We start from the raw sequence: 227,418 nt of genomic DNA, 5'->3' as shown, positions 1-227,418 counted from the left end.
ATCTGCCCTGGGCGAGCGCTACCTCAATTGCGGCTCGGATCGGACAATCCATCGCGTTAGCCATGGGTGTCTTTGGCGTCTTCTTCAACCCGTTGCTTATCCTCATTGCAATCTTCGTCTATTTCGCAGCGGAGACTGAAGCGCAAGGCAGCGACCTTCAAGCCATTTCCGACGACACAAGCATCCGTGATGTAATGATCACCGAATTCGCGACACTGGGCCTTCAGGCTCGTGTCGGTGAGGCAGTAGAGCTCCTTCTTGCCACCAGCCAAAGCGAGTTTCCTGTTGTTGACGAGGCTGGTCGGTTCGAAGGATTGATGACGCGAGAAGGCATTGTCCGTGCGATGAAGGAAAGGGGGGCGGGGGCGTCCGTAAGCGACGTTATGCGCCGCGACATCCCCGCATTGGATGAGAAGTCCCCGATCGACATGAGTTTGAAGCTCATGCAGAAAGCGCAAGCATCTGCCATTCCCATCGTGGATAGCAGCGAGCGCGTTGTGGGCCTGATTAATTACGAAACCATTGGAGAATTGATGATGCTCCACTACGCCGATGAAAGCTTTAAACCCCGCGGCCGCCATCACCATGCGCACTGATCCACCAAGTCGCGTTCTATCGCTCGACCACGGAGTCCCCGTCGGCGATGCAATCACTTGGATAAAGAGTGACCTTCTCTCCAGGCACCAGCCCCTTGCGCCTCGACCTTGCAATGACTTCAACACTGTCCCCGGGCGTCAACCCATGCACCTCTGCAAAGGGCGCTGACGACGAATTCGTCGGGTCGGGCGGGGTCAACCAAACGTCCCAGACAGATCACAAGCGCATTCAAGAGCTGCGGGCCATGGGTCGGGCAGGGAAATTATCTGCGCAACGACTGGCTCGACATACCCGTCGACATTGACGCTAGTGCGCTCATCGATCCGTGTTTCGATCGACCCTGACGCCGGACGTTCCGTGCACGCCTTATTGCGCAAAATAGCTTTCGATATCCGCTACATCGAATTTGACCAAGTCCTTTGCCAGTTCTGCGCTGACCACAGACCGGGTGTGGGTGTCGAGTTGCCGACGCAGTTGGCCAAGGACGCGTGGAGGTGCAACGAGGACGAGGATCTTCATTTTCTTTTCGTGTGCCAGGGATGACATTCTGCCGGCAAGGCTGGAGACGAATCGATCCTCGGCCTGTTGATGCAAATCAGTCTGTTCAACCTTGCTGCGAGCGCCGCCCACCGATTGGTAGACCCTTCCTTCGCGATCGCTCCCCAGCATGCGCGTCGGCGCCTCCAAGTTTACGATTGAATCCATAACAACGAGATTGAGACGTTCAACATCTCCATCATTGCGCAAAACAAGCGCACGGCCCCCGTCGCATGCCAAAATCCAGCAATCGTGTGGAATTCTCGGCTTCATCGGTTTGTCCTTTCCATTCGAGGCTCTGGCGTCTCTTCAATGGGACATCAGAATTGGCAAATTGGCCTGCTTGAGCATCGATTTCGTAACCCCCCCAAGGATAAGCTCAAGCAGTTTGGAGTGCCCATACGCGCCCATGACAATCATGTCGGCGTTGATGTCCAACGCGTGTCTCAGCAAGGTATCAGTCACGAAGCGGCCTGAACTTGGCAGGGTCTCGACCGAGACGTTAATGCCGTGGCGTGCGAGATACGTCGCGATATCGGCCCCTGGCTCATCACCGCTGACCCTGGATGCCGCAATGGGGTCCACCATCGTGACGTGAACAGACTGCGCCATCTTCATTATTTCGAGGGCGTCCCTGGCCGCATGGGCCGCGCTTGGACGCGAGTCCCACGCAAGAAGGATCACTCTCGGCCGCAATGTCACGTTCGCGCCGGGTGGAACGAACAGGACTGGGCGACCCGCTTGGAAAAGCCCGCCGCTGACAATTTGTGACCTCAGCTCTTCGCTCGCAAATACGCTAGGCCCGGCCAGAAGCAAATCCGCGTAGAGGGCTCTTTCGCCGATATCATAAGCGGGGCCTGCGACTTCCGCGTACAAGCTATCGACATCAAATGACAGTCCGGCCGATGCAAGGCGCTCGCGGATACCGACAAGGTGTTCGGAAATCCGCTGAAGGTTGCGCTCGCGTATTTCCAGCCAACTCGGCGATAGCGTCTGATAGCGTCCGGTGGGCATGGGGGCAATGGTGACGACCAGAGTGCTGAGGTGTGCGTTTACCTCACCGCTCAGGTTCATCGCGATTTTGAGATCCTCGGCGGCTCCTCCGTCCGCAACCACGTTCAAAATTGTTTTAAATGACATGATAATCCTCCCTTTGGCGACCAGCGCTCCGCGAAGCTCTTGAGCCCTTGCGGAGCGGAGCGCCGAGCTCGTTAGGCGGCCTTCACCTGGATCTTGCGATCGCTCTGTTGAGCTTCTTTGGTTTTTGGCAACGTGACCGTCAGCACGCCCTTCGAAAACGTCGCCGCAATGTCTTCGGCTTTTACGCCTTGGGGCATCTTGAAAGTGCGCTGGAATGAGCCGTAGCGCCGCTCGGACAGTACGTACTCCCTGTCCTTTTCTTCCTTGGCTTCCAGTTTTTCTCCGCGGATCGTCAGATTTCCGTTCGCGACCTTAACCTCGATGTCCTTTTCCTCGATCCCTGGCAATTCAGCGGTGATTTCGTAGCTCGCCTCCTTTTCGACGAGATCAATCGCCGGCGCGAGGGCCCAGGTCGGTAGGACGGTTGAGCCGTGAATATGCACAGGATCGAACGAACGGCGCCAGAAGCTCGGAGTGAAGTCGTCGAAGAGGCGGTCAATTTCAGCCCGCAAACCTTCAAAGGGCATCCACGATTGCGCGCGGGGGCGGAGCGCTTTTTCTTCTTGCTTGACGGGGAGTTTCGTCGGTGTCTCAGTCATGACTGGTTCTCCTTTTGAGTAGACGTGGGGCCTAGCCGGCGGCCGACAATGAACATGAGAAGGAGCCGGATCGTCCCTCCAACTCCTTTGGCCCATCGACCAGTAGACCGGACAATTAGACCGCTATCTGCAAGCTGTCGCATTGACGCCCGTCAAAGCTGCCTCCGTCGCCGCTTTGACGCAGAGCAATGCAAAGCATTGCCGTCCGTGTTTCTTGTTCACCAAGGCGCGACGTTCAGGGATTTCCACATGGCCCGGCGTGACACATGGCACAGGATACAGGTGGTCCTGTCGAATTGGCTTCTACTGATCCTGATCGTTCTCATGATCGCTTCGGTCTACAGTGTTGTCGTGATAAGGGAGGGCCTTCTCAAAGAAAGACAGATGCGTATCGGGCCGTCTCAAGGGTTGGTCGCCTCTTGTTGCACCGACGCGGCTTCCTGATAGCGGAGACTACCTACACCGCCGAGCCCGTTGCCTCGTTGTCGAACAAGCGGCTCAGTCTAGGCGCCCAGACAGTGCCAAAGCCGCGCCCTTCAAAATCGCGTCGTCGCTACGAATGATGAAAATTGGTATCTCCGCAAGCCAGGCGGACCGCCGGCCCTTCGCTTCGAAAGCTGCTCGAAACAGATCGGCCTTCAACCGTCGTTCCATTCTTCGCGGAATGGCCCCCCAGAGATAAATGCCGCCCCTGGCATCATAGAGAAGAGCTATGTCACCAGCGAACCTGGCCAGCCAGGTGGCGAAATTGTCCACAGCCTTCGCGGCCACCGCGTCGCTCCCGCTTAGTGCCGCATCGATGATGCTGGAGGCCAGCGCGCCGCGCACGGCCTGACCCGCACTTTCAAGCAGCAACTCATGAAGATGGCAAAGACCGGCCTCCGACAGCAGGTTCTCGACCGACACGTAGTCGGTCGCGCAACGGATGCGCTCGAAAATGTCAAATTCGCCACGCGTCTGGGGGGCAAAGGAGATACTTCCCGCATGGGTTCGGTGCGGGGTCCATGCGCCATCGCCCGGCGTCAGCGAAGTAACGCCGAGCGCCTGCCCGACGCTGATGATCGCCTTCGGCGTGTCAGGTTCAACCTTTTGTCCGCTGATCAGTTTTGTGTCGTGCAAAGTCAGATGTGGGAGAACCAATGCCAGCGCGTCGAGCGCCTCGACCTTGAAAACTCGCGAGGGTTTAGTGCCCCAATCGAGTTGTTCTGCCAGATCATGATGAAGGCGATCTTCGTCGGTAGTCGGGCCGCCGTTGATGACCGCAATGCCGATTGCTGAGGTCGCGACGGGAGTAGACCGGATATAGGCGGCCAGCGCGTCGGTCACGCAGGAGAAAGCGTCGTTTTCAAACTGTACGTAGTGGTCGATCGACAGTCGGTCGTAATCCGTGACCGCAAGGCGTGTATGTGTTTCGCCGATCTCCGCCACGATTGCCTGACGCGCCAACTTGCCCACAGCAGTGCCCTCCCATCTCGCTTATGACATTGTGCGGCAAGCTTACCGAACGCGCTTTGACGGCCGTCAAGGTCAGACCGCGGCTTGACGTTTAAGATTTGCCGGCTTTGAACGCTGGAGGCTTGGGATGAGATCCGTTATTTGGCTCGAAGACGTCAGGCGAGGTGACATCGGCGACGTTGGCGGCAAGAACGCGTCGCTCGGCGAAATGATCAACGTGCTCTCCGGGAGCGGTATCAAGGTTCCGGGCGGGTTTGCGACGACGGCGCAAGCCTATTGGCGCTTCATCGATTTCAACGGTTTGCGCGAACCAATCCGCGCGCTTGTGGATGCATGGGAATCGGGGCGCGACACCCTTTCTCAAGCTGGAACAGCGATCCGCTCCCTCATCCTGCAAGGTGCCTGGCCCCCCGACATCGAGGACGACCTGATATCGGCCTATCGCAGTTTTTCGGAAAGGCTTGGCGTCGAGGCTGCGTCCGTCGCGGTGCGTTCGAGCGCCACCGCCGAGGATCTGCCGGCGGCGAGTTTTGCAGGTCAACAGGAAAGCTACCTCAACATCGCTGGCGAACGGGCCCTGATGGATACCTGCCGCCGCTGCTACGCCTCCCTTTTCACGGATCGTGCCATGGCATATCGCCAGGCTAACGGCTTCGAGCAGATGAAGGTGGCACTGTCGATAGGTATCCAGCAGATGGTACGCTCAGACCTTGGCGCAGCCGGCGTCATGTTCTCGATCGAAACTGAGACCGGGTTTGCCAGGGTTGCCGTTATCAACGCGAGCTGGGGGCTTGGCGAATATGTCGTCAAGGGCACCGTCGATCCGGATGAATATCACGTCTTTAAGCCGTTGCTCGGCATTCCTGACGTCGTGCCGATAATAGGAAAAAGGCGCGGCTCCAAGGAACGAAAGCTCGTCTACGGCGATGGCTCGTCCCCGACGCAAGACGTCTTGACGAGCGGCGAGGAGAGATCATTGATCGTCTTGAGCGACGAAGAGATTGTCCAGCTCGCCAGTTGGGCCGTTGCAGTTGAGACTCACTATGAATGTCCGATGGACATCGAATGGGCGAAGGATGGTCATAGCCAGGAGATCTGGCTTGTTCAGGCACGCCCGGAGACGGTGCAGTCGCGTGCGGCGACCAACCTGCTGTCGAGCTACCGCATCAACTCCAAGGGAAGACCGATTGCTCGAGGACTTGCGATCGGCAACGCCGTAGCCGCCGCGCCTGTTTGCCTTGTCGTGGACACTGACGACCTTGATGGCTTTGTCGACGGCGCCGTTCTGGTTGCGGCGACAACGGATCCGGACTGGGTTCCGCTGATGAAGCGGGCCTGCGCCATTGTCACCGACCATGGGGGCCGGACGTCACATGCCGCAATTGTCAGCAGGGAGCTCGGTATTCCAGCGATCGTCGGCGTTGGAAACGCAACGCAGTTGCTCCACCCGCGGCAGGTGGTCACGGTATGCTGTGCGGAAGGGGATGAGGGCACGATCTACGAGGGGCGGGCGGACTTTGTCGCTGAGGAAACAATCCTCTCCGATATACCTGAAACGCGAACAAAGGTGATGCTTAATCTAGCCGATCCGCAGGCTGCATTCAGGTGGTGGCGATTACCGGCCGACGGCATCGGACTTGCGCGCATGGAGTTCGTGATAACGAATACCATCCAGATTCATCCGATGGCGCTTGTCCACTTCGACGGTTTGCGAGATCAGGCCGCCAGGGAAAGAATCGACAGCCTCACGAGGGAATATAGCGACAAGACCGAATACTTCGTGGACAAGCTCTCAGCCGGGCTGGCGCGACTTGCCGCAGTCGCATTTCCCAAACCGATCATCGTTCGCATGAGCGATTTCAAGACGAATGAATATGCGGGTCTTTGCGGCGGGCCGCAGTTTGAGCCGCTGGAGGAAAACCCGATGATCGGCTTTCGTGGAGCGTCCCGCTATCATTCACCCCGTTACAGAGATGGGTTCGTGCTGGAGTGCCGTGCCGTGAAGCGCCTTCGAGAGCGGATGGGTTTTGTGAATGTCGCGCTCATGATCCCTTTCTGCCGCTCTCCACAGGAAGCGGAAAAGGTGTTGGATACGATGGCTGAGAACGGATTGAAGCGGGGCAGCGGGCTTGAGATCTACATCATGTGCGAAATACCTTCCAATGTCATTCTGGCAGCGGAATTCGCGCGGCACTTTGACGGGTTCTCCATCGGCTCGAACGATTTGACACAATTGACGCTTGGCATCGACCGGGACTGCGAGGACCTCGCAGCCGTCTTTGATGAACAAGATCCAGCGGTAAAGTGGATGATCCGCAAGGTCATCGGCGACGCAAAGGCGGCTGGCGTCAAGATCGGGCTTTGCGGACAGGCACCGAGCGATCACCCCGAGTTCGCTGCCTTCCTTGTCGACTGCGGAATTGATTCGATCTCCGTCACCCCCGACAGCTTCGTGGTGGTCAAACGAATGGTCGCGTCTGCGGAAGCGCAACAGGAGAAGGGGTAGGGATCAAGGCAAACGGAACGGAAAACGTCATTCCTCGGCTTCGAGCTGCTCGGCGGCTACATAGAGGAGCGCGCGCATTTTCTCCTGCAGCATGGCCCTGTCGGCTGCCACGTTAGCAGCATGCAGATCATCGAGAACCTTCAGCAAGACATCATCGTCCCCCGGATCGGCTTGACCAGCAGTGATCACCTCTTCCACATAGCACGATACGTCTGCGCGACCGACAACCTGGGCCGCCCACTTCGCCAGAATGCGATTGCGTCGATCGCGAACCCGGATTGCTCTTGCGAAGTCCAGGAAATACTTCTCTTCAAGAGCCTTTTGACGCTCGTTCAATGCAGTCATTGCGATGCTCCGACATCTTCTGGGACTAAGCTTGCATGCCAGTCTCGACAAGACCGTCCCTTGTCGGTTCCGGTATTTCTGTCATGGTGGCTTCGGTGAGCAACAGAATGCTTGCGACCGACACCGCATTTTCAAGCGCTACGCGAATGACTTTTGTGGGATCGATGATGCCGGCAGAGACCAGATCGACATATTCCTTCCGCCCGGCGTCAAAACCGTAATTACCATGCCCCTCAATCATCTTCGCCACGACGACGCCGCCGTCGGTGGACGAGTTCTCCGCGATCTGGCGCGCCGGGAGCTCGAGCGCGCGCTTCAGGATCTGCACGCCGGTGCGCTCGTCGCCTTCACAAGCCTTTTCCTCATCGGTTACGGCATCTAGGCATCGCAAGAGGGCGAGGCCACCTCCGGGAAGAATACCTTCCGCAACCGCCGCCTTGGTTGCGCTGATTGCGTCATCGAGCGCTTCCTTCTTCGACTTGAGTTCCGCTTCCGTAGCAGCACCCACCTTTATGACGGCAACCCCACCTGAGAGTTTTGCCAGTCGCTCCTCGAGTTTCTCTCGGTCATAGTCACTCGTCGTCGTGGAGATTTCGCGCCTTATCTGGTCGGCGCGGCTGGCAATTGCCTTTTTATCTCCCGCCCCGCCGATGATCGTCGTCGTGTCTTTCGTGATGACCACCCGTTCAGCGTGGCCCAGTTGTTCTGCTGTCACGGTTTCCAGTTTGATGCCCAATTCTTCGGAAATGAGCTGGCCTCCGGTTAGTATCGCTATGTCTTGAAGCAGCGCCTTTCGCCGGTCGCCGAAAGCGGGTGTCTTCACGGCACAGTTACGGAGCGTTCCCCGCATCTGGTTAACGATCAGCGTGGCCAGCGCTTCCGTTTCAACGTCTTCGGCGATGATCAGCAATGGGGTTCCGGATTTGGCGACGGCCTCAAGCAGGCCGACGCAGTCCTTCAGCGACGTGATCTTCCGGTCAAGAAGCAGAATGACAGGATCTTCAAGCGACACTTCCATCCGCTCCGTGTCAGTGACGAAGTAGGGCGAAAGATAACCGCGATCGAACTGCATGCCTTCGAGTACCTCAAGGACCGTTTCGGTAGATTTAGACTCTTCGACACTGATGACCCCTTCGTCGCCGACGCGCTCCATTGCTTCCCCGATGAGGGTGCCAATATGCGTGTCGTTGTGCGCGGAGATCGTTGCCACTTGTTCTTTTTCGCGCTTTGAGGAAACAGGGCGCGAATTTCGTTTGAGTTCAAAAACTGCCCGCTTAAGCGCCCGATCCAGGCCCCGTTTGATATCGATCGCGCTTGCGCCGGCCACGACGTTGCGCAGGCCGTCGGCGAAGATTGCATGGGCAAGAATGGTCGATGTGGTCGTTCCGTCGCCGACGATTTCGCCGGTCTTTTCTGCCGCCTGCCGCAGCATCCGCGCACCGAGATTTTCCTCCGGGTCCTTGAGATCGAACTCCTTGGCGATCGTCACGCCGTCATTGCAAACGATCGGCGATCCCCACTTTTTCTCTATCAGCACGGCCTTGGATCGAGGTCCGAGTGTAACGCGAACCGCATCGGCAAGCTGCGCTGTTCCCTTCAGGATCTTTTCACGCGCCGCTGAGTGGAAAAGAACTTGCTTGTGCGCCATCGTCTCAATCCTCCGTCAACTACCGTCTAGCACGGGAGGAGGGATGCGGCCTTGATGGGCGTCAAAGACTTCTTCATTCATGCCATCGCACCTTTGACGGTGGTCAAGGCGAAACCGATGCATCGGTGCTTTGATAGAGCGATGGAAGTCCCAAAGTGGGGTCGTAGCGATGATCTACAATACAATATTGGTAAGCTTGAGCCTGCACGAAAGTGTTGCACGGCAGCTGAAATTTGCGCGTGACGTGGCGTCGCGCTTCGAAGCAACACTCATCGGTTTCGCAGCCGGCGATGTTCGCATCATAACAGCGGCGCCCCCCGGCGTGGTCATGGACGATGAATTCATGCGCCTTGAAGCCATCGATATCGAACGCCGTCTGGAGATGCTCAGGAGAGAGTTCGAGGCTGAAGGCGGAGCCGCAGACCTGCTGCGCACAAGCGTCGGTGATCCGACGAAAGATCTCGCGACCGCTGCGCGATTGGCCGACCTTGTTATCGCAGGTGTATCGCATGTTGGGAGCGAGCAGGTGGACATCAGTGAACTGATCCATTCGGCTGGCCGCCCCGTCCTTATCCCCAGAACCGATCTTGAGCCGCTCGCAGCCCACAAGGTCGTTGTTGCCTGGAAGGATACGCGCGAGGCTCGCCGCGCCGTGGTAGATGCGTTGCCCTTCCTCATCCATGCCCGTGAGGTACTTGTCGCATCGGTCGAAGATCAAGCAAAACATCGCGGCACGGAAACAGTGAATGATGTTGTGCGCCACCTGATCCATCATGGTGCAAGGGCCCGCGGGGAAGTCTTCAGCGCCGATGCTCCTTCAGATGGCGACACCCTGATCAATATCACCAAGCAGTTTGGGGCGGATCTGATCGTTTCAGGAGCTTATGGCCACAGTCGCCTGCGCGAGTGGCTGGTGGGAGGTGTTACCCGATCGCTGCTGCGCGAAACCTCTCTCCATCGCTTGATGTCGTCCTGAGAGACACTCCAAACTGTTCGCGTCAACTGGGTCGGAAAGGCGAAAAACGGTGTGCCCCATGTCCCCTCCGGATGAAAAGGCCCGCTCTCTGAGCGACCCGGCGTCCTATCCCGATCGGCCAACGAGGATTGAAGGCCGAGAGACCCATATGTCGTGGGTCTTCGAGAGATCGGCCGATCGAGCCTGGTGACAACGTCGGAGGCACGCCGATAGGCGCGCGATCCGAAGGTCTCCTCTGCCTGCTCCTCAAGCAGATCTGCGTAGTCACGCAACTGCTCAGCGATCACCATGTTGTCGCATCGCATCTTTTCCGAAACGACCGGACCGGTCACTCTTGCCACGCTATGCTCCTACTCGCCTCGAGCTCTACAAGTGTCCTTTCTCGTACTCCTGGCAAGATTCTCCGAAAGCAGCCATTGCCTCTTCCAGGTAGTCCGCAAGAAGTGGCGTTCCGATCAAATAGGCGGCCGTGTGTTCATTGTGGGCGTCGGCGGCCTCGACGCGAATTCGTTCCCAGTCATCTACCGTATCGTCTCCGCGGCCGAGCCAGCAAAGGGCGACGAGGTCGATCTGCTCGTCCTCGTTCATGTCCGAGATCGTGCTCTCCAGTTCGGATTCGACAGGATCGTCCGGTTGATCTTCGAGCACGGAAATCATATCGTCGTCCGTGGCGTTGGAGGCAGGGTCAACTTCGGAAGCAACATCCTTGGCGTCGAATTCGCGCGCCTTGATGATGAGATAGCAAACTGTATCGGGCGAGATCGACAGGTCCCAGGTTCTATTCATCTGAATTCTCCAAGTTCGCAGATTTGCCCGCCCCATTGTGACAATGAAGGGCGCAACTCCGCGTGCCAACACAGCTACGTTGTGTTGATATTCGTACGCCTGCACCGGAGCGCCTTGACGACCGTCAAAGTCGCCGAGACGTTGGGCGGATTATTCCTGTTGGCTCCGAAGTTTTCGCAGGAAGGATTGATCAGCGTCAACGCAACGACGGTAGATGGCGCGCATGATTGTAATGTTCTGACGGTGCAGTACACCGCCATTCAAGCGAGGCAACATGCTCGTCGAGGACCAGACCCGTGCAATCGCATTCCTGAGCGACCGACATTCCCACGGAGGCGACGAGGTCGAACATATCCAAACGCATATTTCCCATGTTTTTCTCATTCGCGATCGCGCTTTCAAGATGAAGCGCGCCGTCAAGCTTCCGTACGTTGATTTTTCTACGCCGGAATTGCGGCTCGAAGCCTGCAAACGGGAGGTTCGCCTGAATTCGGTCACGGCTCCCGGTCTATACCTTGGCATCCGGACGATCTCGCGCGCGCCGGCGGGCAAGCTTCACTTTGGCGACGGCGTGCTGGTCGAACCGGTTATCGAGATGGTTCGCTTCGAACAGGAAGCACTGTTCGATCAAATGGCCACGCTGGGACGGCTGAACGCGAAGCTGCTGACCCAAGCGGCACGCATGATCGCTCGCCACCACCGCAGCGCACCTATCGTTCATCGCAGTTCAGGATCTGCAAACATTGGCGCCGTGCTGGCCATTAACAGAGCTGGCTTTGCTACCAGCCGCGTCTTTGAGGAAGCTGAAGTGGCAACGATCTGCCACCTGTTCGAAGAAATCCTGAAAGAAAATGCGCCGCTTCTTGATAACCGAGAGGCGGCCGGAAAAGTCAGGCTTTGCCATGGGGACCTGCACCTGCGCAACATATGTCTCATTAAGGGAAAACCTTGTCTATTCGATTGCATCGAGTTCAATGATCAGATTGCGACCATCGACACGCTCTACGATCTGGCGTTCCTTTTGATGGACTTGTGGCACAGAGGATTTGCGCAATTCGCCAACCTGGTCATGAACCGCTACCTCGATGATACGGACGATGATGACGGTTTCGTGCTTTTGCCCTTCTTCATGGCCCTGCGAGCGGCCGTCAGGGCCCACGTGATCGCCACGCAGGTTGCCGAGGGCGGAGATGCGGCCGCCCTGAAGTCCGAGGCACGTTCCTACTTTGAGTTGGCTCGCAGGCTCCTTACAAAAGTTCAACCGCGTCTTATCGTGATCGGCGGCTTCAGCGGCTCGGGGAAGACGACCGTCGCCGATGCGCTAGCCGCCCAGCTTGGCGCCCCTCCCGGCGCTCGCATTATCGAGAGTGATCGTATTCGCAAGGCGTTGCACGGCGTTGCCGCCGAGGTACATCTCGATGCGGATGCTTATCGACCGGACGTTTCTGACAGGGTTTATTCCGAGATGGTTCGCCGCAGTCTGGCGATAACGAAGGCCGGAGGGTCTGTTGTCGCCGATGCCGTGTTTGACCGTCCGGAAAACCGTAGGCTTATTGAAATTTCATCCAGGGCCGCAGGTACCTCATGCGAGGCCGTCTGGCTACAGGCTGACGCCCAGGTCTTGCAGCAGCGAATTTCGGGCAGGCACGACGGCCCGTCCGATGCGGATCTGCGCGTCTTGGCCCGGCAGTTATCGGGTAGGCAAAAGCCACCAACCTGGCGCTTAATCAATGCGCAAAGGCCGGTTGGCGAGATTGTTTCCGAGATCCTGGAGCCCGGGAACGGGTAGCGATATCGCAAGCAGGATTGGTCTTGCCGAACAGAAGAGACCAACTTCGATAGCATGAACCCGCCGCTCGTCGGATCCAGTGTTCGGCCCCTCCAGCGTGACATCGGAATTCGCGCACGTTCGCCGATCTTCGCCCCCACGCCGGCTCGGCGCAGTTGCCTCAACGTGGAACGAAATACTGCGGCTGTTGATATGTGCCTCGCTTTTTCGACCGACTCGGTTGCGTATTCGCCCATTGGCGGCGGCGCGGCATGTTTCACGATCAGAACCGCACTGCGATATCTACGGCACAAAAATCTGCCGCGACCCTGACATTGCGTTCGACCTGACCACCACCAGTTACGAGGAGAGAATTTTGCAGGTCATCGCCCTGAGCTTCTCAAGCCGCGGGAAGCCTCTACACATCCTAAAGCGGCCGGCCGACGCCTGATCACGTTCAAGGACGGTGGCGGCGTGTGCTATGTTGCCAGCCTCGGGCGCTGATCGTCAGAACAAGCCGGGCCAAGACAAGGCCCAGGAGGCAGGTTAAAGAAGACGTTCTCAGCTGGCCTCGTTGAGGAAGCGTAAGATCACACGTTAGGAAGCGAATGACTGACCAACCCGCGACAGGAACTGCCGCTTCACCTGCTCGGCCAGAATCAGGTAAATGGTGGTCAGTGCCGCAAGCGTCAGTACCACGTGAGCTGGGAGCGGCACGAAGCCGAACCAGGCTGCGAACGGCGAGAACGGTAAAGCCAGCGCCAGTATCACGATTCCGAGCGAGCTTGCGGCAAGGGCCGGATGTGGCCAACTCTGCCACGGTCGCGCTTGCGTGCGGATGACGAATATCACCAACACCTGGGTCATAAGCGATTCCACGAACCATCCTGTCTGGAACAAGGCTTCGCTCGCCTGGAAGACCCACAGCAGCAGTCCGAAAGTCAGAAAGTCGAACAAGGAGCTCACAGGCCCCAGAACAAGCATGAAATTGCGCACGAAATTCATGTCCCAGTGGCGCGGTTGCGCGATCATCGCTTCGTCCACGCTATCGAGCGGGATGGCGATTTCGGAGGCATCGTAGAGCAGATTGTTGAGAAGGATCTGCACCGGCAGCATGGGCAGGAAGGGCAGGACGATTACCGCTCCCGCCATCGAGAACATGTTCCCAAAGTTCGAACTCGTCCCCATCATCACGTATTTCATGATATTGGCGAAGGTTCGCCGTCCCTCGCGTACGCCCTCGACCAATACGTTGAGGTCGTGCTTGAGGAGGATCATGGCGGCCGCGTCCTTGGCGACGTCGACCGCTCCGTCGACAGACAGACCGACGTCTGCCGCCTGCAGCGACGGCGCGTCGTTGATGCCGTCGCCGAGGTAGCCGACGACATGTCCCCTGCGGTGCAGAGCCCGAATGATGCGTGCTTTCTGCGGTGGGGTGACGCGGCAGAATAAAGTGGTGCCGGGGAGACGCGCCGAGAGTGCCTCATCAGTCAGGTTGGCGAGCTCGGGCCCGTTGATAACGGCTGCAACTGAAATGTCCAGCGCGGCACACACATGCCGTGTCACCCGTTCGTTATCGCCGGTGACGATCTTGATCGTTACGCCGAGGCCTGAGAGTGCCTGCAACGCCTGGCGCGCGCTCTCCTTCGGCGGATCGAGGAAGGCTGCGAACCCCGCGAAGGTTAGTTCGCTCTCGTCAGCAATGCCGGCATGATCGCGCTCTGGCTCGACCTCGCGCCACCCGACGCCCAAGAGGCGGAAACCCTCATCTCCGAGCCGCTCGAGGGTAGCGCGTGCCGTTTCGCGGGCGCCGTCATCGAGCGGCCTGACAACGTCGCTTCCGGCGACCCGATAGGTCGATGCATGTCCGATCACGTCTTCTGGAGCGCCCTTGACCACTAGGAATCGACGTCCGTCGTGCTCGGCGAGGATCGAAACACGTCGCCTTTCGAAATCGAAGGGCACCTCGTCGATCTTGCGCCAGCCGGCAGGGTCAATCAGCGCTGAATCGAGGATGGCATCATCAAGGGGGCTCTTTAGGCCGGTCTCGAAGACGGCATTAACGTAGGCCCATTGCAGGACATCGTTGCTTTCGCCGCCCTCGATGTCAACCTCACGGACGAGCTTGATACGAGCTTCTGTTAGTGTCCCGGTCTTGTCGCTGCACAGGGTGTCCATGCTGCCGAGATCGTGGATCGCCGATAGGCGCTTGACGATCACCTGCTCGCGCGACATGCGGACGGCGCCGCGCGCAAGGGTCACCGAAATGACCATCGGTAAGAGTTCCGGTGTGAGACCGACGGCCAGCGCCAGGGCAAAAAGGAAGGACTCGATCAGTGCCCGTTGGAAGAGCAGGTTGACCAGGAGAACAAATAGTACCAGGAGCACGGTGAGCCGGACGACCAGCATGCCGAAGCTCCGAGTGCCGAGCGTGAAGGCGGTCGCCGGCGGCTCTTTGCTCAGCGCGCCGGCGATGGCGCCGAGGCGCGTGGCTCGCCCAGTTGCGACAACCAGACCACGTGCCGAACCGCTGATGACAGAACTACCCATGAACACGCCGTCGTCCCGTGTGTCCGTGTTCACTTCACCTGTCGACGAGCCGTTCGCGTTCTTCTCGACCGGGTAGGGTTCCCCGGTCAGCAGCGCCTCGTTGACGAACAAATCTTGTTCTTCGGTCAGTCGGCAGTCAGCTGGCACCAGATTGCCGGCGGAAAGCAGGACGACATCGCCGGTCACCAGATCGGCAGCGGGCAAGTCCTGGGCGCGTCCATCCCTTACAACGCGGACGCTGAGCGCCACGCGCTGGCGCAACGCCGCGGCCGCGGCCTCGGCGCGATGTTCCTGGACAAAGTCGATAAGCACCGACAGGATGACGATCGTCGATATAATGAAGAAGCTGGCCCCCTCATGCGTCAGCGCCGCAATCGATGCGGCCAACAGCAGAATAAGCACGAGTGGATCGGCGAAACGACGCAGCAGGCCGAGGATCAAACGTTGGCGTCGCGGCTCGTCGATGAGGTTCGGCCCTTGCTGTGACATTCGAGCGGTGGCTTCAGCGGTGCTCAGGCCGTCGGCAGAGGTCTGCAAGGCAATATAGAGATCCCCTAGTGGCTGGCTCCAGAGGTCACAACCAAAAAGTGCGCGCACGGGCGCGTCACTCGCTCGCTTAGTGTTGTCGCTATCTGTGGCTGAAATGACCAAGCTTCGCATCGCACCGATGTCGTAGTTGCAACCAGGCGGGGAAATTATGCTCGCCCACCGAACAAGCGTCAATGGCAGTCACCACCGCCATCGGCCCCACACCCGGCCGTGATCGAAATCAAAGTTATCATCAAGATCTTGGCGTATCGCTTCAAACCTGAAGGAAGACCGGCATCAGTCGAAGCAGACCGCTTCCGCAGGAAAGCGTCAAGCCAATCGAGGACTGTTGGCTAGCCCCACCTTCGGTCACCGGTTTACGCCAGAGTGGCGTGCGCAGAGCACGCGCCACTCGCTTGGTTTTCGGCCCTAGTGTCCCTGCGACTTGATATAGGCGGCCAGGTCAGAAATTTCGGCGCGTGTTAGCGAGAGATCGGGCATCCGTGAATGCTGAGGCGCCGACAGGAATGCCGACAAGCGGGCAGCATCCAGTTTGCCCGATTTTTTCATTTCGGAGAATGTGGGAACATTGTCTGATCCGCGTTGCTGTCCGGGGCCTGTCACGTGACATTCACTGCACCATCGATTGGCGATGGCGCGACCGTGCGCAAGATCGGCCGCGCTGCTTTGATCTCCGAGCAGCAACAAAAAGACGGCGGCAACCTGCAAGGCTTTGGTTCGCTCCGATGGTAAGGTCGTCAGCATCTAGAGTACCACCTGTGCAGCCGTGTTTTCGACCAGACGTTTCTCGTCATCGTGAAGTCGCCTTGCCGCCTTGCGTATGATGGCCGAGCCTATATCTGCAAAGCGCGCGCCTGCGCTGTTGTAGTCCAACAATGCGTCTTGCCAGTAGGTGCACCATATATCGAACAGATCGTTTTGGTGATCGGGCGATTGACAATCTTCCAACAGGCACAAGTCGCTGTGGAGACGGCTTTGCAAGAACTTCAACGCCTCAATCTGATAACGAAGGGTGGCCTCGATGGACCCCGCCTGCATATGCCAGAGCGACCACACGGAGCCCATCATTTCGATCGAGGGTAATGGGGAGAGAACGAACCAAAAAGGCGCGCTCGATTGATGCAGATTTGCTCGTTGCATGGGCATCGCTCCAGTTGCTGACCCAGTCCCGGTGGCTGAGCATGACGCCCAAACGGCCGGGAAACTCCGTTTCAACCCTATCGGAGCCTGCCATCCTCGTCTTTGATGGCGATCAAAGCTAGCTGCTGCATTTGCTGAAGATCAAAAGGGTTCGGCGTTCCTTGATCGGCGTCAATCTCCGATGCCAGCCGTTGAGATATATTGCGCAGATCGAGATTTTCTTACGGGGTCGCAGATGCATGCTTCGGACATCATGACCAGAAGGGTCATAACCCTGAGCCCCGAACATAGTGTGCGACATGCCGCACGACTGATGCTCGACAATCGGGTTAGCGGCTTGCCCGTCTGCAACGACGAAGGAAACATCGTCGGTATCCTGTCCGAGGGGGATTTGCTACGCCGCTCGGAGTTGGGATCGTCAACGCTTAAAGAGACGGGCAACCGTCTTCGACAGGGTCCCGAAACTTATATCAAGACGCACAGTTGGCGCGTCGGAGACGTCATGACCAAAAACCCGGTTACGGTAGAAGCGGACGCATCCGTGGACCAGATCGCAGCGCTGATGGCCACGCACGCAATCAAGCGTGTTCCCGTTGTCCAACGGGGCCGCCTGCTTGGGATCGTGAGCCGTCGCGACATTCTCGAGGTTGTCCTTTCTTCCAAGCCCGAGCGGTTTGCCACCGGTGACGAAGCCATCAGGCGTGCAGTAATGGCGCGCCTCCTATCCGATCTCAATCTTGATGCAGGCACTGTCGACGTCAGGGTGGAGGGCGGTGTCGTTGCACTGTGCGGCAGTGTCGAAAGCGGCGTCAAACGCCTGGCTGCTCGTGTTGCCGCAGAAACCGTATGCGGGATCGGGGGCGTGAGAAATGAACTGCGCGTCATCAACGAGGCCGATTGCAAAATTTCACGCCCTCACCGGTGAAACGATGGCCGTTCTCGCGATCGCACTCAACCCCACCGTCGATGTTTCGAGCCATGCAACGCGCATTCACCCGACCATCAAGGTGCGCACACGCAATGTGCAACAGCGTCCAGGCGGCGGTGGTGTCAATGTCGCAGCGGTCATCGCAACGCTGGGCGGTAGCGCAGAACTGGTGGTTCTGCAAGGTGGCGCGACGGGTGCGATACTCAATGATGCTCTCGCTGCAACGGCCATCCGCATCCACTCTGTAAAAATAACGGGATCCACCCGCATCGCCTTTATGGTGCATGAAGAAGAAACCGGGCTTGAGTATCGTTTTGTGCCGGAAGGTCCCGAAATTGCTGCAGGCGACGTTCGTGCAGTCTTGCAGGTCGTTGACGAATTCCAGGGAAACTATCTGGTTGCAAGCGGCAGCCTCCCGCGTAACGCGCCCGCCGACGTCTACGCCGAGATTGCCAGATGTGCAGGCAAAAAGGGGACCAAGGTCATCCTTGATTGCCCTGGAAAGACGTTGTGTGACACACTGGGCAAGGCTCCAGTCTTCCTCATCAAGCCGAGCCTTGAGGAGCTTGAGGTTCTTGCGGGCTGCCGACTGGACGAGGGTGGCGTCGCAAAGACGGCGTCCGCATTGGTAAGGGACGGTGCCTCGCAATTCGTCGCAGTCACCCTCGGCCGCGAGGGTGCATTACTCGCAGGCGATTTCGGCACCTTGCGCGTGCCAACGAAGCATGTCGTCGCCAAATCCACGGTGGGCGCCGGAGACAGCTTCATTGGTGGACTTGTATGGTTCCTTGAGGCAGGTGGGTCAATGGAAGATGCATTTCGCTTCGGCGTTGCCGCCGGTGCGGCAGCGGTAATGGCGCCGGCAGGGGAGCTCTGCAGGCGCGAGGATGTGTTTGCGAACTACGGTGAAGGCTGGTTGCCAGGCGGACCGGTTTAGGTCAGGCGATTTGATCGCCGACAAAGCCGAGGTACCTGAGATGGTTTAGGATTGCATCAATCCTTGGGACGCCGAGCAGTTGTCGACCCGAGCGTGTGAGTCCGTCTGAGAATCGTGAAACGGCATTTTTGCTGCAAACCGTTGGTGGAGTGATGCTAATGCCCTGAGGCACCTTTTGCCGGGCCATGCCACAGGACATTTGTCGCGAGCCATTCAATCACGCATCTGATTCTCGCCAGGATACCCGCGCCAGGAACAGACCACGCATGGCATAGCCTGGCGCCGTGAAGCAGCGATTTGACCGGCTGGGGTGCCTAGCTTGCCCATACCCCGGCCATTGATGAAAAGGGAGTGATGAACATGACCAGTCGCATCTTGGATCGGTCCGAGTGGAGGTTTTTTTTTGATAGCATGGCAAAGGCCCTTCGCGGGAAGCGGGCGCAGGTCGAGATTACCGGCCTTCGACTGGGTGACCAGATACAGACGAAATCTGTCCCGTTACTCGGCATCACCTTCGATCCCAAGGGCGATCTGCTGGAGATTGCTATGGAGGGATTGGATCATCTCATTCACAAACCCTCCAGCATTGCAATCCGCGAAGAGATCGATGGGCTCAGTGGTATTGAAATCGTGGATTCAGAAGAGCACCGCCAGATTGTAACCCTGACGAGCCCGCTTATGCTTTCTGCGCCACGGGAATGAGCAGGAATATACGACCTTGCCCGGAATGTCGCCAGGAGGTCTTGGCCTGACTTGAATTCAGTTGAGGTGCGTGATGAAGGCGATGGTACTTGAAAAGCCTGGGACGCCTCTCGTTCTCAAGACCCTTGCCGACCCGCGCCCGGGCCCTGGCGAAATCCGAATACGCGTGGAAGCCTGTGCCGTCTGTCGCACCGACCTCCACGTCGTCGACGGAGAACTCGATCATCCGAAACTCCCCCTGATCCCTGGCCATGAAATCGTCGGGATGGTCGATGCCGTCGGCGACAACGTTGATCGAAGTATTATTGGAAGCCGTGTTGGCGTGCCGTGGCTGGGCTTTACTTGCGGTCATTGCCCCTATTGCCGTGCCGGCCGAGAAAACCTTTGCGACATGCCGCTGTTCACGGGGTTTACCCGCGATGGCGGGTTTGCCAGCCACGTCGTCGCCGACCAGCGATTTTCCTTCAGGCTTGAGTTTGCGGACGATCCCGTGGCTGTCGCGCCGCTTTTATGCGCTGGCCTTATTGGCTGGCGGTCGCTTAAGAAGACAGGCGATGCAAAGCGCATCGGCCTTTTTGGGTTTGGGGCTGCGGCCCACATCATTACCCAGATCGCGATATGGCAGGGTCGCGAAATCTATGCGTTCACCCGAACTGGTGACATTTCGGCCCAGCGCTTCGCAATCAGTCTCGGCGCAAACTGGGCCGGTGGATCGGAGGCGACCTTGGAAACGGTACTTGACGCCGCCATCATCTTTGCGCCAGCGGGCGAGCTCGTTCCGACGGCACTGCGCGCAGTGCGCAAGGGAGGGCGCGTGGTGTGTGGCGGCATACATATGAGCGATATTCCTCGAATGTCCTATTCTGTTCTCTGGGGTGAACGCGAGATCGTTTCGGTCGCGAACTTGACGCGGGCGGATGCCTGTGAGTTCTTTCCCGTGGCTCAAAAAGCCCAAGTGACGACCCACACCGTCGTCTATCCCCTCGAAAGAGCGAACGAAGCCCTCGATGATCTGCGCCGCGGCAGATTGAACGGGGCCGCCGTCATTGTGCCGTAAACCCGAATGAGGAGCGGGGAGGGCTCTCCGCCGCTTGCCGCCGTTGGAGTGTAACCACACGCTCATCCGATCGATCCGAGGCAGGCAGCCAGCTCGCTGAACGTTGCGCAGGATCAATGCCAAACCTCCAAAAGCTGGCAGTATGACTTGGATGGCGCTTCGCATAATCCATTTTGCGAAAGGAAGGCGTGCGCCACTGAGAGACGCCGATGGGAAAGGGAAGGGGCCCGATAAGAAATTCCGCTTTCTCAAGGCCAGGATTCATCAAATGATTATCAGACGGCTGAAACGAAGGCAGATTCTCGCGATGGCGATCGCAACAGGCTTTTGGGCGGCTGAATCAACCGTGAGCAACGCAACGAGTGTGACCATCCGCATCGGTCATTTCCCGAACATAACGCACGTTCAGGCGCTGGTGGCCAGAAGCTTTGAACATCGCGGACGAAGCTGGTTCGCCGATCGCTTAGGACCGGGCGTCGTTATCGAATGGTATGCTTACAATGCCGGCCCGAGCGCCATGGAGGCAATCTTTGCCGGCAGTCTGGATCTAGCCTACGTCGGACCGAACCCGGCAATCAATGCCTATGCGCGTTCTGGTGGAGCTGAGATCCGTATCGTGGCAGGCGCCGTGAACGGTGGCTCTGCGCTTGTCGTGCAACCGGAAGAAAGGCTCGCCGCTCCGAAAGATTTCCGCGGGAGACGGATCGGGACACCTCAGTTCGGGAATACTCAGGACGTCGCAGCCCGAGCTTGGCTGCGAGATGGAGGCTTGCGAATTACACAGGCAGGTGGGGACGCCTATGTGGTGCCGACTTCAAACCCGGAGCAGTTGTCTCTTTTCAAAACCCGACAACTCGATGCTGTTTGGACAGTCGAGCCGTGGGTTTCACGTCTCGAGCTGGAAGCGGCTGGCAAGGTGCTGATTGAGGAAAGGCAGGCGATCACGACGGTGCTCATCTCAAGGGTTGGGTTTCTTGAGCAACATCGCGATCTCGTGCATCGATTTGTTCAGGCCCATCGCGAACTCGGAGAATGGATCAGCCGTCATCCCGAGGAAGCCCAGGCTATGGTCCGCGAAGAGCTGAAAGCGGATTTTCGGGTAACGATGTCCCCGGAGCTTACATCTCGGGCATGGCCGCGCATATCGGTTACCAGCGATATCGCGCTTTCCGCTTTGCAGGAATATGTGGCCAAAGCACAACGTGTCGGCTTCCTGGATGCGGTCCCGGATCTTTCTCAGCTGGTCGAACTGCCATGATCATCCGCGCGCCTTTTGTTGCAGCAGACACGCAGCATTGCAGTCTTGCGACGAGCAAGCTCGATGTTCAAACCGTCTCGAAATGGTTTCGAACGTCTCGTGCCAGCGTGCACGCGCTAGCCGACGTATCGATGCAGGTTGCAGCCGGTCAGATCGTTTGCGTCGTTGGCCCGAGCGGCTGCGGCAAGTCGACGCTTCTCGACATCATCGCTGGGCTGACGCGACCAGATGCCGGTCACGTGTTTGCGGACGGTCAGGAGGTCGCAGGTCCCGGCCGAGAGCGGTTGGTCGTGTTTCAGGAACCGTCCCTTTTCCCTTGGCTGAACGTGTTTGGCAACGTGATGTTCGGCTTGAGACTTTGCCCAGAGCTTCGTGGGGACGAGCGCCGGGACATCGCGCATCACTACCTATCGCTGGTAGGACTGGAAAAGTTTGCAAAGGCGCACGTCCACGAACTGTCGGGTGGCATGAAGCAGCGCGTCGCGCTTGCGCGTGCATTGGCGCCTGATCCGCAAGTGCTCTTGATGGACGAGCCATTTGGCGCGCTCGACGCAATGACGCGGGAGCACCTTTACGACGACGTCCAGAAGATCTGGGCTGACAGTCGCAAGACGGTGGTGTTCGTGACGCACAACATGCGCGAAGCAACGTGCCTAGGCGATCGCATCTTGCTGATGTCGAGTGCCCCCGGAACAATCGTGCGAAGTTTTGACATCCCGCTGTCGCGCCCTCGCAGCATTTACAATGCCGAGTTGGTGGCACACGCGGCAGCGGTTGCCGATGCGCTCCGCGGCACAATGGGAGGCGGAGAACCGGAATGAGGCGAGCGGCGTTCGTGACGGCATTCTTTGCCGGGCTGCTCCTGATTTGGGAGCTGGCGGCCGATACTGGCTGGTGGTCACCAGTTCTATTCCCTTCCGCCGTAAACGTTGCCCGATATCTCTGGGGCGCAATGAGCGATGGTACGCTCCTTGAAGCAATCCGCGTTACGCTCCGACGGCTGCTGCTTGGGTATGTGATCGGAGCGGCAATTGGTCTCCCGCTCGGCGTTCTTACAAGTTCGTCGAAGGCTATGGAGGACACGGTTGGTTCACTGGCACTTGGCCTACAGACCTTGCCGAGCGTGTGCTGGGTGCCCTTCGCCGTGCTCTGGTTCGGACAGACCGAGAGTGCGATGCTGTTCGTCGTCGTAATGGGCACGGTCTGGTCGGTGATAATCGCGACCAACCACGGAGCTCGAACCATCCCGCCGATCTATGCAAAGGCTGCGCGGACCATGGGCTCAAAGGGATTGCATTTGTGGATGACGGTCCTGCTGCCAGCATCCCTGCCTTTTCTTGTCAGCGGCATGAAGCAGGGGTGGGCCTTTGCGTGGCGCTCATTGATGGCCGCCGAGATCTTCGTGACAATACTGACCGGTTTCGGTCTTGGCCAGTTGCTTCACTATGGACGTGAGCTGAATGCAATGGATCAGGTGATCGGAGCCATGATGGTGATCGTCTTGATCGGCCTGCTTGCAGATCGAATTCTGTTTGCGCCCTGGGAGCGTTTCCTGCATCGCAGGTGGGGAACGGGCCTCGACTAAAATATGGGCTTGAGATTGCGCGATCTCGATCGCCTGGTAGTTCTTGCCGATTGACGGACAGTTGAAGGCGGGACGCATGGTGAATTGCTTGACGCTGGCGGCGTTTACGCCCGTCTGTGGCAAAACGATTGCGAACCGTAGTGTCTTAACGGCAGCTATTAACGCAGGCCGGAGCAAAAATTGCCATCATCCGAGCATTCGGCGTGACGGCGGATCAGGGCGATGGACCGCGATCATCGCTTTCCGCAACACTATCGATCGGGGTATTTGTTTCCTTACGGATTAACAAAATCCCGGGCAACATCGGCAACCAAAGCGTAAAGCCACGAAAAATAAGCGTCGCGGCAAGACTGCCTTCGATACTGCTGCCCATGATATGGAGCAATGCCGTGCATGTTCCTTCGAAGGTGCCAAGTCCAAGCGGGACTGGCGAAAGAGTCGCCACGACTGAGGCCAGTACGAAGGCTGAGAATGCTGCAACGAAATCGACGTCTATCCCGACCGAACGGGCCGCGATCCAAAGAGAGGCCGCATCGAGCAGGAAAATTCCGGTCTGCAAGCAAATGCCTTCACTTACAAGCTCCACGTCTCGAAGCAGATCCGTGCGGGCACTTCGAAGGATTGCCGACAGCTTTGCGGCAGGAGCCCAACTGAGGGCGGCGTTTGGGATGATGCGGCTTTGCCGCCTGATCAATAGAAAGGCAGCGCCTAAGAATATCAAAAGAGCAGCTATGAACGCTGCTGTGAGACGTAGCCAGGCCGCAGCAAGCTCCCCGCTGCTCGACACGATTGCAAAGGCGACTAGGGCGACGAGCAAGTAGCTGGAGTAGTAGGTAAAGCTATCGACAAGGATAGCTGTCGTGACAAGGGATGGGGAAACACGCCGACGGAGCAGACCACGCGCCACGATCGCTGCGCCACTTAGCCCGCCAGAAGGAAGGGCCTGATTGGCGAAGAGTTGAACGACTGCAAGTCTGAAGAGACCTAAGAAGGGCTGCTTTACGTCTGCCCGGCATAGCACTCTGAACCAAACCGCTGCGGCAAAAGCATACGTGCCGCACTGACAGACAGCCGCTGCTCCCAGCCAGATCGGGGCGGCGCCTTTAACGATTGAAAGGAAGATGGCCACGTCGGCGAAATGAAGGGCGAATGTGATGAATACGCCAAGAACAAGTACCCCGGAAAGCCAGCCAACTGCTATGGTAAGGCCACTCTGCCCATCTTCTACGAAACGAAATGCCGCTTCCGGAAGCGGCATTTCCTGCCGTCCGTTTGCCTCCTGGCCGTTTCGATCACCCCCGTTGCTCAAGGCAGCGCCTCAACAGCAGGATATACCGAACACGCTGCCGGAGACTTGCCGCGCTGTATTCGGTCGTTTCGCCGGCATGCTACCCATTATTCTCCTCCAAGCAGTGTTTCACCGATTGACGGCCCTAAATTAATGGTCGTAGCCACAGACGCGCGACAATCGCTATCGACATCGCAAGAGCGTCGCGAGAACAACAATATCGATGACGAGGCCAAGCGAGCCGGGCCTCTGGGTCAAGGTGTAGCTGGCGCCAAAATCGTGTCCCGGGTCATGAAGGTCTCGCGGTCGCAAAAGCTCCTCAATTTCATCGATGAAGCGGCAGGACAACATGGGCGGCGTTGCAGGCATGTGATCCCATAAGGTTTTCGGCGCCTGGGGATCGAGATCCACCGTGGGTCGGTCCATGAACGGCACGAACGAACGGTGCATCATGCCCGGACGGTTTGGGAGACGACGAACCATTCTACCGGAGTGAGGTTCGACGAATTGGTCGGTCGAACCTACTGGTTCCATCGTCGAAAGCGCCGCCTTTTGTTCGCCTGGCGGCAGCAAATAGAGCCCTGCAGCCAACAGCATATTCTCCCAACCGGCCAGCCCCATGCCGATCTATGCAACGACGCACTGAATGGGGCAGACGCCTTCAACCTCTGCCTTGGAAGTGATGATCGACGATCGCTCTTGCTTTGGTCAATGCATCCTCCACAGTGTCGGCCAGGACATGGTCTGGGTTCGTTGAAGGAAGGCGCGGGCCTGGCATTATATGCAGGCGCCAACCCGCGCCGTAGTGAATCAGTTCGAAGCTGTAGCCTCGATGTTCAACGTGGCTGCTTTTGAGATGTGCCATCGAATCCTCCCGTCTGCTTTCAGTCTGCCACGGTGGGCAATTTCTGCATTGACGGGTATCAAGGATAACACCATTCCTGCCGCCGAATTTGCTCCGCGCTGGCGGACGGAAAGTGGCACCCGAAAGCTACGAGTAGCGATAGATTATGACGTGGCTCATTGCTCGACGTAGCCGAGCATCTTCCGTCGAATTGAACGAGACGCTCGCACGCAAGATTGATGGCCGTCAATGCCGGGCGAGACAAGACTGCGCAAGATAGGGCGATGGTCCCGATGGAATCGAAAGGTTTGCGCCATGATTAGCGACACAGTGTTGCGGCAGGAAATCATTGACGAGCTTGACTTTGAATCCGCTATCGACGGCTCGCATATCGGTGTTGCCGTGGAGGACGGGATTGTGACATTGACCGGATGCGTTTTCTCATCCGAGCAGAAGGCACTGCTGGAAAGTCTCGTTTGCAAGGTCAGGGGCGTTAGGGGGATTGCAGAGGAAGTTGAAGTCCGCCCCTTAGGCGTTACTCGCACCACAGACGAGGAGATTGCCAGACGGATGGTCAATGCACTGGCATGCAACGCAATTGTCCCAAGCGACACTGTGCAGATAAAGGTGGAGGGGGGCTGGGTGACGCTTGTGGGTACGGTCGACAACCTCGATCAGAGCGTCGCTGCAGAGAATGTCGCGCACGCGCTCGCTGGCGTCGGTGGAGTGACAAACAAGATCGAGGTTACAGGACCAACGATTGCCGTCGGTGCCGCAAATACGTTAAGACAACCCTGAGGTTGTTGCTGAGCGACGTTGTCGAAAGAGGTATCCAGGCTGGCTGGTTTTGACTGAGTCTCGGCTGATCCATTTCCGAAAGAACAATGCCGCGACCGTTGAGCGCCGTATTCAGCGCTACGCCCGGCAGGGCGAGTGACCAGGCAGGTCGGTGATCGCCGCCCTAGCCGTGCCGATGCGGACATGTCCGAGCGATCATGGCATTATTGGACCACGAGAAGAGTGCCCGGGTACAAATACGCAGGCTTCGCTCAGCGCGCGATACGCTAAGAGTGGTCGTCAAGGCGATTGTTCATCGGGAGAAAGAACTGGCCATGGTTCAATTCCACTCAGCCGGTTGGCGTGTCAGGAGGATTTACACAGGTGAACCATGGCAAGCCCAGCAAGCCGGCAGCAGAACCCGTGAGCCAAGGGAGAAAAGTATTGCCACCAAGGAGCGCCGGTCTGTTGTTACATCATGGAAAAGGGAAAGATCTGGAAGTTTTATTGGCCCACCCCGGAGGGCCATTTTGGGTAAAAAGAGACGGCGGCACATGGTCCATACCCAAAGGACTGATCGAGCAGAACGAGGAGCCTTTGGCGGCGGCGATCCGCGAAACTGAGGAAGAACTCGGCGTACGAATAGAAGGCGACTTCGTATGGCTCGGAGAGTATCGGCAGCCAAGCGGCAAGGTCGTGTTCGCCTGGTCGGTCAGCATGGCGGAGAAGATAGACACGACGGCGATTACGGGCGGGAAATTTGAGATGGAGTGGCCGCCGAAATCTGGCCGTATCGCCTCATTTCCAGAAGTGGACAAAGCTGAATGGTTTGGGATCGACGTTGCCAAGGCGAAAATACTGAACGGGCAACTGGCGATGCTCCTCGATCTGCAAAGAAGTTTGTCTTGAGACTTAGACAACCATTCAGGAACGGGCGAGGGAAGCTGTCGTGACTTACGGGCCGTTGCCGCCGCAGCGAGCAAACGCGCATTCTTCAGTTACAGCGCCTCCAATTCGCTTAACTGCATGAGCCTGCGCAGGCACCCTCAACGCTCCTCGGTGGGCGGAGAGCCGCTAAGTTAGGGCAGTTCGCGAGGAAATCCTCGTCCAGGTTCAGGAGATCAACGCCAACGTCTCGGCGATCGTCGAAGCCGCTCGCGAACAGTCGACCGGTCTCAAGGAGATCAACCAGGCGGTCAACTCAATGGACCAGGCGACCCAACAGAACGCCGCCATGGTCGAGGAAAGCACGGCGGCCAGCCACGCCATGGCCCGCGAGGCGGAAGCGCTGCACGAACTGCTCCGCCAGTTCCGCTACGGCGAGCAGGCCCAGGTCGTCGACGCAAACCGCCACATCGAAGATCGCGCGCAGCCGTCACGCCTGAACGCCATCGCCCGCGCCTTACGCGGCGGCCAACGAACGAGCCTCGCTGCGGCACCGGCCGCGGATGGCTGGCAGAATTTCTGACCGCACATCCCCGCAAATTCGCCCGATGATCAGCCATCGCCTCGGGTTCCCACAGCTAACCTCATCGTGGCTTAAGCAAGGGCGATTCAAGTCTCGCTCCGCCGATATGCCGAAGTTCCATAATACTTGTTACGCGATTTTACATCGTCCACAGGACCGAAAGCGGGGCAGCATGCAATTTTTCACCAAATGGCGTCACGCGGTCGTGATCGTGCAAAATGATGCCGTGTAGGAAGCGGTCGCCCACCGCCTCCTGCAACTGCCGCAGTCCTTTGAAGTCCTCAGCCCTGACCGTCGACGATGCCTTGACTTCGATGCCCACGACCCGACCGCGCCGGTCCTCGAGAATAACATCGACCTCGGTCTGATCCTTCGTTCGATAGTGAGAGAACGAAAGTCGGCGGTCGGACCAAGATGCAAGCTTCATGAGCTCGGATACCACGAAGCTCTCGAGCAATGGACCGAAACGCGTCCTGTCTTCGCGGATGCGGTTTACATCGTCTTCGCGCAGGGCTGCGAGCAAGCCTGTGTCAAGAAAATGCAACTTCGGTGTTTTCACCAGGCGACTAAGCCGATTGTTGGACCATGGCGCGAGCGTTCGGACAAGAAAGAGCCGTTCGAGGATCGCGACATACTTTTGAGCGGTGACACTCGATAGTCCGAGAGCCGAGCCGAATCCACTGTGATTGACCAATTGCCCCGCATGCTCTGCCAAGACATCAAGTAGGCGCGGCAACCTACCCAACTGATCGATGTTGGCAATGTCGCGCACGTCTCTGTCAAGGATAAGTGTCACATAGTCTTCAAGCCATGCGGTGCGTCGGGCGGGCTGTGTCCTTCGTACGACCTCGGGATACCCCCCACGTACAACGACCTCAAGAAGGTCGTCGCCCAGAGCAAGTTCGTCCGCTATCGCCGGGACCTCTCCCGCAAAGATGCGATCGAGAAAGTGGCCCGGTGTAGATCGGATTTCTGCCTGCGCAAACGGGAGCAATGAGACCAGGGCCATGCGCCCAGCAAGAGAATCTGCAACCGCGGGCACGGTGGCGAGGTTCGCTGAGCCCGTGAGCAGGAAGCGGCCGGGTTCACCGTTGCGATCGACGCTTTCCTTTATCGCCAACATCAATTCGGGCGCGCGTTGAACTTCATCGATAACCGCGCGGTCGAGGCCGCGGACAAAGCCTATCGGGTCGGACTTGGCGGCGCTAAGCGTCCCGGCGTCATCGAGCGTGTAGTACGGCCGCTCCGGCCCTGAGAACTGTCGCGCAAGCGTCGTCTTGCCTGCTTGCCTTGGTCCTGCAACCAGAACGACGCGCGTATCCGACAGCGCCGTCTCCACCATCGAGACGGCCTTGCGTTTGATGAATGTCTGCGTACGATTTAAATTGGTCATGCGTCTAAATTTAAATCAATCGACGGCCAATTTAAAGTGGGTATCCGTCTATATCAAAATACGATCACTGTACCGCCGGGAAGCTCCTCGTCCGAAAGGGGAGTTCGGCGTGAGTTCGTTTGGCGTTAAAACGACTGCCGCCAAAGACGAAGATCCGACGCCTCCCTGCCCTGCTCCAGCCGTTGCACGCGGCATGCCCCGCTGAGATAAGTGTCAACCCCGGGCAGTTCCGTACGCGTGCTTTTGGCGGATACGGCTTCGTACGCAACGAAAAGCAGCGCCGGACCGTCTGCTTTGATGCAATCCAGTTGACGGGCACCACAATACACATAACCGACCAAGCACTGAATTCGATGCCTTTTCGGCTTTCTGCCCAGCCAAGATGCCTCAATGATTGGCTGAGCGGCTCCCTGCTATTCTGGGGAAAAGGTCAGAAGTTAAGAGACGAATTTCAAAGCCAAGGTTCAGACTTCTCCAGAGACCTCGCGCCGTCGCTTCTCGAGCTCTTCGCTGTATCGGCGAAGCGTGTGGCTTTCGGTCAAAAGACCGACCACCCTTCGCTCGATGTTGTTGTTGAGCACCGCAAGCTCTTCACTCTCGGCGTCGTCGAAAATCGCTGCGGCCTGCTTGGCGTTCATGTTAGGTGACAGGAACGCATTCTTGTGCCGGATGAAGTCGGCGATATGCTGCTCCGGCTCAATTTCCGGATCGGAGAATAGATCGGGCACAATGATGAGACCAGCGTATTTGCCCTGATCGTCGAGGATGATGACCCGCTGTGTTGATCCAAGCGGAAACGCCAACTTGAACGCACCCGCTGTCATTCCAGCGTTTGCCGTCCTCATGTCCAAACGCATCATTTTGTCGACGGTCAGGTTTCGGATCCAGCCCACATCATGGGCACTGCGGATACTTTCCCCACGCAGATGGAAGCGCCATGTGGCAAACGAATACCCGAAGGTGGACCTCACCGTTACTGACGCGGTGATCACGGCAGCAAGGGTCAAGGCCGTGATCGGGAAGTCTCCGGTAACCTCGAGCGCGAGAAACGTCATGGTCAACGGCCCACCGATGACTGCCGCCGCAAGGCAGCTCATTCCCATGACGGCATAGGTGGTTTCGGAAAGCGCGCTGCTTGCTAACAACAGGTTGGCGCCGATTGCATAGATTTTCCCAAGGAGAGCACCCAGAAACAGTGACGCGAAGAAGAGGCCGCCGCGGAAGCCTGCACCAATGGAAACGGCAGAGGCGACGGCCTTTAACAAGAACAATGAGACAAGTGCCGAGACTCCGACCTTTTGATCAAGGGTCAGATGAAGTGCCCCATGCCCACCCGACAAGATCTGCGGAGAAACCAACGCTAAAATACCGACGACAATGCCACCCAGCGCAGGGCGGACAACGGGAGGAACAGCGCTTTTGCGGGCGGTTTCTTCCACAAGTGAAACTCCTCTCATCAGCAGGATGCCACTCGCCGCACAGAAAAAGCCCAGGAGCAGGGCTGGTAGGTAATCCGTGGTGGCGACAGAGCGGAACGCTTCGGCATCGATAATGAAGCCACTCGGAATGAAGACGCGAGCAACCATTGTCGCAACAAGTGCGGAGACAACGACAGGTGCGAGGCTCGCAATATTGTAGGAACCTGTGATCAACTCGAACGCGTAGAAGGCCCCTGTCAGGGGTGCGTTGAACGCAGCCGCGATCGCCCCTGCGGATCCGCACCCGACGAGCAACCGGAGATCCCCCCTACGCAATTTCATGATGATGCCGACCTTCGATGAGAAGGCGGACGATAGCTGTGTATAACCAGCCTCAAGTCCAACCGAAGCCCCGAAACCGTTAGAAATCAGGTTCTGAACGACGACGATGACGCTGTCAGTAACGGACATTCGCCCACCATGAAGCGCGTTCGCTTCGATAGGATCGACGATCGGGCGCTTACGCCACCGTGCCACGACGAGCATGACAATCCCTAGGATTACTCCGCCTGCCAAGGGCGCCGAGACAGCAATGCGGGGATCAAGATCCGTCCAGCCGCTTAGACGCTCGCCGAGTGGAACTTCGAAAATGAGCGCGTGCATAGTCTGCGCCGTGAGGCTGACGACGACCACGACCAAACCGGCGCAGATACCGCTGGCGACCCCAAGTAAGAGAAGGCCAAGCTCGGATTGTCGCACGAACGCCCGTATTCGACCGGTCGAGAGCAACTTAAATGCACCACCTGTCCGTGACGTCCACTTTTCAGCGAACCACATTCAACGCCTCACTTTAACTCTCTCAGTCGTCGACAGGCGTTTCCCAAAACCTTCGACCATTGCTATCGCCGGGAGGTAACAAAAGCAGGTCACGGTCGGATGATCAAGGGCGCGACCAGCTCCTCACGGATCTGGTCGAGTTGTCGCGGACGGTACAACGAGCGATTTTATCTGGAGGCTTGGCGAGCTTCCCTAACTGACGGCAGCTTAGGCGTTTGTGAGCAATTTGAATGCCGGTCACATCATCAGCGTCTACCGGATCGGATCCAGCCGTGCGAATTGTGCAGCCTCGCCGAACTCCATCTCGTGAGAGGCGGGCGTTGCATCGGCAGGGAATTGTCCGCGGCGATGATCTTGCATATCGTCGTCCGCGCAAAAGAGCGTCAGGAGCAGGTCCATAACCGCTTCAATTCGTCCATCGGCGATGGAATAGTAGATTGCCCTCGATTCTCGGCGCGTCTTAACCAGTCCTGCCTGGCGTAGTTCCGCAAGCTGTTGCGAAAGTGCTGGCTGTTTAAGTCCGAGTTCATTCTGGATTTCACCAACCGAACGTTCCTGTTGGGCAATGTGGCAAAGCAGCATCAGCCGGCTTGGCGTGCTGAACGCGCGCATAAATTCAGCTGCCTCGGCGGCCTTGCTCTGAAGCGTTTCAATGGGAATGTTCTTCCTGCTCACGTGATTCGCTCCCTATAGTACCAGGCCCCCGTTACCTCACCAGTTGCTGCCGCTTCCTTCATGGTCGTTGCCGGCAGTTCCAAGAGCACGCCTCCGGATCGCCAACCTTCAGGCGTGGAAGCACCTTCGGACTGAGAGACTTGCAAGGCTTCAACAAGGCGCAGCAGTTCGTCTACGGACCGACCAATATTGGTCGGATACCAGACAATGGCGCGGATGACGCCTTTGGGGTCGATTACATATGCGGCCCTCACGGTAGCACTGCTTGGCGAAGCGCTATCGAGCATGCCGTAGGCTTGCGCGATGGCCATCGACGGATCTTCGATTAACGGGAACTCCACTTGAATACCAAAGGTCCGCTCGACATCGCGCAACCAGGCAAGGTGCGAGTAAAGGCCATCCACTGAGACGCCCAGGAGATCGCAATCGAATGCAGCAAAACGCTCTTTTGCACGCGCAAAGGCGATGATTTCACTCGTGCAGACCGGAGTGAAATCGGCCGGATGGGAAAAGAACAACACCCAACGTCCCCGATAGTCGGCAAGCGACACCTCTCCTGCCGTCGACCGGGCCGAAAAGCCTGGTGCTTCATCATTGATCCTTAAAGAGCGTGCCTCGGGTCGAAGAGCGTTGTCTATCATTTCGAACGTCCTGAACGATGTGTGCTTGGCTGGCTATAGCCCATAAACTCTAACAATTCCATCTACACATACTTGTATATTTACTGTAACTAGATATCTATCGACGTATCTAGGAGATCAGTCCATGACGGATGTTGCGCTTTCCCACGCACGCGGAATTATCCTCGCCGCCCAAGGCGAACCAACGAAGAGGCCAGCGATAAAGTCGTTCTTCGACCCCGTAACGTTCACCGTCAGCCATGTGGTTCGCGATCCGGTATCGAGCGCCTGTGCCATTATCGACAGCGTACTGGATTACGATCCCGCCTCCGGGCGAACAATGAATGACTCTGCACGGGCGCTCATTAATTACGTAAAATCAGAAAGTCTCGAAGTGCAATGGCTTCTGGAGACGCATGCCCATGCAGATCACCTATCTGCAGCCCCGCTGCTGCAGACCGAACTGGGCGGCGCACTCGCAATCGGCCGAGAAATCACTCAGGTGCAGGAGGCCTTCGGGAAGATCTTCAATGCCGGCTCGGAGTTCCAACGAGACGGGAGCCAATTCGACCGGCTCTTTCAGGACGGTGATCGGTTCAAGGTTGGCGGCCTCGCGGCAACGGTCTTGCATGTTCCAGGACACACTCCCGCCTGTCTCGCCTACGTCATAGGCGACGCCGTGTTCCCAGGCGATACGCTTTTCATGCCCGACTATGGTACGGCACGCTGTGACTTCCCGGGCGGCGATGCGCGCCAGCTTTATCGATCGATCCAAAGACTGATGCATCTCCCGGACGAGGCTCGCATGCTCTTGTGTCACGACTACAAGGCACCGGGCCGCGAGCAATTTGCTTGGGAAACCACCGTTGGCGCGGAACGAACCGGTAATGTTCACGTTCGCGAGGGCGTTGATGAGGACGCATTTGTCAAAATGCGGACTGCGCGAGACGCGACACTTTCGATGCCCAACCTGATCCTGCCTTCAGTGCAGGTCAACATGCGCGCAGGCCGGCTGCCACCCGCAGAAGACAACGGCGTGCACTATCTTAAAATCCCCGTCAACAGGTTGTGACAGCGATGAGTGAGCTCAACTATCTTTGGCCATTAACCGGTGGCCTTCTAATCGGCCTGTCGGCGGGCCTTTACCTCCTGCTAAACGGCCGGATAGCCGGAGTTTCCGGTCTTACGGCCGCGGCAGCGGGCCTGACAAGTGGCGGGATCAACAAGTTGGGACTGGGCTTTCTCGCAGGCATCATCGCCGGCGCCTGGTTCACGTCCTTCCTTGTTCGAGAACCCCACGTCGCCATCACCTCCTCGCCTGCGTTGTTGATCGCCGCAGGACTGATCGTCGGTTATGGCACACGGCTCGGTTCCGGCTGCACGAGCGGTCACGGCGTTTGCGGCATCGCGCGTCTTTCGCGGCGTTCGCTCGCTGCAACAGCAATCTTCATGGCCGCTGCAGGCATTACCGTCTTCGTGACCCGCCATCTTCTAGGAGGTCAATTATGAGCGCTCGTATCCTGGCATCCATTCTTTGTGGCCTCCTCTTTGGGGCGGGGTTGGTGGTCTCCGACATGATCAACCCCGCACGTGTGCTGGCGTTCCTCGATGTCGCCGGCAACTGGGATCCGTCGCTGGCGTTTGTCATGGGAGGCGCCCTCATCCCCTCCGGCGCCGCCTACATCATCCGCGCTCGCCGCGCGGCGCCACTGCTCGACAGCCGCTTCCATGTGCCAGAAAATGCCTCTATCGACTGGAAGCTGGTGACTGGCGCGGCCCTTTTCGGGCTCGGCTGGGGGTTGGTGGGGCTCTGCCCCGGTCCGGCGATCGCCGCATTGTCGACCGGCCGATGGGAGACTGCAGTGTTCGTTGCAGCCATGATGGTCGGGATGTCGGCCTATCGCTTTTCGCTCGGCGGCGCATTGAAAACCAACTCTCCAGCGAGCACTAAAGCCTAGCCCACGAAGCATCCATGTATCTCGATCCTCTACAATATTTTCTTGGCGGGCTATCCGGCGTTTTGGTTGGCTTCGCCCTCGGCCTGTTTGGCGGCGGCGGTTCGATACTCGCCGTCCCGCTGATGGTCTATCTGGTCGGCGTGCCAAGCGCGCATCTGGCGATCGGTACCAGCGCGCTCGCGGTTGCCGCCAACGCCTTCGCGAACCTTATCGCTCACGCGCGCCTTGGCAATGTCAAATGGCGCTGTGCCGTCGTCTACAGTGCCGCCGGAGTCGCAGGGGCGTTCCTCGGTTCAACGCTCGGCAAGATGGTCAACGGCCAGCACTTGCTGATCCTGTTCGCCCTCGTGATGCTGGTGATCAGCGCGCTTATGCTGAAGCGGGGGGATGCCGAAGGCAATCCCCAAGCCCAATGCAATCCCGAGAATGCCGCTAAAGTCCTGGGTTTTGGCGGGATGACGGGCATTCTGTCAGGTTTCTTTGGAATTGGCGGCGGGTTCCTCATCGTCCCAGGGCTCATTGCGGCAACAGGCATGCCGATCATCAATGCTATCGGCTCCTCCCTCGTCGCCGTCACCGCACTTGGGCTGACGACGGCCCTGAACTACGCTTTTTCCGGCTATGTCGATTGGGCGCTGGCAGCGGCCTTTGTCCTCGGCGGCGTCGCAGGCGGTGCGCTTGGCGCATTCGTCGCAGCCCACCTTTCGGCGCGGAAAGGCGTGCTCAACAAATTGTTCGCTTCACTGATCCTCATAGTCGCAGGCTACATGATCTACAGGGGCGTGGGCCAATTCATCTCCGGGTGACGGCCTCTCGATGCGGTATCTACGAGCAGGCTCAAGCCTCGCGCAGCCCGCAGTAACGACCGCCCTTACGCTGACCTTCTGGTTGAGTCGGGCTCCAAACAGCCCTCGTTCCCATGACCGTCTACGGCCTGCTTGGTTCGTCCTGCGTTGTTGGCGCCAATTCCACTGCGACGCTAAACATTCTGACGGGCACCGCAAACAGCGGGGTTGTTACCGATGGAAACCCGGCGCGGCTGCTGACAGCAACTGCCACCCTGGCAACCCTCGTGGCTGCGCTGTTGTCGCTAGCGAAGCTTTCGGTTCCGTTTCTATCGCCAAATTCATCTCAAGCCCGGTTCTGACGGGTTTCAATGCCGGCATCGGACTGGTCATAATTCTCAGCCAGGCGCCGCAAGCTGTTTGGGCTTGGGTGATGCGCACACTTACGGCCAGTGACTGGCGCTAATTACGTTGGAACATTCAGAGGAGAGGTCTCGAATTCGCCTATTTATGCTGACAAATTCGCATAGTCCCGAGCGGGTGATTAACTTGTTTGGATCTGTGCCCCGCGATTTGTCAACTGCGCTTACTCACAGATCTATGTAGGATTGATGGAGGTATAAATGGTTCAAAGATATAGAGTGTTATTGGCGGCATTTGTTGTCTTTGTAGTTTCCGCTCCACCCCATTCGTCTTTTGCACAGGAGTGCGACGGAGACTATTACACGGGCATCGGTGCGAGCCAAAACCATAATAATTACAAGCGCCAATCCGGCAGCGCCTCTCTGCTCAAGCATCGGGTCAATCAGCAACAACCGAAACGAGCTATAGATGCGGCCGCGATTGAAAGCCGGGCGTCAAGTTAGTAAGCAATCGAGTTCGGCCGCTGAGGCTCTAGTAGGGGTCGCGATTGTCGCGACGGGCGGCTTTCAGTTGACCATAGCTACGCCCGATAAGGGCAAGACCGAATTTTCAGGCGGCGCTGGGCAGTAACCGGGTGCAGCAACTGCCCTCTCGGCTGGAGTGCGCCCCTGATGCCGCCCTTCTTGTCTCTGAGGTTGTGTTCTGCATGCCGGGCAGCAATACGTGTGGGACCGTGTCGGACGGGAGCCACTTGACGGGCGCGGAGAGCACGTGGCTCGCTTAGCCCCAAGGGATTCCCGCCCGCCGATAAGGAAAGGGTTTAAGTTGGCGGCTTGCGAACGCGCTATTCCGTCACCGTTAGCTTCGCATGCATGCCAGCTTCAAAGTGCCCCTTAATGTTGCAGAGCAGAACATATGACCCTGGCGTGAGCTTAGCCTTCAATTGACCATCGGCACCCGGCTTCAATTCCGACACTTCGCCAAGGCTCTCCAACTGTTTTTCGTCGACCCGATGCTTGCTCGTGACGACATCGATCTTCTGGTCGGCAGATTTCAGCTTGACCAGGACCATCTCGTGCTCTTCGGTTGCGGCGTCATTGTGAACCAGAAACGTTGTTTCACCGGCCTTTACGGTTGACTGGTCGAGCGTGAGCGTCATCGGACCGCCGCCCTCTCCGCCCTGAACGACTTTAACGGTCGTCGCCGCGAACACGGGCGACGCCATGCAAACAAAAGTAAGTACGGCCAATTTGCTTCGCGTAAACTGCATTCTTGGTTTCCTTTTACATATTTTGACGATTGAGCCACGCAGACGAGGACGCAATGACATCGAGCCTTTTCTGGGGCACAACCTGTCGATTGGCTGTCATAGTCCAGTAATGGCCCCCGTGGCCGGAAGTTGGCAAAACCGAACATTCATTCGAACCCGAGCGCTATCCGCAAACGGCCTCGCGAATTTACCGTCGGGCCAACCACTGAGCGTTGCGCGTACGCCAGGCGATGCGTTGGGTGTTCGACTCGCTCCCGTTTCCGCGCAACTCGCGGGCTACATGCAAATCGGCATACTGTTTGAATGTGTCGTCAAAAAATCGAACAACCATCAGCAGATGGAAACTCGCGCCAAATTGTGTGGTCGTCAGGCAATTGTCGGTGAAATCCTCAGCGCACGAAGTGCGTTCAAAATTACAGCGACGTCTATGGCCTCCTGGAGCAACGCGCCCTCAACAGGAAGTAGATAGCCAAACGCCGCCGCCACCATCGCGACGACCGAGAGACCGATACCAACCACGACGCTTTCAATCGCAATACGCCGTGATCGCCTGGCAATCTCGATACCGGTGAGAAGCCTGTCTATCCTGTCGACGAGAAGGACAACATCGGCCGCTTCCGCGGACGCTGCGGCTCCTCGAGCACCCATGGCAACCCCGACGTCGGCAGCGGCAAGCGCTGGCGCGTCGTTGACGCCATCGCCGACCATCATCACGGGGCCGTTCTTGCGCTCGCTCAAGACGGTCAGAACTTTCTGGTCCGGTGTCAAACCGGAGCGAACCGCATCGAGAGCCAACCCCTCACAAATTCGTTCGGCGACGGCAGCACGGTCGCCCGTTGCCAGGACTATGCGTTTCACGCCTTCCTGGCGCAAACCACTAAGGGTCGCCCCGACCTCGGTCCGCACGGGGTCAGCCATGACGATATATCCTGCTATCCTCTGGTCCACTGCCATGGCGACGAAAGCTGAACCGGCTTCCGTGTCCGGAATTTCCATCTGCACGGCTTCGGACTGCTTCCGAACAAAATCGTGCCCACCGACTGCCACCGCCCGGCCGTCGACATACCCTGTCACTCCGTCGCCAGCAAATTCTGTGACGTCTGCGGGCAAGACAAGGTCCAGTCCTCGTTTCAGAGCTGCCGTGACCAGAGCCTGTGCCATCGGATGTTTCGATACCTGGTCGATGGAGGCTGCAAGCCGCAGTATATCTTCTTCGCTGAACCCCGGCTGTGCGTGGATCAAGGCGATCTGGGGCCGTCCGTCGGTCAAGGTGCCCGTCTTATCCAGTACCAGCGTATGGATGCGGGCCATGCTCTCGAGCGGACGAGCACCCTTCACCAGCACGCCGAAATGCGCCGCACGCGATAATCCGGCCACAAGGGCAACCGGTACGGCAAGGATGAGCGGGCATGGCGTTGCCACCACCAGAACCGCAACCACCCTCACTGGATCTCCACTGTACCACCAGGCGGCGAAAGCAATCAGCAAGGTCACGACCAGAAAGCCAACTGACCACCGATCCGCCAGTCTCGACATCGGAGCCTTCGAACGTTGGGCGTCTTCTACCAGACGAACGATGCCGGCATAAGTACTGTCCTTCGCCTCGTGCTGTGCGATCATATCGAACGCATCGCCGGCATTCACCGATCCACTGAGGACCGTGGCGCCTTTGGTCAACGAAACAGGAAGCGATTCCCCCGTCAGCGCCGACATGTTGACGAAGGCGCTCCCCGACGAGATAGTACCATCGACAGGAACGACATCACCCTGGCGGATCAGCAACCGGTCGCCGCGCCGCACGGCATCCACGGAAAGCTCCTGGAGGCTTTCGCCGACGTAGCGCGTCGCGGTTCGAGGAACCCGCGAGAGCAGATCGTGCATCTCGCGGCGTGCCTTTCCCTCGGCGAAACTTTCGAGGAAGGCGCCGCCTGTGTACATAAGCGCGACAATGGTGGCCGCCAAAGTTTCGCCGAACGCGAGCGCGGCCGACATCGACAGCGCCGCAACGATGTCGAGGCCGAGTTCTCCTTGCCACAAGCTTCGCACTATCTCGACGAACAGGGCCGCCAGAACCGGAAGAGTGGCGATGGTCCACGCGAGCTGCGCGCCCTCCGTTCGACCCGTGAAATAGAACCCAAGTCCGACAACCAGGCCGCCGAATGCGAACAATAGCAGACTGGCTTTGAACCAATCTTCAGCCGAACGTATCATGCGTCAGGTCTCCACAGAGGAGGTTGCGTCCGGACAGATGATTTCCGCGTGGAATCCGCCTTCGAGACGATTCTCCAAAATCAGGCTCAGGCCATAGAGATTCGCGATTTCCGACACGATTGCCAGTCCCAGGCCCGAGCCGGGCTTTAGACGGTCAAGTCGAACTCTTCGACCAGGGAGTTCCGGCAGATGCTCGCTCGAAACACCCGGCCCATCGTCCTCGATCACCAGGCGACACTGGCCGCCACCGTATGCGGCAGTGACCAATACACAGCTATTGGCCCACTTGGACGCGTTCTCAAGAAGGTTGCCTGCGATTTCCCGGAAATCATGCGGGTCGATCGGTACCATGATGTCTTTTTCCAGCTCGGTCTCCCAACTCAGCCGCTCTCCCGCCTCGGTGTGTTGCAGCATCCGGATGATCTCGCCGACGATTTTCTGGACGTCGGCGTCACCGCTTCGTTGGTCCGGCGTGGGGCTGATCCGGGCGCGAGCAAGTTCGTGCTCGACATGAGAAAGCATGGTTTCCGCCAGATGGTCGAGTTCATCGGCGATTTCAATTTCACCCTTCTCCCGAAGCGTGAGAGCATTGTTCGCAAGCACGGTCAGAGGTGTCTTCAGCCCGTGTGCAAGGTCACTTGCCCTGCCCCTTGCCTTCTCGATCGCCCCGGCCTGGCTTTCCAGCAGCGCGTTCACCCGATCGACGAGCGGTTTGACTTCGCGCGGGTACGATCCTGTCAGACCGGTGGCCTTGCGATTACGGACGGCTTCCAGGTCCCGCCCGAGGCGGTCGAGAGGTCGCAATCCCACCCAAAGCTGACCTACGGACATAAGTACCAGCAGGATAGCAAGAATGCCGAGGTAGGGCAGGATATCGAGAGCGAACGCTGTGCGAGCGCGATCAACCTCGTCCGCATTGATCGCAACCGCAATACGGAGCGGTCTTTTGCCTTCAGGCGCGGCTAACAGCAAAGCACGCTCCTGGACGAGGACATCCTTTTCTTCAGGCCCCGGAAGGCGATACTGGTGCATGACGCCAACGGGATGCGGTTCGACCGGCAGTGGCAAGGCATAGTCGAAAAGCGAGGGTGAACGTAGCACATCCATCTTGGAGGGATCGTCGATTTGCCAGTAGAGCCCACCATAGGGGAGCAGGAAACGGTCGCTTTCGAGATTTGCGGAAACCTGTATTCGTCCATCGGCGGAGAAGCGGATAACAGCCGCAAGCCGGTTGATATGTCCCGTTAATTCATTCTGAATGCGGCTGCTGTAGCTATCGGCAAATATTTGGACCAGCGCCATCGATGCCGCCGCGAGACAGATCGACACCGCGATCAAAGACGCCAAGATGAAACGCCCGTGCAGCGACATCATGTCGTCTCGTCCGTCGCAATCTGATAACCGAAGCCTCGACGCGTCAAGATGGCGTCCCGCCCCAATTTCCTTCGCAGGCGTCCGATCAAAACCTCGACGGAATTGCTTTCCCGCTCGAAGTCCTGGGAATAAAGCTGTTCTGTTAGTTCGATCTGTGAAACCGCTCGGTGTCGATTCTGCATGAGGACCGAAAGGCACTTGTATTCAAGTGGGGTGACGTCGACAGGCAGGCCATCGACCAAAACTGTCCTTCGGCGCGTGTCGATGGAAATGGCGCCTGACGAGAGAACAGCGCTGGCCTGACCAGAGTATCGCCGAAGGACAGCGTTTAGCCTGGCCAAAAGCTCCGCGATGCGGAACGGCTTGCCAAGATAATCATCCGCACCCGCATTGATGCCTTCAACGCGCTCCTCCCAGTTACCGCGCGCGGTTAGGATGATAACGGGCATATCGCGGCCATTCGATCGCCATTTCTTGAGGATCGTAAGTCCGTCGACCTTGGGTAGGCCAAGATCCAGGATGACGGCCGCGAAATCGTCATGCTCGCCCGCAAACAGCACAGCTTCACCATCGGATTCGTGCACGACATTGAACCCGGCCCTCGTGAGATGGGTGACCACATCTCGGGCGATAAGCGCATCATCTTCGGCAAGCAACACGCGCATTATTCGTTCTCGATTTCGACGATCTTGCCCGCGGCAGCATCCACCTCGACTTCCGTGACCTGGCCGCCGCTTCTTAAGACCCGGAATTCGTAAACTAAGCGCTCGTCCTCACGGTCGACACTGACATTGATCAACTCGCCGGGTATTCGGCGCAGAACCAGCGCCTTTAGGACGCTGAGGGGCAGGATTTTTCCCTCACGCACCTGGCGCGCCAGTTCGTCGTTGGACGGCACCCCCGATTTTACGCCGGAAGGGCGATCGTCGTCGGCGCGCAGGGCCGGCGCCTGAAGTGACAGGCCCGCCACGAGCAACGCCAGGCTAAGATTGCGAAAAAGACACATCGTCGATCAATAGCATTACCGAGATGACAAGAAGCTGACAAATTCGCTCAGGTGATCGTCAGGTGGCCCCTCCTAGCTTGCGAACCGACCAGAAGAGCAGCACCGCTCCTGGCATGTAACGGAGACCCCCATGAAAAAGATCATTCTCGCCACTATCCTTGTAACGACGGGCCTGGTCGGCGCCGCCCGTGCCGAGGAAGGGCAAAACTGCACGCAAGCCGCTAAGGATAAATGGCTGAGCGAGGACGCAATCAAGGAGACGGCAAAAGCCTCTGGTATTGACGTGCGCCGGGTCAAGACCGAGGGCAGCTGCTACGAAGTCTATGGGATTGATACCAAGGGCAACAAGGTCGAGACACTATTCAACCCTGAAACTGGCGCACCGGTCGGCAACGAGAGCGAATGACCATGGACAGAACAGAACGCAAAACGGCGAGCATGGCCTCGCCGTCGCAGATTAAGGTCTGGGATCATTTGATCCGGGTGTTTCACTGGAGCCTAGTTGCGCTTTTCGCATTTTCTTATCTCACTGGCGACGAATGGAAGCAGGCCCATTTGCTGTCCGGGTACGCCATCATCGGGCTCCTGATCGTCCGGATCATCTGGGGCGTCATCGGCAGCCATCACGCACGCTTTTCAAGCTTCATCTACAGCCCGGCCACCACGCTGGGCTTCATCCGGGACAGCATCCGGATGCGCGCCAAGCGATACATTGGGCACAATCCTGCCGGCGGCGCGATGGTGATAGCCATGCTGGCCGCCATCTCCGGGATTGCGGCAACCGGATACATGATGACAACCAACACCTACTGGGGCGTGGGATGGGTGGAAGAGGTTCACGAGGTGCTCGTGAACATTACGCTTGCTCTCGTTGCCCTTCATATCGCAGGCGTCCTCTTCGCTAGCGTCGAGCATAAGGAGAACCTTGTCCTGGCGATGATCACGGGCCGCAAACGCGCTGACTGAAAAGAGCGTGGAGCCCACTACCGCCAAACGAGAAAGCGGCTCCACACCAAGCCTCCTGCTTTGGGAACGGGCTGGATACAGGATGAAGCCAGATGGAACTGTTCGGCGTTCTCCAGAGCCCAGATGGCGGAAATAAACGCAGATAACCCACTGATAGTCCCAACGGCAGGCAGCGCGACGCCGACCTCGTCGTGCGAGTTGATCTCGAGCTGGAGGCCGAACTCCACACACGTGTCGTTGCAGCCGTAACTGCGCAGCTTATCGCGTTCGCCGTCTTCGACAAGCGTTAGGAAAGTGATGTCCTGACCGGTGGCTTCTGCGAGAAGCCGGGCCGCCAGTTGGTGCTAAATCGGCGATGAAGAAGTATCCGCTGGCAGCGAAAACCCACTAGCTCGCGATCAATCTGTTAGGGGTCGATGGCCGCGAGGGGTAGATCAAGGAATCCCCAGGCGATTTTCTGCTAGCAGCAGGTGACCCGCTATCTACGATTAGGACGTTAGCCCTGCGGGCGGCCGCAAGGAACGCCAATCGGGCTTTTGACGGAGGGCATTTGCCTTCGATCGCCTCGGCGCAAAACGCGAGCGCCCGCTGAAATTCGCGTCCATGGGTCACCGGCCACTTTTCAGCCAGTAAGAACATGGCGCTCCGCGGGTCCTCGATCTCCATCGCACGGGACATACCGGGAAGTAGAACGACGAGGGCCTGGTCCCAAATCATATCGAGCATCTCATAACGTTTAGCCTAACCGGCCGATAAATGCTGGTCCGCAAAAATGGTTCCCTGTTCCGCGTTTAAATGTGCACATTATGGAGGCTGACGTGCTCGCCCCTGTTCCTAGACACCTCGTCGCGTGAGCTGGGCAAAGCGCCGAACCAAGTCAAGCCGCTGGACGGTAGAACTGGACTCGGCCGGTTGGCATCAATTGCAGCAGGTAGTCGAAGCCGCTGACGTTGGATTGACATCCTCTGGCAGGTTGGCCTATCGGGGCATCCCGTCGGTTCATGGCCGACAACACGATCGGGGCCTCGTCGCCCTTGACGACCACGACGCCCCGGTCCTCACCAGATGCATACCGGATCCTGTCGAGGTTCGAATTTACCGCCCCAGAATTCCCTCAAAGACGGCCGCGAACTGAGGGCGGTATGCTGAGATCAACAAACACTCGACTGACGAAAGCGCATGTGGATTGCGGTAGTGAAGTGAATAGACGCCAATACCCTTGCCGGCGGGGGACATGATCGGAATAGACGTGATCGAGCGAATGTCCCTGTCGCGTGCCCAGCCATGTAGATTAGGATAGTCATTGTCGTGCTCGAGATCCTCGATACAAACGGCTTTAAGGCCCTTTATCGCTGCTTCGCATGAGGTCCCATCGCCATCCCTGATATGCGCAAACTTGGTTGCGTACTGCCTGTCGAAGTTGCATTGAGCAAACAGGGCGAGCGAGCCATCCACGTCGTTCCAGATCTGGCAACTGCCAAAGTCCGCGCCATGGGCTGCCACGGCTCGATCAAGTATATCCTCTATTTGAGATACGAAGGATGGTCGGGCATCGAGCTCGGGCCATAATAGGCGCCAAAGCTGTTCGAGAAAGACGAGTTCTTCGCGTGACGCTGCCAGCATCGCTTCCAAAATTGTGCGCTCGCCTTCCGTTGGAACGGTACTTAGCTTTGCTTCGTACAGATGGATGTTTTGCCGAAGGATAAACCGTTGCATCGACAATTCCCCATAACCCTGTTGGTGAGCGATGCATCTGTGAGGAAGGCAGAGATTGCAACTCTTATTTACATCATCAAATGCTAAAGCGCGGAAATTGTGACGTCAACCAAGATAGGGTGAACAATTACTTCAACGAAGAAGAGTGAGTGGCATTGCGCACCGCCGTAGCCTGACCACTCAGGAGACAAGAGATTGCCGCCACCGTGACTGAAGGCGCGCCAAGAGAGGAACGATGATTCAGCGAGGAGGAGGAGTGGTGAACCTACTCTCTATTTGAACGTCTTCAGGGGCCACGCTGTTGAGGATCACGTCTCCTTTGCCTGATGTGAGATGCCTGGACAACCAAGAATTGGCCGTGATCGCCGTGGATGATCAGCGAAGGGCGGTCGATCTTTGAGCATTGCATTACGCAACTCTGCGAATATGAGGAATTGCTCCTATCCTCGAAACTGGACGCTCGTGTGGCGGACCCTATCTAACCCGTGGTCACAACGTCACCGTCAATAACAAGCGATTGGCCGGTCATCATCCGGCTGGCGGAAGAAGCAAGGAAAAGGCAGCCACCGACGATGTCCTGCGGTGCCAGTGTGTCCTTCAGACATTACCGGCCAAGATGCGTAGACAGCGCCTCGGGCGTCACCCATTGCTGTTTCTGCTTGTCATTCAGCACCCAACCCGGTGCCAGTGCGTTGACACGGATGCGGTCGGCCCCAAATTCCCGGGCAAGCGCGCGTGTCATGCCGTTGATACCCGCGTTCGCCGTCACATAGACGGGATAACCTGGGTTTCCCGACATATAGCTGATGGACGTGAAGTTGATGATGGATCCGCCGCCGATCGCCTGCATGCCCGGAATTACCGCCTGGCACGCGAAGAAATAGGCCTTCAGGTTGATGGCTATCGATCGTTCCCAGAAGGCTTCGTCGACTGCAAGCGTGTCATGCCGCTGATCATTGGCGGCATTGTTGATGAGAACCGCGATGGGGCCGTGGACGTCGGCGGCAGCCTGCAGCGCTCGCTGGCATTGACCGAAGCGCATGCAGATACAACCAAGAGGCAAGTCCGTAGTAGAGCAGCCCGGAAAGAACAATCATCGCAATGTCATGGATCGGAACGGTCGCAATGCCAGGCGCGGCGACCGCGTCCAGTGCAAGAGTGCAAATTATGACCATCCAACCAAGTGCGACGCTCTGTTGTATGGCGACCGTGACCAGCGGATTGGCTTTCAGATTGCGTGCTAAGACGGTGTAGATCGCACAGCACAACACTCCGGCCAAAATCAGAGCTGCCCCCAGACCCGTGGTCGAGGACGGTTCGCCCGTGAGGAGGCCGCTGACCAGAAAAACCCCGCTGGCGGCAAGAGCCACGAGACCGGCCAGTTGGCGATCAATTCGTTCCTTGAGAAATGCCCAGGCGAGGCCGAGAATGAGGATCGGTTCGAATGCCCAGAGCAATGTCGCGATGCTCGCACTGGTATTCGAGAGGCCGAACATGCTGAACGTATAGGCCCATCCCGGATTGAGAAGGCCGAGTAGCCCGATGGGTACGAACAAGCGTGCGGCAGGAATGTCCGGCCTTGCAAAAACCGCGGCCAGCCAAAGCGCGATTACGCTCGGTGTCAGTTGGAAGACGAGAATTGTGACAGGTGGAAACGACGAGAGGAGTGCCTTGCTGAGGATCGTACCAAGAGCCCAGCACAGGCACGCCCCGATCGCCACACGCGGCGACAGCGAGAGCATGGTTGTCTCCAAAAAAGGTCTAAACGAGGGTTGCGGAACGCCTCTGGCTAGGCGTCTTCGTCACACCGATCGTATGAAGGCCGTTTTTGGGGACGTTTGCTCATCTCACCTTGAATACCAGTGGTCGCTTAACTGAGTTGCACCTTGGCTTATACCACGCCAGGCTGCCTTCGAACAAATCGCTCTCGCGGAACACGTCGATGCCAGTATGCGGGCAAGGGACTGGCGTTCACCCGTCAAGAGCGAAGCCTGACGCCTTGCAGTTCAAATCAAATCGACCTCAACGACACCCGCTTTTCGAGTTCGGTCGCATGTTCCTTCCGCTCGCTGTAGCGATCCGTCAGATGAGCCGAGGCGCCTCGTGTCAGTAGCGTGAACTTCACCAGTTCCTCGCAGACGTCCACAACGCGGTCGTAGTAGGACGACGGTTTCATCCTGCCGTCGGCGTCGAACTCCTGGTAGGCCTTGGCGACCGACGACTGGTTCGGGATCGTGACCATCCGCATCCAGCGGCCAAGCACGCGCATCTGGTTCAGCGCGTTGAAGGACTGGCTGCCACCGGAAACTTCCATGATCGCCAGTGTCTTTCCCTGCGTCGGGCGGATCGATCCGAGCGACAGGGGAATCCAGTCGATCTGGGATTTCATGATCCCTGTCATTGCACCGTGGCGCTCGGGGCTAACCCACACCTGGCCCTCCGACCACTGGGAGAGGTCACGCAGCTCCTGCACTTTCGGATGGCTGGCCGGAGCCTCGTCGGGAAGCGGCAGCCCCCTCGGATCGAACATCCGCACCTCGCATCCCATGCGCTCGAGAAGACGTCTGGCTTCGTGCGCAAGAAAGCGGCTGTAGGACACCTCCCGGAGCGAGCCGTAGAGGATCAGGATGCGCGGCTTGTGCGTCGAGAACGCTGGACGCAACGCGTCGAGGTCCGGTTGGCGAAGATGCCGTTCCTGCAAGGCGGGGAAGGTCTCAGACAATGCGCTTGCCCTCCTGATCGAGGACCTGCTCGCCGTCTTCCTTGAAAAACGCGCCCTTGAAAGCATCCGGCAGGATGTCGAGCACGGCCTCGGAGGGTCGTGCAAGCCTGGTGCCGAGCGGCGTGACGACGAACGGACGGTTGATGAGGATCGGGTCCTTCAGCATGGCGTCGAGCAATTGGACGTCCGTCAACTTCGGATCATCGAGACCCAGCTCCGCGTAAGGCGTGCCCTTCTCGCGGATCGCCTGCCTCACGGTCAATCCTGAGTCAGAGATCATCTTTGCAAGCGCGTCGCGCGACGGCGGCGTCTTGAGATATTCGATGACACCAGGTTCGATCCCGGCGGCGCGGATCATCTCCAGCGTGTTGCGGGACGTGCCGCAGGCGGGGTTGTGATAGATGGTTACGTCCATTGTCATGTCCTTTCAGGAATGGTGTTCCGGGAGACGGCGGGCGCGGCCTCGTACCAGCCCTTGCTGCGGTTCACGATCCAGACGACCGACAGCATCACCGGGACTTCGATGAGCACGCCGACGACGGTCGCCAGTGCTGCGCCGGACTGGAAGCCGAACAGGCTGATGGCGGCGGCGACCGCGAGTTCGAAGAAGTTGCTAGCCCCGATCAGCGCGGAAGGTCCGGCGACGCAATGGCGCTCGCCTGACATCCGGTTCAGGAGATAGGCCAGGCCTGAGTTGAAATAGACCTGGATCAGGATGGGGACGGCCAGCAGCGCGATGATCGTCGGTTGCGCGATGATCTGTTCGCCTTGGAAGCCGAAGAGGAGGACGAGTGTCGCCAGCAACGCGACAAGCGAAAGCGGCTGCAGCTTCGCCAGCATGGCGTCCAGCGCCTTCGTCGTGCCGTCGGCGGTCAGCCGCCCTCTCAGGACCTGGGCGATGATGACAGGGACGACGATATAGAGGACGACCGACAGGACGAGCGTGTCCCACGGTACGGTGATCGCCGACAGGCCGAGCAGCAATCCGACGATCGGTGCAAAGGCGACGACCATGATCGCATCGTTGAGTGCCACCTGGGACAGCGTGAACAGCGGCTCGCCGCGCGTCAGATTGCTCCAGACGAAGACCATCGCGGTACATGGCGCAGCCGCGAGGATGATCAGGCCTGCGATGTAGGAGTCTATCTGGTCAGCCGGCAGATAGGGGCGGAACAGCCAGCCGACGAACAGCCACCCGAGCAGCGCCATGGAGAACGGCTTGATGGCCCAATTGATGAAAAGGGTAACGCCGATGCCGCGCCAGTACGTGCTGACTTGCGCCAGCGAGCGGAAATCGATCTTGATGAGCATCGGGATGATCATCAGCCAGATCAGGATGGCAACAGGCAGGTTCACCTTGGCGATCTCCGCCGCGCCGATGACCTGGAAAACGGTAGGCATCAGATGGCCGAGGGCGACGCCGACGACGATGCAGAGGAAGACCCAGATGGTGAGATAGCGTTCAAACGTGGACATCAGGCCGTCTTCCGCTGATTTCCGGTCGAGCCTTCCATCGCACCGATCTGGCTGAGCTTCGCTTCGAGCGCCAGACGGTCGATCGACGCCAAAGGAAGACTGATGAAGGCCATGATGCGGTTTTTCAGGAAACGGGCCGCCGTCGCGAAGGCGCGTTGAATTTCGACCTCGGAACCGACAGCGGCCGCGGGGTCTTCGACACCCCAATGCGCTATCATCGGATGCCCGGTCCATACCGGGCAGGCCTCGCCATGCGCGCTATCACAGACGGTGAAGATGAAATCCATTTCGGGCGCGCCTGGTGCGGCAAAGACATCCCAGCTCTTCGACGAGAAGCCAGTCGCCGCATAGCCGAGTGCTTCGAGTTCTTTCAGGGCATGTGGATTGACTTCGCCCTTAGGCTGGCTGCCCGCGGAGAAGGCCCGGAAGCGCCCGCCGCCTTCCTTGTTGAGGATGGATTCGGCCAGAATAGAACGTGCGGAGTTGCCCGTGCACAAGAAGAGCACGTTGTAAGTCTTGTCGGTCATGGTTGTCTTCCGTTGGTTAGGTCGGAGGCCTATTGCGTTTCATGATCGTGGCCGATGCCGGACAGATGCCCGAAAGCTGACGGGTTGCGAGAACGGCAGGCGGCACATCGCCACGCTCGACGACGATGAAACCGAGCTTCTCGAAGAACGGAGCGGCGGTCGTCGTAGCCAGGAAGACTGCCGAACTTACATTGACAGCCTTCAGCGTTTCCCTGGTCAGCGTTTTTCCAAGCGCCTTGCCGCGGTGCTCGGGCAAGATGACTAGCGACCGCAGCACGTTGTCGCCGCATGCCTCCATACCAGCATAGCCAACCGTGCCGCCATCGGCGGAAACCGCTCTGAAAAACGAGCGCCCGGCGTCTTCGAGGTCTTCGGTTGGAAGACCTGAAGCCGACAGCGCCAGCTTGAGTTCCGGATCGCTTCCCGGGACTGGCTCCAACCTGATGCCGGTCATGGTGGCTTCACCTCTGGTGAACAGCAAGGCGTAAGTTCGGCGATCAGCGGCGCGCAGAGTTCAGTCGAGCCGCCGCAGCAGTCCTTCAACAGGAAGAGCGTTAGGTCGCGCAGTCCCTGAAGGTCAGCCCGATAAATGATCGAACGGCTCTGCCGTTCACTCGACACCAGGCCCGCACGCGACAGTGCCGCAAGGTGTGCCGACATGGTGTTCTGCGGAACCTCAAGAAGGCGCGCGAGTTCGCCGGCCGGTACGCCATCGGGTTCGTGCCGGACGAGAAGCCGGAATGTCTCGAGCCTGGTGGTCTGGGCAAGTGCGGCAAGGGCGGCGATTGCGGTTGAATTATCCATATATCCAGACTAATAGATATATTGAGATTGTCAATGGCTCGGCTGTTGGGTCTTAAATCAGTTATACTTGGTCGCCCACTCCATCTGGCTCCGAGCAGCGCACGTTGCTCCGCCAGATGTGGAGCGGCGTGCGCGAAACCCTCAGCCCGACGATCGCCGCTGTCGCCACCTTGCTGATCATTTTCTCCACCCTCTTCCTTGCCACCATCCAGTGGCTGCAGAAACGGGCCGATCAGCAGAAAATGCGCCAGGAGACTTAGACGCGAGATCTCTGGGCGAGCCTCCTGTCAACGGCCGTGTGATTTCGCTTTTCGACGGCGCTGCAAAAATGACGGCGAGCGACGATAGGCACTTTCTTTTCCCTTTCCGGATCGTGTCCTGCGCCTACTCAACCGGCACAGATGCCGATCTGTGCTCTGCACACCAGTTCGTAGGCAACGGCAGCAAGTATGGTCAAACCGATCAGCGTCAGACCGAGGGCGTTCACTGCCGGAGTGAGGCCGGTGCGCACCTTCGTGGCGATGTAGACTGTTGATTGCCACTGCGACGTACGAGAACCTGCACCAGTTCCCCCTGGCCGCATGGATACGGGATGCAAACAGCCATGCCTCATGGCGCCTCGGCGAGAACGTATTCGAGCCGCAAGCAATGCTGACGACGAACGACTACCTGCATTTGAGGGCGCTGGCTCTCGCGGCCGAGTTTGTTACCGGGTTGCCACCTTTTTTGGCGGCCGAACCGATCAGGGATGGCCGCCTGGCGGAGGTGTTTGTCGACGACCCCATGCCCGAGCAACACGTCAGCCTGCTCTATCCGGCGCACAGGAATCCGTCGAGCATCGCGCGCGCCTATCTCGACTTCTGCCAGAAACAGATGACGCGGTTTCTTGGTACGGCCTCACGGCCAGTCTAGACCAGCGCACCTCAGTATGGCACTGGCGATGCCCTATCCAGCATTCCTGGAAGGTCTGGCCGCGGACAGGAGGGCGGTGGTATCCCTCACCACCAGCGGTCCGTCGACCTTGATCGTCATCGGCCGCATGTGCTTTCCGTGGATCGCCATGTCGATCAGGAGTTCAGCCGCCTTCTGGCCCATTTCATAGTTTGGCAGTACCAGGGTCGAGAGCGGCGGGTGGGTGTAGCGCGCCAGTTCCTGGTCGTCATAGCCCATGACTGAGAGATCGGAGGGCACCCGCAGACCCTTCTCCTGGGCTGCCTCCATCACACCGATCGCCATCAGGTCGTTGCCGCAGAAAATGGCGGTCGGTGGGTTGGGCATGGAGAGCAGGTCTAGCCCGGCCTCGTAGCCGCGCAGCGGCAGCCAGTCGCCGTCGCGCACCAGCGTCGCGTCGAAGGCGATGTCGGCGGAGGCAAGCGCCTGCTTGTAGCCTTTGAGACGGTCGGCGGCGGCATCCATCCAGCTTTCGCCGTTGATGAAACCGATGCGCTTGTGGCCGAGCGCCGTCAGATGCGCCGTGGCAGAAAAACCGCCTGCGACCTCGCCCGGCACGATCGCCACATGCTGGCGCGGCTCGCCGTAGCAGTTGAGAAGCACGGTCGGCAGCGGCGCCAGCGCCTCGGGAACCGCAACCTTGCGGGTAAAGATCGTCGCGTAGATGACGCCGGCGATGGAGGGGTCGCGCAAGACCGACCGCAGCACTGCGGCTTCAAGTTCCGGATTGGAGCGGGTGACGTGCGCCGAGACCAGCATGCCCTGCTCGAAGGCATAGTCGCGGATGCCGTCGAGGCTGACCACGGGGTGCGGGCTGGTCGAGATCTCGTCGACAATGAAGGCGATCGTGTCCTTCTCGACCGCCGGGGCGGCTGCAACCGGGCCTCGGGTCGCCGGCAGTCTATAACCGATTTTATGAGCAGCCTCGCGCACTTTCTGCTGCGTTTCGGGCGAGATGCGCGAGCCGGACATCTCGTTCAGCACCAGGGAGACGCTCGACTGGGACACGCCAGCGATCCTGGCGACATCCGTCATTGTCGGGCGCCCTTCGCCCTTTTTCTCCAGATTCCGCCCGTTTCCCTTGGCCATGCGTGCCCCCTACCCTCCCGCGTGCATTGCACTGCACGCAGGCTTTTGCAAGTGCTCATAATTTTTGGCCTTGACTGCTAATATTATTAGCGCAAGATTTGGAGATGTGAAGCGCAAAAACGCTCACGTCCGGTAGAGGAGCACCGGCCAATCTGGGAGGAGAACCCGATTATGACCATGATTTCCCGTCGCACCTTCATGCTTGCGGCAACGGCCGTCGGCGCGCTCGCCCTTGCGGGTGTCGCGATCGCCGAAGTGCCGAAGCTTGAGCAGAAGGACAAATACAAGGTCGGCTTCGCGCAGACCGAATCAAACAATCCCTGGCGCATCGCCCAGACGAACAGCATGAAGGCCGAAGCCGAAAAGCTCGGCTTTCAACTCGTCTATACGGATGCTGCCGGCTCCGCCGCCAAGCAGGTTGCCGACGTCAATTCGATGATCGCTCAAGGCGTCGACGTGATCTTTCTCGCACCGCGCGAAGAAAAGCCGCTGATCCCCGCAGTCATGGCCGCGAAGAAGGCCGGCATTCCGGTGATCCTGCTTGACCGTTCGGTCGATCCGTCGCTGGCCAAGGCCGGCGAAGACTATCTGACCTTCATCGGCTCGAATTTCGTCGAAGAGGGCAAGCGCGTTGCCGAGTGGCTGGCAAAGAACGCCAACGGCAAGTCGAAGATCATCGAGCTTGAAGGCACGACCGGGTCGTCGCCGGCCAACGATCGCAAGAAGGGTTTTGACGAGGCGATCAAGGCGGCCGGCGGTTTCGAGATCGTCGCTTCGCAGACCGGCGATTTCGCTCGTGACAAGGGCCGTCAGGTGGCAGAAGCCCTGCTCCAGGCCCATCCGGATGCCGACGTGATCTACGCCCACAACGACGAGATGGCGATCGGCGCGATCGCCGCACTCGAAGCGGCCGGCAAGGTGCCGGGCAAGGACGTGCTGGTGCTGTCGATCGATGGTGGCAAGGAAGCCGTGCAGGCGGTCGTCGACGGCAAGATCGCAGCAGTCGTCGAGTGCAATCCACGCTTCGGGCCGAAGGCCTTCGAGACGATGATGCGCTACGCCAAGGGCGAGAAAATCGATGCGATGATCATCAACGACGACAAGTTCTACGACGCCTCCAACGCGGCTGCAGAACTCGCCAACGCCTATTGATCCAATCTCCCGAGCCTCCGCGGCCGGGACGGCGCAACCGTCTCGGCCGTCTTTTTGACGGTAGCATGACCTTCGGCCCGTTCAAGTGTAGGCTGATGACGCCCACCCCCATATGGGGCGGCGGATGGCGAAGATAGGGAGGAGACCCATGCTTCTGTCCATGCAGGGCATTTCCAAAGCGTTTGCCGGCGTGCCGGCCCTGAAATCCGCCTCGCTCGAGGTCGAGCCGGCGGAGGTCATGGCGCTTGTCGGCCAGAACGGCGCCGGCAAATCGACGCTCATCAAGATCCTGACCGGCGTCTACAGGCGAGACGAAGGCAGCATCGCCTTCGACGATCGGGACGTCGATTTCTCAATGCCGGCCGAGGCGCAGGCCGCCGGGATCGCGACGATCTACCAGGAAATCAATCTCGCCCCGCAGCGCTCGGTGGCGGAGAACATCTATCTCTCCCGCGAGCCGAAACGTTTCGGCATGATCGACCATTCCGCCATGCGGCGCGGTGCCGAAGCGGTGCTCAAAACCTTTAACCTGACGATCGACGTCGACCGTCCCGTTGCGCATTTCGATGCGGCGACGCGGCAGATGGTGGCGATCGCCCGCGCGGTGACGCAGAGCGCCCGCCTCGTCATCATGGACGAACCGACCTCCTCGCTCGACGAGCGCGAGGTTGCGATCCTGTTCGAAACAATCCGAACGCTGAAACGCTCCGGCGTCGCCGTCATCTTCATCGGCCACCGGCTCGACGAACTCTACGAGATCTGCGACCGCGTGACGATCATGCGCGACGGCCAGACGGTTGCCAAAAGCCCGATGGCGGATATGCCAAAAATGGCGCTGGTGCGCCATATGCTCGGCAAGGAACTTGCCGCCTTTCAGGCCATGGCACCGGAGAAGGACGCGCCCGTACAGCCCGTTCGCCTCGAACTGGACAGGGCCGGCGCGGGCGTGCGGGTGCGCGACGTCAGCCTTGCCGTGCGGGAGGGCGAAATCTCCGGCCTTGCCGGCCTGCTCGGCTCCGGCCGCACCGAGACGGCGCGTCTGATCTTCGGCGCCGACAGGATGGAACGCGGCACGATCCGCATGCAGGGACAGGACCGCAGCTACCGCGAGCCGGCCGACGCGATCGCGGACGGCATCGGCCTCGTCTCCGAGGACCGAAAGATCGACGGCATCGTGCCCGACATGAGCATCCGCGAGAACATGACGCTCGCCTTGCTGCCGAAGCTGAAGAAGGCCGGCATCGTCGACCGCGCACGCCAGGATGAGATCGTCAGCCGCTACATCCGCGCGCTTGGCGTCAAATGCGCCTCCCCGGATCAGCCGATCAAGGAGCTTTCCGGCGGCAACCAGCAGAAGGTTCTGCTCGCCCGATGGCTTGCCACAGACCCGCGGGTGCTGATCGTCGACGAGCCGACGCGCGGCATCGACATCGGCGCCAAATCGGAAATCCTCAAACTCCTTCGCAGTCTCGCCGACGAGGGCTTGAGCGTGCTGATGATCTCGTCGGAACTCGAAGAACTGCTTGCCGCGGCCGACCGCGTGACGGTCTTGAGCGACGGCACTTCCGTCGCGACGCTGTCGCGCAAGGATGTGAGCGAGACTGCGCTGCTTGCCGCCATGGCCCACCAGGAAGCCCAGCAGGAAGAATGACATGACGACGATCGAGACCCCCGCCCCGCAGCCGTCGGGAACGCTTTCGTCCGGCAACAGGCTTTTGACGCTCGCCAGCCGTTACGGCACCTTCGTCGCCTTCCTCGCGCTGATCCTGTTCAACGTAGCTGTCACGCCGAATTTCCTGTCCTTGCAGACGCTGAACGTGAACCTCACCCAGGTTGCGACAATCGTCATCGTCGCGACCGGCATGACGCTCGTGATTGCCACCGGCGGCATCGATCTTTCGGTGGGGTCGCTAATGGCAATCGCCGGTGCGCTGGCGCCGATGATCTTCATGGGGCAGTTCTGGCCGGTGGACAACATGGCGCTCGCGGTCACGCTGGCCTTTCTCCTGCCGGTCGCCGTCGCGGCCCTGTTCGGTCTCTTCAACGGGTTCCTCGTCACCCGCTTTTCGATCCAGCCGATCATCGCGACACTGGTGCTTTTCATCGCCGGGCGCGGCATCGCCCAGGTGATGACCAACGGCAATCTGCAGGTCTTCAAGAACGAGGGTTTCCAGTTCATCGCACTCGGCCGCATCGCGGGCATTCCGGCCCAGGTGGTGCTGATGATGATCATCGTCGCCGCGGCGTTCGCGATGATCCGCTACACCGTCATCGGCCGGCAGATCATCGCCGTCGGCGGCAACGAAAAGGCAGCCCGCCTGACCGGCATCCCGGTGAAACGGGTCAAGCTCTTCGTCTACATGATAAGCGGCGCGCTTGCCGGGGTCGCCGGTCTCATCGTCGTTGCCCGAAACTCCGCAAGCGACGCAAACCTCGTCGGCCTCGGCATGGAGCTCGATGCGATCGCCGCGGTTGCCGTCGGCGGGACGCTCCTGTCAGGCGGCCGGGCCAACATCGTCGGCACGGTACTCGGCGCCCTCGTGATCCAGCTGGTGCGTTACACGCTGCTTGCCAATGGCGTGCCGGATGCGGCGGCGCTCATCGTCAAGGCCGGGCTGATCGTCACCGCGGTCTTCATCCAGCAGCGCGCCAGCAAACATTAGAGGCAACCCCGATGCAACCGATCCTCCGCCTCTTCCTGGTCAAGAACTCCGGCGACCTTGCCCGTCTCGGCGTCATCCTGGCGCTGGCCGGCCTCATCCTTTTCGGGGCACTGCGCTACGACAACTTCCTGTCGCCCTACAACATCCTGAGCTTCCTGCGTTACAACTCGATGTTCGCGCTGATCGCGCTCGGCATGGCCTTCGTCATCATAACCGGCGGCATCGACCTGTCCGTCGGCGGCACGGCGGCGATGGCAAGTGTCGTGGCGGCTCTGTTCTCCCCCTATCATTGGGCGGCCGGGCTCTTTGGCGGCATGGCGGCCGGCCTTGCCGTCGGCGCGCTCAACGGCTTCATCATCACGAAGATGCGCATCCAGCCCTTCATCGCCACGCTCGCGACGATGCTCGCAGCCTACGGCACCGGCCTTTTGCTGGCCGACAACCAGTCTGTCTCCGTCTCCTATGACACCGGTTTCACGGTGATTGGGCAGGACGATTTCCTGGGCTTCCCGATTCCCGCCTGGATCGCGTTTGCGGCCTATGTGCTCGGCTGGCTCGTGCTGCAAAAACTCCCCGTCGGACGGCATATCCTGGCGATCGGTGACGGCGAGGCGACGGCCGGACTGATGGGCCTGAAGGTCGAGCGGGCGCTTGCCGGCGTCTATCTCGCCTCGGGCACGCTTGCCGGGCTTGCCGGCGTCATCCTCGCCTCGCAGTTCGGCGCCGGCCAGCCGACCGAGGGCGTCGGCTGGGAACTTTTCGCCATCGCCTCCGTCGTCGTCGGCGGTACGCTATTGACCGGCGGCTCCGGCTCGGTCGGCGCGACGCTTGCCGGCGCGCTGCTGCTTGCCATGGTCTTCAACATCCTGAACTTCGAAAACGGCCTCGGCTGGATCTCGCTTTCGGCCTATTGGCAGTCCGTCAGCCGCGGCGCCTTCCTGCTTGTCGTCGTCGTGCTTCAGGCAAAGCTGATGGCACGGCATCGCAGCACTTAAACTGAACGTCGCGAACGGGGCGCGAACATCCACAGGACGAAACGGGGAAACCTACCCCTGGATTAGCCCTCGTGGAGCAGGAACAATGCGTGACCGTAACGGCCGCATACGCGCACCAATCGGCCTGCGTATCGCAGCGATTGGCAAACAGTAAAAAAGGCCGGAGCGCACTGGCCCCGGCCTTCTTTTCTTTTTCGCTCTCAAGGCTTCTGCCAGTACATCCATGGTCAAAAGGCGAAAGCGATACGTCATTGCCAGCATCAAGTTGAAATGCGCTCGACAATTACGTTTATGAAATATTTATACTTCTCCGCGATCGCCGAAACAAGCTGTCCATTCGGGCTAATCTCAACGAGGCGTACGCCTTCTTGCGGTGAAACACGTGTTTCGCAACCGCAGAAGAGATCCCTTATCTGCCACTGCCGCCGTGAATTCCGCCGTCCATCGTTGAAAGGCGGCAGCGCATGTCGGCATCCCTGTTGGCCAATCGTCTTCAAGACAGGCAAATTGTGGAGGACAAGATGACGATCACCATTACCGCCTTTGAAAAATCACCGGATCGCGGCCGAGGTCTCGCGCGCGACATGCGCGTTCGCTGGGCGCTCGAAGAAGCGGGGCAGCCCTATGAGGTTCGCCTTGTTACCTTCAAGACCATGAAGGAGCCGGCCCACATCGCGCTTCAGCCTTTCGGGCAAATCCCCACCTATCAGGAAGGCGACCTTTCCCTGTTCGAGACCGGTGCCATCGTGTTCCATGTCGCAGAGCGCCATATCGGCCTGCTTCCGAATGACGCCGATGCCCGCGCGCGCGCAATCACCTGGATGTTCGCCGCGCTCAACACCGTGGAGCCGCCGATCCTGGAGCGCGAAGCGACCACCTACGTGGAGCGCGACAAGGACTGGTATCAGGAGCGCCTGCTGATGCTCGAAGATCGCATCCGCGTCCGACTGGCCCAATTGTCGCGGCGGCTTGCCGAGACCGACTGGCTCGACGGCGCCTTCAGTGCCGGCGACCTGCTGATGGTGACGGTGCTCCGCAGGTTGGAAAGTTCAGGCTTGCTCGACGAGTATCCCAACCTTTCCGCCTACGTCGCGCGCGGCAAGGCGCGGCCGGCCTACAAGAGCGCCTTCGATGCGCAGCTTGCGGTCTTCACATCCGCCTCATCCGCCTGACAGGCGCATCACCGCAGAAAGGGTAGCCCTAGCTTTGCCTCGGCTGATCGTCGACCGCAGTCCGCCGTTCGCCCCTGGCGATCTGCAGCCCGTGGCGAAACAGGCGGGAAACGACCCGCATGAAATCGTCCATGTAGAGATAGATGACCGGCGTCACGAAGAGGGTCACCAGCTGTGACACCAACAGGCCGCCGACGACGGCGACGCCGAGCGGCTGGCGCAGTTCCGCGCTGGCGCCGCTGCCGATCGCAATCGGCAGCGTGCTCATGATGGCGGCAAAAGACGTCATCATGATCGGGCGAAAGCGCATCACGCAGGCTTTGTGGATGGCGTCAGCTGCCGGCGAACCGGCGCGCTGCAGCGTCAGCGCGACGTCGATCATCATGATGGCGTTCTTCTTGACGATGCCGATCAGCATCAGCACACCGACGATGGCGATGATCGAAAGGTCGAAGCCGCCAAAATAGATCGCAAGCAGCGCCCCGGATATGGCTGACGGCAAACCCGAAAGCACGGTCAGCGGATGGATGAGGCTTTCATAGAGAATGCCGAGCACGAGGTAAATGGTGACGATCGCCGCCAACACCAGAAGACCCTGGTTGGCGGCAGCATCTTTAAACAGCTGGGTGGTGCCGTAATTCCGGGTCGTCACCTCGGACGGCATGCCGATTTCTGCCTTGAGCCGATCGACCTCCGCAAGGGCGTCACCGAGGGCGACCTTGGCCGGCAGGTTGAAGGAAAGAGTGACCGCTGGCAGCTGGCCCAGCTGGTTGATGGTGAGTGGCCCGGACACGGTCTCGACGCGGGCGAAGGCCCCGAGCGGAACAAGGCCGCCATTGGCACTACCGACACGCAGTTCGTCGAACTTGTCGGCCGACCATTGCATCGAGGGATCGAGCTCGAGGATCACCTCGTAGCTGTCGCCCGCCGTATAGATCGTCGAGATCTGCTCGGTACCGAAACTGCCATAGAGCGTGGTGCGCAGCTCGCTCGCGTCGACCCCCAGCGTTGCCGCCTTGTCGAGGTCGACCACCAGGCGCGTTTGTGGCGCGTTGATCTGGAGGTCGCTGTTGACGTCGGTGAAGAAGGCCCGATCCGCGCTCATGGCGTCATGGAGCTTCTGTGCCCATTCGTTCATCAGCGGCTGATCAAGGCTCTGGAGCACCAGCTGGTACTGGCTGGCCGACGCGCGCGATCCGACCGAGAGGTTCTGGACCGGCGACATGAAGGCCTGGATGCCGGGGATCGCCGCCAGCTTGCGGCGCAGATCCGCAAGCACGGTTTCAAGTGGCGGACGCTCGCTCTTCGGCTTCAGCTCGACGAAAAGCCGGCCTGAGTTGAGCGCGCTCGACGCTCCACCCGAGCCGATCGTGCTTGCGACATGGGCCACGTAGGGCGAACTGGCAAAGACCGCCTCCACATTGGACTGGAGCTTCGACATGGCGGCGAAGGAAATGTCCTGGCGCGCCTGGGTCGTGACCTGCAACTGGCCGATGTCTTCCTGCGGGAAGAACCCCTTCGGGATCGTCGCGATCTGGTAGCCCGTGATCACGACGGTCAACAGGAAGAGCAGAAGCACCAGCGGGCGCGCGTTGATGCAAAGCGACAGCAGCCGCTCATAGGCGCGCAACAGCCGCTCGAAGCCTCGCTCGAAGGCGAGATCCAGCCGCCGCAGCCAGCGCGCCTTCTCTTCTCCGTCTCTCCTGGCCGGAAGCCGGGCCGCCAGCATCGGCGTGAGCGTGAGCGAAACGAAGGCGGAGGCGAGGATGGCAACGGTGACGACGATCGCAAATTCGTTGAGAATACGGCCGATCACCCCGCCCATCAGTAGCACGGGAATGAACACTGCGACGAGCGACAAAGAGATCGCGATGATCGTAAAGCCGATCTCGCGCGAACCGATGAGCGCCGCCGAGAAGGCATCGATGCCGTCCTCCTCCATGTGCCGCACGATGTTTTCCAGCATGACGATGGCGTCGTCCACCACCAGCCCAACGGAGAGCGTGAGCGCCATCAGCGAGATGTTGTCGATCGAAAAGCCAAGCGGATACATCGCCGCGAAGGTGGCGATGATCGAGATCGGCACGGCAAGCGCCGGAATAAGCGTCGCCCAGAGGCGGCGAACGAAAGCGAAGATGACGAGGATCACCAGGCCGACGGTGAGGATCAGCGTGAACTGGACGTCGTGCACCGCCCCGCGGATCGACATGGACCGGTCGCTAAGCGTTTCGATCGCGGCAGCAGCCGGAAGCGACTGGCGGAGCGACGGCAGCAGGGCCTGCACCCGGTCGACGACCTCAACGGTATTTGCATCCGGCTGCCGCTGGATGGCCAGGATGATCGCCCGCGAACCGTCGTGCCAGCTTGCCGTCTGGTTGTTGGCAACGGAATCGATCACCGTCGCGACATCGCCGAGCCGCACGGGCTTGCCGTCGACGCTCTTGACGATGACATCCGCGAAACTGGCGGCATTCATGCGCTGCGTGTCCGCAACGATCGCCGCCTGACGGTCGCTGGTCTGCGCGGTGCCGAGAGGCGAATTGTCGTTCGCCGCCGCAACCGCCGTCTTCAACTGGTCGACGGAAATGCCGCGCGCGGCAAGCGCATCAGGATGCATCTGAATGCGTACGGCATATTGCTGGCTGCCGAAGATGGACACTTCCGCCACCCCGTCGAGGACCGAAAGGGTCGGCGAAATCACCTGTTGTGCAATGGCGTCGAGGTCGGTGAGCGGCACGGTGCTGCTCTTCAGCGCCAGGAGCAGAACCGGCGCGTCCGCCGGGTTGACCTTCCGGTAGCTTGGCGGCGCCGGCATGTCCTGGGGCAGCAGCCTGAGCGTCCGGGTGATGGCGGCCTGCACGTCGGCGGCGGCGGCATCGATGTTGCGCCCGAGCACGAACTCGATCGAAATCGAGGTCGAGCCGAGTGCATTCGTCGTCGAGATCGTGTCGATCCCGGCGATGGTGGCGAACTGCTTGATCAGCGGGATGGCGACCGACGTCGACATGGTCTCAGGCGAGGCGCCGGGCAACGAGGCAGAAACGTTGATAACAGGGAAATCCGTTCGCGGGAGCGCGGCGATCGGTAGGACCAGATAACTGAAAACGCCGGCTAGGATGAGCGCGACCGACAGCAAGACCGTGGCGATCGGCCGACGGATACTGAACTCGGACAGCGGCATTTCACGCACTCCCGAATGATGGACAATACTTAATCCGTCGCGGCCTGACCGGCCGCGTTGGCAGCGACAACGACATCTCCCGGCTTCAGCCGCGCCTGCCCTTCGACGACGACCCGGTCACCGGCGGCAAGGCCCGTGCCGATCGCAGCCTCCTTGCCATCGTCAGCCAGAACGGACACGCCGCGGGTTTCGACCGTGTTGTCGTCCTTCACCTGAAAGACGAACGGGCCATCCTGTCCCGGCTGGACCGCAACGCTCGGGACAACAGGCGCCTGATGCAGTTGTGCCTGGTCGATGTCGACATCCACGAACTGGCCCGGCCAGAGCTTCTGCGCGGCATTGGGGAAGGTCGCGCGCATGGCGATGGTGCCGGAGGAGGTATCGACGGCGGAATCGATGAAATCGAGCATGCCTTGGCCGATGACCGTTTGCGTGCCGCTTGACCGCGCGCGAACAGGCGGGGGCGTGCCGCGATCAATCAGATCCTTGAACGCCTGCAGACGCTCTTCCGGCAGGCGGAACGTAACGTCGATCGGGTCGATCGCCGTAATCGTCACGAGATTGTTCGATGTCGCGCCCGATTGGCCGACAAGATCGCCAAGCGCGACCTGCACGGCACCCAGGCGTCCACCGATCGGCGCGGTGATCTCTGTCAGGCTCTGCGCGACCTGATCGGCATCGACGGTCGCGCGGTCAGCATCCAGGTTCCCCTGCGCCGCCTGCTGCAGCGAGAGAGCGGTGTCATAGCTTTGCTGTGTGCCGGTCTTGTCGTCAAGCAAGGTCTTGGCGCGCTCGAGTTCCGTGTTGGCGTCCGCAAGCTGTGCGGCATCCTTGGCGACGATCGCCTGGTCGCGGGCGAGCCCGGCCTTTATCGTACGGTCGTCGAGCGTGAACAGCAGATCGCCCGCCTTGACCATCTGCCCGTCCTTGACGTGGATGGCCGTGATCTGGCTCGCAATGCGCGCGCCTACTTCGACGGTGTCGGGCGCCTGCACATTGCCCAGGGCATGGACGACAACGGGGACGTCTTTGAGCGTCACCGTCGCCGTCTGCACGGATACGGCGCCGCCGCGCCTGGCGCTGGCGGCCGCATTGGCCGGCAGTTTCGCCTCGGTCGGCACGGGCTTGCGCGCCACCATGAACCCGATCGCGGCGATCGAGAGAAGAACGACGGCAATACGACACGTGAGACTTGATCGGCTGACCATCAGCGCGCCTCCGCAGACCTTGCTGTCGGCACGCGGCAACAGCTGGTGCCGACCATCGGAAGCTGGGCCCAAATGTGGCCGCTTCAATGGCGCAACACCCTGAAAAACAATTAAAAATTGTTCATCTTTGGATGCCTTTCACCTCGTCTGGCGACCAAGGCTTCAGCGGTGACGCTTGCTTCGTCCCTCAAGCGTCGAGCGGCGCGCGTTCGACCGCGGCGGCAAGCGCCTGAAACAATTCGCGAAACCCGACTTCGCGTTCGCCCGGCTCGTCGAGACGATCGAGGAAGGCGGCCTGCTCGGTGTAGTTGAGGCGTGTTCCCTCGCCTTCAGCGGCAAATTCGAGAGTGCCGAGAGACGCCGAAATCCGCCGTGCCGCAACGGTCATCGTGTAGGAAAAGACGATGCGCTCATTCGCAACGATCTCGAGATAGATCGTGTCGTTGCGCAAGACCGGGCCGTTTCCGAATCGGAAGCGGCTGTGCTCGCGGCCGCCGACCTCGAAAGACGCGGTGAATTCTTCGACCGTCCACCCCTCGCCTTCAACGAACCAGCGTCGTTTTGTGGCAGCATCGGCAAAGGCATGGAAAACGGTCGCCGGGGTCGCGGCGTAGCTGCGGCGAATGACGAAGGTGGCGTGGCGGACGGATCTTTCATTCATGCGCTTGGGTCTCGCTGCTGGTTGCTTCATCTCCCGCCCGCTGCTGGGCGGCGATCTTTTCGCCCTGATGCGTGGTGTTCTGCGCGACGATGATCCTCCAGACGCCATCCTGGCGTCGAAGAATGTAGAGCGGCCGTCCCTCGTCCTCGCCCGCCCGGCGGTTGCCGTCGGCATTAACCGGAATTTGCCGCACGTTCACCGCGGCGACATCCGCATGCAGGAGGGTGATGCGCTCGACGTCGTAGAGCGACTGAAAATCGCGAAACAGGCTAGGGAGTACGGCGGCGGTGAAGGCGTGGATTGCCGGCGCACCGACGATCCTGCGTCCGAACGCGGTCGTCCATACGGCTTCCGGCGCCAGCAATGAGACGAAGCCGTCGACGTCCCGGAGCCATTGGGTCTCTTCGACCCGGGCAACAAGTGCGAGAACGGCACTGACATCGCGGGCATCGGGAGGCGACACGCCGCCGGCTTGCTCGATCGCAGGAATGGGTCGCATGCGCGGCATCACGGCGTACTCCCGAAGGTGCGGTTTCCGATCGCTAGGGCCTGGGCGACAGATCCGGAAACGTGGGTGCGAAATACCGGATCCGCGCCAGGCCCTAGCAGCAGGAAAGCCTCGTCCGGCGGCCGGCCGGCGATAGAGGCTTCATCGACGTTGCACGGGACGGAAGGAGTGTCGGAGCGGACGGTGATGCAATCACAGTCGTGCGCCTCCTGCGTGCCGGAGGTGTGATTGACGATCGGCCGTTTCATTCCCTGCTCCCTTGCCCCGTGGGTGGAGCATTGCCCGATTTAGATGATCGATGTAATTGCTCGAATATCGCTCACCTTGATCAGGATTGGCGATCATGCTGGATGCCCTGACACTCGACCAGTTGCGCGTCTTCGTGGCGGTCGTCGACCACGGCTCGTTCCGGGCGGCGGCGCGCGCGCTCGGGCGTGCCCAGTCCGGCCTCAGCAGCGCCATCCTCAACCTCGAAACAGAACTGCGCCTGCCGCTGTTCGACTGTTCCCAGCATCGTCCGGAATTGACGAAGGCCGGAGCGACGCTGCTTGCAGAGGCCCGGACCTTGCTGATCAAGGCCGACGCGCTGCGGGCCAAGGCGAATGGTTTCCACCAGGGCATGGAGTCGGCCCTGCGCGTAGCGCTCGACCCGCTGCTTCCACTGCCCGATATCGCCCGGGTGATCAGCGATTTTACCCGCGCCCATCCCGGCGTGCGGGTGGAACTCGTGACAGCGCCAATGACCATGGCGTTGAGCCTGGTGCTTGACGCCGACTGCGACCTTGGCCTGACGGCTGCGCAGGAAACGGACGCACATATCGCCAGCGAGGCGGTCGCCGCCTTTCCCGGCATGGTGCCGGTCTGCGCCGGCGGTCATCCCCTCGCAGCCCGCTGCGATGGATCCGCCGGACTGACGACGGTCGACCTTGCCGACCATCTGCAGATCGTCGTTGCCGATCCCGCAGCCGATACGCAGGCGGTGAGCTACGCGGTGTTTTCGCAGCAATCGTTGAGGGTCAGCGACCTTGCGACAAAATACGCGCTCATTCTTGCCGGGGCCGGGTGGGGTCATCTGCCCCTGTGGCTTATCGCGGCAGATCTTGGCGAAGGGCGGCTCTGCGAGGTGCCGCTGGCGGCCCGTAACGGTCTTCCCGGTCCGCTCCTCCCCTTCTACACGATCCGCCGGATCGATCGGGTCTGCGGCCCCGCAATGGAAAGCCTGTGCGGGCTCATGCTTGCGCACTTTCGCGGTCAGCGGCAAGCCACATCGGCGCTCCCCTGATCGGGACAGCAATACTCCGGCGAGAGCGAGAAGGCATCCAGGGGGTTGACGTCTGCGAGCGGAGCGTCTTCAGTTCGCCCCGAACAGGCTGCCGCCTTGCAACGGGGCAGCCGCGTCCCCATCTGCAGACCTCATGGCCGCCTGGCCGGGCGGCTTGTTCCCCATCGACCTGATCTTATCGCGTCGCGATCAAAGCGACGAACTTCATTCAGTAAAGGGTTCCCATGGCTCATTATCCAGACATTCTGCTTCATATCGACGGCGCATGGCGGCCGGCCCGATCCGGCAAGACCATCCCCGTCATCGACCCGGCCAGCGAGGAAGCGATCGGCCAGGTGGCCTGGGCCGAAGTGGAAGACCTGGATGAGGCGCTTGCGGCCGCCGAGAAGGGCTTCAAGACATGGCGGGCTACGTCCGCCTTCGACCGCGCCCAGGTGATGCGGTCGGCAGCCGCCCTGCTGCGCGAACGGGCCGGTGACATCGCCTGGCTGATGACCCGCGAGCAAGGCAAGCCGCTTGCCCAGTCGAAGGGCGAGATCCTTGGCGCCGCCGACATCATCGAGTGGTTCGCCGAGGAAGGAAAGCGCGCCTACGGCCAGATCATTCCGCCGCGCGCGCCGGACGTCACTCAGATGACGGTCAAGCTGCCGGTCGGTCCGGTTGCCGCCTTCACGCCTTGGAACTTCCCGATCAACCAGGTGGTGCGCAAGCTTTCGGCGGCGCTGACCACCGGCTGCTCGATCATCGTCAAGGCGCCTGAGGAAACACCGGCGTCGCCTGCCGAACTCATCCGCTGCTTCGTCGATGCCGGGCTTCCCGCAGGTGTCGTCAACCTCGTCTACGGCGTGCCGGCCGTCATCTCGGAATACCTGATCTCCCATCCGGTGATCCGCAAGATGTCGTTTACCGGCTCGACCCCGGTCGGCAAGATGCTGGCGGCCCTTGCAGGCCAGCACATGAAGCGTGCGACGATGGAACTTGGCGGGCATGCGCCCGTCATCGTCACCGATGACGCCGATGTCGAGCGCGCCGTCGCCATCATGTCCGCCAGCAAGTACCGCAATGCCGGCCAGGTCTGCGTGTCGCCGACCCGCTTCCTCGTGCAGGAACGCGTTGCCGATCAGTTCCTCGACGGCTTCGTCGCCGCCTCGAAAAAGATCAAGGTTGGCAACGGTCTCGAAGACGGTATCGACATGGGACCGCTTGCCAACGAGCGGCGCATCCCGGCGATCGAAAGCCTGGTCGCCGACGCCGTCGAACATGGCGCTCGTCTGGCAACCGGCGGTCATCGCATCGGCAACCGCGGCTACTTCTTCGAGCCGACGGTTCTCGCCGACGTGCCGCTTTCCGCCCGGATCATGAACGACGAGCCGTTCGGCCCGGTCTCGATCATCAATCGCTTCCATGATCTCGATGAGGCGATCAACGAGGCCAATCGCCTACCCTTCGGTCTTGCCGCCTATGCCTTCACCGGATCGGAGCGCAGCGCCCACCGTCTGGCAAGCGAGGTCGAAAGCGGAATGATCTCGATCAACCATCTGGGCCTGGCGCTCCCCGAAGTCCCCTTCGGCGGCATCAAGGATTCCGGCTACGGCACAGAGGGCGGCTCGGAGGCGATCGAGGCCTATCTCGAAACACGCTTCGTCACGCGAAAGAGCTTCTGACGCCGCGGTCGGCGAAAGATCCACTCGCTCGAGAAAGCAACAAGGGACGGCGCCGATGCGCCGTCCCTTGTCCTATCATGCGTAGGCTACAACGCGTTGCTCATCCAGTCTTCGTGCCCGTGACGGACGCGAACGACGAGGATGTCACCGTCCGCATCGATCCTGTAGACGACCAGATGCGCCTTGAACGGGTGGATGCGCATCGGCGGCGACAGTTCCGTGCGCTCGCGCGCCATGCGCGGGTTGGCCGCGATGAGGGCGAAGAGGTCGAAAAGCTCATCGTGGTACCGCCTCGCCTGGGGCGAGCCAAAAAGGCGCACGCCATCCGCGGCGATTGCGATGATGTCTTCTTCTGCCGCGACGGAAAGCCGAAATGCCATTACTTGCGGTCGCGCGGCGCTTCAGCGCGCGCCAGCGCCGCAGAAAAGAGCGCGTCCTTGGAGCGCGATCCGACGCCGCTGTTAAGGCCGTCGTCGACAAAGCGCTGCATTGCCGCAACCTTGTCGTTGCGCTCCTGGTCCCTGCGGATGAGGTCGCGCACATAGTCGCTGGCATTGGCATAACGGCCCGTGCGTGCCTGCGCTTCCACCCACTCCTTCATCGGATCAGGCAAGGATACGTTCATCGTCGCCATGTCGGCCTCCATTGCTGCTGGAAGGATGACATAATTTGGCAAAGTTTGTCAAATGTGGAGCCTGCCCTTCGTGACGCCGCGCGGAACTCCTGCGACACCGCGATACCGCCGGCCGTACGCGGTTCTCAGGGCCCACTCCGATCGTCACTGCGGTTGACTATCGAGGTGCCAACCTCTCTGAATACCGTCACGACACATTAAACGACTGATTGCATCGGACTTGCGTGAATGACAGAGACGTCTCAACGAAATGGAATGGCCGCGACGGCCCCCGCCCTTTCCGAACCGGAAAAGAACATCATCATCGGCGGCGTTCTTCTCTCCATGCTTCTGGCGGCACTCGACCAGACGATCGTGGCGCCGGCGATGCCGACCATCGGCAAGGCGCTGGGACACGCCGACTACCTGCCATGGGTGGTGACCGGCTACCTGCTGACCGCGACGGCCATGGCCCCGCTCTACGGCAAGATCTCCGATATCTACGGACGGCGGCCGACGATCTTTGCGGCCATCATCATTTTCCTTGCGGGATCGCTGATAAGCGCGCTGGCGCCCAACATGCTGACGCTGATCGTCGGCCGCGCGGTTCAGGGCCTGGGTGGTGGCGGCCTGTTCGCACTGGCGCAGACCGTCATCGGCGACCTCGTACCGCCCCGCGAACGGGCGCGTTACGCCGCTTGGATATCGGGAACCTGGGCGGTCGCGAGCATCGCCGGCCCACTCCTGGGCGGCACTTTCGCCGAGCATCTGCATTGGTCGCTGATCTTCTGGGTCAACATCCCGCTGGGGCTGGTGGCGATGGCGATCATCAACAAGCCGCTGAGGAAGCTGCCGACCGTCGCCCGCGCACACCGGATCGACGGGGCCGGAGCCCTACTGCTCGTCGCTGCGACGTCGCTTTTGCTGCTTGCGCTCAACTGGGGCGGCAGCCGCTATCCATGGCTCTCCGCCGTCATACTCGGCCTGCTCGGCGCTTCCGTCGTCCTCTGGATCACGTTTGCGCTGCGGCTGCTCAGGGCAAGCGAACCGCTGATCTCGCTGGAAGTCCTTGCCAATCCCATCGTCCGCTACGGAACGCTCGCCATGTTCCTGGCGCAGGGCGCCAATGTCGGGCTCTCGGTCTATATCCCCGTCTATGCGCAGACGTTCCACGGCCTGTCAGCCAGCAGTTCGGGTGTGGTGATGCTCGGCCTGCTGCTTGGAACGGTTTGTGGAGCGACAACCAGCGGGCGGACGATACCGCGCATCGTCCACTACAAGAGGATGGCGCTGATCGGCGGCGCGCTTGCCTTCCTTTGCCTGGCGGCCGTTGCTGCTCTCGCCGGCCGGACCTCACTCGTCGTCCTCGAACTTCTGACATTCGCTGCCGGTTTCGGCTCGGGCATGACCTTCCCGGTGGCGACGATTTCGGTCCAGAATTCGGTCGACCAGACGCATCTTGGCGTCGCGACCGGGGTCCTGACCTTTCTGCGATCCCTCGGCGGCGCCCTTGGCGTTGCGGCCTTCGGCGCGATCGCCCTTGGCAACGGCCTGCCGCTCGCTGGCGAAGGGGTGGAATCGCTCGGCGCGACGGTTACGTCGGCCGTGCCCTTCACCTATATCTTCATCGCGAGCGCTGCAGCGATGGCGGCAGCGCTCGCGCTTTTTCATCTCATGCCGGAAAAGCCGTTGCGCGGTCGCGACGAGACCGCGATGGCCGCTGCGGTCGATTAACAGCACCGCTGATGGCCGCGCCTGTCCCGGCGCGACCATCAATCGGATTGCGGACTTAGAACGCCGCCTTCAGCGACGCGTAGAAGGTACGTCCCGGGCCGGGCTGCTGCACCAGGCTCAAGGGATCGACATAATAGGCGTCGGTCAGGTTCTCGATGCGGAAGCTCGCCGTTAGGCTCTCGTTGATCCGGTATTCGGCGAATGCGTCCACAAGCGTATAGGGCTTCCAGTTGATCAGCGAGATGAACTGCGAAGCGCCCTGGGCGGTTACGTCGCCATGGCCGATCGCGCGCGATCCGGTGCGCGAAATCCGCCCGCCGACTGTCAGGGCATCGTCGAGTAACGTCTGCGACAGCGTCAACGCGACCGTGTATTCCGGCGGCACCTGGTTGGTGGCGTAGTCGGCATAGAGCGACTTGTTTCCGCAGGTGGTCGCCGTCCGGCAAAACTCGACATCGGTGTAGTAGTTGGCGGCAAGCTCGGCGGTAAAGCCGCCGCGTTCATAGCGACCGGACAGCTCTATGCCCTGGAAATGCGCGCCGGCAATGTTGTGGATGCGCATGCCGGAGATACCGCGCGGATCGGTATACCATTCGCGCGAGATGTAGTTGTCGACATTCCAGTCGAAGAAGCCGAGCTTCATCATCGCCTGGTCGTCGGCTGAAAACACGCCGTCACGCCTGAGATTGGTGCCCACCTCCCAGTTGCTCGACCGTTCCGGGCGCAGGTTGGAATTGACGTTCATGGTGAAGGCCGAAACGCCCTCGAAGATGCTCGGCGAGCGCAGCGCGTTCGAGTAGTTCACATAAAACTGCGTGCCGTCGAAGGGCTCCAACATCACGCCCACCGACGGGCTGAAGCCGCCGTCGCTGAGCGCCGTGTCGTAGGTGTAGCCGGGGCGGACCTGTTCCGGAGCGTTTCGATCCTCTGTCCAGTAGTGCTGGTAGCGCAGGCCACCATTGATCGTCAGCCAATCGGTGGCTTTCCAGGCGGCCTTGGCGAAGGCGGCCGCCTCCTGCCGCGTGCCGTCGCGAAGGTCGAGCCATGTCTCGAGTTCCGGCGTGAACTTGCTCGGTCGCGTATCCTCGCTCAGGAACGACAGGCCGTAGGTCAGGTCGAGCGGGCCGTAGTCGGTCGTCAAGGCCGACGTGTTTGCGACATCGGCGCCCCACATGAAGGTATCGGAGCCGGTGCGGAAATCCGCGGGCAGGCCGAAATCTCCGGGCTGCGGATAGAGCACGCCGCTCCGCCGGGGATTGCGCAGTTCCAGCCGCGTGGCCCAGAGATTGGCCTTGAGATCGATCAGGTCATTGTCGTCAGGCTTCCAGCCGTAGCGAAGCGTGCCGGCATCGACCTTCGTTCCGGCGGTCTGGCCCTGCTGTATGGCCTGGCCCCGGTCCGAGGTCAGGCGCGACGCCAGGAGGTCGCCGGCCTCGCTGCGAAACCCGTTGTAGCCGAACTGCAGGCTGTGACCGTCCTCGAAACGGACAGTGCCCTTGGCGAGATACGACTTTGTCTGGAGCTGGGTGTTGAACACCTCCTCGCCGGCGCGGTAGTTGGCGATGCCGATGTTCTCGATGTAGTCCTTCCAGCCCCGGGCGGGCGGCAGGCATACGCCGCTTTCATAGCAGAATGGCCGCGGCCCCATGCTCACTGGCACTGCCGAAGGTCCGTTGCTGCCGGCATGATAGTTGCCCTGGCGGCGATAGGCGTAGCCGGCAAGGAGGTCGACGTTTTCCTCCTGCATCGCGCCGACGATGCTGCCCGAGCCGCTGGTTGGATCGAAGAACGAGGGGCGGTCCATTCCGTCGCTCTTTGCCGTAGCGACCGGAGGCGCCCAGGTGCCACCCGGCCAGGCATAGCCGGCGGTGGTGCCGGCCGGCGGCGGCGTGGAGGTATTCGTGCCGAAGCCGCCCTTGACCCGGAGACCGAATGTCCGCCCCTCCTTCACGATGTCGCCGGCGTCCAGCGTGCGCATCGCCACCGTGCCGGCGATGCCGCTCGATGCAACGTCCGAGCCCTTGGTGATATCGACGCCGCCCAGGAAATCCGGATCGACGAAGGTCCGGTTGGAGATGCCCTGATAGCCCTGGTAGACCGTGGCCGAATTGCTGGCGCCGTCGACAGTGACAGCGACACGCCCCATGCCCTGCATGCCGCGGATGTTGACATCGACGGCGCCCGCGCCGTTGCGCGCTTCGCCGGAGAGCACGCCCGGCGTGCCGCGGAAAATGTCTGCCGGGCTCGAGCCGCGGAAGCGGTCGATGTTTTCTTCCGAGATGTAAGCGGTCGGCGCAGCCGTTTCGTAGGGCGCATTGACCGGATTGATGATGCCGCCGCCGGCGACGATCGGCGCAAGCATCGTCGCACCGTCGGCAGCACCGGCCGCGTGCGCACCGGAAACGCGCTCGGTAATCGTGACGGTCCCGCCGCTCAGGCTATAGGAGAGGCCGGTGCCGGACAAAAGCTGCGACAGCGCCTCGGCCGGCGCGATCGGCCCGTTGACGGCAGGCGCGGATTTTCCCTGGGTCAGCGATGCCGAATAGGCGAGTTTCAGCCCCGACTGCCGCGCAAATGCCGTAAGCGCCGCGGTCAGGGATTGCGCCGGAATGTCGAAAGTGATGGCACCGGAGCGAGCCGACCGCTCCTGTTGTGCCAGAGCCGGCACTGCCGTTTGAAGTGAACCGACCGCCGTGGTTGCGACCACGACCGCGCCGAGAAGTTTGTTTCGCCCCGTTTGTCTGGACATCTGATCCCTATTCCCATGCTTTGAGCCAGGGACCGGTATTCCTGCTGGCAGGACACATCCCTCAAAAGCCGAGACGAGGCGGCACCCAAAAATCCGCAACCGCGTTCGAAAAAAAAATGAAACCGGCTAGACCGCCGAGATCAGTGTCACGAAGCGGGTCATGCGTGTGACCCGGATCGGCAGGCCGGACGCAAGCGCTGCAAGCGAGGCGTCCGGCGTTCTCAAATCCAAAACGGCGCTGACCAGCGTCGATTTCAAGCGGTCGTGACTGAAGACGATCCAGCCGCCATGATAGCGGTTGAGGGCCGCGACGACGTCGCCGAGCCGGCGGTTTTCGGCGACATACATGCCGGACTGCCAAGCGAGCGCGATTGCCGGATCCTGCACGGCAGGGCTGCCGATGGCGCCGTCACCACCGACCGACACACGCTCCCCTTCGGCGAGCGTAACGCCCATGAGGTCGCCGCCAGCCATTGGCGATACGCGAACGGAATGACGGGTCACGGCAATGCCGAGCGAACCATCGGCGGCATTGGCGTCCACATCGAAAGCGGTTCCAAGGGCCGTGACAATGGTTTCACCTGAGGCAACCTGAAACGGCCGCGCGTCCGCCGCCACGTCGAAAAATGCCTGGCCTTCCTTCAAAACCACCCGGCGGGCCCGCTCGTCGAAATCCACATCCATCGCCGTGCGCGCGTTGAGGATCACCCTCGACCCGTCGGGCAGGTCGATAGAACGGGTCTCTGCCGTGGCTGTCGCGTAATCGGAGCCGAGGATGCGCAGCCAGGGGCGCGAAGCGGCAAGCCCGCCGCCCAGGACAGCGATGCCGACCGCGCCGGTCAGAAGGCGGCGTCGTGAAAGGAGCGCGGTGTCGCGGCCGGGATAGATGAGGCCGGTGCGGCGATCGCGGCGCAGATGTGCCGCATCGTCCCACAAGGCTTCCGCTTCCACCGCTGCCGCCTCGTGCTCTGCGCTTTGTCCGCGCCACGCCTCATAGGCGCGTTGGTCGTCTACGGTCGCCTCACCGGAATGGAGCCGGACGACCCAGCCGAGCGCCGCGTCGGAGATGTCTTTCGCAGGACAGTGCGTTGCCGTCGATGCGGGTTTCATCGCCCTTTCAGACATGGTCCATCTCGCGCCGCACGTCGCGGCAATGGCACAGCGCACGCAGCATGTGCTTTTCAACCATGCTGACCGAGATGCCAAGTGTTTCGGCTATTTCCCGGTGCGAATGGCCCTCGACCTTGTTCATGATAAAAGCCGTCCGGCAGGCGATCGGCAGTTCGTTCAAGAGTACGGATAGGGCTGCTACCTTGTCGCGAAATTCCAGCCGCAGCGCAAAGTCGTCCGACGACGACAGGCGGTCTGCCTGGTTCAGTTCGACCCGGCGCGACCACTCCCGCTCCAGCTTGATACGAAAGTCGATCGCCGCATTTCGGGCTGCCTTGAACAGGTAGGAACGCGGATGCTCGACATTGCGGCGGTCGACCCTCACCATGCGCAGATAGGCGTTCTGAACCACTTCCTCACCGTCGTCCCGGTTACCGATCAGGCGCGAGGCGTACCGCACCACCTCCTTGTGGTGGCGCCTGAAGAGCAGGCCGAGCCAGTGATTGAGAGAATTTGCCACCATGCTGCCCTTCCTAGCGAAGCGCGACGCGGCGGTCTTGGGAGTGGATTTCGACGGGCATGGCGCAAACTTCGCGGGGGATCCTGCGGCTTGATTGATGCCGCAGGCTAATACTTGTCTTTTATACTCATGTTTAATCGCCCAGCAAGCGCCTTGGGTAAAATGGCTGCAGATTTTGCAGATCAAACCGGCTCAAGGCACGGCACGAACCCGGACCGTCCGCGAATAACAAGCACGGTCGCCTTCTGCCGCGCCGTTTTCCTCAAACGGTGCGGCGGCTGGCCTGGCGGTAGTGGTCGTCTTGGTCGAGGCATTTCCGGCATGCCCGGGGAGCTCGACCTCGGATGGTAAGCCCGGAACTGCGCCCGGGTGTCCCGATTGCGGACATCGACATTGCGAAGGAGCTCGGTGTCCGCTCTTCGTTCAAACCGCCAGTTCGAAATCCGTCGAAACGGAAACCGTGCGCCACCCGCAGCGTCGCACTGACCGAAGCGGGGGAACTTCTGCTCGCCCGTGTCGCGCCCGCCTTCCGCGACATCGAGGACGCGCTTGACGACCTCAACAATTTTCGGGGGGCGCCGATCGGCCGGCTGAGGCTCAACACGGCACGCGCTTCGGCAAAAATGGTGCTTCTGCCCCTCGTCGCGCGATTTCTCGAAAGTCATCCGAAGCTCAACATCGAGATCGTCGTCGACAACGACCTGGTCGGCGGTTTCTATCTCTATTATCCGAGCCGACGGCAGATGCCGGCAGCACTCAGGGCATTCGTCGATTTCGCCAGGGCCAGGGACAAGTCAACGTCTTGAGATGGAACGGCGTGAGCGATCGTCAAACCCGCTCGCACCTCCCCCGCCTGTCCGCGTAATGTCCGTGCAACCTCCTGTTTACAATCGTCTCCGCACGGTTTTACTGGCATCGGTTTTTGCCGCGTCAAAACAAGCGTCAGCCGAACGGCGTAGCCGGTCCAACAAACATGGTGCGGATGGTGTGGAAGCTCTGGCCACGGTCTCTCAAGCAGCTTCTCATCGCGCCTCTGCTGGTCCTGCAGCTGGCGGTGCTTCTCGCGTTCGGCCTGTCCTTCGTTACGCTGCTGGTGGTCGCTGACGAAGGCGGCGCGCTCGTCAGTCCTACCCCGGTCGAGACGGCGTTCCGCGCGACAAAGCGGGGCGCTGGCGGCAAGCTCGAACTTGCTGACACCGCGGACCTGGCGCGCGTTCACCGCGAACAACTGCATTTCTGGTTCATCGCGCAGCGACAGCGGCGAAATCGTCCAGTCCGGCGACGTGCCGGAGATTTACCGCGGCATGACGGTGGCGCTCGACCGGATGACCTATTCGGACATCCGCGACGACGGCCCGCCATCGGATTATCTCGCTGTCATCCGGCGCATGACAAACGAGGAAGGCAGCTTCACCGTATTCGGACAGGGAACGCTTCTGAGCCAACCTTCGCTCATCTTTTCGTTCTCTCGCCTGTTCGTCGCGCCGATGCTGGTGCTGCTCGCGCTCGTCACGATCTTTTCGGTGCCGCGCATCGTCAACCGGGCGATCCGGGGCATCTGCGATCTCGCGCGCGAAACGGACGAGATCGACAGGACGCACCGAAGCCACCGGCTGGCCGAAACGGCGGTGCCGAGCGAGGTCCGTCCGCTCGTGCGCAGCATCAACAGCGCGCTCCAGTCCTGGCCAACACCAGCGCTTCATCCTCGACGCCGCCCATGAGTTGCGAACGCCTGTGGCCATTCTTCAGGCGCGCCTCGACCTGCTCGCCTCCGGGCCGGAGCGCGACCGGCTGATCTCAGACTGCGAGAGGATATCGGCGCTCGCCGAACAGCTGCTCGACCTGCAGCGGCTGGAAGCCAATGCCAGGCCGTTCACGTCCGCCACCTCGTCGCGCTCTGCCGCAACGTCGCCGCGGACCTCGCTCCGCTTGCCATCGACGAGGGCTACGATCTGTCGTTCGAGCAAAACACGGAGCAGTCGATGATACAGGGAGACGCAGTCTCGCTCGAACGCGCGGTTACCAATCTCGTCCAGAACGCGATCGAGCATGCGGGAAACCAGGGCATGATCGTCGTGCGGGTCGAGCCAGGCGGCGTGATCAAAGTCAGCGACGACGGCCCTGGCATTCCGGAGGCGGAACGCGAGCGCGTCTTTGAGGCTTTCTACCGCCTCAATCCACGGGAACGCGGCGCTGGTCTTGGCCTCAATCTCGTTCTGCAGATCACGGAGCGACACAATGGCCGTGTGAGCATCCTGACCACCCCGAGCGGGGGCGCCTGCTTCCGGCTGGCCTTCCAAGGCGCGCGCATCTGAGCTGCAATCCACGGTATTGTAACAGGCAGGCTTAAACCTCGCGCGCGTGAAAACGGTCCGGAAAGCGGCCAAAATGGGCCTTTTCGGCGAAAGAAAATCGATCTGGGGTCTATTTCGGCGGTTGGAAAGCAAAATTTAACCATACTTCTCCATCTTTTGTCCATCAGTCGTCAAGAAGGGGACAATCCAGAAATCGCGCAGCGGCGTTCGATCGCCGGGGTGAGAGCCTTTGTGAGATTTTCTGGCTTGATTTGCGTTGTTGAGTAAGATCATTCGCCCACAGTCTTTGCACCGTCTGTTGCGCCCATTGCTGATCACTTGCTGCGGCACCGCCCTCGTCGGCGCGGCTGCGTGGTCGCTTGTCGGCATGGCCGCGATCGGCAATTCCTACGCGCATGGTTCCGGCCGCCTGCTGCCGAAGCCGCAGCTGCATTTGGCTGAGAAGACCAAAGAGCGCGTCTGGGACAAACACGCCAGAACCAACCAGGCGACGCGGCTCGTGGCCGCCGCCGCGGCGCAGCCAGTCATGGTCGCAAGCCTCGCTCCCAGCGAGGCGAGGTTCGCGTCCGATCCCCTGTTCCCGATGGACGCGGAAACGATCGGCAAAAGTGCCCGGATCGCAGCCGCGGTGAAAAAGGCCGTACTGGCGTCCGAGAAAGTCGCAAGCAACTCCACTCCCTCGACCGAGGCCCGCCGCCAGGCCGCAACGATTGGCCTGCCGGCGCCGGAACGCTTCGCGCCGATCGCCAGCGTTGCCGCGGCCCAATATCCGGTCCAACTCGCCTACGCCACCCCATCCCAGAGCCACGTGGAAGGCAGCGCCTTTTCCGCTTTGTTGACGGCACCGTCCGAGGACGATCTCGCCGAACAGCCGGACCAGGACCAGGACGAGACTGAAGACACGTCCGCCCTGCCGAGCCATGAGGACACGCCCTCGGTCGGTCCCATGCCGCAATTCCGCCCCCGCACCGCGCAGGCGGAAAAGCCGCCCGCCGAAGACGAAAAACCTGCGACCAAACAGGCGGAAGCCGCGGCGGTGAAAAAGGAAGAAGAGACCGCCAAGGCAGACGAGGATGAAGCGCCGAAGAAGCAGAAGCTTGCCTATGCGCGACCGGAAGATCCGACCGAAAACAGTGCCGGCACCGGCTTCGGCCAGGCGCTGCGCAACATGTTTGGCGGCGGAGCGAAAGCCGGCAACGGCGTCGCCGTCTACGACATCACCGCCGCCAAGGTCTATATGCCTGACGGCAGCGTACTCGAGGCCCATTCCGGTATCGGCAAGATGGCCGACAACCCACGCTACGTCGACGTCAAGATGACCGGGCCGACGCCGCCGCACACCTATAATCTCAGGATGCGCGAAACCCGTTTCCACGGGGTCGAAGCGATCCGCATGCTGCCGGTCGACGGACGGAACAAGCACGGCCGCGACGGCTTCCTGACGCATAGCTACCTGCTGCGCGGCAAGCGCGCGGAATCCCATGGCTGCGTCGCCTTCGCCGACTATCCGCGGTTCCTGACCGCCTTCAAGCAGGGCAAGGTCAAGCAGATCGTCGTGGTGCCGAGCGGTGGACGCGCGGCCGGCATGCGCCTGGCACAGAACGGCCGGAACTCTTGAGCGGAGCCGGCCAACGGTCGGATTGCGGGCAGCCGACGGTAAAGGTCTTTCGCTGATGAGGAACGGGCACTAAGATCCGGGCTTCGACAGGAGCGAGAACGAAGAGGACCGGGAGACCGTCATGTGCCGAAACATCAAACCCCTGTTCAATTTCGAGCCGCCGGCGACGAACGCCGAGGTCCATGACGCTGCACTGCAGTTCGTGCGCAAGCTGAGCGGAACCAACAAGCCATCCAAGCGGAACGAAGCGGCGTTCGAGCATGCCGTCAATTCGATTGCCGCATGCGCGCAGGAACTGCTCGACGCACTCGAGACGTCACAGCCCCCACGCAACCGCGAGGAAGAAGCCGCCAAGGCGCGCGCACGGAACGCCGTCCGCTTCGCCTGACGGCGGCAAGAGGCTGGACGCGGCCTTCGTGCCTGTGAATCCTGGCCGCCGCCCGCGCCATCTCAACCTATATCGCAAACACCGTCGCGCGGCGCAGCGTCACGTAGCCGGTGTCGCCGGCCTTCACGACCCGCTCCGGCTCCAAGTCCAGTTCCAACGGCACGCCGCGCTCGGTCGTCGCGACCACCCGGCGGCCGGCCGGGCGATCCATCACCCGGCTGATATTGGCAGCGATGCCGGGACCTCCGATCGCCCAATCGAGATCGACCGGCCGGGCGTAAAGCTCGGCCTTGCCGTCGGCGATCCCTGCAGCGTCGATGACCACGCCATCGGCATAGGCCCGACCGTCACGCACCTCGGCGGGCAGCATGTTGGCATCGCCGAGGAACTTCATGACGAAGGCCGATTTCGGCTCGCGGCAGACCTCCTCCGGCGTTCCCTGCTGGACGATGTGGCCATCCTTCAGGATCACCACGCGGTCGGCAAGATCGAGCGCCTCTTCCTGGTCGTGAGTGACGAAGAGCGTGGTGATGCCGAGCTGGGTATGGATTTCGCGCAGCCAGCGCCGCAGCTCGCGCCGGACATTAGCATCAAGCGCGCCGAATGGCTCGTCGAGCAAGAGCACCTTGGGATCGACGGCAAGCGCACGGGCCAGGGCGACGCGCTGGCGCTGGCCGCCGGAGATCTGCGCAGGAAACCGTTCGCCGAGCCCTTCGAGGCGAACCAGGCGCAAAAGTTCAGCGACCCGCACCTGGATCGCCGCCTTGTCGCGCTTGACCTTCGAGACCTCCATGCCGAAGGCGATGTTCTGGGCCACCGTCATGTGCGGGAAAAGCGCGTAGTGCTGGAACACGAAGCCGACGCCGCGATCGCGCACGGGGATGTCGGTCGCATCCTGGTCGCCGAAATAGATGTGGCCGCCATCGGCGAATTCGAGCCCGGCGACCATGCGCAATATCGTCGTCTTGCCGGAACCGGAGGGCCCGAGCAGCGCGACGAGCTCGCCACTTTCGATCTCGAGCGACACGTCCTTGACGGCACGGAAGGTTTGGAAAGTCTTGACGACGTGGTCAAGGCGGATCTTCATGATGCATTCTCCGCGGAATTGGCAACTGGGCGGACGCGGCCCGCCCCTTGGCGCTCCAGAGCGACCTTGGCGATGATGGTGAAGACGGCAATGAGCGCCAGAATGGACGCCGACGCAAAAGCGCCCGCCGCCTGGTAATCGTGATAGAGCAGCTCGATATGGAGCGGCAGGGTGTTGGTCTGGCCACGGATGTTGCCCGACACGACCGAAACCGCGCCGAACTCGCCCATCACGCGCGCATTGCAAAGGACGACGCCGTAGAGCAGCGCCCATTTGATGTTGGGCAACGTCACCGAGAAGAAGGTGCGAAAGCCGGAAGCGCCGAGGGAAACGGCCGCCTCTTCGAGGTCCCTCCCCTGCGCCTGCATCAGCGGAATGAGCTCGCGGGCGACAAACGGCGCGGTGACGAACATCGAGGCGAGCACGATGCCGGGAATGGCAAACAGGATCTTGATGCCATAGGCATCGAGCGTCGGGCCAAACAGACCCTGCAGCCCGTAGACGAAGAGATAGGCAACGCCCGCGACGATCGGCGAAACCGAGAACGGGATCTCGATCACCACCAGCAGGAAACCCTTGCCGCGGAAATCGAACTTGGTGATCGCCCAGGCAGCGGCCACGCCGAAGGCGGTGTTGACTGGGACGGCGATCAGCGCGGCAAGCACCGTGAGCATGATCGCGTGGCGCGTGTCGGGATGCAGGATCGTGTCGCGATAGACCTGCCAGCCCTTGGCAAAGGCCTCGACGCCGATGATCAGCAGCGGCGCGAGGATCAGGAACGCGCCGATGATCAGTACGGCGCCGATCAGGGCACGGCGGAAGACAGGTCCGTCACCCACCCGCGGCAGCGTGCGTGCGGTCTTTTTGAAACGCATGGTCAGGACCTCCGCGTATAGCGCAGCGCCCGCGCCTGCAACCAGTTGGTCACGGCGAGCATGAGGAAGGCCGTCAGCAGCAGCACGGACGCGATCGCTGCCGCCGCCTGATAATCGTATTCTTCGAGCCGGATGAAGATCAGCAGCGCGGTGATCTCGGTCGACATCGGCTGATTGCCGGCGATGAAGATGATCGCACCGAACTCGCCGAGCGAGCGGGCGAAGGACAGGGAGACGCCGGCGAGAAGTGCTGGTGTCAAGAGCGGCAGGATGACCTTGCGGAAGATCGCGATATCCGAGCCGCCAAGCGACTGTGCCGCCTCCTCCAGCGCCGGATCGAGATCCTCCAGCACCGGCTGCACCGTGCGCACGATGAAGGGCAGCGACGTGAAGCACATGGCGATCATGATGCCGATAGGGGTATAGGCGACCTTGATGCCGTAGTCCTCGAGGATCGAGCCGAACACGCCGTTGGTCGTGAACAGTGCGGTCAGCGAAATACCGGCAACGGCCGTCGGCAAGGCGAACGGCAGGTCGACCATGGCATCGACGATGCGGCGCCCGGGGAAGCGGTAACGCACCAGCACCCAGGCGAGCGCCAGGCCGAAGAAGAGATTGAAGAGCGTTGCGCCAAGCGCGGCCGTCACGGTGACGCGATAGCTTGCGAGCGCCCGCGGCGACGAGACGATCTGCCAGTAATCGAGAGGGCCGAGGCTCGCCGCCTTGAACACGAGGGCTGCCAGCGGCAGAACGACGATCAGGCTCACATAGAGCAGCGTCACCCCCAGCGACAGGCGTAACCCGGCAGGACATTGCGTCTCAAGCGTTCATTTCCTTGTCATGTCATGGTGAAACCCGGCAGACGGTTCGTCTGCCGGGCTGATTGATTGCGAGGTCAAAGAGCGATCAGCGGCTGCCGTAGAGCTTGTCCAGGATGCCGTCGGACGCGAAGTGCTCGGACTGGATCTTGCTCCATCCGCCAAAGACGTCGTCGACATTGACGAGGCGAATATCCGGGAACTGCGCCTTGAATTCGCCGGCAACCTTCTCGTTGCGGACGCGATGGCCGAATTCGGCGGCGATGCGCTGGCCTTCCTCGGTATAGAGGAAGTCGAGATAGGTCTTGGCGAGCGCCTGCGTGCCGTGTTTCTCGGCAACCTTGTCGACGACCGCGACCGGGAATTCCGCGAGCAGGCTGACCGACGGGATGACGGCTTCGACCTTGTCGGCGCCATACTGCTTGGCGATGCTGCGGGTCTCGGCCTCGAAGGTGATCAGGACGTCGCCGGTTTCGCGCTCGACGAAGGTCGTGGTCGAGGCGCGGCCGCCGGTGTCGAACACCGGAACGTTGTCGAAGATCTTGGTGATGTAGGCCTCGATCTTCGCCTCGTCGCCCTCATAGGCCTCCTTGGCCCAGGCATAGGCCGCCAGATAGGTGTAGCGCGCATTGCCCGAGGTCTTCGGATTGGGGAAGACCGCGTGAACGTCGTCACGGGCCAGGTCGGACCAGTCCTTGATGTTCTTCGGGTTGCCCTTGCGCACCAGGAAAGACGGGAAGGAATAGAACGGCGAGGCATTATTCGGGAACGCCTTCGCCCAGTCCTTGGAGACAAAGCCGTTCTTGGCCAGGAATTCGATATCGGTGGTCTGGTTGAAGGTGACGACGTCGGCTTCCAGGCCTTCGAGGATCGAGCGGGCCTGCTTCGACGTGCCGGCATGCGACTGGTCGATCGTCACGCCCGGATGCTGCTTGATGAAGGCCTCGTTCTCGGCCACGAAGAGTTCGCGCGAAACGTCGTAGGAGGCGTTGAGAAGCTTCGTCGGCTCCTGTGCCAGCGCAGGGGTCACAAAATGCGCGACAAGGGTGGCGCCGAGAATGAGGAGGCGTTTCATGCGGTTCTCCGGTGTTGATGCTGCCCCAGAACCTATCGGCAGGCGTGTGGGAGCGCGAGGGAACGCGGACCCTGGTTGTGCCAAGCCTTAGAAATTTCGTCTCGTTTCCGCTCAGTTTCGCGGAGTTTTTGCCTCAGCTTTCCCAAAGCAACCAATAGCTTACAGTCGGTGGGCTGTCAGGAACCGTCCGGCCCTTGCACCCATTGCGGGATGTCCCGCTTGGCATGCAGCACGCGCCACACGTCGATATGGTCGGCCTGTTGACGATAGAAGACGAGGTAGGGGTATTTCTTCAGACCGACACTTCGCAAATCAGGAAGCGCCAGTTCGTAGGCAAAGCGCAACGAACCGGATTCCGGACGCGCACCTCACGGGCGGCGGAATAACGCCCATGGCAAAAATTGGCAAGAATGGCGATCTTGAACACCAGCGCCGATCGCCTTACGCAGAGGACATCTCGGCACAGCAATATGACAATCGGGGACTAGATACATCCTTAGCGCTTTGACTAGATAGGCGTTCAAGGCAGGGTTGGCGATTCGATGACGATATTCTTCAAGGCAGCAGTTTCCGACGAAGTGGCGCTCGGTATGATCGAGCGGTGTTTTGCCGATGCGAACGACTATGACGGCTATCTCGACATTTTTGCCGACTACACCGAAAAGACCGTCTCCTGGAGCAAGGGCAGATCCGTCGAAGAGTTCAAGGACCAGATCACCGAGGCGCTGCGCGCAGCCTGGGAGGCCTCGCCCTTCTGGCAGGTCTATGAGCGCCGCGAAGAGCGGGACGACGCCGGGACCAACGAAATTCGACGGGCAGCGATCGCGCTGACCCGCACCTATGGCGGCGTGGTCGTGATCACCCTCAGCCTGCTTGGAAGGCGCAGCAGCGCGAATGACCTCGAACTGGTGTTCGTCTGTTTCCAGGAAGATGCGCAACGCCGGAATTTCCGGGTGCGTTATGACGGGAAGTTCATTCCGTCCCTGAATGCCTGACGCCACCCCCGGGTCATGGAGACGAAGGGCGATGACAACCGACTATGATGCCGATGACGCCTTCGCCCTGATCGTTGCAAGCTTCCGCCAGGTGACCGGCAAGGCGCTGGTCGACCATCCGTTCGACGGCCGTTGGCTTTACGAGAGCGCACCCTTTGCGCTTTTGGCGCACGACCGATCGGAGGACCCGCGTTTCTTCTACGCCAACAAAACCGCGCAGGCCTGCTTCGGCTACACCTGGCAGGAGTTCATCGGCATGCCGTCGCGCCTCTCGGCCGAGGCGCCGAACCGCGAGGAACGGCAGCGTCTTTTAGACAGCGTCTCCACCAAGGGCTTCATCGACAACTATCGCGGCCTTCGGATCGCGAAATCCGGACGCCGCTTCTGGATCGAGAACGCCATCGTCTGGCAGTTGGTGCGCGCCAACGGCGAACATGCCGGCCAGGCCGCCATGTTCCACAGCTGGAAGGATCTGTAAGCGCGCCGCCCCGAGGCGGAGGGTGCGCCTCGTCTGCTTCTTCTCAATTCAACAGCCGGACCAGTGCCAAAGCAACACCGGGCGACAGCGTGATGATCGCCAATCGGATGAGGTCGGCAATGACGAAGGGCATGACGCCTCGGTAGGTCTGCACGATCGGGACATCCGTCGCCAGCTTGTTGATGATGAAGACGTTGAGGCCGATCGGCGGGGCGGAAAGACCGATGCCGACGACGATGAGGACGAGAATGCCGAACCAGATGGCGACATCCTCGGTCGGCATGCCCAGATCCAGTGTCAGGATGATCGGAATGAAGACCGGCAGCGTCAGCAGGATCATCGCCAATTCGTCCATGACGGCGCCAAGCACGAGATAGGTGACGAGCATTCCGCAGATGACGACATAGGGCGGCAGGCCCGACTGTCCGACCATTGCGGCAAGCGTCGCCGGCATCTGCGTCAGCGCCAGAAACGCGCCGAAGACTTCCGCGCCGAGCAGGATCAGGAAGATCATTCCGCTGGTTTCGGCCGTCTGCAGCAGAGCGTTTTTCAGGGCGCCGAGGCTCAAGGTCCTTTGCAGCAGGCCGACCAGCAGCGTTACGGCAGCCCCCACCGCGGCACCTTCCGTCGGCGTGAACACCTCGCCATAGATGCCGCCGACCACCGTGACGGCGACGACCGCCGCCGGCACGATCGCAAAGTCCGCAGCCAGCAGCAGCAGGCCGAATATCGCCAACAGGATCCCGCCGACCGTCCCGAGCGAGCCGAGCAACCAACCGATGACACCACCGGCCAGGATGATCAGACCCAGCGGCCTCGCCCAGAACGGACGAGGCGTTCGAACCGTCTCGGTCGCCGTCACCGGCGGCGCGAGATCGGGCCTGCGCCGCACGACGATCGCAATCGCGATCAGGTAGAAGGCGGCCGCCAATAGCCCCGGCACCAGGGCTGCCTGAAACAGCTTGGCGATGTTCTGCTCGGCGGTGATCGCATAAACCACCAGGATCACGGATGGCGGAATGAGGATGCCGAGGGTGCCGCCGGCGGCAATCGTCCCGGTGCCAAGCCCGACGTCGACCCGGGCTCGGCGCAGTTCCGGCAGCGCCGCGCGTCCGAAGGTCGCCGTGGTTGCGACCGACAAGCCGCAGATCGCGCCGAACCCGGTGCAGGCGGCGATGACGGCCATCGGCATTCCGCCCTTGAAGCGTCCGAAGCCCCGCTCGGCGACGCGAAACAGCGTTGCGGCAATGCCCGACTGCTCGGCGAGCGCGCCCATCAGGATGAAGAGCGGGATGACCGAAAGCGTGTAGCTGGCAAACTGGCTATAGGTGTTGGTCTGCAGATAGTAGACCAGCGCATGCGGGCCGGAGAGATAGGCATAGCCGGCAGCACCGACCGCAAGCATGGCAAGAGAGATCGGCATCCGGATGGCGATCAAGAGCAGCATGGCCGCAAAGCCGACGAAGGCAATGGCAAAACCGCTCATCGGCCGCCTCCAATTTTCAAGAGGGAAACGGAAAGTCCGATGACGGCCGCGAGCGCCGCGAGCGCGGCACAGGTCAGATAGACCGGCCAGATCGGCCAGGGCAGCTGGATGAGGGTCGTCCCGTATCCCCTCGCCTCCAGGCCACCGGTAAACAGCCCCCAGGCAAAAAACGCCAGGCAGACGGCCAAAAGCAGGTCCCACAGGCCGTCGATGACCCGGGTGACGCGTGCAGGAAGAGCCATCGTGAAGGTATCGACAGCAATATGGCCATTGCGGGCCTGCGTGTATGCGAGAAAGGAGAAGGCGGCGACACCGACCGCCACCTCCACCAGTTCGTAATCGGCCGGCACCGGCCGATTGAACAGCCAGCGGCCCAGCACGCTGACGGTGACCAGTCCCGCCGCAAGGCAAAGAAGCGTGCCGCCGATGAGTGCCAAACCGGCCGCGAGGCGTTCGACTTCCCTGCGTCGCGGCACCCTCACCGCATCCTCGTATCCTACGTCTTCCATTGTTGAGGCCCCGAGCTGTTGGTTCATGCAGCGGCGCGTTCAGGCGCCACGTTCACGGCAGTGCGCTCAGGCGCCCGAATATTTCTGGACGAGCGCTTGCGCTGCGGCGATCAGCGCCTTGCCGTCGAGGTCCTTGGCCTTCATGTCCTCGATCCACTTGTCGTGGACGGGCCTGGTCGCCTCCACCCACTTCGCTTTTTCGTCCTCGCTGATCGTGCTGATTGTGCCTTCTCCGGATGCCTCGATCGCGGCGCGCACTTCTGCGCCGACACTGTCCCACATCTCGCCGGCCTTCTTGGCGAAGGCCATGCCGCTGTTGGCGTCCAGCACGGCCTTGAGGTCGGCCGGCAATGCCTCGTACTTGCTCTTGTTCATCGCCAGGAAGAAGGTCGCGGTATAGAGCGTCGGCGAGCCCGGGATCTCGGTGTGGAACTTGGTAAGCTCGTTCACCTTGATCGAAGGCACCACTTCCCACGGGAGTACGCAACCGTCGATAGCCCGCTGCGCCAGTGCTTCCGGCACCTGCGGAATGGGCATTCCGACCGGCGTCGCACCCAGTGCCGCCAGTGCCTCACCGGCAAGGCGTGTGGGATTGCGAAGCTTGAGCCCGGCGAGGTCCGCACTGGACGTCACTTCCTTGTTGGTGTGGATCAGGCCTTGGTCGTGCGCCCAAAAGCACAGGAGCTGGGTGTCGCCGGTTTCCTTCAGCACATGCGTCTGGCCATATTCCTGGCAGGCCTGTGCGTTGACGGTCGCCTCCTTGGCGGCGACGAACGGTAGTTCGAACACTTCGGTGGATGGGAAGCGTCCAGGCGTGTTGCCGGGCAAGGTCCAGACGATGTCGACGACGCCGTTCGACGCCTGATCGTAGAGCTGCGGCGGCTTTCCGCCGAGCTGCATGGCCGGGAAGATGTCGACCTTCAGCGCGCCACCGCTTTGGTCTGCCAGCGATTTCGCCCACGGCGTCAACAGCCGCTGATGAACGTTGGATGCCGGCGGCAGGAAATGGTGCAGTTTCAGCGTGATAGTTTCCTGGGCGCGCGCCACACCCATTTTCAGAACGAAGGGCGCGGCAAGCAAGGCACCGCCGGTCTTCATCATATTCCGTCTGCTCAGTTTCATAGGTTCCTCCCTGTCGACCCCATATTCACGCGCGGCGAACATCGCATGCCCGCGCCTGATCCTTCACGTCACATGAAGGTTATCCGGCGGGCAGATCTCCCCGGTCGCTTGAAACTTCCCTTTGCTCCTCATCGGAAAGCCTCAATCCATTAACATGTTAAGTTTATTTTGAACCGACTGTCAAGCGACGGCATCGGGCGACAAGGCCGCATGAAGTGACCGCACGGACACGTCCTCGTGAACGTGCCGGGTCGAGCTTTCGTTTAAGGATTCAAGCCTGAAGCACGCAAGCACACGGCGCCCGCGAAAAGGCGCTCTGAAGGTGCCGATCGCACACCTTTGCACCTGGAGATGCGATCAGAGCGTGAGCGTCTGCACAGTCCCCGCATATTCGCAGTCGAGCTTCCAATCGGCGCCCTCCTGCCGGACGCGCAGGAACGTCGCCCCATCGCCGGGATCGGGCCTCGTCGCATTGACGATGCAACGATAGCGCGTGGCGTTGTAGTCGAACTCGAAGGTCTCCTGTTCGACGATGTCCTCGTCGATGCCGTTTGCAAAGGGATAGGGCGCATACATCGCCGCCGTATGGATCGAATGAACGGTCGTGATCGGTGTCCCGTCCATTTCCGTCAGCTTCGCGGTTGCGATGCAGCCCCGATGCTCATCACCGGAGAGCAACACGACATGCTTGATCTTTCCGGCGGCGATAACCCCAAGCACGTCGCGCAGGCTGTTTGGATACCCGTCCCAGCCGTCGGAGCGCAGCGCGCTCAGATTGTCCGGACTGAGACTTGTGTCCCGTTGAACCGCACGGCGATGACGCGGCAGGAACATCGATGGCGACGCGATGAATTTCGGGCCTGCGGCCGCAAGCCACGCCACAAGCTTGCCCATCGTCTGGCCGACGGCCAGCCCCGGGTCGAACAGGGTCGCGTTGGCAAGCCCGGCGCCGACCTTGCGGTGCGTTCTTTCTGTCCGGGTGTCGAGCAGGAAAAAGTGAAAGCCGTCGTAGTCGAAGGTGTTGTGCTGAACGTTCAGCTTGGTGTCCAGTCCACGCTGGTACTTCTCGAAAGCCGCAAAACCATCCTTCTTCAGCGTTGCATTCGAATCGATATCTTTCGGAGACGCGAGCGGCTCCCAATTGTCGTCAATCTCGTGGTCGTCCAGAAGCATGAACGACGGAATGCGGCGCAACACCTCGCGCACGTTGCGTTCGCGCAGCCACGCCTCGTAAGGCAGCCGATATCGGTCGTCGTTTGTCGCCGGATCATAGAGCCCGGCGGTCGGATCGACATAGACCTGATCGCCGACGAAGAGAGCAAACTTCGGCTGGATCCCCGCCCCTGCCCCGATCCTGTCGGCAACGCGCCCGTAGGAGCGATAGGCAACCTTGCCGTCGATGAAACCGGCCGGGTACTGGCACGAGCCCAGAATGAAGCTGGTACCGGCGGGCGAAGGGAGCGCCGCAGGAACGAGCGGAGAATCATAAGGGATCACGCCGTCCATCAGCCCCCGATCCTGCTCGATCAGGTTTTCCAGCGCCGCATCGCCCATCAGGAAGTTGAGCGTCATCGACGTACTGGCAGACGCCGTTGACTGCGGAACCGCGTCAACCGTCAAATTCGTCGTCGGTGTCATGCCCTTGTAGACAAGGCGGTTCGGCGAGAATTTTGTCACCTTGCCCGGATTGATGTCGGGCAACGGCGCCTTCATCGCATCCGATATTGCGCTCGATATCTGTTCGAAGCGCTCGTAGCGCAAATCTTGCAGCTTCTCTTCCGGGTTCGCGTTCGAATGCCGAAGGGCTGCTCGGTAGACGATACCGTCCTTGGCTAGTGCATAGTATTGGGCTTTTACCGCCCCGGGAGGCGCCAGAGTATCTTCCTCCGCGTAGGCGAGCAGGACGAGCAACGCGTTTCCCGGATAGTTCGGATCATACCCCGGCATTGACGTCGGGAGGGGAGCCTGGAACGCGTCCCAGCGATTGTCGCGCAACTCGGGCGACCAATAGACCATCATGTGGCTGAGGACATAAGGCAGATCCCAGGGCAGGCCATCGGGACGAAGAATATCGTCGCCACTTACCTGAACACGCAGCATGATCACGCCCTCGGTCTGGCGGAGCGCCGGCAGCGAGCCGACGCGAATGACAAGATCTCCGAATTCCTCAGTGATGATCGGCCCGATCCAGGGCGGGTAGGCCGTCATCGTGGTGGCCGCGGCGACCGGCTGCTGCGTTATGTTCTTGTCGAGAAATGCTTCGATCTTCTGCAAGGTCGCGTATCGCGTCGTTCCGATAAGCGCGTCCTGGTGGCCGGCACCCGGGTTGAGATAGGGTTCCAGGTAGACACGCCCCGCATCGTCGAAGACGCGGCGCATGCGGTCGACGGTCGCGGGATCCGTCAGACCGTTGCCCGATCCGTGGACGCTGAAGGTGGGGAATTTCCAATTATCCCGCAGGAGTTCCCGCGACACCAGCCGGTTTTGCCCCCTGTAGTCGGTGAGCATGGCGTTGCGCACGAAATGCACTGTCGTGGAAACCGTATTGAGGCTGAGCGCGCCGAAATGCTCGTTGATGAAGCGCAGCATCTCCGGCTCCATGTTGGCGACGTTGAAGTCGCGTCCATAGAGCGCGTCCATCCGGTGCCGGGTCCTTGTCCACGGCGTCCGCTTCCAGGGCCAGACCGGGTTTTCCACGTCGAATTCCTCGACCGGGTAAGGAAGCGTTGACAGCACGCGGTCCCAAAGGTCGTCGGCGAGCGTCGGTTTATCCGGATTGAAGCTATAGCTGTCAGGCAGGAAGCCGAGAAGGTAGCGCACCGCATAGGCGCGGAAGATGTTGGCGGGCGTAAAGACCACCAGCGGACCGACCTGTGTGAAGGCCACCCGATCGACGAGATCGGTAATCTTGCCCTCCAGCGTGGCGATGCTGAAAACCATCGTGCCCATGCAATGGGCGATGACGTCGAGCTTCGGCGCGCCGGTCTGTGTGGCGATCGTCCGCAGGACCAAGGGCACGTCTTCCTTGCCAATTTCGTCGAAGCTCCAGGCAGCACTTGCGGTCGGGTGCGCCGGGCTGGTCCTGAGGTCGGCGATCCAGACCTCGCGCCCCGTCTTCCAGAAATGGCTCGCGAAGTTGGGATTGACGGCGTGGTGGGCAAAGGTTGTCCCGCCGGCGCTGTATCCGTGGATCATCACCAGCGGCCGCTTCGTCGTGCCGGGATGGGGATAGCGGGTCAGCAGGACTTTCCCGAGAACCGGCGGGCCGCCGAGTTGAGGCTTGGTCGTTCCGACGACGAGCGTCTGTCGCTGCGCTGCGACCGTGCCGCCTCCCTTGATCTTCAACTGCGCCGGCGGGCGGAAATCCACCACGTCGTTCGCCGGGTCCTTGTCCTTGTCGGGCGCACGGAAACTCCAGATATGCATGCCCAAAAGCAGCCGGAGAAAATACCCGAGGAAAGTCAGAAGCGCTCCGATCGCGGCGACGCCGTCGCGCTGTTCCGTGATGCGCACGAGCGGCACGCCGATGCGGGCGAGATAGTCGAGGTCGAGCGTCAGCACGCGGCCGCCGGACGCGGCCTCCAACCCCGGAAATTGCTCCAGCGCGACCTCCATGAGCTGACGCCAGGGATTGGAGCGCCGATCATAGGTGAAGCGCTTGGTGCCGACGATCCGGTCGCCCACAAGGGAGATGCCGCCGGTGATCGGGTCCGGCGTGCCGATCTTCAGATCATAGACAAAGGCGCGGACTTCGCCGGACCGGCTGGCGATGGCAAGACCCGAGCGGACGCGCTCAAGGAAGCCGGGCCCACCATCGCCATCGACGATCGCCTGATAGCTGTCGCGCAGGCCGCGATTGAGGACCCAGGCCTTGCCGGCACGCCAGATCCTGCCGCCGACCCACGTCGACTGGCGTTCGAGGACCCGCAGGCTGCCGGTCAGGGGCGCGGTAAAGGTGGCGATCGCCTCGAGCTTCTGCTCCTTCAGGCCGGCAGGCGCCCATGTCTGATGGAGATTGTCCCACTGATCCGCAGGAAAGATGCGGACCATGCTCCGGGCCAGCGGCGCTGTGGCATCGGTCGCGACCTCAAGCGTTCCATCGCCACCATTGCTTGGCGCGAGATCGGCCAGCGCCTTCGGTTTGAAACGCAGCGTGAGCTCGACAACTCGAGTTTCAACGGCTGTCCCGGCCGCCGAAAACCTGACCCGGCCGGCAAGGCGCTCGATGATCTCGGCATCGGCATCAGGGGCAGATGCGGCGGCATCGGTTTCACGAAACACCGGGCGAACCAAAGCAAGGCCGGGCGCAGCAGGAGCCGGGGCGACATAACCCCAGGCTGCTGCGAGCGTCTCCGAGGCGCGCAGGGCCACTGCCGCAATGGTGAGCGCCGGATTGGTGCCAAGCGCCGTCGGAATGATCGAGCCGTCGAGAATCACAAGACCATTGTGGAAGTCGTTCGGGAACTCCGATTTGAAGACGCGCCCCAGATGGTCGACGACGCCCGTCGCACCGGTGTTGCCCATTACGCAGCCGCCGAGCGGGTGCACGGTCGTAAGCGGACCGCGCTTGTTCTGTAGCAGCCAGTTCAGGCTGGCTGGAAGTAGCTTCCAGACGGGATTGGCGATAATGCGACCGCCCGTATTCTTCGCCAGCCGCGCCAGCGCCTCGACCTCGGTGTCGAAGACCGGCAGGGACGGCAGGTCGTCCCAGCGCATCCGCGCGGTGCCGTCGTTGTCGTCGGAAGCCGAACCATCCAGTTCCATACGCCCGGCGGCACCGTCATCGGCCATGACGGCATAGACAGCGGAATGTTCTATCCTGCCGGTCGGCGCCACATAGGCGTCATCGTCCGGGAAGCCCCGCGTATGCGTCGACCAGTCGATCCGGTCGAGGCCGTGAAGCGTGTTGAGCGTCGCAAAGATCTCGGTAAAGGCAAGGCGCAGGCCGGCTGGAACAGAGAGTTCCTCGATCAGGACGCCGGCCGTCTTTCGAAGATCGAGCACGCCGGTGATGGTGGGACCGATCGCGCGCCTGGAGGGCTGCACGGCCTCGTCCGAGACGGTATTGACTGGATTTGATGTGGCATAATCGGTCACCAGCATGTCGCCATTGGTCGAGCAGTGATTGCCGAAATGCACGGAGAGGCTAAGGCCCTTGGCCTGTGAGCGCTTCAGAATTTCGAACGAGCCGAGCGTGCCCGCCGCCAGCACGACCTTGCCTGCGCGCACCTGCAGCACCTCGCGGTCGCGTCCGCGAAGGGCCGCGTCGGTATAGACGCAATCGACGATCCAGTTGCCGCCGTCCGGCTTGACGCTGAGCACGGTCGCGCCGCTGAAGATTTCCGCCTCGTTGCGCAGCGCCGTCACGAGCAGGTTGACGTCGAGCGAGTTCTTTGCGCCGAAATTGCAGCCTGTCGCACAGTCGCCGCAGCGCACGCATTTGTTAAGCTGGACATTTCCCGAGCTTACCGTGTCGGTCATGGCGACCGTAATCGCCGCCTCGCGGAAACCCGTCGATGCGATGTTGCGGAAGGATTTGTGTTTCTGGGGTATGCCGTCGGGATGCTTCGAGATGGAGTTCGGGACACCGTTTGCGGTGCCACCCAGAAGCTCGCTTGCACGATCATAATACTGCCGCCAGGTCGTCAGGTCCTTGAGGTCATCGGGCCAGCGCGTGTGAAACACGTTCTCGTCGGGAACTTCCATGACGCCGGCATTGATCAGCGAACCGCCACCGACGCCGTTTGCGACCACCGTGACGACCTCCGGGCCGATCCGTACGTCGACCAGCCCCTCCTTGTTGCGATCGCGACGGATATGGCGGGGCAGCTCGGCAAGGCCCGTCGGAAACGAGCCCGGCAGATACTCCTTGCCACGTTCGAGCACCCCGACCTTGACCGGGGCGCCGCCCTTCGTGCGGCCGGCCATAGTGGCGGCAGCAATCGCGCCGCCATAGCCACTGCCGACGATGAGGACGTCGAAGTGGAGTGCGGCCGGCGCCTTTCGAACCCGGTCGACCAGCCTTTCGAACCCCTGGGAAATCCAGGCTGTGTGCGAGGTGTTGTCGAAATCAGCGCCGGCCATGGTCGCCTCCGGGACGTTGGTCTCGGGCACAAGGCGGGTATCCGTAGTTCCAATCGGACATAACGCTCTCCATAAGATGCGTCTGACGCCTGAACTCGGTGTGCGAGCCGCGATGGCTCATGTCTTTCGGTGCCCCCAATAGGAGGCGTCGAGATCCGGGAAGAATGCAAAAATCCGAAGCGTGTGCGGTTTCCGCCAATGCCGATCTATCGAAGTCGGCTAGCCCTCTTAGCGATTGCTAAATAATATGCGAGAGTCAGCAAATCGGCGAGGGATAAATGCACTTCTGCGCGAAAAGAGCCCCTGTTTCGCGCATTTCGTGATCAATCACCGCGCGAAGGAAACATGGAGAAGGTCGCAAAATCGCTCGAAGGGTTTTTGCCGCTGAACCTGCTTGGCCGACTTTACGGCTCTGACGGAGAGCGGCCGGCGGCGGTCGAGTTTCCGGCTGCCGTGATCTTTGTCGACGTGTCGCGCTATACGGCCCTCGTCGAGCAACTGGCGCGACGCGGCAAGGAAGGGCTGGTGCAGATCCCGAAGCTGCTCGGCCTTTCCTATGCGCGCTGTGCCGACCATATCTGCGACCGCGGCGGTGAAGTCCTCCTCTTTGCGGGCGACTCGCTGCTGGGCTATTGGCCCGCCGACGAAACGGGTCTGGCGCGCGCGGTCAAAAATGCGGCCGAGTGCGCCGAGGCTATCTGCAAGGAGAGCCGCGAGCGGCGAGATCCGGGCGCAGGCGAAATCGGACCGACGCTGCATATCGGCATCGGCGCCGGGCAACTCTGGGCGGCTGCCATCGGCGGCCAGCCGGTATGGAACCTTGTCGCCGGGGGCGATGCCGTCGTCCAGGCGGCAAGCGCACAGACACTCGCCCACCGCTGGGAGATCGTTCTGTCGCCAGAGGCGGCAAAGGCGCTGACCGACGGTGACGAAACGCGTGCGCCCGTCGTCGCACCAGCGCACGCGCAGATCGCGCACGAATGGCTCGTCGCGTTCCTTCCGATGCAGCTTCAGGAATTGCTTGGCCCCTCGCCGACGAAGCCGGCAAGAGAACCCCCATCCCCCAAAACCTCGGTCGAAGGCAATCTCCATCGCGATGCGCGGCTCGACACGCTTGCGGAGATCAGGCCGGTGTCCGTCGTTTTCGTGCGGATCATCGGTCTCCAGCACCAGGATGCCCAGGCGCTCGTCCGGCACCAGAACCTCTGCGTCACGCTTCAGGCGATTTCGCACCGCTGCGGCGGCCCGCCGGGCGAGCTGCTCTTCGACGACAAGGGGCTCGTCTATCTCTGTGTTTTCGGGACACGCGGGACGTTTCACCGCGACGACCCGGCCCGCGCCGTGGATGCCGCCCGCGCCATCGGTCGCCACATCGCCGAGATGGGGCTTGCCGTCTCGGTCGGCGTGGCGACGGGCGAGGCCCTGTTTCGCGTGGTCGGCAGCGCGCGCCGTCGGCAGCTGATGGTTCTCGGCACGCCGGTCAATCGCGCCGCGCGCCTCGTCACAACCGTCTCCAATGATGTGCTGTGCGATGCGCCGACCGAAAGGGCAAGCCGGACATCCTTCGATTTCGAGCAACGCGGAACCGTCCAATTGGCGGGCCTGGGCGACGTGGCGCCCGTCTTTCGTCCCCTCGAACCGCGGTCGCGGTCCCCGCCCGCAACAACGCTGATCGGCCGCGAGCGGGAACTCGCCTTCCTGCAGCATGCTTTCGAGGAGACGCGCGGCGGTTCGAGCCGCCTTGTCGTCATCCTGGGCGAACCGGGCATCGGCAAGAGCAGGCTAGCGGCCACCTTTACCGACAATCTTCACGCAGCCGGCGTTGCGATCGCCGTGACGCTGGCCGAACGGGACGACCGGCGAAGCTCGCTTCTGGCCTGGCGGCGCGTCCTTGAAACGCTGTTGGGACTGCCTGCCGAAAGCGATGGCATCGTCCTGCTCGAAAGCATCACCGCGCGCATCCGCACGGCGTCATGGATCGCCGACCGCCTGCCCCTCCTCAACGACCTGCTCGCGATCGAGATCGAGCAGAACGAGGGAACGCGCCACCTGGAGGGCGCCCACCGCGCCGATGCGACCATGCGCCTCCTCGGCGATATCCTCGGCGTCCTGGCGCCTCGCCCGTTCGCCCTCGTGCTCGAAGACAGCCAGTGGCTGGATTCTGCCTCCTGGCGACTGGTCGAATGGGTGCTCGGCTCCGTGCCGTCGCTGCTGCTGGTGCTTTGCGTGCGCTCCGAAGAGGTGCCCGAGGATCTGAAGCAATTGCGCCGACGGGTCGAGGTGGCAGGCGAGACCGGGACCGAGGCGGAGGAGCCGGCCCGACGCTACCGCATCCTCGAACTTGAAGAACTCGACGATGGTACCGTTTGCGAACTCGTATCGCGCACACTTGGCGAGGTGCCGCCGCAACAGGAACTCGCGCGCAGGGTCGCCGCCCTCGCCGGAGGCAACCCCTTCTTTGCCGAGGAGATCGCGCTGACGCTGAAGAGCGAAGGCTTGATCGCCGTGCGCGACGGCCTCTGGCGCTCGATCCGCCCGCTCGAGGACCTGCAGTATTTCGAGGGCGTCGAGCGCGTCATCCGGGAGCGGGTCGATCGCCTCGACTCGATATCGCAGGACGTGATCAAGGCGGCGGCCGTCATTGGGCGCTCGTTCACCTTTGCCGAGTTGGAGGCGTTGCTGAAGGACGAGCTGAACGCAGAAGGGCTCGGCTCCGCCGTCGAAAAGCTGGTCGATGCCCATCTGGTGCGCCGGCTCGGTCAAGCCGGAAGCTACGAGTTCCGCCACGACCAGACGCGCGACGTCGTCTACGGATCGATGCCGGGCGACCTGCGCGGCCGTCTTCACGCATCGCTCGCCCACTGGCTGGAGCGCAGCCGCATCGAGGCGATGGGTGGGGATCTGGCCGTTCTCGTCCAGCATTTCGAGGCGGCGGACAACAAGGAGAAGGTCGTAAAATACGCGGATCTGGCGGCGGACAGAGCGCTGCAGGTCGGCGCCTTCCGGGAGGTCGAGTCCTTTCTCGGCATTTGCATGGCGCACGAGCCGAAGCCGCAGGACTGGACGCCGGAACAGCGGCTGCAGGCGGTTCGCTGGCGGCGCAAGCTGGCCGAGGCGCACTACAGCCGCGGCGACATTCACGCACAGGGCGTTGCCGTGAGGAACGCGCTGAAGGCGGCCGGCCAACCGGTCCCTGTCTCTTCGTCCGCGACCCTGATGCGGCTTGCCGCCCGCAGCCTGCGGCTTGCGGTGCAGCAGATGCTGCCCGAAACGGCGAAGCTTGCCCACCGCGAGGACCGGTTGTCCTGGGAGAGGGAAATGGCGCGTTGCCTGAACCAGGCAGCGCTGGTGGATTACTTCGAGCTGCGCTTCACCCGCGGAATGTGCAATCTCGTCGGCGCGGTCGCGCGCGCGGAACGGACCGGACGGACGATCGAAATGGCGGTTGCCGCCTCGCAGCTCGGCTGCGGCTTCGGGATGATGGGCTGGCGCTCGGGGTGCCGCTATTTCATGGAAAGGGCCGAGCGGATCGCCACTGAACTGGCAGACACCGCGATCCATGCGCATGTCTGCAATCTCGACGCGCTCTGGCAACTCGGGCGCGGCGAATGGGCGGGGGTGGACGCAAGGCTGGAGCAGGGCCAGCAGTTCTGCCTTCGGGCCGGCGATCAATTGCGGTGGTGCAATGCCCAGGGCATGCGCTTCTGGTCCCTCTATTATCGCGGCGAGCAGGCCGCGCTCGAACCGACGACGACCGCCCTGCTCTCTCGCGCCCAGAATGCCGGCAACATCCAGCAGGAAATCTGGGCGTTGCGCTGCAAGGCGTTGTGCGTGCTGCACACGGATCAGCCGCGAGAAGCCGTCGACATTCTCCGACTAATCACCTCGGCAATGCTCGGGTCGGTCGATCTGGCGGCACAAATATCGGCGAAAGGCGCCCTTGCACTGGCGCTCGCGCGCACCGGACGGCATGCGGAGAGCGTCCAGGCGGCCGCTGAAACCTTGCAACTGGTAAAATTGATGCGCCGGCCCTCGTCCCACAGCACGTTGGTCGGCATCTCCGGCGCCGCCGAGGTTTTCCTGCGCGGCCGGGAAGCCGGGCTCGCCCATGCTTACGAGGAATGGCCACGATGGGAGGGCCAGGTGCTGCGCGAACTCAAACGTTATGCCCGAGCTTTCCCGATCGGCGTGCCGCAGCTTGCGCTTTGGTCGGGCGTATCACTCTGGCTGGAGGGCAAGGAGGCGGGCGCGATGTCCGTGTGGAAGGACGGCATGACGGCCGCGCAGCACCTCAGTCTTCGGCGCGACGAGGCCATGATCGCCGCCGAACTGCGCCGCAGGCGGGACCGCACGTGACTAACCGGCGCAACGCGCGAGGTTGTCGTCTCCAAGCTCGCCCAGTCGTTCGGTGAGGAGGGTTCTAAGGCCAGGCTGTCCGACAAGCGACGCCGCAAGGGATGCCGGCACCCACCGCATCGTGCGCGCACCTCTTTCCGGAAAGTCGGGCGCCATCGACGCAACGGCGATCAGGTGAACCTGGACGTGATAAACGGCGGTCTTGCCGACCTTGCTGTAGGTGTAGCCGCCGATTTCGCCGGTCAACGCCGTTCCGATGACGCCAGCCTCTTCGAACGCCTCCCGGACGGCAGCGCCAAGGGTGTCTTCGCCATATTCCAGGTGCCCTTTGGGAATGCCCCAGAGCCCGGTGGTGCGGCCGCAAATGAGCAGCACTTCAAACCGGTCCCCATCCGCTTCCTTGCGAAAGCAGATCGCACCGGCCTGGTCGACGACGACCGGCTCAGCGTCGGAAACGGCAATCACGTCAGATGACAGACGTGACACAGCGGATGTTTGCATCATCGTTCACATATTGAACTGAATGGAGGCCAAGTGAGGGTTAGGCGGCTATGTGACAGTTTTATGACGAGTGAGGGTGAAATTCAACAGGACGCTAATGCAATTAAACGGCCGGAAAGACAGCATTCCGCGAGGCAACATTTTCAGAGTTTGTGAAGCTGATGACGGCCCGCAAATCGCGGGCCGCCTTCGCATGAAGCTTAATCAGAACGGCGAATCCGGGAAGTAGAAGTCCTTCGCATTGTCCTTGGTCACGAGCGTTGCATCGATCGTGTAGACGCCGCGAACCGGAACCTGGCCGTAGAAGTTGGCGACGGTCATTTCGAGTGCCGTGCCGACCATTGCCGGCGGATAGAGCACGTCGACCGGGATCATCTTGTCGCCGTCCATGACCTTCTTGATCATTTCCTTCGAGCCGGCGCCGGCAACGACATACTGGATGTCGGTGCGCTTGGCCTGCTCGATCGCCTGCAGCACGCCGACGGCCATGTCGTCGTCCTGGCACCAGACAACATCGATCTTCGGGTACTTGGTCAGGTAATCCTGCATGACCTTGAAGGCGTCGTCGCGGTTCCAGTTGCCGTACTGGCGGTCGAGAACCTTGACCTTGGAGCCTTCGATGCCCTTGTCGAAGCCGTCCTGGCGCTGCTGGTCGATCGGGATCGGCAGGCCGCGGATGACGACGACTTCCGCTTCCGGCGTCGTAGCCTTGATGTATTCGCCGGCAACCTGGCCAAGCGCCGGGTTGTTGCCGGCAACGTAGAGGTCACGCACCGAGTTGTCGTTGACGCTCGGCGCACGGTCGACGAGAGCGACGAAGGTCCCCTTGCCCTTCACTTCCTTGATGGCGTTGACCAGCGGATCCGGATCGGTCGGCAGGATGACGAGCGCGTCGATCCCCTGCGTCTCCAGATCCTGCACGGCATTGGCTTGGCTTGCCGGATCCGGCGAGGTCTTGACGATCACATTCAGGCCGGGATTGCGCTCCATCAGGATCTTGGCGACCCGTTCGGCATGGAACACCACACCGGCCGTCCAGCCATGGTCGGCAGCCGGGATCGACACGCCGATGGTTACCTTCTTTTCCTCCTGCGCGTGCGACACGCCGGCAAAGGCGGTCATCGCCGCAAGGGTCAGGCCGAATAGCTTCTTGTTCATTAAGTTCCTCCCAAATTTCAGGTCAGCCTGTTCAAGGCCGGGAGACCTGTAGGCCCGGCCGTCTCACGACTTCCGCACCAGCGAGCGCTGGACGAGCATCGCAATGATGATGATCGCGCCCTGGATGGCACCGATCAGGTATTCGCTGATGAAGTTGGAGAGCAGCATGATGTTGCCGACCAACTCGAGGATGAACGCGCCGCAGATCGTACCCCAGACGCGGCCCGCACCGCCTTTGAGCGCCGTGCCGCCGACGACGACGGCGGTGATCGCCTGCAGCTCCCACAGAATGCCTGTCGTCGCCGAAGTCGAGCCGAGGCGCGGCACGTAGAGGAGAACGGCGACCGCCACACAGAGCCCTTGAATGACGAAGGCGATGGTGCGCACGCGATTGACGGAGATGCCCGAGTAGCGGGCAACGTCGCGATTGGAGCCAACGGCAACGACGTGGCGGCCGTAGCGCGTACGGTAGAGGATAAAGGCAGCAACAGCAGTCACCGCAAGGATGACGACGATCGGAACCGGCACGCCGGCGATCGTGCCGAAATAGGCCGGCCGATACATTTCCTGAAGCTCAGGTTCCTTGAGCGTGATGGCGCCGCCCTGCGAGAGCCAGGTCGTCAGCCCGCGATAGATGCCCATGGTGCCGAGTGTGGCGATGAAGGGCTCGATTTTGCCGACGGTCGTGATGAGGCCGTTGGTGAGGCCACAGAGTGCACCAGCGACGATGGCGAAGAGAATTGCCGCCAGGAGCATGAGCACCGGATCGGCGATGACGCCGGAGTTCATGAACAGGATCATCAGGCTGGCGATGAAGGCGACCATGGCGCCAACGGAGAGGTCGAGATCCCCGGATGAAATCACGAAGGTCGCGCCAACCGCGATAATGGCAATGAAGGCGCTTCGGGTCGCGACATTGGCGAGGTTGGTGATGCTGATGAAGTTGGGATTGACCAGCGCGCCGACCAGGAGAAGCAACGCCAGCGCAACGAACGGCGCCACGGCCCTCAGATCGATGTCACGCCAGCTGCGGCGGCGGATGGCTTCCTGGCTGCCTTCCTGGTTCACGCTCATGTCCAATCGAACCTCCCCCATCTGTCGGGATTCTTGTTGTTGTCGTTGCCGGCGGCCGCGCCGCTGACGCGGCTCAAGCCGCCGTCTTTTTCTTCAAACCTGCGGCGTAGCGCATGATCTCCTGTTCGGAGATCTCGTCGCCTTCGAGAATGCCGGCTATATGGCCTTCCCGCATGACCGCGACGCGACTGCAAAGACCGATGATCTCCGGCATCTCGGAGGAGACGACGATGATCGAGCGGCCGTCCCGGGCGAGCGCCGAGATGAAATGATAGATCTGCTGTTTCGTGCCGACGTCGATGCCCCGCGTCGGCTCATCGATGATGATGATGCTGGGGTCGGTTTCCATGACCTTGGCGAGAAGCAGCTTCTGCTGATTGCCGCCGGACATGCGCCCCGCGACGATCCTGTCGTCCCGCACGCGAATGTCGAAACGACGGCGCGCCTTGACCAGGGCTGCCTCTTCGCTGCCGGGGTCGAGATAGCCAAGACGGCTATGACGGCCGAGCGATTGCAGCGTCAGGTTCGCCATCATGCCGGCATTGAGCAGCAGACCCTTGGCCTTGCGGTCCTTGGTCATATAGGCAAGACCGGCCTTATTGGCCGCATGCACGTCGCCGAATGGCACAGGTTCACCGCGAACCAGCACCTCGCCGGCCGTGCGCGCACGCAACCCGACAATCGCCTCCATCAGCTCCGTCCGGCCCGAGCCGATCATGCCGGAAAAGCCAAGGACTTCGCCGCGACGGACATCGAAGCTTGCGTCACGAACATAGCCGGTCGAAATGGCATCGACCCGCAGAACCACCTCTTCGTCGACATCGGGCTCGTTCTTGGCGGGATAGAGGCTCGACAGTTCGCGCCCGACCATCAGCTGGGCAATCGCCTCACCATCGAGAATGGATGTCGGCGACGTCTTGATCCACTGGCCGTCGCGCAGCACCGTCACGCGATCGGTCAGTTCCATCACCTCGTCGAGCTTGTGAGACACGAAGACGAAGCTCGTTCCCTTGTCGCGCAGCTTGCGCACCAATCGGAACAGGAAGTTCGTCTCCTCGCGCGACAGCACAGCCGTCGGCTCGTCCATGAACACGACGCGCGCATCGCGGCTGATGGCCTTGGCGATCTCGACCATCTGCTTCTCAGCGATCGACAGCGACCCGATCATCGCGCTCTCATCGACATGCGAACCAAGGAGATCGAGCACACGACGGGTCTCGGCGCGCATGAACTTGCGGTCGAGCACCCCGAAACGGGTTACCTCGCGGCCGAGAAACAGGCTCTCGGTGACGGTCAGATGTTCGGCCAGATTGAATTCCTGGTGGATGATGACGATGCCGAGCGCTTCGGCCGCGCCATTGGCCGGCAGCTTCGTCGACTTGCCGTCGAGAAGGATCTCTCCCGATGTCGGCTGCTCGAAGCCCGACAGGATCTTCACCAGCGTGGATTTGCCAGCGCCGTTCTCGCCCATGAGCGCATGAATCTCGCCCCGGCGAAGCTCGAAATCGACGCTGAACAGCACCTGCACGCCGCTGAACGACTTGCTGATGCGGCGCGCCGACAGCACGACGGGAGCCCCGTCGACATGCTCCGTGCTCATTATCCCCTCCCTGCGGCCTCCACCGCTATTTCAATGATGTAAACCTTTACACTCGCCGATGTAAAGGTTTACATCATGCTTGCTCGACAATTTTTTTGGCTTCTTCGTTTGACCGTCGGGCGAACCTGTGTAACGTCCACGCAGCAAATCCCGAGGCCAAGCGTGTCCAATTCCCAGCCCGCAACCATTGAAGACGTCGCACGCATCGCCGAGGTGTCGATCGCGACCGTGTCGCGGGCCATCCACATGCCGGAAAAGGTTGCCAAATCGACCCGGCTGAAGGTCAACCAGGCGATCGCGATCACCGGCTACACGCCCAATGCGATGGCGCGCAGCCTGCGGCTCGGCCGCTCGAACATGATCCTCGTGGTCGCGCCCGATATCGGCGATCCGAACTTCTCGAGTATTCTGGTGGGTCTCGAAAACGAAGCGCGCGCCCATGGTTACGGCGTGCTGATCGGCCACACGCAGAACGACGCCCAGCGTGGCCTCGAATATCTGAAATTCTTCAATTCCAACCAGGCCGCGGGCATGATCCTGTTTACGGGTATCCTTCCCTTTGGCCATCAGACGCTGACGGCCCGCCTGCCGCCGACGGTCGGCGTCTTCGAGCCGGTCTTCAACGGCGGCATCCCCTATGTCGGGGTCGATGACGTCGAGGGTGCGCGCAAGGTCGTCGACCTGCTGATTTCCGAAGGGCACCGGCGCATCGCTTTCATCGGCGACTCCAACACCCGCCTCGCCTATGGTCGGCGGCGGCAAGGATATGAAGCCGGGCTTGCGGCAGCCGATATCGCCATCAATCGGCGCCTGATCATGGAAGGCGACGGCACCGTGGAAAGTGGCAGGCTGGCGCTCGAGCAGCTGTTCATGCGCGACGACCTGCCGACCGCCTTCATGTGCGTCAACGACCAGACCGCGCTTGGCGTGACGCTTGGCCTGCGCGCCCGCGGCTACGATATCCCCGACGATTTTTCCGTCACCGGCTTCGATGATGTCCCGCAAGCAAGTTTCATGACGCCTTCGCTGACAACCATACGCCAGCCCCGCACCGCCATCGGCAAGCACGCAATGGCGCTGCTTCTGGAGCTGCTCTCGGACCGCGCAGCCTCCGAAACGGAAATCCTGCTGCGACCCGACCTGGTGATCCGCAACTCCGTCGGCCCGCCGCCGGCACGGCGATGACGCGACATTCCCATCCGCTCTGAAAACGGCTGCCCGCGCTTTCGACGATGATCCACTGCCCCCGCGCCTGTGACGTCGCGATGGAACCGTTTGCGCTCAAATCGGTTCTCCCCGTGTGAAGTCAAAGGAGCAACGAAGATGGATCACACTGGTCACGTACGCCTCGCAGCCACCGAACTGACGCCGGCGATTTTGGAAGGGGCGACCGTTTACGGAGCGGACGACGATAAGGTCGGCACGGTCGACCACATCCACGGCGTCGGTACGGCGAGCACCGTCATCATCGACGTCGGCGGCTTCCTGGGCATCGGCGCAAAACCCGTGGCCGTGCCGCTTGCCGATCTCGATTTCATGCGTGACGAAGACGGCGACGTCCACGCCGTGACGACGTGGACCAAGGATCAACTCAAGGAAATGCCCGAGCATTACGACTCGTAGCTTGGCTCATACACACAGGCCTGGCAGGGAGACCTGAGCTTTCCAGCCTGTGGAGTTGTACAAGGAGTGCGGCGGCGGTCAAATGCATCCCTGGCCGCCGCATACGGCAGGACACTCCATCCCGCAGCGCGGTCTCCGCTGGAACCGACCCACCTCATCACGCAACGATAACAGTCTCATCGTCGGCGGGGATCCGTGAACCGACGTCGCCGCGTCCTTCGCCCTTTGCGGCAAGCCTTGCCTCATGTTCCCTGCCCCACGTCGACAAGAGCGTGACCGCGTCGTTGAGGGTCTTGCCAAACTCCGTCACCGAATACTCGACCCTTTGGACGGCGCCCGGGAAAACCTCGCGGCGAACCAGGCAATCGGCTTCCATTTCGCGAAGTTGCTGCGTCAGCACCTTTTCACTGATCCCCGGGAGGAGCCGTCGCAATTCGCCGAACCGGCGCGGCTCGATGTTGACCTCCCACAATATGAGCGTCTTCCATTTGCCGCCGATGGCATTCAGCGCCGATGCAAAGCCACATTCATCCTGGTGCAACCGTTTCACGCGCCATGCTCCACTTCCGGCTTGCCGCTTACTTTAAAGTGCGTAATTTACAGGCTCCGAAAACCGCTCCTATTAGACGGCAGCTTTCAATCGGAGTTGTCGTTCATGATCAATATAGGTGTTGCAGGCGGTGGGCGCACTGGCCCCGCGCGCGCCCGGATATTTGCAGCAAGTTATCCGCTGGATGAACTCGTGGTCTTGGCGAGGTATGCGCCATGACCACAAGCGAGCGCCGGCAAGACAATGGACGGCCGCAGGACACGGAACGCGCCGGCAAGAGAACGGCAAGCTGTGCCTGCGGCGGTCTGAAGGTGACCGTTAGCGGCGCCCCTGCCCGCGTCTACGCCTGCGCGTGCCTGGAATGCCAGCGCGCGACGGGATCGGGCTTCGGCTACCGCGCCCGATATTCCAGGGCGTCCATCGCCATCGAAGGGGAACGCCGGGTATGGCGACGCGGCAGCGACGCCGGCCGCTGGGTGGACCAGACCTTCTGCCCGACATGCGGAACGCTCGTCTACATGGAAGCGGAGGCACTGGCGGACGCGGTGGTGATCTCCGCGGGCTGCTTTGCCGATCCGGACTTCCCGCCGCCGGCCGCCATCTTCTGGGCCTCGCGCCGGCACAGCTGGTATGATCTGACAGAGGGTATCGAGACATTTGGATAGGCGGTCGATCACGAAACACGCGTCCAGCCCGTCCGCCGCGGCCAAGGCCACGGCGTAACATCGGCGAGCCGTTCAGCGCGCCTCGGTATCCGCCCGTCGGGCCACAAGCCCTAAGTCCTTGGCGCCGAGCTTGCCGATGGCGGAGAGGATTCGGTAACCTCCGACCACCGTGTCGCGCTCGGCATTGGCGAGTCTTACCTGGGCCTTGATCAATTCAGCTTGGGCTTGGAGTACGTCGAGGAAGGTGCGCTGGCCGATTGCTTGTTCTGCCATCATGCCGTCCTTGGCCATTGTTGCCGCTTTGACGGATGCACGGTTGGCGGACGCGGTCGCAAGGGCTCCCTGGTATTGCGCCCAGGCCGAGGCCGCCTTCGCCTGTACTTCGGCGTGCTGAACGTCGACGGTGAAGTTCGATTTGCCAAGGTCTTCCTTCGAGCGCCGTATCTCGGCCTCCACCTTCCCTCTCTGATAAATGGGTACCTTGAGCTCGATGCCCGCCTTTTGCTCGGTCGCGGATCCATCGAACGCCATTGCGTCGAGCGCGCTGTTGCGTTCACCTCTGCCGATCCCGATCGAACCCTTCACGGTCGGCAGGAGCTTTCCCTCGCTGACGGCGACATTGAACACGGCGCCTTCGGCGAGGTGCCGTTTCGCCAAAAGAGCGGGATGTTGCTTGGCGGCGATCGCCAGCGCCTTATCGAGATTGGCGGGCAGCATTTTCACGGGAACTTTTCCGCCCGTGAGCTTGCCCGGTTCGTCGCCGATGATCTGCCTGTAGGTCGCCTGGACGCGCTTGGATTCGGCATAAGCGAGGCTCAGTTCCGCCTCGGCCGCGGCGCGGCGTGCCTCGGCCTGCGCGATGTTCGTTCGGGTGCGTTCGCCGGCCTGCTGGCGGGCGATCTCGGATCGCGTGAGTTCCTTGAGGAAATCGAGATCCTGCTTGCGCAGCACAACGATGCGGCGCGCCAGCACCACGTCCATATAGGCCTCGGTCGCCTCGAACAGGATGTTTTGCTCGGTGTTGCGCGTGTTCTCCTCGCCGGCGCGCTGCCGCGCCTTGTTGACCTCGACATTATTGGTCGTCTGCAGTCCGTCGAAGAGCGTCTGGTCGAGCACGATGCCAAACGTGCTGCGATTGGTGGCCGCGCTCGAATCGTAGCCGATCCCACTGCGCCAGGCGATTCTTGGATGCATCGCCGACCGGGCGATGTCGACGTCGTACGCGCTCGCCCGTGCTCCGGCGCGCGCTGCATTGAGCGTCGGATTGTTGCGGTAAGCCTTCGCCAAGGCACTTGAAAGCGGCTCGGCATGAGCCTCAGCCATGGCAATCGGCGCAATCATTGCAACCAGGGCCACCAGTATTCGTTTGATCGAACAGAAATCTCCGTTGGGAAGCCGGATCGCCCGCCAGCAGGCGAGACAATCCGGATCGAGGGCACGCAGACGCTCGTCGGGCGGCGTCAAGGGACGGCCAGCAACCGAGCGGCGTTTGGCCGACGGGATCGGCAAGGACGGCGCCGCTAGAATTTGTCGCCGCCGGACCCCTCGCGAAAAAAATATCGTGCCGCCGCGAATCCTTTTTCGGGTTCGGCGCCTCTTATGACTGAGACGACGGGTCTCGGTTTTGCACCGGAGGTGTTGCATGGCATTTTTTCGCAAGAATATCGGTAGAGCGCAGCAGACAGTGCGGATTGGCCTTGGGATCGGTGCCGCTGTGCTGGCATACAGTTTCCTGAGTGGTTGGATCGCCCTGCTGGTGGGCGTATCGGCCCTCACCTTCGTCCTCACCGGCCTCATCGGCTACTGCCCGGCCTGCGCCGTTGCCGGGCTCCACGATCGGAGCAAGCCATGAACACCAAGGCGGTGACGACCGAAACGTTCGAAGCCGCCCGCCACGGCGATCGCAATGCGATCGTCCGGCTGCTCGAGCGGACCCAGCCTGACATTCGCGGCTACGCCCGGGCAACTTGCCGCACCGCCGATGTCGACGATGCGACGCAGGAGACGCTCTGGCTTCTGTCGCGCCATGTCGGCGCAATCCGGGCACTCGCGACCCTGTCGAACTGGTTGTTCAGCGTGGTCCGGCGGGAGTGCCTGAGGCTCGCCCGACGCAGCGGTTTGGTCGCCGCCATCGATGAAGACGCGCTTGAAACAAGCCTGGTGCAGCGGCCGGAACACGTGCTGCGTCTCGATCTTGCAGCGGCGTTCGAGGCACTGCCGCCGCAGTATCGAGACGTCGCTCTGATGCGCGACCTCCAGGAGATGACGATCGACGAGATCGCCACGACGCTTCATCTTTCGCGACAGGCGGTGAAGGCGCGACTGCACCGCGCACGCCTGCTACTACGAGAATATTTGGCGGGCTGACCACTCAGGAAGACTGCTGCGTGGTCAGCTCCGGAAAGCCAGGCACGTCACGCTGCCGCGGTCTCCTTCGCGATTTTCGGAAACGCCAGATCTACCACCAGGCCGCCGGCCGCTGCTTCTGCGAGTTCGACGGAGCCACCGTGCGCCATCATGATCTGGGTAACGATGGCCAGCCCCATGCCTGTTCCCTCGCTGGCGTTGGTGTTCCCGCGCACAAACGGCTTCAGCATTTTCTCGCGCTCCGCGGCCGGGATCCCCGGCCCTTCGTCGGTGACGCGCACGATGCGGGCTTGGAGAACCTCGACCATGAGCACCTCCGTCCCGCGTGCGTGTCGCATTGCATTGATGATCAAATTATCGAGGGCCACGCGGATAGCCGGCTCGGAACCGGAGACCATGACCCGCCCTTCCGCCTTGAGCTCTATCTCCATGCCTTGCTTCATCGCCAAGGGCACATGTTCGGCAATGACCACACGCGCAATGGCTGCGAGATCTATCATGGTGAAAGTCAATGCCTGGCCGGACAGACGCGCCAGCTGCAACGATGTCGTGACGATCGACCCAAGGCGCGCCGTGTCGCGAACGAGGACCTCCCTCACCTCCGGGTCCTGCACCAGGTCGAGCTTCAATCGCAGCTTGGTCAGCGGCGTCCGCAGCTCGTGGGATGCATTGGCAAGAAAGTGTCGCTGCGCTTCGAACGCGTTGTCGATGCAACTGAGCGCGTTGTTGAACGCGGCCACCATCGGCTTCAGTTCTACGGGCGTGTCGCGGTCCGATATCCGGCGACCACCGGGGAGACCATCGATCTGCTCGGCTGAATCGACAACCCTTTTTACCGGGATTGCGATGGTGCGCTTGACGGCGAAGACAGCAATCGTGGCCGTGGCGACGAGAACAATACCCAGAAGGTGGTAGAGCCCCTGCGGCCAAATTTCGCGCAGGATCACGAGCAGCGTTTCAGCGTTCGAAAATGTCACTCCGCCGATAACAGCCAGTTTGGGGGGATCTTCTGCGTTCAGTTTTCGCAGACCCAGAAACTGCTCACCGCCCTTCTTATAATAAAACTGAGAGGAAAAGACCTGAGGAGAGGTCGTTTCGATGATGTTTCGCGCCGTCTCCGGCACGGTGCCATGTACGATCGATTGCTTTCCGTCACTGAGAAAATACCAGAACTCGGGTTGCTCTTTGGAGAGCCTGAGGATCTTCTCGACGATGACCCCATCCACCTCAAGAACAAATTTCCCCGTATGGTCGTAACTCACTCCGTCCTGGAGAAGTTTGACGACGCTGTCGAGTGCGACCTGTTTCCTGCTCTGCGCATCCATCAGCAGGAACACCGCGATGGTAAGGACAGTGCTGATCACCATCACCAGCACCATGCCCAAAACGAGCACGGTCGCCACCGGAAAGGCGATCGAATTTTGGCGTTTCATCATTCCTGCACCAGCATGTAGCCGATCCCGCGAATGGTCCGGATCGTTGCGTTGCAGTTGCCCTCACGCAGCCGCTTGCGGAGCCGCGAGACATGGGAATCGAGCACGTTGGACTCGATCTCCTCATCGATGTTGTAGACGGCCGCTTCCAGGTTATCGCGCTGTACGACGCGGCCCGCTCGCCGGATCAGTGCTTCCAGAACGGCGAGTTCACGCCTTGGCACACACAGTGCATTCTCACCGATCATGGCGGAGCGGTTGACGAGATCAAACGACAGATTGCCGAACTGCGTGGAGCCGGTCTCATCCAGGCTATAGCGGCGAAGCACGGCGCGCGCCCGCGCAATCAACTCCATCGGCTCGAAGGGTTTGCCGACATATTCGTCTGCGCCCTTGTCGAGCGCAGACACGATATCGGTCGGGTCGTCCAATGCCGTCAGAACGAGCGTTGCCGGCCTCGGACGGAGCTGTCGCAGCGTCGGCAGCAGCGACAGGCCGTCCCCATCAGGAAGGTTGCGGTCGATGACGACGAGATCGAACTTGAAGGCAAGCAATGCCGCCTCGGCATCCGCAAGCGTCTCGAACACATCCGCAACGCCGATCGCGGCTTCCAGCATGGCCTTGAGCGAAGACGCCAGTTCACGATCATCTTCTACGATCAGAATTCGCATGTTGCCTACCAATATCGACTAGAATTGAGTACTGAAGGCGCAAAGCTTTTTTAAAGGAAACAAAAGAGAGCTCTAAACAACGTGCCATAGGCCATGTCGCAGTCGCCCAATTGAAACAGTTTTCTCTAAAACAGCTGGCATCCCTGCGGATTAATCGTAAGCATACACCGGAGGATCGTAATCGCGTCCCCTGCGGCGTTCATCGGACATATCAAGACGTTGCACGCAATTGGCGTAAGCATCGGTTCCCGGCACGAATCCGTACTCCGCACAGCGGTTTTTGTATTCTACGGTTTCGCATCCCGCCAGCACGATCAGCAGGCCTGCTGCAATAAAAAGACGCATGAAGTGACCTCGGTTATTTCTCATTTTGCGGGTGCCTAGATCCCACTGCCACCTTGTGACAATGTTACGAGACGCAAGTGCAGTCCGCCTCAACGGCTGCCAATGGAAGGCTTTGTTCTTTCGGCAGAAACGGCTGCATCTGTCGCAGTCACGGGGAGCTTGCCTCCCTTGTCCGTCCAGGACGGAGGCGCGCCGATCGAGGCGCCGATCATGCCGACGACACCCGGCGCACGGCCGAAGTTCTCGCAGATCGCAGAACCGGGTTTCCCGCCAAACGACGTGCGAATGTCGTAGCCGGACGGCAGGTGCAGATCGAAATTTCCGGGTTCTTTGCCGGCGACGACCATTCTTGAGAAATCTTTGCCGAACGCGCCGGCCAGGTCGTAGGCGTCGCCAACCGGCGAAACGCGCGCTTCGCTTGTAAACGAGTTGGCGCCCTTCGACCAAACGATCGCCGCCCTTTGCTTGCCGTCTCGATCCACCGCTTCCGCTTCGACCGCGAGCCCGCCAAGCCCGAGGGGCAGTCGCGGTATACCGACCGGCAGAGCCAGCGAACTGCCGATGGAAATCGCCTTGGCGGCACCGGCGACCGACGGCTCGGTCGGGACGATGTCCGTAACGGCCGTTCGAACCGTCAGATCCGCGGGCGTGCCGAACGGGACGATCTCATACTTCTCGCTCATGGTGATGCAAATCGCGCGGTCGATCGCGTTCGTTAAAAGGAGGCGGTCCGTCTGCTTCTCGACACGCTTTTGCGCAGCCGGGGCCAAAGCCGTCGGTGCGATGCTCACGGTCTTGACGTCCTTCAGGCCGTCCTTGCTGAAGTAGACCCTTTTCTTCTCGAACTTCCCCTTGGGCGCGCTGAGGTTGCTGTAGGAAGTCAGCGTCCCCGCTTCCGTCAAAGGAACGGTCGTACATCCCCCAAGCACGAGCATGATCGGCACCCATATTGCGATCCCCCGACCGCCCGCCGCATGTGCCCTTTTTCTAGCAAGCTTACCGCTGTTCTTCGTCTCACCACACGTCATTTGCCCGAAACCCTCGTTGTCGAAAACGAGCGCCGATTGGGGCCCTGCACCTTGTGAAAACATTACGAATTCAGATCGAGCAAACTGACGTCCACCTGAATTCGATATCCAGAATTCAGAAAATCAGCCCTCGGACAGCGTAATGTTCCTGCAAGAGAACAATAAGACAAAGATGAACAATGATTTTTACCCGGAGTATATTCATGTACCTCTTCATGTTTTTTAGCGCGCTGATCGTATTCAGCATATTATTTCTGAGTGCATGCTCTATTTACTTGGAACTCAGCGACACCAACGCGCAACGACAAGCATACCCCATCTGGCAGGACTGATGAACGTCTCGCCATCCTGGGCATCGGATGTCTCGGACGGCGAGAATCCATGTCGGCGGCAGGAAACCACCGACGGCACTTCTTACAGAAACCCGGCCTTCGACCGATGATAGGTCAGGGCTGCGCGCAAGCAGAGCATCAGCGGCTCGCGCGATAGTGCGCCCGTGGCGGGCACGATGAGGGCGCGATTGCCCTCGAATGCGAAGTCATCGGCAAAATGGGCCCGGAACGTCTCAACAAGCGTTGTCTTGCAGTTGAAAAGCACCGCGCATTTGTCCGGCGCCGATTTGGTGGTGCCCAGCCTGATGGTGCTCCCGCTCTTTCTTGCCTCGGTCAGATAGGCCGGCTCGCCCCATTTGAGCGTTTCGGTGAGCGCCCCGATATCTTGTGTTTCTGCGGCTACCGAAAATACAATCTCACGGATCTCCAACAGACGCGCTCGCACCGGTTCGGGGTAGCGCGATAACGCTTCGGCAACGGGTCGGGGGACAGGTGGCGCCTTCATGACACGGCCTTGAGGGGCAGGTGAATATCGGTGCGCAGTTCGTTTTGCGGCACTTCGCGCGGGTCGTTGAGATAGGCTTCGAAGATCGGCGCGTCGTCCGGCTCATGACCAGATGCAGGCAGCCACACGCCCAGAAGCCACCGATAGGCGCCTCGCATATCGGTATAGGGTCCCTTGTAACGCAGCTTCGCATATGGTCCGCCGCGCAGAACCGTCTCCACCAGTGGCGCATCGATCGTGACGGACGTTGCCACCGGCAGGCAGGCGCGCGAATGCAACTCCGCCTCGGGTCCAAGATCGGGATCGTCGAAGAACACCCCGAGCATGGCGGGCTCTGCCGGCAGGGAATAGCGGTCGACAAGCGCGGCAAAGAGCCGACCCATGGCGTGGTCGATCTCCATGTAGGAACCGATGTGATCGATTCCGGCGCAGCGGCGCTCCGGCAAGCTCTCCACCACGACGGCAAAGGCGGCTGCTTCGCTGGCAGCATTCGCCGCCCTAAAGCCGGAGTGCGAGCCCGCCTCACGGTAGGCGGCCGGGCTCACGCCGAAGGCGCCCTTGAAAGCCCGCCCGAATGTGTCGGTCGAGCTATACCCGGCACGCGCACTGACCGCTTCGATTTCGAGATCAGAATTGGCCAGCCGATCGGCAGCGCGCTGGAGCCTCAACCTGCGGATCGTCGCGACAATGGTTTCTCCGCGCATGGCCGAATAGATGCGGCTCCAGTGATAGGGCGAAAGGCAAGCGACTTCCGCCAGCCGATCGAAGGAAAGATCATCCTCAAGGTGGGCATAGACGTAATCGATGACCCGGTTGAGGCGTTTGTTGTAACTTTCCTGGTTGCGCATAAGGGCCCCTTGTCATGCTTGAAATCATAGAAAGTCTTGCACGGCACGGGCAGGCAAATCCTGCGGAAATGAAACACGGCTAACGATACTGAGAGTTGAGCGGCTATGTCCTCAATTAGAGGCAGGAAGGTCGTACAAATCAATAGAGGTGAAGCCTGGCTCGCCCAGACACTCGAACGCGCCCCAGGTCGAGGCCCATCCAGCAGAGATACTGACGCGCTCATGCCAGGGAACCACGCCGCCTGAACGCCAAAAAAGAAACAAAAAGGCCGACAAAACGAATGTTTTGTCGGCCTTTGCTTTTGTGCCTGCGCATCGCCGCGGCCATCGGCCGGGCAGATTATTTTCCGGTCGCGCTTGCAGGTGGCTGCGTGACCGCCTTCAGCTCGCCTTCCTGAAGATCCGCCTCATCGGCAAGAATGGCTGTCGCCTCCGTCAGCAGGACATCCTTTACGTTCTTGCGGGCTTTCTCCATGGCGATATCGGCACTCAGGCTGCGCTCGTCGGCGTTCAGACCATCGTCGTCACCGGCATCGTCCGCGTCGCTTCCCTGCCGAGACTTGAGCCGCGCTTCGCGATCCTTCATCTCCTTGCGACGTTCGGCTTCGTTGAGGGAGACAGTGCCCTTTTCGCGCTGCGCCTTGATGTCGGCGATGTCTTCCAGCAGGCGCTGGAATTCCGGGTCGCTTGCGACACGGGCATCATGACGACCTTGCAGCGTGGGCAGCAGCGCCGTGACGGTGTTGGCGGGCGCATAGTCTGCCGGCTCGATCTCCGACCACGGCAGGGCATTGTCGTAGCTCGTCTCGCCGAAGCGCGTCGGGTCGGAAAGCCCCGGCAGGCTGATATCGGGCGTTACGCCGTGCAGCTGCGTGGTGCCGCCATTGACCCGGAAGAACTGGGCGATCGTCACCTTGAGCTCGCCGAATGCGGGTTTGCTGTTGCGAACCATCTGGTCGAGATCGACGACGGTCTGAACCGTGCCCTTGCCGAAGCTGGGTTCGCCGATGACGACACCGCGACCGTAATCCTGGATCGCCGCGGCAAAGATTTCGGAGGCAGACGCCGAGCCGCGGTTGATCAGGACCCCGACAGGCCCCGTCCAGATCGGCTCGGGAAACTCCGAGCTTGAGACCACGACCTTGCCGTCGCTGCTGCGCTGCTGAACGACCGGACCAGAGCCAATGAACAGGCCGGTCAGGGCAATCGCCTCATCCAGCGAACCGCCGCCATTGTTGCGCACGTCGATCAGCACGCTGTCGACCTGTTCCTGCTTCAACTCTTCGAGAAGCTTTGCGACGTCGCGGCTTGCGCTGCGATAGTCTTTCTCTCTTTTGCGTCGGGCCTCGAAATCCTCGTAGAAGGCCGGCAGGGTGATCACCCCGATCTTGCGCGTGGCATCGCCCGCCTTCACGGACAAGACGGTCTTCTGCGCCGCCTGCTTTTCGAGGCTGATCTTGTCGCGCACCAGGGTGATGATGCGATGGGCGGCATCTGCTCCGGCATCCGCCGGCAGCACGTCCAGACGCACGACCGATCCCTTTTTACCCCGGATCAGTTGCACGACTTCATCGATGCGCGTGCCGACCACTTCCTTTATCGGGCCGTCGTGGCCCTGCCCGACGCCGGTGATGCGGTCTCCGACCGCAAGCTTGCCGGACAGCTGCGCCGGCCCGCCGGGCACGAGTTCGCGGATCGTCGTGTAGTCGTCGCGCTCCTGCAGCACCGCGCCGATGCCGACCAGCGAAAGCTTCATCGCGATATCGAAATCGGCCGAGGCGCTGGCGCCGAAATAGTCCGTATGCGGATCGACCGCGGTCGTGTAGGCGTTCATGAACGACTGGAAGACGTCGTCGCTCTTATACTTGTAAGCGCGCTCGAGCGCATTGGCATAGCGCTTGTCGAGCGTTTCGCGGATGGCGGCATCGGTCTTGCCGCTGAGCTTCAACCGCAGCCAGTCGCTCTTCACGCGCTTGCGCCATAGTTCGTTGCTCTCGGCTTCCGATTGCGGCCAGGGCGCCTTGTCCCGCAGCACGGAGTAATCCTCCTGCTTCGTGAAATCGAAGTCCTGCTTCAGCAGCTCGCGTGCGTAATTCATGCGGTCGACAACACGCTTGCCGTAGACGTTGAAGATCGCAAACGGGATCTTCAGGTCCTTGTGCTTGATGGCATCGTCGATCTCGTTGCGGTCAGGCTTGAAACTGTCGATGTCGGCCTGCAGGAAGAGCCCGCGATCCGGATCGAGAGAATCGATGAAGCTGTCCATGATCTTGGCCGACAGGGCGTCGTCGAGCGGAACGGGCTTGTAGCTGTAACGCGTCAGAAATTTTGCGCTCAACTGCGCGGCTTGTGCCTGCTGCTTCAGCGGCTCCAGAACAGGAGGCGAGGCAACGTCGGCATAGGCGGCCGGCGCGATTGCAAGAAATGCAGCAAGGAAGACGTGTGAAATGCGCATTCAGCGTTGACCCAATTCTTAATGCCGAGTGTCGAAGAGGGATCTAGGTGAAGCAATTATGGTTTTTTGGCAACCGGGCACGATCTCCCGGCCATCAAAAGAACGTTAAACGATCCACGACGACGAAATGCCTTGGCGCCTAAAGCCGGTCTAGTGGAAAGAATCCGTGGCGCGAGATTCTCCCGGCGCCATCCCGTAGATGCCTGCGAAAAGGCGGTAAAATGTGGCGAGGCTGTCGAATCCGCAGGCATAGGCGACCTCGGTGACCGACATGGCAGGGGCAGCGACGAGAAGCCGCCGGGCCTCGGCAATGCGCATCGTTGCCAGCGTGCGGGCAAAGGTCAGTTCGGCGTGTTCGAAAATCACATGCAGCTGGCGCACCGAAATGCCCAGTTCAAGCGCGACCTTTGCCGGCGTCAGTTTCTGCTGGTGCTTATCGCGCGCCATGATCTCTTCGGCCGCATAACGCAGGCCGGAGCGAAGTGCGGCCCGCACCTCGGGCATGCCCGGCGCCAGCCGTTTGCGGGCGGCAAGCGCCAGCCGGGTGATATGCGCCACCTCGCGCTGAGGGTCCGAGAGCTCGCCATGTCTGGCGCTGACCGCGTTGAACAGCGCACGAAAGGCGCGCGCGAATGCGGCGTCGTCCTGATAACGGGTGGTAAACAGGTCGTGCGTCGGCCGGCCGAGCATTACGTCGTGGTCGAAGGGCACGGTGAGCACCCGAAAGTGGAAGCTGTCATGACCGCCGGGCGTCGCATGATAGGGCAGGTCCGAGTGGCTGATCGCCATGTCTCCGTCCTTGAAGACCTGCGCGCGGTCTCCCCCCGTATCGAGAAGCCCGCCGCCCTTCACCTGAAAGGCGATGCAAAGGCTGTTGCCGGCGACACGGGCAATGTCAGCCTCGGTGCGGCTGACGCGATAGGCCGAGGCCCGCATCTCGGAGGCGACAGCGCTACCGACCCGGCACGACTGGAACGAGCCCCGGAAGGTGCTGCGCTTTGCCGCCGGCAGTTCGATCGTCACACCGAACAGGCTCTTGCCGCGCACCTCGCGCCACTGGTCGAAACGGTCTTGCGGAGCGATATCGTCGGTTGAGAAGCGGATCATGGTGTTCCGGCGTGTTCCCCTGCGCCGGTTCGCGCCGGCTGCCCCGTTGGTATCGCGCCGCCAACGCGCGAATCAAGCGCGGCAAACTCCCGCTAGGCGTGCAATTCGGGCGCTCTTCGCGCACGCAGGACGAGGTCGCACATGCCTGCCGCGTCCGACGAGCCTTGGCAAATCCGTTCATTCCGAGCACGCATACGTCGATCTGCAGCGCGGGTTCGGGGCGGCCAGAACCAATCCTCCATTTTTGGGCTGAAGGCGAATTGTCCGGGAGCTTGGTTTGTCAGGCTTTTCCCCAGGCGGTACAAGGGCTTCCGCCGCCTGACCGCATGAGTGCCTTCCGGCGCCGGGCCTGCGATCGTTGCGCCTCTGCGCTGAATGAGAAGCGCCGAACCACGGCACGCGGTATGGCGGTGATGACATCGTGGATTCGATCTTCGATGAACGGATGAAAGAGGCGATCTGGGACGCGTCCTCTTGCTCCGGCCCGGACCGTGGTCCGGCAGGAAATTGGTGACTTATTTTTTTGCAACGCGGCGGCGGCTCGAAACGCGGATGCGCGGCAGCGATGACTATTGAGGGGGCTCTCCGCAGGGGAGCGAGTGGGGTCGGCATGCATTTCATTGCAAGCGGTGCATCTTGCGCCGCAGTTTTTTTGCGCGTGGCAGTTTCCATCATTTTCGCAGCGCTCCTCGTGCGCGGTGAAAAGGCGTCTGTGCGCATCGAAACGGCCTGCGGGCATGTCTTTCGGGTCGCGGCGACCATACTTCTGTTGGTGTCGTCGGTTCTGACACTGCCCGACAGCGCCCGCGCGGCGTCCCCTCCCTTGATTACGGCGAATCCCTCCAATTCGACGATCTGCGCCGGAGCCAACACCAGCTTTAGTGTTACCGCATCCAACGCCACGAGCTATCAGTGGCAGGTGGATCAAGGATCCGGGTTCACGAACATCAACAATAGCGCGCCCTATGCCGGCGCAACCACAGCAACGTTGTTCATCACCGGCGCGACGGCGGGGCTGAATGGTTATGCCTATCGCGCCATGGCGATAGGTGCGGCCACGCCCGACGCCGAATCAAATCCCGCGACGCTGACCGTCAACAGTTCCCCCCAGGTTACGGGGCACCCGTCTGCTTCGACAATCCATGCCGGCGGCAACACTACGTTCGGCGCCACGGTTGCCAACGCCACCGGTTACCAGTGGCAGGTGGATCAGGGAGCCGGTTACACCAGCATCACGAACAACGCCCTTTATTCCGGCGCGACATCGGCAACGCTGTCCATCACCGGCGCGACCACGGGCATGAACGGTTACGTCTACCGCGTCATTGCCGTCGGCGTATGCACGCCGGTTACGGCCTCGTACGGTGCGGCCCTCACCGTCACACCGCCGCCGACGGTGACGGGCGTCAGTCCCTCAAGCGGTCCGACCGGAGGGGGAACGAGCGTCATCCTCACTGGCACCGATTTTACCGGCGTGACGGCTGTCACCTTCGGGGCGACGCCGGCAGCGGGTTTCACGGTTATCAGCGGAACCCAGATCACCGCAACGGCGCCTGCCAACGCTGCGGGCACGTTCGACATCCGGGTTACCACTGTCGGCGGAACGAGCGCGACCTCAGCGGCGGATCAATACACCTATGTTGCGCCCCCGACGGTGACGAGTGTCACTCCTACGAGCGGACCCATGGCGGGCGGGACAACCGTCATCCTGACCGGCACCAACTTCGTCGGCGCCACCTCGGTCACCTTTGGAGCAACGGTGGCATCGGGCTTCACGGTCAACAGCGCAACTCAGATTACCGTCACCTCTCCCGCGCACTTCGCGGGCACGGTCGATATCCGGGTGACGACCGCTGGCGGAACGAGTGCGACCTCGGCGGCGGACCAGTTTACTTATGTCCCGTCGCCGACGGTGACCAGTGTCACTCCCACGAACGGGTCAACGGCGGGTGGCACGAGTGTTGTCGTGACCGGCACCAACTTCAGCGGCGCAACCGCGGTTACCTTCGGAGGAGCGGCGGCAACGGGCTTCTCGGTGGACAGTGGAAGCCAGATTACCGCCACCGCTCCCGCGGGCTCCGCAGGCACTGTCGATGTCCGGGTGATCACCGTCGGCGGGACCAGCGCGACCTCGGCGGCAGACCAGTTCACCTATGTGGAACCGCCGGTCGCCAATGCTGCCTCCGCCACCGTCGCTGCCAACTCGACGGCCAATGCGATCGCGTTGAACATCACAGGGGGAACGGCCGACAGCGTTGCAATCGATGCCGTCGCTACCCACGGGACGGCCAGCGCTTCGGGCACGACGATCACCTACACCCCGACGGCAGGCTATTCGGGAACGGACAGCTTCACCTACACGGCCACCAACGTTGCCGGCACGTCCACAGCGGCGACGGTGACGGTCACCGTAACGCCGCCGGTGCTTGACCTGACGCCGGCCTCGACGCCAAACGGCGTCGCAGGAACGCTCTACAGTCAAACCGTCTCGGCTTCCGGCGGAACCGCGCCCAATACCTTCGCGTTAATCGCCGGCGCGCCCCCTCCGGGCGTGAGCCTGGATCAGAGCACCGGCGAACTTGCCGGCACGCCGACGGCGACAGGCACGTTCAATTTCAGGATCAAGGCGACCGATCACTACGGCGCCACCGGAGAAAAAGGCTACACCATCACCACCGTCTGCCCGGCCGTTTCCTTCACGCCGCAGAGCGGAACTGCTTTCAGCGGCACCACCGGCGTGCCCTATAGTCAGGTGTTTTCGGCCTCCGGAACGACGGGGGGATCCTTCAGCTTCAGCAGTAACGTGCCGCTTCCTTCCGGGCTGACCTTCGACAGCGCAACCAGCACGCTCTCGGGCACGCCGACACAGCCTGGATCGCTCAATTTCGCGCTTGATTTCACCGATGTGTACGGTTGCCCCTTCGCTGCATACTATTCGATCAACGTGGCGTTTCCAGCGATCACTCTGGCCCCGGCGGCCAACGGATTGCCCGGCGGAGAGACCGGCGTGGCCTACAGCGAGACGATCTCCGCTTCCGGCGGATCGGCCCCATATACGTATGCTCTCGTGGGAGGCCTTCTGCCGGCAGGCGTGACCTTCGATGCGGCAACGGCCACACTCAGCGGCATGCCGACGGCGACGGGCAGCTCCAGCTTCACGATCATCGCGACGGATACCTATGGCGCAGCTGTAGGCGTGACATACACACTTCCCGTCACGCACCCGGCGATCGACCTGACGCCGGCGGCAGGCGCCCTGCCCGGCGGCACGACCGGCATCGCCTACAGCCAGAGCATTTCCGCGTCCGGCGGAACCGCACCCTATAGCTATGCCGCAACCGGAACCTTGCCGACAGGCGTGACGCTTGACGGGGCAACAGGCACACTCCGCGGCACGCCGACGGCAACCGGGACCTCCAATTTCACCGTTACCGCAACGGATGCCTACGGTGCATCGAGCAATGCAGCTTATTCGTTGAGCGTTGCCTTTCCTTCACTTGCGATGACGCCCGTAGTCGGCGCCCTGCCCGGTGCCACGACCGGTCTTGCCTACAGCCAGACCTTCTCGGCGTCCGGTGGATCCGCACCCTACAGCTATGCAATTTCTGTCGGAATCTTGCCTTCGGGACTGGCGCTCGACGGCGCGACAGGCACCCTCAGCGGTACCCCGACGGCGACCGGCAGCGCCAGCTTCACGGTCACCGCAACAGACGCCTACGGCGCATCCAGCAATGCAGCCTACTCGCTGACCGTCGCCTATCCGACCATAGCCGTGACGCCGGCGGCCGGCGCGTTGCCCGGTGGCACCACCGGGACGGCCTACAGCCAGGCGATCTCCGCTTCGGGTGGAACCTCACCCTACAGCTACGCGATCTCGGGCGGATCTCTTCCGGCCGGACTGACGCTCGATGGCGCAAACGGCGCAATCAGTGGGACACCGACAACGGCTGGCAATGCCAGCTTTACGATCACGGCAACCGACGCTTATGGCGCAACCGGCGCCGCTGCCTATGCCTTGACGATCGTCCCCGGCCTGCAGGCGCCGATCGCCAACGCGGTCTCGACAACGGTCGCCGCCAACTCCTCGGCCAATGCGATCCCGTTGCAGCTCAGTGGTGATACCCCCGACAGCGTTGCGGTCGCCAGTGCGCCATCACACGGCACGGCGAATGCCTCGGGCACGACGATCAACTACACGCCGACGGCAGGCTATTCCGGCCCGGACAGCTTCACCTACACCGCCACCAATGCGGCGGGCACGTCCACGGCCGCGACCGTCAGCATCACGGTCACTGCACCCGCCTTCACGTTCTCGCCGGCGGCTGGAACCCTTGCCAGCGCGATGGCGGGCGAGGATTACCGGCAGCAGATCACGGCGCTCGGCGGTCGCGCACCGATGCTCTACAGCATCGCCTCCGGCACCCTGCCGCGGGGCATGGTGCTCAACGTCTCGACCGGCGAGCTCACCGGCCCGCTCGATGCGGCGAGCGAAGGTGACTACACATTCACGATCCGCGCGGAAGACAGCAACGCCGCGACCGGAAGCGCGACCTACGGATTGAAGGTGACGCCACGCCAGACCACCGTCACCGATCAGGTCGTCGACGTGCCCGCGGGCTCGACCCCGGCCGACGTTTACCTCAACCGCGGGGCAACCGGCGGGCCGTTCACGGACGCCGAACTGACCTTCGTTGAGCCGGCAAATGCCGGCACGGCGACGATCATTCGCGGTCAGCTCGCCCAGGCCGGGCCGGTCGGCACACCCATCGGCTGGTACCTGCAGTTTACGCCGAACCCCGGCTTTTCCGGCAGGGCAAAGGTGGGCTTCCGCCTGACGAGCGCGCTCGGCGCCTCCAACACTGGCACCGTCACCTACAATCTCGGCTTTGCCGCAGCGCAGGTCGCAGAAGACATCGACGGACTTGTTCGGGGCTTCGTCTCGACCAGGCAGAACCTGATCAGCGAAAGCATCTTCGTGCCGGGGCTCCTCGAGCGCCGGCGGATGGGTGGGGCGACGGACCCGGTGACGGCGCGCATGACGCCGTCCGAGGACGGCATGACGGCAAACCTCAGCACCAGCCTCGCACAGCTCGACGCGGCCCGCGACAGCGCCGACGGGGTAACCGGCGCGCAACTTCGCGCCTTCAATGCCTGGATCGATCTCGCCTTCCTCGCCCATAACCGGGACGAGAACGACAGCCAATGGGGCAGCTTCGCCATGCTCAACGTCGGTGCCGACTATCTGGTCTCGGAAAAGGCGCTTATCGGCCTGTCCTTCCATTTTGACCGGATGACCGACCCGACCGATGCCGATGCGGAACTGACCGGTAACGGCTGGCTCTTCGGCCCCAATGCGTCGCTGGAACTCGGCAAGGGTGTATTCTGGGATACAAGCCTGCTCTATGGCGGCTCCTCCAACGACATCGACACCACCTTCTGGAACGGAACGTTCGACACCACACGATGGATGGTCGACACGGCGATCAAGGGCCAGTGGAGCCTCGACGAGGCGACGGTGCTGACACCGAAGCTCCGCGCCGTCTACTTCTCCGAAACGGTCGACGACTACACGGTGCACAACAGTGCGGGCGACAAGATCACCATCGATGGCTTCGACGAGGAGCAGTTCCGCGTCAGCCTCGGCGCCGAGGTCGAGCGATCCTTCACGCTCGACAACGGCTCGACGGTGACCCCGAAGCTCGGAGCAACGGCCGGCTATTCGGGGCTCGACGGATCTGGTGTCTTCGCCAACCTGACGGCCGGGGTCTCGCTTTCGACTGCAGACCTATGGCTGCTCGATCTCGGGCTGCTCTTCGACATCGAGGAGGGCGGGCAAAAATCCGTCGGCGGACGCGCCCGCGCGAGCCGTCAGTTCTGACTTCTGGGGAGACCGCCGAGGCATCGCCTCGGCGGTCGGCTGGCAAGCCGATGACATGCTCGGGCCGCGCTATGGATTTCAGATTGCATTCCGCTAGAGTCTTTAGGAAAACATGGCGGAAGAGGTTGCGACGAGCGTGGGCAACAGGGACTGGATTGCGGGTCTGTCCGTCGCCGGATTGATGCTGCCCGAAGCTGTTGCCTATGCCGGTATCGCCGGCCTGCCACCGCAGCACGCCGTCGTCGCGGCTATCGTCGGTTGCCTGACCTATTCCATCCTCGGCCGCAGCCGTTTTGCCATCGTGTCCCCGACATCGTCGTCGGCCGCCATTCTTGCGGCGACAATCGCGGCGCTGCCCGGTTCGACGGCGGACAAGATGGCGCTGGCAACGGTGATGGTGGCGCTGACGGGTCTGCTCTTCGTCGCGGCCTCCCTGCTGCGGCTTGGAAACCTCGCAAGCTTCATCTCCCGCCCCGTCCTTCGTGGCTTCGCCTTCGGGCTGGCGGTCACCATCATCGTCAGGCAATTGCCCACCGTTACCGGCGTCGAGGTGCCGGCAACCGACATCATCCATCAGATCGCCGGGCTTTTTGCGGCGCTGCCCCGGTGGAACATGGTGAGCATTGCCGTCGGCGTCGCGGCCCTTGCCGCCCTCCTGTTGCTGCGGCGCGCTCCGTTTCTTCCCGGCGCTTTTCTGGTCCTTTGCGCCGGCATCCTGGCTTCCAGGCTGCTGGACCTTGCGGGCCACGGCGTGGCGGTGGTCGGGCCGTTGTCGATCTCGATGACCTTGCCGTCGCTCTCGCTCGTCGAATGGAGCCAGATCCGGCAGCTTGTGCCCTATACTTTGCCGCTCGTTCTCATCCTCTTTGCCGAATCCTGGGGCACGATCCGGTCGCTTTCATTGCGTCACGGCGAAAGCGTCACCGCCAATCGAGAACTGCTGGCGCTCGGCGCTGCCAATGTCGCCTGTGCTATCGCGCAGGGCATGCCCGTCGGCGCCGGTTTCTCGGCGGGCTCCGCGGCCGAAGCTGCTGGTGCACAAACCCGAATGACGGCGCTCGTCGCCGCGGTCGGCCTTGCGCTGCTCGTCGTCCTTGGCGCCGATCTGCTTCAGAGCCTTCCCGAGCCGGTCCTTTCTGCTGTCGTCATTGCCGCCCTGGCGCATGCGCTCGATCCTCGGCCGCTTTTGCGGCTGTGGAAACTGAAACACGACGTTGTCATCGCCTTGGCGGCGGCAGTCGGGGTTATAGCCTTCGGCGTCGTCAACGGTATCACCATAGCTGTCGCACTTTCGCTCGCCGTCTTGCTGCACAGGCTGGCCACGCCCTATGTCGCCTCCCTTGGTCGCCTGGGACAGGGCCATGACTTCGTCGACGTCGCCCGCCACGCGGACGCGCAAACGATGCCGGGCATCGCCATCTGGCGTCCGGCGCAACCGCTGTTCTTTGCCAATGCGGATGCCATCTTGACCGAGACGGCCGCACGGATCGGCCACGACCAGACAGCACGCGCCGTCATCCTCAGCCTTGAGGAAAGCTTCGACCTCGACAGCACCGCGCTCGATGCGCTGATCGAATTCGACACGCTTGTGCGCGCCCAGGGCAAGCACCTCTATTATGCACGGGTGCATGACCGGGTCCGCGACATGATCGCCCTGGCCGCTCCCCCGCTTCTCACCTATCTCAGCTACAGCGTCGATGATGCCGTAGCTGCCGCCTCCCAACCCGAAACGACCGCGTCCCTGCCCGGAGCCGTTCGATGACCCCAAACTATGAGCCGCAACTGCAACCGATCGACATCGCCGAACTTCGCCCGACCCAGATCACCGTCGGCTTCCTCGAAGTCACCGAAAAACGACGCGAATGGCGCAAGACTGCCAAGCGGCATGGCGCGGAATTCCTGGGACATCATATGGTGCCGGTCGTGCTCGGCCCGAAGGAGCGACCGTATCTGGTCGACCATCATCATCTCGTGCGCGCCCTGCACGAGGAAGGCGTCGCGCATGTGCTGACCAGCATCGTGTTCGATCTCAGCCACCTGTCAAAGGACGAGTTCTGGTCGGTCATGGACCACCGCCACTGGATGTATCCGTTCGACGCACAGGGCCTGCGGCGATCGCACCAGGACCTGCCGCGCACGATCGCCGGCCTCGCCGACGATCCCTACCGGTCGCTTGCGGGCGCGCTCCGCCGCGCCGGCGGTTACGCCAAGGACGCAACGCCCTACAGCGAGTTCATGTGGGCAAACTTCCTGCGCTCGCGCATCGATGCAAAACGCATCGCCAATGATATCGACAAGGCCGTGCACGACGCGCTCGATCTTGCCCACGGCAAGTCCGCCAGCTTCCTGCCGGGTTGGTGCGGCGTCACCGATTAAACCGGCGCCTCGCGGTTCGGGGCGCTGGGGTCTAGCGCGCGGCTGACGAATGTGCGGTCAGGATGAAGCGCCTGTAGACGAAGGTGCGGAGGCAGTTTCGCAGGTTGGCCGACTTGCGCTGGGCACGAGCGACCGGCGCATGGGACATTTTCTCGATTCCTTTGAAGCCCGCCTCCTCCAACAGACCGGAAAGCTGCTCGAACCGCAGTCCGCGACCGAAAGGCAGGGCACGCATAATCTCCGCATGGCGTTGGCTCAACGACCCGTCGTAATAGGGATCAGGCCCGGAAAACCTGTCGATCAAGGCCACCAGGCGTTCGGCGAGACGCCCGATCGGAGAAGGCTGCGCCCAGTTCCCGTCATAGATCACCAGCTTCCCACCCGGTCGCAGCAGCCGATGCCACTCGCGAAAGGTCGCCTCGGGCTCGGTAAGCGTCCAGACGAGGTGGCGACAAACGATCGCGTCATAGGCGGCGTCCGGCTCCATGGTGTTTTCGGCATCGGCAAGGATGAAGCGCAGCCGCGGTTTGCCGGCGTGTTTCGCCTTGGCGACGGAAAGCATCGCTTCGGAGAAGTCCAGCGCCGTGACGTCGTGACCGAGATCGTGGATGAGCCTTGTGACCTCGCCCGTGCCGCAGGCGAGTTCGAGCACGCGCAGCGGCTTCACGCCAAGGGTGGTGCGGATCGGTTCCTGCCAGGCGGAAAACTCGGCTGCGGACAGGATACCGTGGCCGAAAGCGAGATCGAAGGTTCTCGCGCGCTCCGACCAGTAGCTGCGGATCGCTTCCTTCAGATGAAAATTCGCGCGCCCTGCCCTTTCTTCGGTGTCGTTCGTCACTTTCCGAAACCGTTCCTGGCAAGGATCTCGTCAAACCGCTTGCGCGCCCGCGCCGGAACCTTGGCCGCCGCAAATCCTGCGTCGACCTTCGCATCGCCGACGCGGATCACCATAACCATTCCCATCGCAAAATGGGGCGAACACTTGATCCCGTAAAACCCTTCCGCGTCGAGCGTGACCTCGATCTCCTCGTTGATCCCGCCCTTGAAACCAGCGGTACCTTCGGGAACCATGCCGTCGACCGTCGCCGCGTTGTGGCCGCTGGTGGCTGCGATGAATTTCACCGTGTCGCCGGGGGCGACCTGGAGGAAGTCCGGCTCATAGACCATCGGTCCCGAAGCGTTACGGTTGAGCATCTTCACCTCGTGCATTTCGGCTTGGGCGAACTGGAAAGCGGTGAGAAACAGGGACAATCCGAGGAAAAGCGCGCGCATGTAAATCCTTGCTAGGCTGAATGAAAGCGGAAGATGGAGGTTCCGTCCTCGGGGTCGAGGACGATGCTCGCACGAACACCGAAGACGGCGGCGATCCGTTCGACGGTCAGGACTTCACGCGGCCGCCCCAGCGCCACCAGCCGGCCGGCGGACATCATGCCGACGCGGTCGCAGCCGAAGGCCTGGTTGAGATCGTGCAAGGCGACCACGGAGGCTATCGGCAGGTCAGCCACCAGCTTCAGGATCGAAAGCTGGTGCTGGATATCCAGGTGATTTGTCGGCTCGTCGAGCAACAGGACCTGCGGCTGTTGCGCCAAGGCACGCGCCAGGTGAACCCGCTGGCGTTCCCCGCCGGAAAGTGTTGCCCACGAACGGTTTTCGAATCCCGCCATATCGGTATCGTCGAGCGCTTGCCTGACGATCCGGTCGTCTTCGGTCGACCAGGGCTGCAGCGGCGTGAGCCAGGGCGTGCGGCCAAGTTCAACCGCATCGCGAACCGAGATCGCTTCCGTCGTCTCGGCTTGCTGCTCGAGGAAGGCGATCAATTGGGCAGCCTGGCGGCGCGGCATGGCGTGCAGCATCTGCCCGTTGATCCGCACCCCGCCCGAGGTCGACCGGACGATGCCGGCCAGCAGCCGCATCAAGGTCGATTTGCCGGAGCCGTTGGGGCCGACAAGGCCGAGTGTCTCTCCCTGCCGCACGGCCAGATCGACATGGGAAACGATCGCCTTGCCGCGGACGGACCAGCCGAGATCGCGTGCTTCCAGGATCATGATCGGCGCCTCCCGCGGATAAGGATCAGGGCAAAGGCCGGTGCCCCAACCAGGGCGGTGATCACGCCGATCGGCAGCACCTGGCCAGGAACGATCGTCCGCGACAGGATATCCGCCGCGATCAGAAAGACCGCCCCGATGAGGGCGGTTGCCGGGCCGAGCCGCCCGTGGCGCACGCCAACCAGGAAGCGGGCCGCATGCGGTATGACGAGCCCGACGAAGCCGATGGAGCCGACGATGCTGACCATCACGGCCGTCACCAGCGCGGTAAGGCCGATCAGCACCACCTGGACGACGCGCACGGGTACGCCGAGCGACGCGGCGGATTCCGCCCCGAAGGAAAAGGCGTCGAGCGCACGGGCGTACCAGATGCAGGCCCCGAGCCCGACAAGGGCCACGGGCACGGCCAGCCAGACGTCCGGCCACCGCGCTCCGCTGAGGTTGCCGAGCAGCCAGAACATGATGCCGCGCGCCTGCTCCGCATTGGCCGACTTGGTGATGATGAAAGAGGTCAGTGCGTTGAACAGTTGCGATCCGGCGATGCCGGCAAGCACGATCTGCCCTGTTCCGCGCAGGGTGACCCCGCCACCGGCGGCACGAGCGAGGATCGCCACCATGAGGAAAGCGGTCACGGCGCCGACAAACGCGCCGAGCGACATGGAGACCGCGCCGGCGCCGAGGCCGGCGACGGTGACGGCCACTGCGCCGGTCGAAGCGCCGGCGGAAATGCCGAGAAGGTAGGGATCCGCCAGGGCGTTGCGCAGGAGGGACTGGAGCACCATGCCCGAAACCGCGAGGCCCGCCCCGCAGCAGGCGGCAACGATCACTCGCGGCAGGCGGTAGTTCCAGATGATCCCGACATCGATGGGATCGAGCCCATAGGTCGCGCCGAAAATCTTGTTCGCCAAGGTCTGGAGAACGGTCAAGACGGGTATCGGCGTTTCGCCGATGCAGGTTCCGGCAAGAACGGCGGCAAACAGAGCCAATGTCGCCTTGGCTGCCCGGCCAAGCCGGGAAGCAGGGGCGCGCCGCGAGAGGCTGGTCTTCACTTCGCCAACCCGAAATCCTTAAGCGCAGCTGAGAGAACTTCGATGCCGGCAACCGTTCTGATCGTGGCGTCCATCGCGTGCGCATCCATGACGACGATGCGGTTGTTCTTCACCGCATCCATCTGGCTGGCAACCGGATCGGTCTTCAGGAACTCGATCTTCTTCAGGTAGTCGTCGGCCGGAAAGCGCCGGCGATCCATCTTGGCGATGACGATCATGGTGGGGTTGGCCTTGGCGATCGTTTCCCAACCGACGACCGGCCATTCTTCGTCCGAGCCGACCACGTTGCGGATGCCGAGCTTATCCATCATGTAGGCAGGCGCTCCCTTCCGACCGGCCACATAGGGATCGATGTCCATCTCCGCGCTGGAGAACCAGAATGCCGCAGACACATCCTTCAAATTGAGCGCCTTGGCCTGCTCGATGGCGTCGGCCTCACGCTTGGCGAGTTCTGCGACGAATGCCTCGCCCTTGTCCTGAACATCGAAGATCTGCGCGAGTTCACGCACGCCCTGATGGATGCTGTCAGTCGAGAAGAGCGCGCTTCGCGTGCCGTCCACACCCACCGAGTTGTCCTTGGCGACGCAGTCGGCCGGAAGGACATAGGTCGGAATTCCCACTTCGTGGAACTGGGTTCGGGTCGCAACGATCCCTTCGGGGCCGACGTGCCAGACGAACTGCACGGCGACGAGCCCCGGCTTCTTGGCGACGACGCTTTCAAAGCTCGGGTCGTTGTCCGCCAGGCGCGGAACCTTGGCATTGACCTCGGCAAATTCCGGCAGCACGTCATTGAACCAGACCGACGTGCCCGTAACCTTGTCGCCGAGGCCGAGCGAATAGAGAACCTCGGTTGCCGCCTGCCCGACGGTCGCCGAGGTCGCCGGTGCCTTGTCGAAGGTGATCGTCTCGCCGCAATTGTCCAGGGTCAGCGGATAGGCGGTGGGTTCGGCAGCAGCGGCGGTGGCGAAGAAGGCGAAGCCAGAGGCGGCAAGCAGGAAACGCGAAGCGGTCATGGCACATTGTCTCCGATCTGTTGATCGCGCGGATCGGAGGGGACGAGCCAGGACGCAATGATCGAACCGATGTTCAAGAGAACATCGACAGCCGGCACTTGTGGCGCGACCAACGACATCGACAACCTCCCCGGACACCCCGCCCGGCTTGTTCAGTTACAGGTGTCGGTAGGTCTCCTGACTGACGGGTCTTGGCTCCCTCTCGGCCTTCCCGGACCATCGCCCAGTGGCATTTTTCGAGAGAGGACTGGCCGCCTACAGTTGCGGGGGCAGTTTCGTTTCGCGGCGAGCCGCGGCGAATTCCCTGTTATTTCCTTTCGGAAACCGACGAGAATTCCCTACTCAACGAACGAGTGGAGCGCAAGCATGAAAGCGGCGCTTTCAAAACCACCTGCCAAGAAAGGTAGAAATTCTTTCGCGTCTCGTAATTTCACTAAATATCACTCCCCTCAAATAGCGAGAACATTGGCGATTGTCGAAAACTATACGCAAATGAATACTGTTTAAGTGATCCTTAATTCACACCATCTTCAGACTTACCCTTCGAGGCCAGTCTTCAGCCGGTCGAGAATGGTCACGACATGGGCGGCATAGTCGCTGATCCAGCGCTCGTGAATGTGCTTGATCGGCAGCGCATTGAGATAGTTCCAGCGCTCGCGTCCTGCCCGCCTGACGATGATCAAGTCGGCGTCCGCCAGCACCTTCAGATGCTGCATCACGGTGCAGCGATCCATGTCGGAAAAGGTCGCGCAGAGCATGCCCGTGGTCTGCGCCTCGCCCTTGAGACGATCGAGCATCGACCGCCTGCGCGGGTGAGCCAATGCCTTGAAAACCAGATCTTCGTCCTGCTCGCTTGACATGTTATGTTTTCACAACATATTGAAACCGGACGCAACGGAGACGGCGCCGATGAGACCGGTTTGCGAGCTTTCGCGAGCACTCCAACCGAGCCTGATGGCTGGATGCCGTCGATCGGAGTTCAGCCTTGCACCGACACCTCAAGCAAACCGCCCAAAAGGGAGATGATTGAGAATGCTGCCTAAGATCGTTTCAATGGATGAGTGGCAAGCCGCACTCGAACAACAGATTGCCAGAGAGAAGGCACTCACCCGCGCACGCGATGAAGTGAGTGCCGAGCGCCGGCGCTTGCCGATGGTCAGGATCGACAAGGACTATTCGTTCGAGGGGCCCGAAGGCACGGTAAGCCTCGCCGACCTCTTCGACGGACGGCGGCAACTGATCGTCTATCACTTCATGTTCGCGCCCGGATGGAAGGCGGGCTGCGACGGCTGCTCCTGGGTCGTGGACGCGATGACCCATCCGGCGCATCTCAACGCACGCGATACGTCCATCGTGCTGATTTCGCGCGCGCCGCTGGAGACGCTGCAGAAATACCAGGCCCGGATGCAGTGGCAGCACCCGGTTTGGTACTCGTCCTTGGCGAGCGACTTCAACCACGACATGGGAGCCACGGTCGCCGATCCGGATGACCCGACAAGAACCAGCGAGCGCCATGGCGTCAGCGTCTTCCTCAGGGACGGCAATCATATCTACCGCACCTATTTCAACGGTGCGCGTGGCGTCGAGTATCTCGGCAGCATGTGGACCTATCTGGATCTGACGCCCTACGGTCGCCAGGAAACATGGGAAGCCTCTCCCGTGGGATGGCCGCAGACAGAACCCTACGTCTGGAACCGGCGGCACGACGAATACGGGACCGAACCGGCCTTCTGATTGTCCGCGGCGGCGAGCATGGAATTGTCGAGCCGCCGTTCCTACGTCTTGTCTGGCCGATCGCCAGACCTGCGTCATTGCCGCGCGCCCCGAACAGGGATCGCGGCAATGGTGAAGTGATGCCGCCGGCCCGGCAGGGAGCGCCGAATGTGGGGATGGATCGCGCTTCTAAGAGGCGCGCCGATGGGGGCGGCAATCGATGGGAAACGAGACGCAAAACCGCAAGGACGGTCCGGCACCGAGCGGCAAGAGGTTTTGGCGGCGACGCGGCGTTCGGATTGCATCGATCACGTTGGCCGCCGTGCTTCTCCTGGTGGTCGCGCCGCTTGCCGTCATTCTCTACCCAACGCTGAAGAGCTATCCCCGGAGCGACTTTCCGGCCGCAGCTTCGCGACTGGAACGCAACAGGCAGGACCTTGCCCATCTGCGGCGCCTGATCGAGGTTGACCGAAGCTTCTCGCCAGCCGCCCAGGCGGCGTTTACGGGCTCCCTTGATGCGATCGAACAACGGGCCGGCGATCTCGACCGCGCCGGTCTGGCGATGGCGGCTGCAAAGGCGGTCGCGCTCGCCGACAATGGGCACACCAGTGTCGTCGGGCTTGTCGGCGGCCACAGTTTCAATGCGGTTCCGATCCGCCTCGGCTGGTTTGCCGAAGGCCTGTTCGTGATCGCAGCGACAGGCGACCAATCGCACCTTCTGGGCGGAGAGATCCTTGAGGTGAATGGACGGACGACGGAGGCCTTTGTCGATGCGCTGCGGCCCCATTTCGGCGGACCCGCCAATCTCGCCAGGGAATTCGTCCCCAATATCGCAATTTCGCCGGAACTCCTCCATGCCGCCGGCCTTGCCGACAGCTCGCAGGAAAGCGCCTATCTCATCCGTCTTAAGGATGGGAACGTCGCGCAGATCCCTCTTCTTGCCACGCCCGGCGCGCCGGAACCGTTAAACGCCCATGTCTGGCCGCGACGCGATTTCAGTCCCCTTTCGCAGACCGGTCGCGACGCCGGGTGGCGGCACGTGCTCGACGACGTCACGCTGCCGGCCTATCTCACGCGCCCCGACGCCAATTTTTGGCACCACTACCCCTTGCCCGATCTGCTCTATGTCCAGATCAACCGCATCAGGGATGCCACGCCGGAGGGCCTGTCGCAGGGGCTCGCCAAGATGCTGGATGAAGCGGAGAAAAAGCCCATACGCAATGCAGTCGTCGATCTGCGGTTCAACAATGGCGGCAACTACGAATTGACCGCCGATTTCTCGCAAAGGCTCCCGGCCATCCTGCCGCCTGACGGACGGCTGTTCGTGCTGACCAGCGCAAACACGTTTTCGGCCGCGATCAGCACGGCGGCGCGCCTGAGGCATTTCGGCGGCACGCGCACAGTTCTTGTCGGCGAGCCGATGGGAGACCGGCTGCAGTTCTGGGGTGAAGGCGGCCGCACGGTTTTGCCGAACTCGAAGATCACTATCCGCTATTCGACGGCCTATCACGACTGGGAGCACGGATGCAGCCTGTCGGGGATCAGGACCTGTTTCCTCTTGAATTACGCCTATGACGTTCCGGCAGGCCCGCTTCAGCCGGACATCCCGCGCTCGACGAGCTTTGCCGACTATGCCGCCGGCACCGACCCTGCAATGACCGCAGTCATGCAGGTCCTCATGGTGGGCCCCGCCGATTGAGGTGCCGCCTGTGGGGAGGCAAGCCACGCCTGGCCATTCCGGGCGGCGGCGGCTTCGCGCTGCGGCGACGCTTTACATTTTTTCGCCCGGTAGCTCGCTGGCTTGTTTGACCCAGTCCAGGAACTGCGCCTCGTCGAGTTCGTCGGCCTCATAGATGTCGAGATAGCGCACATCCGGCTGTTTCGACGTGCCGGGCGGCATGGGGCTGAACTGCGCGCCGCGGAAGAAAGCGACCTTCACGTATTTCGTCATGCAGTGAAAGCCGAGGAACCAGACATCCTTTTCCATGCCATAAAAGGGAGAGTTCCATTTGACCGCCTTTTCGACACCGGGAACGGCCTCAACGATCAGCCGGTCAAGACGCTTGCCCAGATCGCTTTTCCACCCCGGCATCGCAGCGATGTATTGCTGTATTGGCGCGTCTCCATAGCCCTTGGCGATCTGCGGGTTGCCGCCGGTCAGAAGGACGACGCCATCGGCCGACTTTGTCGGCGGCGTCTTGCGTCCGCTCGTTGCCCTTGGCGCACCGGAAGCAGCTTTCGATGCGTTCGTTCCGACTTTCTTCTCAGACATGCGCGGACCTCGACTGTTCCGTCAGTTCATCGCGGGTCGGATCCTCCGACACGGTCACGGAGCCCATACCCGAATGGCTATGCACGACACATAGTCATCCAGCTATGCATCGGTCAAGGATGAACCTTCAGCTTCAGCTGCGTTGCGGACTGCAACTCGATCCGCAAGCCGCTTCGCCAAGTATTGGCAATCGGCACGGCATCTCTCCATCGCCGTAGGGTCATGGCATGCAGAAGGTCGGGATCCCTGCGATCCCGGACATGTGCAGCAGCGGCTCGTAAAGAGCCACCATTCGGGATCTCGAGCGTGCTCTCCATCAACACCTTGACCGCCGGACACCACCTTGATGCCGTCATCCTCAGAGTGCTGAAAGAACGGATTACCGTTGCAACGGCGAACGCGCGCCGACCGGTCGAAGCGCCGGACAAGCTCGTCGACCACCTCCTCGACCAGCACCGCCTCAGCCTGCACTTCCTGAGCCTGCACGTGTTGACGGCCGCATCGCCTCGCCGCGAAGCCCTGCTTCTCGCCATCGATCGACCGGTCTCCCGCAAACATCTCCGACGGCTTCAGGGCATCGTCGGAGGTATCATCGAGAACGGCGTCCGCGACGGCCACTTCAAGGCACAGGATCATCGTCTGTCTGCCGATCTTTTTACGGCGCAAACTAGGCCGATATGGGATCCCATAGCCATCGTCGCGCGCCTGCAGGGATCCGAATGCTACAGCCCCTATGAGCACGCCCGAATGGCCGTAGACCGCCTGGGCTGAAAAGACGGCTTCCGCCCACACGGCTGCGGTTGCAGTCGTGTCCGGGCGTTCGCGCTCCACCAGCACAACGCCTGCCCGATCCCGAAGCTTTCCAATTAGAACCGGCACAACCGTTGCGGAAACCGGACGCCATCTTTCGGGCAGCTCTTGCTGCCTGCCCTCGTCGATCTGCAGCGTCGGGCGATGACCAGAGCCGTCTGCCGCCCGCATGCGCCGCTCCAGCAACGTGCCAAGGCGAGGCGATTCGCGTTGCCGCGGAGCCAAAAGCGAACGCCGCCAGTCGCAGGGATGGACTGGCGGCGTTGACCACTTGGAGATCGCCTTCTTCTCAAGGCAGCGTCCTTCTAACACCGCACGATTTAAAGTCAATACATAAACATAAGAATCTCAATTGCGATTGGAGCCACGGTGAAAGCAAAAGCCCCACCAGCAGAATTCAGTGTCGCGAAACGCTAATATGTAGCAATTTTGCAATATGGATCGATCATGCTGCATATTTGAATTGAGATTATGAATTTTATGAATTCACTTTTGGAAAAATCGTGATACCCGATTGCATGCGCTGGCCAGCCGAAAATCGGGTGGCGCCAACAACCACAGCGCGAAGCAAGCAGGTCGCGGATCCACATCGATGGGGTAATGCGGCCGTCTTGCCTGATCGAACAATGAGAGGGATTTTCCCATGACGATGAAAAGCATACTTTTGGGATCGGCTGCCGCGATCGCGGCGACGTCCAGCGTCCAGGCGGCAGACGCAATCATAGCGGCCGAGCCGGAACCGACGGAATATGTCCGTGTCTGCGACGCATTCGGCACCGGCTTCTTCTACATTCCCGGAACCGAAACCTGCCTGCGCATCGGCGGCTATGTACGCTTCCAGACGAACTTCGGTCCGCGCGAAAGCGCTGGTCGCTGGGAAGGCAAGCAGTCGACTTCCGACTGGGATGCTTTTGCCCGCGCGCAGCTGATCCTCGAGGCGAAGAACGATACGGAATACGGCGCGCTCACCAGCTACATCGCCATTCAGGCCGATACCGACAACGACGCCCACAACAACTTCAAGCTCGACGAAGCCTACATCCAGCTCGCGGGCTTGCGTGCTGGCCACTTCGCCAGCTGGTGGGACAAGGGTCTGAACGGCGAAACCGACATCAGCGGCAACGACACGACCGTCTTCAACTCCATCTCCTACACCTATGACGCCGGCGCGTTCCAGGCAGGTATCGCCATCGACGAGCTCGAAGGCCTAACCTCGAAGAACAACGGGGTTGGCGTCGAAGGCATCGTTTCGGTCTCGCTCGGCAGCGCATCCTTCGACCTGCTCGGCGGTTACGACACCGAGGTGAAGCAGGGCGCCATCCGCGGCCTGGTGTCGGCAGATCTCGGCCCGGGCGTGCTCCAGGGCTTTGCCGTCTGGTCGTCGGACCCGAACTCCTACTGGTCCACGTCCAAGTGGAGCGTTGCGGCCTCCTATCGCCTCAACGTCACTGACAGACTGGCGATCACGCCCGGCGCTCAGTATTTCGGCGATCTGCGCCGGAACGTTCTCTTCAACGCGGCCTGGAGAGGCGCTGCATCGCCCAACGAAAGCTTTGGCAACGGCAATGCGTGGAAGGTCGGCGTCACGGCAGACTACAAGATCACCGAAGGCCTTGATGTCCGTACAACCGTAAATTACGTCAAGGTCGACTACAATAACACCTTCAAGGACAGCAAGTCCAAGAACGACGACTACGTTTCGGGCTTCGTCCGCCTGCAGCGTAGCTTCTAACGGAAGAGAGTAACTAAAGACAATATGCCCGCAATCTGCATCGGTTGCGGGCGTATTTTCGTTGACCTTTCAGCAAAGCTTCCCGTGTTTCGCCCATTCACTCGATCCGAAACCACGCCACCTGGATAGTCTTCCTCCCATCTCGCAATCGGAATCCATCGATACAGTTTGGCGCAATACATCCGACAGCGATTGATTTGCTGCTGCTGAACCATGTAAAGCTTATCGAACGCCTTACGGAAATCGGGTCCCGGATGCCAAAGTTCAACTACCTCTCTCCCGCCTTGCAGAGCGAAGATGCCGCATTGATGCAAAGTACATCCTTGAGTGGCATCGAGGCGAAGATCCACGTTGACCTTTGGAACGCCATCATCGACCGCAAGCTGAAGCCAGGTGTCAAGCTGGAAGAGCTCGTGATGTGTGACATCTACGGGATCAGCCGCACGGTCATGCGCAAGGTTCTGATGATCATGGAACAGGACGGGCTGGTTTTCCTGCCGCCCAACAAGGGCGCCTACGTCGCATCCCCATCGCTGCAATCGGCTTTTGAAATGCTTGAAATGAGCGAGGCGCTGCAGACATTCGTCGTCGAGAAAATCGCGAAGAACCACGCATCCATCGCCGCCTCCCAGTTCGACCGGATCGCGCAACACGCCAAGGCGGAAGAAAAGGCCGAGGCGGCCCATGATTTCCGACTTCTGCGCCGGTTCGACATCGAGTTTGGAAGCCTGCTTTGCCTGGTTCATGGCAACGGGACGCTTGCCAGAGAATGGGAACGAAACGCCTCCTGCCTCGCGCTCGCACTTTCGCTTCACCAGAGCGTGCAACCGGCAGGCAGGCAATCGGATTACTCCAGGCAGATCCTCGCGCGCCTGACAGATGGAGATGCGGCACGCGCACTTGCCCTTGTCCGCGAGCGGATAGGCCAACTGAAAGCGTCGCTGGACACCCAGTCCGATGGAGAGAATGTGAACCTGCGCGAGATCCTGGGCCTGAATTGAGCCCCATGGGGCGAACGCGGCGCCCCCCGCTCGCATCCGCGGCCCCTTCTTGCCATTTGCTCCGATCCTGAATTCTATAATCCTGACTACATAAAATCCGCGCGTCCGCTTGTTTCCCGCGCAGGGCTATTTATATAAATATCACTACATAAATCACTCACGACGGACGAACATCATGGCGATCCGCGGACGACCGCGAAGTTTTGACCGCGATCACGCGCTTCGCCTGATCATGGAAGTGTTTTGGTCGAAGGGCTATGAGGCGACCCAGCTCAACGACCTGACTGCCGCGCTCGGGATCACGCCTCCGAGCTTTTATGCCGCGTTCGGCTCCAAGGACGCAGCCTTTCGCGAGGCGGTCGATCTTTATCTCGAAACCGTCGGTTCGGGCACCCGGCGCGCACTCGATGCCGGTAAGACGGCCCGCGAGGCGATCGCTGCGATGCTATCGGCCAGCATCGACTCGGCTCTCGGCGCTCCGCAATCGGGTGGCTGCCTGCTGATCCTCGGCGTGGTCAATTGCCAGACCGACTCCCTGCCGCTGCGCGACCTTCTCAGACAGATTCGCAAGGAGACCGGACACCAAGTTCTTGTCCGGCTGCGGCGCGGCGTCGCCGAGGGTGATCTGCCGCCATCGGCCGACGTCCAGGGTTTGGCCAGGTACTACGCCACGATCATGCAGGGCCTCTCGATGCAGGCGCGCGACGGCGCCACAAGGGACGAATTGCAGGCCCTCATCGCCCCATCGATGGTCGCGCTCTCATAGCGGACGCCCCTAAGACGCGCACCCCACAAACAATCCTGAAAGAGAAAACCATGAAGGATCAAAACATCGTCACCATTCACACACATGCGACAACAACAGGCCAGGTCGTCGTGCCTGCCGTGCTCAAGGACGATGTCGATCAATTCCACTACGCTCCGGCGCGGCGCGCCGGAGACTTTGTTTTTCTGTCGGGCATTGTCGCCTGCAACCGGCAGCCGACGCCGATGGATGCCGAGCAGTTCCGCGCCGAACTGCGCCATGTGTTCACGCTCATGGCGCAACTGTTGGGAGCGTCTCAGGCGGGTCTTGGCGATGTTGTGGAATTGCAGATGTTCCATGTGTTCGGCAGCGATCGGCTGGCGCTCGACAAGGGCGGTCAGCTCGCCACGATCGCCGAGGTCCGGGACGAATTTTTCCCGGCGCCCTACCCGGCATGTGTCGAACTGGCCGTCGCGGAACTGAACCCGGAGGGCGGCTTGGTGGAAATCAAGGCGACCGCCTTTGCCCCGCTTTCACGCGGAACCGAATAGCGGAAGAGCCCGCGACATAGGCACCCCAAGGTGCGTACTTGTAAGGCGGCCCCTGCGCCCGATACGCCTGCAGCAAAGCCCTGGAGTTTCACTTTCCAGCTTACCCGTTGTTTGAGGATGATATCGATGAAGGCAATGGTTCTCTGCTCCAGCCCGCGACGCGACGGAAACTCGGCGACAATGGCGAATGCCGTGGCCGAAGGCCTACTGGAAGCTGGCCACGAGGTCGAGACGGTGCACGCCGACGACATCCTGTCAGCGCTGCTTCGAGACTGTCGCCAGTGTCGCATGCCCGATGGCGAGTGCGGGATCGACGACGGTTTCCGGCGGGCGTTCTTCGGTTCCTACCTACCCGCTGACGGCTTCATCGCCGCAAGCCCGATCTACTGGTATGGCGTCTCTGCGCAGTTGAAGGCTTTCTTCGATCGAATGTTCTGCTACGTCGCTGCGTCGCATCCGCAATCGGCGTCCGTGGTCGCGCAGATGACCGGAAAACGGATCGGTCTCGTCCTCAGCTCGGAAGAGACCTACCCCACCGTTTCGTCCGGTCCGCAGCATCAGTTCCAGGAATTCAGCCGCTACACGCGCTCGACCTTCGTTGGCGTGGTGCACGGCCATGGCAACGCACGCAGCGACATACACCGCGATCCAAGCGACCCGATCGCGCGGGCGCGCCTCTTCGGCCGGACCTTCTTCAGCGCTCACACCTCCGACTACCAGATCGACACGCCGCGATCGGGCCGCGTGTGGGCATGAGCCGCCTTCGCGGCGCGCAATATCCTTCCGCTACGGCAAGCGAATCTTGCGCCGTCTGGCTGCCTTTGCCTCGCTCGCGGCCGTATCGTATTTTTCCCTGAAGCGGTCCAGCTCCGGAAAGTTCCGCTCCGCCCATCGGTCGAGGTTGATCAGCGTTTCGCTGAGAGACAGGCCAACCGCGCTCAGGCTGTATTCCACATGCGGCGGGTTCGTCTGCTGATCGTGACGCTGCACCAACCCGTTGCGCTCGAGGTCCTTCAGCGTCTGGGTCAGCATCTTCTGCGAAATGCCCTCGACCTTGCGCAGCAACGCGCCATTGCGCATCGGACCCGCCGCAAGCGCAGACATGATGAGGATCGCCCATTTCGTCGATATCAGTTCGAGCGCGTGCCTGGCCGAGCAGGAAGCGTCGAACACGTCGGGATGGCTTGCAGACGAAGCGCCGGCTTGCGGGGGCAGTTTCATCATCACCTCAAGGACATGCCGCTGCGGCGGCCGCTTTTCACGCCTCACAGGTAGTGTGCGCGATTGCAGCTCACAAGTTGCGAGCCGCAAAGCCGAAGGCAGGACGGCGTCCGGGGTTATGCCCAGGGCGCACCGGCCGCCCATTCCGCCCGAATGGCCTCGATGAAAAGGCGGACTTTTGGAGAAACATGTTTTCGCGTCGGATAGACGACGCAAACCGGCGGCTCGTCGCGCTCGAATTCTTCGAGTAAGGGCACAAGCCTGCCTTCCCTGATGTCGCGGCCCACCAGGAATGCACCCAGTTGCGCAACACCCATTCCGGCGAGGCAAGCATCGCGAATGGCTTCGGTGTTTCCGAGGCGCAAGTTTCCCTGAACACCGACGTCCCGGTCTTCGCCGCCCACCTTGTAGTGCCACGGCACTGGTCCGCTTGCGTGCTTGAAGCCGATCCTGTCGTGGCGCGTCAGCTCGTCGATCGTGCGCGGCGTTCCGCGTTGCCGCAAATAGTCAGGCGCGGCGCAGGTTATGAGCCGATGCGAGGCCAGGACCCGCCGCACGAGGCGACTGTCGGTCGGCCCGCCGATACGAACGGCAACGTCGATGCCGTCGCCGACGATGTCGCGATACTCATCCGAAAACGAGACCTCCGCGTCCACCTCGGGCCAGCGGTTCAGGAAGCGCTGGAGAACGGGCAGGATATGCAGCCTGCCGAGGGCGATCGGCACGTCGATGCGAAGGCGCCCTGTTGGCGCCTGGTGCCGTTGTGCCAAGGCGGACTCCGCGTCGTCCACTTCCGACAGGATCCTGATCGCATGCTCGTAGAACAGCCGGCCCTCCTCGGTGAGGCTGACGCTGCGCGTTGTCCTATGAATGAGCCGCGTCACCATATTGTCTTCAAGACGCGCGACGCATTTGCCGACCGCCGAACGAGAAAGACCGAGCCGCTCGGCCGCCAAGGTGAAGCTCTGGTCGTCGGCGACACGAACAAAGGCGCGCACATCGCCGAGATGGTCCAGCATCGCAAGATCCTATTGGGGACAAATCGTCCCTTTTGTTTCCACAGTACGACAGTTTATCCAACTTTCGGAAACAGTAAACAATGCCTCGCAACGTCCCCGCAACGGGACACAGGATGGGCGCGGCGCCACATCGCGGCCCGCCCCCCGAATGAAAGAGGCAAGCGAATGAAACTCCAGGAAGAAACCGACGGTCTGCAATCAAAGGGAGGCACAAAGAGGGAAAGTTGGCTGCCGGTCTATGCCTCCGGCCTGGCAACCTTCTGCGTCGTGACGACCGAGATGCTGCCCGTCGGATTGATGACGCCGATCGCACACGATCTTCGAACGTCGATGGGGACCGCCGGCCTGACGCTCTCGCTGCCGGCACTGCTTGCCGCACTCTTTGCGCCGACCGTGGTGCTCGTGGCCGGCAGGATCGACAGAAGGCGCATCCTGACCACGCTTCTGCTGCTGCTCGTTGTTGCGAACATCGTTTCAGCGCTCGCCAACACCATCGGCCTGCTTCTGGCGGCGCGCATCCTTGTCGGCTTTTGCATGGGCGGCATCTGGGCCGTTGCCGGCGGCCTTGCGCCACGGCTGGTGCCGAGCCGGTCCGTTGGCGTCGCGACGGCAATCATTTTTGGTGGCGTTGCAGCAGCTTCGGTTCTTGGCGTTCCGGTCGGAGCCATGATCGGTGATGCGGCGGGCTGGCGCTTCGCGTTTGCCGCGATGGCGGTCTTTTGTGGGATCGTGCTCGTGGTCAATCTCTGTGCATTGCCTGCTCTGCCTGTCCATCAGTCCGTCCGGCTCGGCCAGTTCAGCAATCAGCTCTCGAACTGCCGGATCCAACTTGGCCTGGCCATCACGTTCCTGTTCGTTGCAGGGCATTTCATGGCCTACACCTTCATACGTCCGCTTCTGGAAGTTGTTTCAGGCATCGGCACAGAATGGGTCGGGCTCATGCTGTTTGCCTATGGAGCAGCCGGGATCGGCGGAAACTTTGTTGCCGGCCCTGTCGCCGCCAGGCGCACCGGCGCGACCTTGCTGTGCATTGCCACAGCTCTTGCCGCCGTCCTCTTCGGTTTTGCCCTCTTCGGACACTCGCCTCTTGGCGGTATCATCGTCCTCATCTTGTGGGGCATCGCCTATGGTGGCGTCTCGGTCTCCTTGCAAACCTGGATGATGAAGTCGGCACCCTCCGACGTCGAAGTCGCAACGGCGCTGTTCGTCGCGATCTTCAACATCGCCATTGCCGTCGGATCCTTTGCCGGTGGGCGCATTGTCGATCAGTTCGATCTCGGCACCAACCTGCTCCTGGCGGGCATCCTGCCGTCCCTCGGGATTCTGCTCGTGTTCAAAGCGTGTCCTGCCGCGGGCCAAGGCTGATTGACCATCGGAGGCTTGGCGAGCGGATCGCATTCTTTCCACTGGGTGGACCGGGGCGGCTGTCGTCCCGGCTCCAGCGGGCCGGACAATCTCTCGAAGAAATTCCTACTCCCGCGACAGGGAGAGAGCAGCAAAATCATTCCGTATTAATACATAAAAAACATAGACTATATGTGTAATGGTCGAGATTTCTCGCGCATGATGCTGGCAACACGTGAGCCGGACCCGCTCCGCCCGCGACGGATGACAACGCTGGCCAAGACCAGATTTCGACGGAGGATCCCATGTCCAGTTCCATTTTCAGCCAGGCGTATCGCCGCCGCAGTGTGCTGAAAACGCTAGCCGCTGCCGGCGCCCTGCCCTTCGTCGCGCCGCTTGCCTCCTCTACGGCGCTTGCATCTGGCACCAAATATGCCGGCCGCACGGTCAATCTCCTGATCATCCAGCCGCACGTCGTGACGGGCAAGAAAATTGCCGAGGATCTCGAAAGGCTGACCGGAGCCAAGGTCAACGTCACGGCGGTGCCCTACGACCAGGTCAGCGTCAAGGCAACGCTGGACGTGCAGTCGGGCGCCAACCAGTTCGACGTCATCGACTATTTTTATACCTACAAGGGGCAGCTGGCCGACGATGGCGTGATCGAGGACGTCACCGATCTCATCGAGCGCGACAAGGCCGAGATCCAGCCGGAAGACTTCATCCAGACCATCTACGACCAGTACACGCTGCATGACGGCCGCCGTTATGGCTTGCCCTATGACGGCGACAGTCATCTGCTTTTCTATAACCGCGAACTGTTTGATCGTTACGGCCTGAAAGCGCCGGCAACCTGGGACGAATACAACGAGAACGCCAGGGTGATTACCGAGGCGGAAAAGAAGAACGGGATCTATGGTGCGGCGGTTCTGGGTGCGAAGATCCCGGTCATCATCCTGTCCACCTATGCCAACCGGCTCACCGGCTTTGGCGGCAACTTCCTGAAGGCGGACGGCACCTCGGCGCTCGACAGCACGGAGGCGGTCGAGGCCCTGAAGTCGCTGCTGGCGTCGGCACCCCACGCGCTGCCGACCCCACTCGAAACCCGCTTCGAAGAGGGGCTGCCCGCCTTTCTCAACGGCAAGGCGGCGCAGATCGACTTCTGGACCGATCTCGGCGGCTATGCGCAGGATCCCAAGGGCTCGAAGATCGTGGACAAGTGGGGCGTGGCGCGCATTCCCGTCGGCGGCAGCAACAAGACACCCCGCCTCGCCTTCAATGCCGGCTTTGGCTTTGCGATCACCAGCGGATCGAAGAACAAGGATGTCGCCTGGGACCTGATCAAGCTTGCGACCGGCAAGGACTACCACCAGGAGCTTCTGGCGCTCACCGGCTCGGGCATCGACCCGGACCGCCAATCGGGGCTGAAATCGCAGAAGTTCAAGGACTTCCAGCCGCTGGTGCAACCGCTACTCGATGATGGCGCATTGGAAAACAGCCTGGCCTGGCCAACCGCCGTCTACGCGCCGAAACTCGAAAATGCATTGACCGACGAACTGGCCCTGGCGCTCGCCGGCACCAAAAGCGCGGAACAGGCGATCGCCGACGCCCACCAGGCCTGGACCGAAATCATCGAGACCAACGGCTGATTGCTTGCGGGGTGGCGCTTCCTCCCGGCGCCGCCCGCCACTTTTCTTGAAACGAGGCAAAAGACCATGAGCGCAAGATCCTTGCCGAAGCGCAGGCTCGGCCGAACCGATTTCGACATCACGACCGTTGGCTTCGGTGCCTGGGCCATCGGTGGCCCCGATTGGGGATGGGGATGGGGAAGCCAGGACGATACCCGGTCGATCGCGGCCATTCGCCATGCGGTCGAGCGCGGCATCAACTGGATCGACACGGCACCCGTCTATGGCCTCGGCCATTCCGAACAGATCGTGCGCGAGGCTCTCTCGACCATCCCGCGATCCGAACGTCCGTTGATCTTCACCAAGGCGGGGCTGATCTGGGACCCGGACAACCGCAACGCCCTTCCGGCTCGCATCGGCAATGCCCAGTCCATTCGCCGCGAGTTGGAGGCTTCCCTGAAGCGGCTCGGCGTCGACGTCATCGACCTCTACCAGGTGCACTGGCCTGCCAATGACGGCACACCGGTCGAGGACTACTGGGCGACGTTTGCCGAATTGAAGAAAGAGGGCAAGGTTAGGGCCATCGGGCTTTCGAACCACGATCGGGCGCTTCTCGAGCGCGCGGCAACGGTCGCGCCCGTCGATGTCGTGCAACCGCCCTTTTCGGCGATCAAGCGCCAGTTCGCCAGAGCAGAGCTGCCCTGGGTGCAGGCGCATGGCAGCGGCGTCATCGCCTACAGCCCGCTGCAATCGGGCCTGCTCACCGGCGCCTTTACGCCGGCGCGCGCCCGAGCCCTTCCGCAGGACGACTGGCGATCGCGCGACGAGGAATTTTCAGGCGAAGCGCTTCACCGGAACCTCGCCTTTACCGAAGGCTTGAGGCCGATTGCTGCACGACACGAAACGTCCGTCGCTGCGGTAGCTGCCGCCTGGGCGATTTCCTGGCCCGGCGTTACCGGAGCCATCATCGGTGCGCGCGAGCCGCTGCAGATCGATGGCTGGATCGATGCGGCAACCCTGGGGCTTACCCCTCGTGATCTCGATGATGTCGAAGACATGTTGCTCGCCACCCGGGCCGGCAGCGGGCCGACGCGCCCGGATCTGGCCGAGGCCGCATGACCGCCTTCGCCGTCGAGGTGCTGGAACCCGCCGGTGCGGCAGGTGTCGCCGCGCGCAACCACGCCCTTCGGGCGCGTCTCGGTCGGCTCGCATGGATCGCGCCCGTCCTCGTCGCGCTGGTCGTCACGACGCTCTACCCGACCGTCTTTCTGCTGGCGCTTGCCTTCAGCAAGAGCACGCTCGGAAAGCCGTTCCGCGGCTTCGTCGGCATCAAGCACTTTGCAACGGCGCTTCAGGATCCGATCTTCCTTGCGGCCATCGGCAGAAGCGTCGCCTATGCACTTGCCAGCTCGATGGTGCAGCTTGCGCTCGGCTTCCTGATCGCGCTGCTTTTTACGTCCCTGTTGAAGGCCGGCCGCTTCCTGATGAGCCTCGTGCTGTTGCCGCTGATGACCCCGCCGGTCATGGTCGGCATCGCCTGGAAGCTGATCTTCGCGCCGGCAGGCGGGCTCTTGAACGGCACCCTGATCACCTATGGCGTGATCTCCGAGCCGATTTCCTTTCTCGGCCACCCGACGCTCGCCTGGCTGGCAATCGGCGTAGCGGATCTCTGGCAATGGACGCCCTTCATCGTCATTCTCTGCTTTGCGGCCCTTTCCACGGTGCCTGAGAGCGTTCACGAGGCGGCCATGGTGGACGGGGCCAATGGCTGGCAGCGTTTCTGGCACATCACCCTGCCGCTGGTCGCCGCACCGCTTTCGTCGATCTATCTGCTGAAGCTTATCTTGTCGTTCAAGCTCTTCGACCTCGTCTATATCCTAACCTTCGGCGGGCCGGGCTTTGCGACGACATCGGCCGGCTTTGGCATCTATCGGCGGGCAATCGAACAGTTCGACGTCGGCCGCGCCGCAGCCGAGACGATGATCTACGCGCTGGTCATCGGACTTGTGACCTTGCCCGTCGTGCGACTGCACCAGCACTTCGAAAGACGAGAACTATGAAACCCGCAGCGCGACATCTGTGGCTCGGACTTGCGGCAGCGCCCGTCGTCAGCTTCTTTGCCCTGCCCTTCCTCTATCTCATCGCGGTTTCCTTGAAGACGAAGGACGACGTGCTCAACGGCCGCTTCTGGCCGACGGCGCCGACGCTCACGAACTGGCCGGCAGCCTTCGACGCGGCCAACATCCTCGGCTTCATCCTGAATTCCGTGATCGTGTCGCTGGTCTCAGGCCTGGTCACCATCGCGCTGGCGCTGCCGTCGGCCTATGCCGTCCTGCGGCTGAAGGTCGGTGGCAAGTGGCTGTCGGACGTTACGCTCTCGAGCTACATGGCCCCGCCGATCGTGGCGCTGATCCCGCTGTTTTTCCTATTGAAGACAACCGGCCTGCTCGATACGCGCGCCGGGCTTGTTCTCATCTACGGCTTCGCCAACGTACCCGTCGCCTTCTGGCTACTGATGCCGTTCCTGCGCCGCATGCCGATCGAAATCGAGCAGGCAGCGGCGATGGACGGCGCCGGTCCGTTTCGCACGCTGCTGCAGATCGTCGTGCCGATCATCGCGCCGGGGATCGTCGCAACCTTCATCATCGTGACGGTCTTGTCCTACAACGAGTTCCTGTTTGCTTCCGCCTTCACCTTCTCCGACGCCACGCGGACCTTGCCGGTCGGCATCTCGCTCTTCCAGGGCGACCGGCTGGTGAATTTCGGCCAGATGGCAGCCGCTTCCCTGGCGGGCATCGCACCGGTTTATCTGGTCGCGCTGTTCATGCAACGCTACCTCGTGAGCGGGCTTGCCCATGGCGGGGTGAAGTAGGGAGCGCCGGCGGCAAGCTATCGCGCGATGGAAGGCTTGAGTGCCTGTTCCGCCGCCGCTTTCGGCTTCTTGTCGGTCCATTGAGGCGGCGCGCCGTATTTGGCTGCGATCGCGCCGACAAGGCCCGGTGCCCGGCCGAAGGTGTCGCATACGGCATATTTGGGTTTGCCACCCAACCAGGACTGCACGCGCTGCCGGGTCGGCAGCGAGATATCCAATGCCTTCGGTTCCTTGCCGGAAATCAGCACCTGCGAAAATTCGTTGGCGAATTTCGTCGCAAAGCTATAGGCGTCGCCGACTTCGGAAACACGGGGCTTGTCGAGGATCGAATTCGCGCCCCGCGCCCAAAGCATCGCAGCGCTTTGTGCGCCACCGGCATCGACGGCTTCGGCCTCGACGGCCAGGCCTCCGAGGCCCACGGGCAATCGCGGCACGCTGACGGGGAGCACGAACCCGGTGCCAACGGTCACGGCCGTCGAGACCCCTGCGAGCGCCTTGTCTGTCGGGACAATATCGGCGACCACGGAGCGAACCGTCAGATCAGCAGGCTGATCGGCGGAAACCAGCTGGTATCTGTCGCTGAGCGCGACGCAGAGCGCCCGGTCGAGAGCGTTCGAGACCAGGTCGCGATCGGCACCGGATTTGATCTTGGAGGCGGCGGCAAAGGAAAACATCGTCGGCGCGATGCGGATGGTTCTTACGCCGGCCAGGCGTTGTCCGTCGACGTAGAGGCGTTTCTTCGCCACCATGCCTTTCGACGGGCCGAGCTTGCTATAGGAGGTCAGCGTCCCCGCCTCCTTCAGCGGAACCGATTGGCATCCGGCCAGGGCCACCGAGAGTAGTCCCGCCAGGCCCACCGCGCGGGCCGGGACGAGCGATGAGGAAAGCCCATTAAGCGATTGAATAAAATATTCTTTTAGCACGTTCCATGATCTCCGTTGGCATGCAACGGCGACCTTGGGGATGGACAATTGCTACAGAATTACAAGCAGGCTCGGGATGTCAGCGGGGGAAGCTGTGGGGCCGCTCGCCGATCAGAGGTGGACGGCAACCTTGGTTCCGTTCGCTGAACTCGTGAGGCTGACGCGGCCCCCGTGGTTGGAAACCACCTGTTTCACAAGGCTCAAACCAAGACCCGCGCCCGTTTCTTTGGGAGAAACCCTGTAAAACGGCTCGAAAACGAGTTCCTGATGCTCGGCAGGTATGCCGGGTCCTTCGTCGGAAACCTCGACGCGCCCATCGCTTGAGACGGAGACGGCAATCAGGCCGGCATTGCCGCCGTGATCGATGGCGTTTCGGACGAGGTTGGTGACCGCGCGCAAGACGGCAGGTGGGTTGCCCTTTCGCGCAAGCGTCTCCACGTCACTGTGGAATGACACCTGATAACCTCCCGCGATCGCCAGCGGGGCGAGATCGGCGACAGCCGATCGCGCGATATCGACCAGATCCATCGGCTCGTCCAGAACGAGCGCCTGGTCGTTGCGCTCGAAATCCAGAAGCTGCTCCGCCGTTTCTGCGAGCCGGGCAACGTCGTCCATCAGACGCGTTCGCTCCCGGCCCTCCGCCATGCCGTCGATGCGCGTCTGCATGATGGCAATGGGGGTTCGCAGTTCGTGAGCCGCATCGACCAGAAAGCGCCGCCGTTTCCTGGCCTCGTCTTCGAGGCGCTCGAGTGCGCCGTTAAAGGCGACCAGAACCGGGGCGACCTCGTTCGGGATCCCCGCGAGCGGCAGGCGCGTCCCGTGGCGGCGCGGATCGATCCGCGATGCTTCGTCGGCAACCTCGCTCACCGTCGCCAGCGCGCGACCGACGATATGGGGAACAGCAAGAAATATCGCCGGAAGCGCACTGGCGATCAAAGACAGGTAGATCGGATAGGCCTTCGCCAAAAGAGCGAGGGCACCCCAGCCCTTGTCCGCCACGCCGCCAAACAGGATCCGCACTTCGCCAGCCGGCGTCTTCGCGTTTTCGATCGTCGCAATCTCGCGGGTAGTTGCGGCTCCCCTGATATCGGCTTCGTCGAACAGGTGGATTACCTGGGGCAGTGCGGCATAGGCGGGCGGAATAGACCCATAGGAGGCGAAGGCACCGCTGGTGGTGGCGACCACGAACCACAAGGCACCGTTTTGTGCCTTGAGCGTCGCCAGGTCGTCGGTCTCGGAAAGCTGCATTGCACCATCGCTGCCCCGGCCCACGGCACCGGACACGACCGAAACGACCGTCCCTTCCATCGCCGTGTTCGGCGACATGATCGTGGTTGCCCAGATGCAGAGCCCAATGATCACCGAGGCGACGACGGCGATGATCACGAGGCTCAACTGCCAGCTGAGCCGCCACCAGAGCGATGGATTGCGTCTTGCCGCCTGACCCATCATCACTCTTCCTTCAGGAGGTAGCCGACCCCACGGATGTTGTGGATCGAGACGCCGGCGCCAGCATCAGCCAGCCGCTTGCGCAGCCTTGAAATATGGGCGTCGATCGCGTTCGACTGGATCTCTTCTTCGTAGTTGTAGACGGCGGCTTCGAGCGTCGAGCGAAGAACGGTCTTGTCCCGGCGCCTGGCAAGCGCCTGGAGCACGAAGAGTTCCCGCCTCGGGACGTCGAGCTTCACGTCATCGACGGTCACGGTGAGATTCAGCGGGTCGAGCGCCATGCGCCCGACCTTGATCTCAAGTTCAGCGAGGGCCGCGGGACGGCGCAATACGGCGCGCAGGCGTGCCATCAGTTCCTCGACGAGAAATGGCTTGCCGAGATAGTCGTCCGCCCCGATGTCGAGGCCTTCAACCCGCTCCATCGGCTCGTTGCGCGCCGTCAGGACGATGATCGGCGCGTCCTGGCCAATGCGGCGCAATTGCGGGATGAAGCTGAGCCCTTCGCCATCGGGCAAGCGGCGGTCGAGAAGAATAGCGCCGTAGTCGTTCTGACGGGCAAGCTCGGCTGCGTCGGCGAGATGGGTCGTATGATCGATGACGATGCCATATTTGCTGAGCGCCACAGCCAGCGCCGCCGCCAGTTCCCTCTCGTCTTCGATGAGCAGTATCCGCATCGGCACCCCATGGCTTCGGCCTTCCGAATCTGCCGCAAGAATTACAGCAGCATTACGGAAACCACGGGGTGGCCGAGCGTAACATTGCTGCAATTGTTGGCACCTAGCACACGCGTCGAGCCGCCCTTGCGAGATCTGCACGAGGGGCGCGGCCTTCAACGAACCGGAAAGGAACAGGAAGCATGACGGCGTCAAAAGCGGAGTGCGCTTCCGGAACGGGATTGCAAACTGTCGATCGGCGCAATGCGTATGGGGCCGCCCGATGACCCGTAGACCCCTGCTGCGCTTCCTCCTGCGCTCGTTCCTGTCGGCCCTTTTCCTCGCCGCCTTCCTGGCGGGCCCGGCGATTATTCTGATCCTCACATCCAATCGAATTGCGATGTAGCGCGCCATGGATCAGATCCCCGACGGCCATCTGACCGAACTCGCCAATTAGAACGTCGCCGCACGAATTGACGCCGGCTTCCATCGCTCGACTTGCTTCGGGCTCGTTCACGGCTCTTGGCTGGTATCTTCGCCGGACGCGGGTGCTGGAGCATTTTTGGCTTCCATGGCCGCTTCGATCTGCTTGATGACCTTGACGGCCTCCTGGAGGATCGCCCGCATCTCGTCGTCGTACAGATGCACCGGCATGCCGCCGGCGCGGATGACGTCCATCGTTTCGGCTGACTCCACGATGCGATCGGGCTGCCCCAGCAGCTCCCAACCTTCCTTGATCGTGACATAGGCCCGGGAGACAAGACGGAGTTTTTCGCCCTCCGTCAGCATGTGAACATCGCGCGCGGCGCGGGTCAGTTCGGCAATGACGTCTTTCGTACTTTTCATGAGACACCTTGGCGATGCAAGTACCGCGGTGCGACCAGCTAATCCATTCATAGTAACTAATGTATAGATTGCGGAAAACAAGGCCCAACACCCTCACGCGACCGTTCTGGCATGGGCAAGCCGAGGCGCTGAAATCCGGTCGCGTCCCAAAAATGCGTCACCGGGAAACACGTCCAATGGCATCAACCGCTTCTTAATCCTTTGTTGACCATAATCTCCGTTGAAGAGCCGAGCCGCCGGCCGTTGCCGCCGGTGGATTGTACCTCGTTTGAATCGGAAGCCGCTGTGTCTGAGTATCCTGTAACTGCGTATCCAGAACCTGCCTCGCCTGCCGTCGTCAGAGGCGTCAAGCGTATCGCCCGGTGGGCCGCACGAGCGGCCGCAGTCACCGCCCTTGCAGCGTCCGCCATGGCGTTCACCAGCACGGCGGCGTCGGCAGAAGTCCGGTCGCTTAAGCTATTCTTCACGCACACCGGCGAGCGCGCAACGATTACCTTCAAACGGGACGGCAAATACGACCAGAAAGGGCTGACGCAGATCAACCGTTTCCTGCGCGACTGGCGCAGGAACGAGCCTGCCCGCATGGACCCGCGTCTCCTCGATCTCGTCTGGGAGGTCTATCAGCGCTCCGGTGGCAAGGACTACATCAACGTCGTCTCGGCCTACCGTTCGCCGGCCACCAACAGCATGCTGCGCGGCCGCTCGCGCAGCACCGGGGTCGCCAAGAACAGCCAGCACATGCTGGGTAAGGCGATGGATTTCTATATCCCGGGCGTGAAGCTTACCCGGCTGCGGGAAATCGCCATGCAGATGCAGGTCGGCGGCGTGGGCTACTACCCCACCTCAGGATCACCCTTCGTGCATCTCGACGTCGGAAACGTGCGCGCGTGGCCGCGGATGTCGCGCCAGGAACTGGCCCGCGTCTTCCCGAACGGAAAGACCCTCCATCTTCCCGCCAGCGGTGGGGCTTTGCCAGGTTATGACCAGGCGATGGCCGACTACAAGCGACGGGTCAAGGCAACCTCGATCGTCGCTGCAAACAGCGCCGGTCCGGCAAAAGTCAAAGGCAGAGAAACCTCCGACAACACGCTGCTGACCGCGATGCTTCCGACCCGCAAGAGCCGCGGAGAAGAAGCCCTCGAGCTTCAGACCATGCGGAAGGAAGCTGCCGAAAAGTCGCCGTTCTTCGACCTTGCGGCGATCAGCGTCCCGCTGCCGACGCTGCGCGCCACGGCGACCGCCGCGACCGTTACGCCTACCCCCACGCCCGAGCGCGCGCTTCCCACGAACGTCTCGGCTTTCGTTCCCTCCTCGTCGTTCAAGGTCGCGCTTGGCGTGGGCATGATGCGCCATCCGGCTGCAGGCGAAAGCAGCCTCACCGGCCCGGCGTCTGCAAAAGCCCAATGGACAATTCGCGACGCCGCGCTCTTCAAATGGGCACTGGCGCCGGCCAAGGAGCTTGAGCGGCTAGCCCTTCCGGCGAACCTGGAGCTTTCGGTGGCAAGCGCCGACGATACGCCGCGCGTTCCGAAGCGCGCGTCCCCGGCCCGCAAGGAAGACAAGAGCTTCAACAAGGACCGCTTCTGGTCGGACGGCTGATGCGCGGGCCGCCTGTCAGCGCTGAAGGCTCGATGGCCGATCCGCCGTACCACCAAGTCTGCGCCACACCGGCAGACGATCGGATTATCACGCCGCTGTTTTTCGCCTGAGCAGGCGCGACCCCGCACTCGCCATTGCCGCGCCTATCGCGGCCGCTCGGGAAAACGTGCCCGAACGGCCGTGTTTCCTCAGCGACCGCGACCGCCGCCGCCACGCCCGCCACCGCCGCCGCGGAAAGCAGCTCCACCACCGCGACCACCTCCTCCGTGGAAGCCGCCGCGGTTGCCACCCTGGAAACCGCCGCCGCTGTAGCCGCCGCTACCACGGTCAAAACTCTGGAAGTTCCGGCCGGACTCCTGATAGAGCCGCCCATAATTGCGGCTGAGTTCGTTCTGGTTGCCGAATTGCCGTCCGGCACGATCGAAGGACAGATGATCCGGCGCCCGTTGGCGAACCTGCGGGCTGCGGCGCGGTGTAGTTCTCGTCTCGGCCCGGTTCTGGATACGCTGTGCGGCTTGGGGCCGGTTGGATATCGCGCCTTGGGCGGCATTGCGCAGGTTTTCCCCGTTCGGCCGCTGAACCGGTTGCCAGCCATCCGGCGTGTGCTTCTGCCATTGGCCGTCCTGACGGCGATAGACGCTGCCATCGCGGCCGGCATAGACGTCGCCGCCCTTGCTGCCGACGATGAAGCCCTTGTCGCCTTCCGAATTTCGCCAGCGCAAGCCACCGGCACTCCCGGTCGATCCGCCGCTTATGCGCGCGAACTCTCCGCCGTGCTTGACAGCTACACTGCCCCAGGAGCCGTAAACATTCTGTCCGCCCCGCGCGACCATCGCGTTGCCCGTGCGTGGATTGTAGGCAGAAATGAAACCGCGCTCGCCACCGGGACCCGCCACCGCGCCGCCGCGGAACCGTGTCCCCGTGACAGGGTTATAGGCTGCGCCGAAGACCAAGCCCCTTTCCGGGCCATAGGCGTAGCCATAGCGCCCGAAAGTGCCATAGGCCGGGTTGTACAAGGCGCCGAACCCGTAGCTGATTGGCGGCGGATAATAGGGCCAATCGTCGTCGTAATAGTCCCAATAGGGCGGATAATACCAGCCCGAGCCCCAGACGACGGTGTCCCAGGCAAGGTAGGTATAGAGATAGCCGAGCGTGTAGCCGTACCAGATGGCATCCGGCTCCGTGTCGTAGATGCGGACATAGGTCGCGTTATAGACCGGAGACGACGATGGGATCGTATAGATCTCATCGGCAACGGCGCGGGCAACGGCAAAGGGCCCGATCGGCGTATCACCGACGAACCAGATACCGTCTTTCAGAACGAAGTACTTGTCCGCAACCTTGATGACCTGCTCGTTGGCGTTGACGGCATAGAACATCGACGTGCCTTCGATCGGCTCGAACTTCGGCTCGCCATTGTAGTGCACATCCACCTTCAGCGATCCATCGGTCGAAACCCGTGCGAGCTTCGGAATGCTCGCCCGCAGACGCGCCGTTGCGCTTTCGGACGTGCCGGGGACCGACGCACGCACGGCCGAGTAGGAGGCGTCGTCGGGCAGGTTCACGAAATCATCGGGCAGGTCAGGCGTGGCAAAGGTCCAGGGGCCTTCGAGCGACGTTGATGAAAACCACCGTCCGGACAGAAGCGTGTACCACGTCTTGCTGACCCGATGGAAAAACACAGAGCTGGTCGTGTTGGATACCCAATCCAGCCCCGTACCCGCGATTGGTTCGAGGGCCGGTTTTCCCTCAAAGATCAGAAGCTCCGCAGGCTTCTGCGAATAGAAGACCTTCGGAAGCTGATTATCGCTGAAGGGCGTGGGCGGAAGGGCGGCCTTTACCCCTTTCCAGTTGTCGATCTCCGGCAGCTTGGAAAAGACGTCCGGCACCGATGCCGCCGCAACCCAGCCGCTCTCCAGGGCCTTCGACGTCAGCCAATTCTTTTCGCTCCGCAGATAGTAGTCTGCCGACTGATCCACCTTGAAGAGATCCCAGTTCGTGTTGACCACGAAGGAGAGGCCTTCGACGCCCTTGACGGGAGCCGTCACCGGCTTGCCGTCCGTCTGCACCAGGATGGCCGGCGTTTCACTCACAAAGATCGGCGGCGGATCGGCCTTGATATCGGGGATATCGGCGAGGCGCTGGAAGTCCGCAAGGCTTGCCGCCAGGCGTTGCTGCGACACGACGATCGGATCGGTCGGGACAAGCTTGCCGATGTCGAGCGCAAGGTCCGCAAGCTGCTGCCGGTCCAGGGCGGAAAAATCGAGCCGCGTGGTGCGCACGTCCGTCAGCGTGACGTTTTCCGTTGCCTCGTCGGCCACGGTCTTGGCCGAAAGCCCGATGATGCCATAGATCGGCTTGGCGTCGGCGGATGGTTTGAGCTCGGTGGCAACAAGGGCTTCGAGCTCCTTGAAATCCTTCCAGGACGTGATCTGCGGCTGGAAGAGCGTGATCGTCGCGCCCTTTTCGGTGGTGAACATCCTTGGCCAGGCTGGCGCGGTGGCATCGGACTGGTTGAGATACTTGCCAGCAACGAAGCCGTTTGCCCCGGCATAACTCACGGCGCACCACGAGGCTTCCGCGTCGCATTCCTTGATGTAGACTTCCTCGCCCTGGGGGATCACGCGCATCGCGTCAAATCCGATTCCCGGGCCCACCCTGAAGTTCACGTTTGCGGTCAGGATGGCAGGATCTGCAAGGGCTGAAGTTGAGAAGAACGAAGCGATCGTCAGGTACGCAAGAAGTCTACGCATGATCACGTTCCCTTCCTGGGTGTCTAAGTTGCTCAAATTGCCTGCGTGCTGGAGTGCCACTGAAAACGGGCCGGGACGACCAAGGCTTCCCGCGCGTCCGGCCGGTTTAAGTCGTACAATTTCAGGATCATTGCACATTCGGCGACAGGTGCAATCGCAAGACACGAAATCGCGGCGCGCACTTGCAGACCTCATGGTCGTGGCTGCGTTTCCGCCGGGCCGGACTCAGCCACCTGCCTGTTGCAGAATATGACGCGCGCGCTCGATGATCGGCGCATCGACCATGGCGCCGTTGAGCGCAAAAGCGCCACGGCCGTCTGCCTGAGCCGTCTTTGCTGCGTCGATCACGGTCTTTGCCCAGGCGATCCGTTCTGGGCTCGGCGAGTAAGCCTCGTTCAGCACTGGGACCACGGACGGGTGGACACAGCTCGCGCCGTCAAACCCGTGGGACGTTGCCTCACGAGCGGCTGCCTTCAAGGCATCTAGCCGCCTGTAATCGGCAACCGTCAGAAGCATCCCGAAGGACAGCTTTCCTTCCGCCTTGGCGGCAAGGTGGACCATCAGTTTCGGAAGGCGCAATACGTCTGGCAGAGGTTCTGCGCCCATGCTGGTCGCAATGTCTTCGCCACCAGCAGCAAGGCCGATCACACGGCTGACGCGCGCAATCGCGCGCGCATCGAGAACGGCGCCTGCATCCTCAAGGAGCGGCACGAAGGCGACCGGCGGCCGGCCGATCCGCTGCTCAATCGGCTCCAGATGCGCTGCAATATCCTCTAGCTCCTGCGGCGACCGGGCTTTCGCGACATGGAGGCCGAAGGCGCCCGCAAGGCAGGCAGCCTCTGCATCCGCCATCCGCAGTTCCGGCGCCGAATTGATGCGGACGAAGACGGTCGCGCCACCGCGTCCCACCTGGGCCACGGCGTCCTTCAGCCCATCCCTAGCGGCCTGCTTCTGCTCCAGGGCGACCGAATCCTCCAGGTCGAGGATGATCGCATCCGCGCCGCGCTCGTGCGCCTTGGCGATGAACTTCTCGGACGAGGCCGGGACGTAGAGAAGGGAGCGAAGCCTCATGCGGCCTCCCCTTGGACAATCGTCGCGATCGCGCCGCTATCCAGTCCCGCCTCAGCCAGAACTTCGGCCGTGTGCTCCCCAAGCGCTGGTGCAGGCCTCCGCCAGACACCCGGCGTCTCAGAAAGCCGCGGAACAATGTTGTGCATCGGAAGGCTGCCGAACTCGGCGTCCTCGACATCGACGATGATTTCGCGCTCGGCGAAATGGGGGTCGGACGCGGCGTCTGCAATATTGTAGATCGGCCCGACCGTCGCACCGGCGTCGCGCATGATCTTCAGCGCCTCGTCATGATCATGCCTGGCAAACCAGCCGCCAACGGCCCCGTCGACCAGGTCGCGGTTTTTGACGCGCTCCGAATTGGTGGCGAAGCGCGGGTCCTGGTTCATGTCGGCGCGGCCGATGATCTCGAAGATCCGCCTTGCGACCTGGGGTGTCGATCCGGACAGTGCCACATACTTTCCGTCGCGGCAGCGGTAGACGTTGCGTGGGGCGGCCGTGTTGGAGGCGCTGCCGACACGCTCCTTGACCTTGCCGGTCGTCTGATAGATCGCCGCCTCTGGCCCGAGCACCGAGAACATCGGTTCCAGCAGCGACAGGTCGATAACCTGCCCTCTTGCATAGCCGCGGTCGCGCGCAAGCAGCGCGGTCACGGTGGCCGAGCTGCCATAGACACCGGCGATCATGTCGGCAAGCGCCAGCGGCGGCAGCACGGGCTCGCGATCGGGAAAGCCGGTACGGTAAGCAAAACCGCTCATGCCTTCGATGATGGTGCCAAAGCCCGGGAACTGCGCGTAGGGCCCTGTCTGGCCGAAACCGGAAATACGCACGATGATCAGGTTGGGATTGCGGGCGTGCAGCGCTTCCGGCGAAAGCCCCATGCGCTCAAGCGTTCCCGGCCGGAAGTTCTCGATGAAGACGTCGGCCGTATCGATCAGCGCCCAGAGCGCCGTCATCGCCACCTCCTGCCGGAGGTTCAGAACGACGGAGCGCTTGTTGCGGCTATAGGTCTTCCAATAGAGCGAGTGGCCATCGTCCTTCCAGTCGCGGAGCGGATCGCCTGCCGGCGGCTCGATCTTGATGACGTCGGCGCCGGCATCGGCCAGTTGCAGCGACAGCATGTTGCCGGCGACGAGCCGGGAAAGATCAAGGACCCTCGTACCTGCAAGCGGTCCCTTGGCATCGGGATCGAACTGTCGCTTCGCAAATACGCTCATCGAAGGCGCTCCCCGGTATCCTTGTCGAAGAGCAGAACCTTGTTTGCATCGATCGTCAGCGTCACGTCCTGACCGGCTGCAAGCAGCTTGCCGCCGTGGACGACGACCGTGATATCCTGGCCGCCCATGTCGACGACGATTTCCTGGTCCTCGCCAGTCGGTTCGACCAGGCTGATGCGGCCCGGCACGCCCGTTGTTCCAAGCGTGATGTGTTGCGGGCGAATGCCGCAGACGACCCGCTTGCCCGCATCCACCTTTCGCCCGAGCGGCAGGGAGACGCCATCCCGGATCAAGGCCGTCTCACCCTCGGAGATCGCCTCGATCAGGTTGATCTCCGGCGAGCCGATGAAGCCGGCGACGAAGAGATTGGCGGGATCGTTGTAGAGGTCGAGCGGGGCGCCCGCCTGCTCGATCTTTCCGCCGTTCATGACCACGATCTTGTCGGCCATGGTCATGGCCTCGGTCTGGTCGTGGGTGACATAGACCATCGTGCGGCGCAGCCGCTGATGCAGCTTCTTGATTTCGCTGCGCATCTTTACGCGCAGCTTGGCATCGAGGTTCGACAGAGGTTCGTCGAAGAGGAAGGCGCGCGGGTCGCGCACGATGGCGCGACCCATGGCGACACGCTGACGCTGGCCGCCGGAGAGTTCGCGCGGCAGGCGGTCGAGCAGCTTTTCCAGGCCGAGGATTTCGGCCGCCTGGGTCACCCGCTTCTCGATCTCCGCCTTCGGCGCGCCGGCGAGCTTCAAGGCGAAGCTCATGTTTTCCGCGACCTTCATGTGCGGATAGAGCGCGTAGGACTGGAAGACCATGGCGATGTCGCGCTCCTTGGCCGGCATGTCGTTGACGACCTTGCCGCCGATGGTGATCTCGCCGGCTGAAATATCCTCCAGCCCGGCGATCATGCGCAACAGCGTAGACTTGCCGCAGCCCGAGGGGCCGACGAGCACGACGAATTCACCGTCGCCCATTTCCAACGAGATGTCGTTGAGCACGGCAACACTGCCGTAGCTCTTGCCGACGCTTCTAAGCTCTATCTCGGACATGTTTCCTCCCTTTCTTTCCGCCCGCAGTTAGCGCTCGGCGACCTCGAGCCGACCGATCGACATGCGCCCGGCAGACGCCATGCGAAGGCCAGCCATGCCGTAGCGTAGCGTCGCATCATCAGCCTGAAGCACTCGCTCGCCATCAATGGTGAGCGTCAGCTTGCCGCCTTCGACAGTGAGATCGATCGCATAGCTCCGGCCGTATTCGATACGGAACGGGCTGCGCGCGAGGATCTTGGTGCCGTGGTCTTCGAGCAGGATCACGGCTTCGCCGTTCTCAAAACCGGCGGCATAGAACCGGCTCGTGCCCTGAGCCCGAGCGACCAGCAGATGCGAAGCTCCCGAGTGCGGCTGAAGCTCGGCCTTGACGCTGACGTCGCGGAGATAGGCGTTGCCCGTCCAGGCGTCCGCGTCGGTTGCCGTGTGGGCATGGATGCGGCCCTGTTGCAGGCTCCAATGGCCGCGGTTCCAGGTGAAGCGGGTGATGCCGCCCCATTCATGCGCTTCCTTCGCCGGATCGATGACGGCGCGGCCCTTGCCGGAGACGGAGAAGTCCGCAAGGAAGAGCCGGCCGAGGAACTTCAGGCGACCGAAATATTCGACCAGGATGCCGATCTCGTCGACCGCCTCGCCATTGCCGTCGGGGATTGTGAAGGCGTAGTCCTGCCAGCCGCTCGCAGACGGCACGTGCCAGGCGCCGGTTTCCTGAATGGTGCCGCTCATCGCGCGGCGGACATAGGGGGCCACGCGCAGGTTGCCGTCACCGTTCCACGGGTCGAGCCAGAGTTTGAACGACACCGTCTGGCCGTCATCGGCAAGCGGCGTAAACATCGGGCGGTAGCGCTCATCGTCGAAGTCGGAGCGGCGATAGAAGGGCTTCCAGAAGATGCGTCCACCATGTCCGCGCTCGAGACGGTCGAGCAGGATTTCCAGCGATCCCTTGGCATTGTCCGTATGACGCTCCGCCGATGCCTTGACGGCGATCTGGTTGAACGGCTCGGTGCGGAAGCCATGGGTGGCGCCGGGTGCGTTGAAATCGAAGCGGACGCCGCGGCGCTCGAAATCCTCGACCCAGAGTGCTGGAGCTTCCCGCCCCTGCAGGCGCAGCGCCAGCACGGTCAGTTCGCGGGCAAAGGAAGGAATGTCGACGACGTTGACCGTGCCCGTCACGCCGGAAGCGACGACGAAGTCGTTGATCGGCTTGCGGTACTTGTCCCAGCCCGGTTGCACCTGCTGCAGCGTGCCGACGATCGCACCGGCATTGCCGGCGTTGCAGTCCGTGTCCCAGCCGGCCATTGTCGCGATCTCGACGGTGCGCGGCAGATCGCCCTGGCCGTAGATCAGGCTCATGATCAAAACGCCGGCATTCGGAATGATGTGGCAGACGCCGGGATAGCGGTCATAGCCCCAATCCGCCGTCAGCATGTCGCGGCAGGCGCGCCAGTCGTTCCGGTTGGACTCGTGGAAGCGAAGCACCGCGCGGGAAACCTTGGCATAAAGCGAGTCGGCCGGGATCGTCGCAAGGCCCGTCTCGATGACGTCCTCGATGTCCTTGGCAACAAACGCCTGGGCGATGGCTGCGGCGCAGAAGCGGGCGCCATGCAGGCCCTCGCCGTCATGGGCGACACTTGCCGCAAGTGCCGAGGCTTCGGCCGCCTTCTTCGGGTCGGCCGGATGCACCCAGCCCCAGCTGTCGATGAAGATCTGGCCGCCGATCTGTTCGGCAACCGTCGTGCCGTTCTGGGCGATCGAGCCGGATTGCGGCGCCGGGATGCCGGCACGCAGGTTCTGATAGGCGGTATGCTCGGTCGAGTTGCCGAAGCCGCCCCACCAGTACATGCCGTGTTCTTCGGCTGCATAGTTCAGCCAGGTCTTGCCGACCTCTTCGGCGGTGGCGCCGAGGCCGTAGTCGCGCAGCGCCCGGATGAAATAGACCGGGCCGTTGGTGTCGTCATCGGCAGCGAAATTCTTGAAATCGCGCAGATATTCCGTCACCTCGCCATAGGTGTCCCGGATGCGTTCATAGCTCCAGATCGTCGGCTCGACGGGTGCGCCCAAGCGCACGCCGATCGCCTTGCCGATAAAGCCGGAATAGATACGCTCGAAGATTTCTGTGGTGCTGAGCATCGGATACTTTCGAATTCTAGAGACTGGGAACCTGGGTGAGCTCGGGGACGGCAAAGAGGCTTGCGCGCGCCGTGGCCCGCGCCATTTCGCGTTTGTGGTCAGCGGCCTGGATTGCGGTCACCGTTGCGGTAAAGGCATCGGCCGATCGGTAGAGATCGAGCTTGTTGACGCGGTCGAGCTGGGAGACCATCGCCCGGTCGATAATGCTTTCGCCGTACATGGCGCCGAGGATCGCGCCGGCCATGACGCCGATCGAGTCCGTATCGCGGCCGGAGTTGATGCCGTCGATGATCGACTTGTAGAAGTCACCGTCATTGACGACGGCAAAGCCGAGAGCCAGTGGCAGTTCCTCGATCGCGTGCAGACGCGACGGCTGGTAGGCGTCGGTGGCAATGCCGGCCTTCTGCGGCGTGTGCTGAACGTCGTCGCCCATCGGCGAATAGCGCGCGATGATGCGGTGGAATTCGGCGACGACAGTGGCGTGATCAGCACCCTTCAATGAGCGCGCAGCCTCGACGATATCGTCGATCGCGTCACGCGTGCCGTCCTTGGCAACGGCCAGCGTTTCTTCGATGACCGCATCGAGCGTGGTGCCCGGCACGAAAGCGGCAGCGACTGCTGCTGCCAGTACGCCGGCAGCCTCCAGGCCGAAACTCTGCTGGTGGCCGGAGGCAAAGGCGATTGCCTCATCATAGGCCGCCTTCGGATCGCAGGCATTGGCAACACCGATCGGCGCGATGTACATCGCAGCACCACAGTTCACCATGTTGCCGACGCCGCCCTGGCGCGGGTCGCAGCCCGAAAGCTGATGGCGCTGGAATATCCACTTCTCCGGGTAGAACAGACGCTCGATCAGCATCGTTTCGCGCTGCAGTTCCGGCACCCAGCGTGGCGTCCAGGCGATCTCGCGCACCATGCCCGACGCCATGTCCCAGGCATCGAGGTGGCGCTTGACGTCGTCGTAGATCGACATGACGCAAAGGGTCATCAGCGTATCGTCGGTGACGATGCCGCCGCCGCGCACACGGCCGTTGCGGGCCGCTTCGCTCTGCTTCATGCGGTGCCACTCGGTATCGAGTGACGCCACCCGGCCATAGCGCTCGCGGATTTCCGCGGCGGAGAGTTTTTCGACCGGCGCCCCGATGGCGTCGCCGTAAGCGACGCCAAAGAGAAGCGCCCGAACCCGTCCCTTGAGGGAGAGCCCTAGAGCATCATTTGTCATTGAGAACCGTCCTTGCATATTCGGTCATTTTCTCGCCGCCGGCGGCGTTCCATTCGGAAACGAACTGGTCCCACTGGTCCATCTTGGCTTCGCCGGAAACGAACTTGTAAACCCAGGCCCGGTAGACGTTTTCCGTGGCGTCGATGTCGGTGGCGAATTCGGCAGGCCAGACGAACGCGTTGTCCGGCTTGAAGTCGGCTGAGATCGTCTTCAGCGATTGCTGCGCGGCTTCGCTGAGCCACTGAACCGGTGGCTGCCAGTTGGCGGCAACGAGGAAACGGGCATACCAGGTCGCGAGCTTGTCGGTCGGCTTGATGGTTTCGCCGTCCTTTGTGTACTGCTCACCCTCGAAGCCGAGCCGTTCGATCGCCTGGCCTTCGGGGCTGGCGATGAAGTCGAGCAGCTTGACCACCTCTTCCTTGTGTTCGGAGGTCGTCGCGATCGCGAGACCGCGCGCTTCCTTGGAGACGTCGAGCGCCATCAGGCCCTGGCCGCCAGGACCCTTCGGTGGCGAAAGCAGGCTCAGGTTCACACCGGGATGGGCCTGGCGCATCTTGCCGCCATAGATGTCGATGACTTCCGCGGAAGAACCGAAGATCACGCCGGCACGGCCGGAGTAGAACTTGTCTTCCTTCACGTCCCACTTGGTGGTGATGAATTCCGGATCGTAGAGGCCCTGCTCACGCAGCGACGCGTAGAAGGCGATCTTTGCCTTTTCCGCAGCCGATACGCGGGCATGGATCCACTCGCCGGCCTCGTTCTTCATCCAGGTGCCGGTCACGCCGAAGGCCTGGTTGAAGATGGCATCGAGTTCCTGGGTGTTGTCGGCGGTGGTCACACCGTAGCTGTCGGCCTTGCCGTTGCCGTCGAAATCGCCATCCTTGATCGTCTTGAAGAGCGAGACGTAGTCGTCAGTCGTCTTCGGCGCCGCGACGCCAGACTTTTCCAGCCAATCGGTGCGGATCACCGGCTGAGGCATGCGCGGCGGGTAGACATAGAGCAGATAGGGGTAGTTCTTCAGTCTCTCGACATTGTGCGGGAAAAGCGCGTCCTTCAGATAGGTCGTCTTCGGCAGCCAGTTGTTCCAGTCCTCGAGCACACCCTGCTCTGCCATCTTGGTGTCGCCACCCTGGAAATAGATGAGATCGGGGATATCGCCGGACAAAAGCATGGCGCTGAGCTTGTCGGCATAGCCCGAAGACGGCAGGTCGATAACCTGGATATGGATGTCCGTGCCCTTGGCCTTCAGCGCCTCCTCATAGGCCTTCATCAGCTTGACGTCGTCCGGATTGCTCGTCGTCAGATCTTTCGAGACGACCCGGATCGTCACCGGATCGGCGAAGGCGGGCATGGCAACGCTCGCCATCAATGCCATGGCGGTGGTTGCGCCAAGGATCAGTTTTCCAAGCATGTTTGTTCCTCCCAATATGCTTTGGCTTTTATCTCTGGGTTCTGCATCATCAGCCCTTCAGCGCACCGCTCATGGTGCCCTTGGTGAAGAACTTCAGAATGAGTGGGTAGATCGCGAGGATCGGCGCGATGGTCAGCAGGATCATGCCGGCCTTCAGCGCGCGAATATTGATCTGGCTCGCACCGGTGTAGTTGTTGCTGTCGACGACCCCGACCATGGCGAGCTTGTCGCCCTCGACCACGAACTGGCGCAGCACCACCTGCAGCGGCCACTTCGACTGGTCGTTGAGGTAGATCATCGCCCGGAAGAACTCGTTCCAATGGAAGACGAAGTAGAAGAGCGCGATGGTCGCGAGCGCCGACTTGGCGAGCGGCAGCGCCACGTACCAGAAGATCTGGAAGGGATTGGCGCCATCGAGTTCGGACGCCTCGATCAGTTCCTTCGGCACTTCCTCGAAGAAGCGCACAAGAATGATCAGGTACCAGGCGTTGACGACCTTGAAGAGGATCAGCGACCAGTAGCTGTCGAGCAGACCGAGGCGCTTGTTGATGAAGTAGTCCGGGATGATGCCGGGCTCAAAGACGATCGTGACGAGCACGAAGACGAAGATGATGCGCCGCCCCGGCAGGCCGGGCCGCGATAGCGCCCAAGCCATCAGCGCTGTCAGCACGACGCCAAGGAAGGTACTGACCAGCGTGATGAAGATCGAATTGAAGAGGCCACGCTGGACGGCGGAATTGTTGATCAGCAGATCCCAGACCTCGGTCGAAAACCCGTTCGGGACAACCGTCAAGCCGCTCATGCCGGCAACCTTGCCCGGATCCGAAAAGGAGATGGCGAGCAGGTTGAGGAGCGGCTGCACCGTCAGGACAACAAGGAACATGAGCGTCGAGACGATGATCGCATATTCGAGCCGCTCAAGCGGCGTTCTGCGGACGTTATGGGCGGCCATCACCATACCCCCTTGCCGGTAAGACGTTTCGAGAGAAGGTGGGCGGCGACGATCATCAGCATGCCGAGCAGGGCCTTGAAGAGACCCGCGGCCGTTGCAAGCGAGTATTCGCCGGTCTGCAGGCCGATGCGGTAAACATAGGTGTCGATGATGTCGATCTTGGCGCGCACCACGTCGTTGGAAAAATTGATCACCTGATTGAGGTCGGCGTTCAAGAACATGCCGGCATTCAGGATGAAGAGTGTCGCAATGGTCGGCACGATGCCCGGAATGGTGACGTAGCGGATCTTCTGCCAGCGGTTGGCACCGTCGATCTCGGCCGCGTCATAGAGCTCCTGGTCGATGGCGATGATGGCGGCGAGATAAAGCAGGCTGTCCCAGCCCGCTGAGCGCCAGATCTCCGAGAAGACCAGGACCCAGCGGATCGAACCGGTATCGGTCATGAAGGAGACGGGCTGCAGGCCGAAGAAACCAATGACATCGTTGACCGCACCGTCGCTTGGCGAGAGCACGGCAATGAACACGCCGGCGATGACGACCCAGGACAGGAAGTGCGGCAGGTAGATCGCCGACTGGATGAACTTGCGAAAAGCGCCGCCCCGGATCTCGTTGAGCAAAAGCGCAACGATGATCGGGATTGGAAAGAAGAAGACGATCTTCATCGTCGAGATGATCAGCGTGTTCGCCAGCACCTGCCAGAAGATCGGCGAGGAGAACAGCGTCTGGAAATGCTTGATCCCGACCCAGATGTTCGGTGGGATGATGCGCAGCTGCTCGAAGGCGATCTTGGCTTCCCAGATCGGGAAATAATGAAAGATCACGAAGAAGATCAGGCCGGGCGCCATCATCAGGTAATAAGGCCACCATTGCCGCACGCTTTTCGTGAAGCTTTGCCGATGGATTTTGGGAACGTTCCCACTTCGTGGCATGGCTGCACCCGCTACAAGATCGTTGCTTACGGTCATTGTTACCTCCCTGCCGCCGCGCGCACGGGTGCCAAGGCCGAGACATCGGCAAGCGAACCGCGCTCGACCAGTCGGCACGGCAGAAATATCCGGCCGTGTTCCGGCCGGCCGGCAATCTGGTCGAGCAGGCATTCGACCGCGCGAATGCCGATCTGCCGGCCAGGTTTTTCGATCGTCGTCAGGCCCGGCCAGGAGAAGGCGCCTGCCGGAATGCCGTCGAAGCCGAGAATGGAAATATCTTCCGGGCACCGAAGCCCCGCCTCGCGAACGGCGATCATGGCGCCGAGCGCCATCAGATCGTTGGCGACGAAAACGGCGCGACTGCCTCTCCACGGCCCGGCAAGCAAGCGTCCCATGGCCTTTCGTCCGCCTTCGACCGTGTAGTCGGATTCTTCGACCTGCAGGATGTCGGGATCGAGGTCGCGCGCCACGCAATGCTCATGTACGGCGCGCAGAAACCGCGCGCGTGCAAGACGCGACCGCGGACCGAGCATCAGGGCTGGCGCCGGGTGTCCACGCTCGACGAGGATATCCATGCCGAGGCGGACTGCCTGGGCAATATCCGAACCGACGCTCAAGGTGTCGGGGAAACGCTCGGCGCTCGACCCAATGAAGACGAAGGGCAAGCCGAAGCGATCGAGATCATCGAAATTGTCGGCGACCGGATTGATGATCGCGCCATCGACGCGGGCGCGGCGCAGAGCGCGCAGATGCGTCGCTTCCTTGCCGGCATCCCAGTCCGACGAGAAGACGAGGAGCGAAATGTCGTCTTTGGCGGCGCGATCCTGGGCGCCACGGGCGACTTCGGCCCAGAAGGGGTTGGTGATATCGGGAATGACCAGGCCGAGCAGGCCACTGCGGCCCGAGCGCATGCCGACGGCCAGGTGATTGCGCTCGTAGCCGGTGGCCGCAACGGCCTTCAGCACGCGATCGCGTGCCTCGTCGGAAATGCTGGCAGAACCGGCCAGAACCCGCGCAACCGTGCTCTTCGAGACCCCCGCCCGCTCCGCGACGTCGATAATGGTGGCCCGTTGCCGGGGTCCGTTCTTCATGTTTCCTCCCGGGCCCGAAGCCATCATCAAATGTGACAGGCCTCAAGCTCGTGGGAACGTTACCATGAGCTTTTGGACTTTGGCAAGACATGAAATATCCCGCCTGGATACAAGGCTCATTTGTGGCCGATTGCGCGCGACCAAATTCGGCGTGGGCACCTTCTCCACGCAAGCCAGGAACGCACTCGACGGATGCGGAAAACTATTGAACAATCGCCTCATGATTTCAGTAAGCCATTGGCTGCAAACAGACTTCCACACATTGTTTCAAACACGCGCCGACGGGCGGATCGTGTGTGAGAATGATCCGGTTCAGACGCCGGGCCCGCGCTTCTGGCTCGCCGGATGCGCGGAGGCAAACCTGTGCGCAACGCGTGAGGACCTGTCGGACGGTCTGGCCGCGGAGCTTGAAGGGCTCGCCGCATCCGAACCGCCCTTCGTCCATCCCAACACGCCGGTGCACCTTGAACGCTATCTGTCGCTGCTTGGTGGCGACGGACCCGCCGAACATAATTTCGGCCTTGTCTTCGAGCTGCCGCACGACACCCCTTATCAAGGCGACGCGCGGCTCGTTGGCAGCGACTCCGAAGAAGGCGCCGGGATGATGCGAAGTGGGCGACGGACGGGATTCCCAAGGCCTGGCTCGACATTGGCTTCCGCGAGGTGGCCGACTTCTGGACGCCCTGGTGCGCTGCCATTGTCGACGGCGAGGTCGCCTCGCTCGCATTTGCGGCACGGCTCGCCGATACCGGGGCCGAACTGGGACTTGTGACCGCCAAGGCGTTTCGGGGACGGGGTTTCGGCGCCGCTGCGACCGCCGGCTGGTCACAGCTGCCGACGCTTCGCTCCCGCACCCTGTTTTACAGCACCGATCGAGACAACGTCTCATCGCAACGCGTCGCCGCCCGCCTCGGCCTGCGGCTACGCGGTGGCAGCTTGCGGATATCTTGAAGCTTAAGTGCTACGCTCTCGCCTGCCTCTTAGCCCACGGACGCCACGCTAACGGCGACCGTCGCCGCATTCGTTTTCAGTGAGCAACCCGTCAGAACGAGCGGGGTGCAGGATCCAGAAGCTTCACGCTGCCGGTAATAACTTTGTAGATCGCGTGGGCTGCCATGACGCCCTCGAAATGGCCGTCGGTTGGGCCGATAGGTGCGAGTGCCCGCCGCACATAGCGGGGGCACTCAAACTGTCGACTTATCGCGAATTGACGATCCAGAAGTCCTGCCAATCCTGCAGCTTGGCGAAATCGGCCTCCGAGGTCTCGGAATGCGGGACGTGCAGTTCATGCACGACGTCGATGACGCCGGAGGCTTCTTCCTTCGGAATATTCGCTTCCTGGTTGGAGGAGATCTTGCCGTCGGCGAGCTGCGGCGCCATGCCCTCTTCGGTCATCATGAAGTGAACGAAGAGCTTGGCCGCGTTCGGATGCTTCGAGCCCGAAGCGATGACGGCCACGCGCGGGGTCAGCTGACCGACCCAGGGCTTCAGGCCGGCGCAGATGCCCATGCCGTAGCCATTCTTCTTCGCGTCACGGAAGATGGCCGAGCTCAGGAAGCCCATGAAGGGTTTTTCCTGTCCGGCCGCACCGATGATCGGGCCGACATCGGTATCGCTGCGGGTCACGCTCGGCTTGTTCTTGGCCAGGCGCTTGACCCATTCGGCCGTTGCGCTTGCCTCTTCCGTTTCGAGCGGCTTGCCGAAGAAGGCCTCGTAGGCCTTGCGCATCGCCTCGTCGTCATGGGTTTCGATCTGGTTGAACCAGAACATCGTCTCGTTGCGCAGCAGCGGATCGGGAATGGCGACGCGGCCCTTCCAGTCTTCCGTCGTCAGCGCCCAGACGTTGTCGATCGGGCATTTATCGCCATGCACGTCGGTGTTGTAGGCCCAGACCCAGGGGTTGAGGCTGGTGATCGCGGGCGTCTGGTACTGGACCGGAACGACCTCCTTCAGGTCCGGCGGCATCCAGCTGACACCGGCGCCCTGTGCAATGATTTCCGTGGTGACCGAGGGAAGATTGCTCATGTTGAAGACGTCGGAGCGAACGCTGCCTGCAACCGCTTCACGCAGGATGACCTGCTGCTGGTCCTGGCCGCTGAGCTTCACGCCGGTCGCCTGGATGCCGTACTTCGCCGTGAAGTTCTCGGCCATGGAAACGATCTTGCCGGTCGCATCGACGACGGTGATCGGTCCTTCCTTCTTGGCCGCCTCGATCAGCGCCTCCAGCGTGTAGTCGGCATCGGAAATGCCGAGCTCGGCTGCGTCCTGCGCTGCCGCGGGTGCGGCGAGCGCCACCAGCGACACGCCGGCCAGAATGGCGCGGCGAACAGACTTTGGCAGTCTACCCTCTTGTATTGACAGCATTTTATCCTCCTTACGATCAATTGCTCTGTCGGTACGGGATTGCTTCGTCTCAGGCGGCGATGCGCCGGCCCTCGGTATCGAAGATGTGCAGGTGATGGGGTTCGGCGTGGAAGAACACGGTGTCGCCGCGGGCAGCCGCCGGCAGCTCGCCGGCGATCGCGAAGAACTGTTCGCCGTCAACCGAAAGCTCGACGATCCAGCTTCCGCCGGTTGGCACCACTTCGACGACCCTCGCCTCCTTTGCGCCTTCCACCTTGGTGCGCGCCAGGCGCACGGATTCCGGGCGGATGCCGACGGAGCCCGCCGGCTGCGGCAATGTCCTTGAAGCCAGTTGGCCCCGCATCCAGGCGACCAGGGCGCCGGATCGCTCGCTGCCAAGCTCGATGATGTTGATCGGCAGGTTGCCGACGAACTCGGCGACGAAGCGGTTGGCCGGGCGCTCGTAGATGTCGTCGGGCGTGCCGAGCTGCTGCAGCTCGCCCTCGCTCATGACGGCAATGGTGGTCGCGAGCGTCATCGCCTCCCACTGGTCGTGGGTCACGAAGACGATGGTGGAACCGAGCTCCTGATGGATCCGCTTGAGTTCCGCCCGCATTTCCAGGCGCAGCTTGGCGTCGAGGTTCGACAGCGGTTCGTCGAGCAGGATGATGTCGGGCTTGAGTGCCAGCATGCGGGCGAGTGCCACGCGTTGCTGCTGGCCGCCGGAAAGCTGCGACGGCAGGCGTGTGCGGTAGCGGTCAATCGCGAGTTTTTCGAGGACCTCGGCGATGATCGCGTCGCGCTCGGGCTTGGCGACTTTGCGCAGCTTGAGCCCGAACTCGATGTTCTGTTCCACCGTCATGTGCGGCCAGAGCGCATAGTTCTGGAAGACCAGGCCGAGGCCGCGTTTTTCCGCCGGCACGTAGATGCCGTCTTCAACCGACACGATGGTGCGGTCGCCCAGGTGAATCTGGCCGGCCGTCGGATGCTCGAGGCCGGCGATCATGCGCAGCGTCGTCGTCTTGCCGCAGCCGGATGGGCCGAGGAGGCAGAGGAAATCGGATTTCGGAATCTCGATGCTCAACCGCTCGACAGCCGCCTGCGCCGTGTTGCCGTAGCTCTTTCTGACATCGCGGATGCTGATGCTTGACATTACTTGCCTCCCAAACCGTCGGACAATTTGCTTTTTGTGAGTTTCTGGACGATCAGCGTGCCGCCGAAGGCGATGATGCAGATCATCAGCACCACGGCGTTGGCCGCCTGGCCGTAGCCGTAGTCGACCAGCCTGAGCGCATAGGTCGTCAGCACGTCGGTCCCGGGGACGGCGAGCACCACGACGAGGCTCAGTCCCTTGATGCCGGAAATGAAGGGCAGCAGGATTCCGGTGACGAGCGCGCCCTTCTGGATCGGCACGACGACCGATGCCAGTCGACGGAACCAGCCGGCACCGGCAATCCGGGCCGCCTCTTCCGGATCACGCCCGAGCTGCATCATCGCCGAGATGCCGGCACGCGAGGCAAAGGGCATCTGGTCTGCAAGGATCGCCAGCACCAGAATGATCGGCGTACCGTAGAGTGCGGGAACGGGCCCCCTTTGAACCGCGAACATCGACAGATAGGCGGCGGCAAAGGCTATCCCCGGCACCAGATACGGCAGGAACGTCACTTGCCGCAGGAAGGTGGCAATCATCGTCGAGGACGTGCGGGTAACGGCATAGCCGACGAGGAGCCCGAGGAAGCCTGCGCCGGCAGCAGCCGAGCCGACGATCCAGAGCGTATTCCACGTCGCCTGCCAGAATTCCGGCGTCAGGAGGATGCCCTGCTTGAGCGCCGTGGTGCCGAGATCGGAGCCGATCCAGTAGGCGAGCGTGAAGTTGTCGAGCGCAAAGACGCCGGGCACCTTCATCACCGTGGTCATGGCAAGCGCCAGCAACGGGACGACGGCGCTGACCAGGAAGACCAGCGCGGCGAGCCCCGCTGCGGGCAGCCGGTAGCCCCGCAGCGACGTGGTGCGGTTCATCGACCCCTTCGAGCCGATGACCACGAAACGGCGTGCTTCCTTCAGCAGGTACATGTCGAGCGTGATTGAGATGGTGCCGAGCACGACGATGGTCAACGCAAGGATCGCCCCCATGCCGGTCTGGCTGGTGGAGATGGCGCGAAACAGCGAGGTCGCCAGGACGTCGTAGCCGACGGGAACGCCGAGGATATAGGCAACACCGAAGTCACCGAGACATTTGGCGAAGATCAGCGTGCAGGCCGAAACCAGCGACGGCAGCATCAGCGGCAGGATGATCTTGCGGGCGATCACGCCGTTGCCGGCGCCGATGACACGGGCGGAATCCTCAAGTGTGGAATCGAACTGCCGCAACGCGTTGCCGAACAGCAGGATGACGAAGGGCGTATAGTGCAAGGCCAGGATCAGCGTGATCGGCAAGGCGCCGTAGGCGAGCCAGTCAGGCGGGGCGAAGCCGAGCGCCTCCATCCAGCTCGGCTGTCCGCCGGTGGTCCGGTTCTTGAAGAGCGTCTGCCACGCAAGAGCAAAGGTCCAGGACGGCAGCATGTAGGGGATGATCAGAACGGTGGCGAACCACTTCTTGCCGGGCATGTCGGTTCGACTGATCAGCCAGGCCATCGGGATGCCGACCACCAGCGCGACCGCGATCGCACCGAGAGCTATGGTCCCGGTGTGGAAAAGCGGCTGCCAGAAGACGTCGGTGGCGATCTTCGACAGGAAGACGCGGTTGAAATAGTAAAGCGTCAGCTCGCCCATCGATTGCCCGGAGCGGGCCTGGTCGGCGAACTGCACGAAGAACGCGTCCGAAAGCAGAAGCAGGATGGGCGCGGCAATCAGATAGGCGAACAGCACGACCAGAGCGACGCCCACCATCGTGGTGGGGTCCTGGTTGTGGACCCTGTAATTGTAAATGGCTTTGCCAAAGTTTCGCATAGCAATCCCGTGGGTTGGAAGCCGCACAGCAGCCTCGGGCGGGTTGGCCCGGTCTGCGGTGACGTTTGTGGTAGGCGCGCGACAGGGCCTGCGCACGCGGCGCATCGGTCTCCAGTCGGGCTGTTGGATGAGGTCAGAAAGTGGAAGCGCCGGCCTTGTCGATGACCTCGCGCACGCTTGCCCAATCCCGATCGTAGCGGATCGGCAGGAAGCGCTCGTCGCCGTGAAACTCGCTCTTCATTTCCGCGGTGAACTCGAAGTCGAAGAAACACCGCTTCATCGCCGCGACCAGCGGCGGGGCGAGGTCATGCGCATAGGCAAAGGACGACGTCGGAAAAATGCCGCTGGTGAAGATGACCCGGAGGTCTTCGCGCTTGACCATCCGCCGCTCGATCAAACGTTCCAACACGTCGGACGCGACGGCCGCCATGTCGTAGTCACCCGAGATCACGCCGAGAATGGACTTGTCATGGCCGCCGGACATGATCGGCGCATAATCCTCCCCCGGGCTCAGGCCTTCGCCCGGGAAAAGCGCGCGCGGTGCCAGGTGCCCCGAGTTCGAGAACGCGGACGCGTGCGCCACGCGCCGCCCCTTGAGATCGGAGAGGGTCTTGAACGGGGAGTCTGCGCGAACGATGGCAATCAGATTGTAGCCGCGCACCGCATTGCCGATGCCTTTTGCGGCAAAGGGAACGGCGCCGGCGCGGTTGACCGCCTCGACCGTCGGTCCGGTCGAAAAGCCGGCGAAGTGCAACCGCCCGGAGCGCATGGCTTCGATCTCCGCCTTGCTCGACTGCACTGGGTAATAGACGATCTGGCGGCCGAGACAGGCGCCGAGATGGGTGGTGAAATCCTTGAACAGGCTGGCATAGATGGCCGGCTCCTCGATCGGAGCATAGGCCCAGACGAGCGTCTGCGGATCCCGCCATTTCGAAGGGTCTGTCGGCGCATCGGCAACGAAGTCCTTGTCGGCGTCGCAGTAGCGCACGTCGAGATCGGGGCTTGTCCCGCAACCGGCTTTCGCCGTTGTCGACACGGGCAACAGCAGCACGCACGCCAATGCGAGGCCGGCCAAAAACAGCCTGTGCGCGTTCATGTCTACCCCTCCCCGAAGCTCCGCTCTCCCGGCGAAAGCTTCATAGTTCTCATCTGCTTTTGATCTGTGTATGGGAGTATCACTGTCACAATCCTGTCACCTGGAAACGCGATGCGCATTCTCCTGATCGAAGACACCCCCGACATCGCCTTTGCCATTTCCATGCGCCTGGAAAAGGAAGGCTACGAGGTCACGACCGCGTTCGACGGCGCGGAAGGAGAGCGGCTCGCCCTCAACGCCTCGCACGATCTGGTGATCCTCGACATCAACCTGCCGAAGCGGGACGGCTTCGCCATCCTGAGTGCCATGCGCCAGGGTGGGCTGACGCGTCCCGTCATCGTCATCACCGCCCGCAACCAGGTGGCCGACAAGGTCGACCTGCTCGAATTAGGCGCTGACGACTATCTGGTCAAACCGTTCGACCTGCACGAGCTCGTCGCGCGCATCCGGGCCGTCTCCCGCCGGCACCTGGGGGCGGCGCAATCGGTTCTGCGCTTGGGCTCGATCTCCATCGACCTTTCGGCCCGCGCGGTGATGCTCGAAGGCCGCCCGCTCGACCTCGGCCGCCGCGAATTCGACGTGCTGGAGGCCCTGGCGACCCGTGCCGGCACGACGGTCAACAAGGAGCAGCTGGTCGTAAAGCTCTTCGGCTATGAGGACACGGGCACGCCGAATGCCGTCGAGTTGCTGGTTTCCCGGGTGCGCCGGAAGCTCGAGGACTGCGACATCGAGATCGTCACGCATCGCGGCGTGGGCTACATGCTGCGCCAGCGCACCGGGAGCGGCGCAAGCGGTGCGGTCTGACTATTCGATCGAGCGCCGCATCCTGTTCAGCGGCGCAGCCCTGCTCATCATCATCGGGCTTTTCCTGTTCTGGATGGTGCGCTGGAATGCGCACAACGCGGCCGAAGAGGCCTTCGACCGGGTGCTTGGCGCGGCCGCACTTTCGATTGCCGACACGGTATCGATCGAAGACGGCACCGCAAGCGTCGACCTGCCGCATTCCGCCTTCGCCATCCTCGGCACATCCCGGCTCAATCGCATCTTCTACCGGGTGGCGGCCCCAGACGGCACGATCATCACCGGCTCGCCGATCCTCGGCCTGGAGATCCCGCACGGCACGGGACCGCAGTTGCGGCTGGCCGACAGCACCTACAGGGGCGAGCGGATCCGCATCGCCGCCGTCGCTCGCTATAGCACCGACGCAGCCGGCGGCGGCTGGGTCGACGTTCTCGTCGGCGAGACCCGCGAGGCGCGCGATCAGCTCGGGCTGCACCTGACCTTCAACGCGGCCCTTCCTGCGATCGCCGTTTCCGTGCTGGCATTCCTGCTGATCTGGCTGGCGGTCCGCCAGGCTTTCGCACCGCTGAGAACGGTCGAGGCCGATTTGCGCCACCGAGCTTCGTCTGATCTGAGCCCAGTCTCCGGTCCGGTACCAAGGGAGGTGAGCGCACTGATCTCGGCGCTGAACGACTTCATGGGCCGACTCGATTCCGTGCTTGTCGGCCTGAAGAGCGTGACGGCCGACGCCGCCCATCAGTTGCGCACGCCGCTGACCGCCTTGCGCGCACTTGCAGAACTTTCGATCGACGAAGCGCCGGCGGGCAGATTGCGTGACATTCTCGGCCGCATCCACGCCAACTCGGTCAACGCAAGCGTTCTCGCAAACCAGCTTCTGTCGGATGCAAGCACGTTGCACGGCATTGAATCGCGTCTGCGCGAGACCCTCGACATGCGCCTCGTTGTGCGGGAGGCCATCCGTCGCCTGCAGGCCGAAGGCTCCTATCCCGCCCTCGACGACATGCTCACGCTTAACCTGCCCAGCAACGCCGTCGAGATCGAAGCAGAGGCCGTCAGCCTGCGCGAGATGATTCGCAACATCATCGAAAACGCGCTGGTGCACGCGCCGGGAACTATCGAGGTCACCGTGACGGAGGCAGATCGCCTGGTCCGTTTCGTTGTTTCCGATCGGGGGCCCGGAATTCCCATGGAGATGCGCAAGCAAATGTTCGAACGCTTTTCCCGCGCCGACAGCAGTAAACCGGGCTCCGGCCTTGGCCTCGCCATTGCCAGAACCGTCGCGGAAGCCATGGGTGGCAGCATCAGCCTCGACGATCGGGATGGAGGCGGGTTGTCGGTCGCGGTTTGCCTGCCCAAGGGAGGAATTCCGGCATGATCGTTCGCTTCACGCTCGTGCTTCTCGCCGTGCTCTTTGCCGCATCGGCGCCGGCGCGGGCCGCTCCGGAACGGCTGACCATCGTCGGGGTCGATGCACAGCCGACGATGCAGCCGCTGCTCGACGCCCTTCAGGCCGACATGCCACACACGAAGGGCCAGTACAGGCAGGCGCGGCCGAGCCAGATCATTTCACGGCTGCTGGCGGGCGTCGACGACGCCGACCCGATCGACGTGCTGGTGCTGCCGACGCCGGATCTTGCCGTTTACCTCGCCAACGAAGGCAGTGTCTCGCGGCATGGCGCTTCGGCGATCAAGCACCGGCCGCAGCAACAGGCCCACTGGCGCAGCGAAGTCTTCAGCATCGGCTACGACCCGGCGGTCTTTGTCGTGCGCAAGGGCGCGCTGGCACCGTCCGACGTCCCGCGGACCCGAACCGAACTCGCGCGTACGCTGGAGCAGAACCGCGCGCGCCTGCTGCGCCGGGTCGGGCTGGTCAACATCGGCATCGACGATGTCAGCTATGCCTTCGCCTCGCAGGAGGCGCTTCGATCGCCGCTCTTCTGGCGCATATCCCGCGCTGTCGGTGCATCGCAGGCCCGCATATTCGACAGCAACGAGGAACTGCTGCAGGCGATGGCGGAAGGCCACATCGACATCGGCTACAACGTGCCCCTGTCCGCCGTGCGCAAATGGATGCGCAAGACCGCATCGATCGAGATGGTCATCCCTGAAGACTACGTGCTGGCGCTGCCCTGGACGGCATTGATCCCGGAGAAGGCCCGCAATCGCTCGACCGCCGGCGATGTGGTCGATTTCCTGCTTTCCGATCGCGCCGACCGCGCGCTCGAACAGGTCGGCCTGACCCGGTCGCGCGACCTCGACACGATGAAGAACGTGCAATTCATCGAATTGGGACCGGAGCTGCTCGTCTATCTCGACGCCGTCAAGCGCAGCCGATTCCTCGACACATGGTTCCAGCTCGTCATCCAGGACTGAATAGCGAGACGTTGGGGCGACGCTCGCACGGCCTATGACTTCGCCGCAGCCAGGAGAGCGCTCGCCAGCTTGCGGACCGCCCCCTCGATCTCGCTTGGCGTATAGGCCGCAAACCCCATGAGAAACCCGGGCTCGGGCTTGCCGCCGGCGTAAAGCGCCGACAGTCCCATGATCTCGATCCCCACACGTCGCGCGGCATCGGCGGCTACGGCCTCCGAGATCGCGCCCGTCAGTGCGCACGGCATCTGCAGGCCGCCATCGGGCACCCGTGCTTCAAGGAACTGCGGCAGATGTTTTCCGACGAGCGTCGCCAGAAGGTCGAGCCGGTCCGCATAGATGCCGCGCATGCTGCGCACATGGGCACCGAAATGTCCGCCTTCCATGAACCGGGCGAGCGTCAGCTGCGCCATCGGCGCGGAGTGTCCGTCAAGCAGCGTGCGCGCGACGGTCATCGGCTTGACCAGCTCGGGCGGCAGAACGGCGTAGCCGATCCGGAGGCCGGGAAAGAGCGATTTGGTGAAAGTTCCGATGTAGATCGTCCGGTCGTGTGGATCGAGGCCCTGCAGGCAGGCCGTCGGTTTGCCGGCATAGTGGAATTCGCTGTCGTAATCGTCTTCGATGATCCAGGCCTGATGGCGGCTGGCCCATTCGATCAGCGCCAGACGGCGATCGAGCGCCAGCGTCGCGCCGGCCGGGAACTGGTGCGAGGGCGTCAGAAACACCGCCTTGACCTTGCGTGTCTCCGCCTTGATCTGGTCGACGGCGATGCCGTGGCGGTCCACGCGGATCGGCACACATTCGAGCCCCGCCGCATCGAACGCCTTGCGTGCGCCGTAGTAGGCCGGATCCTCGATGAAGATACGGTCGCCGGGATCGAGCAGCATGTTGGCGCACAAGGTCAGCGCCTGCTGCGAGCTGGTGAGGATCAGCACCCGTTCGGCCGTGGCACGGGCGCCGCGTTCAAGGTTCACATAGTCGGCAATGACGCGGCGCAGCTCTTCGATCCCTTGCGGGTCGCCGTGAAGCAGCGCCCGTCTGCCGGTTTCGCGCAGGACCTGCCGTCCGAGGCGCTCCCAGAGCGCGAGCGGAAAACTGCGCGTCTCCGGCACGCCATGGGCGAAGGGTCGCGGCAACAGCTGCTCGCTGACGCCGCCGCTGCCGAACATGGCATTGCCGCGCCTGCTCAAGGCCGGCGCCTGGTTGAGCGACTGCGTGCGTCTTGGAGTCTGGCGCCTGCCGGGCGCAAACTCCGTCACCTCGGCCACGAAGCTGCCGCTGCCGATGCGCCGGTCGATAAAACCTTCGGCATGAAGCTGGCCATAGGCCGCTTCGATCGTATCGCGCGACACGCCGAGGGATTTGGCCAGCGCCCGCGAAGCCGGAAGCGGCTTTTTCGGCCCAAGCGCACCGTCGAGGATCAGTTGTCGGATCGCCCGCTGGATGCGCGCATGAAGCGGCATGCCCGCCTGGGCGGGCTGGGCAATCCATGCCTTCACGGACTCGAGTTGCGAATGCTTGAACAAATGGTCTGGCCAGATTGAGGAAAATGGATGGGCATATCGCGCCATTGGCTGGCTATTTGTCAACGCGGCTTACCCGTCCTTCCCGAAAATTCAGGACCCCGATAGATCATGACCTCCCATATCTCCCCGTCATCCCTTCGCTTCAACGATCTTGCCCATCCCATCGTCGCGGGCCTGATCTCCGTCATCGTCAACTATGGCGGCACCTTCATCCTGGTCTTTCAGGCCGCGAAAGTGGCTGGGCTCAGCCCCGAGCTGACGGCGTCCTGGGTCTGGTCGATATCCATCGGCGTCGGACTGACGGGGCTCTGGCTGAGCTGGCGCTACCGCGAGCCGATCATCACCGCCTGGTCGACGCCGGCCGCAGCCTTTCTCGTCACAGCGCTTGCGACCACGCCCTACGCCGAAGCCATCGGCGCCTACATGATCTCGGCCTTGGCTTTCGTCGCGCTCGGGCTTTCGGGCTATTTCGAGAAGGTCATCCGGCTGATCCCGCCCGGCATCGCCGCTGGCCTGCTCGCCGGCATTTTGCTGCAGTTCGGCATCGGCGCATTCGGCGGCGCAAGCGTCGACCCGCTGCTCGTCGGCCTGCTGATCGTCGCCTATGTCGTCTTGAAGCGCTTCGCCGCCCGCTATGCCGTGGTGGGCATTCTCGTCCTCGGGCTCCTGTTTCTGCTCGCAGAGGGCCGGGTCGACCTGTCGGGCCTGAAGCTCGAGTTCGCGGCCCCCATTTTCACGATGCCGGAATTCTCACTGAACGCGCTGCTTTCGGTCGCATTACCGCTGTTTCTGATCACGCTGACCGGCCAATACATGCCGGGAATGCTGGTGTTGCGGAATGACGGCTTCAAGACCAGCGCCAACCCGATTGTCACCGCGACGGGCTTCGGTTCGCTGATCATGGCGCCTTTCGGCTCGCACGCTTTCAACATCGCGGCAATCACGGCGGCGATCGCCACCGGCAAGGAGGCCCATGAGGATCCGTCCAGGCGCTGGATCGCGGGTATCGCTGCGGGCTTTTTCTACGTGCTCGTGGGCGTGTTCGGCGTTACGCTTGCGGCGGTGTTCATGGCGTTTCCGGCAACCTTCATCACCACGCTTGCGGGCCTTGCCCTGCTCGGCACGATCGGGGGTAGCCTTGCGGCAGCGACAGCCGACCCGGCCTCCCGCGAAGCGGCGCTCATCACGTTCCTGGCCTCCGCCGCGAACATCAAGTTGCTCGGCATCGGCGGGGCCTTCTGGGGTCTGGTGATCGGCCTTGTCGCCTACATCGTTCTGAACGGCCGCCTGCCGCAGCGCCGCGGGAACAAGCTGTCCTTGAGGCAGGGCGCAACGAAGTGACGGCACGACCGGACCCAGCCGCATTTTGGCGACCGCATCCGTGATGTGTGGCCCTATGGTGGGTCTGGGTCCATCTCGCCGCCCCGCCCTTCCAGGAAGATCGGCAAAGTCCACCACAATAAAACCAAACGTTTCGGCGGATGGCGGCGAGACAGGCCGCCATTCGCCTTCCACAGGCGAAGTCACAAAGTGACCATCGCATTGGCGAGACCAAGCCTCACCACCCTTGACGTCAAGGTCACGGCAGAACTCTCGGCGAACCGCCTATGCCGTCCTCGCCGACACCGATGCAAACGGCAGGTTGTTGCCGCTGGACAAGAGAAACGTAACGCTATAACACAACGAACGTTACGTTATTACATTATAGGAGATTTCATGTCCCGCTCCGGTTTGCCCGCGCTTTTTGCCACGACCATTCTTGCGACCCTCGCTTTTCCGTTGACCTCCCATGCCGAGGAAGAACAGCAGCGCGCGACCTGGCGTTTGTTCATTGCCGACCACACCAAGCCCGTGGTTCGCGCCATCGATCTGGAAACGGACAAGGAAATCGGCCGTTTCGACCTTGAGGGCTACGCCGCCCTTTCGTTGAGCGATACCGGGCGCACGGTCTTTGCTGTCCAGGGCGAACAGAACCTGATCCATGCCATCGACACCGGCATCGCCATTTCCGATCACGGCGAGCACCGAGACATCGAAGTCAAGGAGCCAAGGCTTCTCGAGACGACGATCCGCGGACAAAAGCCGGGCCACGTGGTTGCCCATGGTGACGATCTCGCCATCTTCTACGACCGCGGCGGCAAGTTCGATCTGCTTGGCGAAAGCGCGCTTCTGGACGGCAAGGCGGAACTCAAGGCTTACGACACGACCGCCGCACACCATGGCGTCGCGGTCTCGACCGGCAACCATCTTCTCGTTTCGGTCCCGAACCTCGAAGCCCCGGTCAAGGAAGGCGAGCTTCCTCCTCGCCTGGGTCTGCGCGTCCTCGACAAGGAAGGCAAGCAGGTCGGCGATGTCGCAACCTGCACGGGGCTCCACGGGGAAGCAACGTCCGCACGTCTGGTCGCCTTCGGTTGCGCAGAGGGTGTCCTGGTCGCGCGTCCGGGCGGGCTCGACGGCCCCAAGCTCGAGATGCTCGCCTATGGCGACAAGCTGCCGGAAGGCAAGGTCTCGACCCTGCTCGGCGGCACCTCAATGCAGTTCTTCCTTGGGAACTACGGAGAGGACAAGGTGGTGCTGATCGACGCCGACGCGAAGGAACCCTACCGCCTCGTCGAACTGCCGCTGCGGCGGGTCGACTTCATCCTCGATCCGGCAAAGTCACGCAACGCCTACATCCTGACGGAGGACGGCAAGCTTCACCTGCTCGACGTCGTGGATGGCGTGATCACCAGATCGGAGACCGTCACGGAACCTTACAGCAAAGACGGTCACTGGCGCGACGCAAGGCCCCGCCTGGCCGTCGCCGGCAACCACCTCGCCATCACCGATCCGCGCCAAAGCCTGGTGCGCCTGATCGACACGGATACCCTGAAGGAAACCCGCACGATCGCAGTCGAAGGACAACCCTTCGCGATCGTCGCAGCCGGCGGATCGGGTGCAACCCACTAGGAAACACAGGCAATAAAGTCTGGGCGCCGGCCGAAGGGCCGGTGCTCATCAGCAGGTGAGCCGACTGAATGCCCCCGATCGCTCGGCCTTTGCTCTCGAAGGGCCGGCACACTCTCTAACTGCCCGACCGAAAAGCGCCGGCCGGCCGCCCAGAAAGTGCTCGTCCGGCACAAGACAGACTTCGAACAAATGTCGATTTCTTAGAGACGCCAGCCGATCAAGGGCAACTGTTCGGCGTGGTCGATCGCCACACCCGACCGCAGTGCCGCCGAACAGCAATCTCCCCACCCGCTCTCCCAGCAGCTTAACAAGCGAGACCAATGCTCGGCGAGCATTCACGGGTGCCTGGCGCCCCCCCTCTCGCCCGCCAGCTTCAGCGCGCCAACCACAGGTGGCTCACGCACGAGAAACACGATGAGGCCGTATCGCTCCCGGATAAGGCGGCTCACATGGCTGAAGAACCGGGCCTGGCTTTCCAATAGGCCGCCTCCGGCAAAAACCGGGCCGGGTGCGCCGCGTCGGTGAAGCCTGCCGACCAGATCTGCAAGACTGGACGCCCCGTCCTCCAGAACGCGCCCGGCGATCCTGGAGCCACGTGCTGCAACCTCGAAGATCGCAGGTACGTGACATGCCAGGGAAGCCGCAGACGGCGCCTCCGCCAGCCGCTCGTTCGCGTGCAGAAGTCTTGGGATCGCCAGGCTCTCCATCAGCGCCTGCGAAAGCTGGCGATCCGGCATTCCAATATCCTCGGCGGCGAGCGCCTCCTGAAGGGCGCGCCGAACCAAACCGGCCCCGCCGCCGTCATCGCCAATGAGCCATCCCCAGCCACCGGCCGATATCAGCGTGCCGGCGCGGTCTCTCGCGACAGCAATGGACCCCGTTCCGGCAATGAGCGAAATGCCTCGCCCATGACCTGCAGCCGCAAGCAGCTCTGCGTCGTTCACGACACGGATGTTCCACCCCGTCACATCACGAAGCGCGGTCTCGCAACGGCGGAGTGCCTGTTCGTCGTTGCAGCCGTTCGCCCCCATGACAACCCTCGACGGCGTAACCCCGTCGAAGGTCGCCTCCACGAGGCGCTTCAGGCGAAGGCAATCCTCGTCGGAATAGCTGGCGTGCCTCCAGGCAACCGTCGGAACCTGATGATCGGCCCGAAGAACTCCGTCGTGAGCGATCATCCAGCGCGTCTTGGTGCCGCCGACATCGATGCCGAGAGCGACTTCGGGCGCCCGCATCAGATCTGTTGCCCGAGGCTTGCACCATCGGCGACGGCAACGACCCCCCCGATAATCACCGACTTCACGTTGAGATCACGGTCGAGCACCACGAAGTCCGCCAACTTGCCCGCCTCGATGCTTCCGATGTCGCCGGCAGCGCCAACCAGTTCCGCCGGCGTCAGCGAAGCCATCCGAATGACCGAAGGCAGGTCGCGTCCGACGGCATGCGCCATCGTTCGAACCATCCGGTCCATCCCGTGCATGGAACTTGCAAGGCTTCCATCGGCGCCTCTGACCGAATTGCCGTCGCTGAACACCCAGGTGCCGTCATCTTCCGAGCCGAACCTGTACTTGCCGGGAGGCGCATCCATGGCGCGGTTTGCGTCCGTAACCAGGCAGGTCCTTTGCGGGCCGATCATCTCGAAGGCGAAACGCAAGAGATCGTCGGAGAGATGGATGCCATCAGCGATCACCTCGGTGCTCATCTCGTCGTTCATGAGAACGTATTGTTCCATGCCCGCCTGCATCGGCGTGCCAAAGCGCTGCCGCAACGACGACACGGAGCTCATTGCGCACCAAAAATGATCGACATGCCGCATGCCGCGCGCGAACGCCGCCTCCAACTCGCCCCATGCCGCATTCGAGTGGCCGCAGGTGATGAAGCAGCCTTGCTGACGCGCGAACTCGAAAAACTCGAGCGCGCCTGGCAGCTCGGATGCGCATGTCGCGATCCGGACGATCTCCTTGGTCAGGAAGTATTCGTACTCTTCCCGAACGGGATCCCGGCGGCCTTCCTTAGAATGGACCCCAACCTTGTCCTCGGCGAAATAGGGACCGTAGAAGTGCACGCCGGCGATCCGGGCACCATCCGAGGGCAACCAATTCGAATGCACGTTTTCGCACGCTTTGATCATCGCATCGAGTTGCTCGAACGATCCGGTGGTCGTTGTCGGGAACACCGAGGTGGTGCCATGTCGCGCATGGGCGCGATTGACCGCCCTTACCGCTTCAGCCGTGCCATCCATGTAGTCTGCGCCCGCGGCCCCATGGATGTGGATATCGACAAAACCAGGGCAAATAAAGTGATCGGACATGTCGAGTACGGTCGCGGTCTCGCCAATTCCCCCGTCGGCCGCAACGCTCGCAATGCGGTCACCGCGACATTCGACCACTGCGTTTTCCAGAATCCTGTTCGGGAGGACGACATTTCCTTTGATAGCCAAAACGCTCATCACATAATCCTTGTTGAGATCTTGTGATTCCTGTATATGCACGAATACGCACAATCGTGCAATCTGGATGGAGTAGGAAATTGGAATCGACCCCGGACGAGCGCCGTAAATTCATTCTTGCTGAACTGCAGTCAAAGGGCCGACTTTCCACCGCCGACCTGGCAGAGCGCTTCTCGCTGTCGGAGGACACGGCACGGCGCGATTTTCGGGAACTCGCAGCCGCCGGCCTGATCAAGCGCGTTCACGGCGCTGCCCTCCCGGTGACGCCCGGTGAACAACCATTCCAGGGGCGATACAAGATTGCCAGGGACGTAAAGACGAAGCTTGCACGCGTCGCCGTCGAGATCGTTCTGCCCGATCAGATCATCATGATCGATGGCGGAACCACCAATCTCGAGCTTGCCAAGCATCTGCCACTGGACTTGAGGGCAACAGTCATCACCAACAGCCCAACCATTGCGACGGCGACAGCCGAACACCGAAACCTTGAAGTCATCCTTCTCGGCGGGGTCTTCGACAAGCGGAGCCAGATGACCTTGGGCGCGCGTGTCCTCGAGCAAATCCACGCCCTGAGCGCGGATATCTGCTTTATCGGCGTTCATGGTCTCCATGAGGAGTACGGCCTAACCACCGCCGGCTATGACGAAGCGGCGGTCAAAGCCGCGATGCTGCAGGTGTCTGCCGAGGTGGTCGCGATCGCGACACCTGACAAGATCGGAACCGTCGGCGCCTACAAATTTGCCCCGCTCTCGGCGGTCGATGTTCTGGTGACCGACCGCAGTGTCCGCGACAACCCGACGCTGGAGAAAGTCAGCGCCAAGGTCTTAACGGATTAGTTTGCGCGGCCCTTTCCCATCCTTTTGCCCGATCCGTCATTTTAAGGCTGCCTTAAGGTAGCGGCTTGATCGCTCCGCACTCGAATGAAGACGAGGACGCAAGAACGATGCGGAAAGTAAGTCTGCTGGCACTGGTTTGGGTTTTGATTGCGGCGATCCTGCCGGCCCGGGCGCTCGAAGCGCCCCTGCCGATGGATCAGGCCTTCGTGCCCGCAATCGCCTGGCAGGACGACGGCCGGCTGGCGATCACATGGACGATCGCCGACGGTTACTATCTCTACAGGGACTTCCTGGCAGCAGAAGATGAGAGCAAGCAACCGATCGCCCTGCAGACCGAACCGGGCACGGTCAAGGACGACCCGGGCTTTGGCACGACCGAGGTCTACTACCAGAAGGTTTCCGCCTGGATCGCCAATGCGCCTCAGACCGTCCGCCTCGCCTATCAGGGCTGCCAGGATGGCGGGCTGTGCTATCCGCCGACAACGCGCACAATCGATACCGCCGCGATGACCATCAGCAAGCCGGTGGGTGGCTTTGCCTTTGCACCTGCCAAGGACGCACGCCCCGTGGAAGCGCCGGATACAGGGTTTTCCATCGAAGCTGACGGCGGCGAGACGGCGGTCGACCGACTGATGACCGGGGGCGGGCTTGCGCTGCTTCTTGCCGGCTTCCTCGGCTTCGGACTGCTGCTCGCCTCCACGCCCTGCGTCTTCCCGATGTATCCGATCGTCGCGGCCATGCTCACGCGCGAGGGAGAGGGGCTGACGGCAGGACGCGGTTTCGTGCTCGCATCCGCCTATGTGCTGGCTCTGGCATCCGCCTTCGGTCTCCTTGGCATCGCGGCCGCATGGTCGGGGCAGAACCTGCAGATCATGCTGCAATCACCCGTCGCAATCGGCGTGGTCGCCGCACTGTTCGTGCTCCTGGCGCTCTCCAGCTTCGGGCTCTTCGAGGTCAAGCTGCCGGCAGCGATCGGCAACCGCCTAAGCGGCGGCCGGCAGAAGGGCGGCTCGGTCGGTGCTGCCGCCCTGCTCGGTCTTTCCTCCGCCCTCCTCATCGGCCCTTGCGTAACCGCGCCGCTTGCCGGCGCTCTCCTCTACATTGCCCGGACCGGTGACATTGCGGTCGGCGCACTCGCCCTTTTCGCGCTTGGACTTGGCAAGGGCATTCCGCTGATCATCATGGCGACGATCGGCGGCAAGACGCTGCCGCGCGCCGGCGCGTGGATGGAACGTGTCCGGCACGTCTTCGGCTTTGCCTTTCTGGGAACGGCGATCTGGCTTGCGACGCCACTGGTGCCGGAGCGCTTCCTCCTCCTGCCCTGGGCCGTGCTGGCCCTTGCTTTCGGCATCTACGCGGGCGCTTTCGACGGGCTGCGCCCGACGCGCGGCTATGGCGTGCTGGCGCGCTTGACCGCTGTCGTCTCGCTCATTTGGGGCAGTCTCCTGCTGGTGGGCTTCGGCCTTGGAGCCAGCGATCCGCTTACCCCCCTCGGTCCGCTCAAGGGGACAGCGAGCGGTGGGCAGACAGCCACCATCCAGAAGTCGGACTTTACCAAGGTCGGCTCGGCCGGTGCACTCTCCAGCCTTCTCGACACCGCAGCAGCCGACAGGCAACCGACCCTCGTTTATGTCACCGCGGACTGGTGCGTCACCTGCCGCACGATCGAACGATCCGTGCTGACGGCGCCTGATGTCGTTGCCGGCCTCAGCGGGGTCCGGCTGGCAAGCCTCGACGTCACCACCCTCGATGCGGAGAACGGCGCGCTGATGCGCTCACTTGCCGTCGTCGGCCCGCCGACCATGATCTTCTTCGACCCCAGCAAGGACGAGGCGCCCGGTACGCGCCTCGTCGGCGAAATCACGTCCGCCTCGCTTGCGGAGGCGGCACGGATCGCCAAGAGTGGTGCGCAATGAACGCCGTCGCGATAGGCCCCTTCGCCTTCTCTGCCGATCGCTTTTCGGTGATCGTCGGCCTGGTCGTGTTCATGCTGATCGGCGCTCTCCTTGCTGCGCGCGTCGACAACCGGCTTGGCAGCTTTACGACAGCGGCCACACTTTTGGGCGTTGTCGGCGCGCGGGCGGGGCATGTGCTCGCCCATGCCGAGAGCTTCCTGAAAGAGCCGTTGCGCGTTCTCGCCATCTGGCAGGGCGGTTTTTCCCCGACAGGCGGCCTCCTCGGCGTTCTCCTCGCCGTGGTGATCCTCTGGCGAAGAGCACCAAAAGCCGCACCCTGGGCGATCTTGCCCCTCGCTGCCGGCCTCTTCGTCTGGGTCGTCGTTACAACCCTCACCGATAGCCGCACGGCACCCCGTGCCCCGGAAACGTCCTATGCCGTGCTCGCACGGGAGGAAGCCCTTGCCATCGCCGAGCGCAAGGGCCGGCCTGCGGTTCTCAATCTCTGGGCAAGCTGGTGTCCGCCCTGCCGGCGGGAAATGCCGATGATGGCTGGGATGGCCGAAGGCAATCCCGAGGTCGACTTCCTCTTCGCGAACCAGGGCGAAAGCCGCGCTGCGATAGAATCCTATCTGCGCCAAACCGGCGTCGACCTGGAAACCATCCTTCTCGATCCTTTCTCGGACCTATCCCGGCACTACGGCGCGATCGGCCTTCCCGCCACACTTTTCATCAATCCGGACGGTACGCTCGCCGCGACCCACCTCGGCGAAATCTCGCGCGAGGCAATCGCCGAGCGGCTCGCCGCCTTTTCATCTGAGCACAGGAAGCAGACAGAATGATTGCTTCAGCCTTTCCGACTTCCCCCGTTTGCCTGCGCGGCATGGTCCTTGCCATCGCCACACGCGTCGTCGCTTTCGGCGTCACCCCATTCGCACAAGGAGAAATCTAATGCTCACCCGCAGAACCGTTCTGACCGCCACGGCCGCGACCGCTGCCGCCGTGCTTGTCGGAAGCCGACCATCCTTCGCCCAGGAATTGAGCAAGGAGGAAGTGTTTTTCGACAAGGACGCGCCTGTCCTCGGCAATCCGAAGGGCGATGTCACGATCGTCGAATTCTTCGACTATCAGTGCCCCTACTGCAAGAAAGTGCATCCGACGGTCGAAAAGGTGGTCAAGGCCGACGGAAACGTGCGGCTCGTGCTGAAGGACTGGCCGATCTTGGGCGAGGCCTCTGTCTTTGCCGCGCAAGCGGTGCTTGGAGCCGCCCAAATCGGCAAGTACCAGCCGGCGATGGAAGCACTGATGAAGACCAAGGCGAGGCTGTCGCAGGACGACATCGAGAAGGCGCTGATCGGCGCAGGTCTTTCGATGAAAGAGCTGACCGCAGCCGTGAACACGCATAATGCCAAGATTTCCGGACTGCTCGACCGCAACTACAGCCAGGCACTCGCCTTCAATTTCGCTGGCACGCCATCCTTCGTCATCGGCTCGGCGATCATTCCCGGCGTTCTGGATGAAAAAGGACTGAAGGACGCCATCGCCAAAGCGCGGGGCTGAAGCGCGAACGTGGCGCGCTTACCGGACGCGGCTACAAAATGCGGCCAGAGGCCGTTTGCGCGCGAGATGACCGATTGAAAGGGTCGCGCGCCGAGAGGTTCGGCCGGGGTAGTTCGCCGACCGCTCCACATGGACCAGGAATGCCACCTCATAGGCCGCCTTGCCGCGGCCTATCTGTGTGGAAGACATCCTTAAGCGGAGAATTTCACCGTTACGCCGCGCTGCCGAAAGTATGCCTGCATCAGCTTCCGTCCGGAACGGTTGTTTTGCACGAGCCTGGTCGGATCGAAGACGGCCTCTTTCAAACCAGCCCGCGTCAATGCTGCCTTGAGCGTCGCGATATGAAGATCGATGTCGGCATTGTCTGCCTGCAGCGATGCGTAAATGCGATCTGTTGCCTCTGCTACGGTCGGTTCGCTCACTCTACACTCCTGTTGCTGTCTGCCGGCGTTCGGCACGCCTCTCGGCTTGGCCCTATTTGCTGGCGCCGCCAACGTCAATCGCGAGACGGCAAAATGTGCTTCCGGAAGAGCGCAACAAGGCCGTGGAGCAGGTTATCGAAGGTGCCGGTTTGACGCCTCGACGAAGGCGTCGAAAACGCGAGCGCCCGGATGGCTGTCCGCATCCAGCATTTCAGGGTGCCATTGCAGCCCCATGGCAAAGGTCTGCGAGGCGACCTCGATCGCTTCGACCACTCCATCGGGGGCTCGGGCAGTCACGGTCACGGCATCGGAGACCTCGACGATCGCTTCGCGATGAAACGTGTTCACGGCGAATGTTTCGACGGCGAGGATGTCGGCCATTCTGGTGCCGGCGACGATGCTGACGTCATGCGAGAAATTGGCCTGGTCGTGATTGAGCGCGCCGGGCCACGACGAATGGACATCGGAAACCATCCGGCAACCGTTGAGGCAGCCGAGCATCTGCATGCCGTTGCAGATGCCCAGCACCGGCTTGTCGCGCGCAAGGAAGCTTTCCATCAATGCCATGTCGACGGCCAGTCGATCCGAGGGCGGATATTGGGATTGGTCTCCTTCGACATACCAGCTTTTCGGGAAGTTGATGCGGCCGCCGACGCTTAGGAACCCATCAAACTCCTCGACGACCTGGTCGACGATGTCAGGGATATAGGGAATGCCGAAGGCAAAGGCGCCGGCGCGGCGAAGAGCGGAGAAGTAGTTTCTCGATACGTCATAGCGTCCGCCACCCGCACTGGTGTTTTCATCCATGATCACGGCGATCTTCGGCATGCGTTTCATTGGCTCATCCTAGATTTCAAAGATTCCACGCTCGGATGTCGAGCAACCTAGCCCATCTTTGCCGCAAGGCGGAACAAGGCTTCGCTCAACACATTCCATCGGTTAGGCCAAAGCCATCCGAACCCGATGGTTTCTGCCGATCTCGATCAGCTCGGACCGCACGGGGGCAGTAAAGACATCCGGCGCGGTGCTGCCATCGGAAACGAAGCTGCGGCCGGAAAGGTGCGGCACGGCGACGTCGCTCGCCTGCCCCGCCGCCGGCTTCAACGCCGCATCCGGATCGGGAATGGCGGCAATCAGCCGGCGCGTGTAGGGATGAGTGGGTGCTTCGAAAATCTCGCGCCAGCCGCCCTCTTCCACGACTTCGCCGAAATACATCACCAACACCCGGTCGCTCATATGCTCCACCACGCTCAGATCGTGGCTGATCATCAGATAGGACAGGCCGAGCTTTTCCTGAAGGTCGAGCAGGAGATTGATGATCTGCGCACGGATCGACACATCGAGGGCAGAGACCGGTTCATCGAGCACGACGATTTCAGGCTCGAGGATCAGCGCGCGGGCAATGCCGATGCGCTGACGCTGGCCGCCGGAGAACTCGTGCGGATAGCGCCCGGCCTGTTCGGGCGTCAGGCCGACATTCTTCAGCATCGCCTCGATGCGGCCCTCGATTTCCGAGGCGGCGGTAACACCGTGCAGGCGCAGCGGTGCAGCGAGCGAAGTGCGCACGGACTGGCGCGGGTTGAGCGAGGCATAGGGGTCCTGGAACACCATCTGCACCGCCTTCGCCCGGTCCATCCGGTGCGGCGCGCCGGGCCCCGCCAGCGGCTGACCACGATAGCGGATCACGCCCTCGGTCGGTTCCTGCAGGCCGAGGATGGAGAGCGCCGTCGTCGACTTGCCGCAACCGGACTCGCCGACGATCGACAGGCATTCGCCCTTGGCGAGCTCGAAGCTGATGCCGTTGACGGCGTGGAGCGTACGTCGTCCTTTGCCGAGCAGGCCGCCGCCGGAAATCGGGAAACGGACGTGGAGATCGTCCACCTCTAACAGCGGAGCGGTCATGGCTGGCTCCCCTCCAGTTCACGGGGCGTGATGAAGCGGCTTTCCGTCAGCTTCGAGCGGTCGGCGATGATGCTGTCGATATCGACGAGCCGCTGCCGCCCATGCTCGCTGCGGCTGCCAAGGCGCGGCAGAGCGCCGAGCAGGCCGCGGGTGTATTCGTGCTTCGGGCTTTCAAAGAGCGCCCGCGTCTCGTTCTCCTCGACGAGGCAACCCGAATACATCACCCCGACGCGCTGGCAGATGCTGGCGATGACGCCGAGGTCGTGGCTGATGAAGAGAACGGCCGTGCCGCGTGCCGCACAGAGTTCCTTGATCAGCCGCAGCACCTCGGCCTGCACGGTCACGTCGAGGGCCGTCGTCGGCTCGTCGGCGATCAACAGGTCCGGACTGCAGGCAAGCGCCATCGCGATCATCACCCGCTGGCGCAGTCCGCCGGACATCTGGTGCGGGTAGTTCCTGGCACGCCGATCAGGATTGGGCACGCGCACGTTCCCGAGCGCCTCGACGGCGAGCTTTTCGGCTTCCGCCCAGCTTTTTCCCTGATGCAGCACGAACATCTCGGCGATCTGTCGTCCGACCGTCGAAAGCGGGTTCAGCGCCGTCATCGGCTCCTGAAAGATCATGGCGATACGGTTGCCGCGCAGCCGCCGCATCTCACGCTTCGGCAGCGCCAAAAGGTTCTGTCCCTTGAACAGTATCTCGCCGCCGGTGACGGCGAGCGGCCGTTTCAAAAGGCCCATGACGGCAAGCGATGTGACCGATTTTCCGGAACCGGATTCGCCGACGAGGCCATAGGCTTCGCCGGGCATGATCTGGAAGGAGACGCCCTTGAGCAGTGGATGGTGGCTGGAACGGCCGAGCGAAACGCCAAGCTGGAGGTCCTTGATGTCGAGAAGCGGCGCGGTCATGGCTTGCGCGTCCTCATATGCGGATCGAGGCTGTCGCGCAGTCCGTCGCCGAGAAGGTTGAAGCCGAGCACCGAAAGAAAGATGGCAAGGCCGGGAAAGAGCGCCGCCCAGGGGGCGAGCTGGATGAGTTGGCGGGCATCGGTCAACATCGAGCCCCAGCTCGGGAACGGCGGCTGGATGCCGAGCCCGAGGAACGAGAGTGCAGCTTCTGACAGCACCGCCGAGCCCATGCCGAGCGTCGCCATGACGAGGATCGGCCCCATCATGTTCGGCAGGATTTGCGTGAACATGATGCGCAGGTCGCCATAGCCCAGCGTCTGGGCCGCCTGCACGTAGCCCTGCGATTTCAGCGACAGCGTCGAAGACCGGGCGATGCGGCAGGTCCAGCTCCAGTTGGTGAGGCCGAGCGCGATCAAAAGCGACGGCAGCCCGGGGCCGAGCACCGCCATCACGGCAAGCGCGAAGATCAGCGAGGGGATCGCGAGCATGACGTTGGTCAGGCCGTTGACCAGGTCGTCCCACCAGCCGCCCCAATAGCCTGCGGTCATACCGAGCGTGACGCCGATGATCGAGTTGATCACCTGCGACACGATGCCGACGGTCAGCGAGATCTGCGCGCCGTAGAGAATGCGGGTATAGACATCGCGTCCCTGCGCGTCCGTGCCGAACCAGAAGGTGGCGTCCGGTGGCAGTTCGGAATTCATCAGGTCCGCATCGAGCACCGGGTCGAAGGGTGCGATCCAATGGGCAAGGAGACCGGCGAAGATAACCAGCGCCGTCAGCGTCGCACCGAGCCAGAAGTTGAAGCCGAGGCGCATGGGCGTCACTCCTGCTTGATGCGCGGATCGATCGCGGCATAGACCAGATCGACGGCGGTATTGATGATCAGGAACCACAGCACGATGACGAGGATCGTGCCCTGCACCACGGGAATGTCGCGGATCGCCACACTGTCGACCAGGAGCGAACCGATGCCGGGCCAGGCGAACAGCTTTTCGATGACGACCGCCTGGCCGATCAGCGAGCCGAACTGCAGGCCGACCGTGGTGACGATCAGCACCAGCGCATTGCGGGCCACATGCCAGCGCACGACCTTCGCCTCGCTCATGCCTTTGGAATGGGCGGTGCGGATGAAATCGGCGTTCAACACGTCGAGCACGCCGGCCCGCGTGGTACGCGCAAGCAGCGCCAGCGGTGTAACGCCGAGGGTCACGGCCGGCAGGATGAGGTTTTGCAAAGAGCCGTCGCCATAGCCGAAACTGGGCAGCCAGTTCAGTTGCAGCGCGAAGAGGTACATCATCAAAAGGCCGAGCCAGAATTGCGGCATGGAGAGGCCCGAAACCGCGCCGATCATCGTCACGGTATCGAGAATCGAACCGGGCCGGAGTGCGGCAAGAAAGCCGAGCGGCACGCCGACGACGATGGCAAAGACCATGGCGGCAACGGCCAGCTGAAGCGAGGCGCCCATGCGGTCACCGATGAGGTCGATGACCGGCTGGCGCGTGCGGAAACTGGTGCCGAGATCGAACTGGGCGAGATCCGTGACATAGGTCACGAAGCGCTCCATCAGCGGCTTGTTCAGACCGAACTCCTCGTTGAGGCGAGCGATCATTTGCGGATCGGCGGCGCGCTTGCCGTCAGCAAAGAGGCTGGCCGCGAAGGTACCGGGGACGACGGAGAAGATAACGAAGATCAGCAGCGCCACCACGACGATCGTCGGGACGACCTGCAGAATGCGGCGCAGGGTAAAACGAAGCATGAGCGGTTCCATTTTGGCCACCCGACTGGGTGGGACAACTGATGTGTGGGGCGGCCGAAGCCGCCCCGAACCTCTCAAGGGCTATTTGCGTGCGTCCGGAGCCGTGTCGTCGATCCAGATCTCGTCATAGGGCTGAACCGCCAGTTCCGTCGCGTTCGGGACAAGGCCGTGGATCCAGGGCTGGTAGGCCATGACGGCCTTGTTGTAGTTGAAGAACCAGACCGGCGCATCGTCCTGCACGATGTTGTTGGCCTGGCGAAGCAGATCGCCCTGCTTGGCCGGGTCGCGTTCCTGCTGGGCCGCCTCATAGAGCTTGTCGAAATCCGGGCTCGAATAGCTCGCGTAGTTGCAGGCCGACTGCGCCGTCTTGGAATAGAAGCAACGCAGCGCATTGAGCGGGTCGGGACCGGACAGGTTCGACCAGATGAAGGCCTGAAAGTTGTTCGACGTCACGGCATCGCCAAGCGCCGAGCTTTCGACCGGTTTCGGCTTCACGGTGATGCCGACCTTCTTCAGCATCGGCAGGATGGCTTCGACGATCGGCACGCCCCAGCTTTCGTTCGGGCTCGCCGTCACTTCGAATTCGAAGCCATCGGCATAGCCTGCTTCTGCAAGGAGAGCCTTGGCCTTCTCAGGATCGAAGGCGTAGGGCGCCTTGTCCTTGTCGAAGGCCGGCGAAGACAGCGGCAGCCAGCCGGAAGCCGGGTAGGCCTTGTTCTTGACGAGCCGTTCGATGATCAGTGGTGCGTTGATCGCATGGTTGATCGCCTGGCGGACCCGCTTGTCCTTGAAGGGTTCGAAGGCCGGGTTGAAGCCGATGTTGCGCGTATAGACCTCGGCGACTTCGAGCAAGTGGTCCTTGAGCGCGTCCTCACCCTGATAGGCCTGGTACTGGGTAGGCCCGAGGATGGAGACATCGATTTCCTTGTTGCGGAATGCGACGTCGCGCGCGGCGTCCTCGGCCATCAGCACGATGTTGATGCGGTCGAGATAGGGCTTGCCCTCCTCGTAGTACTTGTCGAACTTTTCGACGACGACCTGCGAACCCGGCACGTGTTCCTTGAAGACGAAGGCACCGAGGCCGACGGGGGTCTTGGCGAAGCTCGATTCATCCTCGACATTCGACGGATAGATCACCGTCGTGTTCTGCATCAGCGGGAAGCCGGGGTTGATCGGTCCGGTATAGGTGATCTCCAGCGTGTGGTCGTCGATCTTCTTGAGACCGGAAATCTCCTCGGCCTTGCCGGCGATGAACTCATCCGCACCCTTGATGACGGCAATATAGCTGGCGCCCGGGAAGGCGTTCTTCGGGTTGGCGATGCGCTTGTAGCTGTAGATGATATCGTCGGCCGTCAGCGGCTTGCCGTTGTGGAAGACGGCATTGTCGCGCAGGCGATAGGTGTGCACCGTACCGTCCTCGGACACCTCTTCCGAGCTTGCGAGTTCCAGCACCGGCTTGTTCTGGATCGAATCCCAGCTGTAGAGGGCGCGGTGGATCGCCTGGGTGATAAATTCTTCCTGCGTGTTCGGGCTTGCCTGAACATCAAGCGTAGCGAAGCTCGAGCCATAGGGTGCGGTAAAGACGAGCGTTCCGCCGTGGCGTTCACCCGCAGCCAGCGCTCCGGTTGCCACCCCGAGGCCGAGCATTGCGGCCAATGTCAATCTTTTCAGCATGCTGTTTTCCCTCTCGTGCCGTTTTCGGCTTTGTGTTGGTCAGTCCGGCAGGCCGTCAGCGCGCGTCATGCACGACGCGGCCTGCAAGCAGGGTCATCAGGCAGCGTGTGCCTGAGAGGATGGTGTCCGCCGGTGCTTCCAGCAGGTCGTTGTCGAAGACGGCAATGTCGGCCCATTGGCCCGGCACCAGTTTGCCCTTCACGCCCTCGGCCCTCTGCGAATAGGCGCCATACTCCGTGTAGGCCTGCAACGCTTCCTCGCGGCTCAGCTTCTCCGTCTCCACCATCACGGTGCCCTTGCCGGTCTTGCGCGTGATCATGGCGTGAAGGTTCGGGAAGGGGTCGGGCGAGCAGACCGGCGAGTCCGAGCCTGTCGAGGGCTTGAGGCCCATGCGCATCCAGGTGCCGATCTGGTAGGACGCCTTGCCGCGCTCATCGCCCAGCACCGAGATGTAGCTGTCGCCGAAGTCGTGGATGAAGGCCATCTGCGGCGCCGGCAGAATGCCGGCCGCCTTCATGCGCCGATCCTGCTCGGGGCTCGAGAAGCCGCAATGCTCGATGCGATGACGCCGATCCGGATCGGGATTGGCGGCCAGCGCCTTTTCATAGGCGGTGACCAGCTGCTCGATCGCACCGTCGCCGATCGCGTGGCAGGCCATCTGATAGCCGCGGTCGTGGCAGGATTTGACGATCGCCTCGACATCGGCATCCGGCAGCATCTGCACGCCGAGATTGTCGGGCTCGCCGAGATAGGGCTTCGTCATCCAGGCGGTGCGCCCGCCGGCCGAGCCGTCGAGGAAGATCTTCACGGCACCGACGCGCAACAGGTCGTCACCCGCGCCGGAAATGAGCCCCGCCCGCCATGAATCCTCGACGATCGAGACGCCGGGATCGCCCAGCAGCGTCAACCAGACGCGCACCGGCAAGCGGCCGGAAAGCTTGGCCATCTCATAGGCCTGGATTTCGGCAAAGCCGGCGAGTTGGCCGACCGCCGCATCCATACAGCTCGTAATGCCGAGCGACAGAAGATAACGCCCTGCCCGCTCGATGCCGTCGATCAACTCCTCCGTCGTCACCTCGGGAATGGCCGTCTTGATGAGGTTCTGCGCGTTTTCCGCCAGGAACCCGTTGAGGCGCCCGTCCGTGGTGCCGATCACGCCGCCGTCGGGTACCGGCGTCGCCTCGGTGACACCGGCCAGGCTCAGCGCCAGCGAATTCGCGATGGCCACATGGCCGCACGCGCGCGTCAAAAGCACGGGATGATCCGGCACGGCGCGGTCGAGTTCCTCCCGGGTCGGATGGCGGCCGACATCGAGCTTGACTTGGTCATAGCCGCGCGCTCGTACCCAGCCACCCTTCGGCGTCAAGGCGGCCCGTTCGGCAAGTTTTGACAGAAGCGAGGCAAGCGTCGGCGCGGCGGCAGGCGTCGCATCGACCCAGCCCATGGTGATGCCGGTGGAAATCAGGTGCAGGTGATTGTCGATGAGACCGGGGCTGGCAAAACGGCCTTCGAGATCGATCACCTCGGTATGCGGCCCCTTGAGGCTCGCCATCTCGGCATCGCTGCCGGTCGCCAGAACCTTGCCCTGCCAGATGGCAACGGCCTCGCTGGTCCCCTCCTCCCTGCCCCGCCAGATACGGCCGTTGTGCAGAATAAGATCAGCGTGAAGCTGGAAGGCCATTAACAATCCCCCTTTTGTTATCAGCTTGATTTCGTGAGCCTCCTCGCTGCCTCGAAATCAGAACTGTTTGCCTTGGGCGCAACGTGGAAGGTTTGTCGGGGTTTGGCTAATTCGCTTTTAGCAAAGGCTGATGCAATATCGGCATAGCGATTTCCTTCCAAGGACTTATGATCCCCTCAGCTGCAACGTAGGGGAGATCTGGGCATGGAGATCAAGTGGCTGGAGGACTTCGTGACGCTTGCCGACACATCGAGTTTTTCGCGCGCTGCCGAGTTGCGCAACGTGACTCAGCCTGCCTTCAGCCGTCGCATCAAACAGCTGGAGCGCTGGCTCGGCGCAACGCTGATCAACCGCGCCACCATGCCGGCGGAACTGACGTCGGCAGGTCGCAATTTCCTGCCCATAGCACAGGAGGCAATCCGAACCTTCTATGCAGCACGCGAGTCGCTGCGCCCGTCGCACGAAGAAGGCCTCATCCGCTTTGCCGCGCTCCATACGCTGACGGTAACGATCTTCCCGGGCTGGCTCAAACTGCTGGAAAATGCAGGTGGCGCCTTCAGCACCTCGCTGATGCCCGACCGCGGCGGCATCGAGGCCAATCTTGACGCCCTGATCGGCGACGAGGCGGATTTCTTCCTGACCTATGCGCATTCGGAGGTGCCGTTCCATCTCGACCGCGCACAATTCTCGTCGTTGACGATCGCCCATGACCGGCTGATCCCGCTCGCCGCGGCAAAGGTCTCCATCCCCGATGGCACGCTACCGGGACTGCACATCCTCGATCGGGCCGTGGCGCACCCGCGGCTCTCCATTCCCTATCTGAGCTACGGGTTCAATTCCTTCTTCGGTGTCGCCCTTTCGCGTCTCATGCTGCGGCGCCCGCCCTTCCGGCGTCGCACCACGCATGAAAACACGATCAGCGCCGGGCTGATGAACATGGCCATGACGGGTGCCGGCGTTTGCTGGCTGCCCGAAAGCCTTGCCCGTGACGCGATCGATGCCGGGGCTCTCGTACCCGCTTCCGCGGATCGGGGCTGGAATCTCGACCTCGAAATACGCCTCTACCGTCATGCGGCAACGCGCAGCCGCAGGGTCGAAGATCTTTGGCAGACGGCAAAGCTCCTGCTGGAACGCGAGCCCGCCTAGACAGGCTCGCGGAAAGATCAACGCGCGCAATTCGCCGTGTCACGGACGGTGGTCTAAATCTTGACCTTCAGCGCACGCGGATCGTAGGCCGGCGCCACATGCGCCGTCGCGGCATAGCGAACGCCGGCAAGATCGATCTCGAAGCGCTCCCCCTCGAGGAAGGTTTTGTCCACGCCTTCGGGGCTTTCGAGCAGTCCGAGTGCGACCGAACGCCCGAGCGTGTGACCGTAGGCGGCAGAGCGGACCTCGCCGACCGGTTTTCCCGCACGCAGGATCAGTTCGCCGCCCCAAAGCATCGGCAAGGGATCGTCGAGCGTAAACTGCACGATGCGACGCGACGGCGTGCCCTTGGTCTTTGCAGCCACGAGCGCATCGCGGCCGACGAAGCCGTCGGGTTTTCCCAGAGCAACAGCAAAGGCAAGACCGGCCTCGTAGGGGTTGATGTCGGGTGTCAGTTCCCGGCTCCAGGCGCGATAACCCTTCTCCAGCCGCAACGCCTCAAGCGCATAGTAGCCGCAATCCATGAGGCCGAACGCGCGACCGACCTCGTGCAGCGCCTCGTAAACACCAACCGCGAATTCTGTCGGCACGATCAGTTCCCAGCCGAGTTCGCCGACATAGGTCATGCGGTTGGCAAAAGCCGTGGCGTAGCCGATATCGATCTCGCGAATGGTCGCGAAGGGAAAGCCCTCGTTCGAGATATCGGCCGACGTGAGCTTCGAGAGAATGTCGCGCGACTTCGGCCCCATCAGCGCCAGGACTGCATAGGACGACGTCACGTCGGTCAAAGTCACGTGGGCGTCCGCGGCAAGGTTCTTGCGGATCCAGTCCGCATCATGCACCGCTTGGGCCGAACCTGTGACCAGCAAGAAGCAATCGGCGGCAAGTCGCATGACGGTTAGGTCGCTCTCGTAGCCGCCCCGGGCGTTCAAGAGGCCGGTATAGACGGAACGGCCGATCTCGCCGTCGATGTCGGCAGCGCAGATGCGATTGAGCGCCGCTGCCGCATCCCACCCCTGGACAAGCAGCTTGGCGAAGGAGGTCTGGTCGAAAATGCCGGCAGCGTCGCGCGTCGCCTTCATCTCGCGCCTGACCGCTTCATGCCAGTTCTGCCGACCGAAGGAATACTCGGTCACCGGGCGCTCGCCTTGCGCGGCAAACCAGTTGGCCCGTTCCCATCCCATTTTCGAGCCGAAGCACGCGCCCTTGGCGGCAAGGCGATCGTAGAGAGGCGAGCGGCGGAAGGGGCGCGCCGTATCGAGCTCCCGATTTGGCCAAGGCATCGCATAGTGCAGACCGAGCGTTTCCTTGACGCGATCGTGCAGCCAACGCGGATTGTTGTTGAAGCCGGCGAAGCGACGGATATCGACCGGCCAAAGATCCATGGTCGGCGCGCGGTTTACGATCCACTCGGCAAGGGCTCGACCTGCCCCGCCGGCGCTGGCAATCCCCATGGAGTTGAAGCCTGCGCCGATAAAGAAGTTCTTCAGTTCCGGCGCCTCGCCGAGAATGAAATTGTTGTCCGGGGTGAAGCTCTCCGGGCCGTTGTAGAACTTCTTCACTTCTGACGTCGCAAGCTGCGGCACGCGCTGCAGCGCATTGTGCATCAGGATTTCGAACTGGTCCCAATCGTCAGGCAGAAGCGCGAACTCGAAATCATCGGGAATGCCGGCCATGCCCCAGGGCTTGGCTTCCGGCTCGAAGCCGCCCATGACGAGCCCGCCGACTTCCTCCTTGAAATAGATGTAGCCGTCGGGATCGCGCATGACCGGCAGATCCGGATGCACGCCCTCGATGCGACCGGTGACGATGTACATGTGCTCGGCCGAGTGCAGCGGCACGGTGACGCCACACATCTGGCCGACCTTGCGCGCCCACTGCCCGGCGCAGTTGACGACGATCTCCGCGGCAATGGCGCCCCGATCGGTTTCGACGCCGGTGACGGCGCCGTTCTTGGTCGAAATACCGGTCACTCGGACGCGCTCGATCACCCGCGCGCCGCGATTGCGTGCGCCCTTGGCGAGCGACTGGGTGAGATCGGTCGGATTGGCCTTGCCGTCGCCCGGCAGCCAGACGGCGCCGACGAGATCGTCGATCGCCATGACCGGCCAGAGATCCTGCGCCTCCTTCGGCGAGATCACCTCGATCGCCACACCTTGTGCACGGGCCGAGGCGGCCGTGCGTTTCAACACGGTCATGCGGTCTTGCGTGCGGGCAACCGAGAGGGAGCCACAATTCTTCCAGCCGGTGGCAAGTCCGGTTTCGGACTCCAGCTCGCTATAGAGCTTGGTCGAGTATTTGATCAGACCCGTCATGTTGGCGTGGCTGCGCAACTGACCGACGAGACCGGCCGCATGCCAGGTCGTGCCGCCACTCAGCTGCCCCTGCTCCAGCAAAACGACGTCGTTCCACCCGAGCTTGGTCAAGTGATAGGCGACCGAGCAGCCGATGATGCCGCCACCGACGATGACGACCTGTGCCTGTTTTGGAAATTCCTGCGCCATGAAACGACCTCCCGAACCCATGGAAGGCCGCACGGTAACAAAATGCGGGTAAAGAACAAGACATAAAGTTACAAAATATTACATTTCATAATTCTGCGACGACCAAGGCTGGACCTTTGCGCTCAAGCGCCTCGCGGATTGCCTCCGGCGGATGCCGGTCGACAATCACCCCGGCCGCCGCTTCGAACCGGGGAATACGCAACGGCGTCAGCCGTCCGAACTTGGAACTGTCGAGGACGAAATAGGCCTTGGCCGCCGTTGCCACCATGCGCGAGCGCTGCTCGGCGCCGCTGCGGGTAAAGTCGGTCACCTCGCCATCCGGCGACAGGCCGCCGCCGCCCAGGAACGCGACGTCGACACGGAAATGGCTGATGGCCTCGAGCGCATCGATACCAATGGCCGCTTCTTCATCCGGATCTATTTCGCCGCCGAGCATATGGACGCGCACCTGGGGCTGACGGCACATCAACAGGGCAATCGATAGAGAAGTCGTACAAATCGTTAGGTTTTTTCGCCCAGCCAGAGCATGGGCCACAGCAAGCGTCGTCGTGCCGGAATCAAGGAAGATCACCATGCCGTCGCGCACGAGACCTGCCGCCGCGCGGCCGATCAGCGCTTTTGGCCCGGCATTCTCCTCCCGCCGCTCGACAAAGGCTGCCTCGGTTGGCTCGAACAGGGTGGCACCGCCATGGACAAGATCGAGTTGACCGCGATCGGCAAGAAGCTTCAGGTCGCGCCTGATGGTCTGACGCGAAACATCGAAGAAGTCCGCAAGCTCGGTGATACCAACGGTACCGTCGACTGCAAGACGCCTGAGGATCTCGCCGTGACGGCGAGGAGCAAGAGCGCGAGCGTTTTGTTGTTCTGACATGTGACTATCTGTGTTCATTTTTGTCCATTTGACAAGCTGCGGCGCCTGTCCACGCCGCGACGCACATCGCAAACCACTTCCCCTCCCCGGATTCAAGCGAATTTCATTGGATCCTCGCTCAAACGGGGATTGGCAACAACGCGAAATGTTGCATAATGTAACTATTGTTCCCCAGTCGTACCACGTTGACGCCTTTCGTGATCAGGAAGAGACAATGCAACAGGCATGTGCGCAGGCTCGCCACTTCACCTTCTACCTCCTCGATGGGTTCGCCCTGCATGGTTTTTCGGCAGCGATCGAAGCGCTGCGTCTTGCCAATGACGTTGTCGGCCGCCCGATATACGGCTGGCACCTGGTAACGTCAGATGGTGAACCCGCCATCTCATCCTGCGGCACAGGCATCCCGGCAGCGGGGCCGCTCTCGGCCGAACGCACCCGGTTTGGCCGCGGTACCGACACAGGCTTCGTCGTCGTCTGCGGCGGCCGCACGAAGCCGCCGGCCGACAGGGCCCTTGAGGCCTGGCTGCGATCAGGCGCGCGCAGCAATGCGTGCCTCGCCGGGTTTGGCGGCGGCGTCTACTGCCTGGCGCGTGCGGGGCTGCTTGATGAGCGTCGCTGCGCCGTCCACTGGGAACACTTTCCCGATTTCTCCGAACGGTTTTTCGTCGCAGACGCGCACCAGACCGCATTCGAAATCGACGGCGGGATCTACACCTGCGCCGGCGGCAACGCGCCCTTCGACATGTTCCTGCACATCATCGAAGCGGACCTTGGTCGGGACGTGGCCACCCGTATCTGCGAGGCAGCGCTCTGTGAGCGGCTGCGCGAGACCGGCGAGCGCCAGCGCCTGCCGCTGCAGGCGCGCCTCGGCATCGACAATCCGCTATTGATCCGTGTCATCGAAAAGATGGAGGCAAATCTTGCCGAGCCGTTGAAGCTCGCCGACATGTCACCATCGACCGGATTGTCCCGGCGCCAGATCGAGCGCCTGTTTCGAAGGGAAATGGGCCGCACGCCGGCGCGCTACTATCTCGACCTGCGGCTGGAGCGCGCCCACCTGCTGCTGCTCACCTCCTCCCTTCAGGTCATCGAGATCGCAGTCGCCTGCGGCTTTTCCACCGCCTCGCACTTTTCCCGAACCTACCGCGAACGCTACGGCCTTACGCCGCAGCGTTCACGTCTCAACGAGATGGAGCGCCTGCGCACCGGAAGCGGCCGCAAGGCTGTGATGGCGGAGCTCCGGGTGGCTTAGGGAGGGGCGCAGAAAAAGCGCCGCCCCCTTCAGAGCGAAGGGAGGCGGCGCTTTGCAAAGGCCTGGAAGCGACTTAGCGCCAGGCCTGGGTGCGCGCGAGCAAGCCGCGGGAGATCAGCGCGTGGACAAGCTTGGCCGCAACGTTCGTGTAGAAGATCATCATGCCCATGGCCGCCGCCGGCGCGATGTCGCCGGCGTCATCCATGTTGAGTACGGCAACCGACGCGAGTTTCGTATCGGTCGAGTAGAGAAACACCACCGCCGAGACGGTCGTCATCGCATTGACGAAGAGATAGATCGCGATGTTGAGGATCGCCGGTAGGCAGACCGGCACCGTGACCCGAAAGAACAGCCGATGGAAAGGCTGCTTCAGCGAGGCGGCGACGGATTCGAATTCCGGGTCCATCTGCTTCAGTGCCGTCAACGCGGTCAGGTGCGCGACCGTGTAGAAGTGCGTCACGGTCGAAACGACCAGGATCGTCATCGTGCCGTAGATCGGGTGCAGTGGATTGGCCGGGTTGTTGAAGAAGAAGATATAGGCAAGGCCGAGCACCATGCCGGGCACGGCCATCGGCATCATTGCGAGGAAATGAAACAGGCCGCGGCCGAAGCGGAAGCCATCTGCCTTCTCGACCATGTAGGCGCCGGCAAAGACGATGACCGAACCTAAGAGCGCCGTCAGCAATGCGAGCTGGATCGAGTTGCCATAGGCGGCCCAACCGCCACCATCCATCAGGTCGAACGCGAAGTTCTTGGCTGTCAGCGTCAGGTCATAGGGCCAGAATTTCACGACCGCTGCGATCTGGCACATGGCGATCATGCCGAGAATGAACAGGCTGACCAAGCAGGCGAAGGCAAAGCAGAGCGTATCCGTGCGAGCATTGCGTTTGGGCGTGTAGGGCACGGCGCGCGCCGACAGGAGCGCCACCTGACGTTTCTGCATGCGCTGGTCGACATAGAAGGCAAGCACCGCCGGCACGAGCAGGATGACGGAAACGACGGCTCCCATCTCGAAGTTCTGCTGGCCGATCACCTGCTTGTAGATATCGACCGCGAGCATACCGTATTGCCCGCCGATCACCTTGGGCAAGCCGAAATCGGTGATGACAAGCGTGAAGACGACGAAGGCTGCCGAGACGATCCCGTAGCGCGCGCCGGGCACCGTGACCGTCGTAAACGTGCGCCATTTGCTGGCCTTCAACGAAGTCGCTGCCTCGTAGTGCCGAGCATCGGCGACGGAAAGGGCGGTCAGGATGATCAGAAAGGCGTGCGGCAGGGTGAAGAAGATCGAGCCGATGACGATGCCGATCGGTCCATAGATGGAATAGCCGAGCAGCCAGTCCTTGAAGACCCCCTGATTGCCGAAGAGATAGACGAGCGCGATGCCCGGCAGCAGGGAGGGTACGAGGATCGGGATCGTCAGGATGCCGCGAAAGAGCCCTTTCAACGGCATGCAGCTTCGTGTCAGCCCAAAAGCGAGCGTAAAGGCGATCGCAACCGTGAACACGGTGCTGATGACCGCCATCAGCACGGAATTGTAGATCGACTGGGCAAGGGCTGGCGTCGAGAAATACGTGCTGAAATTCTCGAAGCCGAGGCTGCGTGCGGGCCGGAGCACAACACGCCGGAACGTGCCGGAATCGTATTCGCGCCACTCCGTGCCCTTCTCCAGCGTGGAGCCGACCAGGAAGGCCGCGTCATCGCTGGTGCCGCGAATGCGGTAGTGGACGGGACTGCGGAATTTGAACTCCGGGAAGAACTTCGTGGCCGCAAGCCGCCCGTCGGAACTCACCGACAGCTCGGCTTCCGTCACGGCAGCGAGTGTACGGTTCAGGTCTTCGGCGCTAGCGATTGGACCCCAGTTCGCACCGGTCTCGTCGCTCACCTGGAACTCGAAGGCTGAAAGCTCGAACCTATAGGTCGAAAGCGACTTCGACAGCATCACGAAGAGCGGTGCGCCGAGTGCCACCACCAGATAGAGCCCGATGACCGCCATGAAGCCGAGCTTGACGCGATCGTCTTTGGAGGACTCCTGGCGCAGCCGCTTGCCGATCAGGGGAAGGTGGGGTGCTTCCAGAACCATGTTCATCGTCCGGCACCCCTCGGATAGAGCAGCAGGCGCTCGCGCGGGATCTCCACCTGGATAGCGCCGCCGGTTTCGATCCGCAGACGTCTGACCGCGTTGACCGAGAAGTCGGCAACCAGCGTGCGTTCGCCGAGACGGGGTGCCGTCAGGCACGTGCGCCAGAACATGCCGAGGAACTCCATCTCGCGCACCTCGGCGTCAATCAGGTTTTGCGGTGTGGCCGGCCGGTCGCTGGCGTTGACGGCATGGGCATCCGCTCCGTGGGGAATAATGTCGACCGGGCGAACGACTGCCGTTGCCGCATGGCCGGTGGAAAAATCCTCCGTCGAACAGCAGAAGGCAGAGTGGCCGATCTCGACTTCGCCGTCTCCGAGTACACGGGCTTCGAACTGGTTGGTCTCGCCGATGAAGTCGGCGACGAACAGCGTCTCGGGATGACGGTAGATTTCGGTCGGCGAGCCGACCTGCTCGATGACGCCGTGGTTCATGACGACGATCCGGTCGGCCATGGCGAGCGCCTCCTCCTGGTCGTGCGTCACCATGATGGTGGTGACGCCGAGCTTTCGCTGCAGCGCCTTGATCTCATGGCGAAGATGCACGCGGACCTTGGCGTCGAGTGCCGAAAGCGGTTCGTCGAGCAACAATAGCCCCGGCGAAATGGCGATGGCGCGGGCAAGCGCGATGCGCTGCTGCTGGCCGCCGGAAAGTTGGGCCGGATATTTTTTGCCGTGAGCGGAAAGGCCGACGGTTTCCAGGAGTTCGGCGACCCGGGATGCAACACCAGCCTTCGATCGACCTGTGTTTTCCAGGCCGAAGGCGATGTTCTGTTCGATGGTCAGGTTGGGAAAGAGCGCGTAGGACTGGAAGACGATGCCATAGTCGCGGCTCGAGGCCGGTAGCGTCGAGATGTTGCGTCCGTCCTGCAGGATGGCGCCCTTGGTCTGAAGATCGAGACCGGCAATCGCCCGAAGCAGCGTAGTCTTGCCGCAGCCGGAGGGGCCGAGGAAACAGATGAACTCACCCCTGGCAATGGAGAGCGAAATATCGCGCAGCGCGACGAAATCGCCATAGGTCTTCCACAGGTCCGAAATCTGCAGATAGGGGGCGGTGTCCGTCGCCGCGTAATCGGCAGTCAGCGAACGGCTGGTTGGTGTCGGTTCGATCGACAGGGCATGCCTCATCTGCAAGCTCCGCTGGCTTGAGGAATCTCAGGAGAATGCGAGCGGGCGCAGCGCAATCGCGCTGCGCCCGGCCGATCAGGCTCAGCTCTTCGGCTCAGACTTGGCGTCGTAACGCTTCTGCCATTCCTTGAGGATTGCCGCGCGGTTGTTGGCGGCCCACTCGAAATCGTTGACGATCATCCTGGATGCAATGTCGTCCGGCAGGTGCTCGACCTGCTTGGCGACGCCCGGATAGGCAACGACGGCATAGCCGGCATTGTACATCTCGTTGGCTTCCTTGGTGACCGACCAGTCGACCAGCGTCTTTGCGGCTTCGAGATTTGCCGTGCCGGCGATGATCGCGGTTGCCTCCGCCTCCCAACCCGAACCTTCGGCGGGGAAGATGATGTCGATCGGTGCGCCGGCGCTCTTGGCCTTGGCGCCCGGGAACTCGAAGGACACGCCGATCACCGCTTCGCCGGCACCTGCCATCTTGCACGGCTTGGAACCGGAATGGGTGTAGGCGGAGATGTTCTGGTGGAGCTTGTCCATAAAGTCCCAGGCCTTCTCGTCACCCCACATCTGCATCCAGCCCGAAACGTCGAGGAAGCCGGTGCCCGAGGATGCCGGGTTCGGCATCACCACATGCCCCTTGTATTCGGGGTTCGTCAGGTCCTTCCAGCTCGTCGGCGGCTTGAGGCCGAGCTTTTCACCTTCGGCCGTGTTGTAGCAAAGAGCTGCGACATAGGCGTCCATGCCGACCCAGCTCGGCGGCGTGTCCTGGTCGACGAATTTCGGGTCGAGCGCCTCGACGCCGGCCGGCTTGTAGGGCTCGAGCATGCCTTCGGTTTTCAGGAGCAAGAGCGAGGTGGCGGCGAGCCCCCAGACCACGTCGGCCTGCGGGTTGTCCTTTTCGGCCAGCAGCTTTGCCGTCATGACGCCGGTGGAATCGCGAACCCAGTTGATCTTGATATCCGGGTGCGCCTTCTCGAAGGTCGCCTTGTAGCGGTCAAGGTCGACGGCCTCGACGGCGGTGTAGACAGTGAGCTGGGTTTCAGCAAAGGCGACAGCGGGAAGCACGGCGGAAGCAGCACTGGCAAGCATGATGAGCATGCGTCTGTTCATGTTGAAGTTCTCCTCTGAAGTCCTGGAAATACCGGGGAAGCACGGCGGGCAATCTTGCTGCTGCCCTGTTGTGATCGGCTTCGGGAACCATTCTGCGCAGCGGTTTCTGGTAAGTAAAATTTATTATTCTTATCGTTCAGAAGATAAAAACTATGGATGCTCTGCCACAAAACGAGGCAAGCTGGCAGGCAGACGATGAAGCCATGAGCAACGCCCAGGACAACGTCACCCGACCTGCAAAACGAAGAGGCAGATCGACGATTGCGCGGGAAACGAGCTGCCGCGACCGTCCGGCGTTCAATAAAAAAGGGAGCCGCCATGGCAGCTCCCAGAGGGGTGAACCTGCGGGGGAAACGCGTCAGATCACCATGGCAAGGAGAAGGTCTTGACGTTGGTAAAGCTCTTCATCGCCTCGATGACGCCTTCCTTGTAGCCGTTGCCCGAATCCTTGATACCGCCGAAGGGGCTCATCTCGATGCGGTAGCCCGGCACTTCCCAGATGTTGACCGTGCCGACCTTGAGGCCCGCGATGTACTTCTGCATGCGCCGGAAGTCGTTGGTGCAGACGCCGGATGAGAGGCCGAAGGCGGTCGAGTTCGAGAGCGCGATCAGCGCGTCGTCGTCATCCGGCGCGCGCACGATCGGTATGATCGGCGCGAAGGTTTCCTCCATCACCAGTTCGCTCGAATGCTTGACCCGGTCGACGACGATCGGCGGCAGGAGGGCGCCCTTGCGGCCCGGATCGTAGAGGATCTCCGCCCCCTCTTCCGCTGCCCGGTGTACCCGCTTTCCGAAAACTTCCGCGGCCTTGGCATGGACGACCGTGCCAAGGTCCGTCGCGCGATCCATCGGATCACCGAACTTCAGCTTTTTCGCCCGCTCCAGCACCAGCGGCACGAAACGATCGGCAACGCTTTCCTGGCAAAGGATGCGCTTTACCGCCGTACAGCGCTGGCCGGAATTCTTCGTCGCGCCGGCAACGGCCAGATCCGCCGCCCTGGCGAGATCGGCGTCCGAGAGATCGTTGAGGATGATCAGCGGGTCATTGCCGCCAAGCTCCAGGATCTGCCGCTTGTAGTGGGCGTGAGCCGCGATCAGCTTGCCGACAGGAACGCTGCCGGTAAAGGTGATGAGGTCGAAGTTCGGATTGGTGATCATCTCCATGCCGATATCGGCGGGCCAGCCGGTCACGACCGAGAGCATTTCCGGCGGCAGGCCGGCCTCATAGAGAATGTCGGCGAAGATCAGCGCCGTCATCGGCGTCAGCTCGGTCGGCTTCAGCACCACGCAATTGTTCGTCGCGACCGCCGGCGCCACCTTGTGCGCCACCATGTTGAGCGGGTGGTTGAACGGCGTGATCGCCGAAATGGCGTTGAGCGGTTCGCGCGTGGTGAAGATCTTGCGCGCCTTGCCATGCGGGGTGAGGTCGCAGGAGAAGATCTCGCCGTCGTCATGGATGCACATCTGGCCCGAAAGCGTCAGCACGTCGAAGGCACGACCAACCTCGTAGAGCGAGTCCTGCTTGGAGATCCCGAGCTCCAACGTGATCAGATCGGAAATCTCCTCCTTGCGGGCAACGAGCAGGTCCGCGGCCTTGAGCAGGATACGCTGGCGCTCGTAGCGCGTCAGCTTCGGCTGGTAGGCAGCCGCGATCTCGAAGGCCTTGCGGGCATGCTCGGCGCTGCCCGCCGGCACCGTGCCGATGACGGCATCGTTGAAGGGGTAGCGCACCTCGACGCGCCCTTCGGTATCGACCGCCTTGCCGGCGATGCGCATGGGCTCGTGGCGAATTGCAAATGCCGTTTCCACCTTGGTCATCGCTCCCTCCCTAGTGTGCTGTCTGGGCTGCGGCGACGAGCGCGTAGTAGAACGCATCGAAATTGCGCAGCGATGCGGATGTCAGCAATTCGGGCAGCTTGCGGTTGGCGATGAACGGCACCGCCTGTTCGGTCAGGCCACCATGCGAGCGCAACGGTTCGTTCAGCGCCGCGAGATCATGACGATGTTCGCTGGTGCCGAGCGTCTTGTTTTCCGACGAGATCAGCACGAGATCGCCGATCCGGTCGTCCGGCAACTCAAAGCGTACGCAGGCTTCCGGGCGGGAAAGCACCACATCGATGCCTTCGATCGCCTGCAGCCGCTCGATGATCTCCTCCTTGTCCGCACCTTCGGGCAGGTAGGCCGTGGCAAACGAGCCGAGTGCGCCGTGATGCACGACATAGGGGTCGGTGATCGGCAGGATGACGCGGGCCGCGTCCTTTCCGAGCCATTGGTCGAGCAGGTCCTGTACATAGATGACGTCAGGCGAACCGTCCGCCTTGTGCTTCGGCTTCATGCCGTGGTCGGCCGTGACGATGATGGCCGCGCCAAGCGCGTCGAGTTCGGTCAGGTACTTGTCGAACATCTCATAGAAGGCATTCGCCTGTGGAACGCCCGGCGCATATTTGTGCTGCACATAGTCGGTCGTCGTCAGGTACATGACGTCAGGGCGGAATTCCTTGAGCAGCTTGACGCCGGCGGCAAAGACGAATTCGGATAGATCCGCCGAATAGACTTCCGGCACCGGACGACCAAGCCAGGCCGAGGCATTGTCGAGGCCGTTTTCCGCCTTGGTCGTCTTGTCGGCCTTTTCAGACGAGAAGCAGATTGCCCTGCCCTCGTCGAACTTGAGCCCGTGGCCGAGCAGCGCCCTGAGCTTGTCCTTCGCCGTCACCACGGCGACCTTCGCACCGGCATCATAGAACGCCTTGAAGATGGTCGGCGCGCGCAGGAAGCGCGGATCGTTCATCATCACTTCGTTGCCGGTCTGCGGCTCGTAGAGATAGTTGCCACAGATGCCGTGGATCGCCGGCGGCCGGCCGGTGGCGATGGAAAGGTTGTTCGGGTTGGTGAAGCTCGGGATAACGCTGAGCGCGGTGCGCTCCGTCCCGGTCTTGCGGATGCGCTCGAGCGTCGGCATCAGCCCAGCCTTGATGGCTTCGTCGAGATAGGCCGGTTCGCAGCCGTCGAGGCAGATGGCAATGGCCGGGACATTCGGCCAGGGATAGGTGCGGCGGTTGGCGGTAACGGTGATCTTGGACATCTTGTTCATCGTAATTTCCTCAGTTCAGGCGGCGAGACGGCGGCGTTCTTCAAGGGCGACGGCCGGGGGAGCGGCGCTGTCGACGCCCATTTCGGAGAGTGAATTGCGGGCGGCATCGACCACGCTGCGCATGACGTGTTCGTCCATGCGGCCGATGCAGCCGACGCGGAAACTGTCGACCACTGTCAGCTTTCCCGGATAGATAATGAAGCCTTTGTCCTTCATCAGGTCGTAGAAGCGATCGAAGGCGAAGGCGGGATGAGCCGGGCTGAAGAAGGTGACGATGATCGGCGACAGCCACTGGTCGGCAAGCAGCGTCTCGAAGCCTGCCTCGCGCATGCCGGCGACCATGACGTCGCGGTTGCGGGCATAGCGGGCTCCACGACCGGCGACACCGCCCTCTTCCCGATGCAGGCGCAAGGCTTCCAGGAAGGCCGCGACCACGTGGGTCGGCGGCGTGAAGCGCCACTGGCCCGTCTTGTTCATGTAGTCCCACTGCGCGTGCACATCGAGGCTGAGCGAATGGCTACGCCCCTTTGCGGCCTCCAGCTCCCTCTTGCGGGCGATGACGAAGCCGAAGCCGGGCACACCCTCGATGCACTTGTTGGCGGAAGAAACGATCGCCTCGTAGCGGAAATCGGCGATACCGGCCGGCACTGCGCCGAAGGCGCTCATGGAGTCGACCAGCAGCTTGCGACCGCGGGAGTAGACCGTGTCGGAAATCTCCTTCAGCGGATTGAGGATGCCGGAACTCGTTTCGCAATGGACGACCACGACATGGGTGATAGCAGGGTCGGCATCGAGTGCCGCTGCAACCTCCGGACCGCGCGGGGGCATATAGTCGCCCTTGTCGATCGTCACATGGTCACGACCGAGATAGGACAGCGTCTGGGCAATGCGCTTGCCATAGGCGCCGTTCATCAGCACCAGCACCTTGCCGTCCTTCGGGACGAAGCTGCCGAGCATGGCCTCGACCGAAAACGAGCCGCTGCCCTGCATCGGCACGCAATCGTACTCGCCCTTGGTATCGCCGGCGATCTCCAGCAGTTCCTGGCGGAGCCTGGCGGTCATTGCCCGGAAATCGCCATCCCAGGAACCCCAGTCCCGCAGCATGGCTTCCTTGACCTGATAGGCCGTGGTCAGCGGACCGGGGGTCAGGAGATAAGGCTCGCCCAGCCTTGGCGTTTCCAGGGGCGCGATGGTTCTTTCAGAAGCGGTGTTTGGCATTGTCCGTCCTCGCGGTTGGCGTGTTCGAGAACGACAATGGGGTGGAAAGATCTATCTGTAAAATCGTTCTTTTGTATCAATCTATCGATGGAAATTATACATCTAGGCGGCCGGCACCAACCGGCTTTCCAGAAGGTCGCCACTCTCGCGCAGGCGCGGATAGGCCATGGTCGTCACCAGCGAATTGACCTCCTTCAACGCTCGAACGATCTCCAGGTGCATGTCGCTCGAAAGGATGCTGGTCGCGATGCCCTGCCGAAGCCGTTCCAGATGGCACTTGCTGCTTTCGTCGACCAGGCGACGCACATGTTCCTTCTGCCGAACCATTTCGCGCGCGATCACCGGATCCGGGGAGACGAGAAGATTGGCCGCCAGCCTGACGTTGGACGACACCGCCGCATGCAGCAAAGTGAGCTCCTGCCATCCCTCCTGCGAGAAGGTGCCTGCGCCGGCAAGCCGCTCCTCGGCCATTTGCAGAAGGCTTTTTGCGACGACGTCTCCGGCATATTCGAGATGGATCGCCGCTTCGGTGAGTTCGATGCCGCGTCGCGATTGTTCTTCGGTGAGGACGCCGCGGTTGACGGCGGCGATGTAGAGCTTGATCGCACTATGGGCCACGTGGATGTCGCCGTCGATGCTTCTGAGCGCCTTCACCGCCTGCGGTGTCGGCGCGTGAATGACGGTCATGACGGGCTCCAGCATCCGGGCGATAAGATTGCCCATGTGGAGCACCTCGCGTGCCGCGGCCGCGAGCGCCTGCGCCGGTTTGTCGATCAGCGCCGGGTCAAGGGCGCTCACATGAGCCGCTCGGTCATTGGCACCGGCGGCCTGCGGCATCAGCAACCGAACGAGGCGCGCCATCGGGCCGCAGAAGATCACCCCGACGAGCACAAGAGCAGCGTTGAAGAGCACATGCAGATTGACGAGCTTGCCCGCCACGGTCTCCCCGGGCAGCCAGTCGAACGGAGAATGCAGCGAAAATAGGCCGAAGATCGCTGCGCCGAACAGGGCGCGGAAGAGGAGATTGCCAAGCGGCAGGCGCCGGCCTTCGACCGGTAGGCCGCGGGTCAGCCACAGTGCGATGAGCCCGCCGCCGACGTTGACGCCGAGCACCAGGGGAATGCCGACCTCCAGGGGCACGATGCCCTTCACGGCAAAGGTCAGGATAAGCAGGATCGCCGCCACGCTGGAGTGCAGCGCCCAGGTGAAGACGGCAGCAAGGATCATCACGGTCAAGGCATCCTTGCCGATGAAGGCGACGACGGAAGGCAGCATCGGGCTCTGCGAGAGCGGCTGCGTCGCATGGCCGATCATCTGCAACGAGAGCAGCAAGAGACCGATGCCGAGCAGGGCGCGCCCGGTCTCCACCGCCTTGCGGGTCGATGCCTTCAGATGCGCGAGACCGCCAACGGCGATCAGAAGCGGCGCCAGCCAATGCAGGTCGAAGGACAGGATCTTGACGACGAGCGCCGAGCCGAGATCGGCGCCAAGCAGCACCGCCAGGCCCGTATCAAGCGCCAGCGCACCGCTGACGGCAAAACCGGCGGCAAGCATGGCGACCGCGGTCGAACTCTGCAGCGCAATGGCAACGGCGCAGCCGCAGATGGCAGCACGCGGTCGTCCACCCGCGCCGCCGACGGTGCGCGCGACGATGTCGCCTGCCGCTGCCTCGACACCCTTTTTCACGAGGCTCACGGCGTAGAGCAGGAGGACGGTGGCGGCGGCGAGCTCGAGGACGACGGCCGGGAGGTTCATGAGGCGCGCTCCGGATAGAGGTGGAATCCGAAAACTATCCGCGCCCGCTTTACATAAATCAAATCGTTCGTTTTAATCAAACCATCGATCAAATCTATTCAACGAGGCGTCGTACGCATGCGCTATGTTCAGCTCCGCGCCTTTCACAACGTCGCCATCCACGGCGGCTTCTCGCGCGCCGCCGAAGCGCTCTTCCTCACCCAGCCGGCGGTCTCGGACCAGGTGCGCAAGCTCGAGGAGGAGTACGACGTCCTCCTCTTCAACCGGAACAAGAAGCAGGTGACGCTGACCCAGGCCGGCCAACAGCTCCTGGAAGTCACCCGCCGCATGTTCGACGTCGAGCAGCAGGCGCTCGATCTCTTGTCGGAATCACGGGCGCTGAGAGCGGGAAAACTGCGGATCGTCGCCGATGCCGCCCACCACCTGCTGCACATCCTTGCCGCCTTCCGGCGCACCTATCCGACCGTCCAGGTCTCGATCGATTCCGGCAACACCGAAACCGTCATCACCAGCCTGCACGCCTATGAAGCGGACATCGGCGTTCTCGGCGAGATCCCGCAGTCGAGCGACTTCGACATTCTGAAGCTCAACTCCACGCCGATCATCGCCTTTGCGAGCCGCGACTACCCGCTGCAAGGCAAGAAAAAGGTGACTTTCGCCGAACTCGTGAAACACCCCCTGGTCATGCGCGAGCAAGGCTCCAAGACGCGGCAAAAGCTTGAGACGATGTCGCAGCAATGTGGCGTGCAACTGACGCCGCTCATCGAAGCCGAAGGTCGCGAGGCGGTTCGCGAGATCGTCGCCGCCGGCGGCGGCGTCGGCTTCGTATCGTCGGCAGAGTTCGGCCAGGACAGCCGCCTCATTCCCATCGAGATCGACGCGCCCGAGATGCTGATGGACGAAGCACTCATCTGCTTGCGCGAGCGTAGCAACGGAAAACTGGTCAGCGCCTTTTTCGACATTGCGCGCAGGCTCACCGCTACACCGGCCTGATCATCACCCGGACGGCAGCGACGCAATTCATCGCGCCAACCAGCCACCATCGACCGGGACGACCGCTCCATGCGGTCACGGTCATCGAAAATCCTATGAATGCGCACTAGGGCCGGCGCTTCGCGTCACGTCTCACAAGGCATGTCACGCAACTGTCACGCGCAATAGATCAGCAAGACTGCTAAGAAGTAGAAAAAGCAATCATTGCTCGAGTGGCAAAATGCCCCGATACCTCTTTCATATTCACCTGTCCGGCAGGATCAGTCGCGATGACCATGGGGCGTTTCACGCCAATGACAGTCAGGCGGTGACCAATGGCAGGTCGATCGCCGACAGGATCGCGGAAGACGACAGGCACCGTAGCGTCATCGTGACTGTCGAACGCGCAGGCGGCATTGTCCTGGCGCGCGTGACTGCCAGGCGGGCCATGCCACCCTGGCAATCTGCGAGTTCGAAATTCGAGCACGCCTGGAGAGAACTGGCCGGCTTTGACGTCAGCCAATTCCGCAGGGTGCGTTAGAAATTCAACTCACGCCTTATCGACGCGAGCACGGACTTCCCCATCGAGGGGCGATGGCTTGCGAGCCACGGCCGCCGGTGGTCCATAAGCCCTATGCAGGGACAATGGTTGCCAGCACGCTGACGCAATCGCCAGATTTGACGAGGCCGGGGAAATGGCGGGCGACGAGGACGCCGTCCATCTTTGCCCTGATGTCCAGCGGTTCGGCGCCGGTGCGGCCGATCGCATAGATGCGGGCGACGACTTGCCCGCTCTTCACCTGGTCGCCGAGATCGACGAACGGCTCGATAAGGCCGCTGTCCTCGGCAAAGCAAAAGCAGTTTCCGTCGGGCATGTCGAGCCACGTGGTTTCTGCGCTTGCGACCGTGCCTTTCAAGATGCCCGCCGCCTTCAGCACGTTGGAAACGCCCGTCTTGGCAATGGCAGCACTCCTGGCCGTCACCGTCCCACCACCGCCAAGCTCGGTGGTGATGAAAACCTTGCCCATCTCCTCCGCGGCCGTGTCGTACATGCCGACGGCATCGATCTCCAGCATCTTCATAGACCATGGGGCGCCGAATGCCCTGACGAGGTCAAAGGATTTTTCCTCCTGTGCCTTGTCCAGCAGGATGTGGGCCGCGCAGAAGGGCAGGAAATCGAGCGTCTTTCCGCCGGAATGAAAGTCGAGCACGATATCGGCAAGCGGTAGCAGCGTGCGCTGGAAATAGTCGGCAATCTTCTGGGTCACAGTGCCGTCCGGCGCGCCCGGGAAACTGCGGTTCATGTTTCCCTTGTCGATCGGCGAAGTGCGGGCGCCGGCCAAAAAGGCCGGATAGTTCATCGCTGGCACGATGATCACGCGACCCGTGACGTCCTCGGCCTTCAGCGTGCGGGCGAGATCGAAGAGCGCAATCGGCCCCTCATATTCGTCGCCGTGGTTGCCGCCGGTGAGAAGGGCCGTCGGGCCCTTCCCGTTCTTCACGACCGTCACCGGGATCATTACCGAGCCCCAGGCGGAATCGTCGCGGCTGTAAGGCAGACGCAGAAAACCGTGATGAACGCCTTTGGCCGAAAAATCGACCGTAGAACTGATCGGCGACGGACGAAGCGTTGCTTCCCGCATGGTTCAATCCTTCACGAAAAGCTTGCGCGGCACGTTGGCGAGGCACTCGACGCCGCTATCGGTGATCAGGATGCTTTCCGTGGTCTCGAAGCCCATGTCCTCGAGCCAAAGCCCCGTCATGAAGTGGAAGGTCATGCCCGGCTTCAGTTCGCTGCGGTCGCCGGGTCGCAGGCTCATTGTGCGCTCGCCCCAGTCCGGCGGATAGGAAACGCCGATGCCGTAGCCTGTGCGATTGTCCTTCACGATGCCGTATTTCTTCAGCACGGCGAAGAAGGCGTTGGCGATATCCTCGCAAGTATTGCCGGGTCGCGCTTTTTCGAGGCCTGCCTCCATGCCCTCCAGCGTGGCCTTTTCCGCGTCGATGAAGGCCTGCGTCGGTTTGCCGAGGAAGACGGTGCGCGAGAGCGGCACGTGGTAACGGTGATAGCAGCCGGCAATCTCGAAGAAGGTGCCCTCGCCTGTCTTCATCGGCCGGTCGTCCCAGGTCAGGTGTGGCGCAGAAGCCTCCACGCCCGAGGGTAACAGCGGCACGATTGCCGGGTAGTCGCCGCCGATGCCGTCGACGCCACGGGTTCCGGCATCATAGATTTCCGCGACCAGATCGCATTTGCGGATGCCGACCTCGATCTTGTCGAAGATGCGCTCATGCATCTTTTCGACGATCCTTGCGGCGTTGCGCATGTAGCCGATTTCCGCCTCGCTCTTGACCGCGCGCTGCCAATTTACGAGGGCGGTCGCGTCGACGAAGCGGGCGTTCGGCAGGTGCTTCACAAGCGACGCGAAGGCGGCGGCGGAGAACCAGTAATTGTCCATCTCCACGCCGATCGTCAGCTTGTCGAGGCCGCGTTCGGCAAGCTTGGCCGCAAGGTAATCCATCGGGTGGCGCTCGGTGGACTGCACATAGTGGTCCGGATAGCCGATGATGTTTTCATGCTTGAGGTAGGCGGTGAACTTGGCGCCGTTGGCATCCTGGCCGCGGCCGTACCAGATCGGTTCGCCCGTCGGCGGCACGACGACACATTGGTGCACGTAGAAGGACCAGCCGTCATAGCCGGTCAGCCAGTTCATGTTCGACGGATCGCTGACGATCAGCACGTCGATGCCCTTGGCCTCCATGGCTTTCCGCGTTTTTTGAAGACGCGTTTCATACTCCGGAAGTGAGAACTTCAGGTTCGCTTGTTTCATCGGTTTTTCCTCTATACCCGGCGAAAAGCCGGTCTCAACTCTCGAAGATCGTGCCCGTGCCCGTCGCAGCGGCGCGGGCGGCAGCAAGCGTTGCGATGGCCGTGTCCTGAATGCCCGTGCCGGTCAGGTCCGCCACGGTGATCTGCTCGGGGCTGCTACGGCCCGGCTTGCGCCCGGCGATTATCTCGCCGAGTTCGGGGAAGATCGTGCCCTCCGTCACGAGGCCCGCTTCGATGGCATGGTGGAGTTCGCCGAGCCTGCGCGTCTGCTTGAGGCTGTCGGCGACGTAGAGGCCGACGCCGGCGACAATGGCGGGCTCGATCTCGTTTTTGTGCTCGGCGTCCGACCCCATGGCCGTGACATGCTGGCCAGGCTGGAGCCAGTCGGCCCGAAGCACCGGTGTTTCGGACGGCGTGGTGGTGACGATGATGTCGGCGCCATCGACAGCGGCGCGGCCGTCGGCCTCGGCACGAACCGGAAAGCCGAGCTTCACCGTCATGTCCGCTGCGGCGGCCTTTGCTTTTGCAACGTCTCTTGCCCAGATGCGCGCTTCGCGGATCGGCCGCACGAGGCTTAAGGCCTCGAGTTGCAACCTTGCCTGCATGCCGGCGCCGAAGATGGCGGCGACCGTGGCATCCGGGCGCGAAAGCTGCCGAGCCGCGACGGCGCCGGCGGCCGCTGTGCGCACATCCGTCAGGTAACCGTTGTCGAGCAGCACGGCCTGCACCAGGCCGGTCTTCGTCGAAAGCAGCACCATCAGGCCGTTGGTGCTCGGCAGGCCGATCTTCGGGTTATTGAAGAAGCCAGGACTGATCTTGATGGCGAAACCATCGAGGCCGGGCACGTAAGCCGTCTTCACGTCCACCTCACCGCGCGCTTCGGGAATGTCGAGCCTCAGGATCGGCGGCATGCCGACCGCCTTGGTAGCAAGCGCGCGGAACGCGTCTTCCACACAGGCAATCGCTTCAAGATCGAGCGGAACGATGCGCCTCAGTTCTGCCTCGGTGAGAATCTTCATCGTGGTCATGCCGCTGCCTCCGCCAGCGGATCGACCCCGCCATTGATGACCCGCCGATGCAGGTCCATGTCGACATTGCGGCCGGAGAGGATAACTGCCACCGGCCGATCCAGCCCGCCAAGCCGGCGGGAAAGCAGAGCTGCGATGCCGACCGCCCCTGCCCCCTCGATCACCTCGCGCTCCTGGGAATACGCATGCCGCATTCCGACGGCGATCTCGTCTTCGGAAAGCAGGATCACGTCGTCGAGCAGTGCCCGGCACATTTCGAAGGTCACGGCGTTATCGAGGCCGATGCCGCCACCGAGGGAGTCGGCAAGGCTCGCCACCTCCTCGACGGCAACGGGCCCTCCGGCGTCGAGACTGGCCTTCATCGCAGCACCTCGCTCCATGGTGAGGCCGATGACGCGGGTCTTCGGTGACCGCCCTTTCACCGCCGCGGCGACACCCGCCGCAAGCCCACCGCCCGAAAGCGGCACAAGCACCGTCGCCACGTCCGGCATCGCTTCAAGGATCTCCAGCCCGAGCGTGCCCTGGCCGGCAACGACAGCCCGGTTATCGAACGGTGCCACCATGACGAGACCGTCTTCAGCAACCAGGCGATCCACCTCAAGCTGCGCCTCGTCCTGCGATTTTCCGACGATCCGGACATTGGCGCCGAGCCTGCGGATCTCCGACACCTTGTTGTCGGGCACAAGCCTGGACATGCAGATTGTCGCAATCGAACCTTCAGTCCTGGCGGCATGGGCGAGCGCCCGACCATGATTGCCGGTCGAGGCAGCGACGACGCCCCTTGCCCGCTCCTCAGGCGTCAGCGAGAGCACGGCATTCGTGGCGCCGCGGAGCTTGAAGCTGCCCGTCGTCTGGTGGTGTTCGAGCTTGAGGCCGACAAGCACACCGCAGCGTTCGGAGAGCGACGCGGAAGGTACGAGAGGCGTATTCAAGACCCGACCGTCGATGCGCCGGGCCGCCTGTTCGATTTCCGCCAATGTTACGGCAAGGTTCGACATCGCTACCGGTCCGAATAGGCAAGCGTCATGAGGCGGCCGAGTTCCGGCCGCGCGGCTTCATTGCCGCAGAGCCGCAGGCACGCCCAGGCGGTGGCGAGGTTGCTGGTAACGACAGGCTTGCCGATGATGGCCTCGATCTCTGCCGCGACGCTTGCCGCGCGCACAGCCGTGCAGGATATGAAGAGTGCGTCGCTATCGGGTGCAGTCGCTTGTCTCGCGAAGGCAACGATTTCGTCCGGAGAAATGCGCGCCATCTCCCGGTCGTCGTTAAGACCAAGGCATGTGAAACGGGCGATGTCGAAGCCGAGGGACAGGAAATAGTCGGCCATCGGCTTGCTGGTCTCGATCGTATAGGGCGTGAGCACCGAAATGCGCTTGGCGCCGAACGCCTTGAGACCAGAGACGGCCGCCGCAGTCGGCGTGACGACGGCGGCACTCGGTTTGGCGGCGCGCACGGCCGCTTCCACTTCCGCGTCGCCGATGACGACGGAGGCGGAGGTGCAGGAATACATGACGACGTCGAGGGGCTCGTCCGGCAGGATCAGCGTGGCCGCTGAGGTCAGCGAGGGCTGCATGGCGCGCAGGTTTTCCGGCGTCACCGGGTTTGCGTAAGGAATGCGCGTTGTGTAGACGCCGATCCGCTCGCTTGCCACCATACGCTGAAAGTCTACTTCCGTGGTGTGGTCGGTCGCAAGGATGATCAGCCCGACGCGCTTTTCGAGCGGACGCTCATCCAGCTTCGGCATGCGCGAGGCGAGAGTAAGGTCGAACGTCTGCATCAGCGCTCCTCCACTCGGGCGTAGCGTTCTTCCAGCCAGCGCAGGAAGACGACGGAGATCAGGCTCATGATCAGGAAGAAGACCCCGACAAGCGTCATCGGCTCGATATAGCGATAGCTGCTGTTGGCGACGCTTTTCGCCTGGTTCATCAACTCGAGCACGGTGATGGCGGAAAGCAGCGGCGTCTCCTTGAACATGGCGATCAGATAGTTGGCGAGCGCCGGGATCATCGGCGGGATCGCCTGCGGCAGGATGACGTGGATCCAGGTCTGTCGGCCGGTGAGGTTCGTCGCCCTGGCCGCCTCCCATTGGCCGCGCGGCACGTTCTCGATACCAGCGCGGTAGACCTCCGCCGCATAGGTCCCATAGTGAAGCCCGAGGCCGATGATGCCGGCGAGCATTGCCGGCAGGCGGATGCCGATATCCGGCAACACGAAGAAGATGAAGTAGAGCTGCACCAGAAGCGGCGTGCCGCGAATGAACTCCACGATGAAGCCCGTGGCCTTCGCAATCGGCCTGGGCGCGGTCATGCGCAGGATGGCAAAGACGAGGCCGATGACGGCGGCAAGTGCTGCGCCGAACACGGTCGCCAGAATGGTGATCTTCAGGCCCTCAAGCAGGGTCGGCATGATTTCCCAGACGAAATTCCAATCCCATTCCATCGTCAGGTCCTCACGCCATCAAGGCCACGCGTTACCCGGCGCTCCAGCCAGCGCATGCCGTTGGAGATGGCGAGTGCCATCAGGAAGTAGAGTACGAGGATCGTTGCGAAAGGAATGAGCGTGCTGCCGGTCTGGGCGCGGACCACCTGGGCCTGAAAGGTCATGTCGGTGAGCGAGATCAGCGACACGACGGCTGTACCCTTCAAAAGCTCGATCGCGTTGTTGCAGAAGGTCGGGAGCATCAACGGCAGAGCCTGCGGAAGGATAATGTAACGCATCGACTGATAGCGCGAGAGATTGAGCGCTATGCAGGCCTCGCGTTGCTCGCGACCGATAGCCTTGACGGCGCCGCGCACGACCTCCGCCCCATAGGCTCCCACATTCAGTCCCAGCGCCAGCACGCCGGCCTGAAGCGGCGACAGGGTGACGCCGGCGAATGGCAGCACGAAATAGACCCAGAAAAGCTGAACGAAGATCGACGTGCCGCGGAAAAACTCGATATAGGTGGTGGCAAGCGCGCGAACCACAAGAAAGCGGCTGACGCGCCCGAGACCGGCGACGAATGCCATGACGACGGCGAGCATCGAGCCGAGCACGGTAAGCTCAAGCGTCACCAGCGCGCCTTCAAGGATCAGCCCTATGTAACCAGACCAGTCGGTCATCGATCTTCCAACTACGGGGGAGTGGATTGCCTCTCCCCGGCTCGGGAAGAGGCCGAATTGCTGCGGCGCTTACTTGGCGGCGCAGAGCTTTTCGCGGGTCGTCGACATCGCGGCTGCGGCCGAGAAACCATAGGGCTCGATGATCTTGGCAAATTCGCCCGATTGCTTGAGCTTTGCCAGTTCCACGTCGAAGGCGTCGCGCAGGGCTTCCTCACCCTTCTTGAAGGCCGCGCCGTCGCAATAGACTGGAGCACCTTCAACCGGTGCCACGACTTCGACGCTGGGGTCGTTCGCCTTGGCGACAAGAGCGTTGACGGAAAGCACCGGCAGCGAATAGACGTCGATACGGCCGTCCTGCAGCATCTTCAGCCCGCTTTGGCCATCCGGCACGACAATGACGCGGTCGCGCGGGACACCGGCTTCAAGCGCGAGCTTTTCTTCCGTACCGCCACCTGGCGCACCGATCTTTGCGTCTGGATTGTCGGCGATGTCCTTGTAGCTCTTTAGCTTCAGCGGGTTGCCCTTTTTCAGCGCGAAGGCTTCGGCGTCGCACAGGATCGGTTCTGAATAGGCAACGGCGTTGCACCGTTCCGGCTTCATGAAGAGGCCGGCAGTGATGACGTCGTGGCGGCCGGCCTGCAGACCCGGGATCATCGCGCCGTATTCCGAGATCGAGGCGACGATGTCTTCGACCCCGAGGCGTTTGAAGACCTCACGTGCGACGTCCGGAGCCGCGCCGGAAACCTTCCCGTCGGCTGCAACTGCCGTAAAGGGCGGCTCGTTGGCGATGGCAACGCGGGCGAAACCCTGTTCCTTCAGTTCCTCAAGCTTGCCGTCGGCCCAGGCTGGTGCTGCGGCGAGCATTGCCGCCAGGGCGCCCGTGCTGGCGGTTATGGTCAAAAAGGTTCTCATGCTCATAGTTGCGAACTCCTCTGGCTGTCCCTGGTTTTTGTTTGGAGCCTTGTTTCCGGGCGGCAAAGCCGCTCAGACGCGGTGCCCTGCCGCGATGATCTTGCGCAGGAAGGTCTGCGTGCGTTCCTGCTTGGGTGCGCGGAAAATCTCGTCGGGCTTGCCCTCTTCGACTATTCTGCCGCGGTCGAAAAAGAGAATGCGGTCGGCAAAATCATGGGCGAAGCCCATCTCATGCGTGACGAGCAGCATGGTCATGTCTGTTTCGACCGCGAGCTTGCGCATGACATTCAGCACTTCTTCGACGAGTTCCGGGTCGAGCGCCGAGGTCACCTCATCAAAAAGCATGATCTTTGGCGAAAGAGCCAGCGCCCGGGCAATCGCAACGCGCTGCTTCTGTCCGCCGGACAATTGCGCCGGCATGCTCTTTGCCTTGTCGGCCATGCCCACCATGTCGAGAAGCTCCATCGCCCGCTTCTCCGCCGCGGCCTTCGCCATGCCTTTCGTCAGCATCGGCGCCAGCGTGACATTGTCGAGCACGCACTTGTGCGGGAAGAGATTGAAGTGCTGGAAGACCATGCCGATCTTCTCGCGCATCTTGTGCAGATGGCGGTCATCGGCCGGCGCGAGACTGCCGTTCTTCGGCATGTGATAGAGCTGGTCGCCGTCGACCTCGATATGGCCGGCGCTGATCGCCTCCAATGTCATGAGAATGCGCAGGATCGTAGTCTTGCCGGATCCGGAGGGACCGATCAGCGCTAGCTTTTCGCCCGGCAGCACGTCCATCGACAGACCGTCGAGTACGGTCAAGGGACCGTAGCGTTTGGTGATGTTGTCGATGCGGATGATCGGCGCTGCCATGCATGTCTCTCCCTATTGAGACAAGTGATGGCGCAACGATGCGCGGCAATCAAAATCATGTCAATGTCAATAATAATATCAGTACAATTATTCTGACATCGCCCATTTGAGAGGCAGATCACTCAAATCGCGAGCAACAGCGCTTCCGGATTTCCGCTGGCGAGTGAGGCGAGAATGCCAAGTCCAGTGCGCAATTCCTGCTCGGTGGTCGAGCCGAGCGAGATGCGCACCGCCGGCTGCCAGCCCTGGTCGGCCGTGCGGAACGAAGAACCGGGCGCTATCGCCACACCGCGCAGACGCGCCTGGGAGACGAAGCCGTCTTCCGTATGCCCTTCCGGCAACGGCAGCCACACATGTAAGCTCTGTGGATGGGTATAATAGGGCAAGCCGGCGAGCGCCTCCTCGGCGATCGCGTGACGAACGCCAAGTGCCCGGCGCTGCCAATTGACAAGTTCCATCGCCGTGCCGTCGCTGACCCAGAGGGTCGCGATCTCGGCGATTGAGGGCGTCGCCATCCAGTTGGAGACGAGATGGCGGTTGGCAACCGCTGCGACGTAACGATCCGGGGCGGCGAGATAGCCAATGCGCAGGCCCGGTACCGTGATCTTCGTGAAGCTGGTGACGTAGAGGGTGCGCTCCGGCGCATAGGCCGCAATCGGCGGCGCCCGACCTTCCACAAGCGGCCCCAGGATGTCGTTCTCGATGATCGCGATATCGTGGCGCCGTGCGACGTCGGCAAGCGCCTGCCGGCGCTCAGGCCCCATCAAGGCCGCGGTCGGATTGATCACCGAGGGCTGGAGAAAGACGGCGCGGATGACGCCCGTGCGGCAAGCTTCATCCAGCGCCTCGGGGATCATGCCTTCGCGATCGATCGGCAAGCCCTCGAGATGAAGGCCAAGATAGCTGGAAAGCGGCACGAGCGTGTGGTGGCTGATCGCTTCCGTCGCAACGGTCGAGCCTGGCGGAGCAACGCTCATCAGCGCCACTGTCATGCCCGAGGTGGCGCCGTTGGTGAGGCTGATGTTGAGCGGAGACACATCCAGTCCACAACGCGACAGCCATTCGGCTGCGACGTTACGATGGCGCGGGAAAACCATGTTGGGCCGGAAGGAAAGCGCCGAACTCGACGGAAGGTTTTCCGCCAGCCACCCGAAGGCTCCGCGCATGCGCTCCAGATGCAGCTGTTCGCACACGGGCTTGAGGATCGAAAGGTCGACAAGCTCGCCAAGACGCTCGGGCAGATAAGGCGGCTCAGGCTCTTTCGGCCTTGTCTGCACGAAGGAGCCGCGACCGATTTCGCCGGAAATGAGCCCCCGTCGGATCAGCTCGTCATAGGCACGACTGACGGTCTGCACGGAAAGCTTCAGGTCGTCGGCGAGCTTGCGATGAGGCAGAAGGCGCGTCCCGTTCGGCAAGTGCCCTTCCTGGATGGCGCGAGCGATCTGTTCGGCGAGAGAGAGATAAGCCGGCCGGCGCAACTGGGATATATCGGGTCGCCAATTTGTCATGATTTTAACAGTGCTCAAAATCAGTTCAATTGACAACGCCAAAATGGTTTCCCATTGTCTTTTCCTCCACTTTGACACGATCCCCGCCCGGAGGGCGCCCTGAATGAAACTCGACGCCATCGACCTGCGTATCCTGGAGGCGATCCAGGAGAACGGGCGCATCACCAAGCTGGCGCTGGCGGAACGGGCGGGCCTCTCACCAACGCCCTGCTGGCTGCGTCTGCGCAAACTTGAGAAGGCAGGCATCGTCGCAGGCTATCACGCACGCGTTGCCGTCAGACGCGTTGCGCCTGTTGCCAGCGTCATGATGGAGGTGACGCTTGCCAACCATCGGCAGGTGGATTTCGAGCGTTTCGAACGCGCTGTCGCGACAACGCCAGAAATCGTGGCCTGCTGGTCGGTCGGCGGTGGCGTCGATTACATCCTGAAGATCATGGCCCCCGACATCGACGCCTACCAGCGTCTTGTCGACAGCCTACTCGACCGCGAACTCGGTATCGACCGCTACTTCACCTACATCGTCACCAAGACGGTGAAGGAGGAGACCGCGCTTCCGCTGGAGACGTTGCTTCCCGCGTCTGAATAGAGAGATTGTCTACGGCCGCCCCCATCTTTGGCCAAAGTCTCTGGTGGCCACCCCGGCAATAGACAATCTGTCGCGCGCCCTCTGGCAGACTTCCTCCACCAACAGGAGGAGGCCGCCATGACCGCCGTATTTGCCCGAACGACCTTTCACGACGCGCTTGCCCGCCTTGCCGATCCTCATCTGCTCAGGGAACTCGCCTATGTCGGTGGTCGATGGATCTCTGGCCGTGACGGCGCAAGCTTCAAGGTGACGGATCCCGCCTCGGCGGCGACGCTTGCCTGGGTCGCCGCCCTTGATGGTGAGCAGACCGGGGAGGCCATTTCGGCGGCGCGTGACGCGCTGCCCGCCTGGCGCAGCATGCTGCCGCAGCAGCGCGCCGCGATCCTGCGCAAGTGGCACGACCTGATGCTGAAGGCGCGCGAGGATCTTGCCCTCTTGATGACCCTGGAGCAGGGCAAGCCCCTTGCCGAGTCCCGCGGCGAGATCGACTACGCGGCCTCGTTCATCGAATGGTACGCGGAGGAAGGAAAGCGGCTGAATGTGGAAAGCGTCACCAGCCATCTGCCCGGAGCAGAGATGATCGTGCGGCGCGAGGCGCTCGGTGTCGTCGGGATCGTGACGCCGTGGAACTTCCCCTCCGCCATGATCACACGCAAGGCCGCTGCCGCGCTCGCAGCTGGCTGCACGGTGGTTGCGCATCCCTCCAGCGAAACACCGCTTTCGGCACTCGCCCTTGCCGAACTCGGCGAACGGGCCGGAATTCCCGCGGGCGTCTTCAATGTTGTGACCGGAGACGCCGCCACCATCGTCGGCCGCATGAACGCCGATCCGCGCATTCGCGCCATGAGCTTCACCGGCTCGACGGAGATCGGCAAGCTGATTGCAGGCCAGTGCGCGGAGACCATGAAGCGGCTGGTCATGGAACTCGGCGGCCATGCGCCGCTGATCGTCTTCGCCGACGCCGATGTGGAGAAGGCAGCCGACATCGCCGTCGCCGCGAAGTTCGCGACCTCCGGCCAGGATTGCCTCGCCGCCAACCGCATCTATGTCGAACGGCCCGTCGTTGCGGCCTTTACCAAGGCGTTTCAGGTTCGCATCGAAGCGCTGAAGGTTGCCTCGGGCCTCGACCCAGACGCCGAGATCGGTCCTCTGATGCACGAGCGTGCCGTCGCCAAGGTGGAAGAACAGGTCGCCGATGCGTTGAAACGCGGCGCGAAGCTCCTCACCGGTGGCAAGCGCCACAAGGCAGGCCCTCTGTTCTTCGAGCCGACCCTTTTGACGGATGTACCGAACGAAGCGCTGATCATGCGTGAGGAGACCTTCGGCCCGGTTGCCGCCGTCTCCGCCTTCGACACCGAGAGCGAAGTGATCGCCCGGGCAAACGACACCGAATACGGCCTCGTCGCCTATGTCGTCACCGAGAACGGCGCACGCCAGATGCGTCTTGCGCGGGCTTTGGAATACGGGATGGTCGCGATCAATCGGGTGAAAATCACCGGCGGACCGATCCCCTTCGGCGGCTGGAAACAGTCGGGCCTTGGCCGCGAAGGCTCCCGCCACGGCATCGAGGCCTTCACCGAACTCAAATATCTCTGCATCGACACGGCCGCCTGAACGGGCGCGCCACATTTCATACGCGAAAGGAAAGACCATGCTCGAAAAAAGCAACGAACTCAGCGCCTGGGACCGTGATCACTTCTTCCACCCCTCCACGCATATGGGCATGCATGCGCGCGGCGAAACACCGACCCGGGTGATCGGCGGCGGCGAAGGTGTGTACATTACCGACACCAGCGGCAGAACGAGCCTCGATGCTTTTGCAGGTCTCTACTGCGTCAATGTCGGCTACGGCCGGCAGAAGATCGCCGACGCGATTGCCGAGCAGGCGAAGAATCTCGCCTACTATCACGCCTATGTCGGCCACGGCACGGAAGCCTCGATCACGCTCTCGAAGATGATTATCGACCGCGCGCCGGAAGGCATGAGCCGCGTCTATTTCGGTCTTTCAGGCTCCGATGCAAACGAGACCAACATCAAGCTGATCTGGTACTACAACAACATCCTCGGTCGGCCGGACAAAAAGAAGATCATCTCTCGCTGGCGCGGCTATCACGGCTCCGGCGTTATGACGGGCTCGCTGACCGGACTGCATCTCTTCCACACCGCCTTTGACCTGCCCCGCGCACCGATCCTGCACACGGAAGCACCCTACTTCTTCCGCCGTCCGGATCGCTCGATGGATGAAGAGCAGTTCTCGCAATATTGCGCCGACAAGCTTGAGGAAATGATCCTGGGCGAAGGCCCGGAGACGATCGCCGCCTTTATCGGTGAGCCGATCCTCGGTACGGGCGGTATCGTGCCGCCGCCGAAGGGTTACTGGCAGAAGATCCAGGCCGTGCTCAAAAAATACGACATCCTGCTCGTCGCCGACGAAGTGGTGACCGGGTTCGGGCGTCTCGGCACGATGTTCGGATCCGACCACTATGGTATGAAGCCCGACCTCATCACCATTGCCAAGGGGCTGACCTCGGCCTACGCACCGCTTTCCGGCGCGATCGTATCGGAAAAGATGTGGCAGGTGCTGGTGCAAGGCGCCGACGAACTGGGCGCGATCGGCCACGGCTGGACCTATTCCGCCCATCCGATCTGCGCCGCCGCGGGCGTTGCCAATCTCGAACTGATCGACGAGTTGGGCCTGGTTGAAAACGCCGGCAGCACCGGCGCCTACTTCCGCGCGGAGTTGGCGAAGGCGCTCGCCAATCACAGGCATGTGGGCGAGGTGCGTGGCGATGGTCTGATGGCCGCAATCGAGTTCGTTGAGGACAAGGACGACCGGGTCTTTTTCGATCCGGCAGAGAAGATCGGCCCGCAAGTGGCGGCCGCCCTGCTTGAGCGCGGCGTCATCGGCCGCGCCATGCCTCAAGGCGATATCCTCGGCTTTGCGCCACCGCTTTGCCTCACCATGGACGAGGCCGATATTGTCGTCAAAGCGGCGGCCGATGCCGTCGCGTCAGTCCTGGATAAAGCATAGGCGCAGCAGCCATAGATGCCTCAGTCTTGAACCCTGTCGTCGATGGGGCGGGAAACTCCCGCGCCATCGACGACTGCCAGGCCTGCGTGAAGTTGAAGCCTAGACGGTGAGCGTGAATGTGGACCCCCCGCGGATATCGGGCCGAGCTGCCCCGACAACGGCTCGGAGAACGAAGAGGCAATTCGTATACCCTATTGGATCGGCATCGAAAATCGGCCTGCGAGTCGTGTTGACTCTGGCCTTCACTCGGTTGAAAAAAGGACGATCTTAAAAAAAGGATTACTAATGCCTGAAGAAAACACGACGCCAACCACCCTGGTTGCCGAGGGCTCAGCGACTGTGCACACACCTGAACGCGGAAAGCGAAGCACAGCAAAACGTCAAAATGCGGCCGGGGAAACGAAGAGCGCGACTTCGACGGCAACAGCATCAAAGCCCTCCGCCAAGTCCAGAAAATTCAGCGAACAAGAAAAACTCGAGAAGCTCAGGCAGATCGGGGCACAGGTCGCTGACGGCGCGAGTACGATGAAAGATGCGATCAAAAGTGCCGGAATATCCGAGCAAACCTACTATAACTGGAAGGGTAGCTTGAAGGCAGATGATCAGCCGAGCAGAAAATCCGCTTCGGCCGGCGACGAGTTTGCCGAACTCGTGCAGCTCGAGGCCGAGAACCAGAAGCTGCGAAAGCTCTTGGCGGAAAAGTTGCGCGCGGAGAATGCCGAGTTGCGCAAGAAGCTTGGCATCGATTGAGGCAGGGAGAAGCCACGCGCTGAGCGCTGTGGCTCCACTGCTCCTTTAGCGGTCGGCTGTGATCCAAGCACCTGACTTTGTGCAACCAGTCGTGCCGCAGCATTTCGATCCACATTGGGTTCAAACTATATGAAAACGCCACAACGCAGGTTCGTTGTTGAGTTCAAATCCGGCCGCCGTCAGCCAAAAGTGCCAACGGGTTCGATATGGGGAAACACCGACCTCAAGACCCTCGCGCGCGAGATTGAGACCGAATCGGCTCATCTGTTCGGCCACCGAGAATTGGGCGGCAACGGTGGTACTGATCACGCCGCGGATGCTGATGTTCCGAATTTTGTGGAAGAACCGACCGTCGTGACAGCCTCCGATCCGGCCCATGCAGTGGTTGACCCGGTTGCTGGCGCACAGTCGGATGACGAAGTAGCTGGTTCCACGTCCGCCCCGCTCTTGGTCCCCAAGACCCGCAGCGCACCAAAGCAGACGTCCAGGAAGAAAGCTTCCCGCCCGGCGCCGACTACCCCTTTGGCATCCGGGGGCGAGGACCCGGATCTACAATCGAGATCGACGCCAACGACGTCTCTCGAAGAACTGGCCGCACTTGATGCGGAAAACAGTCGCCTTCGAAAATTGTTGGCGAACCAGCTCCGTGTGCAGAACGCGACGCTCAAGAGAATGCTGGAGCGGTTTTAGCTTTCGACTTGTTTGTTTTGCAGGCACGCCGAAAAGAACGCCCCACCTTCCTTGCACGGCCGCGATCGATGGCCCTTTGCACGTCCTCTTGGCTTGCGACCATTATGTCCCACTGGAGCGTGCGCTTGGGCTGAATGCGATCCTGGCGGGTTTGATCGGTTCTTTGGTCGTTGCCTGCTCTGGCGCCTTTCGGCCTGCGCCCATCTGCGTTTTTGTCGCCTTTAGAACGCGGAAAGCCCGCCGGATTTCTCCTGGCGGGCTTTAGGTTATGAGATTTGGTTGCGGGGGCAGGATTTGAACCTGCGGCCTTCAGGTTATGAGCCTGACGAGCTACCGGGCTGCTCCACCCCGCGCCATCGCGGTAAATCCCTTTGGGATTTATCCGCTCATTGCGGGTTTTGCCGAAGGCAAAATCCCGTTTAACCGGTCCGGGTTTTGCGTGCGCAAAATCCCGTTGGTTTGTCTGATCTTACTTACGCAAAAAGGCCGCTTGTTGGCGGCCCTTGTGTTTCGGCAGGGCCGAAGAGTGTGTCGAGAAGATTTCCGGCGTTTTATCTTGCGTTTTGCAGACCTGGCAGCGACCTACTCTCCCGCGTCTTAAGACGAAGTACCATCGGCGCTGGGGCGTTTCACGGCCGTGTTCGGAATGGGAACGGGTGCAGCCACCCCGCCAGAACCACCAGGTCGGCAAAGCGCAAGATTTGAGCTTGCGGGCTCAAACCGGATGAGAAGCTGGTGAGTTCGGGTTTAAGCGAACTCGTTTTGTTTTGAACACGTCGTTCATCTCGGCGAATGCTTTGCAATCGCCTTGTGATGAACACAAGCAATGGGAACGATCAAGCCAATCGAACGATTAGTACTGGTAAGCTTCATGCGTTGCCGCACTTCCACACCCAGCCTATCAACGTGGTCGTCTTCCACGGTTCTCAAGGGAATACTCGTTTTCAGGTTGGTTTCCCGCTTAGATGCCTTCAGCGGTTATCCATTCCATATATAGCTACCCTGCTATGCCCTTGGCAGGACAACAGGTCCACCAGAGATATGTCCATCCCGGTCCTCTCGTACTAGGGACAGATCCTGTCAATATTCCTACACCCACGGCAGATAGGGACCGAACTGTCTCACGACGTTCTGAACCCAGCTCACGTACCGCTTTAATTGGCGAACAGCCAAACCCTTGGGACCTGCTCCAGCCCCAGGATGCGATGAGCCGACATCGAGGTGCCAAACAACCCCGTCGATATGGACTCTTGGGGGTCATCAGCCTGTTATCCCCGGCGTACCTTTTATCCGTTGAGCGATGGCCCTTCCACGCGGGACCACCGGATCACTATGACCGACTTTCGTCTCTGCTCGACTTGTCAGTCTCGCAGTCAGGCGGGCTTATGCCATTGCACTCGACGACCGATTTCCGACCGGTCTGAGCCCACCATCGCGCGCCTCCGTTACTCTTTCGGAGGCGACCGCCCCAGTCAAACTACCCACCATACACTGTCCCGGATCCGGATAACGGACCGCGGTTAGACATCCATGACGATAAGGGTGGTATTTCAAGGATGGCTCCACAAGAACTGGCGTCCCTGCTTCAAAGCCTACCACCTATCCTACACATGCCGACACGAATGCCAGTGTAAAGCTATAGTAAAGGTGCACGGGGTCTTTCCGTCTGACCGCAGGAACCCCGCATCTTCACGGGGAATTCAATTTCACTGAGTCTATGCTGGAGACAGCGGGGAAGTCGTTACGCCATTCGTGCAGGTCGGAACTTACCCGACAAGGAATTTCGCTACCTTAGGACCGTTATAGTTACGGCCGCCGTTTACTGGGGCTTCGATTCAGAGCTTGCACCCCTCCTCTTAACCTTCCAGCACCGGGCAGGCGTCAGACCCTATACGTCGTCTTGCGACTTCGCAGAGCCCTGTGTTTTTGATAAACAGTCGCTACCCCCTGGTCTGTGCCACCCCATCTGACTTGCGTCAAAAAGGGTCACGCTTCTTCCGAAGTTACGCGTGCAATTTGCCGAGTTCCTTCAGCATAGTTCTCTCAAGCGCCTTGGTATACTCTACCTGACCACCTGTGTCGGTTTCGGGTACGGTCTATACGGTGGAGCTATTTCCTGGAACCGCGTCCCCGCCCAGACAATCCAATAAGTCTGAACAAGTTAAGCAATCCGTCACTACCACCAGGCCCACGAATATTAACGTGGTTCCCATCGACTACGCGTGTCCGCCTCGTCTTAGGGGCCGGCTAACCCTGCTCAGATTAACTTTAAGCAGGAACCCTTGGTCTTTCGGCGAGAGGGTCTCTCACCCTCTTTATCGTTACTCATGTCAACATTCGCACTTCCGATACCTCCAGGACCCCTCACGGGTATCCCTTCACAGGCTTACGGAACGCTCCGCTACCACACGTCTTGCGACGTATCCTCAGCTTCGGTGCATGGCTTTAGCCCCGTTACATTTTCGGCGCAAAGACCCTTATTTAGACCAGTGAGCTGTTACGCTTTCTTTAAATGATGGCTGCTTCTAAGCCAACATCCTGGTTGTTTTGGGATCCTCACATCCTTTCCCACTTAGCCATGACTTGGGGACCTTAGCTGGAGGTCAGGGTTGTTGCCCTTTTCACGACGGACGTTAGCACCCGCCGTGTGTCTGCCGACTAGTACTCCTCGGTATTCGGAGTTTGGTTAGGATCAGTAAGACGGTGAGTCCCCATAGCCCATCCAGTGCTCTACCCCCGAGGGTATTCGGTCGACGCTCTACCTAAATAGATTTCGCGGAGAACCAGCTATTTCCGAGTTTGATTGGCCTTTCACCCCTAACCACAAGTCATCCCAATCTATTGCAACAGATGCGGGTTCGGTCCTCCAGTTGGTGTTACCCAACCTTCAACCTGCTCATGGCTAGATCACTCGGTTTCGGGTCTAATGCGACGAACTGAACGCCCTGTTCAGACTCGCTTTCGCTGCGCCTTCACCTATCGGCTTAAGCTTGCTCG

General features: G+C 61.7%; 200 protein-coding genes, 1 tRNA gene, 2 rRNA genes, 6 pseudogenes and 1 riboswitch (2 of these 210 running past the window's edge). Of the genes and pseudogenes, 82 read left to right on the top strand and 127 right to left on the bottom strand.

Going from position 1 to position 227,418, the window contains the following annotated elements:
• Positions 1-596: the 3' portion of a site-2 protease family protein gene (locus tag JVX98_RS31150; RefSeq protein ID WP_205239674.1), read on the top strand. Its footprint begins 517 nt before the window's first position; the window shows 596 of its 1,113 coding nt (coding positions 518-1,113); the start codon falls outside the window, past its left edge; the stop codon is at positions 594-596.
• Positions 597-963: 367 nt separating this feature from the next.
• Here JVX98_RS31150 and JVX98_RS31145 read toward each other — a convergent pair whose 3' ends face one another.
• The 4 genes from JVX98_RS31145 to JVX98_RS31130 all read right to left on the bottom strand — a co-directional run bounded on the left by JVX98_RS31145 (position 964) and on the right by JVX98_RS31130 (position 4,328).
• Positions 964-1,407, bottom strand: a complete 444-nt coding sequence (locus tag JVX98_RS31145; RefSeq protein WP_192448526.1) for a host attachment protein — start codon at positions 1,405-1,407, stop codon at positions 964-966.
• 36 nt (positions 1,408-1,443) lie between these two features.
• Complete coding sequence (locus JVX98_RS31140) at positions 1,444-2,274, bottom strand: universal stress protein (protein ID WP_192448525.1); 831 nt, start codon at positions 2,272-2,274, stop codon at positions 1,444-1,446.
• Between the two features lie 71 nt (positions 2,275-2,345).
• Complete coding sequence (locus JVX98_RS31135) at positions 2,346-2,873, bottom strand: Hsp20/alpha crystallin family protein (RefSeq protein WP_192448524.1); 528 nt, start codon at positions 2,871-2,873, stop codon at positions 2,346-2,348.
• 498 nt (positions 2,874-3,371) lie between these two features.
• Positions 3,372-4,328, bottom strand: a complete 957-nt coding sequence (locus JVX98_RS31130; RefSeq protein ID WP_205239673.1) for a glucokinase — start codon at positions 4,326-4,328, stop codon at positions 3,372-3,374.
• Between the two features lie 127 nt (positions 4,329-4,455).
• Between JVX98_RS31130 and ppsA the strand changes: the two genes are divergently transcribed.
• Positions 4,456-6,834 (top strand): phosphoenolpyruvate synthase, encoded by a 2,379-nt coding sequence (gene ppsA / locus JVX98_RS31125; protein WP_205239672.1) that lies wholly within the window; start codon positions 4,456-4,458, stop codon positions 6,832-6,834.
• A gap of 27 nt (positions 6,835-6,861) precedes the next feature.
• Here the strand turns inward: ppsA and JVX98_RS31120 are convergent, their stop codons facing one another.
• Together JVX98_RS31120 and groL are read right to left on the bottom strand one after the other, a co-directional pair.
• A complete protein-coding gene (locus JVX98_RS31120) occupies positions 6,862-7,179 on the bottom strand; it encodes an ATPase inhibitor subunit zeta (protein ID WP_192448521.1) in 318 nt (105 codons plus the stop codon).
• A gap of 25 nt (positions 7,180-7,204) precedes the next feature.
• Complete coding sequence (gene groL, locus JVX98_RS31115; RefSeq protein WP_205239671.1) at positions 7,205-8,827, bottom strand: chaperonin GroEL; 1,623 nt, start codon at positions 8,825-8,827, stop codon at positions 7,205-7,207.
• A 169-nt stretch (positions 8,828-8,996) separates the two neighbouring features.
• On the opposite strand from groL, the gene JVX98_RS31110 reads away from it, so the two are divergent.
• Entirely contained in the window at positions 8,997-9,803 is an 807-nt protein-coding gene (locus JVX98_RS31110; RefSeq protein ID WP_192448519.1) for a universal stress protein, read from the top strand.
• On the opposite strand, the gene JVX98_RS32785 is transcribed toward JVX98_RS31110, so the two are convergent.
• Together JVX98_RS32785 and JVX98_RS31100 are read right to left on the bottom strand one after the other, a co-directional pair.
• A complete protein-coding gene (locus tag JVX98_RS32785) occupies positions 9,710-10,093 on the bottom strand; it encodes a helix-hairpin-helix domain-containing protein (RefSeq protein WP_371826599.1) in 384 nt (127 codons plus the stop codon). The genes JVX98_RS31110 and JVX98_RS32785 overlap by 94 nt on opposite strands.
• A gap of 76 nt (positions 10,094-10,169) precedes the next feature.
• Complete coding sequence (locus JVX98_RS31100; protein ID WP_205239669.1) at positions 10,170-10,589, bottom strand: DUF3775 domain-containing protein; 420 nt, start codon at positions 10,587-10,589, stop codon at positions 10,170-10,172.
• 274 nt (positions 10,590-10,863) lie between these two features.
• Between JVX98_RS31100 and JVX98_RS31095 the strand changes: the two genes are divergently transcribed.
• The gene (locus tag JVX98_RS31095; RefSeq protein ID WP_205239668.1) at positions 10,864-12,378 is read left to right on the top strand and encodes a bifunctional aminoglycoside phosphotransferase/ATP-binding protein; all 1,515 of its coding nucleotides are present in this window, start codon (positions 10,864-10,866) and stop codon (positions 12,376-12,378) included.
• Positions 12,379-12,954: 576 nt separating this feature from the next.
• On the opposite strand, the gene mgtA is transcribed toward JVX98_RS31095, so the two are convergent.
• The 3 genes from mgtA to JVX98_RS31080 form a co-directional block, all read right to left on the bottom strand.
• A complete protein-coding gene (gene mgtA / locus JVX98_RS31090; protein WP_246765136.1) occupies positions 12,955-15,504 on the bottom strand; it encodes a magnesium-translocating P-type ATPase in 2,550 nt (849 codons plus the stop codon).
• 360 nt (positions 15,505-15,864) lie between these two features.
• Positions 15,865-16,200 (bottom strand): cytochrome c, encoded by a 336-nt coding sequence (locus JVX98_RS31085; protein WP_205239666.1) that lies wholly within the window; start codon positions 16,198-16,200, stop codon positions 15,865-15,867.
• Complete coding sequence (locus JVX98_RS31080; protein WP_246765084.1) at positions 16,201-16,596, bottom strand: hypothetical protein; 396 nt, start codon at positions 16,594-16,596, stop codon at positions 16,201-16,203.
• A 235-nt stretch (positions 16,597-16,831) separates the two neighbouring features.
• Here JVX98_RS31080 and JVX98_RS31075 point away from each other — a divergent pair, with 235 nt between their 5' ends.
• The 7 genes from JVX98_RS31075 (at position 16,832) to JVX98_RS31045 (ending at position 23,063) form a co-directional block, all read left to right on the top strand.
• Complete coding sequence (locus JVX98_RS31075) at positions 16,832-17,521, top strand: CBS domain-containing protein (protein ID WP_192448513.1); 690 nt, start codon at positions 16,832-16,834, stop codon at positions 17,519-17,521.
• Positions 17,522-17,525: 4 nt separating this feature from the next.
• Complete coding sequence (locus JVX98_RS31070; protein ID WP_205239665.1) at positions 17,526-18,461, top strand: 1-phosphofructokinase family hexose kinase; 936 nt, start codon at positions 17,526-17,528, stop codon at positions 18,459-18,461.
• A 360-nt stretch (positions 18,462-18,821) separates the two neighbouring features.
• The gene (locus JVX98_RS31065; RefSeq protein WP_192448511.1) at positions 18,822-19,163 is read left to right on the top strand and encodes a DUF5335 family protein; all 342 of its coding nucleotides are present in this window, start codon (positions 18,822-18,824) and stop codon (positions 19,161-19,163) included.
• A 73-nt stretch (positions 19,164-19,236) separates the two neighbouring features.
• Positions 19,237-20,220 carry a zinc-dependent alcohol dehydrogenase family protein gene (locus JVX98_RS31060; protein WP_205239664.1) on the top strand — a complete coding sequence of 328 codons (984 nt, stop codon included), beginning with the start codon at positions 19,237-19,239 and terminating at the stop codon, positions 20,218-20,220.
• A 268-nt stretch (positions 20,221-20,488) separates the two neighbouring features.
• Entirely contained in the window at positions 20,489-21,478 is a 990-nt protein-coding gene (locus JVX98_RS31055) for an ABC transporter substrate-binding protein (protein ID WP_205239663.1), read from the top strand.
• Positions 21,475-22,299 (top strand): ABC transporter ATP-binding protein, encoded by an 825-nt coding sequence (locus JVX98_RS31050; protein ID WP_192448508.1) that lies wholly within the window; start codon positions 21,475-21,477, stop codon positions 22,297-22,299. The genes JVX98_RS31055 and JVX98_RS31050 overlap by 4 nt, the downstream gene beginning before the upstream one ends.
• On the top strand, positions 22,296-23,063 hold the full coding sequence (locus tag JVX98_RS31045; protein WP_192448507.1) for an ABC transporter permease: 768 nt from the start codon (positions 22,296-22,298) through the stop codon (positions 23,061-23,063). The genes JVX98_RS31050 and JVX98_RS31045 overlap by 4 nt, the downstream gene beginning before the upstream one ends.
• Before the next feature lie 214 nt (positions 23,064-23,277).
• Here JVX98_RS31045 and JVX98_RS31040 read toward each other — a convergent pair whose 3' ends face one another.
• The 3 genes from JVX98_RS31040 to JVX98_RS31030 form a co-directional block, all read right to left on the bottom strand.
• Positions 23,278-24,321: a lysylphosphatidylglycerol synthase transmembrane domain-containing protein gene (locus JVX98_RS31040; protein WP_205239662.1), complete on the bottom strand. Its 1,044-nt coding sequence runs from the start codon at positions 24,319-24,321 to the stop codon at positions 23,278-23,280.
• A 213-nt stretch (positions 24,322-24,534) separates the two neighbouring features.
• The gene (locus JVX98_RS31035; RefSeq protein ID WP_205239661.1) at positions 24,535-24,942 is read right to left on the bottom strand and encodes a hypothetical protein; all 408 of its coding nucleotides are present in this window, start codon (positions 24,940-24,942) and stop codon (positions 24,535-24,537) included.
• Positions 24,943-25,012: 70 nt separating this feature from the next.
• Positions 25,013-25,216 (bottom strand): hypothetical protein, encoded by a 204-nt coding sequence (locus JVX98_RS31030; protein WP_205239660.1) that lies wholly within the window; start codon positions 25,214-25,216, stop codon positions 25,013-25,015.
• A gap of 294 nt (positions 25,217-25,510) precedes the next feature.
• Here JVX98_RS31030 and JVX98_RS31025 point away from each other — a divergent pair, with 294 nt between their 5' ends.
• From JVX98_RS31025 to JVX98_RS31015, 3 genes and pseudogenes are all read left to right on the top strand, one after another.
• Positions 25,511-25,993, top strand: a complete 483-nt coding sequence (locus JVX98_RS31025) for a BON domain-containing protein (protein ID WP_205239659.1) — start codon at positions 25,511-25,513, stop codon at positions 25,991-25,993.
• Between the two features lie 423 nt (positions 25,994-26,416).
• On the top strand, positions 26,417-26,881 hold the full coding sequence (locus JVX98_RS31020) for an NUDIX domain-containing protein (protein ID WP_192449235.1): 465 nt from the start codon (positions 26,417-26,419) through the stop codon (positions 26,879-26,881).
• Between the two features lie 184 nt (positions 26,882-27,065).
• Positions 27,066-27,440: pseudogene (locus JVX98_RS31015) on the top strand (chemotaxis protein); the annotation flags it as partial.
• A gap of 139 nt (positions 27,441-27,579) precedes the next feature.
• Here JVX98_RS31015 and JVX98_RS31010 read toward each other — a convergent pair.
• The 4 genes from JVX98_RS31010 to JVX98_RS30995 form a co-directional block, all read right to left on the bottom strand.
• Positions 27,580-28,833 carry an ATP-binding protein gene (locus tag JVX98_RS31010; RefSeq protein ID WP_205239658.1) on the bottom strand — a complete coding sequence of 418 codons (1,254 nt, stop codon included), beginning with the start codon at positions 28,831-28,833 and terminating at the stop codon, positions 27,580-27,582.
• Between the two features lie 464 nt (positions 28,834-29,297).
• Positions 29,298-31,088 carry a chloride channel protein gene (locus tag JVX98_RS31005; protein ID WP_205239657.1) on the bottom strand — a complete coding sequence of 597 codons (1,791 nt, stop codon included), beginning with the start codon at positions 31,086-31,088 and terminating at the stop codon, positions 29,298-29,300.
• Between the two features lie 252 nt (positions 31,089-31,340).
• A complete protein-coding gene (locus JVX98_RS31000; protein WP_246765083.1) occupies positions 31,341-31,763 on the bottom strand; it encodes a helix-turn-helix transcriptional regulator in 423 nt (140 codons plus the stop codon).
• Entirely contained in the window at positions 31,760-32,404 is a 645-nt protein-coding gene (locus JVX98_RS30995; protein ID WP_205239656.1) for a peroxiredoxin, read from the bottom strand. The genes JVX98_RS31000 and JVX98_RS30995 overlap by 4 nt, the downstream gene beginning before the upstream one ends.
• 124 nt (positions 32,405-32,528) lie before the next feature.
• Between JVX98_RS30995 and JVX98_RS30990 the strand changes: the two genes are divergently transcribed.
• The 4 genes from JVX98_RS30990 to JVX98_RS30975 are packed head-to-tail and all read left to right on the top strand — an operon-like array spanning position 32,529 to position 35,147.
• A complete protein-coding gene (locus tag JVX98_RS30990; protein ID WP_205239655.1) occupies positions 32,529-33,455 on the top strand; it encodes an MBL fold metallo-hydrolase in 927 nt (308 codons plus the stop codon).
• A gap of 5 nt (positions 33,456-33,460) precedes the next feature.
• Positions 33,461-33,892 (top strand): YeeE/YedE family protein, encoded by a 432-nt coding sequence (locus JVX98_RS30985; RefSeq protein ID WP_192448498.1) that lies wholly within the window; start codon positions 33,461-33,463, stop codon positions 33,890-33,892.
• Complete coding sequence (locus JVX98_RS30980; protein WP_205239654.1) at positions 33,889-34,341, top strand: YeeE/YedE family protein; 453 nt, start codon at positions 33,889-33,891, stop codon at positions 34,339-34,341. The genes JVX98_RS30985 and JVX98_RS30980 overlap by 4 nt, the downstream gene beginning before the upstream one ends.
• 14 nt (positions 34,342-34,355) lie before the next feature.
• Entirely contained in the window at positions 34,356-35,147 is a 792-nt protein-coding gene (locus JVX98_RS30975) for a sulfite exporter TauE/SafE family protein (RefSeq protein ID WP_205239653.1), read from the top strand.
• A 1,186-nt stretch (positions 35,148-36,333) separates the two neighbouring features.
• On the opposite strand, the gene JVX98_RS30970 is transcribed toward JVX98_RS30975, so the two are convergent.
• The 5 genes from JVX98_RS30970 to JVX98_RS30950 form a co-directional block, all read right to left on the bottom strand.
• Positions 36,334-36,759 carry a plastocyanin/azurin family copper-binding protein gene (locus JVX98_RS30970; RefSeq protein ID WP_192448495.1) on the bottom strand — a complete coding sequence of 142 codons (426 nt, stop codon included), beginning with the start codon at positions 36,757-36,759 and terminating at the stop codon, positions 36,334-36,336.
• Positions 36,760-37,125: 366 nt separating this feature from the next.
• Positions 37,126-38,970 carry a heavy metal translocating P-type ATPase gene (locus JVX98_RS30965; protein ID WP_205239652.1) on the bottom strand — a complete coding sequence of 615 codons (1,845 nt, stop codon included), beginning with the start codon at positions 38,968-38,970 and terminating at the stop codon, positions 37,126-37,128.
• A 3-nt stretch (positions 38,971-38,973) separates the two neighbouring features.
• Positions 38,974-40,344 carry a HAMP domain-containing sensor histidine kinase gene (locus JVX98_RS30960; protein WP_205239651.1) on the bottom strand — a complete coding sequence of 457 codons (1,371 nt, stop codon included), beginning with the start codon at positions 40,342-40,344 and terminating at the stop codon, positions 38,974-38,976.
• Positions 40,341-41,009: a response regulator transcription factor gene (locus tag JVX98_RS30955; protein ID WP_205239650.1), complete on the bottom strand. Its 669-nt coding sequence runs from the start codon at positions 41,007-41,009 to the stop codon at positions 40,341-40,343. The genes JVX98_RS30960 and JVX98_RS30955 overlap by 4 nt, the downstream gene beginning before the upstream one ends.
• A complete protein-coding gene (locus JVX98_RS30950) occupies positions 41,009-41,314 on the bottom strand; it encodes a PepSY domain-containing protein (RefSeq protein ID WP_246765082.1) in 306 nt (101 codons plus the stop codon). Before JVX98_RS30950 ends, JVX98_RS30955 begins: the two co-directional genes overlap by 1 nt.
• A 166-nt stretch (positions 41,315-41,480) precedes the next feature.
• Here JVX98_RS30950 and JVX98_RS30945 point away from each other — a divergent pair, with 166 nt between their 5' ends.
• The gene (locus JVX98_RS30945; protein WP_192448490.1) at positions 41,481-41,756 is read left to right on the top strand and encodes a PepSY domain-containing protein; all 276 of its coding nucleotides are present in this window, start codon (positions 41,481-41,483) and stop codon (positions 41,754-41,756) included.
• Positions 41,753-42,316 carry a cytochrome b/b6 domain-containing protein gene (locus JVX98_RS30940; RefSeq protein ID WP_205239649.1) on the top strand — a complete coding sequence of 188 codons (564 nt, stop codon included), beginning with the start codon at positions 41,753-41,755 and terminating at the stop codon, positions 42,314-42,316. The genes JVX98_RS30945 and JVX98_RS30940 overlap by 4 nt, the downstream gene beginning before the upstream one ends.
• A 387-nt stretch (positions 42,317-42,703) precedes the next feature.
• On the opposite strand, the gene JVX98_RS32780 is transcribed toward JVX98_RS30940, so the two are convergent.
• The 10 genes and pseudogenes from JVX98_RS32780 to JVX98_RS30890 all read right to left on the bottom strand — a co-directional run bounded on the left by JVX98_RS32780 (position 42,704) and on the right by JVX98_RS30890 (position 49,561).
• Positions 42,704-42,955: a DUF982 domain-containing protein gene (locus JVX98_RS32780; RefSeq protein WP_371826598.1), complete on the bottom strand. Its 252-nt coding sequence runs from the start codon at positions 42,953-42,955 to the stop codon at positions 42,704-42,706.
• Between the two features lie 456 nt (positions 42,956-43,411).
• Positions 43,412-44,032 (bottom strand): GAF domain-containing protein, encoded by a 621-nt coding sequence (locus JVX98_RS30930; protein WP_205239647.1) that lies wholly within the window; start codon positions 44,030-44,032, stop codon positions 43,412-43,414.
• 478 nt (positions 44,033-44,510) lie between these two features.
• Positions 44,511-45,125 (bottom strand): annotated as a pseudogene (locus JVX98_RS30925) (SDR family NAD(P)-dependent oxidoreductase); the annotation flags it as partial.
• A 301-nt stretch (positions 45,126-45,426) separates the two neighbouring features.
• A pseudogene (locus tag JVX98_RS32775) lies at positions 45,427-45,774 on the bottom strand (DMT family transporter); the annotation flags it as partial.
• 269 nt (positions 45,775-46,043) lie between these two features.
• On the bottom strand, positions 46,044-46,772 hold the full coding sequence (arsH, locus tag JVX98_RS30915; RefSeq protein WP_246765135.1) for an arsenical resistance protein ArsH: 729 nt from the start codon (positions 46,770-46,772) through the stop codon (positions 46,044-46,046).
• Positions 46,747-47,169 (bottom strand): arsenate reductase (glutaredoxin), encoded by a 423-nt coding sequence (arsC, locus tag JVX98_RS30910; protein ID WP_192448484.1) that lies wholly within the window; start codon positions 47,167-47,169, stop codon positions 46,747-46,749. The genes arsH and arsC overlap by 26 nt, the downstream gene beginning before the upstream one ends.
• Positions 47,170-47,171: 2 nt before the next feature.
• Complete coding sequence (gene arsB, locus JVX98_RS30905) at positions 47,172-48,230, bottom strand: ACR3 family arsenite efflux transporter (RefSeq protein WP_205239644.1); 1,059 nt, start codon at positions 48,228-48,230, stop codon at positions 47,172-47,174.
• A complete protein-coding gene (locus JVX98_RS30900) occupies positions 48,230-48,757 on the bottom strand; it encodes an arsenate reductase ArsC (RefSeq protein ID WP_205239643.1) in 528 nt (175 codons plus the stop codon). Before JVX98_RS30900 ends, arsB begins: the two co-directional genes overlap by 1 nt.
• A gap of 16 nt (positions 48,758-48,773) precedes the next feature.
• Entirely contained in the window at positions 48,774-49,211 is a 438-nt protein-coding gene (gene arsN2 / locus JVX98_RS30895) for an arsenic resistance N-acetyltransferase ArsN2 (protein ID WP_205239642.1), read from the bottom strand.
• Entirely contained in the window at positions 49,208-49,561 is a 354-nt protein-coding gene (locus JVX98_RS30890; RefSeq protein ID WP_205239641.1) for a helix-turn-helix transcriptional regulator, read from the bottom strand. The genes arsN2 and JVX98_RS30890 overlap by 4 nt, the downstream gene beginning before the upstream one ends.
• A gap of 83 nt (positions 49,562-49,644) precedes the next feature.
• Between JVX98_RS30890 and JVX98_RS30885 the strand changes: the two are divergent.
• Together JVX98_RS30885 and JVX98_RS30880 are read left to right on the top strand one after the other, a co-directional pair.
• Positions 49,645-49,821, top strand: a pseudogene (locus tag JVX98_RS30885) (ABC transporter permease); the annotation flags it as partial.
• A gap of 271 nt (positions 49,822-50,092) precedes the next feature.
• Complete coding sequence (locus JVX98_RS30880; RefSeq protein ID WP_246765081.1) at positions 50,093-50,473, top strand: LysR substrate-binding domain-containing protein; 381 nt, start codon at positions 50,093-50,095, stop codon at positions 50,471-50,473.
• 33 nt (positions 50,474-50,506) lie between these two features.
• Here the strand turns inward: JVX98_RS30880 and JVX98_RS30875 are convergent, their stop codons facing one another.
• Positions 50,507-51,601, bottom strand: coding sequence for a LacI family DNA-binding transcriptional regulator (locus tag JVX98_RS30875; RefSeq protein WP_192448479.1), 1,095 nt, complete (start codon positions 51,599-51,601; stop codon positions 50,507-50,509).
• Positions 51,602-51,772: 171 nt separating this feature from the next.
• Here JVX98_RS30875 and JVX98_RS30870 point away from each other — a divergent pair, with 171 nt between their 5' ends.
• From JVX98_RS30870 to JVX98_RS30850, 5 genes are all read left to right on the top strand, one after another.
• A complete protein-coding gene (locus tag JVX98_RS30870) occupies positions 51,773-52,753 on the top strand; it encodes an ABC transporter substrate-binding protein (protein WP_043611966.1) in 981 nt (326 codons plus the stop codon).
• Positions 52,754-52,901: 148 nt separating this feature from the next.
• Positions 52,902-54,404: a sugar ABC transporter ATP-binding protein gene (locus JVX98_RS30865; RefSeq protein WP_205239640.1), complete on the top strand. Its 1,503-nt coding sequence runs from the start codon at positions 52,902-52,904 to the stop codon at positions 54,402-54,404.
• Between the two features lies 1 nt (position 54,405).
• Complete coding sequence (locus JVX98_RS30860; RefSeq protein WP_205239639.1) at positions 54,406-55,416, top strand: ABC transporter permease; 1,011 nt, start codon at positions 54,406-54,408, stop codon at positions 55,414-55,416.
• A gap of 11 nt (positions 55,417-55,427) precedes the next feature.
• On the top strand, positions 55,428-56,411 hold the full coding sequence (locus JVX98_RS30855) for an ABC transporter permease (protein WP_205239638.1): 984 nt from the start codon (positions 55,428-55,430) through the stop codon (positions 56,409-56,411).
• Positions 56,412-56,932: 521 nt separating this feature from the next.
• Positions 56,933-57,583 carry a glutathione S-transferase family protein gene (locus JVX98_RS30850; protein ID WP_205239637.1) on the top strand — a complete coding sequence of 217 codons (651 nt, stop codon included), beginning with the start codon at positions 56,933-56,935 and terminating at the stop codon, positions 57,581-57,583.
• Positions 57,584-57,611: 28 nt separating this feature from the next.
• Here JVX98_RS30850 and JVX98_RS30845 read toward each other — a convergent pair whose 3' ends face one another.
• The 5 genes from JVX98_RS30845 to JVX98_RS30825 all read right to left on the bottom strand — a co-directional run bounded on the left by JVX98_RS30845 (position 57,612) and on the right by JVX98_RS30825 (position 63,389).
• Positions 57,612-60,764: an efflux RND transporter permease subunit gene (locus tag JVX98_RS30845; protein WP_205239636.1), complete on the bottom strand. Its 3,153-nt coding sequence runs from the start codon at positions 60,762-60,764 to the stop codon at positions 57,612-57,614.
• 29 nt (positions 60,765-60,793) lie between these two features.
• On the bottom strand, positions 60,794-61,972 hold the full coding sequence (locus JVX98_RS30840; RefSeq protein ID WP_205239635.1) for an efflux RND transporter periplasmic adaptor subunit: 1,179 nt from the start codon (positions 61,970-61,972) through the stop codon (positions 60,794-60,796).
• A 187-nt stretch (positions 61,973-62,159) separates the two neighbouring features.
• Entirely contained in the window at positions 62,160-62,633 is a 474-nt protein-coding gene (locus JVX98_RS30835) for an SRPBCC family protein (RefSeq protein WP_205239634.1), read from the bottom strand.
• A complete protein-coding gene (locus JVX98_RS30830) occupies positions 62,626-63,132 on the bottom strand; it encodes an SgcJ/EcaC family oxidoreductase (RefSeq protein WP_205239633.1) in 507 nt (168 codons plus the stop codon). The genes JVX98_RS30835 and JVX98_RS30830 overlap by 8 nt, the downstream gene beginning before the upstream one ends.
• An 8-nt stretch (positions 63,133-63,140) precedes the next feature.
• Positions 63,141-63,389: a hypothetical protein gene (locus JVX98_RS30825; protein ID WP_205239632.1), complete on the bottom strand. Its 249-nt coding sequence runs from the start codon at positions 63,387-63,389 to the stop codon at positions 63,141-63,143.
• Positions 63,390-63,484: 95 nt separating this feature from the next.
• Between JVX98_RS30825 and JVX98_RS30820 the strand changes: the two genes are divergently transcribed.
• Positions 63,485-64,423, top strand: coding sequence for a LysR family transcriptional regulator (locus tag JVX98_RS30820; protein ID WP_205239631.1), 939 nt, complete (start codon positions 63,485-63,487; stop codon positions 64,421-64,423).
• Between the two features lie 224 nt (positions 64,424-64,647).
• On the top strand, positions 64,648-66,087 hold the full coding sequence (locus JVX98_RS30815; protein WP_205239630.1) for an NAD-dependent succinate-semialdehyde dehydrogenase: 1,440 nt from the start codon (positions 64,648-64,650) through the stop codon (positions 66,085-66,087).
• 86 nt (positions 66,088-66,173) lie between these two features.
• Here the strand turns inward: JVX98_RS30815 and JVX98_RS30810 are convergent, their stop codons facing one another.
• The gene (locus tag JVX98_RS30810; protein WP_192448467.1) at positions 66,174-66,467 is read right to left on the bottom strand and encodes a type II toxin-antitoxin system RelE/ParE family toxin; all 294 of its coding nucleotides are present in this window, start codon (positions 66,465-66,467) and stop codon (positions 66,174-66,176) included.
• On the bottom strand, positions 66,467-66,721 hold the full coding sequence (locus JVX98_RS30805) for a type II toxin-antitoxin system ParD family antitoxin (RefSeq protein WP_205239629.1): 255 nt from the start codon (positions 66,719-66,721) through the stop codon (positions 66,467-66,469). The genes JVX98_RS30810 and JVX98_RS30805 overlap by 1 nt, the downstream gene beginning before the upstream one ends.
• Before the next feature lie 228 nt (positions 66,722-66,949).
• On the opposite strand from JVX98_RS30805, the gene JVX98_RS30800 reads away from it, so the two are divergent.
• The gene (locus JVX98_RS30800) at positions 66,950-68,434 is read left to right on the top strand and encodes an MDR family MFS transporter (RefSeq protein ID WP_205239628.1); all 1,485 of its coding nucleotides are present in this window, start codon (positions 66,950-66,952) and stop codon (positions 68,432-68,434) included.
• Positions 68,435-68,489: 55 nt separating this feature from the next.
• Here JVX98_RS30800 and JVX98_RS30795 read toward each other — a convergent pair whose 3' ends face one another.
• The 3 genes from JVX98_RS30795 to JVX98_RS30785 all read right to left on the bottom strand — a co-directional run bounded on the left by JVX98_RS30795 (position 68,490) and on the right by JVX98_RS30785 (position 72,816).
• Complete coding sequence (locus JVX98_RS30795; protein ID WP_205239627.1) at positions 68,490-71,183, bottom strand: TonB-dependent receptor; 2,694 nt, start codon at positions 71,181-71,183, stop codon at positions 68,490-68,492.
• A 126-nt stretch (positions 71,184-71,309) separates the two neighbouring features.
• Positions 71,310-72,293: a FecR domain-containing protein gene (locus tag JVX98_RS30790; RefSeq protein ID WP_205239626.1), complete on the bottom strand. Its 984-nt coding sequence runs from the start codon at positions 72,291-72,293 to the stop codon at positions 71,310-71,312.
• 7 nt (positions 72,294-72,300) lie between these two features.
• Positions 72,301-72,816, bottom strand: coding sequence for a sigma-70 family RNA polymerase sigma factor (locus tag JVX98_RS30785; RefSeq protein WP_246765079.1), 516 nt, complete (start codon positions 72,814-72,816; stop codon positions 72,301-72,303).
• A gap of 341 nt (positions 72,817-73,157) precedes the next feature.
• Here JVX98_RS30785 and JVX98_RS32770 point away from each other — a divergent pair, with 341 nt between their 5' ends.
• The 6 genes from JVX98_RS32770 to JVX98_RS30765 all read left to right on the top strand — a co-directional run bounded on the left by JVX98_RS32770 (position 73,158) and on the right by JVX98_RS30765 (position 77,134).
• Entirely contained in the window at positions 73,158-73,619 is a 462-nt protein-coding gene (locus JVX98_RS32770) for a hypothetical protein (protein ID WP_205239625.1), read from the top strand.
• Positions 73,620-74,000: 381 nt separating this feature from the next.
• Complete coding sequence (locus tag JVX98_RS32405; RefSeq protein WP_246765078.1) at positions 74,001-74,534, top strand: hypothetical protein; 534 nt, start codon at positions 74,001-74,003, stop codon at positions 74,532-74,534.
• A gap of 13 nt (positions 74,535-74,547) precedes the next feature.
• Positions 74,548-74,799 (top strand): hypothetical protein, encoded by a 252-nt coding sequence (locus JVX98_RS32400; RefSeq protein WP_246765077.1) that lies wholly within the window; start codon positions 74,548-74,550, stop codon positions 74,797-74,799.
• Positions 74,796-75,128, top strand: coding sequence for a sensor histidine kinase KdpD (locus JVX98_RS32395; RefSeq protein ID WP_246765076.1), 333 nt, complete (start codon positions 74,796-74,798; stop codon positions 75,126-75,128). The genes JVX98_RS32400 and JVX98_RS32395 overlap by 4 nt, the downstream gene beginning before the upstream one ends.
• Positions 75,129-75,426: 298 nt before the next feature.
• Positions 75,427-76,746, top strand: a complete 1,320-nt coding sequence (locus tag JVX98_RS30770; protein ID WP_246765075.1) for a tlde1 domain-containing protein — start codon at positions 75,427-75,429, stop codon at positions 76,744-76,746.
• Positions 76,747-76,867: 121 nt separating this feature from the next.
• Positions 76,868-77,134, top strand: coding sequence for a DUF2277 domain-containing protein (locus JVX98_RS30765; RefSeq protein ID WP_205239624.1), 267 nt, complete (start codon positions 76,868-76,870; stop codon positions 77,132-77,134).
• 67 nt (positions 77,135-77,201) lie between these two features.
• Here JVX98_RS30765 and JVX98_RS30760 read toward each other — a convergent pair whose 3' ends face one another.
• From JVX98_RS30760 to JVX98_RS30740, 5 genes and pseudogenes are all read right to left on the bottom strand, one after another.
• Positions 77,202-78,221 carry a sulfate/molybdate ABC transporter ATP-binding protein gene (locus JVX98_RS30760; RefSeq protein WP_205239623.1) on the bottom strand — a complete coding sequence of 340 codons (1,020 nt, stop codon included), beginning with the start codon at positions 78,219-78,221 and terminating at the stop codon, positions 77,202-77,204.
• Positions 78,218-79,096, bottom strand: a complete 879-nt coding sequence (cysW, locus tag JVX98_RS30755; RefSeq protein WP_192448459.1) for a sulfate ABC transporter permease subunit CysW — start codon at positions 79,094-79,096, stop codon at positions 78,218-78,220. Before cysW ends, JVX98_RS30760 begins: the two co-directional genes overlap by 4 nt.
• Before the next feature lie 2 nt (positions 79,097-79,098).
• A pseudogene (gene cysT, locus JVX98_RS30750) lies at positions 79,099-79,919 on the bottom strand (sulfate ABC transporter permease subunit CysT).
• An 83-nt stretch (positions 79,920-80,002) separates the two neighbouring features.
• Positions 80,003-80,989 carry a thiosulfate ABC transporter substrate-binding protein CysP gene (gene cysP, locus JVX98_RS30745; protein WP_192448457.1) on the bottom strand — a complete coding sequence of 329 codons (987 nt, stop codon included), beginning with the start codon at positions 80,987-80,989 and terminating at the stop codon, positions 80,003-80,005.
• 176 nt (positions 80,990-81,165) lie between these two features.
• Positions 81,166-81,354: pseudogene (locus JVX98_RS30740) on the bottom strand (type II toxin-antitoxin system RelE/ParE family toxin); the annotation flags it as partial.
• 177 nt (positions 81,355-81,531) lie between these two features.
• On the opposite strand from JVX98_RS30740, the gene JVX98_RS30735 reads away from it, so the two are divergent.
• The gene (locus JVX98_RS30735; RefSeq protein ID WP_205239621.1) at positions 81,532-81,984 is read left to right on the top strand and encodes a hypothetical protein; all 453 of its coding nucleotides are present in this window, start codon (positions 81,532-81,534) and stop codon (positions 81,982-81,984) included.
• 31 nt (positions 81,985-82,015) lie between these two features.
• Positions 82,016-82,462: an MEKHLA domain-containing protein gene (locus JVX98_RS30730; RefSeq protein ID WP_043612039.1), complete on the top strand. Its 447-nt coding sequence runs from the start codon at positions 82,016-82,018 to the stop codon at positions 82,460-82,462.
• 43 nt (positions 82,463-82,505) lie between these two features.
• On the opposite strand, the gene JVX98_RS30725 is transcribed toward JVX98_RS30730, so the two are convergent.
• The 4 genes from JVX98_RS30725 to JVX98_RS30710 form a co-directional block, all read right to left on the bottom strand.
• Positions 82,506-83,948 carry a TRAP transporter large permease gene (locus tag JVX98_RS30725; RefSeq protein ID WP_205239620.1) on the bottom strand — a complete coding sequence of 481 codons (1,443 nt, stop codon included), beginning with the start codon at positions 83,946-83,948 and terminating at the stop codon, positions 82,506-82,508.
• Positions 83,945-84,484: a TRAP transporter small permease gene (locus JVX98_RS30720; protein ID WP_205239619.1), complete on the bottom strand. Its 540-nt coding sequence runs from the start codon at positions 84,482-84,484 to the stop codon at positions 83,945-83,947. The genes JVX98_RS30725 and JVX98_RS30720 overlap by 4 nt, the downstream gene beginning before the upstream one ends.
• 39 nt (positions 84,485-84,523) lie before the next feature.
• Positions 84,524-85,579 (bottom strand): TRAP transporter substrate-binding protein, encoded by a 1,056-nt coding sequence (locus JVX98_RS30715; protein WP_205239618.1) that lies wholly within the window; start codon positions 85,577-85,579, stop codon positions 84,524-84,526.
• Between the two features lie 357 nt (positions 85,580-85,936).
• Positions 85,937-91,663, bottom strand: coding sequence for an alpha/beta fold hydrolase (locus tag JVX98_RS30710; protein ID WP_205239617.1), 5,727 nt, complete (start codon positions 91,661-91,663; stop codon positions 85,937-85,939).
• A gap of 345 nt (positions 91,664-92,008) precedes the next feature.
• Here JVX98_RS30710 and JVX98_RS30705 point away from each other — a divergent pair, with 345 nt between their 5' ends.
• On the top strand, positions 92,009-96,019 hold the full coding sequence (locus JVX98_RS30705; protein WP_205239616.1) for an AAA family ATPase: 4,011 nt from the start codon (positions 92,009-92,011) through the stop codon (positions 96,017-96,019).
• Here the strand turns inward: JVX98_RS30705 and JVX98_RS30700 are convergent, their stop codons facing one another.
• The 4 genes from JVX98_RS30700 to JVX98_RS30685 form a co-directional block, all read right to left on the bottom strand.
• A complete protein-coding gene (locus tag JVX98_RS30700) occupies positions 96,020-96,520 on the bottom strand; it encodes an NUDIX hydrolase (protein ID WP_205239615.1) in 501 nt (166 codons plus the stop codon).
• A 204-nt stretch (positions 96,521-96,724) separates the two neighbouring features.
• Positions 96,725-97,678 (bottom strand): substrate-binding domain-containing protein, encoded by a 954-nt coding sequence (locus JVX98_RS30695; RefSeq protein ID WP_043612049.1) that lies wholly within the window; start codon positions 97,676-97,678, stop codon positions 96,725-96,727.
• A 63-nt stretch (positions 97,679-97,741) separates the two neighbouring features.
• Entirely contained in the window at positions 97,742-98,752 is a 1,011-nt protein-coding gene (locus JVX98_RS30690; RefSeq protein WP_043612051.1) for an ABC transporter permease, read from the bottom strand.
• Between the two features lie 73 nt (positions 98,753-98,825).
• Positions 98,826-100,352: a sugar ABC transporter ATP-binding protein gene (locus JVX98_RS30685; protein WP_205239614.1), complete on the bottom strand. Its 1,527-nt coding sequence runs from the start codon at positions 100,350-100,352 to the stop codon at positions 98,826-98,828.
• 162 nt (positions 100,353-100,514) lie between these two features.
• On the opposite strand from JVX98_RS30685, the gene JVX98_RS30680 reads away from it, so the two are divergent.
• Entirely contained in the window at positions 100,515-101,537 is a 1,023-nt protein-coding gene (locus JVX98_RS30680) for a LacI family DNA-binding transcriptional regulator (protein ID WP_043612055.1), read from the top strand.
• A gap of 138 nt (positions 101,538-101,675) precedes the next feature.
• A complete protein-coding gene (locus JVX98_RS30675) occupies positions 101,676-101,975 on the top strand; it encodes a PRC-barrel domain-containing protein (protein WP_043612058.1) in 300 nt (99 codons plus the stop codon).
• A gap of 157 nt (positions 101,976-102,132) precedes the next feature.
• Here JVX98_RS30675 and JVX98_RS30670 read toward each other — a convergent pair whose 3' ends face one another.
• Complete coding sequence (locus tag JVX98_RS30670) at positions 102,133-102,525, bottom strand: helix-turn-helix domain-containing protein (RefSeq protein ID WP_205239613.1); 393 nt, start codon at positions 102,523-102,525, stop codon at positions 102,133-102,135.
• Between the two features lie 215 nt (positions 102,526-102,740).
• On the opposite strand from JVX98_RS30670, the gene JVX98_RS30665 reads away from it, so the two are divergent.
• Positions 102,741-103,190: a GFA family protein gene (locus JVX98_RS30665; RefSeq protein WP_205239612.1), complete on the top strand. Its 450-nt coding sequence runs from the start codon at positions 102,741-102,743 to the stop codon at positions 103,188-103,190.
• Positions 103,191-103,262: 72 nt separating this feature from the next.
• On the opposite strand, the gene JVX98_RS30660 is transcribed toward JVX98_RS30665, so the two are convergent.
• Entirely contained in the window at positions 103,263-104,834 is a 1,572-nt protein-coding gene (locus tag JVX98_RS30660) for a TolC family outer membrane protein (protein WP_205239611.1), read from the bottom strand.
• Here JVX98_RS30660 and JVX98_RS30655 point away from each other — a divergent pair.
• On the top strand, positions 104,833-105,042 hold the full coding sequence (locus tag JVX98_RS30655) for a DUF2892 domain-containing protein (RefSeq protein ID WP_205239610.1): 210 nt from the start codon (positions 104,833-104,835) through the stop codon (positions 105,040-105,042). The two genes, JVX98_RS30660 and JVX98_RS30655, sit on opposite strands and share 2 nt — an antisense overlap.
• Positions 105,039-105,557, top strand: coding sequence for an RNA polymerase sigma factor (locus JVX98_RS30650; protein WP_205239609.1), 519 nt, complete (start codon positions 105,039-105,041; stop codon positions 105,555-105,557). Before JVX98_RS30655 ends, JVX98_RS30650 begins: the two co-directional genes overlap by 4 nt.
• Positions 105,558-105,604: 47 nt before the next feature.
• Here JVX98_RS30650 and JVX98_RS30645 read toward each other — a convergent pair whose 3' ends face one another.
• The 8 genes from JVX98_RS30645 to JVX98_RS30610 form a co-directional block, all read right to left on the bottom strand.
• Positions 105,605-106,993 carry a HAMP domain-containing sensor histidine kinase gene (locus JVX98_RS30645; protein ID WP_205239608.1) on the bottom strand — a complete coding sequence of 463 codons (1,389 nt, stop codon included), beginning with the start codon at positions 106,991-106,993 and terminating at the stop codon, positions 105,605-105,607.
• Positions 106,990-107,661, bottom strand: a complete 672-nt coding sequence (locus JVX98_RS30640) for a response regulator transcription factor (protein ID WP_205239607.1) — start codon at positions 107,659-107,661, stop codon at positions 106,990-106,992. Before JVX98_RS30640 ends, JVX98_RS30645 begins: the two co-directional genes overlap by 4 nt.
• Positions 107,662-107,811: 150 nt before the next feature.
• On the bottom strand, positions 107,812-108,006 hold the full coding sequence (locus JVX98_RS30635; protein WP_192448441.1) for a hypothetical protein: 195 nt from the start codon (positions 108,004-108,006) through the stop codon (positions 107,812-107,814).
• A gap of 89 nt (positions 108,007-108,095) precedes the next feature.
• On the bottom strand, positions 108,096-108,941 hold the full coding sequence (locus JVX98_RS30630) for a DUF3313 domain-containing protein (protein ID WP_246765134.1): 846 nt from the start codon (positions 108,939-108,941) through the stop codon (positions 108,096-108,098).
• Positions 108,942-109,448: 507 nt separating this feature from the next.
• A complete protein-coding gene (locus JVX98_RS30625) occupies positions 109,449-109,796 on the bottom strand; it encodes a DUF1801 domain-containing protein (protein ID WP_371826586.1) in 348 nt (115 codons plus the stop codon).
• 71 nt (positions 109,797-109,867) lie between these two features.
• Positions 109,868-110,719 (bottom strand): GyrI-like domain-containing protein, encoded by an 852-nt coding sequence (locus JVX98_RS30620; protein WP_205239604.1) that lies wholly within the window; start codon positions 110,717-110,719, stop codon positions 109,868-109,870.
• Positions 110,720-111,059: 340 nt separating this feature from the next.
• Positions 111,060-113,174, bottom strand: a complete 2,115-nt coding sequence (locus tag JVX98_RS30615; RefSeq protein ID WP_205239603.1) for a carboxy terminal-processing peptidase — start codon at positions 113,172-113,174, stop codon at positions 111,060-111,062.
• 150 nt (positions 113,175-113,324) lie between these two features.
• On the bottom strand, positions 113,325-114,281 hold the full coding sequence (locus tag JVX98_RS30610) for an AraC family transcriptional regulator (protein ID WP_210335889.1): 957 nt from the start codon (positions 114,279-114,281) through the stop codon (positions 113,325-113,327).
• Between the two features lie 658 nt (positions 114,282-114,939).
• Between JVX98_RS30610 and JVX98_RS30605 the strand changes: the two genes are divergently transcribed.
• From JVX98_RS30605 to JVX98_RS30595, 3 genes are all read left to right on the top strand, one after another.
• The gene (locus JVX98_RS30605) at positions 114,940-120,159 is read left to right on the top strand and encodes a putative Ig domain-containing protein (RefSeq protein WP_205239602.1); all 5,220 of its coding nucleotides are present in this window, start codon (positions 114,940-114,942) and stop codon (positions 120,157-120,159) included.
• A gap of 181 nt (positions 120,160-120,340) precedes the next feature.
• Positions 120,341-121,921 (top strand): SulP family inorganic anion transporter, encoded by a 1,581-nt coding sequence (locus JVX98_RS30600; RefSeq protein ID WP_246765133.1) that lies wholly within the window; start codon positions 120,341-120,343, stop codon positions 121,919-121,921.
• Entirely contained in the window at positions 121,918-122,535 is a 618-nt protein-coding gene (locus tag JVX98_RS30595) for a ParB-like protein (RefSeq protein ID WP_192448434.1), read from the top strand. Before JVX98_RS30600 ends, JVX98_RS30595 begins: the two co-directional genes overlap by 4 nt.
• 31 nt (positions 122,536-122,566) lie before the next feature.
• On the opposite strand, the gene JVX98_RS30590 is transcribed toward JVX98_RS30595, so the two are convergent.
• The 6 genes from JVX98_RS30590 to JVX98_RS30565 all read right to left on the bottom strand — a co-directional run bounded on the left by JVX98_RS30590 (position 122,567) and on the right by JVX98_RS30565 (position 127,502).
• Complete coding sequence (locus JVX98_RS30590) at positions 122,567-123,373, bottom strand: class I SAM-dependent methyltransferase (RefSeq protein WP_192448433.1); 807 nt, start codon at positions 123,371-123,373, stop codon at positions 122,567-122,569.
• Positions 123,370-123,807: a pseudoazurin gene (locus tag JVX98_RS30585; RefSeq protein ID WP_205239600.1), complete on the bottom strand. Its 438-nt coding sequence runs from the start codon at positions 123,805-123,807 to the stop codon at positions 123,370-123,372. Before JVX98_RS30585 ends, JVX98_RS30590 begins: the two co-directional genes overlap by 4 nt.
• An 11-nt stretch (positions 123,808-123,818) precedes the next feature.
• Positions 123,819-124,580 (bottom strand): ABC transporter ATP-binding protein, encoded by a 762-nt coding sequence (locus JVX98_RS30580; RefSeq protein WP_205239599.1) that lies wholly within the window; start codon positions 124,578-124,580, stop codon positions 123,819-123,821.
• Entirely contained in the window at positions 124,577-125,629 is a 1,053-nt protein-coding gene (locus tag JVX98_RS30575) for an iron ABC transporter permease (RefSeq protein ID WP_205239598.1), read from the bottom strand. Before JVX98_RS30575 ends, JVX98_RS30580 begins: the two co-directional genes overlap by 4 nt.
• Positions 125,626-126,642, bottom strand: coding sequence for an ABC transporter substrate-binding protein (locus JVX98_RS30570; protein WP_205239597.1), 1,017 nt, complete (start codon positions 126,640-126,642; stop codon positions 125,626-125,628). The genes JVX98_RS30575 and JVX98_RS30570 overlap by 4 nt, the downstream gene beginning before the upstream one ends.
• A gap of 149 nt (positions 126,643-126,791) precedes the next feature.
• Positions 126,792-126,986, bottom strand: a riboswitch (cobalamin riboswitch).
• A gap of 192 nt (positions 126,987-127,178) precedes the next feature.
• Positions 127,179-127,502: a helix-turn-helix transcriptional regulator gene (locus JVX98_RS30565; RefSeq protein ID WP_205239596.1), complete on the bottom strand. Its 324-nt coding sequence runs from the start codon at positions 127,500-127,502 to the stop codon at positions 127,179-127,181.
• Positions 127,503-127,695: 193 nt separating this feature from the next.
• On the opposite strand from JVX98_RS30565, the gene JVX98_RS30560 reads away from it, so the two are divergent.
• Both JVX98_RS30560 and JVX98_RS30555 read left to right on the top strand, forming a co-directional pair.
• Positions 127,696-128,376, top strand: coding sequence for a DUF899 domain-containing protein (locus JVX98_RS30560; protein WP_371826585.1), 681 nt, complete (start codon positions 127,696-127,698; stop codon positions 128,374-128,376).
• Positions 128,377-128,575: 199 nt separating this feature from the next.
• On the top strand, positions 128,576-130,054 hold the full coding sequence (locus tag JVX98_RS30555) for a hypothetical protein (RefSeq protein WP_205239594.1): 1,479 nt from the start codon (positions 128,576-128,578) through the stop codon (positions 130,052-130,054).
• A 72-nt stretch (positions 130,055-130,126) separates the two neighbouring features.
• Here JVX98_RS30555 and JVX98_RS30550 read toward each other — a convergent pair whose 3' ends face one another.
• Positions 130,127-130,627: a DUF1801 domain-containing protein gene (locus JVX98_RS30550; RefSeq protein WP_205239593.1), complete on the bottom strand. Its 501-nt coding sequence runs from the start codon at positions 130,625-130,627 to the stop codon at positions 130,127-130,129.
• Positions 130,628-130,849: 222 nt separating this feature from the next.
• Here JVX98_RS30550 and JVX98_RS32765 point away from each other — a divergent pair, with 222 nt between their 5' ends.
• The 6 genes from JVX98_RS32765 (at position 130,850) to JVX98_RS30520 (ending at position 136,222) form a co-directional block, all read left to right on the top strand.
• Positions 130,850-131,398, top strand: coding sequence for a hypothetical protein (locus tag JVX98_RS32765; protein WP_371826584.1), 549 nt, complete (start codon positions 130,850-130,852; stop codon positions 131,396-131,398).
• A gap of 682 nt (positions 131,399-132,080) precedes the next feature.
• On the top strand, positions 132,081-133,169 hold the full coding sequence (locus JVX98_RS30540; protein ID WP_205239590.1) for a porin: 1,089 nt from the start codon (positions 132,081-132,083) through the stop codon (positions 133,167-133,169).
• Between the two features lie 197 nt (positions 133,170-133,366).
• Positions 133,367-134,170: a GntR family transcriptional regulator gene (locus tag JVX98_RS30535; protein ID WP_205239588.1), complete on the top strand. Its 804-nt coding sequence runs from the start codon at positions 133,367-133,369 to the stop codon at positions 134,168-134,170.
• A 175-nt stretch (positions 134,171-134,345) separates the two neighbouring features.
• Entirely contained in the window at positions 134,346-134,936 is a 591-nt protein-coding gene (locus tag JVX98_RS30530; RefSeq protein WP_205239587.1) for a TetR/AcrR family transcriptional regulator, read from the top strand.
• A gap of 50 nt (positions 134,937-134,986) precedes the next feature.
• Positions 134,987-135,466: a Rid family hydrolase gene (locus tag JVX98_RS30525; protein ID WP_205239585.1), complete on the top strand. Its 480-nt coding sequence runs from the start codon at positions 134,987-134,989 to the stop codon at positions 135,464-135,466.
• A 126-nt stretch (positions 135,467-135,592) separates the two neighbouring features.
• A complete protein-coding gene (locus JVX98_RS30520; RefSeq protein ID WP_205239584.1) occupies positions 135,593-136,222 on the top strand; it encodes a flavodoxin family protein in 630 nt (209 codons plus the stop codon).
• Positions 136,223-136,252: 30 nt separating this feature from the next.
• Here JVX98_RS30520 and JVX98_RS30515 read toward each other — a convergent pair whose 3' ends face one another.
• Both JVX98_RS30515 and JVX98_RS30510 read right to left on the bottom strand, forming a co-directional pair.
• Positions 136,253-136,687, bottom strand: a complete 435-nt coding sequence (locus JVX98_RS30515) for a helix-turn-helix domain-containing protein (protein WP_192449231.1) — start codon at positions 136,685-136,687, stop codon at positions 136,253-136,255.
• Between the two features lie 116 nt (positions 136,688-136,803).
• Positions 136,804-137,706: a LysR family transcriptional regulator gene (locus tag JVX98_RS30510; RefSeq protein ID WP_205239582.1), complete on the bottom strand. Its 903-nt coding sequence runs from the start codon at positions 137,704-137,706 to the stop codon at positions 136,804-136,806.
• Positions 137,707-137,871: 165 nt separating this feature from the next.
• On the opposite strand from JVX98_RS30510, the gene JVX98_RS30505 reads away from it, so the two are divergent.
• The 5 genes from JVX98_RS30505 to JVX98_RS30485 all read left to right on the top strand — a co-directional run bounded on the left by JVX98_RS30505 (position 137,872) and on the right by JVX98_RS30485 (position 143,547).
• Positions 137,872-139,071 (top strand): MFS transporter, encoded by a 1,200-nt coding sequence (locus JVX98_RS30505; RefSeq protein ID WP_205240083.1) that lies wholly within the window; start codon positions 137,872-137,874, stop codon positions 139,069-139,071.
• Between the two features lie 284 nt (positions 139,072-139,355).
• Positions 139,356-140,696 carry a sugar ABC transporter substrate-binding protein gene (locus JVX98_RS30500; protein ID WP_205239581.1) on the top strand — a complete coding sequence of 447 codons (1,341 nt, stop codon included), beginning with the start codon at positions 139,356-139,358 and terminating at the stop codon, positions 140,694-140,696.
• A 66-nt stretch (positions 140,697-140,762) separates the two neighbouring features.
• Entirely contained in the window at positions 140,763-141,794 is a 1,032-nt protein-coding gene (locus JVX98_RS30495; RefSeq protein WP_205239579.1) for an aldo/keto reductase, read from the top strand.
• The gene (locus tag JVX98_RS30490; protein WP_205239577.1) at positions 141,791-142,735 is read left to right on the top strand and encodes a carbohydrate ABC transporter permease; all 945 of its coding nucleotides are present in this window, start codon (positions 141,791-141,793) and stop codon (positions 142,733-142,735) included. Before JVX98_RS30495 ends, JVX98_RS30490 begins: the two co-directional genes overlap by 4 nt.
• The gene (locus JVX98_RS30485; RefSeq protein WP_205239576.1) at positions 142,732-143,547 is read left to right on the top strand and encodes a carbohydrate ABC transporter permease; all 816 of its coding nucleotides are present in this window, start codon (positions 142,732-142,734) and stop codon (positions 143,545-143,547) included. The genes JVX98_RS30490 and JVX98_RS30485 overlap by 4 nt, the downstream gene beginning before the upstream one ends.
• 17 nt (positions 143,548-143,564) lie before the next feature.
• Here JVX98_RS30485 and JVX98_RS30480 read toward each other — a convergent pair whose 3' ends face one another.
• The 3 genes from JVX98_RS30480 to JVX98_RS30470 all read right to left on the bottom strand — a co-directional run bounded on the left by JVX98_RS30480 (position 143,565) and on the right by JVX98_RS30470 (position 146,593).
• Positions 143,565-144,470: a DUF3313 domain-containing protein gene (locus JVX98_RS30480; protein WP_205240082.1), complete on the bottom strand. Its 906-nt coding sequence runs from the start codon at positions 144,468-144,470 to the stop codon at positions 143,565-143,567.
• 111 nt (positions 144,471-144,581) lie between these two features.
• Entirely contained in the window at positions 144,582-145,922 is a 1,341-nt protein-coding gene (locus tag JVX98_RS30475) for a sensor histidine kinase (RefSeq protein WP_371826583.1), read from the bottom strand.
• Positions 145,922-146,593 (bottom strand): response regulator transcription factor, encoded by a 672-nt coding sequence (locus JVX98_RS30470; RefSeq protein ID WP_043612112.1) that lies wholly within the window; start codon positions 146,591-146,593, stop codon positions 145,922-145,924. The genes JVX98_RS30475 and JVX98_RS30470 overlap by 1 nt, the downstream gene beginning before the upstream one ends.
• Before the next feature lie 262 nt (positions 146,594-146,855).
• Between JVX98_RS30470 and JVX98_RS32590 the strand changes: the two genes are divergently transcribed.
• Complete coding sequence (locus JVX98_RS32590; RefSeq protein ID WP_256442717.1) at positions 146,856-146,978, top strand: hypothetical protein; 123 nt, start codon at positions 146,856-146,858, stop codon at positions 146,976-146,978.
• A 107-nt stretch (positions 146,979-147,085) separates the two neighbouring features.
• Here JVX98_RS32590 and JVX98_RS30465 read toward each other — a convergent pair whose 3' ends face one another.
• Positions 147,086-147,418 carry a hypothetical protein gene (locus JVX98_RS30465; protein WP_192448414.1) on the bottom strand — a complete coding sequence of 111 codons (333 nt, stop codon included), beginning with the start codon at positions 147,416-147,418 and terminating at the stop codon, positions 147,086-147,088.
• Positions 147,419-147,826: 408 nt separating this feature from the next.
• Here JVX98_RS30465 and JVX98_RS30460 point away from each other — a divergent pair, with 408 nt between their 5' ends.
• Positions 147,827-149,017, top strand: a complete 1,191-nt coding sequence (locus tag JVX98_RS30460; RefSeq protein ID WP_205239575.1) for a DUF882 domain-containing protein — start codon at positions 147,827-147,829, stop codon at positions 149,015-149,017.
• A gap of 188 nt (positions 149,018-149,205) precedes the next feature.
• Here the strand turns inward: JVX98_RS30460 and JVX98_RS30455 are convergent, their stop codons facing one another.
• From JVX98_RS30455 to JVX98_RS30410, 10 genes are all read right to left on the bottom strand, one after another.
• Complete coding sequence (locus JVX98_RS30455; RefSeq protein ID WP_246765072.1) at positions 149,206-151,647, bottom strand: hypothetical protein; 2,442 nt, start codon at positions 151,645-151,647, stop codon at positions 149,206-149,208.
• Positions 151,648-151,995: 348 nt separating this feature from the next.
• Positions 151,996-152,841: a CoA ester lyase gene (locus JVX98_RS30450; RefSeq protein WP_192448411.1), complete on the bottom strand. Its 846-nt coding sequence runs from the start codon at positions 152,839-152,841 to the stop codon at positions 151,996-151,998.
• Entirely contained in the window at positions 152,838-154,055 is a 1,218-nt protein-coding gene (locus JVX98_RS30445) for a CaiB/BaiF CoA-transferase family protein (protein WP_192448410.1), read from the bottom strand. Before JVX98_RS30445 ends, JVX98_RS30450 begins: the two co-directional genes overlap by 4 nt.
• Positions 154,052-155,101, bottom strand: a complete 1,050-nt coding sequence (locus JVX98_RS30440; RefSeq protein WP_192448409.1) for an ABC transporter ATP-binding protein — start codon at positions 155,099-155,101, stop codon at positions 154,052-154,054. The genes JVX98_RS30445 and JVX98_RS30440 overlap by 4 nt, the downstream gene beginning before the upstream one ends.
• A 27-nt stretch (positions 155,102-155,128) precedes the next feature.
• Positions 155,129-157,228: an ADP-ribosylglycohydrolase family protein gene (locus tag JVX98_RS30435; protein WP_205239568.1), complete on the bottom strand. Its 2,100-nt coding sequence runs from the start codon at positions 157,226-157,228 to the stop codon at positions 155,129-155,131.
• Positions 157,229-157,244: 16 nt separating this feature from the next.
• The gene (locus JVX98_RS30430) at positions 157,245-158,450 is read right to left on the bottom strand and encodes an ADP-ribosylglycohydrolase family protein (protein ID WP_205239567.1); all 1,206 of its coding nucleotides are present in this window, start codon (positions 158,448-158,450) and stop codon (positions 157,245-157,247) included.
• Positions 158,440-159,861: an extracellular solute-binding protein gene (locus tag JVX98_RS30425; protein WP_192448406.1), complete on the bottom strand. Its 1,422-nt coding sequence runs from the start codon at positions 159,859-159,861 to the stop codon at positions 158,440-158,442. The genes JVX98_RS30430 and JVX98_RS30425 overlap by 11 nt, the downstream gene beginning before the upstream one ends.
• A 49-nt stretch (positions 159,862-159,910) precedes the next feature.
• Positions 159,911-160,813: a carbohydrate ABC transporter permease gene (locus tag JVX98_RS30420; protein ID WP_192448405.1), complete on the bottom strand. Its 903-nt coding sequence runs from the start codon at positions 160,811-160,813 to the stop codon at positions 159,911-159,913.
• Entirely contained in the window at positions 160,813-161,742 is a 930-nt protein-coding gene (locus tag JVX98_RS30415; protein WP_246765131.1) for a sugar ABC transporter permease, read from the bottom strand. The genes JVX98_RS30420 and JVX98_RS30415 overlap by 1 nt, the downstream gene beginning before the upstream one ends.
• Positions 161,743-161,780: 38 nt before the next feature.
• Entirely contained in the window at positions 161,781-162,830 is a 1,050-nt protein-coding gene (locus JVX98_RS30410) for a LacI family DNA-binding transcriptional regulator (RefSeq protein ID WP_192448403.1), read from the bottom strand.
• 64 nt (positions 162,831-162,894) lie between these two features.
• Between JVX98_RS30410 and JVX98_RS30405 the strand changes: the two genes are divergently transcribed.
• Together JVX98_RS30405 and JVX98_RS32760 are read left to right on the top strand one after the other, a co-directional pair.
• Positions 162,895-163,602 (top strand): hypothetical protein, encoded by a 708-nt coding sequence (locus JVX98_RS30405; protein ID WP_246765071.1) that lies wholly within the window; start codon positions 162,895-162,897, stop codon positions 163,600-163,602.
• Positions 163,494-163,781, top strand: a complete 288-nt coding sequence (locus JVX98_RS32760) for a GNAT family N-acetyltransferase (RefSeq protein ID WP_371826582.1) — start codon at positions 163,494-163,496, stop codon at positions 163,779-163,781. The genes JVX98_RS30405 and JVX98_RS32760 overlap by 109 nt, the downstream gene beginning before the upstream one ends.
• A gap of 246 nt (positions 163,782-164,027) precedes the next feature.
• Here JVX98_RS32760 and JVX98_RS30400 read toward each other — a convergent pair whose 3' ends face one another.
• The 4 genes from JVX98_RS30400 to phnD all read right to left on the bottom strand — a co-directional run bounded on the left by JVX98_RS30400 (position 164,028) and on the right by phnD (position 169,218).
• Positions 164,028-165,194 (bottom strand): ABC transporter substrate-binding protein, encoded by a 1,167-nt coding sequence (locus JVX98_RS30400; RefSeq protein ID WP_205239566.1) that lies wholly within the window; start codon positions 165,192-165,194, stop codon positions 164,028-164,030.
• 49 nt (positions 165,195-165,243) lie between these two features.
• Complete coding sequence (locus tag JVX98_RS30395; RefSeq protein WP_043620586.1) at positions 165,244-166,326, bottom strand: ABC transporter ATP-binding protein; 1,083 nt, start codon at positions 166,324-166,326, stop codon at positions 165,244-165,246.
• Positions 166,326-168,122, bottom strand: coding sequence for an iron ABC transporter permease (locus JVX98_RS30390; protein ID WP_205239565.1), 1,797 nt, complete (start codon positions 168,120-168,122; stop codon positions 166,326-166,328). The genes JVX98_RS30395 and JVX98_RS30390 overlap by 1 nt, the downstream gene beginning before the upstream one ends.
• A 133-nt stretch (positions 168,123-168,255) precedes the next feature.
• Positions 168,256-169,218: a phosphate/phosphite/phosphonate ABC transporter substrate-binding protein gene (phnD, locus tag JVX98_RS30385; protein WP_205239564.1), complete on the bottom strand. Its 963-nt coding sequence runs from the start codon at positions 169,216-169,218 to the stop codon at positions 168,256-168,258.
• A 111-nt stretch (positions 169,219-169,329) separates the two neighbouring features.
• Between phnD and JVX98_RS30380 the strand changes: the two genes are divergently transcribed.
• Genes JVX98_RS30380 through JVX98_RS30370 form a run of 3 tightly spaced genes read left to right on the top strand, consistent with a single transcriptional unit; the run spans position 169,330 to position 172,392 of the window.
• On the top strand, positions 169,330-170,022 hold the full coding sequence (locus JVX98_RS30380; protein ID WP_043620592.1) for a response regulator transcription factor: 693 nt from the start codon (positions 169,330-169,332) through the stop codon (positions 170,020-170,022).
• Positions 170,012-171,394: a sensor histidine kinase gene (locus tag JVX98_RS30375; RefSeq protein ID WP_205240106.1), complete on the top strand. Its 1,383-nt coding sequence runs from the start codon at positions 170,012-170,014 to the stop codon at positions 171,392-171,394. The genes JVX98_RS30380 and JVX98_RS30375 overlap by 11 nt, the downstream gene beginning before the upstream one ends.
• Positions 171,391-172,392: an ABC transporter substrate-binding protein gene (locus tag JVX98_RS30370; protein WP_205239563.1), complete on the top strand. Its 1,002-nt coding sequence runs from the start codon at positions 171,391-171,393 to the stop codon at positions 172,390-172,392. Before JVX98_RS30375 ends, JVX98_RS30370 begins: the two co-directional genes overlap by 4 nt.
• A 32-nt stretch (positions 172,393-172,424) precedes the next feature.
• Here JVX98_RS30370 and JVX98_RS30365 read toward each other — a convergent pair whose 3' ends face one another.
• Positions 172,425-173,915 (bottom strand): PLP-dependent aminotransferase family protein, encoded by a 1,491-nt coding sequence (locus tag JVX98_RS30365; protein WP_192448391.1) that lies wholly within the window; start codon positions 173,913-173,915, stop codon positions 172,425-172,427.
• Positions 173,916-174,023: 108 nt separating this feature from the next.
• Here JVX98_RS30365 and JVX98_RS30360 point away from each other — a divergent pair, with 108 nt between their 5' ends.
• Entirely contained in the window at positions 174,024-175,256 is a 1,233-nt protein-coding gene (locus JVX98_RS30360; protein ID WP_205239562.1) for a benzoate/H(+) symporter BenE family transporter, read from the top strand.
• A 375-nt stretch (positions 175,257-175,631) separates the two neighbouring features.
• Positions 175,632-176,864 carry a zinc metallochaperone AztD gene (gene aztD, locus JVX98_RS30355; protein ID WP_205239561.1) on the top strand — a complete coding sequence of 411 codons (1,233 nt, stop codon included), beginning with the start codon at positions 175,632-175,634 and terminating at the stop codon, positions 176,862-176,864.
• A 335-nt stretch (positions 176,865-177,199) separates the two neighbouring features.
• On the opposite strand, the gene JVX98_RS30350 is transcribed toward aztD, so the two are convergent.
• Together JVX98_RS30350 and JVX98_RS30345 are read right to left on the bottom strand one after the other, a co-directional pair.
• Complete coding sequence (locus JVX98_RS30350; protein WP_205239560.1) at positions 177,200-178,099, bottom strand: N-acetylglucosamine kinase; 900 nt, start codon at positions 178,097-178,099, stop codon at positions 177,200-177,202.
• Positions 178,099-179,313 (bottom strand): N-acetylglucosamine-6-phosphate deacetylase, encoded by a 1,215-nt coding sequence (locus JVX98_RS30345; protein WP_205239559.1) that lies wholly within the window; start codon positions 179,311-179,313, stop codon positions 178,099-178,101. Before JVX98_RS30345 ends, JVX98_RS30350 begins: the two co-directional genes overlap by 1 nt.
• Positions 179,314-179,393: 80 nt before the next feature.
• On the opposite strand from JVX98_RS30345, the gene JVX98_RS30340 reads away from it, so the two are divergent.
• The 4 genes from JVX98_RS30340 to JVX98_RS30325 all read left to right on the top strand — a co-directional run bounded on the left by JVX98_RS30340 (position 179,394) and on the right by JVX98_RS30325 (position 183,604).
• On the top strand, positions 179,394-180,149 hold the full coding sequence (locus tag JVX98_RS30340) for a DeoR/GlpR family DNA-binding transcription regulator (protein ID WP_205239558.1): 756 nt from the start codon (positions 179,394-179,396) through the stop codon (positions 180,147-180,149).
• A gap of 107 nt (positions 180,150-180,256) precedes the next feature.
• Positions 180,257-182,065, top strand: coding sequence for a protein-disulfide reductase DsbD (gene dsbD, locus JVX98_RS30335; protein WP_205239557.1), 1,809 nt, complete (start codon positions 180,257-180,259; stop codon positions 182,063-182,065).
• The gene (locus tag JVX98_RS30330) at positions 182,062-182,886 is read left to right on the top strand and encodes a TlpA disulfide reductase family protein (RefSeq protein WP_205239556.1); all 825 of its coding nucleotides are present in this window, start codon (positions 182,062-182,064) and stop codon (positions 182,884-182,886) included. The genes dsbD and JVX98_RS30330 overlap by 4 nt, the downstream gene beginning before the upstream one ends.
• Positions 182,887-182,995: 109 nt before the next feature.
• Positions 182,996-183,604, top strand: coding sequence for a DsbA family protein (locus JVX98_RS30325; RefSeq protein WP_205239555.1), 609 nt, complete (start codon positions 182,996-182,998; stop codon positions 183,602-183,604).
• 191 nt (positions 183,605-183,795) lie between these two features.
• Here JVX98_RS30325 and JVX98_RS30320 read toward each other — a convergent pair whose 3' ends face one another.
• The 8 genes from JVX98_RS30320 to JVX98_RS30285 all read right to left on the bottom strand — a co-directional run bounded on the left by JVX98_RS30320 (position 183,796) and on the right by JVX98_RS30285 (position 191,950).
• Positions 183,796-184,026, bottom strand: coding sequence for a hypothetical protein (locus JVX98_RS30320; RefSeq protein ID WP_192448382.1), 231 nt, complete (start codon positions 184,024-184,026; stop codon positions 183,796-183,798).
• 132 nt (positions 184,027-184,158) lie between these two features.
• The gene (locus JVX98_RS30315; protein WP_192448381.1) at positions 184,159-184,863 is read right to left on the bottom strand and encodes a gamma-glutamyl-gamma-aminobutyrate hydrolase family protein; all 705 of its coding nucleotides are present in this window, start codon (positions 184,861-184,863) and stop codon (positions 184,159-184,161) included.
• 102 nt (positions 184,864-184,965) lie between these two features.
• Complete coding sequence (locus JVX98_RS30310; protein WP_205239554.1) at positions 184,966-185,928, bottom strand: ATP-binding cassette domain-containing protein; 963 nt, start codon at positions 185,926-185,928, stop codon at positions 184,966-184,968.
• Positions 185,925-186,836: an ABC transporter ATP-binding protein gene (locus JVX98_RS30305; protein WP_205239553.1), complete on the bottom strand. Its 912-nt coding sequence runs from the start codon at positions 186,834-186,836 to the stop codon at positions 185,925-185,927. Before JVX98_RS30305 ends, JVX98_RS30310 begins: the two co-directional genes overlap by 4 nt.
• Positions 186,833-187,654, bottom strand: coding sequence for an ABC transporter permease (locus tag JVX98_RS30300; RefSeq protein ID WP_043620630.1), 822 nt, complete (start codon positions 187,652-187,654; stop codon positions 186,833-186,835). Before JVX98_RS30300 ends, JVX98_RS30305 begins: the two co-directional genes overlap by 4 nt.
• Before the next feature lie 5 nt (positions 187,655-187,659).
• The gene (locus JVX98_RS30295) at positions 187,660-188,595 is read right to left on the bottom strand and encodes an ABC transporter permease (RefSeq protein WP_205239552.1); all 936 of its coding nucleotides are present in this window, start codon (positions 188,593-188,595) and stop codon (positions 187,660-187,662) included.
• Between the two features lie 81 nt (positions 188,596-188,676).
• The gene (locus tag JVX98_RS30290; protein ID WP_205239551.1) at positions 188,677-190,269 is read right to left on the bottom strand and encodes an ABC transporter substrate-binding protein; all 1,593 of its coding nucleotides are present in this window, start codon (positions 190,267-190,269) and stop codon (positions 188,677-188,679) included.
• A 55-nt stretch (positions 190,270-190,324) separates the two neighbouring features.
• Entirely contained in the window at positions 190,325-191,950 is a 1,626-nt protein-coding gene (locus JVX98_RS30285) for an amidohydrolase (protein WP_205240058.1), read from the bottom strand.
• Between the two features lie 204 nt (positions 191,951-192,154).
• On the opposite strand from JVX98_RS30285, the gene JVX98_RS30280 reads away from it, so the two are divergent.
• Positions 192,155-193,096: a LysR family transcriptional regulator gene (locus JVX98_RS30280; RefSeq protein ID WP_205240057.1), complete on the top strand. Its 942-nt coding sequence runs from the start codon at positions 192,155-192,157 to the stop codon at positions 193,094-193,096.
• A gap of 53 nt (positions 193,097-193,149) precedes the next feature.
• On the opposite strand, the gene JVX98_RS30275 is transcribed toward JVX98_RS30280, so the two are convergent.
• Together JVX98_RS30275 and JVX98_RS30270 are read right to left on the bottom strand one after the other, a co-directional pair.
• Positions 193,150-195,600, bottom strand: coding sequence for an FAD-dependent oxidoreductase (locus JVX98_RS30275; RefSeq protein ID WP_205240056.1), 2,451 nt, complete (start codon positions 195,598-195,600; stop codon positions 193,150-193,152).
• 85 nt (positions 195,601-195,685) lie between these two features.
• Complete coding sequence (locus JVX98_RS30270; RefSeq protein WP_205240080.1) at positions 195,686-196,471, bottom strand: DeoR/GlpR family DNA-binding transcription regulator; 786 nt, start codon at positions 196,469-196,471, stop codon at positions 195,686-195,688.
• Between the two features lie 214 nt (positions 196,472-196,685).
• Between JVX98_RS30270 and JVX98_RS30265 the strand changes: the two genes are divergently transcribed.
• Positions 196,686-197,723 carry a GlxA family transcriptional regulator gene (locus tag JVX98_RS30265; protein ID WP_205240055.1) on the top strand — a complete coding sequence of 346 codons (1,038 nt, stop codon included), beginning with the start codon at positions 196,686-196,688 and terminating at the stop codon, positions 197,721-197,723.
• Between the two features lie 73 nt (positions 197,724-197,796).
• Here the strand turns inward: JVX98_RS30265 and JVX98_RS30260 are convergent, their stop codons facing one another.
• The 7 genes from JVX98_RS30260 to JVX98_RS30230 form a co-directional block, all read right to left on the bottom strand.
• Complete coding sequence (locus JVX98_RS30260; RefSeq protein ID WP_205240079.1) at positions 197,797-199,806, bottom strand: putative 2-aminoethylphosphonate ABC transporter permease subunit; 2,010 nt, start codon at positions 199,804-199,806, stop codon at positions 197,797-197,799.
• A 2-nt stretch (positions 199,807-199,808) separates the two neighbouring features.
• The gene (locus tag JVX98_RS30255; RefSeq protein WP_205240054.1) at positions 199,809-200,990 is read right to left on the bottom strand and encodes a putative 2-aminoethylphosphonate ABC transporter ATP-binding protein; all 1,182 of its coding nucleotides are present in this window, start codon (positions 200,988-200,990) and stop codon (positions 199,809-199,811) included.
• A gap of 81 nt (positions 200,991-201,071) precedes the next feature.
• Complete coding sequence (locus JVX98_RS30250) at positions 201,072-202,094, bottom strand: putative 2-aminoethylphosphonate ABC transporter substrate-binding protein (RefSeq protein WP_043616072.1); 1,023 nt, start codon at positions 202,092-202,094, stop codon at positions 201,072-201,074.
• A gap of 363 nt (positions 202,095-202,457) precedes the next feature.
• Entirely contained in the window at positions 202,458-203,912 is a 1,455-nt protein-coding gene (gene phnY / locus JVX98_RS30245; protein WP_205240053.1) for a phosphonoacetaldehyde dehydrogenase, read from the bottom strand.
• A 10-nt stretch (positions 203,913-203,922) separates the two neighbouring features.
• Positions 203,923-205,185 (bottom strand): phosphonoacetate hydrolase, encoded by a 1,263-nt coding sequence (gene phnA, locus JVX98_RS30240; protein ID WP_205240052.1) that lies wholly within the window; start codon positions 205,183-205,185, stop codon positions 203,923-203,925.
• 15 nt (positions 205,186-205,200) lie between these two features.
• The gene (locus tag JVX98_RS30235; protein ID WP_205240051.1) at positions 205,201-206,403 is read right to left on the bottom strand and encodes a 2-aminoethylphosphonate--pyruvate transaminase; all 1,203 of its coding nucleotides are present in this window, start codon (positions 206,401-206,403) and stop codon (positions 205,201-205,203) included.
• Positions 206,404-206,505: 102 nt separating this feature from the next.
• Positions 206,506-208,158, bottom strand: a complete 1,653-nt coding sequence (locus JVX98_RS30230; protein WP_205240050.1) for a Na/Pi cotransporter family protein — start codon at positions 208,156-208,158, stop codon at positions 206,506-206,508.
• A gap of 117 nt (positions 208,159-208,275) precedes the next feature.
• On the opposite strand from JVX98_RS30230, the gene JVX98_RS30225 reads away from it, so the two are divergent.
• Positions 208,276-209,151: a LysR substrate-binding domain-containing protein gene (locus tag JVX98_RS30225; protein ID WP_043616065.1), complete on the top strand. Its 876-nt coding sequence runs from the start codon at positions 208,276-208,278 to the stop codon at positions 209,149-209,151.
• 220 nt (positions 209,152-209,371) lie between these two features.
• A complete protein-coding gene (locus tag JVX98_RS30220) occupies positions 209,372-209,671 on the top strand; it encodes a hypothetical protein (RefSeq protein ID WP_192448357.1) in 300 nt (99 codons plus the stop codon).
• Between the two features lie 91 nt (positions 209,672-209,762).
• Here the strand turns inward: JVX98_RS30220 and doeB are convergent, their stop codons facing one another.
• The 10 genes from doeB to JVX98_RS30170 all read right to left on the bottom strand — a co-directional run bounded on the left by doeB (position 209,763) and on the right by JVX98_RS30170 (position 219,400).
• Positions 209,763-210,773: a N(2)-acetyl-L-2,4-diaminobutanoate deacetylase DoeB gene (gene doeB, locus JVX98_RS30215; RefSeq protein WP_192448356.1), complete on the bottom strand. Its 1,011-nt coding sequence runs from the start codon at positions 210,771-210,773 to the stop codon at positions 209,763-209,765.
• 3 nt (positions 210,774-210,776) lie between these two features.
• Positions 210,777-211,958 carry an ectoine hydrolase DoeA gene (gene doeA / locus JVX98_RS30210; RefSeq protein WP_192448355.1) on the bottom strand — a complete coding sequence of 394 codons (1,182 nt, stop codon included), beginning with the start codon at positions 211,956-211,958 and terminating at the stop codon, positions 210,777-210,779.
• A 34-nt stretch (positions 211,959-211,992) separates the two neighbouring features.
• Positions 211,993-212,985 (bottom strand): ectoine utilization protein EutC, encoded by a 993-nt coding sequence (gene eutC, locus JVX98_RS30205; protein WP_205240049.1) that lies wholly within the window; start codon positions 212,983-212,985, stop codon positions 211,993-211,995.
• Positions 212,982-213,983: a hydroxyectoine utilization dehydratase EutB gene (gene eutB / locus JVX98_RS30200; RefSeq protein ID WP_205240048.1), complete on the bottom strand. Its 1,002-nt coding sequence runs from the start codon at positions 213,981-213,983 to the stop codon at positions 212,982-212,984. Before eutB ends, eutC begins: the two co-directional genes overlap by 4 nt.
• Before the next feature lie 2 nt (positions 213,984-213,985).
• On the bottom strand, positions 213,986-214,762 hold the full coding sequence (gene eutA / locus JVX98_RS30195) for an ectoine utilization protein EutA (RefSeq protein ID WP_205240047.1): 777 nt from the start codon (positions 214,760-214,762) through the stop codon (positions 213,986-213,988).
• Positions 214,762-215,424: an ectoine/hydroxyectoine ABC transporter permease subunit EhuD gene (ehuD, locus tag JVX98_RS30190; protein ID WP_192448351.1), complete on the bottom strand. Its 663-nt coding sequence runs from the start codon at positions 215,422-215,424 to the stop codon at positions 214,762-214,764. Before ehuD ends, eutA begins: the two co-directional genes overlap by 1 nt.
• A 2-nt stretch (positions 215,425-215,426) precedes the next feature.
• Entirely contained in the window at positions 215,427-216,086 is a 660-nt protein-coding gene (gene ehuC / locus JVX98_RS30185) for an ectoine/hydroxyectoine ABC transporter permease subunit EhuC (RefSeq protein WP_192448350.1), read from the bottom strand.
• Positions 216,087-216,155: 69 nt separating this feature from the next.
• Complete coding sequence (gene ehuB, locus JVX98_RS30180; protein WP_371826597.1) at positions 216,156-216,998, bottom strand: ectoine/hydroxyectoine ABC transporter substrate-binding protein EhuB; 843 nt, start codon at positions 216,996-216,998, stop codon at positions 216,156-216,158.
• Between the two features lie 72 nt (positions 216,999-217,070).
• Positions 217,071-217,856 (bottom strand): ectoine/hydroxyectoine ABC transporter ATP-binding protein EhuA, encoded by a 786-nt coding sequence (gene ehuA / locus JVX98_RS30175; protein ID WP_043616018.1) that lies wholly within the window; start codon positions 217,854-217,856, stop codon positions 217,071-217,073.
• A gap of 122 nt (positions 217,857-217,978) precedes the next feature.
• Positions 217,979-219,400 (bottom strand): PLP-dependent aminotransferase family protein, encoded by a 1,422-nt coding sequence (locus tag JVX98_RS30170; protein ID WP_246765130.1) that lies wholly within the window; start codon positions 219,398-219,400, stop codon positions 217,979-217,981.
• Between the two features lie 67 nt (positions 219,401-219,467).
• On the opposite strand from JVX98_RS30170, the gene JVX98_RS30165 reads away from it, so the two are divergent.
• The 5 genes from JVX98_RS30165 (at position 219,468) to JVX98_RS30145 (ending at position 224,421) form a co-directional block, all read left to right on the top strand.
• Positions 219,468-219,950: an Lrp/AsnC family transcriptional regulator gene (locus JVX98_RS30165; protein WP_205240045.1), complete on the top strand. Its 483-nt coding sequence runs from the start codon at positions 219,468-219,470 to the stop codon at positions 219,948-219,950.
• Positions 219,951-220,067: 117 nt separating this feature from the next.
• Entirely contained in the window at positions 220,068-221,564 is a 1,497-nt protein-coding gene (locus JVX98_RS30160; protein ID WP_205240044.1) for an NAD-dependent succinate-semialdehyde dehydrogenase, read from the top strand.
• A 37-nt stretch (positions 221,565-221,601) separates the two neighbouring features.
• Positions 221,602-222,981, top strand: a complete 1,380-nt coding sequence (locus JVX98_RS30155) for an aspartate aminotransferase family protein (RefSeq protein WP_205240043.1) — start codon at positions 221,602-221,604, stop codon at positions 222,979-222,981.
• A gap of 285 nt (positions 222,982-223,266) precedes the next feature.
• Complete coding sequence (locus JVX98_RS30150; protein WP_371826596.1) at positions 223,267-223,731, top strand: transposase; 465 nt, start codon at positions 223,267-223,269, stop codon at positions 223,729-223,731.
• A gap of 129 nt (positions 223,732-223,860) precedes the next feature.
• On the top strand, positions 223,861-224,421 hold the full coding sequence (locus tag JVX98_RS30145) for a hypothetical protein (protein WP_205240042.1): 561 nt from the start codon (positions 223,861-223,863) through the stop codon (positions 224,419-224,421).
• A 276-nt stretch (positions 224,422-224,697) separates the two neighbouring features.
• Here JVX98_RS30145 and JVX98_RS30140 read toward each other — a convergent pair.
• From JVX98_RS30140 to JVX98_RS30130, 3 genes are all read right to left on the bottom strand, one after another.
• A tRNA-Met gene (locus tag JVX98_RS30140) sits at positions 224,698-224,774 on the bottom strand.
• Positions 224,775-224,990: 216 nt separating this feature from the next.
• Positions 224,991-225,105, bottom strand: a 5S ribosomal RNA gene (gene rrf / locus JVX98_RS30135).
• 148 nt (positions 225,106-225,253) lie between these two features.
• Positions 225,254-227,418, bottom strand: a 23S ribosomal RNA gene (locus JVX98_RS30130) (it continues 631 nt past the right edge of the window).

The organism is Ensifer sp. PDNC004, from assembly GCF_016919405.1.
Classification (GTDB): Bacteria; Pseudomonadota; Alphaproteobacteria; order Rhizobiales; family Rhizobiaceae; genus Ensifer.
This window is presented reverse-complemented; position numbering and strand designations above follow the sequence as displayed.

What these genes read in the sequence shown, in the direction of transcription:
- doeA (WP_192448355.1), bottom strand. Translation starts at nt 211,958, where the DNA reads ATGAAACAAGCGAACCTGAAGTTCTCACTTCCGGAGTATGAAACGCGT.
- JVX98_RS30695 (WP_043612049.1), bottom strand. Translation starts at nt 97,678, where the DNA reads ATGAACAAGAAGCTATTCGGCCTGACCCTTGCGGCGATGACCGCCTTT.
- JVX98_RS30310 (WP_205239554.1), bottom strand. Translation starts at nt 185,928, where the DNA reads ATGACCGCTCCGCTGTTAGAGGTGGACGATCTCCACGTCCGTTTCCCG.
- JVX98_RS30250 (WP_043616072.1), bottom strand. Translation starts at nt 202,094, where the DNA reads ATGAACAGACGCATGCTCATCATGCTTGCCAGTGCTGCTTCCGCCGTG.
- JVX98_RS30570 (WP_205239597.1), bottom strand. Translation starts at nt 126,642, where the DNA reads ATGACCGCTTCGCGTTTCCTGCTTGCCGCCTCTGGCTTCGCCTTCTTC.
- JVX98_RS30400 (WP_205239566.1), bottom strand. Translation starts at nt 165,194, where the DNA reads ATGCTGTCAATACAAGAGGGTAGACTGCCAAAGTCTGTTCGCCGCGCC.
- dsbD (WP_205239557.1), top strand. Translation starts at nt 180,257, where the DNA reads ATGCGGAAAGTAAGTCTGCTGGCACTGGTTTGGGTTTTGATTGCGGCG.
- JVX98_RS30815 (WP_205239630.1), top strand. Translation starts at nt 64,648, where the DNA reads ATGGCTCATTATCCAGACATTCTGCTTCATATCGACGGCGCATGGCGG.
- JVX98_RS30645 (WP_205239608.1), bottom strand. Translation starts at nt 106,993, where the DNA reads ATGATGAAACGCCAAAATTCGATCGCCTTTCCGGTGGCGACCGTGCTC.
- JVX98_RS30900 (WP_205239643.1), bottom strand. Translation starts at nt 48,757, where the DNA reads ATGACCGACAAGACTTACAACGTGCTCTTCTTGTGCACGGGCAACTCC.
- JVX98_RS30435 (WP_205239568.1), bottom strand. Translation starts at nt 157,228, where the DNA reads ATGCTCAGCACCACAGAAATCTTCGAGCGTATCTATTCCGGCTTTATC.
- JVX98_RS30415 (WP_246765131.1), bottom strand. Translation starts at nt 161,742, where the DNA reads ATGCCACGAAGTGGGAACGTTCCCAAAATCCATCGGCAAAGCTTCACG.
- JVX98_RS31070 (WP_205239665.1), top strand. Translation starts at nt 17,526, where the DNA reads ATGGCCGTTCTCGCGATCGCACTCAACCCCACCGTCGATGTTTCGAGC.
- JVX98_RS30825 (WP_205239632.1), bottom strand. Translation starts at nt 63,389, where the DNA reads ATGAAACGGCCGATCGTCAATCACACCTCCGGCACGCAGGAGGCGCAC.
- groL (WP_205239671.1), bottom strand. Translation starts at nt 8,827, where the DNA reads ATGGCGCACAAGCAAGTTCTTTTCCACTCAGCGGCGCGTGAAAAGATC.
- JVX98_RS30760 (WP_205239623.1), bottom strand. Translation starts at nt 78,221, where the DNA reads ATGAAGATCCGCCTTGACCACGTCGTCAAGACTTTCCAAACCTTCCGT.
- ehuC (WP_192448350.1), bottom strand. Translation starts at nt 216,086, where the DNA reads ATGACCGACTGGTCTGGTTACATAGGGCTGATCCTTGAAGGCGCGCTG.
- JVX98_RS32770 (WP_205239625.1), top strand. Translation starts at nt 73,158, where the DNA reads ATGGTAAGCCCGGAACTGCGCCCGGGTGTCCCGATTGCGGACATCGAC.
- JVX98_RS30500 (WP_205239581.1), top strand. Translation starts at nt 139,356, where the DNA reads ATGTCCAGTTCCATTTTCAGCCAGGCGTATCGCCGCCGCAGTGTGCTG.
- JVX98_RS30295 (WP_205239552.1), bottom strand. Translation starts at nt 188,595, where the DNA reads ATGCTTCGTTTTACCCTGCGCCGCATTCTGCAGGTCGTCCCGACGATC.
- JVX98_RS30420 (WP_192448405.1), bottom strand. Translation starts at nt 160,813, where the DNA reads ATGGCCGCCCATAACGTCCGCAGAACGCCGCTTGAGCGGCTCGAATAT.
- JVX98_RS30425 (WP_192448406.1), bottom strand. Translation starts at nt 159,861, where the DNA reads ATGCTTGGAAAACTGATCCTTGGCGCAACCACCGCCATGGCATTGATG.
- JVX98_RS30260 (WP_205240079.1), bottom strand. Translation starts at nt 199,806, where the DNA reads ATGGTTCTGGAAGCACCCCACCTTCCCCTGATCGGCAAGCGGCTGCGC.
- JVX98_RS30555 (WP_205239594.1), top strand. Translation starts at nt 128,576, where the DNA reads ATGGGAAACGAGACGCAAAACCGCAAGGACGGTCCGGCACCGAGCGGC.
- JVX98_RS32590 (WP_256442717.1), top strand. Translation starts at nt 146,856, where the DNA reads ATGACCCGTAGACCCCTGCTGCGCTTCCTCCTGCGCTCGTTCCTGTCG.
- JVX98_RS30520 (WP_205239584.1), top strand. Translation starts at nt 135,593, where the DNA reads ATGAAGGCAATGGTTCTCTGCTCCAGCCCGCGACGCGACGGAAACTCG.
- JVX98_RS30305 (WP_205239553.1), bottom strand. Translation starts at nt 186,836, where the DNA reads ATGACCGCGCCGCTTCTCGACATCAAGGACCTCCAGCTTGGCGTTTCG.
- JVX98_RS30960 (WP_205239651.1), bottom strand. Translation starts at nt 40,344, where the DNA reads ATGATGTCGCTGCACGGGCGTTTCATCTTGGCGTCTTTGATCGCGGTG.
- ehuD (WP_192448351.1), bottom strand. Translation starts at nt 215,424, where the DNA reads ATGGAATGGGATTGGAATTTCGTCTGGGAAATCATGCCGACCCTGCTT.
- JVX98_RS30765 (WP_205239624.1), top strand. Translation starts at nt 76,868, where the DNA reads ATGTGCCGAAACATCAAACCCCTGTTCAATTTCGAGCCGCCGGCGACG.
- JVX98_RS30720 (WP_205239619.1), bottom strand. Translation starts at nt 84,484, where the DNA reads ATGAACCAACAGCTCGGGGCCTCAACAATGGAAGACGTAGGATACGAG.
- JVX98_RS30315 (WP_192448381.1), bottom strand. Translation starts at nt 184,863, where the DNA reads ATGAAACGCATGCCGAAGATCGCCGTGATCATGGATGAAAACACCAGT.
- JVX98_RS30290 (WP_205239551.1), bottom strand. Translation starts at nt 190,269, where the DNA reads ATGCTGAAAAGATTGACATTGGCCGCAATGCTCGGCCTCGGGGTGGCA.
- JVX98_RS30540 (WP_205239590.1), top strand. Translation starts at nt 132,081, where the DNA reads ATGACGATGAAAAGCATACTTTTGGGATCGGCTGCCGCGATCGCGGCG.
- eutC (WP_205240049.1), bottom strand. Translation starts at nt 212,985, where the DNA reads ATGACCACGATGAAGATTCTCACCGAGGCAGAACTGAGGCGCATCGTT.
- JVX98_RS30235 (WP_205240051.1), bottom strand. Translation starts at nt 206,403, where the DNA reads ATGCCAAACACCGCTTCTGAAAGAACCATCGCGCCCCTGGAAACGCCA.
- JVX98_RS30820 (WP_205239631.1), top strand. Translation starts at nt 63,485, where the DNA reads ATGCTGGATGCCCTGACACTCGACCAGTTGCGCGTCTTCGTGGCGGTC.
- JVX98_RS31005 (WP_205239657.1), bottom strand. Translation starts at nt 31,088, where the DNA reads ATGTGGTTCGCTGAAAAGTGGACGTCACGGACAGGTGGTGCATTTAAG.
- JVX98_RS30845 (WP_205239636.1), bottom strand. Translation starts at nt 60,764, where the DNA reads ATGCCGCTGTCCGAGTTCAGTATCCGTCGGCCGATCGCCACGGTCTTG.
- JVX98_RS30860 (WP_205239639.1), top strand. Translation starts at nt 54,406, where the DNA reads ATGACGACGATCGAGACCCCCGCCCCGCAGCCGTCGGGAACGCTTTCG.
- JVX98_RS30220 (WP_192448357.1), top strand. Translation starts at nt 209,372, where the DNA reads ATGCCCCGATACCTCTTTCATATTCACCTGTCCGGCAGGATCAGTCGC.
- JVX98_RS30330 (WP_205239556.1), top strand. Translation starts at nt 182,062, where the DNA reads ATGAACGCCGTCGCGATAGGCCCCTTCGCCTTCTCTGCCGATCGCTTT.
- phnD (WP_205239564.1), bottom strand. Translation starts at nt 169,218, where the DNA reads ATGAACGCGCACAGGCTGTTTTTGGCCGGCCTCGCATTGGCGTGCGTG.
- JVX98_RS31135 (WP_192448524.1), bottom strand. Translation starts at nt 2,873, where the DNA reads ATGACTGAGACACCGACGAAACTCCCCGTCAAGCAAGAAGAAAAAGCG.
- JVX98_RS30735 (WP_205239621.1), top strand. Translation starts at nt 81,532, where the DNA reads ATGACGATATTCTTCAAGGCAGCAGTTTCCGACGAAGTGGCGCTCGGT.
- JVX98_RS30975 (WP_205239653.1), top strand. Translation starts at nt 34,356, where the DNA reads ATGTATCTCGATCCTCTACAATATTTTCTTGGCGGGCTATCCGGCGTT.
- JVX98_RS30830 (WP_205239633.1), bottom strand. Translation starts at nt 63,132, where the DNA reads ATGCGACCCATTCCTGCGATCGAGCAAGCCGGCGGCGTGTCGCCTCCC.
- JVX98_RS30350 (WP_205239560.1), bottom strand. Translation starts at nt 178,099, where the DNA reads ATGCGGGCGCCCGAAGTCGCTCTCGGCATCGATGTCGGCGGCACCAAG.
- JVX98_RS31075 (WP_192448513.1), top strand. Translation starts at nt 16,832, where the DNA reads ATGCATGCTTCGGACATCATGACCAGAAGGGTCATAACCCTGAGCCCC.
- JVX98_RS30445 (WP_192448410.1), bottom strand. Translation starts at nt 154,055, where the DNA reads ATGAGCGTATTTGCGAAGCGACAGTTCGATCCCGATGCCAAGGGACCG.
- JVX98_RS32785 (WP_371826599.1), bottom strand. Translation starts at nt 10,093, where the DNA reads ATGGTGATCGCTGAGCAGTTGCGTGACTACGCAGATCTGCTTGAGGAG.
- JVX98_RS30395 (WP_043620586.1), bottom strand. Translation starts at nt 166,326, where the DNA reads ATGTCAAGCATCAGCATCCGCGATGTCAGAAAGAGCTACGGCAACACG.
- JVX98_RS30875 (WP_192448479.1), bottom strand. Translation starts at nt 51,601, where the DNA reads ATGGCCAAGGGAAACGGGCGGAATCTGGAGAAAAAGGGCGAAGGGCGC.
- arsB (WP_205239644.1), bottom strand. Translation starts at nt 48,230, where the DNA reads ATGTCCACGTTTGAACGCTATCTCACCATCTGGGTCTTCCTCTGCATC.
- JVX98_RS30450 (WP_192448411.1), bottom strand. Translation starts at nt 152,841, where the DNA reads ATGAGGCTTCGCTCCCTTCTCTACGTCCCGGCCTCGTCCGAGAAGTTC.
- JVX98_RS30565 (WP_205239596.1), bottom strand. Translation starts at nt 127,502, where the DNA reads ATGTCAAGCGAGCAGGACGAAGATCTGGTTTTCAAGGCATTGGCTCAC.
- JVX98_RS30610 (WP_210335889.1), bottom strand. Translation starts at nt 114,281, where the DNA reads ATGATCCGCTTCTCAACCGACGATATCGCTCCGCAAGACCGTTTCGAC.
- JVX98_RS30930 (WP_205239647.1), bottom strand. Translation starts at nt 44,032, where the DNA reads ATGCAACGGTTTATCCTTCGGCAAAACATCCATCTGTACGAAGCAAAG.
- JVX98_RS30380 (WP_043620592.1), top strand. Translation starts at nt 169,330, where the DNA reads ATGCGCATTCTCCTGATCGAAGACACCCCCGACATCGCCTTTGCCATT.
- JVX98_RS31100 (WP_205239669.1), bottom strand. Translation starts at nt 10,589, where the DNA reads ATGAATAGAACCTGGGACCTGTCGATCTCGCCCGATACAGTTTGCTAT.
- eutA (WP_205240047.1), bottom strand. Translation starts at nt 214,762, where the DNA reads ATGCAGACGTTCGACCTTACTCTCGCCTCGCGCATGCCGAAGCTGGAT.
- JVX98_RS30955 (WP_205239650.1), bottom strand. Translation starts at nt 41,009, where the DNA reads ATGCGCGTGTTGCTTGCCGAAGATGATGCGCTTATCGCCCGAGATGTG.
- JVX98_RS30495 (WP_205239579.1), top strand. Translation starts at nt 140,763, where the DNA reads ATGAGCGCAAGATCCTTGCCGAAGCGCAGGCTCGGCCGAACCGATTTC.
- JVX98_RS31010 (WP_205239658.1), bottom strand. Translation starts at nt 28,833, where the DNA reads ATGACCAATTTAAATCGTACGCAGACATTCATCAAACGCAAGGCCGTC.
- JVX98_RS30870 (WP_043611966.1), top strand. Translation starts at nt 51,773, where the DNA reads ATGACCATGATTTCCCGTCGCACCTTCATGCTTGCGGCAACGGCCGTC.
- JVX98_RS30475 (WP_371826583.1), bottom strand. Translation starts at nt 145,922, where the DNA reads ATGATGGGTCAGGCGGCAAGACGCAATCCATCGCTCTGGTGGCGGCTC.
- JVX98_RS30630 (WP_246765134.1), bottom strand. Translation starts at nt 108,941, where the DNA reads ATGCTCGTGCTTGGGGGATGTACGACCGTTCCTTTGACGGAAGCGGGG.
- JVX98_RS30615 (WP_205239603.1), bottom strand. Translation starts at nt 113,174, where the DNA reads ATGCGCATTTCACACGTCTTCCTTGCTGCATTTCTTGCAATCGCGCCG.
- JVX98_RS30505 (WP_205240083.1), top strand. Translation starts at nt 137,872, where the DNA reads ATGAAACTCCAGGAAGAAACCGACGGTCTGCAATCAAAGGGAGGCACA.
- JVX98_RS30970 (WP_192448495.1), bottom strand. Translation starts at nt 36,759, where the DNA reads ATGCAGTTTACGCGAAGCAAATTGGCCGTACTTACTTTTGTTTGCATG.
- JVX98_RS30345 (WP_205239559.1), bottom strand. Translation starts at nt 179,313, where the DNA reads ATGAGCGTTTTGGCTATCAAAGGAAATGTCGTCCTCCCGAACAGGATT.
- JVX98_RS30965 (WP_205239652.1), bottom strand. Translation starts at nt 38,970, where the DNA reads ATGATACGTTCGGCTGAAGATTGGTTCAAAGCCAGTCTGCTATTGTTC.
- eutB (WP_205240048.1), bottom strand. Translation starts at nt 213,983, where the DNA reads ATGTCGAACCTTGCCGTAACATTGGCGGAAATCGAACAGGCGGCCCGG.
- JVX98_RS31060 (WP_205239664.1), top strand. Translation starts at nt 19,237, where the DNA reads ATGAAGGCGATGGTACTTGAAAAGCCTGGGACGCCTCTCGTTCTCAAG.
- JVX98_RS30460 (WP_205239575.1), top strand. Translation starts at nt 147,827, where the DNA reads ATGGCGTTCACCAGCACGGCGGCGTCGGCAGAAGTCCGGTCGCTTAAG.
- phnY (WP_205240053.1), bottom strand. Translation starts at nt 203,912, where the DNA reads ATGACCAAGGTGGAAACGGCATTTGCAATTCGCCACGAGCCCATGCGC.
- JVX98_RS30490 (WP_205239577.1), top strand. Translation starts at nt 141,791, where the DNA reads ATGACCGCCTTCGCCGTCGAGGTGCTGGAACCCGCCGGTGCGGCAGGT.
- JVX98_RS30795 (WP_205239627.1), bottom strand. Translation starts at nt 71,183, where the DNA reads ATGTCCAGACAAACGGGGCGAAACAAACTTCTCGGCGCGGTCGTGGTC.
- JVX98_RS30730 (WP_043612039.1), top strand. Translation starts at nt 82,016, where the DNA reads ATGACAACCGACTATGATGCCGATGACGCCTTCGCCCTGATCGTTGCA.
- JVX98_RS30655 (WP_205239610.1), top strand. Translation starts at nt 104,833, where the DNA reads ATGGCATTTTTTCGCAAGAATATCGGTAGAGCGCAGCAGACAGTGCGG.
- JVX98_RS30700 (WP_205239615.1), bottom strand. Translation starts at nt 96,520, where the DNA reads ATGCAAACATCCGCTGTGTCACGTCTGTCATCTGACGTGATTGCCGTT.
- JVX98_RS30620 (WP_205239604.1), bottom strand. Translation starts at nt 110,719, where the DNA reads ATGCGCAACCAGGAAAGTTACAACAAACGCCTCAACCGGGTCATCGAT.
- JVX98_RS30225 (WP_043616065.1), top strand. Translation starts at nt 208,276, where the DNA reads ATGCGCTATGTTCAGCTCCGCGCCTTTCACAACGTCGCCATCCACGGC.
- JVX98_RS30485 (WP_205239576.1), top strand. Translation starts at nt 142,732, where the DNA reads ATGAAACCCGCAGCGCGACATCTGTGGCTCGGACTTGCGGCAGCGCCC.
- JVX98_RS30270 (WP_205240080.1), bottom strand. Translation starts at nt 196,471, where the DNA reads ATGTCAGAACAACAAAACGCTCGCGCTCTTGCTCCTCGCCGTCACGGC.
- JVX98_RS30150 (WP_371826596.1), top strand. Translation starts at nt 223,267, where the DNA reads ATGCCTGAAGAAAACACGACGCCAACCACCCTGGTTGCCGAGGGCTCA.
- JVX98_RS30595 (WP_192448434.1), top strand. Translation starts at nt 121,918, where the DNA reads ATGACCCCAAACTATGAGCCGCAACTGCAACCGATCGACATCGCCGAA.
- JVX98_RS31055 (WP_205239663.1), top strand. Translation starts at nt 20,489, where the DNA reads ATGATTATCAGACGGCTGAAACGAAGGCAGATTCTCGCGATGGCGATC.
- cysW (WP_192448459.1), bottom strand. Translation starts at nt 79,096, where the DNA reads ATGCGTTTCAAAAAGACCGCACGCACGCTGCCGCGGGTGGGTGACGGA.
- JVX98_RS30510 (WP_205239582.1), bottom strand. Translation starts at nt 137,706, where the DNA reads ATGCTGGACCATCTCGGCGATGTGCGCGCCTTTGTTCGTGTCGCCGAC.
- JVX98_RS30665 (WP_205239612.1), top strand. Translation starts at nt 102,741, where the DNA reads ATGACCACAAGCGAGCGCCGGCAAGACAATGGACGGCCGCAGGACACG.
- arsN2 (WP_205239642.1), bottom strand. Translation starts at nt 49,211, where the DNA reads ATGACCGGCATCAGGTTGGAGCCAGTCCCGGGAAGCGATCCGGAACTC.
- cysP (WP_192448457.1), bottom strand. Translation starts at nt 80,989, where the DNA reads ATGAAACGCCTCCTCATTCTCGGCGCCACCCTTGTCGCGCATTTTGTG.
- JVX98_RS31095 (WP_205239668.1), top strand. Translation starts at nt 10,864, where the DNA reads ATGCTCGTCGAGGACCAGACCCGTGCAATCGCATTCCTGAGCGACCGA.
- JVX98_RS30800 (WP_205239628.1), top strand. Translation starts at nt 66,950, where the DNA reads ATGACAGAGACGTCTCAACGAAATGGAATGGCCGCGACGGCCCCCGCC.
- JVX98_RS30300 (WP_043620630.1), bottom strand. Translation starts at nt 187,654, where the DNA reads ATGCGCCTCGGCTTCAACTTCTGGCTCGGTGCGACGCTGACGGCGCTG.
- JVX98_RS30530 (WP_205239587.1), top strand. Translation starts at nt 134,346, where the DNA reads ATGGCGATCCGCGGACGACCGCGAAGTTTTGACCGCGATCACGCGCTT.
- JVX98_RS30440 (WP_192448409.1), bottom strand. Translation starts at nt 155,101, where the DNA reads ATGTCCGAGATAGAGCTTAGAAGCGTCGGCAAGAGCTACGGCAGTGTT.
- JVX98_RS30635 (WP_192448441.1), bottom strand. Translation starts at nt 108,006, where the DNA reads ATGCGTCTTTTTATTGCAGCAGGCCTGCTGATCGTGCTGGCGGGATGC.
- JVX98_RS30890 (WP_205239641.1), bottom strand. Translation starts at nt 49,561, where the DNA reads ATGGATAATTCAACCGCAATCGCCGCCCTTGCCGCACTTGCCCAGACC.
- JVX98_RS30455 (WP_246765072.1), bottom strand. Translation starts at nt 151,647, where the DNA reads ATGCGCGTGATCCCCCAGGGCGAGGAAGTCTACATCAAGGAATGCGAC.
- JVX98_RS30370 (WP_205239563.1), top strand. Translation starts at nt 171,391, where the DNA reads ATGATCGTTCGCTTCACGCTCGTGCTTCTCGCCGTGCTCTTTGCCGCA.
- JVX98_RS30470 (WP_043612112.1), bottom strand. Translation starts at nt 146,593, where the DNA reads ATGCGGATACTGCTCATCGAAGACGAGAGGGAACTGGCGGCGGCGCTG.
- JVX98_RS30810 (WP_192448467.1), bottom strand. Translation starts at nt 66,467, where the DNA reads ATGGCATTTCGGCTTTCCGTCGCGGCAGAAGAAGACATCATCGCAATC.
- JVX98_RS30360 (WP_205239562.1), top strand. Translation starts at nt 174,024, where the DNA reads ATGACCTCCCATATCTCCCCGTCATCCCTTCGCTTCAACGATCTTGCC.
- JVX98_RS30640 (WP_205239607.1), bottom strand. Translation starts at nt 107,661, where the DNA reads ATGCGAATTCTGATCGTAGAAGATGATCGTGAACTGGCGTCTTCGCTC.
- JVX98_RS30285 (WP_205240058.1), bottom strand. Translation starts at nt 191,950, where the DNA reads ATGGCCTTCCAGCTTCACGCTGATCTTATTCTGCACAACGGCCGTATC.
- JVX98_RS30165 (WP_205240045.1), top strand. Translation starts at nt 219,468, where the DNA reads ATGAAACTCGACGCCATCGACCTGCGTATCCTGGAGGCGATCCAGGAG.
- JVX98_RS30850 (WP_205239637.1), top strand. Translation starts at nt 56,933, where the DNA reads ATGACGATCACCATTACCGCCTTTGAAAAATCACCGGATCGCGGCCGA.
- doeB (WP_192448356.1), bottom strand. Translation starts at nt 210,773, where the DNA reads ATGCGGGAAGCAACGCTTCGTCCGTCGCCGATCAGTTCTACGGTCGAT.
- JVX98_RS30675 (WP_043612058.1), top strand. Translation starts at nt 101,676, where the DNA reads ATGGATCACACTGGTCACGTACGCCTCGCAGCCACCGAACTGACGCCG.
- JVX98_RS30280 (WP_205240057.1), top strand. Translation starts at nt 192,155, where the DNA reads ATGGAGATCAAGTGGCTGGAGGACTTCGTGACGCTTGCCGACACATCG.
- JVX98_RS30160 (WP_205240044.1), top strand. Translation starts at nt 220,068, where the DNA reads ATGACCGCCGTATTTGCCCGAACGACCTTTCACGACGCGCTTGCCCGC.
- JVX98_RS31045 (WP_192448507.1), top strand. Translation starts at nt 22,296, where the DNA reads ATGAGGCGAGCGGCGTTCGTGACGGCATTCTTTGCCGGGCTGCTCCTG.
- JVX98_RS30685 (WP_205239614.1), bottom strand. Translation starts at nt 100,352, where the DNA reads ATGAGCACGGAGCATGTCGACGGGGCTCCCGTCGTGCTGTCGGCGCGC.
- JVX98_RS31085 (WP_205239666.1), bottom strand. Translation starts at nt 16,200, where the DNA reads ATGCTGACGACCTTACCATCGGAGCGAACCAAAGCCTTGCAGGTTGCC.
- JVX98_RS30465 (WP_192448414.1), bottom strand. Translation starts at nt 147,418, where the DNA reads ATGAAAAGTACGAAAGACGTCATTGCCGAACTGACCCGCGCCGCGCGC.
- JVX98_RS30710 (WP_205239617.1), bottom strand. Translation starts at nt 91,663, where the DNA reads ATGGCCGGCGCTGATTTCGACAACACCTCGCACACAGCCTGGATTTCC.
- JVX98_RS30835 (WP_205239634.1), bottom strand. Translation starts at nt 62,633, where the DNA reads ATGAATGAAAGATCCGTCCGCCACGCCACCTTCGTCATTCGCCGCAGC.
- JVX98_RS30985 (WP_192448498.1), top strand. Translation starts at nt 33,461, where the DNA reads ATGAGTGAGCTCAACTATCTTTGGCCATTAACCGGTGGCCTTCTAATC.
- JVX98_RS30865 (WP_205239640.1), top strand. Translation starts at nt 52,902, where the DNA reads ATGCTTCTGTCCATGCAGGGCATTTCCAAAGCGTTTGCCGGCGTGCCG.
- JVX98_RS30525 (WP_205239585.1), top strand. Translation starts at nt 134,987, where the DNA reads ATGAAGGATCAAAACATCGTCACCATTCACACACATGCGACAACAACA.
- aztD (WP_205239561.1), top strand. Translation starts at nt 175,632, where the DNA reads ATGTCCCGCTCCGGTTTGCCCGCGCTTTTTGCCACGACCATTCTTGCG.
- JVX98_RS30990 (WP_205239655.1), top strand. Translation starts at nt 32,529, where the DNA reads ATGACGGATGTTGCGCTTTCCCACGCACGCGGAATTATCCTCGCCGCC.
- JVX98_RS30940 (WP_205239649.1), top strand. Translation starts at nt 41,753, where the DNA reads ATGACCATGGACAGAACAGAACGCAAAACGGCGAGCATGGCCTCGCCG.
- JVX98_RS30650 (WP_205239609.1), top strand. Translation starts at nt 105,039, where the DNA reads ATGAACACCAAGGCGGTGACGACCGAAACGTTCGAAGCCGCCCGCCAC.
- ppsA (WP_205239672.1), top strand. Translation starts at nt 4,456, where the DNA reads ATGAGATCCGTTATTTGGCTCGAAGACGTCAGGCGAGGTGACATCGGC.
- JVX98_RS31140 (WP_192448525.1), bottom strand. Translation starts at nt 2,274, where the DNA reads ATGTCATTTAAAACAATTTTGAACGTGGTTGCGGACGGAGGAGCCGCC.
- JVX98_RS30785 (WP_246765079.1), bottom strand. Translation starts at nt 72,816, where the DNA reads ATGGTGGCAAATTCTCTCAATCACTGGCTCGGCCTGCTCTTCAGGCGC.
- JVX98_RS32780 (WP_371826598.1), bottom strand. Translation starts at nt 42,955, where the DNA reads ATGTTCTTACTGGCTGAAAAGTGGCCGGTGACCCATGGACGCGAATTT.
- ehuA (WP_043616018.1), bottom strand. Translation starts at nt 217,856, where the DNA reads ATGGCAGCGCCGATCATCCGCATCGACAACATCACCAAACGCTACGGT.
- JVX98_RS30690 (WP_043612051.1), bottom strand. Translation starts at nt 98,752, where the DNA reads ATGAGCGTGAACCAGGAAGGCAGCCAGGAAGCCATCCGCCGCCGCAGC.
- JVX98_RS31080 (WP_246765084.1), bottom strand. Translation starts at nt 16,596, where the DNA reads ATGCAACGAGCAAATCTGCATCAATCGAGCGCGCCTTTTTGGTTCGTT.
- JVX98_RS30550 (WP_205239593.1), bottom strand. Translation starts at nt 130,627, where the DNA reads ATGTCTGAGAAGAAAGTCGGAACGAACGCATCGAAAGCTGCTTCCGGT.
- JVX98_RS30715 (WP_205239618.1), bottom strand. Translation starts at nt 85,579, where the DNA reads ATGAAACTGAGCAGACGGAATATGATGAAGACCGGCGGTGCCTTGCTT.
- JVX98_RS30275 (WP_205240056.1), bottom strand. Translation starts at nt 195,600, where the DNA reads ATGGCGCAGGAATTTCCAAAACAGGCACAGGTCGTCATCGTCGGTGGC.
- JVX98_RS31110 (WP_192448519.1), top strand. Translation starts at nt 8,997, where the DNA reads ATGATCTACAATACAATATTGGTAAGCTTGAGCCTGCACGAAAGTGTT.
- JVX98_RS30145 (WP_205240042.1), top strand. Translation starts at nt 223,861, where the DNA reads ATGAAAACGCCACAACGCAGGTTCGTTGTTGAGTTCAAATCCGGCCGC.
- JVX98_RS30325 (WP_205239555.1), top strand. Translation starts at nt 182,996, where the DNA reads ATGCTCACCCGCAGAACCGTTCTGACCGCCACGGCCGCGACCGCTGCC.
- JVX98_RS30390 (WP_205239565.1), bottom strand. Translation starts at nt 168,122, where the DNA reads ATGCGAAACTTTGGCAAAGCCATTTACAATTACAGGGTCCACAACCAG.
- ehuB (WP_371826597.1), bottom strand. Translation starts at nt 216,998, where the DNA reads ATGAGAACCTTTTTGACCATAACCGCCAGCACGGGCGCCCTGGCGGCA.
- JVX98_RS31065 (WP_192448511.1), top strand. Translation starts at nt 18,822, where the DNA reads ATGACCAGTCGCATCTTGGATCGGTCCGAGTGGAGGTTTTTTTTTGAT.
- JVX98_RS30840 (WP_205239635.1), bottom strand. Translation starts at nt 61,972, where the DNA reads ATGGTCAGCCGATCAAGTCTCACGTGTCGTATTGCCGTCGTTCTTCTC.
- JVX98_RS30255 (WP_205240054.1), bottom strand. Translation starts at nt 200,990, where the DNA reads ATGAGGCATGCCCTGTCGATCGAACCGACACCAACCAGCCGTTCGCTG.
- JVX98_RS30995 (WP_205239656.1), bottom strand. Translation starts at nt 32,404, where the DNA reads ATGATAGACAACGCTCTTCGACCCGAGGCACGCTCTTTAAGGATCAAT.
- JVX98_RS30405 (WP_246765071.1), top strand. Translation starts at nt 162,895, where the DNA reads ATGAGCTTTTGGACTTTGGCAAGACATGAAATATCCCGCCTGGATACA.
- JVX98_RS30705 (WP_205239616.1), top strand. Translation starts at nt 92,009, where the DNA reads ATGGAGAAGGTCGCAAAATCGCTCGAAGGGTTTTTGCCGCTGAACCTG.
- JVX98_RS30600 (WP_246765133.1), top strand. Translation starts at nt 120,341, where the DNA reads ATGCTGCCCGAAGCTGTTGCCTATGCCGGTATCGCCGGCCTGCCACCG.
- JVX98_RS30945 (WP_192448490.1), top strand. Translation starts at nt 41,481, where the DNA reads ATGAAAAAGATCATTCTCGCCACTATCCTTGTAACGACGGGCCTGGTC.
- JVX98_RS31145 (WP_192448526.1), bottom strand. Translation starts at nt 1,407, where the DNA reads ATGAAGCCGAGAATTCCACACGATTGCTGGATTTTGGCATGCGACGGG.
- JVX98_RS30585 (WP_205239600.1), bottom strand. Translation starts at nt 123,807, where the DNA reads ATGCGCGCGCTTTTCCTCGGATTGTCCCTGTTTCTCACCGCTTTCCAG.
- JVX98_RS30410 (WP_192448403.1), bottom strand. Translation starts at nt 162,830, where the DNA reads ATGAAGAACGGACCCCGGCAACGGGCCACCATTATCGACGTCGCGGAG.
- JVX98_RS30560 (WP_371826585.1), top strand. Translation starts at nt 127,696, where the DNA reads ATGGATGAGTGGCAAGCCGCACTCGAACAACAGATTGCCAGAGAGAAG.
- JVX98_RS30430 (WP_205239567.1), bottom strand. Translation starts at nt 158,450, where the DNA reads ATGACAAATGATGCTCTAGGGCTCTCCCTCAAGGGACGGGTTCGGGCG.
- JVX98_RS32765 (WP_371826584.1), top strand. Translation starts at nt 130,850, where the DNA reads ATGGCATGCAGAAGGTCGGGATCCCTGCGATCCCGGACATGTGCAGCA.
- JVX98_RS30580 (WP_205239599.1), bottom strand. Translation starts at nt 124,580, where the DNA reads ATGATCCTGGAAGCACGCGATCTCGGCTGGTCCGTCCGCGGCAAGGCG.
- JVX98_RS30725 (WP_205239620.1), bottom strand. Translation starts at nt 83,948, where the DNA reads ATGAGCGGTTTTGCCATTGCCTTCGTCGGCTTTGCGGCCATGCTGCTC.
- JVX98_RS30155 (WP_205240043.1), top strand. Translation starts at nt 221,602, where the DNA reads ATGCTCGAAAAAAGCAACGAACTCAGCGCCTGGGACCGTGATCACTTC.
- JVX98_RS30980 (WP_205239654.1), top strand. Translation starts at nt 33,889, where the DNA reads ATGAGCGCTCGTATCCTGGCATCCATTCTTTGTGGCCTCCTCTTTGGG.
- JVX98_RS32395 (WP_246765076.1), top strand. Translation starts at nt 74,796, where the DNA reads ATGATACAGGGAGACGCAGTCTCGCTCGAACGCGCGGTTACCAATCTC.
- JVX98_RS30660 (WP_205239611.1), bottom strand. Translation starts at nt 104,834, where the DNA reads ATGCAACACCTCCGGTGCAAAACCGAGACCCGTCGTCTCAGTCATAAG.
- JVX98_RS30855 (WP_205239638.1), top strand. Translation starts at nt 55,428, where the DNA reads ATGCAACCGATCCTCCGCCTCTTCCTGGTCAAGAACTCCGGCGACCTT.
- JVX98_RS31025 (WP_205239659.1), top strand. Translation starts at nt 25,511, where the DNA reads ATGATTAGCGACACAGTGTTGCGGCAGGAAATCATTGACGAGCTTGAC.
- JVX98_RS30515 (WP_192449231.1), bottom strand. Translation starts at nt 136,687, where the DNA reads ATGAAACTGCCCCCGCAAGCCGGCGCTTCGTCTGCAAGCCATCCCGAC.
- JVX98_RS31040 (WP_205239662.1), bottom strand. Translation starts at nt 24,321, where the DNA reads ATGCCGCTTCCGGAAGCGGCATTTCGTTTCGTAGAAGATGGGCAGAGT.
- arsC (WP_192448484.1), bottom strand. Translation starts at nt 47,169, where the DNA reads ATGGACGTAACCATCTATCACAACCCCGCCTGCGGCACGTCCCGCAAC.
- JVX98_RS30790 (WP_205239626.1), bottom strand. Translation starts at nt 72,293, where the DNA reads ATGAAACCCGCATCGACGGCAACGCACTGTCCTGCGAAAGACATCTCC.
- JVX98_RS30265 (WP_205240055.1), top strand. Translation starts at nt 196,686, where the DNA reads ATGCAACAGGCATGTGCGCAGGCTCGCCACTTCACCTTCTACCTCCTC.
- JVX98_RS31120 (WP_192448521.1), bottom strand. Translation starts at nt 7,179, where the DNA reads ATGACTGCATTGAACGAGCGTCAAAAGGCTCTTGAAGAGAAGTATTTC.
- phnA (WP_205240052.1), bottom strand. Translation starts at nt 205,185, where the DNA reads ATGAACAAGATGTCCAAGATCACCGTTACCGCCAACCGCCGCACCTAT.
- JVX98_RS31050 (WP_192448508.1), top strand. Translation starts at nt 21,475, where the DNA reads ATGATCATCCGCGCGCCTTTTGTTGCAGCAGACACGCAGCATTGCAGT.
- JVX98_RS30805 (WP_205239629.1), bottom strand. Translation starts at nt 66,721, where the DNA reads ATGGCGACGATGAACGTATCCTTGCCTGATCCGATGAAGGAGTGGGTG.
- JVX98_RS31030 (WP_205239660.1), bottom strand. Translation starts at nt 25,216, where the DNA reads ATGGCACATCTCAAAAGCAGCCACGTTGAACATCGAGGCTACAGCTTC.
- JVX98_RS30230 (WP_205240050.1), bottom strand. Translation starts at nt 208,158, where the DNA reads ATGAACCTCCCGGCCGTCGTCCTCGAGCTCGCCGCCGCCACCGTCCTC.